This window comes from Streptomyces sp. NPDC028907, assembly GCF_055564995.1.
Window position 1 is genome coordinate 114897 of sequence record NZ_JBVHVE010000013.1, and the last position, 176562, is coordinate 291458.

Sequence of the window (176562 nt, forward strand, 5' to 3'; positions counted from 1 at the left end):
CGCTTCGGCGAGGGCCCCTGGCACCTCACACCGACCGGCACGACCGCCGCCCGCAGCCGGGACGTCACGGCGGACGTCGACGTCGAGCACTCCCCCGCCGGTTCCCGGATCACCGTCCGCGCCGACCTGGGCCTCTTCCGCTACACCCAGCGCCTGACGCTCTGGAAGGGCGTCGACCGCCTCGACCTCACGACGACCGTCGACGGCTACGACGGCGCCGACCGCCTCATCCGGGTCCGCTGGCCCTGCGACGTGCGCGGCGGGCTGCCGGTGCACGAGGTGGCCGACGCGGTGATCGGGCGCGGGTTCGGGTTCGTGGAGGTGGACAGCGAGGAGTTCCCGTGGACGCTCGACAACCCGGCCAACACCTGGTTCGGGCTCGGCTCCACCGCCCGGGTCGCGGTCGAGGACGGCTCCGGCCGACCGCTCGGCGAACGGTCCATCGGGGTCGCCGAGTTGGTGTACGCCTCCTGGGACGACGCCGGTGAGCTGGGCACGGCGCTCGCGGCCGCCCTCGTGCGCGTGGGCGTGACGGCGACCTCGACGATCGCCGGCGGCCCGCGCTACGGCGATCTGGAGGTCGACTCCAACCTGCCGGACATCCGGATCGCGATGGGCGCCCCCGAGCGCAACCAGCTGGTCGCGGAGGCCCTCGGCTGGGACCCCGCGGCCGGCCGGGAAGTGCGCCGCCAGCTCACCGAACGCGGAGTAGCCGCCGTATGGGTCGCTCCGCGCGCCTCGCTGCGGGAGGAGTGGGTGCCCGGCGCCGACCTGCGCGACCTGGAGCGGCTGCCGCTGCTCGTGGTGGCGGGCGCCCGGCCCGAGGACGACGCCAAGGCCGTGGACGCGCTGATCGCCGACCTGGACGACGCGGTCCTGAGCGCCACGGCGGCGGGCGGCGGGGAGGCGCTGCCACCGGGGGACGCCTGGGACGGCCGTAGCTTCGCGGTCCTGAACCGTGGCACGCCCGGCTGTGTGGTGACCTCCTCCGGCGACCTCTACATGTCCCTGATGCGTTCCTGCACGGGCTGGCCGTCCGGCATCTGGGTGGACCCGCCCCGCCGCACGGCGCCCGACGGCTCCGCCTTCCAACTCCAGCGCTGGTCCCACACCTTCGAGTACGCCGTGGTCGCGGGCGCGGGCGACTGGCGCGAGCTGCGGCTGCCGCAGGCGGGGCACGCCTTCAACCACCCCCTGACGGCGCGGCTGAGGCGGACGGCGGAGCCGTCGGGCGCCGTACTGCCGAGGAAGACCGCACTGCTGGGCCTGGAGCCGGCCGGGGAGGTGCTGCTCGACGCGCTCAAGCCGGCCGGGTCGCCGCTCGCCCGGGGAAGCGTGGCACCGGCGGACCCCGGACGCGGGGTCGTCATCCGGATGCACGAGGTGAACGGGCGGCCCGTGCGGGCGCGGGTACGCGGGCCGCTGGAGTGGGCGGACGGTGCGCGGGCGGACGTACTGGAGAAGCGTGGTGAGCCACTGACGCCCGGCGATCACGGGGTACTCGACGTCGACCTGACCGGCTTCGAAGTGGCGACCGTCCTCGCCACGACGGACGCGTCGACCACACCCGGCCAGGGCATCGCCGCACACGAGCCCGCCCAGCCCGTCCCGACCCGCTACTGGCTCCACAACTCCGGCCCGGCCCCGCGCGGCAACATGCCGGTCGCGGTGTACGTCTCCCCGACCACGCTCACCGTCGCTGACGGCCCGGTCACGGCGACGGTCCGGGTCTCCTCGGAGCTGACCGACGCACCGGTCTCGGGCACGGTGAGCCTGCATGTCCCACCCGGCTGGTCCGTCGAGCCGCCCGAGCTGCCGTACGCACTCGCCCCCGGCGGATTCACCCTCACCGAGGCCACGGTGACACCACCGCCCGACCCCGAGCCGGGCCGCCACTGGCTCGCCGCCCGGCTGACGTACGGCGGGCAGACGTACGAGGACACGGTGGCGCTGGACGTGCCGGACGGACACCGGGGTCCAACGCTCGTGACGAAGCTGGGAGTTGAGCGCGTCAGCGTACGCCGAGGCGAACGGGTCCGCGTCCCCGTGACCCTGCGCAACACCACCCGGGGCCCGATCAGCGGCACTTTGTGGGCGGTCTCCTCCTGGGGAACCTGGGCGGGCGTGACCCCTGGCTGCCAGGGCTTCACCGTGCCGGGCGGCGAGCGACTGGACCACGCCGTCGAGGTGGACGGCAGTGCGGTGCCGCCGGGTTCGTACTGGCTGATGGCGAAGGCCGGCTGGCACGGATGCGTCGCCTACACGGAGGCGGTCGTGCTGGAGGTGACGGAGTGACGGACCACGCCGCCCTCGTCCACGGCCGCCCAGTCCCCAGGTCCCGCGTGGACACCTTCCTCAAGTCCGTCCCACCCCGAGACCCCGAAACCCACCCCGACTCCCTCGCCCGAGCCGAACGCCAACGCCGCCGCTGGGCAACACAGGTGGTGGTGATCGACGAGCTGGCCCGACAGACATGCGCCGAGCAGGGGCTGGAGCCAAGACGTAGCGCCCCTCACAAATGCGCCGACGGCACTGCAACCCCCTCAAGGGGCGCGGGGCTGTATCGATATGCGGCTCCGCCGCGGGGCGCGACCAGCCCCAACGGCGCCGCACCCGAAAACGGACCCCCCTCCGCCCCACCCGCGGAGCGCACCGTGGCCGACCTCGGCAGCATCATCGCCGTCGCCCTGGCCCACTCCTCCGCCGCCCGCACCCTGCTCACCCACCTGGAATCCGAGCAGCACATCCCCGAAGCGGCAGTACGGGACTACTACGACCGCAACCGGGACCGCTTCCTGACCCCGAGCGCGCTCAGGCGCGGCGTCGACCCCTACGGCCCGGCGGCCGTACCGGCGGACTTCCTGCCATACGAACGCGCCCGCGAGGACATCGAGCGCGAGCTACGCCACGCGGCGGCCCGCTGGGCGTTCTTCGCCTGGCTGGACCACGCCCGCACCGGCGTGGAGTACGCCCCGGGCCACGAGCACCCCGGCGACCCGTCCCACCCGGACCACGAGCACCGGCACTGAACGGAACGTAAAAGCAACCCGGCAACCCATTGACCTCCGATGAATTCTGGTCCACCTTTTCATCAATCAGAGTCCAAGTTGGTGATTTGAACCAGCTAACACCAGCGAACCAGTCGGCTCGGCCGGCCGCAGGAGGGCACCCATGCGCGCAAGCAGACTTCCCGGATCCCTGGCATGTTTCCTCACCCTGGCCCTCACGGCCGCCGGCTGCGGCCTCTCCGGCGGCTCCGACGACGGCGAGGCCACGGCCGGCGGCTGCAAGGTCGACAAGGCGAACGTGGGGTCGGGTGCGCTCACGGGGGATGTGAAGGGCGACATCACCTTCCAGACGACCAACTTGAAGAAGGACTTCGGCGACTACTTCAACGGCGTCATCGCGGCCTTCGAGAAGGAGCACCCGGGCACGAAGGTCAAGTGGATCGACGACCCGGGCGACGCCACCTTCACCCAGCGCCTGGTCGCCGACGCGCAGGGCTGCACGCTGCCGGACGTGGTGAACATCAACGTCAACACGGCCATCGCGCTCACCAAGAACGGCTATCTGATCGACCTGGACAAGAAGGCGCCGGACGCGGGTGAGCCGTTCGTTCCCGCGCTGTGGAAGTCGAGCCTGTACGCGGACGCCTCGGGCACCAAGGTGCACAGCGTGCTGCCCTGGTACTCCGGCGGCATCGTGCAGACCTTCAACACCGAGCTGATGAAGAAGGCGGGGCTGGACCCGGCCAAACCTCCGACGACCGTCCTCGGACTGTTCGCCGACGCGGAGAAGGTGGCCAAGGCCTCGGGCGGCGAGTACCACGCCTTCCTCGCCAACCCGCAGCTGCGCATCCCGGCCGACTGGCAGCAGATGGGCATCAAGATCTTCTCCGCCGACGGCAAGTCGTTCACCTTCGCCGACGACCCGAGGACGGCCCAGTGGGTCGAGGCCATGACCAAGCTCTACAAGGCCGGCGGGATGCCCAGGGACTCCCTCTCCTCCACCCAGGACCCGGCCAACGTCTTCGGCCAGGGCAAGCTGGTCTACGGCCCCACCAACCCCAACTTCCTGCGGTTCATCCAGCAGAACAACCCGACCGTCTACAAGAAGACCGGCGTCGCCCGCTTCATGCTGGACGACCTCGGCCACACCGTCGGCGCACCGCAGTACATCGGCACCGCCTCCACCAGCAAGAACGCGGTGACCGCAGTCGCCTTCGCGCGGTTTTTGACCAACGCGAAGAACCAGCTGGAGTGGGCGAAGGACCCGAACGTGGTCATCTTCCCGTCGACCACGGCCTCCCTGGACGACCCGTTCTTCCAGTCGGTCAAGGGCAGCGACCCCTTCGCCGAGGCCCGGAAGATCGTCGCCAGTGACCGCAAGACCGCGACGGCCGACGAGATCGCCCTCACGCCCGGCGAGCTGAACGCCATCTCGGCCCAGATCCAACTGGCCATGCAGGGCAAGAAGAGCGCCGAGGACGCCCTCAAGGACGCCCAGTCCAAGGGCAACGAGCTGATCGAGCAGGGCAGCTGACGATGGCTCAGCACACTGTGGACCAGGCGCCCGTTCCCGCTCCCCTCGGGGCGGGCGCCCCCCGCCCCGGCTCCGTACCCGAACCGCCGGGGCGCCTGCGCCGCGTCCTCCGCTCCGTCACGCCCGGCCCGACGGCGGACGCGGGGGGCGCGGCGCTCTACCGCCGCTGGTGGCTGCCCTGGCTGTGGATGCTCCCGGCGATCGTCGGCACGACGGTCTTCGGGGTGTTCCCGTTCCTCAACACGATCCTGGTGTCCTTCACCGACGCCAAGCCGCTCGGCGGCGCGTACAACCTGGTGGGCCTGGACAACTACACGCGGATGCTGGGGGATTCGGACTTCTGGCTGGCGACCCGCAACAGCGTCCTGTACGCGCTGATCGTCGTCCCGCTGATGGTCCTGCTGCCGCTGCTGCTCGCGGTCCTGGTGGAGAAGAACCTCCCGGGCATCGGCTTCTTCCGCTCCGCCTTCTACACCCCGGTCCTCGCCTCGTCCGTGGTCGTCGGCCTGAGCTGGCAGTGGCTGCTGAGCGACCATGGCCTGGTGAACACCTGGCTGGAGAAGGCGCACCTGATCCGCGGCGCCATCCCCTTCCTGTCCGACTCGTGGCTGATCCTGCTCTCCGCGATGGGCCTGACCCTGTGGAAGGGCCTCGGCTGGTACATGATCTTCTACCTGGCCGCCCTCGGGAACGTGCCCCGCGAACTCCACGAGGCGGCCGCCGTGGACGGCGCCGGTGCGGTGCGCCGCTTCTGGCATGTCACCGTGCCCGGTGTCCGCACCTCGATGATGCTGGTCGGCACCCTCACCGGCATCGGCTCGCTGCGCGTGTTCACCGAGATCTACATGCTCGGCGGCGCCACCGGCGGCCCCGGTGGCGCCGACCGCACACTTCCCTTCTACATCCGGGACGTCGGCCTCGACCCGCTCACCGGCAACGCCGGCTACGGCGCGGCGGTCAGCGTCGCCCTGTTCGCGCTCACCCTGGGCCTCACGCTGCTCGCGCAGCGCCTGACGAAGGAGGACGAGGCATGACCACGGCTGTGGAGAAGCGCAGGCGCCTGATGCCGCGCTGGCGGGACTACGGCCGCCCTCGTGAACTCGTCGTCCGTTACCTGCTGTTGGTCTTCGTGCTGTTCATCACCGTCGGCCCGCTGCTGTGGCAGGTGCTGTCGTCCCTGAAGGGCGCCGGCGAGGACGTCTTCGGCGCGGGCGCCTCCCTCATCCCGCACCACCCGACGCTGCGGGCCTACGAGCAGGTCTTCGCCCAGGTGCCGGTGTGGACGTACATCAGGAACAGCCTGTTCGTGGCGGTCATCTCCATCACCAGCCAGCTGGTCTTCTCCACGATGGCCGGCTACATGCTCTCCAAGCCCGCCTGGAAGGGCCGGGGACTGGTGTGGGTGCTGCTGATGGCGTCCATGATGTTCCCCTTCGAGTCGATCATGGTGTCGCTGTTCCTGAGCGTCCGCGACATGGGCCTGGTCGACAATCTTGTCGGTGTCTGGCTGCCCGGCTTCGTCGCCGCGATCAACGTCCTCATCATGCGGGCCGCGTTCCTCGCCGTCCCGCGCGAGATCGAGGACGCGGCGATGCTGGACGGCGCGGGCGAGTGGAAGCGGTTCCGCCATCTGTACCTGCCGTCCGCGTACGGCGCGATCCTGGTCGTCACCATCAACACCTTCATCAGCGCCTGGGACGACTTCCTCTGGCCGCTGATCGTGCTGCGCTCCGAGGAGCACTTCACGCTGACGCTGGGCCTGGCCCGGCTCCAGACGTCGTCGTTCGGCTACGACCAGCGGCTGGTGATGGCGGGCTCGGTGATCTCGGTGGTCCCGGTGCTGGTGCTGTTCGTGATCACCCAGCGCTGGTTCTACAAGGGGGTCTCGTCGGGGGCCGTGAAGCTCTGAGACGGTACGGCGGTCAGGGCCGCCCGCGCCGACTCCGCGACGCGGAACTCGACCACCGTGCCCGTGCCGGGCAGCTCGGCGCCGAGCGGGAACGCCACCGTGCGGGTCTCGCCCGGCGCCAGATCGACGGCCCGGAAGCCGCACAGCTCCAGCGTGCGCGGCCACACCGGGGTCCGCAGCCGCCGCAGGTACAGCTGGGCGACGGAACGGCCGTGCCGCTCCCCGGTGTTGGTGATGTCGGCCTCGACGGTGTGCCCGGCCAGCCGTGGCGGGCCGTAGGCGAAGCTCGTGTACGAGAGCCCGTGCCCGAACGAGTAGAGCGGCTCGGCGTCCTCGTCCGCGTAGCCGCCGTACTCGGTGTCCTTGTGGTTGTAGTAGACGGGGAGCTGGGCGGCGGAGCGCGGCACCGACAGCGGCAGCCGGCCGACGGGTTCGGCGAGCCCGAGCAGCACCTCGGCGAGCGCGTCGCCGCCCCAGGGGCCCGGGTACCAGGCGGTGAGCAGGGCGGCGGCCCCGGTGGCGGGGACGACGTGCGGCCGGCCCTGGACCAGCACGACCGCGGTCGGCGTCCCGGTCGCGACGACGGCCTCCAGCAGCGCGTTCTGGGCCTTCCCGAGCCGCAGCCCGGCCAGGTCGACGCCCTCGCCGCAGGTCATCTCGGAGACGACGGTCCGCGCGGCCCCGTTGGCGTCGAACTCCGTTCCGGGTGTGCGTGCGCTGCTGCCGCCCAGTACCAGCACGGCCAGGTCGGAGGCGGCGGCCGCGGCGACCGCCTCGGGGACGCCGGAGAGGTCGCCGCCGGTGAGGGCGCAGCCGACGGCGTGGCGGATGTCGAGGCCGGGCGGGGCGAGACGCCGTAGCCCGTCGAGCAGGCTCACTCCGGTGCCGGGGCGTTGCGGCGCGGTGTAGTCGCCCGACTGGTGGGCGGCGGTGGCGGACTGGGGGCCGAGGACGGCGACCCGGGAGACGGACGCGGACAGGGGCAGGACCCCGCCGTCGTTACGGAGGAGGGTGACCGCGCCTCGGGCGACGGCGGTGCTGAGCTCTCGGCCCTGAGCGGGGAAGGGAACCGTGCGGTCCCGCTGGTCGAACAGCCCCAGCCGGAACTTGAGCCGCAGTACGCGGGCGACCGCGGTGTCGAGGGCCGCTTCGGTCACCAGACCCAGCTCGACCGCCTCCTCCAGATGTGTGAAGCCCTCGTCCCAAAGGCTCAGATCGACACCGGCGTCGAGCGCGAGGGCACCCGCGGACACCTTGTCGCCGGTGATCCGTGCCAGCCGGTCCACCGCGAGGCCGTCGGCCATGACCAGGCCCTCGAACCCCCAGCTTTCTCTGAGGAGTTCGGTGAGCAGCGCCCTGTTCCCGGAGCAGGGCATCCCGTCCACCTCGTTGTACGCGGCCATGACGGCGGCGGCCCCGGCACGGACGCCGGCGAGGGCGGCCGGGAGGTGGATCTCGTGCAGCTCGCGTGGGCCCAGCTCGGACTCGGCGGAGTTGCGGCCGCCGACGGTGGCGCCCTGGCCAGCGAAGTGCTTGAGGACGACGGGAGCCTTGTCGGGTGCGAAGTACTCGGCGGGCGCGCCCTGCATGCCGCGTACGACGGCCTCCGTGAACCGGGCGGCGAGGTACGGGTCCTCCCCGAAGCACTCCTCCGTGCGGCCCCAGCGGGGGTCACGGGCGATGTCGAGTGCCGAGACGAGGGCCACGTGGCCGCCGCGGGACCGCAGTTCGGCGGCGGCGTGGGCGGCGGCGCGCTCGTACAGCCCGGGGTCCCAGGTGGCGCCGACCGCCAGGTTGACCGGCAGGACCGTGCCGTCCAGCGCCATGTGCCCGTGCGGCACCTCCTCGACGAACAGCGCGGGAATCCCGAGCCGGCTGCGCTCGACGACATGCCGCTGCACCAGCGCGGCGAGTGCCGCACCGTCCTGCGCGGCGGGCCCGTTGTCGTGGTCCACGCCGGACCAGGCGTCGGCGCGCTGGAGGCCGTAGAGGGCGCCGAGCCCTTCGAAGCGGTCGGTCTCGGCGTACAGGGCGTCGGTGAGTTCGAAGCCGCCGTCGGGGGTGCGCCGGTAGGCGTCCCAGCCGTACATCCGCTGGTTGAGCTGGCCGACCTTCTCGCGCAGGGTCATACGGGAGAGGAGGTCGCGGACCCGGGTGTCGACGGGGGCGGTGGGGTCGCGGTACCGCTGCGCGTCGGCGTCGCTCATCCGTCGTACCCCAGGCGGGCGAGGGCTACGGCGCCCCGGGAGCCGTCGGGGACCCAGTCGAGGGTGAGGCCGAGAGATCGCAGCCGGGCCGAGAGCGGACCGGTCAACGGCCCGTCCGGACCGAGCAGACCGCCGGTCGCCACGATCCGCTCCCCGGGTCTGGGGTCGAGCGCGCCGACGAGGCCGGCCAGGTGGTCGGCCGCCGTTTCGAGGATTCCCTCGGCCACGGCGTCCTGGTGATCGGCGGCTTCCGCGACGAGCGGCGCCAGTTCGGCCAGTTGGACCGGCGGGCGGGCCATGACGGCGGGGAGCAGGTGCATGCGGTAGGCCTCGCGCCGGGCCCGGGTCCAGGAGCGTTCATCCGCGGGCAGGACATCCTCCGGCACCTCCAAGGCCCTTCCCACCGACGCCCCCAGCGCCGTGGTCCCGCCCCGCCCGTCGGCCATGCGCAGCGCCAGCCGTACCGCCTCGCGCCCGATCCAGAAGCCGCCGCCGTCGTCGCCGAGCAGCCAGCCGTCGCCGCCTGCGGTCGCGGTGCACGCGCGGGCGGTGATGCGCATCGCGACCGCGCCCGTGCCGGCCACCAGGGCGAGTCCGTCGGCGGGGTGGCCGGGCGCGGAGGCGAACGCCGCCTCGATGTCGCTGTGGATCTCGATCGAGTGGGCGTCGATACCCAGCCGGCTCAGGGCGACAGTGAGGGCGGCGTGCGCCTTGACCCGGCCAGGCTCGTCCGGGGCGGTCCGCGAGGCGCCCGCGAATCCGCCGGCCACCGCGACGACACGGCCGCGCAGCGCCTCCGGCACGGCCTGCGCGAGGGCCTCGGCGAGATGCTCGGTGAGCTGCGCGCCGGGCACGGTCAGGGCGTTGCCCGGCCCGGAGGCGCCCTCGCCCTCGGGTTCGCCGCCGTGCGCGGGCGCCAGGAGGGCACGCGTACGGGTGCCGCCGGCGTCGAGGCCGACGACGTACGCCGGTGCCCGTCCGGCCGAGGTTTGGTTCAAATCACTATTCATCGTCGCCCATGGTGGTTGATACATTCGCGCCAGACAAGAGACGGACAAGAGACAACGGACAAGAGACAGACGGCTGCCAAGCCCCCGTGCGGGCCCGGCCCGAGGAGGATCCCATCCACCCGCTCCGCTTCGGCGTCAACTACACGCCCCGCCACGGCTGGTTCCACTCCTGGCACGACTTCGACCCGCCGCGCGCGCGTGAGGACCTGGACCGGATCGCCGGTCTCGGCCTCGACCACGTCCGCGTCTTCCACCTGTGGCCGCTGCTCCAGCCCAACCGCACTCTCGTGCGCCCCGCGGCGGTCGACCAGCTGGCGCGCCTCGTCGACCTGGCCGGTGAGGCCGGTCTGGACGTGATGGTGGACGGCATCCAGGGCCACCTGTCGAGCTTCGACTTCTACCCGGAGTGGACCCGCAGCTGGCACCACCGCAACGTCTTCACGGACCCGGAGGCCGTCCAGGCCCAGGCCGACCTCCTGCGCACCCTGGGCCGCGCGCTCACCGGCCGGCCGAACCTCATCGGCCTCCAGCTCGGCAACGAGCTCAACAACCTGGTCGAGCACAACCCGGTGACGGCGGACGAGGTCGACCACTACCTCGACACCCTGCTGGCGGCCGCCCGCGACGGACTCGGCCCGGACGGGGGCCTGGTCACGCACTCCGCCTACGACGCCGCCTGGTACGGCGACGACCACCCCTTCACCCCGGAGGCCTCGGCCCGCAAGGGCGATCTGACCACCATCCACCCCTGGGTGTTCTCCGGCGACTGCGCCCGCCGCTACGGCCCCCGCTCCCCGCAGGTCCGGCACCTCGCCGAGTACGGCACCGAACTGGCCAAGGCGTACGCCACCGACCCCGCCCGCCCCGTCTGGGTCCAGGAGACCGGCGCCCCCGCACCGCACATCCCGGCCGCCGACGCCCCCGACTTCGCGCGGGACACCGTACGCAACGCCGCCGAGTGCGCGGGGCTGTGGGGAGTGACCTGGTGGTGCTCGCACGACGTGGACCGGTCGCTGGCCGACTTCCCGGAACTGGAGTACACGCTGGGCCTGTTCGACTCCACGGGCCGCGCGAAGCCGATCGCCGAGGCCCTCGCCGACACGATCGCCGACCTGCGCGAAGCCCCGGCCCCGGCTCGACCGCGCACCACCGCCCTGCTCCTGGACTGCACGCCGGGCACCCGGTCGGTGTCCGGGCCGGGCGGCGCGTACTTCGAGGCGTGGATGCGGATGCGGGCGGAGGGGCTGCGCCCGGCGGTGGTCCTGGCCGCGCGGGCAATGGACGCGGAGTACCTGGCGGCCAGGGGCATCGAGGAGGTCGTACGGCCGTCCTGAGCCGCCGCCCGAATCGACCGGCGGGCGTCAGCCGACGGCGACGCCCGCCAACGCCTCGGCGACCGCCCGCAGGTTGACCCGCGCCCGTCCGTACGAGCACAACGCGCCGCCCTCCGGCAGCCCGGTGTCCACCCGTACCGCGTCCGGCCGCCGCGCCAGCAGGGCGTCGCGCAACCGGGCCTGCCAGGGGTGCAGTCCGGCGTCGCAGGTGGCCACCACCAGCGCGGCGGATCCGCAGCAGCGCAGGATGCCGTCGACGAGTTCGGCGGGGTCGGCCGCGTCTCCGGTGACGGCCGTGCCGGTGGCCGTGGGGTCGACGGCGCGTATCTCGGTCAGCAGGTCCTCGCCACCCCAGTTGAGCGCGGGGTGCGGCGGCGGGAACAGGTCGACGACATGGGCGCCGCGCACGGCGGGCGGCACCCCCCGGCTCCGTACGGCCCGGCGCGCGGCCTCCAGTCCGGCGCCCTCGTCCCAGGCGGCGACGGCGGCCGCGGGGGTCGCGTACCGCTCGGCGAGCCGCCGTACCCGGCCCGCGGCCTCCTCGATCCGTTCCTCCGCCAGCAGGCCGGTGCGCAGCGCGTCTAGGACGGCGTCCCGGCAGTCCAGGGTGACGTTCAGGTCTCCCACGGCGACGATCACCTGGTCCGCGCCGGCGGCCAGGGCGATGCGCGCGCCGACCGCCTCGCCGTACTGGTCGGCGATCGCCTTCATCTCCAGGGCGTCACTGACGAGGACGCCGTCGAAGCCGAGGTCGTGGCGGAGCAGGTCGCCGAGGACGCGGCGGCTGAGCGTGGCGGGGCGGCCCGGGTCCAGGGCCGGGAAGACGACATGGGCGCTCATCAGCATCGGCACGCCCGCGTCGATGGCCGCGCGGAACGGTTCGAGGTCGGCGCGGAGTTCGTCGTACGGCCGCGGGTCGACGGCGATGCCGTGGTGGCTGTCGGTGACGGTGCCGCCGTGGCCGGGGAAGTGCTTGGCGCAGGAGGCGACGGAGCGGGCCTCGGTGGCGGTGATCCAGGCGCGCAGGTGGCGGGCGGCGAGTTCGGGGTCGGCGCCGAAGGAGCGGGTGCGCACGATCGGGTTGTCCGGCCGGTGCTGGAGGTCGGCCACGGGGGCGTAGGAGGCGGTGATGCCGAGGGTGGCGAGATGGCCGGCGAGGGCGTCGGCGCAGCGGGCGGTGAGGTTGGGGTCGTCGACGACGCCGAGGGCGTAGGAGCCGGGGACTTCGGGGGCGCCGGCGGTGACCAGGTGGCCGATGCCGCCGCCCTCGTTGTCGACGGCGACGACGATGTCCGGGCGTATCGCGCGCAGTTCGTCGGTGAGGAGGCGCACCTGCCGGGCGTCGCGGATGTTGCGGGTGAAGAGGATGACCCCGCCGAGGCCGCGGTCGATGAGTTCCTTGAGGGTGTCCGGCACGCTCGTGGCGCCGTCGAACCCGGCGACGAGACAGCGGTGGGCGGCTTCGTCCAGGTCGGCGGGGAGGGCGGTCGACCGGGAGGACCCGTGCACATGCTCGAAGTGGCTCACCCCGGCAATGCTCTGGCTCGATCAGCCGAAAGTCAACCTCTCGATGGATCACTGATTCAGCAACCCGCCTCGCACGGTCACCCGCCCGGCGGTGACCGTCGGAAACCCGTTTGTACGGTGATCGCACGGGCGTCTACCGTCGGACTTCGTCGACGTGTAGCTCAGCAGCAGAGCACCGGGCTGTACACCCGGAGGGCGCAGGGGCAGCACCTGCCACGTCGGCCTCGACGTGTAGCTCAGCAGCAGAGCACCGGGCTCGGGACCCGGAGGGCGCGGGGGCGGAACCCGCCACGTCGGCTTATGAACGACAACGCTGAGCAGCAGCCCCTCGTCGCGACCCCGTCCTACCCGGCGGCACAGCTGGCCAAGGCCTTCACGACCGCGCTGACCCACCACGACCCCGCCACCCGGCGCCGGGCCGAGGAGCGCGGGCAGCGCTGGCGTGCGGTGCTCGCGGGGATGGCCGCCGGCCGGCTGAGGGTCGGTTCGCGCACCCCGCTGGTCGGGCTGCCGGCCTGGGTGACGCCCGAGGTGATGCGGGGCGGCTTCGCGACCGGGACGCCCGGTGCGGGCGGCCCGCTCCAGCCGTACGAGACCGAGGCCGCGCGTGTTCTCGGGGTGCCCGCCGAGCGGCGCGCGCTCTTCGCCCACTGTCTGACCGAAGCGGGACTCGCCTGGCTGTGGGCGCGGTTGGACGACGGCCACTACGAGGTCGGCGTGCCCGAGGAGGCCGCGCTGCTCACCGTGGCCTGGCTGGTGCGGCACGGGGCGACGGACGCGGCGCTGGATCTCGCGGCCGAACTGGAGCCGTTCGCCGACCGGCTGCGCTTCCTGCCCCGCCCCGCGGACGGCCCCGCGCCGGACCCCGTCACCGCCGTGCACCGCAGCACCGTCTCCGACGCCGTAGACACCCTGGTACAGCGGCGCCCCAACGCGGCCGTCGAGGCCCAGCGCGAGGCGCTCGCCGTATGGCAGCCGTTCGGCGACGAACTGCTCGTCCACTGGCTGGAGACGGCAGGGGGCGGCCGGGTGCTCGAACTCGCCCCGGACGCCGACTGGTCGGCGCGCGGCGCCGACCTGCTGGCCCGCTACCGGCGACTGGCCGCGGAGCACACCCGCTGCACCAAGCACCGCAACCCCAAGCAGAACCTGGGCATTCTGCGCGGAGCGCTGGAGGAGACCGTCGCCGGACGGCCGCTGGACGCTCGCCGGCTGGGTCTGCTGCGGCACGCGGTGGAGTCCATGGTGCGCCGCCGTGGCGTGCCCGGCTCGGCACCGCACACGGCCCTGCGCCGGCGGCAGACGCACCAGGCGGCGCTCCCGTCCCATCACGCGCTGGCCCAGCTGATGCTGCGCCGGCTCGCCGAACTGCCCCAGGACACGGGCATCACCGACGTCCCGCCGCTGCTGACGCCCGTCACGGAGCGGGAGGAGCGGGAGACCGGCCTGCCCGTCGCGACGGATGTCCCGCCGGTGATCCGGCAGGTGGTCGAGGCCGCGCTGAGCGCACCGATCGACACGCTCGTCGAGCGGGGTGTCGTCCCGTCCGCCGAGGTCATGGCCGAACTGGTCCCGCAGCTGGTCGCCGCCACGACCGCGCAGGCGTACGGCGACGAGGCGCTGCGGGCCCTGATGGCCGCGAACCACCGGGCCTTCGCCAGCCGCCGCTCCCTGCTCCTGGTCAACCTGGAACGTCAGGTGCGCGTGGAGGAGCTGCCCTGGGTGCGGGCGGTGGCCGGGCAGCGGTCCGCCGTCATCGGCAAGTCGGACGAGGAGGGCGCGCTCACCGTGCTGCGGCAGCTGGGCGAGCTGGCCGTGCAGGCATTCCCGGGCACGATCCTGCCCAACCCGCTCGTCCGCGAGCTCGGCGTGCTCGCCCGCCAGTGCGACCTGGGCGCGCCGTTCGTGGAGGAGCTGGCCGCCGACATCTTCATGGGCACGTTCAGCCCGAAGTTCCTCACGGCGGCCCGGATCGCGGGCGAGTTGCTCCGCGGCACGCTGTACGAGCGCTACTACGGCATCGACTACGGGGCGATCCGCAATCTCGCGATCGCCGAGACGGGCGCCGCGCTGAGCCGTTCCTACGGTGCCCGGACGTCTCCCGGTTTCGCGCGGCTGTGCATGGAGCGGGCCGGGGCGGCCTCGTCCGGGTCCTGGTCCGTGGCGGCGAACGGCACGGTGATCGAGCAGGCGCAGATCCTCACCACCCACAACCTGGCCACACTGGTCCACCGGGTGGAGATCGCCCCACGGCCCGGCTTCGCCGACCTGGCGCACCGCTGCTTCGGCACCGTGTGCCGACTGACGGCCCGGGTGCAGAACAACCGGCGCCCGCTGCCCACCATCAAGGACGCGGCGTACGCGTGGCGCCAGATGCTGTTCCACCTGTCCCTGTGCCCACCCGCCGACCAGCGCCGCTTCCTCGCCGGACTCGCCGAGGAGACGGCCCGCCACCCCGCCCACGTGGCGGCCCGGCTGGCCCCGGCCCTGGCGGGCCTGGCCCGCACGGTCGAGGGCGGCGCCTTCGACAGCGACGGAACGGCGGACGGGGGCCGCGCACGCCGGTTCCTGGGGTGGAGTACTACGGGGCACTGGATGCGGTGAGGGGCGGGGACGCGAGGCGGGCGCGGCCGGGGACCCGTGGTTCGGGGCCGGGCGGATCGGGCATAGACCAATCCCCGGTCACGTCGCCCGCCCGCCGACGTCGCTTCGGATTCCGGACACCGCGACGTCACGGCGGGCGGGCACGTTTCCGTCGTCCCCTCCTGCCTCGCCCTCTAGCAGTCCGCCCCGCGTCCGCGCGGTCAGGACGCGGAAGGACGACCGCGCCGTGTCATCGCTCCCGCTCAGCGATCTCCCCGGATCGCTACCCGCCCGCCCCACTTCCGCTCCCGCTCCCGCTCCCGCGTGCTCCCGGCTCTCCCCCGCCCGCCTCGCCCGCCACGCCCTGACACTGCTCCCGCTCCTGCTGATCGGGGCGTGGGCGGTGGCCGACTGGCCCACCGTCCGCGACGGCGCCGTCCAGCTCGCCTCCGCCGACCCCGGCTGGCTGCTGGCCGGCCTCTTCTTCACCTGTATGGGCTGGGTGATCGCCGCGGTCGTCCGCCAGGGCGCCCTGCCGGAGCGGCTCCCGCCGGGCCTGCTGCTCGCGTCGCAGTTCGCGGCCGGCGCCGCCAACCAGGTGCTCCCGGCGGGCCTGGGCGCCCATGCCGTCACCCTGCGCTTCCTGCAGAACCGCGGCATCCCCCTGGCCCGGGCCACCGCGTCACTCGCCCTGTACTCGCTGGTCAAACCGATCGCGAAGACAGCGGTGCTCCTCGCCTTCCTCCTGGCCTACCCCGAACTGCTGCACCTCGGCGAACTCGTCCCGGACGAGCGGACACTGCTGATGGTCGCCGGAGGCGTCACGCTCGGCCTGGCCGCGGCAGGCGTACTCGTGACAGCCGTACGCCCGCTACGGCGCCCCCTGCTCCGCTTCCTGCGCACGGCCCTGACCGACGCGCGAATCCTGCACACCCGGCCCAGCCGCGTCCTCGCCCTGTGGGGTGGGGCCGCCGCCACCCCGCTGCTCCAGGCGAGCGTGATCGCCTCGGTCGGTTTCGCTCTCGGTCTGCCGCTGTCCTGGGCGCAGGTGGTCCTCGCCCTCCTCCTCGCCAGCACGGCGGCCGGCGCCGTGCCCGCGCCGGGCGGCATCGGCCCCGTGGACGCGGCCCTGGTGTTCACGATGGTCACCTTCGGCGCCCCGACGGGCCTGGCCGCGGCGACCGTCATCGGCTACCGCGTCCTGACGGTCTGGGTGCCACTGCTGCCGGGCGCGCTGGTGCTCTCGATCATGGTCCAGCGAAAGATCCTGTGACCGGCCTGACCCGCCTGACCCGCCTGACCCGCCTGACCCGCCTGACCGGCGAACCGACCGGCCCGCTCACTCCTGCCCGACCCGCACCACCGCCACCGTGATGTTGTCGGGCCCGCCCGCCTCGATGGCGGCCTTCCACAGCTCGAAGGCCGCCCGGCCGTCGTCGTGCTCCCGGAGCACCTCCTCCAACGCCTCCGTGGGCAGCGGATCCGTCAGCCCGTCCGAGCAGACGACATAGCGCTCCCCGGGCGTCAGGGGCTCGGCCGTGACATGGGGGTGGACGGCGCGGTAGGTGGGCGATCCGCCCAGGCACTGGGTGACGAGCGAGGTGGTGCGCCCGGCCGGGTGCGGCGGGCTGTCGTCGACGCTCAGCTGGCGCAACCCGTCGTCCGACGCGGCGAAGACCCGGCTGTCGCCCACGTTGAACGCCATGAGCGAGTCGGGCTGGACGACGACCCCGGCGATCGTCGTCCCCATCGCGGTGAGCTCGCCACCCCGGTCGCCCCCGGCCGCCTGGTACACGGCGCGGTTGCAGGCGTTCAGCGCGTCACGGACGGCGACCTCGCCGGTCAGCGCGGGACCGAGCGAGGCGATCCGGCGGACCACCAGGGCGCTGGCCAGGTCACCGCCGGGATGGCCGCCGAGCCCGTCGGCGACCGCCACGACGAGGGGCGTGCCCAGCGGGAAGACCAGCGTCTGCGGATTCTCGGTCACGGTGGCGCACAGCGTCCACGGTCCGACGACGAGGCTGTCCTCGTTCCGTTCGCGCAGCAGTCCGGGATGGCTGATCGCACTCACCGCGACGTACGGCATGCAGCGCCACCGCCTTCCCGCACCGGACGTCCCCTACGAGTCTAGGAACACCGGCATCGGGCGTGCCAACGCAGTGCGGCACACCCACGGCCGCCGCTGGGTCAGTCCTCGTCCGGCGTCAACCGCAGCGAGATCGAGTTGATGCAGTACCGCTGATCCGTCGGTGTCGGATACCCCTCGCCCTCGAAGACATGCCCGAGGTGCGACCCGCACCGCGCGCACCGCACCTCGGTGCGGACCATCCCGTGGGTGCGGTCCTCGACGAGTTCGACCGCGTCGGTGTCCTTGGGGTCGTAGAAGGACGGCCAGCCGCAGTGGGACTCGAACTTCGTGGTGGAGGTGAACAGTTCGGCGCCGCAGGCGCGGCAGGAGTAGACGCCCGTCGTCTTGGTGTTGGTGTACTCACCGGTGAAGGCGGGCTCGGTGGCGGCCTGGCGCAGCACGGCGTACTCCGCGGGGGTCAGCTCCGTGCGCCACTGCTCGTCCGGCTTTTCGACGTCGTACGACATGAGTGCTTGCCCCTCACTTCGACAGGCGGTCCAGGATGAGCGGGCCGAGGTCGGTGACGTCGCCCGCGCCCATGGTGAGAACGAGATCACCGGGCTTCGCCATTCCCGCGATCAGGGCGGGCACCTCGCTCTTGTCGTGCACCGGCGTGACCTCGGCGCCGGCCGCGCGGGCCGCGTCGAGGACCAGCTCGCTGGTGACCCCGGGGATCGGGTCCTCGCGGGCCGGGTAGATGTCCAGGACCAGCGAGGAGTCGGCGAGAGCGAGGGCGTCGCCCATCTCCTTGCCGAGCTCCTGGGTGCGGGAGAACAGGTGGGGCTGGTAGACGACCAGGATCCGGGCGTCCCCGGCGGCCGCGCGCATGGCCTCCAGGTCTGCCGTCATCTCGGTCGGGTGGTGGGCGTAGGAGTCGATGACCTGGACACCCGCGGCCTCGCCCTTCAGCTGAAGGCGCCGCTTGACGCCCGTGTAGGCCGCCAGCGCCGGGGCCAGCTCGCCGGCCGGGACGCCGAGGGCCACGCCCGCCGCGAGGGCGGCCACGGCGTTGAGCGCGTAGTGCCGGCCGGGGACGGAGACGGCGAAGGTGAGCTCCTGACCGTCGAGGAGGACGGTGACCTGGCTCTTCAGTCCCTGTGCCACGACGGACAGGACCCGTACGTCGGCGTCCTTCGCCTCGCCGTACGTCACCACCCGCACATCACCGGCCGCGACCCGGCGGGTCAGCTCCCGCGCGCCGTCCTGGTCGGCCGAGATCACGAGCGTGCCGCCCTCGACGATCCGGTCGGCGAAGGTCACGAAGGACTCGTAGATCTCGTCCATCGACGCGTAGTTCGCGTGGTGGTCGAGCTCCACGTTCAGCACGATCGCGACCTCGGGCGCGTACTTGTGGAAGCTGCGGTCCGATTCGTCCGCCTCGGCGACGAAGATGTCGCCCTCGCCGTGCAGGGCGTTCGAGCCGGGCGCGTCGAGGTCGCCGCCGATGGCGTACGAGGGCCGCAGGCCCAGCTCGCTCAGGGAGACGGCCAGCATCGACGTCGTCGTGGTCTTGCCGTGCGTACCGGCGACGGCGATCGGCCGCAGCCCCTCCATCAGCGAGGCGAGCGCGTCCGAGCGGTGCACGACCGGAATGCCCAGCTCGGCGGCGCGGGCCAGCTCGGGGTTGTCCTGCCGGATCGCCGACGACACGACGACACAGCTGGCGTCGTCCGCGAGGTGCTCCGCCGCGTGCCCGATGTGCACGGTCGCCCCCAGCGCCCGCAGCGCCTCGGCGGTCGCCGACTCCCTGGCGTCGCTGCCCGCCACCTTGGCCCCACGCTGCGCGAGAATCTTCGCGATCCCTGACATCCCGGCCCCGCCGATGCCGATGAAGTGCGGTCGGTCCATGGCGGTGGGGATGCCGGGTGCCATGCGTGTTCTCCCAGGATTGCGATACGACGGTGAGCCCTCAGCCTATTGGGTAGGAAGGCCGACCTCGCGCCCGGGACACGGGGGACCGCACCCACCCAGGGGCGCGGGGAACTGCGCGAGCAACCACGACGGACTCGCACCCGGCAGACCACAAATCCCCCACGGCGCTCCCCCGAAAAGCGCTACACCCTGCTGTGCGAGAACAGCTTCAACACCGGCACCCCCACCTTGTGCCGAGCCCGGGACGCCCAGTCCCGATGAAAGAACTCCTCCACGTAGTGGGGATCCGTCAGCACGATCACCTCGTCCGCCCCCACCTCGTCCACCACAGCCCGCAGCGCGTCCAGCGGATGATCCTCCAACAGCCGCCCCTCCGCCGCGGCCCCAGCCGAGCGCAGTGCCGTGAGCGACACCTCCAGCGCCCGCTCCCCCGTACTGAGCGCCTCCTCGCCCTCCGGAGTGCTCCCCTCCCGTACGGCCTCGTCAAGCTCCCCGAGCGCGATGTCGTCGATGGCGCGCAACAGCCTGTCGGCCTGCTCACCGCGCGGCTGGAGCAGCACATGGAACGAGACCTCCTCGTCCCCGTGCAAGGTGGTGACGAACTCCACGTCGGCGGACGTCAGGGCCTTCTCGATCATCAAAACGCTTGTGAACACCGGGCGCCCCTTCTGCGGAAACCATCCTGCCCCGTGCTCGCACGGGGACTGCGAGTTTTAGTGTGCCCGGCGGAAGCTAAACGGAACGGTGGATTCCGCCGTTTTGACCTCACGTCCGCCGGTACCGGCCGAACAGGAAGCCGCCCTCCTCCAGCAGGGAGACCAGTTCGAACCGTTTCGGAACGGCCACCGACGGCCCGCCGGCGATGCGCTGGGCGGCTCCGGCGGTGAGCATCGGGGAGATCGTCAGACAGAGCTCGTCGAGCACTCCGGCGGCCACGAGCTGGCCGAGCAACCGTGGCCCACCCTCGGTCAGCAGCCGGGTGTGACCCAGCTCAGCGAGGGCCTGGACGGCGCGTACGGGGTCCACGCCGACGCCGTCACCGGCGATCACGACCCGGGCGCCCGCCTTCTCGGCCGCGGCGATCCGCTCCGGTGCCGCGGCGGCGCCGGTGAGGATCAGGGTGGGCACCAGGGGTGAGGTGAACAGCGGCAGGCTGTAGTCGAGCTCCAGGCCGGCGCTGACCACCGCGATGGCCGGCGCGGGGCCCTGCCCGGCCGCCTCGCGCGCCTCGGCGAACTCCGCACGCGCGCGTGCCGGGCGGTACCCCTCCTGGCGTACCGTTTCGGCGCCGACGACCACGACGTCGGCCAGCGCCCGCAGCGTGCCGAAGATCCGCATGTCGGTCGCGGTGGAGATGGGCTGCGAACGTCCGTCGTGCTGGGCGGCCCCGTCCAGCGTGGACACCATGTTGGCCCGCAGCCAGGGCACCGGCCCCGCGGGCCCGGGCTCCGGATAGGCGTAGGCGGCGGCAAGCTCGGCAGGACTCCACTCCCGGTCGACCGCATCGCCCCCGGGGGCTGCGCCGGCGACCGCGGCAGCCTCGTCGGAATGCGCAGCCCCCGGCTCCCCTCCGGGAGCACCGGCCGCCGGGGCGCCGGGCGCGGCACCGGAGCCACCATCGGCCCCCGCGGCCCCATGCCCCCCTTCGGCAGCCCCCACCCCGTCATCCCCGGCCGAACCGCCGGAGGCCCTAGGTGCTGTTTCGTCGGTCACAGGGAACAGGCGTCGCATGTCATGGAGTGTGGCACGGCGCTTAGCATGGTGAACCGTGTCGTCCTCCTCCGCCGCGTCCAAGTCGAGCCCGATAGCCGAAGCGAGCCCGCTGTCCCTGTGCGCCCGCGAGCCGCACGTCCCGGCGGACCGGCTGGTCGCCGAGATGGTGCCGCCGCCGCGCTTCGACTCGGTCCGCTTCAGCACGTACATCCCGGACCCGAACCAGCCCAGCCAGATCGAGGCGGTCGGTGTCCTGGAGTCCTTCGCGGCCGGGCTCGGCGGGGCACACGCGAGCGGTGCCGGGAAGGCCAGGCGCGGGTTCCTCGGGTTCGGCAGGCCGAAGGCGCCCAAGGTGCCGGCGGGCCCCCGCGGCGTCTACCTCGACGGCGGCTACGGCGTCGGCAAGACCCATCTGCTCGCCTCCCTCTGGCACGCCACCCCGGCCGAGCCGTCCCTCAAGGCCTTCGGCACGTTCGTGGAGCTGACGAACCTGGTCGGCGCGCTCGGTTTCCAGCAGACGGTCCAGACCCTCTCCGGTCACCGCCTGCTGTGCATCGACGAGTTCGAGCTCGACGACCCCGGCGACACCGTCCTGGTCTCGACGCTGCTCGGCAGGCTCGTCGACGCGGGCGTCGCGCTCGCCGCCACCTCCAACACCCTGCCCGGCAAGCTCGGCGAGGGCCGCTTCGCGGCGGCCGACTTCCTGCGCGAGATCCAGGGCCTGTCGGCCCACTTCCGCCCCCTGCGCATCGACGGCGAGGACTACCGCCACCGCGGCCTGCCCGAGGCACCGGCGCCGTACTCCGACGAACAGGTGACCAAGGCGGCGTACGCCACCGAGGGCGCCTCGCTCGACGACTTCCCGCATCTGCTGGAGCACCTCGCCCGAGTCCACCCCAGCCGTTACGGCGCGTTGACCGATGGCCTGAAGGCCGTGTGTCTCACGGACGTCCAGCCGATTCCGGACCAGTCCACCGCGCTGCGGCTCGTCGTGCTCGCGGACCGGCTCTACGACCGTGAAGTCCCGCTCCTGGCCTCCGGACTGCCGTTCGACCAGCTGTTCAGCGAGGACATGCTCAAGGGCGGATACCGCAAGAAGTACTTCCGCGCCATCTCGCGACTCACCGCACTGGCCCGTGACGCCAAGGCCCTGGTAACCCACTGACTCCCCCTGGTCAAGGGGGAGTTCAAGCCAAGCCACCCTCGCATTTCAGGCTCTCTTCAGCTCGAAACGTTAAGTTAACCCTGCAAACAACTTTGCCGGGTTAACGTGTTTCTTGACCAACGGTTGACCAAGCGTTGGCGCGCGCCATAGGTGTGGACTGTCTGGAGGGGGGCGCATGTTCCGAGGTACGACGGCACGGACCGTGATTTCGCTCCTCGCCGCCGTCCTGCTCGCCCTCCAGTTCTTCGCACCCGGCGCTTCCTTCGCACATGCGCATACGGTCAGTCAGGCAGAGGCCAAGGCTCAGCCCGGAATCAAGCACTCCGGCAAGGCACTACGCGACGAGACCCTCACGTTCCGCCACTGCATGCCGTCGGGCCAAGGGGACCCGACCGGCCCACTGCGCGGCCGGGACCAACTGCGTTTCGCCGACACCGGACCCCAGGCACCCGACCGGCCGTTGCTCACCCGGGACCCCGCGTCCGCGCACCAGCCGGGCACACCCGGCGGCGCGCGTCAGCGCACGTCGAGATCCGCGACGTCCCACACTCCCGCGGGGCTCCAGGTCTTCCGCTGCTGAGAGCCAGCGGAATCCCCCCACCCCTGTCATGAAAAGCCACACCGACGCGCCGTCGCGGCGCGCCAGGAGGAGTCACCACACATGCAGCCCCTCATCGACAACGCCCGTACGTTCGGACAGCGCCCTGAGGAGTTCGCCAAACTGGCCGCAGGGCAGTCCCCGCAGGTCCTCTTCATCACCTGCTCCGACTCCCGGGTCGTACCGGCACTGATCACGGGCGCCCGCCCCGGCGAGCTCTTCGAGCTGCGCACCGCGGGCAACATCGTCCCGCCGTACGCCTCCGCGCACCCCACCAGCGAGGCGGCCACCATCGAGTACGCCGTGGAGGTCCTCGGCGTCAGCGACATCGTGGTCTGCGGCCACTCCCACTGCGGTGCCGTCGGCGCGCTGGTGCGCGGCGAGGACCTGAACGCCGTACCGGCGGTGCGCGACTGGCTCGCGCAGGCCGACCCGCGCCCGACGGGCACCGTCGAGGACCCCGAGGTCGCCGAGGGTGTCCAGGCCCACGTGCTGACGCAGCTGCTGCGGCTGCGCTCGTACCCTTTCATCGAGAAGAAGCTGAAGGAGCGTCAACTGAACCTGCACGCCTGGTATTACGAGGTGCACAAGGGCGCCGTGCGCGTCCACAGCGCCGAGACCGACGCGTTCGAGGCGCTGTGAACGCCATGATGACCAAGTTCCCTCACCTGCGGCAGGACTTCGCCGCCTCGTTGGTCGTCTTCCTGGTCGCGCTGCCGCTGTGCGTCGGTGTGGCCGTCGCCTCCGGCGTGCCGGCCGAGCTCGGTCTCGTCACCGGCATCGTCGGCGGCATCGTCACCGGGTTGATGCGCGGCAGCAGCCTTCAGGTCTCGGGCCCCGCCGCCGGTCTGACCGTGCTGGTCTTCGAGGCCGTCCAGGAGTTCGGGCTGCCGGTCCTCGGTGTGCTGGTGCTCGCCACCGGCCTGCTCCAGCTCCTCATGGGCGTCCTGAAGCTGGGGCGCTGGTTCCGGGCCATCTCGGTCTCCGTCGTCGAGGGCATGCTGGCCGGTATCGGCCTTGTGCTCATCGCCGGACAGCTCTACTCGGTCGCGGACGCCAAGGCGCCCGCCTCCGGCCTGGAGAAGATAGTCGGGCTGCCCGGCGCGCTCGTCGACGCCACCGGGAACACCGGGGCGCTGGCCTCGATCGGACTGGGCGCCGGCACCATCGCCGTACTGGTGCTGTGGAAGCGCATGCCGCGCCAGGTGCGTACGGTTCCGGGGCCGCTCGCCGCGGTGGGCCTGGCGACAGCCGTGGCCGCCGTGTTCTCCCTGCCGGTCGCCACGGTCGAGGTCAAGGGCCTGCTGGGCGCCATCCAGCCGCCCGGTGCGGACGCCTTCGGCGAGCTCGCAAGCGTCGGCGTGCTGGCCACGATCGTCGCCTTCACCCTCATCGCGTCGGCCGAGTCGCTGTTCAGCGCGGCGGCCGTGGACCGGCTGCACGACGGGCCGCGCACCGAGTACGACAAGGAACTGATGGCGCAGGGCGCGGGCAACGCGGTCTGCGGTGTGCTCGGCGCGCTGCCGATGACGGCGGTCATCGTGCGCAGCTCCGCCAACGTCCAGGCCGGCGCGAAGACCAAGGCGTCCCGGGTGATGCACGGCGTGTGGCTGCTGCTGTTCGCGGCGCTGCTGCCCGCCACGCTGGCACTGATCCCGATCCCCGCACTGGCCGGCATCCTGGTCCACGCGGGCTTCAAGCTCATCCCCTTCCGCGGGATCGTCTCCCTGTGGCGGGGCCACCGGGGCGAGGCGCTGATCCTCGTGGTCACCGCCGTCTCCATCGTCGCGGTGAACATGTTCGAGGGCGTGCTGATCGGTCTGGCCCTGTCGGTCGCCAAGACCGCCTGGCAGGCCTCGCACGTGAAGCTGGAGGTCGTCGACAAGGGCGCCGGACCGATCCAGGTGTGCCTGTCGGGCAACGCGACCTTCCTGCGGCTGCCGAAGATCCTCGACAGCCTGGAGTCACTGCCCCAGGACCGCCCGGTGGAGCTGAACCTCTCCGAGGTGCACCACTTGGACCACGCCTTCCGTACGGCCCTGGAGAACTGGGCCGAGCGGCACAGCGCGGTGGGCACGGAACCGGTGCGGGTCACCGCTCCCTGACCGCCGTATGACCTCTGGTCCGGGGCCGGGCATGGCCCCGGACCAGACGCCGGGCATATCGTTGCAGGAGCAGACCTCGGACAGCCGTCGGCGAAGGAGGTCGTCATGCTGGAGGAGCTGCTGGGCGCGGCCGCGGGAGTGGGTGCCGCGGGCCTGGTGTACGTGGCGGCTGCCGCACGGGTCGTCAAACAGTACGAGCGTGGGGTGGTCCTCCGGCTCGGACGGCTGGCGGGGGAGGTACGGCCCCCCGGATTCACCTTGATCGTTCCGATCGTGGACCGGCTGCACAAGGTCAACATGCAGATCGTCACGATGCCGGTGCCGGCCCAGGAGGGCATCACCCGCGACAACGTGACCGTGCGTGTGGACGCGGTCGTGTACTTCAAGGTGGTCGACCCGGCGAACGCGCTCATCAAGGTCGAGGACTACAAGTACGCGGTGTCGCAGATGGCGCAGACATCCTTGCGTTCCATCATCGGCAAGAGCGATCTGGACGATCTGCTCTCCAACCGCGAGAAGCTCAACCAGGGCCTTGAACTGATGATCGACAGCCCGGCCATCGGCTGGGGCGTGCAGGTGGACCGCGTCGAGATCAAGGACGTGTCCCTGCCGGACACGATGAAGCGCTCGATGGCCCGGCAGGCCGAGGCGGACCGCGAGCGGCGGGCCCGGATCATCAACGCGGACGCCGAGCTCCAGGCGTCCAAGAAGCTGGCCGAGGCCGCCCACCAGATGGCCGACGCGCCCTCCGCACTCCAGTTGCGGCTGCTCCAGACGGTGATGGCGGTGGCGGCGGAGAAGAACTCCACCCTGGTCCTGCCCATCCCGGTGGAACTGCTCCGCTTCCTGGAGCGGGGCGAGGACCACGAGCACCACGTCAAGCGCACCCCGGAGCCGAACGCGGGCAAGGCCCTGGAGGGTTCCGCCGACAAGGACGCCCACCCGGCCGTCGAACCCACGGCCGAGCGGGACGTCGAGCGGACGGTCGAGGACATCATCGAGGACGCCACGGGGAAGTGACACGAGCTACGCGCGTGGTTCACGCGACTCGCACCAGGTGATAGACACGGCGGGGTCACAGTTCCTGTCCGCCAGCAGGAAGGTTTCCCCATGTCCGAGAACACGACCACCGACGGTACGTCACGTCGTCAACTCCTGGCCCGCACCGGCGCGTTGGGCGTCTCGATCGCCTTCGCCGGCAATCTCACCGAACTCTTCGCGGGCACGGCCGCCGCACAGAACCTCGGCCACACCGCATACGGCCCGCTGGTCCCCGACCCGAAGGGCCTGCTCGATCTGCCGGAAGGTTTCCGCTACCGGGTCCTCTCCCGCGAGGGCGACCGGCTGCGCTCCGGTGAGGGCCTGGTCCCCTCCAACCACGACGGCATGACGGCCCTGCCCGGCAGGCACGGCCGCGTCCACCTGGTCCGCAACCACGAGAACCGCGCCGACGGCAGAGTTCCCGTCCCGACGGTCGAGGGCCTCACCTACGACCCGGCCGGCAAGGGCGGCTGTACGGCCCTGACACTCGACCGGCACGACAAGGTCCTCTCCGAGCGGGTCGCCATCGCCGGTACGGCCGTCAACTGCGCGGGCGGGCCCACGCCTTGGGGCACCTGGCTGACCTGCGAGGAGACCGAGGACCGGGCGGGCACCAACGGCTACACCAAGGACCACGGCTTCATCTTCGAGGTCGACCCGGCGAACCCGCACCGCTCGGGCGCGGTGCCGCTGACCGCGATGGGCCGCTTCCAGCACGAGGCCATCGCGGTGGACCCGCGGCGCGGCATCGTCTACGAGACCGAGGACGCCTTCGAGAAGCCCTTCGGCCTCTTCTACCGCTTCCTGCCGCACCAGCCGCACGGCGGCCTGGGCACCCTGCGCGCCGGCGGCCGCCTCCAGGCGATGCGGGTGCCGGGCGTCCCCGACCTCTCCTCGATCCAGGAGACGGGCGCGAGCTTCGGGAACATCGAGTGGGTCGACGTACCGGACCCCCTGGCCACCCGGACCCCCATCCGCCACCAGGACTTCGGCCCGAAGGGCATCACCCACGCGCAGAAGCTGGAGGGCTGCTACTGGGGCGGCCGCTGCGTCTACTTCGTCTCGTCCTTCGCCCGCAGGGCGGAGGGCTCGGCGGCGGACCACTACGGCCAGATCTGGCGCTACGACCCCGCCGGGCGCCGCCTCACCCTGGTGATCGTCTTCGGTCCCGACACGGACCTCCAGCTTCCCGGCGAGTCCCCGGACAACATCTGCCTCGCCCCCAGCGGCGGGCTCATGGTGTGCGAGGACGGCAACGGCGCCCAGCACGTCTTCGGCGTGACCCGACGCGGCGAGGTCTACGCGATGGCCCGCAACGCCCAGAACATCGGGACGCCCGAGGAACCGGAGTGGGGCGAGTTCGCCGGGGTCACCTTCTCCCCGGACGGCGGGACGATGTACGTGAACTGCTACACGCCGGGCACCACGTTCGCGGTGACAGGACCCTGGCGCAGGTAACCGTCCCGTCACACCTCCCCACGCGGAGGGCCGCTCTCCGACCGTCCTCTAACCTGAGCGGCATGAACGCTCCGGGGGATCTCGTCGACGGCCGGTTCGAGCTGGTGGAACGGCTCGGCAGTGGCGGAATGGGCACCGTGTGGCGGGCTCGCGACACGGTGCTGCACCGCGAGGTCGCGCTCAAGGCGGTGCGGTCCGACGCGGACACGGTCGGCGTGATGCGCGAGCGGGTGCTGCGGGAGGCGCGGGCACTGGCGCGGCTGAGCCATCCGCATGTGGTGACGGTTCACCAGATCGTCGCCGCCGAGCCGCATCCGTGGATCGTGATGGAGCTGGTGCCGGGCGTCTCGCTGCAACGGCGACTGGACGACGGCGCCTTGACGCCCGTGGCCGCGGCCCGGCTGGGCCGGCAGGTGCTCGCCGCGCTGCGGGCCGCGCACGCCGCGGGCATCCAGCACCGGGACGTCAAGCCCGCCAACATCCTCATGCGCCCCGACGGCGACGCCGTCCTCACCGACTTCGGCATCGCCGCGCTCCAGGGCACGACCGGCCTCACGGCGACGGGCGAGTTCGTCGGTTCGCCCGAGTACATGGCGCCGGAACGGATCCGGGGCCACGACGACGGCCCGGCGGCCGACCTGTGGTCCCTGGGTGTGGTCCTGTACGTGTGCGTAGAGGGCGTCAGCCCGCTGCGCCGCCCCACCACCCTCGCCACCCTGGCCGCCGTACTCGACGACCCGCTCCCGCCGCCGACCCGCTCGGGCCCGCTGGCGCCGGTGCTCGAAGCCCTGCTGGTCCGCGACCCGGCGGCGCGCCCGGACGCCGCCCGGCTGGACGAGATGCTCGCTCAGGTGGAGACGGGGACGACGCCGGTCTGGGCCGCCCCGCCCGGGGTGACGACCGTGGCACCGCAGCCGACACCCACACAGGTGGACACCCCGCGCCCCACGGTTCCCGCTGTTCCCACGGGAGGAGGCAGACCCCGTCGCCGCACTCCCCTCCTGGCCGCGGCCACGGCGTTGGCCGTCGCCGCGGCGGCGGCGCTCGTCCTCACCCTGGGCCTCGGCGACACGGGTGGCGACGACAAGGACCGCGCCACGACACCGGCGCCGACCGCCACCACCACCGGCTCCCCCGTCCCGGCAAAGCAGCGACCGACCCCGGCCACCCCCACCCCGACACCGGCCGGCGGCCGCTGGATCGCCCAGCTCCACTCCGAACCCGTCTCCGCCGGCGCCGCGAACCGGGACCGTCGGCTCGCCGTGCTCCGCCAGTCCGTACCGGAGACCGCCGTCCTCCGCAGCGACGACCACGCGTCCCTGCGCCCCGGCTACTGGGTGTTCTACGCCCCCGGCCCCTTCACCGACGGCCACGCCGCCCTGACCTTCTGCGCCGAGCGGGGCCGCACCTCGCCGAACACCTGCATCGGCCGCTATGTGAGCACGGACGCGACCGACTCCGCGCTCCAGTGCCGCCCTCCGGTCACCGCACCGACGGGCAGTTGCACACGCGACGACTGAGAGGCTCCCTGGGCAGTCCGCTCCCGCCGGGCGGGTGACACGGGCTCGGCACACCCATACCTGTACCGATATGACCATCTGATCCCCATATCTTCATGCGGTGATCACACTTGTACGACATATCGCCGCCGTCTGTGCCCTGAGCGCGGCCCTGAGCGGGCTCGCCGCCTGCGGGGCGCCGGAGACCACCCGCGCTCCCCACCCGGCGTCCAGCACCACCGTTACCAGCTCGCCCTCGGCCAGACCTCCCACCCTCGCCCCCGGCCCCGCCGGTCTGACCCCGGTCTTCGAGCACGGACCGCAGACCGGGGGCAAGACGGTCGCGCTCACCTTCGACGCCGACATGACCGCAGGTCAGGGGGCGCGGGCGGCGCGCGGGGAACGGTTCGACAATCCGGGGCTGGTCGCGGCGCTGCGGGAGCTGAAGGTGCCGGCCACGGTGTTCATGACGGGGCGGTGGGCCGAGGAGTATCCGCGGCAGGCCCGGTCCATCGGGCGGGACCCGCTCTTCGAGGTGGCCAACCACTCCTACAGCCACTACGCCTTCACCGAGGACTGCTACGGGCTGCCGACGGTCGGCGAGGAGCGGATGCGGGCGGACGTGGAGCGGGCGTACGCGGCGTTCCGGAAGGTGGGTGTCCGGGACGCGATGCCGTACTTCCGGTTTCCCGGGGGCTGCTACGACCGGCGCGCTCTGAAGGCGCTCGCCGCGGTCGGTGTCACCGCCGTGCAGTGGGACGTGGTGAGCGGGGACGCCTTCGCGACAGACGCCCGCGCCGTTGCCCAGGAGGTGCTGGACGGGGTGCGGCCGGGATCCGTGGTCGTCCTGCACTGCACGCTCAGCGCCGCCCCGACGACCGAGCGGGTGGTCCGGCGTGTCGTGCCCGAGCTGCGCGCGAGGGGGTTCCGGTTCGTGAAGGTGTCCGAGCTGATCGGGGCCGCCGGCGGGCGGGGCTGAGGCTCGTACGCTGGACGTATGAGCGAGGACCAGCCCACGAACGACTACTGCCTGATCGACGCGACCAGGCCGCCCAAGGCCGACGGGCCGCCGTACGCGGAGTGTGTGCTGTGCCGGGAGCCGACGGAGTACCCGGAGTCGTACAAGGGGATCACCATGTGCCCGGTGTGTGAGTGGCAGGAGGCCCAGCGGACCGCCTGTTCAGGGTGACGGTCCGTTCAGGGTGATCTTCGGGAGGTGAGCGCGCAGGCCACGGCGGTCGCCGCCGCCGTGAGCAGGGCCGCGGCCGCCAGCGGCAGCAGGGGCATGGGGACGGTGCCCGAGCGGGAGCCGGTGACCAGGCCGCTGACCGCCGCCTGGGCCGGGGAGCCGGTCACCACCACGGCCAGCAGGGCCGCGAGCAGCATCGCGGGGACCGCGCGGCCGGTCGAGCGCAGCAGCGGCCAGGTGGTGAGGGCGCCCACGGCCGTACCGAGCAGGGCACAGGCCAGCGTGGCGAGCAGCCCTGCCGCGCCCGCCGGCAGCCGGGATACGCGCGTCTGGTGGTCCGCGCTCACGGGGTCGCTGATGAGCGCGACGACGACGGTGGCGACCGCGCCGACGAGTGCCGCGGCGGTCAGCGCCACGAGCAGCGCGGCGAGGTGCGCCCGCCCGGGACCGGCCGCCGCGGAGACACAACCGCGGGCGGCGGGCGGCTCGTTGGTGACGCAGATCCGCACCAGCCAGGCGGCGACGGGCAGCAGGCCCGCGGCCGTGAAGCCCAGCGAGTCGAGGACGGGCTGGCCGCCCTGCACGCCGATACCGAGGAACGCGGCGTACAGGATGAACGGCGGCAGCCAGCGCTGCGAGCGGACCAGCAGGGCGGTCTGGTAACTGAGCAGGGCGGTCATCATCGGCTCTCGTCGTCGGGGGTCGGTCTCGGCTCCGTCGCGGGCGGGTCCTGGCGCACGCTCACCACGTGCCAGGGCGGGCGGGCCGTCAGCAGGGCGCGCAGGAGGACGTCGGAGTGGGAGGCCGGGAGGGTGAGGCGGTGGGTGCCGGGCTCGGGTTCCTCGGCCGATATGACCGTACGGGTCGCGTCGGCGGGGAGTTGGGCGCCGTGCGCGCCCTGGACGACGACGGTCATGTGCGGGCCGGCGGGTTCCGCGGCCGCCCGTTCCGTACGGAGGTCGAGGCCCGCGTCCCGCACGGTGTACGTCGCGTCCGGCGCCCCCGCCAGGCGGCTGGGGTCGTGGTCCACGAAGACCACGGCGGTGCCGTCCGCGGTGCGTTCGGCGACGGCCCGCTCCAACTCCTCGCGGGCGGCGGCGTCGAGGCCGGTCCACGCCTCGTCCAGGACGAGCAGCTGCGGTTCGGCAAGGAGTGCCTGCACGACGGCGACCTTCTGGCTGCTGCCCTTCGACAACTGGGTCATGGGCGTACGGGCGTAGGCGGCGGCGCCGAAGCGGTCGAGCCACTCCAGGGCGGCCCGGGCGGCCGCGGGGCGGGAGAGGCCGTGGACCTTGCCGAGGTGGGTGAGGTAGCCGAGGGCGGTGAAGGGGAGGGCCGTGGGGAACCGCTCGGGGACGTAGGCGGTGCGGGGGCGGCCGGTGATACGGCCCTCGGTCGGGGCGTCTATGCCGGCCAGGAGACGGAGCAGGGTGGACTTGCCGGTGCCGTTGGGGCCATCGACGCGGATGAGGTCGCCGGGGGTCACGGTGAGGTGGACGCCACGTAAGACCCAGGGGCCGCGCAGGCCGTAGCGGCGGCCCACGTTGTCCAGACGAAGATCGCGTTGCATGGGGATCATCATCTCTCGGGGTTGGCACACTTGAGGACGTGAACAGCGATCCGACGCCCACGACCGACAGCCCGTTCCGCTCCGAGCCGAGCGCCCGCGACCAGGCACGGCAGTTCGTGCTGCCCATGGTCGTCCGCATGGAGAAGAGCGCGCCCCCGGCCCGCACCGACGCGCTGGAAACCGCCGCCCGCGCCGTGCTGGTGATCCTCAGCGACGAGCGGTCGGCCGGCGAGGGCGAGTGGGCGCGGGCGATGCGGGACTGGCAGGACGCCCGGATCCGGAAGGTCGTGCGGCGGGCTCGTGGCGCCGAGTGGCGGCGCGCGGAAGGGCTGCCGGGCATCACCGTCACCGGCAAGTCGGCCGAGGTGCGGGTCTTCCCGCCCGTGCCGTTGGACGGCTGGCCCAAGGAACTGGCGAAGCTCCAGGTCTCCGGTACCGATCTCGACGATCCGGAGCCGCCCGTGGACGCCGATCCGGCGGGGCCCGTGCTGTGGCTGAACCCCGAGCTCGACATGTCGGCCGGCAAGGCGATGGCGCAGACCGGGCACGCGGCGCAGCTCGCCTGGTGGGAGCTGTCGGACGAGGAGCGGGCCGCCTGGCGCGACGCGGGGTTCCCGCTGGCGGTGCGCGGCGCCGAGCCGGGGCGCTGGCGTGAGCTGACGGGCGGAGGGCTGCCGGTGGTGCGGGACGCGGGGTTCACGGAGATCGCGCCCGGGTCGTGCACCGTCGTCGCCGATCATCCGGCGCTGCGGTAGGCCTCCCGGCCTTTGAACATCCCCGGCGCCCGGCGCGTACGACCTTGCGGGGCCGTCGACGGGGGCGCGGGCACCTGGGCGCGGGGCGTGGCTGGGCGTGGGCGCGAACCTCAAATGTTGCTCTGAAGGTGTCCCCCGAGCGATTCGGGCGGGGCGGGCGGGGCCATACCCCCGTCACGAACCGACACGTCCGAGGAGACGGGACAGCGGGCAGGGAAGAGGCCGAGGAGGGGCGATGGAGCGACTGGGTACGGGCATCGGATGGCGTCCGGAGATCGCGGAGGCGGTGGAGCGCATGCCGGGCATCGACTGGGTCGAGGCCGTCGCCGAGAACGTCTGCCCCGGACATCTCCCCGAGTCCCTGGTGCGGCTGCGGGAGCGCGGCGTGACGGTGGTCCCGCACGGCGTCTCGCTCGGCCTCGGCGGGGCGGAGCGGCCCGACGCCGGGCGGCTGGCCGCGCTCGCCGAGCGGGTCGAGGCACTGGGGTCGCCGCTGGTCACCGAGCACATCGCGTTCGTACGGGCGGGCGGGTCACTGACCGCGTCCCCGCGCCTGGAGGCGGGCCACCTGCTGCCGGTACCGCGCACCCGGGACGCCCTGGAGGTGCTGTGCGAGAACGTGCGGATCGCCCAGGACGCGCTGCCCGTGCCGCTCGCCGTGGAGAACATCGCCGCGCTGATCGCGTGGCCGGGCGAGGAGATGACCGAGGGCCAGTTCCTGTACGAGCTCGCCGACCGCACGGGCGTGCGGCTGCTGATCGACGTGGCCAATCTGCACACCAACCACGTCAACCGGGGCGAGGACCCGGCCAAGGCGCTCGCCGAACTGCCGCTGGAGGCCATCGCGTACGTCCATGTCGCGGGCGGCTTCGAACGCGACGGCGTCTGGCACGACAGCCACGCCCACCCCGTCCCGCAGCCGGTCCTGGACGTCCTGGCCGACCTCGCGTCCCGGGTGTCCCCGCCGGGGGTGCTGCTGGAGAGGGACGAGAACTTTCCGGAACCGGCGGAGCTGGAACGGGAGTTGGCGTCGATCCGGAGGGCTCTGGAGACGGGGGCGGCGGAGAGGGAGGCGAGCGCCGGGGGAGTCTCCCGGGAAACGGCACGCGTACCGGAGAACTCCGCGGCCTCCGACCACCTCGCGGAACTCGCCCCCGCCCGCCAGCGCCTCGCCCTCGCCCAGGCCGCCCTGCTGTCCGCGCTCGTTGCCGGTACGCCGGTGCCGGAGGGGTTCGACCGGGTGCGGCTCGGCGTGCAGGCACGGGCCCTCGCCGGGAAGCGGGCGGACGTCGTGGCGAAGGTGGCACCCGAACTGCCGGTGATCCTCGGGAACGGGTACCGACGGGCCTTCCTGGCGTACAGCCACGGGCACCCGATGACGGACGGCTATCGCCGTGACGCCCTGGACTTCGCCGGACACCTGCTGGCAGCGGGGCGGCTCGAAGACGCGCGGGTGCGCGCGGAGTTGCGGGAGTGGTGGCTGGAGCGGTCGGGACCGAAGCCGCACTCGCGGCGACCGGGGGTACGGCTGGCCCGGGCCACGCGGCGGGTGCTGCTGCGGCGGTGAGCCGCGTCGCCTACGCCAACCACCGTCCCCCCGCTGGACGCGGTCATCCCCGCTCAGTGTGCCGGGGTTGACACCCCGGCCCGCGACTCCGGCGACTCGCCCCTTTCCTCCCCCTCTGCCGCCGTACGCCACCCACCCTTACTCCCCCATTCGCCCGTATCCACCCCGGTTGCAACCATTCGCTCCTGTACGGCAGTTGGCGTAGACCCCGGGGTACCCCGAAGTAATATGCCAACCCCACCCCCGAAGCGCACTAACGTGCGGTGCCGCAACAGGAGGCACCATGCGACCGCGACCCCCGATCAACGGCCGAGGCATCTTCAGCGGCACCGGGCTCATCATCACCGGCCTGGCGGCGACGCTGTTGGCGATGATCTTCCCGATCTGGTCGTACGCCGACCGGTCCGGGACCGGTCTGGACACGCTCAACGCCGAGACCGTCTCGACCGGGTACGGGCCGCTGTCCGCGCTCGACCGGGACTTCGTCACGAAGGTCCGGCTGGCGGGGCTGTGGGAGCTGCCCGCCGGGGAGCAGGCGCGGCAGAAGGGGGCGACCCCCGCCGTACGGACCGCGGGGCAGCACCTCGTCGAGGGGCACGCGTTCCTCGACGAGCGGGTGCGCGACGTCGCAGGCAAGCTCAGCCTGGCCCTGCCCAACGAGCCCACCGGGCAGCAGCAGGAGTGGCTGGCGACCCTGAACTCCGCCGAAGGCGCTGAGTACGACCGGCAGTTCGCCAACATCCTGCGTCTGGCGCACGGGAAGGTGTTCTCCGTCGTCGCCCAGGTGCGCGCCAGTACGCGCAACACCCTCGTCCGCAAGCTCGCCGACGACGCCAACACCACGGTGCTGGACCACATCACGGTCCTGGAGGCCACCGGGTACGTCGACTTCGACGCCCTGGCCCGCGACATGGTCGCCGACAGCACTCCGCCGCTGACGCCGTCCCCCGCTCCGCCCGGTCCGACCGCAGACCCGGCGCCCGCCGTCCCGATGCCCCCGCCGCCCTCTCCGTCCCCGAGCTACACCCTTCCGCCGGCCGCCACCAGCCCACGCGCGGACGACTCCGAGGACTTCGACGAAGTCGACGACTACGTGGTGTCCTGACCGCCCGGACCCTCTATCCGGAACGTCACATCCCGGCAACTCTCCGTCCGGATGGTGAACAAGGCATGGCGCCCCAAGGGCCGTTGGCATAGAAACGCGGCATGTTCTGGGTCCTTCTCCTGCTGCTGGCCTGGGCCGTCGTCGGCACCGCGTGCACGCGGCTGTGCCTGGCCGCCGTGCACGCCGCCGCCATGGACACCAAAGAGACGACCGCGGGCCTGGGGCACGATCTGACGTTGTACGAGGCCGCGTTCCTGTCCGGCGGGCCGCGGCGGGTCGCCGATCTGACCCTCGTCTCCATGGCTCGGCAGCGCCGGCTGCTGCTCGCGCACACCGGCTGGGCGACGGTCGTCGATCCGCGCGGGCGGGACGAGATGGAGCGCTCGGTGATAGGGGCCATCGGGCCGGAAGGACAGTCCCGGATCGAGCCGGTGCGGGAAGCCGCGGCCGCCGCCGACGCGGTGGGCACCCTCGCCGACCGGCTGGTCAGCGCCGGTCTCGCGGTGCCCGACGGGGCGCGCACCGGGATCGCGGCGGCGATCCGGCAGGTGCGGCTCGCCGCGGCCGTCGTCCTCGCGCTGGGGGCCGTCGCCCTGCTGGCGCCGGCCCAGTCGGACCTGCCGGCCCACCTGGTCGCGCTCTGGTTCGCGCTGCCCTTCGTGCTCACCCTGAGCTGCCTCGCCATCGCCCGGATCGAGATCCACCCGTACGCGCGGTGGGCCTCCCCGGCCGGGCAGCGGCTGCTCAACGCCCTGGTCCGGCGCTCCCGGGGCGCGGACGACCGCACCTACCTCACCTCCGTCGCCGTACGGGGCGTGCGCGCGATCGGCGAGCCGGACCTGCGCGCGGCCTTCGCGCACCGCGACCCGCACGGTCCCGCACGACCGGCGGACCAGGCGCCCGGTGGCGCATAGGGGGCATTGAGGCGACACCGGCGAGGCGGTGCTTGCCTTCCTCAACAGACGAACGAAATATCCCTTTTGTTGCTGCCGTGCTGCGAAGGGATACGCGATGAGAGCTGCCGCCCTCTACTCGGCCGCGGGGGCTCTGCTCCTGACGACCCTCTCCGCCGCCCCGGCCGGCAGCACCGGGGCCGCCCCGGGCACGGCCGAGCAGCACGGCACGAGCGTGGCCGCCGCGCGCGCCAAGGCGGCCGGGATCGCCTTCGGCGACTGTGCCAAGGAGCAGGACCTGCCGGGCAAGATGGAATGCGGCACGGTGTCCGTGCCGCTCGACTACTCCCGCCCCCACGGCAAGCAGATCAAACTCGCCGTCAGCCGGGTGCGGGCCACGCACAAGGACCCGCACAACAGCAAGCGACGGGTGCCGGGGCAAGGCTCCCTCGTCTACAACCCGGGCGGCCCGGGCGCCTCCGGGCTGCACTTCCCGCTGATCGGCCTGCTGCCCGAGTGGAAGCGGCTGGCGGCCGCGTACGACCTCGTCGGCTACGCCCCGCGCGGAGTGGCCCCGTCCGCACCGCTGTCCTGCCAGGAACCCAAGAAGTTCGTCCAGGGCCCGGCGCTGGCGCCGACGCACCCCTCGGAGGCGTACAAGAAGGAGCGCATCGCCCGGGCGAAGGCCTACGCGCGCGGCTGCGCCGAACGCACCGGCGGTGCGCTGCAGCACTACAACTCCCTCAACAACGCCCGTGACCTGGACGTGCTGCGCGCCGCACTCGGCGAGTCGAAGCTGACGTTCATGGGCGCGTCGTACGGCACCTACTTCGGCGCGCTGTACGCGACCCTCTTCCCCTCGCACGTCCGGCGCATGGTGTTCGACTCCGCGGTGAACCCGGACCCCTCGCAGATCTGGTACCGCAACAACCTCGCCCAGTCGGCCGCGTTCGAGGGGCGGTGGGAGGACTTCCGGGAGTGGGTCGCCGAGCATGACGACGTGTACGGGCTCGGTGAGACCCCGGAGGAGGTCCTGCTCAGCTACGAGAAGGTGAAGGCGCGGCTGGCCGAGAAGCCGGCGGGCGGAAAGGTCGGGCCGGGGCAGTTGCAGGAGGCCTACCTCCAGGCCGGTTACTACGACGACTACTGGCCCTCACGCGCCAAGGCGCTGTCGGCGTATCTCAAGGGCGACCCGAAGGCGCTGGTCGAGTTGGCCGCGCCGGTGCGGGAGGCGGCGGCCGAGCAGGAGAACTCCAGCGCTGTCTACACGGCCGTGGAGTGCAACGACGCCCCCTGGCCGACGGACTGGGCGGTCTGGGACCGGGACAACACGCGGCTCGCGCGCGTGGCGCCGTTCGAGACGTGGGACAACGCCTGGATGAACCTGCCGTGCGCCTACTGGCAGGTCCCCCGGCAGAAGCCCCTCGACGTGCGCACCGGGCACGGCGAGCTGCCGCCGACGCTGATCCTGGCCGCCGAGCGCGACGCCGCCACGCCGTACGAGGGCGCGCTGGAGATGCACCGGCGGCTGGCCGGCTCGGTCCTGGTGACCGAGCGGGACGCCGGTACGCACGGCATCGCGTACGGCCCGAACGCCTGCGTCAACGGTTTCGTCGACGCCTACCTGCTGGAGGGCCGCCTCCCGGACCGGCGCGCGGCCTGTGAGGCACACCCGGAGCCCAAGCCGGAGCGCCCGGGCGCCGAGCAGGCGAAGAAGAAGCTGGGCGACCGGGCGGGCGCGACGAAGCCGGGCGGCCGGCCACAGGAGGCGGCCACCACCCGGCTCCCGCACTGATCAGGCAAGCCCGGCGACCAACTCGGCCACGGGCTTACGACGGCCCGTGCTGCACCTCCCGGGGGACAACCCCCGGACCCCCGGCCACCCACACACACCGCAACCGATCAGGCAAGCCCGGCGACCAACTCGGCCACGGACTTACGACGGCCCGTGAAGAACGGCACCTCTTCGCGGACGTGCATCCGGGCCTCGGACGCCCGCAGGTGGCGCATGAGGTCGACGATGCGGTAGAGCTCGTCGGCCTCGAAGGCCAGCAGCCACTCGTAGTCGCCCAGCGAGAACGAGGCGACCGTGTTGGCGCGGACGTCGGGGTAGCCGCGGGCCATCTTGCCGTGGTCGGCGAGCATGCGGCGGCGGTCCTCGTCGGGCAGCAGGTACCAGTCGTAGGAGCGCACGAACGGGTACACGCTGACGTAGTTCCGCGGCGTCTCGTCGGCGAGGAACGCCGGAATGTGCGAGCGGTTGAACTCGGCGGGCCGGTGCAGCGCCATGTTCGACCAGACGGGCTCCAGCGCGCGGCCCAGCTTGGTGCGACGGAAGAGGTTGTACGCCTCCTGGAGCTGGTCGGCGGTCTCGGCGTGCCACCAGATCATGAGATCGGCGTCGGCGCGCAGCCCGGACACGTCGTAGGTGCCGCGGATGGTCACGTCCTTGGCGGCGAGCTGGTCGAAGAGCTCCTGGACCTCGTCGGCGTAGCCCGCGCGGTCCTCGGGGAGCACGTCCTTCAGCTTGAAGACGGACCAGAGGGTGTAGCGGATGACCTCGTTGAGGTCCTTGGCCAGCTTGCCCTTGTTCGGGATCCTGCCGGACTCGGTGGTGGAGGCGTCGTCACTCATGTCACCTATTCTCCCGCTCCGCCGTGCAGACTCTGCACCGGGTTGGCGGTGAGCTCCTGCACACCCCGCAGGTCGCCTTCGAGCTGGTCGGCTGCCGCGTAGGCGCTCGCGATGCACGCCGGGATGCCCACGCCGTCGTACTGCGCGCCGCAGACGGCGAGGCCCGGCACCTTGGCGACGTGCTCGCGGACGCGGGCCACGCGCGCGTGATGGCCGACCGGGTACTGGGGCAGGCCGTCGGTCCAGCGGGTGACGCGGGTTTCCAGCGGGGTGGCGTCGAGGCCGGTCGCGGCCTTGAGGTCGCGGCGGGAGACGTCGACGAGGTGGGCGTCGTCCCGCTCCAGGATCTCCGTCTCGCCGTACCGCCCGACGGAGGTCCGCAGCACGATCACGTCCGGGTCCTCGTCGGCGATCCAGCCCCACTTCTGGGAGGCGAACGTCGACGCCTTGATGGTGCGCCCGTCGACCGGCGGCACGAGGAAGCCGCTGCCCGCCGGGAGGCCGGTCTCGGCGCGCCGGTAGGCGAGGGTGACCAGGGCCATCGACGCGTACTCGATGCCGTCCAGCTCCGTGGCGGCCTCGGGGGCCTCGGCGCGCAGGAGGGCGGCGGCGGCCGGGGCGGGGACGGCGACGACCACGGCGTCGGCCCGCAGCACGCGGTCCCCGGCGACGACGCGCCACCCCGTCGGCCCCTCGCGCCGCAACTCGCTCACCGGCGCCCCGGTGACGATCTCACCGCCCCGGGCGCGCACCGACTCGGCGACGGCGAGCGGGAGTTGGCCCACACCGCCCTCGATGCCCATGAACACCGGCCCGCTCTGCTGGTTGGCCGCGGCCCTGGCCTGGATCTCGCGGACCGCCTCGGTGAGGGAGTCGTGCGTCCGCGCGGCCTGGTAGAGCTGCGGGACGGCCGAGCGCATCGAGATGCGGTACGCGTCGCCCGCGTACACGCCGCCCAGCAGGGGCTCGACCAGCCGGTCGACGACCTCGCGGCCGAGGCGTTCCGCCACGTACTCACCGACCGCCACGTCGTCCCCGACCTCGGTGCGGGGCAGGTCGGCGTCGCGCTCGATGCGGGCCAGGCCCTCGTCGGACAGGACGCCGGAGAGGGCGGACGCGGTGCCGGGGACGCCCATGACATGCCCCTTGGGCATGGGGCGCAGGGCACCGCGGGTCCAGATCGAGGCGGTCGCGGTGGCGGGCGGCTGGAGGCGCCCGTCGAGGCCCACCTCTCGGGCCAGGGCGACGGCCTCGGGGCGGCGGGCCAGCATCGACTCGGCGCCGAAGTCCACGCGGACGCCCGCGATCCGCCCCGGCAGCAGCTTGCCGCCGACCCGGTCCGACGCCTCCAGGACGGTCACCTGCCGGCCGGCGTCCAGCAGCCGGTGGGCCGCGGCGAGTCCCGCGACGCCGCCACCGATGACGACGACCCGACCCGCACCACCCGTACGACTCTCCACTTCGCGCATGTCAACAGCCTCTCAGACCCCACTGACAATCTTTCCGCGCCCGGTGTCCGTCACGAGTCCTGACCGTGACCGCATCGGGACCGATCACCGCCAACGTTCGGCCGGCCCCCTGCGTCGAAGAAGCATCAGTCGCCACGACGACCCTCGGGGGTACGCCCACATGCGCACACGACGTTATGCACCATCGGCACGGTCCGTAGGCTCCGCACGATCCGTGCGGCCGGCCCAGGCACTGGCCGGAGTCCTTCTCGCCGCGGCTCTCGCGCTCACCGGTTGCAGCGCCTCGGACGACTCCGGGGCGGGCAGCAGCAAGGCCGCCGCAGGAGAGGCCGCGCAGGCCGACTCGCAGGCGGGGACGCAGGAGGGCGCACCGGGCAGCGGCTCCGGCGCCGGCAAGGCGACCGCGCCGGCCAAGGCCACCGCGAGCCACATCATCCGCACCGCCTCCCTGACCGTGCGGGTCAAGGACGTGCCGAAGGCCCTCGACGAGGCCCGCGGCACGGCCGAGAACGCGGGCGGCTACGTCGGCAACGAGACCACCACCCGCGACGAGGAGGGCCACGAGCAGACCCGTGTCGTCCTGCGTGTGCCCGTCGACCGGTACGCCGAGGTCCTCGCGGACCTGGAGGGCGCGGGCAAGCTGATCGAGCGCAGCGCCAAGGCGCAGGACGTCACCGACCAGGTCGTGGACGTGGAGAGCCGCATCAAGTCGCAGCGGGCCAGCGTCGCCCGGATCCGTGAGCTGATGGACCAGGCGACCAGGCTCAGCGACGTGGTGACGCTGGAGGGCGAGCTGAGCTCCCGCCAGGCCGACCTGGAGTCGCTGCTGGCCCAGCAGGCGTCCCTGAAGGACCGCGCCGGCCTGGCCACGATCACGCTCTCCCTGTCGGAGACGCCGGTGAAGAAGGCGGTGGCGAAGGACGACGACCCCGGTTTCCTGGACGCGCTCGCGGGCGGCTGGGACGCGTTCGTGACGATGCTGCGCTGGCTGGCGGTCGTGATCGGCGCCGTGCTGCCGTTCGCGGCGGTGGCGGCGCTGATCGTGCTGCTGTGGCTGAAGGTCCTGCGGCCCCGGCTGCCGCGCCGGCCGGAGCCCGCGCCCGTGACGACCGCCCTTGGTCCGCTGCCGGCGGCGCGTCCGGCACCGCGTCCCACGCGCGCGGGCGACGAACAGAGCGGTGAGCAGGACTGAAATGCGAGGCACTCGTAGCGTGTTCGCATGAACATGAGCGCTGCGAGGGGTGTGCCGGGTACACGGGAACGACTGGTCGTGATCGGAGGGGACGCCGCGGGGATGTCCGCGGCGTCGCAGGCGCGGCGCCTCAAAGACGCCGACGAGCTGGAGATCGTGGCGTTCGAACGCGGCCACTTCACCTCCTTCTCGGCCTGCGGCATCCCGTACTGGGTGGGCGGCGACGTCACCGACCGCGACCAGCTGATCGCCCGTACGGCCGAGGAGCACCGCGCGCGGGACATCGACCTGCGCATGCGGACGGAGGTCGTGGAGATCGACGTGGCCGGCGGCCGGGTACGCGCGCGTGACGTCGAGTCCGGCGACGAGTACTGGACGTCGTACGACAAACTCGTGATCGCGACCGGCGCCCGCCCGATCCGGCCCGACATGCCGGGCGCCGATGCCCTGGGCGTCCACGGCGTGCAGACCCTCGACGACGGCCAGGCCCTCATCGACACGCTGACAGGCACGCGTGGCCGCCGCGCGGTCGTGGTCGGCGCCGGCTACATCGGCGTCGAGATGGCCGAGGCGCTCATCAACCGCGGCTACGAGGTGACGGTCGTCAACCGCGGCAGCGAGCCCATGTCGACGCTCGACCCCGACATGGGCCGCCTGGTGCACGAGGCCATGGAGGGCCTGGGCATCACCATGGTGAACGACGCCGAGGTCACCAAGGTCCTCACCGGCGAGGACGGCCGGGTCAGGGCGGTGGCCACGGAGGACGCCGAGTACCCGGCGGACGTCGTCGTCCTGGGCATCGGCGTCCGCCCGGAGACGACCCTCGCGCGGGCGGCCGGCCTCCCCCTCGGCGACCACGGCGGCCTGCTGACCGACCTGGCCATGCGGGTACGCGGCCACGAGAACATCTGGGCGGGCGGCGACTGCGTGGAGGTCCTCGACCTGGTCTCCGGCCGGGAACGCCATATCGCCCTGGGCACCCACGCCAACAAACACGGCCAGGTCATCGGCACGAACGCCGCCGGCGGCTACGCCACGTTCCCCGGCGTCGTCGGCACCGCCGTCAGCAAGGTCTGCGACCTGGAGATCGCCCGCACGGGCCTCCGCGAGAAGGACGCCCGCCGGGCCGGCCTCCAGTACGTCACGGCCACCATCGAGTCCACGAGCCGCGCGGGCTACTACCCCAACGCCTCCACCATGACGGTCAAAATGCTCGCCGAACGCCGGACGGGCCGACTGCTGGGCGTACAGATCGTGGGCAGGGAGGGCGCGGGCAAGCGCGTCGACATCGCGGCGGTCGCCCTGACAGCCGGCATGACGGTGGAACAGATGACGTCCCTGGACCTGGGATACGCGCCCCCGTTCTCACCGGTATGGGACCCGGTCTTGGTGGCAGCGCGGAAGGCAGCGAAGGCCGTGAACGCCAGAACCTCATAAGGGGCAGCGCAGGCAACCCCCTGAGGGGCGCGGGGCTGTATCGATGTGCGGCTCCGCCGCGCGGGCGCGACAAGCCACGACGGCCCTGCACCCGCCGAACATCCCACACCCCTACGGCGACTAGGCGGATCCGTTGATCCTCTCGATGGCCTGCCGAGCCTGCTCAGCCGGTGGCCGCGACGGCAGCGACGACACCGACGCACTCACACTCGGCGGCATCGCGGCAGCGGGCTGCTCCCCCGCCGGCTTCGCATGCGCGGCCCCCCGCGCGGAGCGCAACCGGTGACTCACAGCCTCGTCGAGAGTCACGGGACGCTGCATCTGCGCCGCGAGACGTCCCGCCTCCTGGCCCAGCCGGGCCACGTCTTCCCAGGGCAGCCGTACCACCACGGAGATCTCGGCCTCCCCGTCGGGCAACGCGTGCATCGCAGGAGTAACTCGGTCGTTCATCGCCTGTTCCTCACGTAGACCCCGCGACCCGCCTTCCCCGTGCCGCGGGCGGTTGAGAGGAGATACGCACACCCGGACGGCGCCGTTCACCGATTCGCCGGACGTATCCAGGGCAGAAGACCCTCGTGGTCATCCCCGTCCATGACGTGAACCCGGTGCGCCGCACCCCTTGGGTGACATACGCGCTGATCGCCGCGAACGTCCTCGTCTTCCTGTCCACGCCCGGCATAGCCGGCTCCGTGGCCGGTGAGAGCAGCCTGGCCCAGACGTGCCATCTGCACGCGTTCCTGGACCATTACGCGGCGGTGCCGAGGGAGTTGATCCACGACCAGCTCCCGGGCGTGGTCCCCACCGGTGACGTCGCCGTCGGACCGAACGGCCCCGGCTGTGTGGTCGGCCCGCCGGACTACGACAAGTCCCCGGCGCTGTCGGTCTTCACCGCCCTGTTCCTGCACGGCGGTTGGCTGCATCTGCTGGGCAACATGCTGTTCCTGCTGATCTTCGGCAACAACATCGAGGACCGCATGGGCCATGTGCGGTACCTGCTCTTCTACGTCGTCTGCGGCTACGCGGCGTCGTACGGCTTCGCCTTCCTCAACGACGACTCGGCCGACCCGCTGATCGGCGCGTCGGGGGCCATCGCGGGCGTGCTGGGCGCCTATCTCGTGCTGTATCCGAAGGCCAGGGTGTGGGTGCTCGTCCCGTTCCTGATCTTCCTGCCGCTACGGCTGCCGGCCTGGCTGGTGCTGGGCTTCTGGTTCGTGCTGCAGGCGGTGTACTCGAACGGCGAGGGCGTCTCCGACGCGGGCACCGTGGCGTACGCGGCGCACATCGTGGGCTTCCTGGCGGGGATGGCTCTCGCCTGGCCGCTCAAGCCGGGGACGCCGCCGCCACCGGAGCCGCGCGGCCTGCTGTTCGGCAGGAGGGCGCGGCCCCACACGTGGTGAGCGTCGTCAGCGAGCCGTCCGGGTGTGGACGTACTCGACGAGCCGGGTCAGCGCGTCCGGGGCCGTGGACGGCATGACGCCGTGGCCGAGGTTGAAGACGTGGCCCTCCAGGCCGGACGCCGCGTCGAGGACCTCGCGGGTCTTGGCCTCGACCGCCTCGGGGGTGGCGAACAGGACGGTCGGGTCGAGGTTGCCCTGGAGCGCCTTGCCGGTGCCGACGCGGCGGGCGGCCTCGTCGAGCGGGACGCGCCAGTCGACGCCGACGACGTCCGCGCCGGCCTCGCCCATGAGGTTCAGGAGCTCGCCGGTGCCGACGCCGAAGTGGATGCGCGGGACGCCGTAGTCGGCGACGGCCTCGAAGACCTTCGCGGAGGCCGGCATCACCGAGCGCCGGTAGTCGGCGGGGGCGAGCGAGCCGACCCAGGAGTCGAAGAGCTGGACCGCGGAGGCGCCGGCCTCGATCTGCACCTTGAGGAAGGCGGCCGTGATGTCGGCGAGGCGGTCCAGCAGGTCGGCCCAGAGTTCCGGGTCGCCGTACATCATCGCCTTGGCGTTCTCGTACGTGCGGGACGGGCCGCCCTCGACCAGGTAGCTCGCGAGGGTGAAAGGCGCGCCGGCGAAACCGATGAGCGGGGTGGCGCCGAGCTCGCCGGTGAGCAGGCCGATGGCCTCGGTGACGTAGGAGACGTCCTCGGGGGTCAGGTCGCGCAGCTGGGCGAGGTCGGCCCGGGTGCGGATCGGGTTCTGAACGACCGGGCCGACGCCGGGCTTGATGTCGAGGTCGATGCCGATGGCCTTGAGGGGGACGACGATGTCGCTGAAGTAGATCGCCGCGTCCACGTCGTGCCTGCGCACGGGCTGGAGGGTGATCTCGGTGACCAGCTCGGGCCGCATGCAGGACTCCAGCATGGGAATGCCCTCGCGCACCTTGCGGTACTCCGGCAGGGAGCGCCCGGCCTGCCGCATGAACCACACCGGCGTGTGCGGCACGGGTTCGCGCCTGCACGCCTTGAGGAAAGCGGATTCGTACGTGGCTGACGGCGGCGTCTGGTTGGCACTCACGGGGGCAAGTCTCGCACGGCCGCTTCGGGCCCGGCGTCGGGGTTGCCGTGTTGTCCGGGTGTCCCTCCCTGCACGAAGCCCCCGTTCCCCTTAATCTTCCCGGCATGGCTGCGGCTCAGGAACGACTGTCGGACGGTACTGGCGGGATGGACGACGCGAAGGGCACCGGGGAGGCGGACCGGCATTCGAAGAACTCGGCTCCGCCGGCGTTCCGTGCGGCGGTCGACGCCCTGCGCGGCAGTCGGCTGCGGCCGCAGATCGAGGTCGAGCAGACCAAGGCTCCCCAGCGGCTGGCTCCGTACGCGTACGCGCTGGAGGCGGCCGTCGTCGATGGCGACCAGGACCTGGCCGACGGCCGGCTGGTGCTGCTGCACGATCCCGAGGGCCACGAGGCATGGCGGGGCTCGTTCCGGCTGGTGACCCTGGTGCGGGCGGAGCTGGAGCCGGAGATGGCCGCCGACCCGCTGCTGCCCGACGTGTGCTGGTCGTGGCTGACCGGTGCGCTCCAGGCGCGCGGACTGTCGTACGGGGAGCCGAGTGGCACCGTGACGCGGGCGAGCTCCCACTACTTCGGCGGGCTGTCGGAGCGTCCGGCGGCCTCGCAGATCGAGATCCGCGCCTCCTGGACTCCTCGGGAGGGCCTGGGCGGCGTGCCGGACACCGCGGCCCATCTGGCGTCCTGGTGCGATCTGCTCGCCCAGGTCGCGGGGCTGCCGCCGGCGGGTCCGGGGGATGCCTCGGTGGTGACGCTGCCGCAGCGCCGCGACCCGCAGTCCCGCTGACCACACCGGTGACGGGCGGCCACTCCGGCGACTTGACCGTCACTTTGTCGATACGGCCACTTTCGGTCAGGAATCAATCCATGATCGAACCGTTTCACTCGCCGAACGATCGACCACGCGTCCGAATTGCCCCGATTGTTACTCACTAAATCGTGATCTTTCCCTAAAGGGCCAGAGGTTTGGTGCCGAAGACGACTGTGACCTTGAAAGCCGTCCCCGCACCCAGGAGGCCTGGTGTCCGTTCTCCTCGAGCAGCCCGCAAGCCTGGTCGCCTACCGCCCGAACAAGCCGACCGCCATGGTGGTCGTGGCCGATCCCCGCGTCCGCTCCACCGTCACCCGGCATCTCTGGGCGCTCGGTGTGCGCGACGTCATCGAGGCCTCGTCCATCGCGGAGGCTCGTCCCCGCATCGGCAACCCCCGCGACATCTGTGTCGCCGACGTCCATCTGCCCGACGGCTCCGGCCTGACCCTCCTGTCCGAGACCCGCGCCGCGGGCTGGCCGAACGGCCTCGCCCTGTCCGCCGCCGACGACATCGGTGCCGTACGCAACGCTCTCGCCGGTGGCGTGAAGGGTTACGTCGTCACCGGCACCCGCACCAACGTCGGGCTCCCCACCCGGCCCGGTGCCGCTCCCATCGGCGCCGCCGCCGCCCGTATGCACCGTCGCCACCCGGGTGCCCCGAGCCACCCGGGCGGCTACCGCGAGCTGTCCGGTCGCGAGGTCGAGGTGCTGCGGCTGGTGGCGGAGGGCCAGTCGAACAAGGCGATCGGCGTCTCGATGGGCCTGTCCGCACTGACCGTCAAGAGCCACCTCGCCCGCATCGCCCGCAAGCTCGGCACCGGTGACCGCGCCGGCATGGTCGCCGTGGCCCTGCGGACCGGCATCATCCACTGACGCCGGTCATCCACCGGCCTCGACCACTTCCCTTACCTCGACCACTCACCGACGTGACCGGGATCGGCCGCTGATCCCGCCCGCGTCCCCCACCTGTCGTGGACCGGATCCTTCACTGGGCCGACTGGTTTACGACCTTCAGGCGCCCGCCGACGGAACGTTCCGTCGGCGGGCGCTGTCCATGCACGACCCCAGAACGGCCCGCCCGAGGCGGACGCAGGTGAAGATCGCTCGCGGGCCGGAGCGGGAGGATGTGAAGATCCGCCGGGCGGGCGGCCTGAGCTGATAGACAGTCGCACTGACGAGCGTCTTCTTCCGGCCGTCACCTTCCTCCCGCCTCGAACGGAGCCGTCATGCCCAAGTCCTACTCGTCCTTGGCCTCGTGGAGCCTCGCCGCAGCGGCCTGCGCCGCGCTGCTGGTGGGCTGCTCGTCGGAGGCCAAGCTGGCCAAGGACGAGGTGGCGAACTCGGTGGCGGAGAAGCTCGCCGCGCAGACGGGCCAGCCCAAGCCCGACGTCACCTGCCCCGAGGACCTCGCCGGCAAGGTCGGCACCTCGCTGCGCTGCAAGCTCACCGCGACCGACGGCACCAGCTTCGGCGTCACCGTCAAGGTCACCTCCGTCGAGGGCAGCACGATCCGCTACGACATCAAGGTCGACGAGACCGCCTCCTGAGCCGGAGCAGGCCGCGTCCGCCGGACCGCTCCGGCGGGCGCGGGGGAAATGTGTGACCGCGAGGTGCGGATTGTGATGGAGCGCCGGGGGGTCGGGCCCACACAGGGGCCACGGGGGATGCTGGCACCATGAGTGGAATCGAAGCAGTCCTGTTCCTGCTGGCGTGTGGTGGCGTCGTGGCTCTCGTCGTGTGGGACCGCCGGGGCAAGGCCCGCAAGAGGCGTCGGTCCGAGGAGGCATCAGCGCTGCTGCGGTCGTTCGCCGAGAGCCGCGGGTGGACCTACGAGGAGGGCGTGCCCAGCCTCGTCGACGCCTACCAGGGGGCCGAGCCGCTCCCGATCAAGGCCAGCGGCGTCATGGGCGACAACGTCGTCAGTGGCACTTACCGCGGATTCGGCTTCCGCGCCTTCGAGTACCGCTACTACAACAGCGACATCGACACCGAGTCGACGCAGGTCATCGTCCACTCCGTCTGGGCTCTGAACCTGGGCGTGGAGGTTCCGGACCTGCGCGTCTACCGCGACGGCTGGTTCGACACCCTCATGCGGGGACGAGCCATGGAGCTGGGAATCCCGCGGCTCGACGACGACTTCCACATCGTCTCCCGTGACGAGGAGCCTGCCCGGGCGGTATTGCTCGGCGGCCTGGCGGAGTTCCTCACGTCCGACCCTCGGGCCTTGGAGCTGCCGCTCCGGCTCCACGACGGTCAGCTGATCACTGCACGTTCGCGGACCGAGCTGAGCAGCGAGACGTTCGACGAGCCCCTTGAGTATCTCGTCGACGCCGCGGGCCACTTGGGGTCCCTGTCGCCCGTCCGGCCTCCGCAGACGCCGTAGGACAGCCGCCCCGAGGCGCACGATGCGGTCACGCTATGAAGCTTCCTGGTAGGAATCATGTGAGGTCCAGGGCCGGTGCCGCTGAGTCTTTGCCTTTGGGAGACCCTCTCTACGTTCTCAACAATCAGGGCGCGGAAGCGCGTTCGCGCCCGCATGGACGTAGAGGGGGGAGCGGATGGGCCAGTTCGATGTGGAGCCGTCCGAACTGCGGTCGGCTGCCAAGAAGATCAAGGACTCCGTGGGCAAGAGCGACAAGGTGAAGCTCGACGAACTGGGAAAGGCGAGCGGCGACTTCGGCCACGGTGACGCGGCCAAGGAGTTCGAGCAGCTGATGGCCACCTGGATGCAGGCCGTCAAGAGCCCGATGAAGGAGGACGGGGAGAACTCGTCGGCAAAGCTGGACGAGAACGCCGCGTCCTACGAGCGCTCCGAGCGGGAGTCCCAGAACCACTTCACCGGGCCCGCGGTCGCCGGCCCGAGCTACTGACGGGGAAGCAATGGCGGCACAACTCGGATCCACCCGGGACCCGCGCGAACTGATCCCGGGCAACCCGTCGAAGCTCACGGACGACGCGGACAAGCTCGACGGCCATGCGAAGACCCTCGACGGCATCGGGGACGAGCTCGGCTCCGTCCGTATTCCCAGCTGGCACGGCCAGGCCAGCGACGCCTTCTGGGAGGACTTCTCGGGCCAGAAGCAGAAGTGGTACCGCGGTTCGGACGCGCTCAGCGCGGCCGCAGGAGCACTGCGGGACTACGCCAGGGCCCTCACGTGGGCCCAGGAGCAGGCGGAGGAGGCCATCCGGCTGTACGACGGCGGCGACGAGAGCGGTGGCGAGCAACTGCTGGCCTCGGCGCGCGCCCATGTCGAGTCGGAGGGCGACGCGGCGGCCGAGAAGTTCAAGGCGCAGGGTGGCGAGGGCGACAACGCGCCCGACTGGCTCTTCTGGGCCTCCGAAGCAACACAGAACGACACCGGCGCGACGTCCAGGAAGATTCAGCGCGCCGAGCTGGAACGGGCACCCGAGACCAAGCCCGTCGGGGCGTGGGGCGACCACAAGAACATGACGCAGGCGGAGCGGGAGGCACTGCGCGAGGGCAAGGGGCCCGGCATCACCGTGGCCGGGCCGTCCGTCACCGCCGACGCCAAGGTGTGGGGCGCCGAGGCCAAGGGCCGCGGTGAGTTCGCGGGCGGCGAGGTCTCCGGCAAGGCCGGCGTCAACCTCCTCGGTGTCGACGCCTCCGCCGGGGTGGGCCTCGTGGACGGGAACGCCACCGCGCAGGCGTCCGGCAAGGCCTATCTCGCCCAGGCAACGGCCGAGGGCAAGTACGGGGTCGGCGTCTTCGAGGCGTCCGGCAAGGGCGAGGCGTACGTGGGCGCCGAGGCCGGCGTCAAGGGCTCCATCGGCACGGACGGCGTACACGTCGGCGGCGAGGCCTTCGCCGGTGCCAAGGCCACCGCCGAGGGGCACGCCTCCGTCGCCGGTGTCGGCGTCGGTGGAACGGCGGAGGCGTGGGCCGGCGCCGGTGCCGAGGCCCACTTCGACGCCGGGATGAAGGACGGCAAGTTCGTCATCGGCGGCGACCTGGGCGTCGGCCTCGGCGTGGGCGGCAAGCTCGGCGCCCAGATCGAGATCGACCCGGGCAAGGTCACCGACGCGGCCGGCGACGCGGTCGACGCGATCGGGGACTGGTTCGACTGACCACTGCGGGGAACCCCGCCGGGGCGCCCCGCTGTCCCCTCTCCCCCTCGTCCATCCCCCTCGCTTCCCGTACCGTCGGAACCCGTACCGCAAGGAGTTGATCCACCATGCCGGGCACACTTCCGGTGCCGCTCAGCATCGAGCTCCCCGAAGGCTGGCAGTCGGCGCCCCCGGAGGAGGTCGGCGCCCCGCACGCCGCCTTCGTCGCCCTGCACATGGCCTCCCGGGGCCAGGGCTTCATGCCGAACATCACCGTCACCGGCCACACCCTCGACGGCCCGTCGAGCCTGCACGGCCTCGCCGAGGAGTCCGTGCGGCGGCTGCGCGAGAACGTCGGTGCCGTCGAGGTCGTCAAGCGCACCGAGGTGGGCACCTCGCCCGCGCCGGGCCTCATCGACGCCCCGGGGATCGTGCAGAACCTGCGCATCCAGGCCATCGTCAACGGACAGCCGATGGAGCTCGCGCAGAGCCAGTTCATCCTGGTGCTGGAGAACGAGCGGCAGCGCGGCGAACGCGCCGAGATCGAGATCGCCCTGACCGCGAGGACGAGCCAGCTCCAGGACGTCCTGGAGGACTACCAGTCCTTCATCTCGACCCTCCGCCCGGCCTCTCCCACCCCGGAGAGCTAGGGCCTGTCGTGGCCGAGAAGCATCGGTGGGCGGTGAGACACGGCGGGAGGTGTTTGCGCAGGTCAGCGCCAACGTGTCCAGAAGGCGCAGGTCAGGCGCTCAGCCTTGCGGATACCCTTGACAGGTGACCGACGCCCAAGACACCGCAGCAGACAGTTCACTGCGAACCACCGGAGGCGCCCCTCCGGACGACGGCGGATCTTCTGTTACGGAGGCGCCGATCCCTTTGCTGGAGCCCCGCGAGGGCATTCCGCCCGTGATCGCCGACGAGACCGCGCTCGCCGAGGTGATCGCCGAGTTCAGCGCCGGCTCCGGCCCCGTCGCCGTGGACGCCGAACGCGCGTCCGGCTACCGATACGGCCAGCGCGCGTATCTGGTGCAGCTGCGGCGTGAGGGGGCGGGCTCGGCGCTGGTCGATCCCGTTGCCTGTCCCGATCTGTCGGGTCTCGGCGAGGCGCTCTCCGGCGTGGAGTGGGTGCTGCACGCGGCCACGCAGGATCTTCCGTGTCTGCGGGAGATAGGCATGCTGCCGAGCCGGCTGTTCGACACCGAGCTGGCCGGGCGGCTCGCCGGGTTCCCCAGGGTCGGCCTCGGCGCGATGGTGGAGAGCGTGCTCGGGTTCGTCCTGGAGAAGGGCCACTCGGCCGTCGACTGGTCGACCCGGCCGCTGCCCGAGCCCTGGCTGCGGTATGCGGCGCTGGACGTCGAGCTGCTCGTCGATCTGCGTGACGCGCTGGAGAAGGAGCTGGACCGGCAGGGGAAGCTGGAGTGGGCGCAGCAGGAGTTCGACGCGATCGCGGCCGCGCCGCCGGCTGAACCGCGTAAGGATCCCTGGCGGCGGACGTCGGGGATGCACAAGGTGCGGCGGCGCCGGCAGCTGGGCGTGGTGCGGGAGCTGTGGCAGACGCGGGACCGGATCGCGCAGAAGCGGGACGTGTCGCCGGGCAAGGTGCTGTCCGACGCGGCGATCGTGGAGGCCTCGCTCGCCATGCCGGCGAACGTGCACGCCTTGGCCGCGCTGAATGGGTTCGGGCATCGGATGGGTCGGCGGCAGCTGGAGCAGTGGCAGGCCGCCGTTGATCGTGCGAAGGCCTTGAGCGAGGCGCAGTTGCCGGCGCCGGGGCAGCCGGTGACGGGGCCTCCGCCGCCCCGTGCCTGGGCCGACAAGGACCCCGCGGCCGCAGCTCGGCTGTCTGCGGCTCGGGCCGCCGTGTCCGCGCTGGCGGAGCAGCTCAACATGCCTCAGGAGAACCTGATCACTCCGGACACGGTGCGGAGGGTTTGCTGGGAGCCGCCGAAGCTTGTCGATGCCGAGTCGGTTGCGGAGGCGCTGGCTGGTTACGGTGCTCGGGCCTGGCAGGTTGAGCAGGTCACGCCGGTTCTGGTGGCCGCTTTGTCTGCCTAGTCGCCGTAGGAGGTTCACCTCGTACGGCGACTGCGGGCCGTATGTGGTTGCTCGCGCTCACGCGGCGGAGCCGCATATCGATACAGCCCCGCGCCCCTGGAAGCACCTCACCTGGTCGCACCCCGCATGAAGCCATTGTAGATGAATCGTTGCAGCAGCAGGAAGACGATCAGCGTCGGCAGGATCACCAGCACCGCTCCTGCCGAGATCGTCTCCCAGTGGGCGCCGAACGGGCCCTTGAAGCGGAACAGGGACGTCGAGATCACGCCAAGATCTTCCGAGGGCATATAGAGGAACGGGATGTAGAAGTCGTTGTAGGTGGTGATGCCCTTGACGATCACCACTGTCGCGATGGCCGGTTTCAGGAGCGGGAAGATGATCTTGCGGTAGATCGTGAACGCGTTGGCGCCGTCCAGGCGGGCCGCCTCGTCCAGGGACGTCGGGATCGAGCGGACGAACTGCAGGAAGATGTAGATCGAGACGATGTCCGTGCCCATGTAGAGGACGATCGGCGCCCAGAGGCTGTCGAACATGCCGAAGCTGTTGACGATCTGGAAGGTCGCCACCTGGGTCGTGACGCCGGGGACCAGGGCGGCGACCAGGAACAGGGCCACGACCAGCTTCTTGAAGCGGAACGTGAAGCGGTCGATGGCGTACGCCGTCATCGAGCCGATGAGGACCGTGCCGCCGATGGCGAAGAGCAGGATGACGGCCGTGTTGGCGAAGGCCGAGAGCATCCGGCCGTCCTCGAACGCCGTCGCGTAGTTGTGGAAGTTCAGCAGGTCGTCCGGGAGGGCCAGGGCTCCGCTGTCGTCCGCCATCTCCCGCTCGGACTTGAACGATGTCAGGACCACGGCTGCCAGGGGCAGCAGGACCACCACCGTCGCGGCGATCAGGGACAGGTACACCAGCGTGCGGGCCACCGCGTGGCGGGTCATGCGAGGTCCACCTTGTCGTCGGGGACGAGGCGGCGCTGCACCCAGGTCACCGCCAGGACGATCAGCAGCAGGACGACCGCGGCCGCCGAGGCGAGCCCCGTCTTGTTGAACTGGAAGGCCAGCTTCACGGTCTGGATCACGAAGGTCTCGGTGCCGGTCGCCCCACCGGTCATGATGTACGGGATCTCGAAGACCGAGAGCGAGCCGGAGATCGACAGGATCACCGTCAGGCTCAGGACCGGCTTGATGCCCGGGGCGATGATGTAGCGGAACTGGTGCCAGCGGTTCGCGCCGTCCAGTTCGGCCGCCTCGTACAGCTCCCCGGGGATCGACTGGATCGCGCCGAGGAAGAGGACGAAGTTCAGGCCGAGGTAGCGCCAGACGGAGACGGCGGCGAGGGAGGTGTTCGCCGACTCCGGTGTGCCGAGCCAGGCGCGGTCCGTCTCCATGCCGAAGAGGCCGAGGACGGAGTCGAGGGTGCCGCCGTCCTGGAAGAAGTAGAGGAAGACGAAGCCGATCGCGACGCCGTTGATCAGATACGGGAAGAACAGCACGCCCTTGAAGAAGTTCCGGAAGCGTACGTTGAAGCTCAGGACCGTGGCGAAGTAGAGGGCGGCGACGATCTGGAGGACCGAGGCGGCCAGGTAGTAGCCGCTGACCCAGAAGACCTCGAACAGATCGGAGCGGGTGAGGAGTTCGGCGTAGTTCTCGGTGCCCGTGTAGTGCAGTTCGGGGCTGACGCCGTCCCAGTCGGTGAAGCTGTACGCGACCATGTTGGCGATCGGCGCGTAGGTGAAGACGATCAGCAGGGCGAGCGGCGCGAGCAGGAAGAGCCAGGGCGTGGCCCCGCGCCACAGACGTGCCGGGCGCGGGGCGGGCTCCGGTTCGGAGGCGGCGCCCGCCGCCCCCGTGGGGTCCTTCACGGCCCCCTTCTCGGTCGTCGTGTCCGTCATCAGGAGCCCAGGGACTGCTGGGTCTCGGTCCACTTCTCGCCGAGGTCGTCCAGGAAGTCGTCCAGGTCGCCCTTCGTCGCGCCGCGGGCGAGGTCGACGAGGTCCTGGCGGTAGTCGGGCTTGTAGATGCCGATCTCGGACTGGTTGTCGATGGACTTCACCACGGCGCCCTTGGTGTCGTCGAGGTCGAGGATCTTCACCCCCGCCTCCTCGTACGGCTTCATGATCGTGGGCAGGGGGGCGGACCTGAGCGGTGACAGGGCGAGGTTGTCGGCCGCGTAGCCGGACTTGTCGGTGAACCAGTCGAGCCAGGCGCGGGCCGCCTCCTTGTGCTCGGAGTGGATGTTGACGGCCTGGTTGTAGTCGGGCTGCGCCGTCGCGCAGAACGTGCCGTCCTGCTGGGTGGGGAAGGGCATGAGCCCGATGTCGTCCGGGTCGGCACCGGCCTGCTTCGCCGCGTCCTGCATCTGGATGACCGCCCAGGAGCCGAGCCACATCGTGGCGATCTCGCCCTTGGCCAGCTTGGGCTTGGACGCCTCCCAGTTGGTGGTCGTCGGGTCCTTCTCGACGAGCCCCTCGTGGACGATGTCGTACAGCAGCGTGTCGGCGGTGCGCACATCGGCGCCCTCGGCCCACGGGTCGCCCTCGGCGAGCTTCGTGGTGGCCTGCTCGTCGCAGCTGACCGAGCCGTTGACCTGCGTCCACTGGGTCAGCGGCCACATGTCCTTGAAGTTGGTGTAGTACGGGACCGCGTCGGTCTTCGACCTGATCGCCTTCAGGTCGTCGAGGAACTCGGCCGGTGTGGTCGGCCAGTCGGTGACTCCGGCCTCCTGCCAGACCCGCTTGTTGTAGATGAAGCCCGGGACGGCGCCGAGCGGGCTCTGGCCGTAGACCTTGCCGTCCACGGTCGTGTAGTCGGTGAAGCGGTACTCCTTGCTCCGCTCGGCCTGGGTGCCGAGCGCCGCGAAGAACTTGGGGTAGTCCTTCTTCTCGATCACCGCGGGGATCATGAGGACGTCGCCGTAGTTCTCCGTGTTCATACGGATCTTGACTTCGCCCTCGTAGTCGGTGATCGCGTCGAACTCGACCTTCACCTCGGGATACGTCTTGTTGAACTCGGCGGCGTACTTCTGCATCGTCCCGTCCTGCACGAGGTCGGTGCGATGGGTGAGGACGGTGATGGTGCCGCTCACCTTCGACGGGTCGTCGGCCGCCTTGGCTTCGGCGCCCTGCGAGCTTCCTCCGGTGCCGGTGCACGCCGAGAGCAGCAGGGCACCCGTGGCGACGGCGAGGACTGTACGGCGGTTCATGTGCGTCAGCTCCGTTCTGGGGACGGACGAGCACGAGCGGGTTGGCTGGTTCCGAACTCTGACAACGTTTTCTTAACCGGTAAAGTCCGTATCTCGCCAACGATGCCAAATTCCGTCTCAGCACTGAGATGGATCGGTTTAGGAGTGCGCATGCTTCAGGCCACACCGCTCACCGACGGATGGACCCTGCGGCACGAGGGAGCCGCGCTCCCGGCCGCCGTGCCGGGCTGTGTGCACACCGATCTGCTGGCGGCCGGGGTGATCCCGGATCCCTTTCTCGGGCGTGCGGAGACCGAGGTGGCGTGGGTGGGGCGGCGGGACTGGACCTATGAGACCGGCCTGGCGGCCCCTTCCCGTCATGAGCAGACCGACCTCGTCTTCGACGGGCTCGACACCGTCGCCGAGATCTCGCTCGACGGCCAACTCCTCGGCCGGGTACGGAACATGCACCGCTCGTACCGCTTCGACGTGACGGGGCTGAGCGGACGGCTCTCGGTGCGTTTCGCCTCCGCGTACGCCGAGGCGGAGGCGGTGCGCGGCAAGCTGGGCGAGCGGCCGGCCGCCTATGCCGAGCCCTACCAGTACCTCCGCAAGATGGCCTGCTCCTTCGGCTGGGACTGGGGGCCGACCCTGGTGACGGCCGGGATCTGGCGGCCGGTGCGGATCGAGCAGTGGTCAACGGCCCGGATCGCTCGCGTGCGGCCACTGGTGACCGTCGAAGAGGGCACGGGGCAGGTCGAGTTGGTGGTCGATGTCGAGCGGACCCGGGTCGAGGCGCCGCTCACCGTCGAGGCGACGGTCGGCGGGGTGCGGGCGGTGGCCGGGATCGAGGGGACGGGCGGGGTCGTACGGCTGTCCGTGCCGGACGTGGAGCTGTGGTGGCCGCGGGGCTACGGCGAACAGCCGCTGTACGACGTCGAGTTGACGCTGCTGCACGGCGAGGACGCGCTGGACGTGTGGCGGCGGCGGATCGGCTTCCGCACCGTCGAACTGGACCGTCGGCCCGACGCGCACGGCACCGGCTTCACCCTCGTCGTCAACGGCGAGCGGCTCTTCGCGCGGGGCGTCAACTGGATCCCGGACGACGTCTTCCCGTCCCGGGTGACGCGGGAGCGGTACCGCGGGCGGCTGGAGCAGGCGGCCGACGCGGGCGTGGACCTCGTACGGATCTGGGGTGGCGGGATCTACGAGAGCGAGGACTTCTACGACGCCTGTGACGAGCTGGGGCTGCTGGTCTGGCAGGACTTCCCGTTCGCCTGCGCGGCCTATCCGGAGGAGCAGCCGCTGCGCGGGGAGGTGGAGGCCGAGGCCCGGGAGAACGTCGTACGGCTGATGCCGCACCCCTCGCTGGTGCTGTGGAACGGCAACAACGAGAACCTGTGGGGGTTCCGGGACTGGGAGTGGGAGCCGCGGCTGGCCGGGGAGTCCTGGGGCGAGGGGTACTACCTGGGCGTGCTGCCGCGGGTGGTGGCCGAGCTGGATCCGACGCGGCCGTACACGGCGGGGAGTCCCTGGTCCGGCTCCTGGGACCACCACCCGAACGACCCGGCGCACGGCACGCATCACTCCTGGGAGGTGTGGAACCGGGAGGACTACGCCGACTACCGGCTGAGCGTGCCGCGCTTCGTGGCCGAGTTCGGCTGGCAGGCGCCGCCCGCGTACGCCACGCTGCGGCGCGCGCTGCCGGGCGAGGACCTCGCGCCGGACTCCCCCGGCATGCTGCACCACCAGAAGGCGGACGACGGGAACGGGAAGCTGAGGCGAGGCCTTGAGCGGCATTTCGGTTTTCCTGAAGGGGACTTCGACCGCTGGCACTACCTCACCCAGGTCAATCAGGCGCGGGCCGTCGCGGCCGGGATCGAACACTGGCGGTCGCACTGGCCGGTGTGCGCGGGCACCGTCGTATGGCAGCTGAACGACTGCTGGCCGGTGACGTCCTGGGCCGCGATCGACGGGGACGGGCGGGAGAAGCCGCTGTACCACGAGTTGCGGCGGCTGTACGCGGACCGGTTGCTGACGCTGCGAGTGCGCGAGGACGGGCTGGAGCTGGCCGTCGTCAACCAGACGGCGGCGGAGTGGGCTGGTGAGGTGCGGCTGCGGCGGATGTCGGTCGAGGGGGTGGCGGTCGGCGAGGCGAGCGTGGGGTTCGCCGCCGGGGCGCGGGCGGTGGCCCGGGTGAAGGTGCCGAGGGAGCTGGAGCCGGGCGGGCCGAAGGAGTTCCTGGTCGCGGACGTGGACGGGCTGCGGGCCGTGCACTTTCCCGCGCCGGACCGCGAAGTACCCTACCCCCGGCCGGAGTTCGACGTGGCGCTCGTGCCGGGCGGGGTCACGGTGACGGCCCGCACCCTCGTCCGCGATCTGCTCCTCCAGGCCGACCGGCTGGATCCGGACGCGGTGGCCGACCGGGGACTGGTCACGTTGCTGCCCGGGGAACGGGTGACCATCGGTGTGCGTCACTGGGAGACTCCTGACGCCGAGGCCGCACGATCGGCCCTGTACTGCATGGAGCCCAGCCGATGACGGCAACGCCGACCCCCCGCGTCACCATCAAGGACGTCGCCGCGCGCGCCGGTGTGTCCAAAGGAGCCGTGTCCCTCGCCTTCAACCACAAGCCGGGACTGTCGGAGGCGACCCGGGACCGCATCTTCCGGGCCGCGCGGGAACTGGGCTGGGCGCCCAACCTCACCGCGCGGACACTCGCCGGGTCGCGGGTCGACGTGGTGGGTCTCGCGATCTGCCGGCCGGCCCGGATGCTCGGTCTCGAACCGTTCTACATGGAGTTCATCTCGGGCGTGGAGAGCGTCCTGACCGAGCACTCCTGCTCGCTGCTGCTGCGGTTGGTGCGGACCGTGGAGGAGGAGAGCGGGCTCCAGGAGTCGTGGTGGCGGGGTCGGCAGATCGGCGGGTCGATCCTGGTCGACTTCCGCGCGGACGACCCGCGCGTGGCCATGGCGCGGCGGCTCGGGATGCCGGTCGTCGCGGTCGGGCACCCGTCGCTGACGGGCGGGCTGACCTCGGTGTGGACCGACGACGCCACCGCCGTGACGGAGGCGGTGCGGTATCTGGCCGCGCTGGGGCATCGACGGATCGCCCGGGTGGGCGGCGCGGCGGCCCTCGGTCACACATCCATCCGTACGGCTGCGTTCGACGAGGCGGCGCAGGCGCTGGCCCTGGCCGGGACGTGGCAGGTCGCGACCGACTTCTCCGGGGACGCGGGCGCACGGGCGACACGGTCCGTGCTCTCGGCTGCGCCTCCTGATCGGCCGACGGCGATCGTCTACGACAACGACATCATGGCCGTGGCGGGGTTGTCGGTGGCGGCGGAGATGGGGTTGCGGGTGCCGGAGGACGTGTCGTTGCTGGCGTGGGACGACTCGCAGTTGTGCCGGTTGACGCATCCGACGTTGTCGGCGATGAGTCATGACGTGCACGGGTTCGGGGCGGAGGTGGCTCGGACGTTGTTCGGGGAGATCATGGGGGGTGGGGCGGGGTCGCATCCGGTGCCTACTCCTGTGCTGACTCCTCGGGGGTCCACAGCGCCGCCGCGGTGAGGTCTCGTGTGGGTCCGCGGGTGCGTTGTGGCTGGTCGCGCAGTTCCCCGCGCCCCTGAAGGGGCGCTCCTCGCCACCGGGATCCATATGTGACCTTCGCCGCTCCCGCCACCGGGACTGGGCAGCTACGTTACTCATAAGTAGCATGGCCATGAGCAAGCGCTCAGCGTCCCGCACCTCTGGAGGAGAGCCATCGTGCCTCGTACCGTCAGGGACGTCGTCTTCGTCGACGGCGTCCGCACCCCGTTCGGCAAGGCGGGCCCGAAGGGCATCTACCACGAGACCCGGGCCGACGACCTCGTCGTGAAGGCGATCCGGGAGCTGCTGCGCCGCAACCCGGGTCTGGACCCGAAGCAGATCGACGAGGTCGCCATCGCCGCGACCACGCAGATCGGTGACCAGGGCCTCACCATCGGTCGCACGGCCGGCATCCTCGCCGGTCTCCCCCAGTCGGTGCCCGGCTACTCCATCGACCGTATGTGCGCCGGCGCCCTGACCGCCGTCACCACCGTCGCCGGCTCCATCGCCTTCGGTGCCTACGACGCCGTCATCGCCGGTGGTGTCGAGCACATGGGCCGCCACCCGATGGGCGAGGGCGTGGACCCGAACCCGCGGTTCGTCAGCGAGAAGCTGGTCGACGAGTCGGCGCTGTTCATGGGCATGACCGCCGAGAACCTGCACGACCGCTACCCGCACATCACCAAGCAGCGCGCCGACGAATACGCCGTGCGCTCGCAGGAGAAGGCCGCCAAGGCGTACGCCAACGGCAAGATCCAGGCCGACCTGGTGCCGGTCTCGGTGCGGCGGACCAACCCGGAGGCCGGTGAGACCGGCTGGGGCCTGGTCACCGCCGACGAGCCGATGCGCCCGGGTACGACGCTGGAGAACCTCCAGGGCCTGAAGACCCCCTTCCGCGTCCACGGCCGGGTCACCGCCGGTAACGCGGCCGGTCTGAACGACGGTGCCACCGCCTCGATCATCGCCTCCGAGGAGTTCGCCCGGGAGAACGACCTCCCGGTGAAGATGCGCCTGGTCTCCTACGCATTCGCGGGCGTCGAGCCCGAGGTCATGGGCTACGGCCCGATCCCGGCCACGGAGAAGGCCCTCGCCAAGGCGGGCCTGTCGATCGAGGACATCAACCTCTTCGAGATCAACGAGGCCTTCGCCGTCCAGGTCCTGGCCTTCCTGGACCACTACGGCATCGCGGACGACGACGAGCGCGTCAACCAGTACGGCGGCGCGATCGCCTTCGGCCACCCGCTCGCCTCCTCCGGCGTCCGTCTGATGACGCAACTGGCCCGCCAGTTCGAGGAGCAGCGACACGTCCGCTACGGCCTCACCACCATGTGCGTCGGCTTCGGCATGGGCGCGACGGTCATCTGGGAGAACCCGCACTTCGACGGAGGCAGCAAGTGAGCACCACCGCTGAGCTTTTGAAGGGTGCAGCCGAGCTGTTCCCCGACGAGGTCGTGACGTCCGCGCACGTACGTCATCTGGACCTGCCGTACGGCGCCGGGCGCTTCGCGCTCATCACCCTGGACAACGGCTTCGACCACACCAAGCCGACCACCTTCGGCCCGCAGTCGCTGGCGAACCTCGACAAGGCCATCGACCAGGTCGAGGCCGAGGCCACCGCCGGTGACATCGTCGGGGTCGGCATCACCGGCAAGCCGTTCATCTTCGCCGTCGGCGCCGACCTCAAGGGCGTCGAGCTGCTGAAGGAGCACAAGGACGCGCTGGCCATCGGCAAGGGCGGCCACGAGGTCTTCAAGCGCCTCGCGGGCCTGGCCGTGCCGACCTTCGCGTACTACAACGGTGCCGCGATGGGCGGTGGCGTCGAGGTCGGTCTGCACTGCAAGTACCGGACCGTCAGCAAGGCGCTGCCCGCCTTCTCGCTCCCCGAGGTCTTCCTCGGCCTGGTTCCCGGCTGGGGCGGCTGCACGATCCTGCCGAACCTGATCGGCGCCGACAAGGCCGTCTCGGTGATCATCGAGAACAGCCTCAACCAGAACAAGCAGCTCAAGGGCCAGCAGGTCTTCGACCTCGGCATCGCCGACGCCATCTTCGAGGGCGCGGACTTCCTGGAGCAGTCGCTGATCTGGACCGCCCAGGTGCTGAAGGGTGACGTCGAGGTCGACCGTCCGGTGATCGACCGCGGTGAGGGCTGGGACCAGGCCGTCGCCAAGGGCCGTTTCATCGCGGACTCGAAGGTGCACGGGGCCGCTCCGGCCGCCTACCGGGCCCTGGACATCATCGCGGCCGCCAAGAACGGCGACCTGCAGCAGGGCTACGACGCCGAGGACAAGGCGCTCGCCGACCTGATCATGGGTGGCGAACTGCGGTCCGGCATCTACGCGTTCAACCTGGTGCAGAAGCGCGGCAAGCGTCCGGCCGGCGCGCCGGACAAGAACCTGGCGCGCCCGGTCACCAAGGTCGGTGTCGTCGGCGCCGGTCTGATGGCCTCCCAGCTCGCGCTGCTCTTCCTGCGCCGCCTGGAGGTGCCGGTCGTCCTGACCGACATCGACCAGGAGCGCGTCGACAAGGGTGTGGGCTACGTCCACGCCGAGATCGACAAGCTGCTCGGCAAGGGCCGTATCAACCAGGACAAGGCCAACCGCCTCAAGGCCCTGGTCACCGGTGTGCTGGACAAGGCCGAGGGCTTCTCCGACGCCGACTTCGTCATCGAGGCCGTCTTCGAGGAGATCGGCGTCAAGCAGCAGGTGTTCGCGGAGGTCGAGGCGGTCGCCCCGGCGCACGCCATCTTCGCGACGAACACCTCCTCCCTCTCGGTCTCCGAGATGGCGTCGAAGCTGAAGAACCCCGAGCGGGTCGTCGGCTTCCACTTCTTCAACCCGGTGGCCGTCCTGCCGCTGCTGGAGATCGTCCGCGGCGAGAAGACGGACGACGCCTCGCTGGCCACGGCGTTCGCCGTCGCCAAGAAGCTGAAGAAGACCGCGGTGCTGACGAAGGACGCCCCGGCGTTCGTCGTGAACCGCATCCTCACCCGCTTCATGGGCGAGATCCAGAACGTCATCGACGAGGGCACGCCGGTCGAGGTGGCGGAGAAGGCGGTGGAGCCCCTGGGCCTGCCGATGTCTCCCCTCGTCCTCCTGGAGCTGGTCGGTCCCGCGATCGGTCTGCACGTCTCGGAGACCCTCAACCGGGCCTTCCCGGACCGCTTCAAGGTCTCCCCGAACCTCGCGGCCGTCGTCAAGGCGGGCAAGCGCGGCTTCTACGTCTACGACTCCGGGAAGCCGGAGCTGGACCCGGAGGTCGCCGCGCTGCTGAAGCAGGGCGATGTCGTCCTGACCGAGGAGCAGGTCCGCGACCGCGTCCTGGACGCGGTGGCCCAGGAGATCGGCCTGATGCTCGACGAGGGCGTCGTCGCCGAGGCCCAGGACATCGACCTCTGCCTGATCACGGGCGCCGGCTGGCCCTTCCACCTGGGCGGCATCACGCCGTACCTGGACCGCGAGGGTGTCTCCGAGCGCGTGAACGGCAAGAAGTTCCTGGCGCCGGGCGTGGCTTCGGTCCCGGCGTAAGCGCTCCGCTGTGAACGCCGGTGCCCCGCATACCTGGTCGGTGTGCGGGGCACCGGCGTTCCCCGAGGGGCGCGGGGCTGTGTCGATGTGCGGCTCCGCCGCGTGGGCGCGAGCAACCACGGACGAGCCGCGGCCGCCCTACAAGAACCAGCCCCACCCCCTCAGGCGTCTCAGACCCCCCGCCACGCCTCCAGCGCCAGCCCCGGTTCCTCCTTGCGCCCGGTGATCAGCAGTTGGCCCGTCGACGGTGACATCGTGGCCGCCACCACCCGCTCGTCCTCGTCCACCGCCAGCGCCACCACCGCGTCGGCGGGCAACTGCGGGCCGGACTCGGTCCACCACGCGCCCGCCGACTCCTGCTCCGTCGGATACGCGGCGAAGGCCACGCGGCCGCTCGCCGAGCGCTGGGCGAGCAACGTGCAGTCGTGGCCGTCGAGTTCGCAGCGGATCGCGGAGACCGGGCCGGGGCCCGCTGAGGCCAGCAGGGTGACCGGTTTGGTGCCGGGGCGCCAGGCGCGCAGGTCGCCGGAGTCGTCGGCGAAGAAGAGGGTGGTGTGCTCCGCGGAGGTGGCCAGGGCGTGCAGGGTGCCCGGACGGACCGGGGTCTCCATCGCCTCCTCCAGGACCGGGACGGCGCCCGGCTTCTCCTGCTGCCAGTGCAACAGGGCGCCGGGGACCGAGGCATACAGCTCCACGAGCCCGGACTCGCCGGTCACGGCGGCCAAGTCGTCCTGTACGTCACGGCCCTTGAGGTCACGCCAAGGGCCCCAGCCGCCGGTCTCCTTCTGGCCGCGCATGCTGACGCCGCCGCCCCTGTTCCGGACGAAGACATGGGCCCGCCCCTGCGCGTCGACCGTGACGGCGGGGGTGCCGGTGCGGTCGCCCGTCTGGTCCGGGTGGCCGATGGGGATCCAGTCCAGGGCGGCCAGGCGGGGACGGAAGTGCGTGGAGTGGACGAGGCCCGCCTCACCGGCCTTGGTGGGACGCCAGGCGGCCAGATGGGCGTAGGCGTCCGCGCCCTGACCGACCGCGGGGCCGGGGCGCAGCTTCTGGTCGCCGCCGACCTTGCGCGGGGGTTCCCAGGGGCCGCCGGGGCCGAGTTGCGCCCGGCACAAAACGGCCTCGTCGGTCGGCAGATAGACGCTGAGGCGGCCGTCGCGGCCGCGGATGAGCCAGTCGCCGTTCACCGGATCACCATATGCAAGGCGGTCGACGTGTCGCGTGCCGCCCCCTGCCCGAAGTCACTCACGACGTGCGTTCGTCGGCGGCTGACGCAGGGCATACGGAATCCGCCTCACACGTGTGACCATGATCTTGGTCACATGAGTGGTGGCAACGTCCGTACGAGAACAGGAAGTCGACGTCATGACCGACAAGCTCACCGTGAGCGTCCTGGGCACCGGCATCATGGGCGCCGCGATGGCCCGCAACCTCGCCAGGGCGGGGCACACCGTCCGCGTCTGGAACCGCACCCGGGCCAAGGCCGAGCCGCTGGCCGCCGACGGAGCCTTCGTCGCCGCCACGCCGGCCGAGGCGGTCCGGGGCGCCGACATCGTCCTGACCATGCTGCACGACGGTCCCGCGACCCTGGACGTCATGCGCGAGGCGGCGCCCGCCCTGCGCTCGGGTGCCGCGTGGGTGCAGTCGACGACCGCCGGTATCGAGGGCATCGCCGACCTGGCCGACTTCGCGCGCGAGCACGGCCTCGTCTTCTACGACGCCCCGATGCTCGGCACCCGCCAGCCCGCCGAGGCCGGGCAGCTGACCGTGCTGGCGGCGGGGCCCATCGAGGGCCGGCCGACGGTGACGCCGGTGTTCGACGCCGTGGGTGCCCGCACCGTGTGGACCGGGGAGGACGGCGGGGCGGGCACCGCGACCCGCCTGAAGCTGGTCGCCAACAGCTGGGTGCTGGCGGTGACGAACGCGGCCGGTGAGGTGCTGGCGCTGTCCAAGGCCCTGGACGTGGATCCCCAGCGGTTCTTCGAGGTGATCGACGGCGGCCCGCTGGACATGGGGTATCTGCGGGCCAAGACCGGGCTGGTGCTGAACGACGGGCTGTCCCCGGCCGCCTTCGCGGTGCGCACGGCGGCGAAGGACGCGCGGCTGATCGTGGAGGCGGGCGAGCGGTACGGAGCCCGCCTGGACGTGGCCGCGGCGAGCGCGGAGCGGTTCGAACGCGCGGATGCGCAGGGGCACGGGGACGAGGACATGGCCGCGGCGTACTTCGCGAGCTTCGAGGAGGGGAGGTAGGCCCCGGCCGCCGTGCGACCCTTGCCCCCATGGATGAGGACGCACCCCTGCTCGTGATCGTCGACGCCGCGAATGTCGTCGGGTCGGTGCCGGACGGCTGGTGGCGGGACCGACGGGGGGCCGCGGAGCGGCTGCGGGACCGGCTGGCCGCGGACGGGGTGCCGGGGCGTGCGGGGCCCGTGGAGATCCTGCTCGTGGTGGAGGGGGCGGCTCGGGGCGTGGAGTCCGTGCCGGGCGTGCGGGTCGAGTCCGCCGCCGGGAGCGGGGACGACCACATGGTCGAGCTGGTGGAGCGGGCGGCCGGGCGGGCCTGTCTGGTGGTGACCGCGGATCGGGAACTGCGGCGCAGGGTGACGGAGTTGGGGGCGGACGTGGCGGGGCCGCGTACGGTTCGGCCGTAGTCGGCTGCCGTACGCGGCCCCTGAGCGTCGGGGTCGGTTACGCGCTGCTCCCGGGCTCGCCCTTCTCCACCTCGGCCACCGTCGTCTCCTCGTGCCGTCCGAGACGGCTGTGGGAGCGGCCGTAGAGGAAGTACACGACGAAGCCGGCGGCCATCCAGATGCCGAAGCGGACCCATGTCTCGGCGGGCAGGTTGATCATCAGCCACAGCGAGGCGCACACCGACAGGATCGGGATGACCGGCACCCACGGGGTGCGGAAGGCCCGGTGCAGGTCGGGGCGGCTCCTGCGGAGGATGATCACGCCGATGGCGACGACCACGAAGGCGAACAGGGTGCCGATGTTCACCAGGGCGGCGAGTTCGTTCAGCGGGGTGAAGCCGGCGAGGATCGCGATGACCACGCCGAGCAGGATGGTCGGGCGGTGCGGGGTCTTGAACCGCGGGTGGACGTGGGAGAAGAACCGGGGCAGCAGTCCGTCCCGGCTCATCGCGAAGAAGACGCGGGTCTGGCCGAGGAGCAGGATCATGCAGACCGTCGTCAGGCCGACCGCCGCTCCGAAGCTGATGAAGCCCGCGAACCACGGATGCCCGGTGGCCTTGAAGGCGTCGGCGAGCGGGGCGTCCACGGACAACTGGCTGTAGTGCTGCATGCCGGTGACGACGATCGACACGGCGACGTAGAGCGTGGTGCAGATGATGAGGGAACCGATGATGCCGCGCGGCATGTCGCGTTGCGGGTTCTTGGTCTCCTCGGCGGCGGTCGCCACGACGTCGAAGCCGATGAAGGCGAAGAACACGACCGAGGCGGCGGTGAAGATGCCCATCACGCCGTAGTTGGAGGGCGCCCAGCCGAACATGAGCTGGATCAGCGGGGCGTCGAGACTGCTGCCGGCGTCCACCGTCTGGGTCTTCGGGATGAACGGGTCGTAGTTGTCACCGTCGATCAGGAACGCACCCGCGATGATCACGACGAGGACGACGGTCACCTTGATGGCGACGACCAGGGACGTGATCCGCGCGGACAGCTTCATGCCGACGACGAGGATGCAGGTGAGGATGAGGACGAGGACGGCGGCGAGGATGTCGAAGCCGAAGGTGTCGGCGCCCTCCCGGCTGCCCAGGGCCTCGGGCATCGCCCAGCCGGCGGTGTCCATCAGCGACTGGATGTAGCCGGACCAGCCGACGGCCACCACCGCCGTCCCGAGCGCGAACTCCAGGACCAGGTCCCAGCCGATGATCCAGGCGGGCAGTTCGCCCAGCGAGGCGTACGAGAAGGTGTACGCGGACCCGGCGACCGGGACCGTGGAGGCGAACTCCGCATAACAGAGGGCGGCCAGCGCGCAGGCGACACCGGCCGCGACGAACGCCAGGGCCACCGCGGGCCCGGCGTTGTTCTTCGCGACGGTGCCGGTGAGCACGAAGATGCCGGTGCCGATGATGACGCCGACGCCGAAGACGGTCAGATCCAGCGCGGACAAGGACTTCTTGAGCGCGTGCTCTGGCTCCTCGGTATCGAGGATGGACTGCTCGACTCTCTTCGTCCGGAAGAGTGTGCTGCTCACGGTCATACCTCCCACGCTTGTCGTCCTCGACATGATCGAGAGGGGGCGTCGTACGCATGCCCCGACGCGGGTGGATTCACACAGATGGGCCGGTTTCACCACCCTTCACGGTGGTGAAACCGGCCCCTGCGGCCCTGTGAGTGGACGTCAGTCGCGGGCGGGCTCCACCGAGTCGACCTCGGCCGCCGTACGGTCGAACCGGCCGTCCAGCTTGGACACCAGTCCGGTGACCTGGCGGGCGATGTCCGGGGCGGTGAGGCCGATCTCCGCCATGACCTCGGCGCGGGAGGCGTGGTCGAGGAAGCGCGGCGGGATGCCGAAGTCACGCAGCGGGAGGTCGACGCCCGCGTCGCGCAGGGCCTGGGCGACCGCCGAGCCGACGCCGCCGACCCGGGAGTTGTCCTCGACGGTGACGACCACGCGGTGCCGCTCGGCGAGCGGGGCCATGGCCTCGTCGACGGGCTTGACCCAGCGCGGGTCGACGACTGTCGTGGTGATGCCCTGCTTGTCGAGCAGGGCGGCGATCTCCAGGCACATGGGGGCGAGGGCGCCGACGGAGACGAGCAGCACGTCGGGCGTGTCGGTGCCCGGCTCGCGCAGGACGTCCATGCCGCCCACCCGGCCCACGGCGGGCACGGCGGGGCCGACGGCGCCCTTGGAGAAGCGGACGACGGTCGGGGCGTCCTTGACCTGGACGGCCTCGCGCAGCTGGGCGCGGACCTGGTCGGCGTCGCGCGGGGCGGCGAGCCTGAGGCCGGGGACGACCTGGAGGATCGACATGTCCCACATGCCGTTGTGGGAGGCGCCGTCGGTGCCGGTGACGCCGGCCCGGTCGAGGACGAAGGTGACGCCGCACTTGTGCAGCGCCACGTCCATGAGGACCTGGTCGAAGGCGCGGTTGAGGAAGGTGGCGTAGACGGCGAAGACGGGGTGCAGTCCGCCGGTGGCGAGGCCCGCCGCGGACACGGCGCCGTGCTGCTCGGCGATGCCGACGTCGTAGATCCGGTCCGGGAAGGTGTCCGCGAACTTCTTCAGGCCGACCGGCTGGAGCATCGCCGCGGTGATCGCCACGATGTCCTCGCGCTCCTTGCCGAGCTCGACCATCTCGTCGCCGAAGACGGAGGTCCAGTCGGCGCCGGAGGCCTTGATCGGCAGGCCGGTGTCGGGGTGGATGGGGCCGATGCCGTGGAAGCGGTCGGCCTCGTCCTGGAGGGCGGGCTGGTAGCCGCGGCCCTTCTCGGTGAGGCAGTGCACGATGACCGGGCCGCCGAACCGCTTGGCCCGCGCGAGGGCCGACTCCAGGGCCTCGATGTCGTGTCCGTCGATCGGGCCGACGTACTTCAGGCCGAGGTCCTCGAACATGCCCTGCGGCGCGATGAAGTCCTTCAGGCCCTTCTTGGCCCCGTGCAGGGTCTCGTAGAGGGGCCTGCCGACGACGGGCGTGCGGTCGAGGATCTCCTTCGTCCGGGTGAGGAAGCGCTCGTAGCCGTCCGTCGTCCGCAGCGTCGCGAGGTGGTTGGCGAGACCGCCGATGGTGGGCGCGTACGACCGCTCGTTGTCGTTGACGACGATGACGAGGGGGCGGTCCTTGGCCTCGGCGATGTTGTTCAGCGCCTCCCAGGCCATGCCGCCGGTCAGCGCGCCGTCACCGATGACGGCGACGACGTGGTCGTCGCGTTTGCGCAGCTGGTTGGCTTTCGCGAGGCCGTCGGCCCAGCCGAGGACGGTCGAGGCGTGGCTGTTCTCGATGACGTCGTGCTCGGACTCGGCCTGCGAGGGATAGCCGGACAGGCCGCCCTTCATCTTGAGCTTGCTGAAGTCCTGGCGGCCGGTGAGCAGCTTGTGCACGTAGGACTGGTGCCCTGTGTCCCACAGCACCTTGTCCCTGGGCGAGTCGAAGACCCGGTGCAGGGCGATGGTCAGCTCCACGACACCGAGGTTGGGGCCGAGGTGGCCGCCGGTCTTGGAAACCGCCTCGACGAGGAAGGTGCGGATCTCCTCTGCCAGCTGGTCCAGCTGCTCAGGGCTGAGCCGGTCCAGATCGCGCGGTCCCGTGATGCGGGTCAGCAGCGGCACCCGTGCCTCCTTGCAGTAGAGCTTTTCGAGCTGTTGCCGGGCTCGTCGAGTCTAATGTTCCGCCCAGCCGGAAGGTTCCCGGCCCACCTCTCCATGGTCACGCAAACGGCCCTACCCAATAACGCCCTGCGCCACCAACGCCGCAAAGGGGCGCGGGGAGCTGCGCGACCAGCCACAACGGACCGGCACCCGCAATCTCACCCACGCCCCTGCGGCGCCACGGCGTTCCGCGCTACGCGCGCCCGGCGGTCTTCTGCGTCTTACGGGTGATCGAGTCGATCACGACCGTGGTCAACAGCACACCCGCGGTGATCATGTACTTCACCGGCTCAGCGATCGACTCCAGCTGGAGCCCGTACTGGATCGACACGATCACCAGCACACCGAGCAGCGCGTTCCACGTCCGCCCACGCCCACCGAACAGCGACGTGCCACCGATGACCGCCGCGGCGATCGCGTTCATCAGCAGGTCACCGGTACCGGCACTCTGGTTGGCCGACGCGATCTTCGAGGCCAGGAACAGGCCACCGATCGCGGCGAAGCCACCCGAGATGGCGAACACGGAGATCCGGACCGCGGTGACGTTGATACCCGCCCGGCGCGAGGCCTCGACACTGCCGCCGAGCGCGAAGACCTTGCGGCCGTACGACGTCCTGCGCAGCAGGAAGTCCGTGCCGACCAGGAACACCAGGAAGATCACCGTGGCCAGCGGCAGGCCCTTGTACTGGTTGTACATGATCGCCGCGGCGAAGGAGACCACGCCCAGCAGGACCGTCCGCAGGATCGTGTCGGTCAGCGGCCGGAACGGGATCCCCGCTGCCTCGCGGCGGCGGTTGCCGAGGAACGACGTGACGAAGAACAGCGCGGTCACCACGGCCGCCAGGCCGTACGCGGCCGCCACGTCCGTGAAGAAGTACGTCGTCAGCTTGCCGATCAGCCCGTCGCTGTCGAGGTTGATCGTGCCGTTCTCACCCAGCGTCTGGAGCATGAAGCCGAGCCAGAACAGCAGACCGGCCAGCGTCACCGCGAAGGCGGGGGCGCCCAGCACCGCGAAGAAGAACCCGTGCGCGGCGCCGATGACGGCACCGGCCGCGATGGCGAAGAGCACGGCCGCCCACTCGGGCCAGCCCTGGTTGACCGCGAGGACGGCGGCGATGGCGCTGGACGCGCCGCTGACCGAGCCGACGGACAGGTCGATCTCGCCGAGCAGCAGGACGAAGACGATACCGACGGAGATCATGCCCGTGCCGACCATCGTGACGGTGATGTCATTGATGTTCTGCGCGGACAGGAACGCGGAGTTCAGGCTCTGGAAGATGACGCAGATGGCGACCAGGCCGAGGATGACCGGCAGGGAGCCGAGCTCACCGGCCTTGATCTTGCGCCGGAACTCGGTCACATAGCCGGCCAGGCCCTGCTCCTGCACCAGCAGGCGGGGGTCGACCGCGGTCACCGCGGCCGCGGCGGCCTCGGTGTTGAGGACCTCGTGCTCGTCCTGCGGCGTCGTGGAGGTCTTGTCGATGCTCACTTGGAAACCTCCCCGTTCGTGCGCGCCGCACGGCGGGTCACGGCGTTGTCGGTGGCGCCGGTGATGGCGGAGATGATCTCCTCCTGCGAGGTCGTCTTGACCTCGAAGACGCCGTTGTTGCGGCCGAGGCGCAGCACGGCGACCTTGTCCGCCACGGCCTTGACGTCGGCCATGTTGTGGCTGATGAGGATCACGGCGTGGCCGCGCTCGCGCAGCCGCTCGACCAGGTCGAGGACCTGGGCGGTCTGCTCGACGCCGAGGGCGGCGGTGGGCTCGTCGAGGATGACCAGCTTGGGCTCGCCGAGCATGGAACGGGCGATGGCCACGGTCTGGCGCTGACCGCCGGAGAGCGAGGCGATCGGGATGCGCACGCTGGGGATGCGGATCGACAGCGTCTGGAGCAGCTCGCGCGAGCGGCGCTCCATCTCGACCTCGTCGAGGACACCCCACTTGCGGACCTCACGGCCCAGGTACAGGTTGCCGACGACGTCGATGTTGTCGCACAGGGCGAGGTCCTGGTAGACCGTCGCGATGCCCAGGCTCTGGGCGTCGTGCGGCCGGTTGATCGAAACGGCCTTGCCCTCCCACTCGATGACGCCCTCATCGATGGGATGCACGCCGGCGATCGTCTTGACCAGCGTGGACTTTCCGGCGCCGTTGTCGCCCACCAGGGCGACCACTTCACCGGCGTGGACCTCAAGCTCGACGTCGGTGAGCGCCTGGACGGCACCGAATCGCTTGGAGACCCCGCGCAACGCCAGCACGGGCGTAGCGGACACGTGAACCATCTCCTTCGCCGCCTGACCCGGCGGAAGGTAGTGCAGAAGAGTTAGGGGGTCCGTCCGGCGCCCCGCGCCGAGCTTGCGGGGCTGACGTATGCGCGGGGCGCCGGAGGAGTCTTGTGCAGTCATGTCCCGTGCGGGAATCCAAGGACGAATTCCCGCACCTGGAAAGGGACCGGGACTGCTACTTGATGCCGAGCTTGTCGCAGGCGGCCTTGTACTTGCCGGTGCAGATCTCGGCGGCCGTGTAGACGCCGTCCTTGATGACGGTGTCGTTGATGTTGTCCTTGGTCAGCGAGGTGACCGGCACCAGCACGGAGGGGATGCCCTTCTCGCTGCCGCTGTCGACCTTGTCCTTGGCGACGGAGTCGAGCGACTTGCCCTGGGCGAGCGCGACGGCCATCTCGGCGGCGGCGGTGGCCTCGGGGGCGTACGGCTTGTAGACGCTCATGTACTGCTCACCGGCGACGATGCGCTGCACAGCGGCGAGTTCCGCGTCCTGACCGGTGACCGGGACGTTGATGCCGGCCGCCTTCAGGGCGGTGATGATGCCACCCGCCATGCCGTCGTTGGCGGAGTAGACGCCGACGATCTTGTCCTTGCCGAGCGCCGAGATCGCCGCCTCCATGTTGGCGTTGGCGTTCTCCGGCTTCCACTCCTTGGTGTCGTACTCCTTGCCGACCTTCACCTTGCCGTCGAGGGCGGCGTGCGCGCCCTCCTTGAACTGGGCGGCGTTCGGGTCGGTGACGGAGCCGTTCATCATGACGATCTGGCCGTCCTTGGCCTTGTCGCCCAGCGCCGTCAGCAGGGCCTCGCCCTGGGTCTTGCCGACCGAGACGTTGTCGAAGGACGTGTAGGCGCTGATCGGGCCCTCGGCCAGGCGGTCGTAGGCGACGACCTTGATGCCCTGGTCCACGGCCTTCTGGACGGAGTTCTTGATCGCCTTGGCGTCGACGGCGTCCAGGATGAGGACGTCCACCTTGTTGGTGATCATGGTGTCGACCTGCTGCGCCTGCAGGTTGGCGTCCTGCTTGGCGTTGTTGTAGTCGACCGTCGCCTTGCCGTTCGTCAGCTCCTTGATCTTCTCCTCGATCAACGGCCGGTCGAACTTCTCGTAGCGAGCGGTCTGGTTCTCCGGGAGCAGGAGACCGACCTTGATGTCGTCGCCCTTGGCGGCGGAAGCAGTGGAGTCGTTGCCGCCGCCCGCTTCCTCGGCGCTGCCACAGGCAGCCAGCGAGACGGCCATGGCACCAGCGGCAACGGCAACAGCGGCACGACGCATACGCGTGTTCACTTCAGAAACCTCCCTGACGAGGCCGCGTCGTTGCGGCCGAGGTGGCTGGAAGTCAACTCGGCCACACGTGCGACGTCAAGAAGTAAATCCTTAACGGGTTGGCAACGGTGCCATCCGTTCTCTAAGTGAAGGCAGGCGCGGCCGCATGCAGCGTGCTGTCCAAAAGGGTTGAATCACCCATCTCGCTGAGCGCGAGGGCGAGGGCTCCGAGCACCTCCGCACGACCGCCAAGTGCCCCGGGGAGAACGGACAGTTGGCGCGCCGCGCTGGGGATGGCGTAGCGGCCGACGGACTCCCGGATCGGCCCGAGGACCAGCTCACCGGCCTCGGCGAGATCACCGCCGAGGACCACGCGGCTCGGGTTCAGGAGATTGCAGAGGTTCGCGACTCCACTGCCGATGTGGCGGCCGACGTCGGCGATCACCCGACGACAGCCCGGGTCTCCGTCCCTGGCCAGCCGCACGACACCCTCCATGGTCAGATCCGTGCCGTGACTGGACTGGAGGAGCGGCAGCACATAGCGCGCGGCCGCGAAGGTCTCCAGGCAGCCCCGGTTTCCGCAGCGGCAGACCGGGCCGGATTCATCAAGGGTAATATGCCCGATTTCTCCCGCCGTGCCGCCGGGCCCCCGGTAGATCTTGCCGCTGATCACCAGACCGGCGCCGACACCGCTGGCGACCTTGATGTACGCCAGGTCCCGTACGCCCCGCCCGCTGCCCCAGACGAGCTCGCCCAGGGCGCCCAGGTTGGCGTCGTTGTCCACGTGCACGGGCACCCCGAGCCGGCCGCGCAGCTCCTCGGCGGGCTTGGTGCCGGTCCAGCCGGGCAGGATGGCGGTCGAGCCGAGGGTGCCGGACTCGACGTCGATCGGGCCGGGGACGCCGAGGCCGACCCCGGCGATCTTGGACCGGTCGACTCCGGTCGCCTCGATCAGCCGGTTGACCAGCTCCTCGGCCCGGTCGAAGCCCTGCGTGGAGGAGGCGTCCACGTCCAGCGGTTCGGACTCCTCGGCGAGCACCTGGTGGGCGAGGTTCCCGACCGCGACGCGCAAATGCGTATGGCCGAAGTCGACCCCTATGACAATGCCGGCGTCCCCGCTCAGCGAGACGCTGCGGGCCCGGCGGCCACCCGCCGATGTGGGCGTGACCTCGACCGTTCCGCCGTCCTTGAGTTCCCGGACGATGTTGGAGACCGTCGCCGCGGACAGTCCCGTGGTCCTGGCGATCTCCGCCTGGGTGAGCGATCCGGCCAGCCGGACGGCCCGCACCACCCGCTCCAGGTTGGCTCGGTGCAGCGACGACTGCGACCCCGGAGTCTCCACGACGACCTCCTGCGCGCGGGGCCGCTTCGGTGAGGCCCCGTTACGTGTCCAACTAGTGAACTCTAAGCTGAGCCGTTCGGGTTGCCTCCCGTCAAGAGGTTGAACCGGATCCGGGGATGTGTGCGCGCACACGTGAGCCACCCCGGTATGGGGCGGCTCAGGTGTGACGTGGGGTGATCCGGCGCTCACCGTGGAGCGAACAGAGAGCGTTTACTTAAGCGCACCGGCCGTCAGGCCCGCCTGCACCTGCCGTTGGAAGATGAAGTAGACGATCAGCACCGGCAGCATCGCGATCATCATGCCGGCCATCAGGGCGCCCCAGTCGTTCTCGTAGCCCTGCTGGAGGGCGATCATCGCCAGGCCCTGGGTGAGCACGTACTTGTCCTCGTTCTGGTTGAGGACCATCGGCAGCAGGTACTGGTTCCACTGCCCCAGGAAGTTGAAGATGCCGATGCTGATCAGGCCCGGCTTGGCCATCGGCAGCATTACCTGGAAGAACGTTCGCGTATGCGACGCCCCGTCGATCAGCGCGGCTTCCGCCACCGAGGTCGGCAGCGTGCGGAAGAAGGCGGTCATGAAGAAGACCGTGAACGGCAGCGAATAGGCGATGTAGACCAGGATCAGCCCCTGGTACGTCGCCAGCAGGGAACTGCCCGGGAAGTCCCGCAGCACGAAGAACAGCGGGATGACCAGCATGAAGACCGGGAAGGACATGCCGGCCACGAACATGAAGTAGATGAACCGGTTGCCCGGGAAGGTGAACCGGGCCAGCACATAGGCGGCCATCGAGCCCAGCACCATGGTGCCGATCACCGAACCGCCCACCACGATCGCGGTGTTGAGGAAGTACTGGCCCATGTTCGCCTTGTTCCAGGCGTTGGCCCAGTTCTCGAAGTGCAGCGAGGTCGGCAGCCCCCACGGGTCGGAGAGGATGCCGTTGCTCGTCTTGAAGGAGCTCCACAGCACCCACAGCAGCGGCACGCCCACCATCAGCGCCCACAGGACGAGCATGCCGTGCGAGAAGACGTGCAGGACGCCGCCCTCGGAGCTGCGGCCGTCCGTGGCGCCGAGCTTCTTGCTGAGGCTCGGACGGTCCGCCCCGTCCGTCTTGGTGACCGTGCCGGTGTTCGTCGTGTCCGTCGTCATGTCGCCCGTAACCCCTAGAACTCGATCCGCTCACGCCGCGCGAAGCGCAGGGTGAGCACTGCGAACGTCATGGTGACGATGAGCATCGCGACGCCCATCGCGGACGCGTAGCCGAACTGGCTGTCGCGGAACGCCGTCAGGTACAGGCGCAGCGGCATGACGTCCGTGGCACCGTTGGGGCCGCCCATGTTGACCGACATGATCTGCACCAGGGCGAAGCCGTCCAGGGCGATGATGCCCATGTACACCCAGCCGGTCTGCACGGTGTCCCACAGCAGCGGCAGGGTGATCCGGAAGAACGTGGGGAAGCGGCCCGCGCCGTCCAGCAGCGCCGCCTCGTAGATGTCCCGCGGGATGGAGGCCATCGCCGCCGAGAACAGCACGACGTAGAAGCCGACGTGGGACCAGATCATCACCGCCATGATGCACAGCAGGGCGAGGCTCTTCTCGCCCAGCCAGGCGTTCTGCCAGCCGTCCAGACCGATCGCGCCCAGCAGGGAGTTGAGCATGCCGTCCTGCGGGTCCGGATTGTAGATGTTGAACCAGATGACGGCGATGATGGTGATGGAGATGACCTGCGGGAAGAAGAAGACGAAGCGGTAGAACTTCGAACCCGCGACCCCGGTGATGACTTCGTTCTTACGTCGCTTTCCGCCGACATTGAGCATGAAGGCGAAGAACAGGCCGAGTCCCAGCGTCACGATCGGCACCGCGATCAGCATCCAGACGTTGTGCCGCAGCGCGTTCCAGAAGTCCTCGTTGTGCCAGAGCTTTTCGAAGTTCTCGAATCCGACGAACTTCGCCGTGCCGACAAGCCCCGACCAGTCGGTCATCGAGATCTGGAACGCCTGGACGAACGGCGAGATCACAAAGACCGCGTAGACGATGACGGGCAGGGCCAGGAAGCCCACGATGAATCGGTATTTGCCGTGTTGCATGGTGCTTCCCGGCCCTTCCCCTTGAGTGCCGTTGTGCCGGACCGGACGCCTACTTCTCGCGCTTGAACTTCTTCACGGAGTCGTCCTTCGCCACGGCGTCGGCGTACTGCTGCGTCTTCTTGATCCAGTCGGCCGCGCTCATCTCACCGGTGAGGAGCTGCCCGGTGAGACCGCCGATCTTCTCGTCGGTGAGCGAGGGGTACCACTCCTGGAGCTGGAGGCTGATGATGTTGTCTCCGGCGTCCTTGAACGCCTTGCTCGCCGACGCCAGACCCGGCGAGAGAGTCATGCCCTCGGTGGCGTCGACCACACAGGTGAGCGACTTGACCTTGGTGGCGAAGTTCTGCGCGTGCTTCTTGGAGAGCATGATCCGCAGCAGTTCCATGCCGCCGGCCGGGTTCTTGCCCTTGGCGGACACGATGTAGGGCTCGCTGGGCTCGGCGCGCAGCGTGCCGTGCGGCAGCTTGTCGCCGCTGGAGCCGTCGAAGAGGGCGCCGACGGACATCTGGAAGTCCTTGGGCGTGGTCGGGGCGGCCTCGTTCTCCACCCAGGAGCCGTTGGGGATGAAGACTGCCTTGCCCTTGTTCCAGGCGGTCTGCGACTGAATGTGCGTCAGGCCCTGGCTGCCTTCGAGGAAGTACTTCTTGGCGGCCAGCTCCTCGTAGTGCTCGACGACCTGCTTGACGGCGTCGTTGCCGGTCCAGGCGTTCGGCTCCAGGTTGTCGATGGCGATCCAGCCGTCCATGCCGCCGATCTTGGCGATCTGGGCGAACAGGTTGAAGTGGACGTAGTACGGATACTTTCCGGCGTACGTCCAGGGCGCGATGCCCTTCTTCTTGATCTCGCCGCAGAGCTTGACCATGTCGTCGAGGGTCTTGGGGTATTCCCAGCCGTTGTCGTCGAGGGCCTTCTGCGAGTACCAGGTGCCGTAGATGGTGAAGGCGTAGTAGAGCACGTCGAAGGTGTCGCCGTGCTTGCCCTTCTCGATGGTGCTCGGGTGGATGACGTCCGAGATCTTCTTGCCGGCGTCGTCCAGCGAGGGCGCGTCCAGCAGCGCCTTGAGGTCCTGGAGCTGCCCCTGCGTGGACAGCTTGTTCATGTCCAGGTGGTCGGCGCCGGAGTTGTCGATGACGTCCGGCGGGTTGCCGCCGGCGAAGCGCGGGGTGAGCTTCGGGCCGACCTGCTGGGTGCCGGTGTGCTTGACCTCGGCCTTGTACTTCGCCTTGTAGTCGGCCTCGGCGTCCTTGGCGTACTGGTCGCCCAGGCCGCCCTTGAAGATGAACGCCTCCAGCGCGGCGCCCTCCTTGACCCCGAGCGGGTTGGTGGCGGACTTCGCGCCACCGGGCGCCTTGCTCTCGTCGTCGCTGCCGCCGCCACCGCCGGTGGCACACGCGGACAGGAAGGCCATGGTCGGGACGGAGATCAGACCGAGCGCGGCGGACCGCCTGATCAGATCGCGGCGCCCCACACCTGCGGAGCCGTTGTTCTCAGGGTTCTCGGCGGAAGTGGATCCCATGCTCAAGTCCTCGCCTTCTCCAGGACTCAGGCGGTGAACCGGATCCTCCCGGCACCGCGGTCGGGTCGAGCTGGTCGTGCAGGCTGGGTCGTGCAGGAAGTGCGAATCGTGTGAATCGCCGACAGGTATAGTCCACTTCCCGCCAACGGAGCAAGATCGAATGCAAGGTTCCCCAGTGGTCTTTTCCGAGTTGAGACCTGCCGGAAATATGAGCGGCCTGTGTGTTCCTTGGCGCAAAAATCCCTGTCATTGCCCTCGAATGGCACATCCAACACCCTTGACACGACAGAGCACTTGAGCCACAACTGTTCCTTGCGCAGCGATGTTGACAACGTTGTCCCGTGCGCAGGGAGGGTACCCGCTTATGCAGCAGAGAGCTCGGCACAGATGGGGTGGACCGGCGGTCGTGTCGGCGGCCGCCTTCGCTTTGACCGTGGGCTCACAGGGCGCGGCGGTCGCCCTGCCCGCCGCCCCCGCGGCGGCCGACCGGAGTTTCACGTCCTCCTTCGAGGCGGACGATCCCGCACCCGACTGGCTCAACACCGTCGACACCGCGCCGGACGGCACCAAGCGCGCCTCGGGCGTCGACGGCGGCTACAGCAGTGGCATTCCGGGCAATGTGACCGACCATGTCACGGACGTACGGGCGAGCGGCGAGAACACCGGCGGCGGTGAGGTGAAGGAGAACCTCACCGACGGCGAGCCGAGCAGCAAATGGCTGGTCTTCGAGCCCACCGGATGGGTCGAGTTCGACCTGGACAAACCGGTGAGAATAGCGAAATACGCGCTCACCTCGGCCAACGACTACGCCGAACGTGACCCGCGCGACTGGACCCTGAAGGGCTCCACGGACGGCAAGGACTGGAAGACCCTGGACACCCGCTCGGGTGAGACGTTCGCCGAACGGTTCCAGACAAAGACGTACGACCTCGCCGAACCCGCCGAGTACCAGCACTTCCGGCTGGAGGTCAGCGGGAACAACGGCGCCGACGGCATCCTCCAGCTCGCCGACGTCCAGTTCTCCACGGGCGGCGGCGACGGCCCGGTCCCGCAGGACATGCTCTCCCTCGTCGACCGCGGGCCCAGCGGATCGCCGACCGCGAAGGCGGGCGCCGGCTTCACCGGCAAGCGGGCGCTGCGCTACGCCGGCCGGCACACGGCGGACGGGAGGGCGTACTCGTACAACAAGGTCTACGACGTGAACGTGGCCGTCGGCCGCGACACGCGCCTCTCCTACCGGATCTTCCCGTCGATGGCGGACGGCGACCGCGACTACGACGCCACGAACGTCTCCGTCGACCTCGCCTTCACCGACGGCACCCAGCTGAGCGACCTCGGCGCCACCGACCAGCACGGCTTCCCGCTGTCGCCGCGCGGGCAGGGCGAGGCGAAGGTGCTCTACGTCAACCAGTGGAACAACGTCGCCTCGCGGATCGGCTCGGTCGCGGCCGGCAAGACCGTCGACCGGATCCTCGTGGGGTACGACTCCCCCAAGGGCCCGGCGAAGTTCCGGGGCTGGCTGGACGACATCGCGCTGAAGTCCGTAGCGCCGGAGAAGCCGAAGGCGCACCCGTCCGACTACGCGCTCACCACCCGCGGCACCCTCTCCAGCGGCGGTTTCTCGCGCGGCAACAACTTCCCGGCGACCGCCGTGCCGCACGGCTTCAACTTCTGGACGCCGGTGACGAACGCGGGCTCGCTGAGCTGGCTGTACGACTACGCCCGCGCCAACAACGACGACAACCTGCCGACGGTCCAGGCGTTCAGCGCCAGCCACGAGCCCAGCCCCTGGATGGGTGACCGGCAGACCTTCCAGGTGATGCCGTCGGCCGCCGCCGGAACCCCGGACACCGGGCGTGAGGCGCGCGAGCTGGCCTTCCGGCACGAGAACGAGACCGCGCGGCCGTACTACTACGGGGTGCGGTTCGAGAACGGGCTGAAGGCGGAGATGGCGCCGACCGACCACGCGGCGGTGCTGCGCTTCACCTACCCGGGTGACGACGCGAGCGTGGTCTTCGACAACGTGACGGACCAGGCGGGGCTCACGCTCGACAAGGACAGCGGGACGTTCACCGGCTACTCGGACGTGAAGTCCGGACTGTCGACGGGGGCGACCCGCCTCTTCATCTACGGCGAGTTCGACAAGCCCGTCACCGACGGCTCCTCCAGCGGAGTCAAGGGCCACCTGCGCTTCGACGCCGGCGACGACCGGACCGTCACGCTCCGCCTCGCCACCTCCCTCATCGGCGTCGACCAGGCGAAGGACAACCTGCGCCAGGAGGTCGACGGCGCCTCCTTCGAGACGGTGAAGTCACGCGCCCAGCGCCAGTGGGACCGCATCCTCGGCAAGGTCGAGGTGGAGGGCGCGACGCCGGACCAGCTGACGACGCTGTACTCCAGCCTGTACCGGCTGTACCTGTACCCGAACTCGGGCTTCGAGAAGGTCGACGGGAAGTACCGGTACGCGTCCCCGTTCTCGCCGATGCCGGGTCCGGACACGCCGACGCACACGGGCGCGAAGATCGTGGACGGCAAGGTGTACGTCAACAACGGCTTCTGGGACACCTACCGGACCACCTGGCCGGCGTACTCGCTGCTCACGCCGAGCCAGGCGGGCGAGATGGTCGACGGCTTCGTGCAGCAGTACAAGGACGGCGGCTGGACCTCCCGCTGGTCCTCCCCCGGCTACGCCGATCTGATGACCGGCACGTCCTCGGACGTCGCCTTCGCCGACGCGTACGTCAAGGGCGTCGACTTCGACGCGAAGTCGGCGTACGACGCGGCCGTGAAGAACGCGACCGTGGTGCCCCCGTCGTCCGGAGTGGGCCGCAAGGGCATGGAGACCTCGCCCTTCCTCGGCTACACGAGCACCGAGACGCACGAGGGCCTGTCGTGGGCGCTGGAGGGCTATCTCAACGACTACGGCATCGCGAGGATGGGCCAGGCCCTGTACAAGAAGACCGGCGACAAGCGGTACAAGGAGGAGTCCGCGTACTTCCTCAACCGCGCCCAGGACTACGTCAACCTCTTCGACTCCGAGGCGGGCTTCTTCCAGGGCCGGGACGCGAAGGGTGACTGGCGCGTGGAGTCCTCGAAGTACGACCCGCGCGTGTGGGGCTACGACTACACGGAGACCAACGGCTGGGGCTACGCCTTCACCGCCCCGCAGGACAGCCGGGGTCTGGCCAACCTCTACGGCGGCCGCGGCGGACTCGCCGACAAGCTCGACGAGTACTTCGCCACCCCGGAGACGGCCTCGCCCGACTTCGTCGGCTCCTACGGCGGTGTGATCCACGAGATGACGGAGGCGCGGGACGTCCGGATGGGCATGTACGGCCACTCCAACCAGGTCGCCCACCACGCGAACTACATGTACAACGCCGCCGGGCAGCCCTGGAAGGCGCAGAAGAACGTCCGTGAGGTGCTGGCGCGGCTGTACGTCGGCAGCGAGATCGGGCAGGGCTACCACGGCGACGAGGACAACGGCGAGCAGTCGGCCTGGTACCTGTTCTCGGCGCTGGGCTTCTATCCGCTGGTGATGGGCAGTGGCGAGTACGCGATCGGCTCGCCCCTGTTCAAGAAGGCGACGGTCCAGCTGGAGAACGGCCGGAAGCTGGTCGTGAAGGCGCCGAGGAACAGTGCCCGCAACGTGTACGTCCAGGGCCTGAAGGTCAACGGCGTTCCGTGGAGGTCGACTTCGCTGCCCCACTCGCTGATCGCGAAGGGCGGGGTCCTGGAGTTCGACATGGGGTCGAAGCCCTCGTCCTGGGGCACCGGCAGGAACGCGGCGCCGGTCTCCATCACCCAGGACGACGAGGTGCCGACGCCGCGTGCGGATGTGCTGAAGGGTGACGGGTCGCTGTTCGACAACACCTCGGGGACGGAGGCGGGCGTCACCTCGGTGGAGCTGCCGGTGTCCGAGGGCGGTGCCAGGGCGGTGCAGTACACGCTGACGTCGCCGAAGGACCGGACGAAGGCGCCGACCGGCTGGACCCTCCAGGGGTCGAAGGACGACGGGACGACGTGGCGGACCCTCGACCAGCGCTCCGGGGAATCCTTCACCTGGGACCGGCAGACACGGGCGTTCTCCGTGGGGTCGCCGGGTACGTACGGGAAGTACCGCCTGGTGCTCGACGGCGAGGCGGTGCTGGCGGAAGTCGAACTGCTCGGCTGAGCAAGGGAGTTGGGGTCTCATGCGGGGTGTCGATCAGGGTGTCGATCCGGCCTGGCTGCCGGACCGGGCGTTCCGGCCGATCGGCACCCGGCGGACCTTGATCCGTGGCGCGGGTCCACTGGTGGACACCGTGCACCGGGAAGTGGCAGGGGCCTGTGAACAGTTCGGGGGCCGCGTCGAGCGCGACGCGGCCCCCGGGCCGTTCGACCTCGTCCTGGAGCTGACCGGCACCGGCGAGGACTTCGAGGACTTCTCGGAGGCTTTCACCTACGAGCGGGCGGGCGGCCGTACGACGGTCGCCGCGTCCGGCGGCACCGGCCTGCTCCACGGCCTCTTCCACGTCGTACGGCTCGGAGAGGCGGCGTTCCAGGGCTCGTCCGCCCGCTCGACCCACCGCCCCGGCCTGGCGCTGCGGATGCTCGACCACTGGGACAACGTCGCCGTGCATCCGGTGATGGGGCAGGTGGAGCGCGGATACGCCGGCGGGTCGCTGTTCTGGGAGGACGGCCGGGCGCGCGGCGAGCTGCTGGGGCGGGTGCGGGCGTACGCGCGGCTGCTGGCGGCGTGCGGGATCAACGCGATCACCGTGAACAACGTCAACGTGCACGAGACCGAGGCGCACCTGCTGACCGACCGGATCGGTGAAGTCGCCGCCATCGCGGGCGCTTTGCGGCCGTACGGCATCCGCACCCATCTGTCGGTCACGTTCGCCGCGCCGACGGTGCTGGGCGGGCTGCCGACGGCCGATCCGCTGGACGAGGGCGTGCGCGGCTGGTGGGCGGAGACGACCTCGCGCGTGTACGAGGCGATCCCCGACTTCGGCGGGTACGTCGTCAAGGCCGACTCCGAGGGGCAGCCGGGGCCGTTCGCCTACGGCCGCAGTCACGCGGACGGCGCGAACATGCTGGCCGCCGCCCTGGAGCCGTTCGGCGGCACGGTGCACTGGCGGGCCTTCGTCTACGACCACCGCCAGGACTGGCGGGACCGGACGACGGACCGGGCGCGTGCCGCCTACGACCATTTCGTGCCGCTGGACGGGCAGTTCGCCGGGAACGCCGTGCTCCAGGTGAAGCACGGGCCGATGGACTTCCAGGTGCGGGAGCCCGTCTCGCCGCTCATCGGTGCCATGCCGCACACCCGGCTCGCGGTGGAGGTGCAGGCCACGCAGGAGTACACCGGGCAGCAGCGGCATGTGTGCTGGCTGGGGCCGATGTGGAGCGAGGCGCTGCGGTTCCGGCCCGAAGAGGGCCGTTCCGTGGGTGAGTTGGCGAGTGGCGGACTCGTCGCCGTGTCGAACGTCGGCGACGACCCGTTCTGGACCGGGCATCCGCTGGCCCAGGCCAACCTGTACACCTTCGGGCGGCTCGCCTGGCAGCCGGACGCGGATGCGGGCCGCGTCCTCGACGAATGGATCGGCCTCACCTTCGAGCCCACCGCGGCGGCGGGAGTGCGTGCGGTGCTCGACGGTTCGTGGCGGACGTACGAGAAGTACACCGCGCCGCTCGGCGTGGGCTGGATGGTGCAGCCCGGCCACCACTACGGGCCGAGCGTGGACGGCTACGAGTACAGCCCCTGGGGCACCTACCACTTCGCCGACCGCGACGGCATCGGCGTCGACCGGAGCGTGGCGACCGGCACCGGGTACGCCGGTCAGTACGCCAAGCCGTGGGCCGAGGTGTACGAATCGCCCACCACCTGCCCCGACGAGCTGTTGCTGTTCTTCCACCACGTGTCGTACGACCACGTGCTCCACAGCGGGAAGACGGTGATCCAGCACATGTACGACACGCACTTCGAAGGCGTGGAGGAGGTGGAGGAGGCCCGCGCGGCGTGGGCCTCACTGGCCGGGCTCGTGGACCCGGCGCGCCACGCGCGGGTGACGGAGCGGTTCGAGGAGCAGCTCCGCAGTGCCCGCGAGTGGCGCGATCAGGTCAACAGCTACTTCTTCCGTAAGTCAGGTGTGGCCGACGCACATGGGCGCCGCATCTACTGACTGCGAAGGATCAGTGTGCCGAGCGGGTCGAGGGTCAGTGGCTCGCCCTCCTCGACCCGCTTGCCGGTCAGCAGGTCGGTCGCGGTGGTGTGGGCGGTGAGGTGGGCCGGCTCCGGGGCGTGGTTGAGCAGGAAGTGGAGGCGGGCGCCGTCCGGGGCGACCCGGGTCGCGGTCTCCAGGGCGGGGTGGTCGGCGTAGGGGCCGAGCAGGTCGTGGCGGGTCAGGACGCGACGGACGACCCGGTCGACGCCGGGCTGGTCCAGGGCCGTGGCGACGTACCAGCCCTCGCCTCCCGCGTCCCCGAACCGGTGGCGTGTCACGGCCGGGGTGCCGGCGTAGAAGTCGGCGCCGTACGTCCCGACCGGCTCGGCGCCGCGTGGCAGCACGATCTCGAAGACCAGGCGGGCCTCGCAGGTGAGCTCTCCCAGCTGGACGGGCTGTACGACCTCCGGTGGCCGCGCGTCCCATTCGTCGACGCGGACGCCCATGAGCGGGGCGAGCGGGCCGGGCACATCGGTGAGGAACGCGCGGTCGTGCTCGTCGACGCGGCCGGAGAGGAAGGTCGTCAGGACGGTTCCGCCGCGTGCGGCGACGGCTTCCAGGCGCCGTGCCAGGTCGCCCTTGACCATGTGCAGGACCGGCGCGAGGACCACGTCGTACGCCGTGAGGTCGGCCGTGACCGGGACGACGTCCACGTCGGCGCCGGCCTCGCGGGCGGCACGGTAGTAGGTGTGGACCACCTCCTGGTACCTGACCAGTCGGGACGGGCCGTCGGAGATCTCCAGGGCCCACCAGCTGTCCCAGTCGAAGAGCAGGGCGACGCGGGCCGGGGTGCGGGCGCCGAGAGTCGCGTCGCCCAAGTCCCCCAGCTCCCGCCCCAGTTCGGCCACTTCGCGGAAGACCCGGGTGTCCCCCCGGCCCGCGTGGCCGATCACCGCGCCGTGGTACTTCTCGCAGGCGCCGCGAGAGGCGCGCATCTGGAAGTAGAGGGCGGCGTCGGCACCATGGGCGACGGCCTGGAAGGTGGCCAGCCGCAACTCCCCCGGCCGACGCAGCGGGTTGACGTCACGGCAGGCCGTGGTGGACGGGGTCTGCTCCATCAGCCAGAAGGGGGCGCCGTCCTTCAGGCCACGCATCAGGTCGTGGGCGAGGGCGGACCAGGTCGGCGGGGCGTCGAGGGGCGGGTAGCTGTCCCAGGAGGCGAAGTCGAGGTGGGGTGCCCAGCGGTGGTAGTCGAGGGGGCGAAACATGCCCATGAAGTTGGTGGTGACGGGTGTGTCCTGGTCGTGGGCGCGGATCACCTCCTTCTCGGCGAGGAAGCAGCCGAGCAGGGCGTCGGTGGTGAAGCGGAAGTAGTCGAGGGTGATGCCCTGGAAGGCGGTGTGGTCGGAGCCGCGCCAGTGCTCGGTGAGGGCGCTCGGGGGCTCGATCTCGGCGAAGTCGGTGAAGCGGTGGGACCAGAAGGTCGCCCACCAGGCGTCGTTGAGGGCGTCGAGGGTGCCGTACCTGCGCCGCAGCCACTCCCGGAACGCCTCGGCGCACAGGTCGCAGTAGCAGGTGCCGCCGTACTCGTTGTTGATGTGCCAGGCCAGCAACGCCGGGTGGTCCGCGTAGCGTTCGGCGAGGCGGGCCGCCATGGCGGTGGCGTGGTCGCGGTAGGCCGGTGCGCTGGGGCAGAAGTTGTGGCGTTGGCCGTAGCGGTGGCGGCGGCCCTCGAAGTCGGTGCGGTTGACCTCGGGGTGCCGCCTGGCGAGCCAGGGCGGCAGGGCGGCGGTGCCGGTGGCCAGGCAGACCTGGCGGTGCTCGGCGGCGGCGCGGTCCAGGACGCGGTCGAGGACCGTGAAGTCGTAGGTGTCGGGGGCGGGTTGGGTGAGGGACCAGGAGAAGACGCCGACCGTCAGGGTGTCGATGCCGGCCTGCGTGAACAGGCGGTGGTCGTCGTCCCGGACCGGCTCGGGCCACTGCTCGGGGTTGTAGTCGCCGCCGTACGGGATCTTCGGGGTGCGCGGCGCTGTCATGCGGTGAAGTCCTCCTGGGTCTCGGCGATCACCGGGCGGCCGCTGTGCAGCAGGGAGAGCAGCAGCGGGGCGGCCAGCAGAGCGGGCAGGGCCTCGGTCAGCAGGGCGGTCGACGCGGCCACCAGGACGAGCAGGGAGGCGGCGGCGAGGGTGGTGCGGGCGTGCCGGACCAGGAAGTAGGCGGCGAGGCGGGCGGTGTCGCGGGCGCGGAAGGCGAACAGGGAGGTGAGGAGCAGCGCGTGCGCGCCCCACAGCAGGGAGCCGGCGCCGATCACGCCGAGCAGGACGGCCCACCAGCCGGGCAGGCCGGTGGCGGAGAAGTGGGTGAGGGTGAAGGCGATGACCGTCAGCCAGGTGAGAAGGGGCGTCCAGAGCTTGAGCGCGGGGAGGGCGTTGAGGCGCCAGCCGCGTGCGTAGGTCCGGGCCGGGTGCAGTTCGGTGAGGTCGCGGCTGCGGTGGTGCAGGGCGTACAGCGCGGCGGACAGGGCCGGGCCGAGCGGCAGCAGGCATACGGCGGCCAGGGGCAGGTTGGCCGGGTCGGGGCCGAGCAGGAGCAGGCCGGCGAGTCCGGGTGCGGCGGCGAGGAGCAGCAGGACCTCGACGGTGACCAGGGTGTGGATCAGGGCGGCGGCGCGGGAGAGGGCTCCGGTGCCGAAGTCGGCCGTGGGGGCGCCGCTGCTCACCCGTTGTCCTTCTTGAAGCGTTCGTACGCCGTGTTGTGCAGGTCGACGAACCTCTCCATGTTCTTCGCCTTCAGCTCGGCGACGTACGCGTCCCATTCGGACATCGGGCGTTTGCCGAGGACGAACTTGAGGGTGTTCTGGGTGACGTGGTCCCTGAGCGGGGTCTCCCACAGGGACGCCTGTTCCTGTTCGAAGGACTGGAGCGGGTGGGCCGGGGCGATCGGCGTCTGTTCGCGCTGGGACATGGCGTCCTGGAACTTCTTCTCGTCGGCGCTGAACATGGAGGAGACGAGTTCCCAGCTGCCGCCGTAGGCGAAGACGCCGTTGTAGAAGCCGTAGTCCTTCTGCATGTCCTTCGGGGCGTCCGGGTCGGAGCCCATGAGGCTGATGCCGGGCTTGGGCTGGTACTGGCCGCCGGAGCGGGTGTAGGTGACGCCCTCGATGCCCCAGCGCGCGAACCGCTGGCCCTCGTCGGAGTACCACAGCCAGTCCACGAACTGCATCATCGCGACGAAGCTGTCGCTCTTCAGCGCCTTGCTGGAGACCATGACGCCGTTCTCCAGCCGGACGCCGCCCAGGACCACGGGACCGGCGGGCCCGAGCGGCACCGGGATCATCTCGATCTTCGCGCCCTTGACCTGCTTCTCCAGGTTGAAGCGGTACTCCTGCACCAGTACCTGCGGGTTGGCGCTGATCGCGAAGGACTTCTCGCCCAGCAGTTTCTGCGCGGCCTCGTCGTCGGTCTGGGTGAAGCTCTCCGGGTCCACCAGCTTCTCGGCGACCAGCTTGCGCACGTACTCGATCAGCTGCCGGAAGGCGTCCGTCGCCCCGGTGAAGACGAACTTCCCCGCGCCCGCGTCCCAGTCGATGTTGTCGTACGTCCATCCGGCGCGGACGCCGTACGCCTGGCCCAGGTAGCTGAAGAGGGCGGCGGCCGGGTAGGGCGTGTTCTTGCTCCAGCGGTCGGAGAACGGGTAGCGGTCCGGGTACTCCTCCTTGATCGCCTTGAAGACCTCGTACACCTCGTCCCAGGTGGTGGGCAGGCTCAGTCCGAGGCGGTCGAGGACGTCGGTGCGCAGCGCCAGCGAGTAGCCGGATCTGGGCTTCTCGTGCATGCCGGGCAGCAGATAGAACTTGCCGTCGGACTGCCGGATCGAGTCGAGTTCCGGCTCCAGCTTCCAGCGCTTGACCTTGTCCTGGAAGTTGGGCATGAGGTGCACGTAGTCGCTGACCGGGAGGATCGCGCCCGACGACACGAACGCGACCTCGGAGGGGTGGTACGTCTTGGGGATCAGGAACGGCGCGTCGCCCGAGCCGATGAGGACACTGCGCTTCTTCTCGTAGTCGACCAGGGGGACGGCGACGGGCTCGAAGGTGACGCCGGTGCGCTTGGTGAGCTCCTTCCAGAACAGCCAGCCGTCCTTCATCGGGTAGACCGGGTTGTTGTTGTGCAGGACCGTGAAGGAGAGCGCTGCGGTCGCCTTGAACTGCTGACCGACGCGGTACTCCTTCATCGCCCCGTCTCTCTTCTTCGACAGGTCCTTGGAGTCGCCGCCGTCGTCGCCGCTGCCGCAGCCGGTGAGGGTGGCGAGGCCGATGAATCCGGCGGCGGCGAGGATCTGACGCCGTGACAGCTGGCTTGCGTTGTTCGCGGATGACACGGTTACTCCCTTGTTAGCCCTGGACCGTCAGCCCTTGACCGCGCCGAGCATCACGCCCGACACGAAGTAGCGCTGGACGAACGGATAGACACAGAGGATGGGCAGCGAGGTCAGCACGATCGTGACCGCCTGGATGTTGGCGCCGACCTGGCTGAGCTGGGCGTCGGCGGCGCCCGCGTTGCCGCCCGTGGTCGCGCCGGAGATGAGGTTGCGCAGATAGACGGTGACCGGCATCAACTCGGACTTGTCCATGTAGAGGAAGGCGCTGAACCAGGAGTTCCAGAAGGACACCGAGTAGAAGAGCACCATCGTCGCGACGACCGCTTTCGACAGCGGCAGCACGATCCGCAGCAGGATGCCGTAGGTGCTCAGGCCGTCGATCTGCGCGGCCTCCTCCAGTTCGGTCGGCAGGCTCTCGAAGAAGGCCTTCATCACCAGCAGGTTGAACACGCTGATGGCGTTGGGCAGCGCGATGGCCCAGACGCTGTTCTTCAGGCCGAGGCTGGTGACGAGGACGTAGTTGGGGATCAGGCCGCCGGTGAAGAACATGGTGAAGACGGCGACCCCGACCAGGACGCCGCGTCCCTTGAGGTGCTTCTTCGACAGTACGTAGGCGTAACAGGTGGTCAGGACCATGGCGACGGCGGTGGCGACCACCGTGTACAGCACGGTGTTGCCGTAGTTCCGCCAGAACATCGAGTCCTGGAACACGATCTTGTACGTGGTGAGGTTGAAGCCCTTGGGCCACAGCGTCACCTCACCGGCCCTGATCTGCCGCTCCGCACTGAACGAGCGGGCGACGATGTTGGCGAACGGGTACAGGGTGACGATCACGACCAGCGTGAGGACCACGCCGTTGACGCCCTGGAAGGCGCGGTAGGAGCGGCTCGGCTTCACCACAGGCTGGTCCCCACTGTGCGGCGCGAGAGCTGGTTGGCCGACGTGATCAGCACCAGGCCGATGATCGCCTCGAACAGGCCGATGGCGGCGGCGTAGCTGAAGCTGTTGGACTCCACGCCCGCGCGGTAGAGGTAGGTCGAGATCACGTCGGCCTTGGGATAGGTCAGCGGGTTGTACAGCAGCAGGACCTTCTCGAAGCCGACGGCCAGGAAGGTGCCGACGTTGAGGATCAGCAGCGTGATCATGGTGGGGCGGATACCGGGCAGCGTGACATGCCAGATCTGCTGCCAGCGGTTGGCGCCGTCGATGCGAGCGGCCTCGTAGAGGTCCTCGTCGATGGTGGTGAGCGCGGCGAGGTAGAGGATCGTGCCCCAGCCTGCGGTCTGCCAGATCTCGGAGCCGACGTAGATGGTGCGGAACCACTCGGGTTCCTGGATGAACCGGATCGGGTCGTGCCCGAACCAGCCCAGGACGTGGTTGATCGGGCCGTCCGTGGCGAGCATCTGGAGCGTGATGCCCGCGACGATGACGATCGACAGGAAGTGCGGCAGATACGACACCGACTGCACGAACCGTTTCAGCGAACGTCTGCGCACCTCGTTGAGCAGCAGGGCGAGCACGATCGGGATCGGGAAGCAGAAGACGAGCGTGAGTCCGCCGAGCCACAGGGTGTTGCGGAACACCTGCCAGAAGGTGGGGTCGCTCAGGAACATCTCGACATAGCGCAGGCCCACCCACTGCTCGCCGAAGATCGAGCCGCCCGGTTCGAAGCGCCGGAAGGCGATCACGTTGCCGAGCATCGGCAGATAGCGGAAGACCAGGAAGAACAGCAGCGGCAGCACGGCGAGCGAATACAACTGCCAGTCCCGGCGCAGCGCCCGGCGCCAGCCGACGCGCGTCGTCCGTCGCCCGCGGCGAGGTGGGGCCTTGGCCGGCGGTGGCTCCTTTGTGCCGGGCGGTGGAGCCGAGCTGGTGGAGGTGCTCATGCAGGTGGCCTCCCGGTGGCACCGAAAGTTTCGGAGTCGGACCGGCAACTTTGCGGCGAGGTTAGGGGCGGGTGTAATGGCTGTCAATGGGACTGACAGGGAAGGCCAGTTGAGGAGGGCAGGACCGGGACGAGCTGGAGGTTACGAAACATTCTGACGGCGAAACGCAACAATCGGAGGCCATGTTGCCCGCGTTCGACCTGCCGTTGACGGACCTGGAGCGCTACCGGCCGGACCTCCAGGAGCCCGCCGACTTCGACGAGTTCTGGCACGACACCCTCAAGAAGGCGGACCGGCACGAGGTGTTGGTGGCGTGCGAACCGGTGGAGACGGGTCTGCGGCTCACCGAGACCTGGGACGTGACCTTCCGGGGGTTCGCCGGCGACCCGGTGCGGGCCTGGTTCAGCAGACCGGCCGGGGTGCGCGAACCCCTGCCGGCCGTCGTCGAGTACGCCGGCTACGGCCGGGGCCGCGGCCTCCCGCACGAGCGGCTGACCTGGGTGAACGCCGGGTACGCGCATCTGCTGATGGACAACCGGGGCCAGGGCGACCAGTACGGCAACGGCGGCGCCACCCCCGACCCGCACGCCACGGCACCTGGCGGCCCCGGCCCGGCGGTGCGCGGCCTGCTCTCACCCCGGGACCACCACTACCGGCGTCTCATCACGGACGCGGTGCGCGCGGTCGACGCGCTACGCGCCCTTCCGGGCGTCGACGGCACCCGCGTCGCGGCCGTCGGCAACAGCCAGGGCGGCGGACTCGCGCTCGCCGTCGCCGGACTCGTGCCCGGCCTCGCCGCGCTCCTGGCCACCGCCCCGTTCCTGTGCGGCATCCGCCGTGCCCTCGACCTCACCGACGCCTCGCCGTACGGCGAGATCGCCGCGTACCTCTCGGTGCACCGGGACGCCGAGCGGGCCGCGTACACCACGCTCTCCTACCTGGAGGGGATCTCCTTCGCCCGCCGCGCCCACGCCCCGGCCCACTTCGGCGTCGGCCTGCGCGACACGGTGTGCCCGCCGAGCGGGGCCTACGGCGCTTTCAACCGCTACGCGGAACTGTCGGACGCCGAGCCGCGCAAGGAGATCCACCCCTATCGGTTCAACGGCCACGAGGGCGGCGACGCGGTGCACGTACGCCGCCAACTGGACTGGCTGGTAGGGCAACTGGCTTGACGTCGTTCTCCGTTGAGGCGATAGAGTCATGCACAGACCATTCGACAACGTTGTCGCACAGCTTGGTTCTCGCACCAGCCACGCACCATCCGGACGGTCCCACTTCCCCCCTCGGGCCCGTCCGGCTCGCGGACCCGGTGGACGGCGACTCATCGCCCACCGGGTCCGCCCCGAGCCGCGGTTCAGCCCACCCGGCAGGGCAGGCCGGTCGCACTGTCTCCGCCGGAGCCGGAGACGACGTAGCCGAAGGTGGTGCTCTCACCTGGATCGAGGGAGCCGTTCCAGTCGGCGTTGTGGACCATCACGTCCTGACCTGTGTAGGTCGCGTTGCCGCTCCACAGGCTCTCGACCTTCTGCCCGGCGGGAAGCGTCCAGTCGACCATCCAGCCGAGCATCGGGACGTCGCCGGAGTTGGTGACGGTCACCTCGGACTGGTAGCCGCCGGACCAGGTACCGGTCGTGCGGCGGGTGGCGGAGCACTCGCCGGGCACCGGGTCGGTCGGGTTGCCGGGCTCCTTGACGCCGGTGACCTCGCCGTTGCCGCCGTCGAAGACGATGTCGGAGCAGGAGTAGAAGGTCTCCGCGCTGTCCGAGCGCTGCCAGACCATGTAGACGATGTGGCGGCCCGACTTGTTCGCCGGGAGCTGCCCGGACCAGGAGTAGTTGGCCTCGACCGTGCCCGGGGAGCCGTTGAGCGGCGGGTGGTCGACCGAGAGGAAGGGCTGCTCCTCCATGTCGTCCCAGGTGAGGGTCTGCTTGGGGTCGAAGCCGTCCTTGGTGATGTAGACGTGGAACCAACCCGGGTGCGCGGCCCAGGCGTTGTAGGAGAAGTCGACGGTCGCACCCGAGGTGAGATGGGTGAGCGGCCAGTCGTCGCGCGGGGTGTTGAAGCCGGTGAAGTTGGTGTTGCCGCCGCTGCACAGCTCGCCGTCGGGCACGAAGCCGCGGGTGCGGCCGGCGCCGTCGGAGCGGAGCACCGAGAACCAGTTGTAGAACGGCGTGGTGCCGCTGACCTGTTGGGCGGCCCTGCAGGCCGGGTTGACGGGCTTGATCTCACCGGTGTCGGTGAGGCCGTCCTGCCAGCACAGGAAGGTGCGGCTGCCCGGCTTCATGGGGGTGCCGTGGGCCTCCGCCTCACCGCCGGTGCTCATGACGAGGGCCACGGCGGGGATGGTCGCGAGCAGGGAGACCAGGACGAGGAAGAGGGCTCTGGCGCGGGTGGGGAGGGTTAATCGGCGGGGCGGGGTGGTCCCGGTCGCCCCTTGTTTTGTCAGGATCATGACAGTCGAGTCCGTTCCGTCAGGCACGGGCCGTGCGGGTCCTTGTGTGGGTGTGCGTGCGGATGCGCGGGGCGGGAACGGTCCGGGGCGGCGGGTTCCGGTCCGCCACTATGGGAGCGCTCCCACCCCGTCTGTTGCGGAAGGTAGCGTCGAGGGGCGTGGTTGTAAACGCCTGACGCACAAAGGCGTCGCGGGAAGGGCGGGCCCGGTCGTCGCGGACGCGTACTACACACCGGTTGCCCCTGGCCTGGCGGTCGAGCGGGCTCAGAAGCCGATGTCACTGGTGATCACGGCCGGGCAGCGCGGTGACTCCCCACAGTTCCAGGTGGTTCTGGGGGCGTATCCGGGTGCCCCGGCTCGGGCCGGGCCGTCCGCGCACCCGGCCGGACAAGGTGCGTGCCGACAAGGCGTACGGCTCTCGCGCGAACCGCGCTTACCTGCGCAAGCGAGGTATCCGCTGCACGATCCCGGAGAAGCGCGATCAGATCGCCAACCGCAAGAAACGCGGCTCCCACGGTGGCCGGCCGCCGAAGTTCGACAAGGCCGACTACCAAGAGCGCCACGCGGTGGAGTGCGGAATCAGTCGCCTCAAGCGCCACCGCGAGGTCGCCACGAGATACGACAAGCTCGCCGTCCGCTACGAGGCGACCGTGCTGGTCGCAGCCATCAACGAGTGGCTGCGACCAGCACTTTCGAAACGCGCCCCAAGTTGCGCTGACCCAAACCGCATCGCCATTGCGGCCGGCCTCACCGCGCCGGAAACGGGTCCGTCGGCGAGCCCGGCCCTCCGTACCGGCCCTGGCTGAGAACGGTGTTTCGGACAGGGGCGAAAGGTCTTGTTGGTTGGTTGATCTCATTCCTACGTTGCCGGACATGAACAAGACAATGAAGCGTGCGGTGCTGGCCAGTACGGTGACCGCTCTCGCCTTCACCGCCACCACGGCCGCGGCCGCGGCTGACTCGCGCAGCGACCGCGACAGGTTCATTACGCAGTCCCAGGAGCAGGGCGGCCTGAGCGAGCGGGAGGCCGTAGCCCAACCAGGACCGCATCGAACGGCAGCTGGCGGGCTGGACGATCCCGGCAACGCAGACCAACTGGAAAACCGTGAAGGCCGATGACGGCTCGGGCACGCTCCACTACAGCTACCTCGGGCAGAAACAGCACGGAAGCCAAACGGGAGCTGCGACTACACGGACCCGTGTCCGTGGGCCGGGGACAACTAAGACCACGACTGGCTGGACCTCGGCAAGTGCAGCTTCCAGAAGCTCCGCTGGTTCAACTTCACCGACCGGCTGTCCTCGTACAGGAAATTCCAGACCGAGGGCACCGCCGCGCATTTCTACTACTGGGACGGCGAACGCCGGTCGTGGCCTTCCCCTCCACGGCACCAGCCAAGAACCCGGACCTTGAGGGCTCCGGATACGACAACCGCATCGACGCCATCCAAGTCTGCTGACCGCACCGAAGAGGGAGAGCACAGTGACACTGAAGACACGCACCAAGCACATCCTCGCGGCGCCCGCGGCTCTGGCGATCGCCGCCAGCGGCCTCGTCGTGGGCACCGCCACCCCGGCCGCCGCCGACACCTGCACGCCGGTCGTCGGCTGCGGCGAGCTCTACAACAACTCCAAGGAGACCATCTCGGCCGCCGGGGGCAGCAAGGACGACACGAGCGGCTGGTGCTGGAACGGTAACGCGCCCCGCTACTCCAGTCCCGGAACCAACCCGTTCAACTGCAAAGTGAACGTCGACAAGGTGAAGCCCGGCGAGGACACCTACAACGACCACTTCCTCGACGCCGACTCCTTCCGCGTCGACGCCGGATGCAAGGTCACCTTCACCCGCAGCCAGGGAAGCCCGCTCGGCTCCGATGCCTGGCCCGCCCCCGCGTCCCATGAGTATGTGGAGGACCGACGCGGCAAGGCCAATGACAAGTGGATCAAGATCCGCGACAACGACACGATCACCATCGAGTCCCAGACCTGTAAGGGAACTCCGGAAAAGTACTACGTCGACACCTGGCGCGAGGGCAACGGCTACCAGGACCCCTACTGCAAGGGGGACGGAGAGGACTGGCCCCGCTGCAAGAGCGACGGCGACCTGTATGTGGCCCGGAACTACTTCTTCTGCAAGCAGCTCGGCGAGAGCATCGGCACCACGTTCGAGTACAACCACTGGTGGCTCCTCACGGACCTCGACAAGGTCCACGACGGACGTGACGGCCGGGCCTGGGTCCCCGCCTACAACCTCACCGGCGACGGCAACGCCGACAACAACACCGCGAACTACTACGACAAGGACGCGGGGAAGTGGAAGGAGATCCCCGACTGCTGAGTCCGCCCCGCGACGAGAGAGGTGAGAAGCCCATGAAGCGGAACCAATGGCCGCTGCCGGCCATGCTGGTGGCCCTGATGGCGGTCCTGAGTCTGTCCGGCACCGCCACAGCATCCACACCCGGCACGAATTCGGGAACCGGGACGGAACGCAGCCCGGACCCCGACGACTCCGACTGCGACGTTTACCTTGGCGACATCAAGTCACCCGACAAGATCTTTCCGGGCGACGAGCGCTTCAACCCCGTTATGAACGGCGAACAGGCCCAGTTGTGGCAGTACCACACGACGAACGAGGACACCTTCGGCGTCATGTTCCTCTGGCCCTGGCAGGACACGCAGATCAGCGACATCTACATCCATGACAAGAACAGCGGCCAGTACTGCTGGAGCGAGCGCAGCACGGTCGGTGACAACGGACTGATCAAGCTGGAAACGGGCGTCCTGAACAACCTGAGCACGTCGATCGAGCTGTGCATCGTGCCCAGGGTAGGCCCGAACGTCAGGTGCAGCAGCGAGTGGTACCGCGAGGACGCCGGTGGACACCGCCAGGTCGGCCGCAACGGTCTGAGGGCCAACGGGATCCTCGACAAGGACCCGCAGGAGAACCTGGGCTCCATGCTGGCGCACGACTACAACGAGAACCGCAACGACCACTTCATCCGCCCGGGCAAGGGTGTGTATGTCCATCACAGCCCGGCCATCTCCACCAGCGTGGAGATGAACTACGACGCGTTCAACTGGTTCTGGGCCCAGGAAACCTACGCGGTCATGGAGTCGGACTCGTCCGAGCAGATGGTGTCGGTGCAGAGCGACAAGTACGGACAGGGCAAGTGGTACAAGGGCAAATGGAAGGACGGCAAATACCGGGCGGAGACGGGGATCTACTACAACGAGGAAGACCGCCTGAGGGTGTGTACGAAGAACGAGGATGAACTCAACAGCCAGGCCAAGTGCGGCGACTGGAACATGGGCCACTCCTGAACCTCCCGGCCCTCGATGGGAGACGACCCCGCACCCCCTGTCGGGGTGCGGGGCCAGGACGCGGCGGACTCCCACAGTCACGGGGAGGAACTTGGGATGCGGCGCGTCACGATGCCTGACCCCCGACGGGGGATGCCCCGAGAAGAAGATCGTCGATGACGAGGACGAGCTGCTGGCGTTCTACGACTTCCCCGCCGAACACTGGATCCACCTGCGGACCACGAACCCGATCGAGTCGACGTTCGCGACCGTGCGCCTGCGCACGAAGGTCACCAAGGGCGCCGGAAGCAGGGCGGCCGCGCACGAAGGTCACCAAGGGCGCCGGAAGCAGGGCGGCCGCCCTCGCGATGGTGTTCAAACTCGTCGAGTCAGCCCAGCAACGACGGCTGGCCGTGAACGCACCCCATCTCGTCGCCCTCGTCCGCGCAGGAGCCCGCTTCGAACGCGGCCACCTCGTCGAACGCTCCGAGACTCACGCAGCTTGACGCGCATCAAGTGATCCACAGGCCTTGACTATTACTCCCCCCCGGGGGCTCCGCGTGCTGTTGATAGCGCTGCCTGGTGGGTGATCTGCCCGATCGATCCCGCCCGTTGCCGCCTGCACCGCAGCGGGAACTGCACGGCCTTGGTCTAAAGGCCCTGATCGGCGGGGACGGCCGCGTCCAGTGGCACGGCGGAGAGGGTGAAGGGGAGCACCTCGGGCGGGAGTCCGTTGATCCAGCGGCTGTACTGGCTGTTGACGACCAACGCCCGGTCGCGGGCGAGGGAGATGGAGCTGGGGTGGTGGAAGCCGCCAGGTGCGAGAAGCCGGCTCGTGTAGCGACCTTGGGACAGATCGGGGGACATGGCGATGACGGTCACCTGGGGGGTGAGGCCCGGGACATCGTTGATATTGCCCTGGACCACGTACAGCAGCCCGTCGCGAAAGGCCAGCCCGTCGCCGTTGGGCAACTGGTGGCCGCCGAGGTCGACCCGGAGCACCTGCCGCGTGTACCGATCGATGCGCCACAGCTGCCCGGTGGAGCTGTTGACGGTCAGCAGATGGCCTCCGACGCAGGTGATGCCGTTGAGATTGTGACGACCGTCGATCCACTCGATGGGTGTGGCGGTGACGTCGAGCCAGCGTTCGAGGCGCCAACCGCTGCCGGAATCGGCAAGTCGATAGACGACGGGCCGGAAGGAGTCGGTGGCGTACGTGCTGCCGTCCGGCGCGACGGCGATCTCGTTGACGAAACCGCCGTCCACGCCGCGCAGCAGGGCCAGCAGTGCGCCGCGTTCGGTGTCGTACACCCGCAAGGTGCCGGTATCCGCGCCCCCGACCATGAGCCGTCCGGCGGAGTCGATCGCCATCCCGGACGTGGTGCTGCGGCCATCGGCGCCGTCGGCCGACCACGAGCGCACCGCGGACTTGGTCAGATGGCCACGGTAGAGGGTGCCGTCCGCGGCGCTGCCGACATAGATATGGCCGGTGCGCGGGTCATACGCGTGCCCGCTGGGGAAGGCCCGGTCTCCGGGGACGATGTACTCCGCCGGCAGCCGGCCGGCACCGGGCAGCACGCTGCCGCCGGCCTGCGCGGTGGCCAACGTCGGCCGGGTCCAGGCCGCCGTGGCCACCACGGCGGCAGTGCCGGCGGCGGCGGTCAGCATCCTCCGCCGCGACACGGGCTGTTGTCCCATCACATGCTCCATCTCGTCGGGGCCGGGCACGGTCGGGGCCGGCCGGTGCGGGCCGGGGCCATGATGGCCCGGCATGTGGCAGGCTCCCGTCGCTTTGCCGTTTCAGGGGACTGCCAGGACCACCCACACGGCAGCCGCATCGACGATGATGTGGCCATGCCTCGGCGGGCAGATCTCGGAGAGTTCATCCTGCGTCTGGAGCCTTGGCCGGGCCGGTACCTGCGCCCGTGGCGGTGATTGCGGCGCCGACCTCGTCCAGGTCGGCGGCGGTCAGCTCCAGATCTCCTGCACCGATCCAGCCGTCGATCTGGGAGGCCCTGCGGGCGCCCACGATGGCGCCGCTCATGCCCGGCCAGGCCAGCACCCAGGCGATGGCCACCTCGGCCACGCTCGCCCCGTGTCGCGCGGCGATCGGCTTCAGCGCGTCGGCGAGCTGGAGGTTGGCGGCCAGCCCGGTGGTGAAGTCGGCATGCGCGGACCGCCAGTCGTCGGCGCCCAGCGACGCCGCCCGCTCGGCGGTGAACGCGCCGGTCAGCAGTCCGGACTGCATCGGCGAGTAGGCGATCACGCCGGTGCCGTTGGCGGCCGCCCACGCGACCTCGGCCGCGGCAGACCGGTTGATCGCCGAGAACGGCGGCTGGATCGCGTCCACGTGCGCAATCTTCTCGGCCGCCTCCAACTGCGTCAGGTCATGGTTGGACAGCCCGATCGCACCGACCTTGCCCTCGGCCTTCAGATCGGCCATGACCTGCCAATACTCCTCCAGCGGCGTGGCGTTGGGCGATACCGTGCCGAAGCCGCCACCGGCGTACTCCAGAGACTCGCCGGTGTCGGGCCAGTGCACCTGATAAAGGTCGATCCGCTCCACGCCCAGCCGCCGCAGCGAGTCCTCGACCTCGCGGCGCACGCCGGCGGGCTTCATGATCCGCCGAGGCGCGGCCGATGGGTTGTCCCGGTCCCACACCAGGCCGGCCTTGGTGAAGACGTACGGCTTCTCGGAAAGATTCGCGATCGCCTTCCCGACCAGTTCCTCCGAGTGGCCAAGGCCGTACACAGCTGCGGTGTCGATCCAGTTCACGCCCGACGCGATCGCGTGCCGGACAGCGGAGATCGACTCGGCGTCGTCGGTGTTGCCCCAGCTGAACATCCAACCGGACCCGGCCACTACCCAGGATCCGAACCCCACCCGGGTGATCTCCATCCCGGTACGGCCCAGCGGTTGCTTAGCAAGCATGGCTCTCTCTTTCCATGGCAATGGATGGCGGTGTGAGGTTCCCCGGCACACCGGACGGCTTCCAGTCGGATCCGCCGCGGGGCCCAGCGCGCGTCCTCGCGCTGCCTGCCGGATGACACGTGGTTCCACCCCGGTCACGGCAAGGACTCCACCCTCGGCGCCGAGCGCCCGCACCTGGCCGAGTGGAAGGCGCCGCTGTCGGCGCTCAGGTCGAAGCTCATCTCGCCGACCACATAGCTGCCCTTGAAGGCCGCCCGGGTGCCGTTGAGGTCCTCCTCGAAGGTGCCGTCGCGGTTGAGCCGCAAGACGAGGTCGCCGTCCTTGCTGGCCCAGGTGCCGACGAGCATGGCGGGAGAGGCCTCGGTCCCCGGCGTGCCCGAGGTGCTCTGCGTGGGCGTGCCCGCTCGCGCCGGGGTCGTGTGGCCGCGCCCATCGGGGTCCCGGCCTCGGCGGTACAGGCCGTGAGGGTGATGAAGGCGACGATCACGAGGGCTGTGTGCTTCATGCCGACCACTGTCGGCCGGGCCGCGCGAGCCTTACCAGGGCAGGTCCATCCTGGGGAAAAGCTCCCCACCCTGACGGGGTGGTGTCCTGCCCATAATGGGTGGTGTGGATCGACGGACAGAGTTGAGCATGTTCCTGCGTTCGCGGCGGGACCGGGTGACACCGCAGGAGGTCGGGCTGGCCACGCACGGCCGGCGCCGGGTGCCGGGGTTGCGCAGGGAGGAGCTCGCCCAGCTCGCAGGGGTGAGCATCGATCACTATGTACGGCTGGAGCAGGGACGTAATCCTCACGTGTCCGAGCAGGTGCTCGACGCGATCGCCCGGGCCCTGCGGCTCAGTGCCGACGAGGCCCGCCACTTGCGCAACCTGGCCCGTCCTGAGTCCAGCCGCTTCCAGCAGGAGCCGGTGGCCAACGTGCGTGCCTCGCTGCGGATGCTGCTGGACACCCTCGCGGGACCGGCCTACATAGTGGGACCGTGCGCGGAGTTCCTCGCCTGGAACGACCTGGCCAGGGGCGTGTTCGCCGACTTCCCCACGCTGTCGGTGGCCGAACGCAACGCCGCCCGGCTGGTCTTCTTCGACCAGACCTTTCGCGAGCTGTTCGGGCAGAGCCTGCCGGGCAAGTGTGCCGACACCGTCGCCTACCTGCGCCTGAACGCCGGTCGGCACGCCGACGACCCGCGACTCATCGAGCTCATCGGCACGTTGTCCATGCGCAGCCAGGAGTTCCGCCGGTTATGGGCGCAGCAGGACGTCAACGACAAGTCGCACGGCCGCTACCGGCTCAACCACCCGCTGGTAGGACCGCTCGACCTGCACTACGAGGCCGTGGATGTGGCCGGGGCGGGCAACTGGAAGCTGATCGCCTACTCGGCCCAGCCCGGCACCCCGTCGGCCGACGCGCTGCGGCTGATCGGCAGCTGGATCTCCAGCTGATCCGGCTCGCTCACCCGAGCCAGGCGAGATCCTGACCGCACACTGGTGAAATTGCAGCTCTGAGGTCCCCCTCCTCTTGGAACCCCGGGCTCGGGTCGGGGATCCGAGTCAGCCGTTCCGGGCGTACGCGACGAAGGCAGCCCAGCAACGATGGCGGGCCGTGAACGCACCCCACCTCGTCGCGGTCGGCAGGATCGTGCTTGGTGACCTGGTAGACGTATGGCGGCACGTCACTGCCCGCCGGAGGTCGAAGGCGCTGCTGCTGGGGGCCTAGTGGCGTTCAAGGACGCGGTACACCGTGGCAACGAGATGAAACTCCATCCTCGTGGTTCTGTGACCTGCCAGGCTTCGAACGATGCGTCGGCCGAACACGTCAGATGCGTGCCACTGTCGAACACCATCCGCAGGACGCCGGACTTGCACCCCACAGAAGAACCCCGCACCTGGTACCAGGTGCGGGGTTCTTCGTCGTCGTAGGATGCGCAGCTCCGCTCCGGGAACGGATCGCCTGCGATCATGGTCACAGGCGGCGTCTTCCGCACCTTCGAGCGCGAGTGCCCCGCCCCTCCGCGCGAGATGCAGGGGCAGGGCGCTCGTTCACATCAGGTCAAGAACCGGCAAGTTGGCGCAGCACGTAGTGCATGATGCCGCCGTTGCGGTAGTAGTCGGCCTCACCGGGGGTGTCGATGCGGACGACCGCGTCGAACTCGACGCCCGTGTCGGTGGTGACCTTGACCGTGCTCGGGGTGGTGCCGTTGTTCAGCTCGGTCACGCCGGTGATGGAGAAGGTCTCCTCGCCGGTCAGGCCGAGCGAGTCGGCCGACTGGCCCGCCGGGAACTGCAGCGGCAGGACGCCCATGCCGATGAGGTTCGAGCGGTGGATGCGCTCGTACGACTCGGTGATGACGGCCTTGACGCCGAGGAGGGCCGTGCCCTTGGCCGCCCAGTCGCGGGACGAGCCGGAGCCGTACTCCTTGCCGCCCAGGATGACCAGCGGGGTGCCGGCGGCCTGGTAGTTCTGCGACGCGTCGTAGATGAAGGAGACCGGGCCGCCCTCCTGCGTGAAGTCGCGGGTGTAGCCGCCCTCGGTGCCCGGCGCGATCTGGTTGCGCAGGCGGATGTTGGCGAACGTACCGCGGATCATGACCTCGTGGTTGCCTCGGCGGGAGCCGTAGGAGTTGAAGTCACGACGCTCCACACCGTGCTCGGTGAGGTACTTGCCGGCCGGGGTGTCGGCCTTGATGGCGCCGGCGGGCGAGATGTGGTCGGTGGTGACCGAGTCGCCGAGCTTGGCGAGGACGCGGGCGCCGGAGATGTCGGAGACCGGGGTGGTCTCCATCGTCATGCCCTCGAAGTACGGGGGCTTGCGGACGTAGGTCGACTCGGCGTCCCACTCGAAGGTGTCGCCGGTCGGGATCGACAGCGCCTGCCACTGGGCGTCACCGGCGAACACGTCCTCGTACGACTTGGAGAACATGTCCTCGCCGATGGCGTTGGCGACGACGTCGTTGACCTCGGCCTCGGAGGGCCAGATGTCCTTCAGGTAGACCGGGTTGCCGTCCTGGTCGGCGCCCAGGGCGTCACGCGTGATGTCCACCTTCATGGAGCCCGCGATGGCGTACGCGACGACCAGCGGCGGGGAGGCCAGGTAGTTCATCTTGACGTCGGGGTTGATCCGGCCCTCGAAGTTCCGGTTGCCGGAGAGGACCGAGGTGACCGCGAGGTCGTGGTCGTTGACGGCCTTGGAGACCTCCTCCGGCAGCGGGCCGGAGTTGCCGATGCAGGTGGTGCAGCCGTAGCCGACGAGGTTGAAGCCGACCTTGTCCAGGTACGGGGTGAGCCCGGCCTTGTCGAAGTAGTCGGTGACGACCTTCGAACCCGGGGCGAGAGTGGTCTTGACCCACGGCTTGCGGGTCAGGCCCTTCTCCACGGCCTTCTTCGCGACGAGCGCGGCGGCGACCATGACGTACGGGTTGGAGGTGTTGGTGCAGGAAGTGATGGCCGCGACGGTCACGGCGCCGTGGTCGATCGTGTACGTCGAGCCGTCGGGGGCGGTCACGGTGACCGGGTTGGACGGGGCGCCGTTCGGGGCGACGGCCGGGGCGTCGGAGGCCGGGAAGGACTCCTGGCCCGCCTCGTCCACGGAGTCCACGTAGTTGCGTACGTCCAGCTTGAACTGCTCGGCGGCGTTCGCGAGGACGATGCGGTCCTGCGGACGCTTCGGGCCGGCGATGGAGGGCACGACCGTGGAGAGGTCGAGCTCCAGCTTCTCGGAGAAGTCCGGCTCGGCCTTCGGGTCCAGCCAGAGGCCCTGCTCCTTGGCGTACGCCTCGACGAGCGCGAGCTGCTGCTCGGAGCGGCCGGTGAGCTTCAGGTACTTGATGGTCTCGTCGTCGATCGGGAAGATCGCGGCGGTCGAGCCGAACTCCGGCGACATGTTGCCGATGGTGGCGCGGTTCGCGAGGGAGGTGGCGGCGACGCCCTCGCCGTAGAACTCGACGAACTTGCCGACGACACCGTGCTTGCGGAGCATCTCGGTGATGGTCAGCACGAGGTCGGTGGCGGTGGTGCCGGGGGTGAGCTCGCCGGTCAGCTTGAAGCCGACGACGCGCGGGATGAGCATCGAGACCGGCTGGCCGAGCATCGCGGCCTCGGCCTCGATGCCGCCGACGCCCCAGCCGAGGACGCCGAGGCCGTTGACCATGGTGGTGTGCGAGTCGGTGCCGACGAGGGTGTCGGGGTAGGCCTGGCCGTTACGCACCATGACCGTGCGCGCCAGGTGCTCGATGTTCACCTGGTGGACGATGCCGGTGCCCGGCGGGACGACCTTGAAGTCGTCGAAGGCGGTCTGGCCCCAGCGCAGGAACTGGTAGCGCTCCTTGTTGCGGCCGTACTCCAGGTCGACGTTCTGCTTGAAGGCGTCCGACGTGCCGAACTTGTCGGCGATGACGGAGTGGTCGATGACCATCTCGGCCGGCGAGAGCGGGTTGACCTTGGCGGGGTCGCCGCCGAGGGCCTTGACGGCCTCACGCATGGTGGCGAGGTCGACGACACAGGGCACGCCCGTGAAGTCCTGCATGATCACGCGGGCCGGCGTGAACTGGATCTCCTGCGACGGCTGGGCCTGGGAGTCCCAGCCGCCGAGGGCGCGGATATGGTCGGCGGTGATGTTCGCGCCGTCCTCGGTGCGGAGGAGGTTCTCCAGCAGCACCTTCAGGCTGTAGGGGAGGCGCGCGGCGCCCTCGACCTTGTCCAGCCGGAAGATCTCGTACGACTCGTCACCCACGCTCAGCGTGCTGCGGGCGTCGAAGCTGTTCGCCGACACGACAGTCTCCTTCATTTCTGTGCGCTTACCACCGCATCCTGCCGCCACACCGTCTTGGCCGATCCGCTAAGGTAAGGCTAAGTTAGGTATGCCTTACCGAGGTGGGCGACTGCGGTACGCCTCGGCAGATATCTCGATGTCGAGATAACTCTAGTACATGGGGCCGGGATGGTCATGTCCCGGGGCTTCGACATGCGCCCTTTGCATGACCATGCGCCTTCATGCATACTCTTCCTATGTCCAAGGTCCTCACCTCCCTGCCCACCGGCGAGCGCGTCGGCATCGCCTTCTCGGGCGGTCTCGACACCTCGGTCGCGGTCGCCTGGATGCGCGACAAGGGCGCCGTCCCGTGCACCTACACCGCTGACATCGGCCAGTACGACGAGCCCGACATCGCCTCGGTGCCCGGCCGCGCCAAGACCTACGGCGCCGAGGTCGCGCGCCTGGTCGACTGCCGCGCGGCGCTGGTCGAGGAGGGCCTGGCCGCGCTGACGTGCGGCGCGTTCCACATCCGTTCCGGCGGGCGCGCCTACTTCAACACCACGCCGCTGGGCCGTGCCGTCACCGGCACGCTGCTGGTGCGGGCGATGCTGGAGGACAACGTCCAGATCTGGGGCGACGGCTCGACCTACAAGGGCAACGACATCGAGCGGTTCTACCGCTACGGCCTGCTCGCCAATCCCCACCTGCGGATCTACAAGCCGTGGCTGGACGCCAACTTCGTGACGGAGCTCGGCGGCCGCAAGGAGATGTCGGAGTGGCTGGTCGCCCATGGCCTGCCCTACCGGGACGCCACGGAGAAGGCGTACTCCACCGACGCCAACATCTGGGGCGCCACCCACGAGGCCAAGACCCTGGAGCACCTGGACACCGGCATCGAGACCGTCGAGCCGATCATGGGCGTCCGGTTCTGGGACCCGTTGGTCGAGATCGCCGCCGAGGACGTGACGATCGGCTTCGAGCAGGGCCGCCCGGTCACCATCAACGGCAAGGAGTTCGCCTCCCCCGTCGACCTGGTGATGGAGGCCAACGCCATCGGCGGCCGGCACGGCCTCGGCATGTCGGACCAGATCGAGAACCGGATCATCGAGGCCAAGAGCCGCGGCATCTACGAGGCGCCCGGCATGGCCCTGCTGCACGCGGCGTACGAGCGCCTGGTGAACGCGATCCACAACGAGGACACCCTCGCCCAGTACCACAACGAGGGCCGGCGCCTCGGCCGTCTGATGTACGAGGGCCGCTGGCTGGACCCGCAGGCGCTGATGATCCGCGAGTCGCTCCAGCGCTGGGTCGGCGCCGCGATCACCGGCGAGGTCACCCTGCGGCTGCGGCGCGGCGAGGACTACTCGATCCTCGACACCACGGGCCCGGCGTTCAGCTACCACCCGGACAAGCTCTCCATGGAGCGCACCGAGGACTCGGCCTTCGGCCCGGTCGACCGGATCGGCCAGCTCACCATGCGCAACCTCGACATCGCCGACTCGCGTGCCAAGCTGGAGCAGTACGCGGGCCTCGGCCTGATCGGCACCGGCAGCCCCACCATCGGCGCCTCCCAGGCCGCCGCCACCGGCCTGATCGGCACCATGCCGGAACTCCCCGAGGGCGGCGCCGAGGCCATCGCCTCCCGCGGCGAGGTCTCCGAGGAGGACGCGCTGCTGGACCGCGCGGCGATGGAGTCCGGCACGGACTGACCCGCCGGGACGGAGCACTGGACAGGCCGGTTCGACGTTATGGACGTCGGACCGGCCTTTTCAGGCCAGCTCCCACCCGCGTCCGGTCCGCACCACTAGTCTCACCGGATGATCATCTGGCTGAACGGAACCTTCGGCGCGGGCAAGACCACCACCGCCGGTGAGTTGGTCGACCTCGTGCCGGACGCGACGATCTTCGACGCCGAGTACGTCGGCTACATGCTGCAACACGTCGAGAAGCTCCCCCAGCTGGGTGACTTCCAGCACTGGCCGCCGTGGCGCCACCTGGTGGTGGAGACGGCCACCCAGCTGCTCGGCTACCTGGGCGGGGCGCTCGTCGTGCCGCAGACGGTTCTCGTCGAGCGGTACTGGACCGAGATCCGCACCGGCCTGGAGAAGGAGGGCGTCGCGGTCCATCACTTCGTGCTCCACTCCGACCCGGACACGCTCACCCGCCGGATCGAGACGGACGACGCGACCAACGCCCAGTTCCCGAAGGCCCGCCAGTGGCGCCTCGACCATCGCACCGCCTACCGCGACGCCCTGCCCTGGCTCAGTCGAGAGGCAGAGGTCATCGACACCGCCCCGCTCTCCCCCCAGCAGGTCGCCCGGCTGGTCGCCGAAGCCGTTTCCGCGGACACTCCGTGACGAGCTGCCATCAGTTCGGCAAGTCGGGGTAACCGAGAGGTACGTACCCGACCTCGGAGGGAGGCATCCGTGCCCCTCACATTCCGCAAGAGCTTTCGGATCCTGCCCGGAGTGCGGCTGAACATCAACCGGCACTCCTGGTCCATCACCACTGGTGGCAGGCACGGACCACGGCGCACGCACAGCAGCACCGGACGTCGTACGACATCGATGGATTTGCCCGGACCTTTCGGGTGGCGTCGTACCCGTGCCGCCAGGCGGCGTTGACGACCCGTCACCCGAATGGCCCCCTCGGGAATGTGCCATCTCATATCTGAGATAACCTCAATCCCATGGCAGACGATTACCTCGTACGCATCGGCAAGCTCATCCGTGACGCCCGGCAACACCGTGGCTGGACACAGACGCAGCTGGCCGAGGCGCTCGGCACCTCCCAGAGCGCCGTCAACCGCATCGAGCGCGGCAACCAGAACATCAGCCTTGAGATGATCGCCCGTATCGGCGAAGCCCTGGACAGCGAGATCGTGTCCCTCGGCTACGCCGGTCCGATGCATCTGCGTGTTGTCGGCGGACGTCGGCTGTCCGGTTCCATCGATGTCAAGACCAGCAAGAACGCCTGTGTGGCCCTGCTGTGCGCCTCGCTGCTCAACAAGGGGCGCACGGTGCTGCGCCGGGTCGCCCGCATCGAGGAGGTCTACCGCCTCCTGGAGGTGCTCAACTCCATCGGCGTGCGCACCCGTTGGATCAACGACGGCGTCGACCTGGAGATCGTGCCGCCGGCCGAGCTGAACATGGCGGCGATCGACGCGGAGGCCGCCGTCCGCACCCGCTCGATCATCATGTTCCTCGGGCCGCTGCTGCACCGTATGGACCACTTCAAGCTGCCCTACGCCGGCGGCTGCGACCTCGGCACCCGGACCATCGAGCCGCACATGATCGCCCTGCGCCGCTTCGGCCTGGACGTCGCGGCGACGGAGGGCCAGTACCACGCGGTGGTCGACCGCGCCATCTGCCCCGACCGCCCGATCGTGCTGACCGAGCGCGGCGACACGGTCACCGAGAACGCGCTGCTGGCCGCCGCGCGGCACGACGGCGTCACCGTCATCCGCAACGCCTCCTCCAACTACATGGTCCAGGACCTCTGCTTCTTCCTGGAGACGCTCGGCGTCCGCGTCGAGGGCATCGGCACGACGACGCTCACCGTCCACGGCGTACCGGACATCGACGTGGACGTCGACTACTCCCCCTCCGAGGACCCGGTCGAGGCGATGAGCCTGCTGGCCGCCGCGGTGGTGACGGAGTCGGAACTGACGGTGCGTCGCGTCCCCATCGAGTTCCTGGAGATCGAGCTGGCGGTCCTGGAGGAGATGGGCCTCGACCACGACCGTACGCCCGAGTACTTCGCGGACAACGGCCGTACGCGCCTGGTCGACCTGACGGTCCGCCCCTCCAAGCTGGAGGCGCCGATCGACAAGATCCATCCCATGCCCTTCCCGGGCCTGAACATCGACAACGTCCCGTTCTTCGCCGCCATCGCGGCCGTCGCCTCCGGCAAGACCCTCATCCACGACTGGGTCTACGACAACCGGGCCATCTACCTCACCGACCTCAACCGCCTCGGCGGCCGCCTCCAGTTGCTGGACCCGCACCGCGTCCTGGTCGAGGGCCCCACCCGCTGGCGCGCCGCCGAGATGATGTGCCCACCGGCACTGCGGCCCGCCGTGGTCGTCCTGCTGGCGATGATGGCGGCGGAGGGGACGTCCGTGCTCCGCAACGTGTATGTCATCAACCGGGGTTACGAGGACCTGGCCGAGCGGCTGAACTCTATCGGGGCGCAGATCGAGATCTTCCGGGACATCTGAATGACGGATGCCGCCACACCCTGCCTGACCTGCACTGATGCTGGTCTGGAGGGGGTGCGGCGGCACCTCTGGGACTTCCCTGGGACTTTGGACCAGGACCGGGTTTCTGCCGGTCGTCCGGGCTACCCGAAGACCGCGTCGATGGCGGCACTGCCGCGTGCACCCGCGCGGGGCAGGAAGTGCGCGTATTTCCGGAGCGTGAACCCGGGGTCCGAGTGGCCGAGCCACCGGGCCAGGGAGACCACCGACTCGCCGGCCTCCTACAGGCCGGGTCGGGGTGTGACGATCTCGGTTTCCGGTCAGGTGCAGGACCTGCCACTTCGTCGTGGAAGGAGTCCTGTGATGGCCAGGCCGGTACGGGCCCGTCGGCTGACGGACGAGGAGGGCCGCACCCGGATTCACAGGTGACCGGGATCGCGTCGCAGCCATGGGGGCCAGCGGTGCCAGTGCTATCGAAGTGTCCTCGGACGACAGTCCCGGCCGGTGGTCATGCCGATTTCGGACATCAACGACATGGCCGAGCTCTGCGGCGACCGGGTCCGGCTCGTTGCGGTTCCTGTTCGCTGATCGGTGTCGGGGGTGCAGCCAGATAACTGACTACCCATTAGTATCTGACGGGCCATCAGCTCCAAAACGCGTGGCGTGCGCCGAATCTGCTCGTCCCGATCGCACACCCCCCCGATCGCACAGAGGAGCCTCCCCCCATGACGCACACCGTTATCGGCGTCAGCCCGTTGGGTGCACCGGACCCCCGCCTCGTCGCCGCCGTCTGCCGGGCCGGTGGGTCCGGTGTCCTCGACCTCGGCCCGGGCGCCCGCGCCGCCCGCGAGGCCCTGACCCTCTTGCGGCAGTGGGCCCCCGGCCGCCACGGCGTGCGGGTCCCCGCCGACTGTGCGCTGCGCCCCGGAGAGCTGTGGGCCCCGGCGCCTGCCGGAACGCGTCGCACCGCGGACCCGGCCGCAGCCGGACCGTGCACCGTGCTCCTCGCCCCCGACGCGCCCTGGACCGTCGCCGGGGTCCGGGCCGCCGCCCGCGCCGCCGCCGCGGACCCCGCCGTGCTCGCCGAGGTCCGCGGCACCGACGAGGCCGTCCGGGCCGTGGCCGACGGTGTCACCGGGCTCGTCGTGCGCGGCGAGGAGTCCGGCGGCCCCTGCGGCGAACACTCCACCTTCGTGCTGCTCCAGCGCGTACTCGGCGCTGTACCGGCCGACCTGCCCGTGTGGGCCTGCGGGGGCATCGGGCCGCACACCGCGGCCGCCGCCGTACTCGCGGGCGCCCGCGGAGTCGTACTGGACATCCAGCTCGCACTGCTCGACGAGGCCGGTACGGCCCCCGCGGCCGCCGGTCTGCTGCGCGCCGCCGACGGCACCGAGACCGTCGTCGTCGACGGCTGCCGGGTGCTCGACCGGAGCCGCCCCGGCCTCCCGGCCGTCCTGCGCGACCGGCCCCTGCCGCTGGGCCAGGATGCCTTTCTCGCCGCCCGGTTCGCCGAGCGGTACGGCACCGTGGACCGCGCCCTCGCCGCCGTCACGGAGGGCATCGACGCCGCCGTGGCGGACGACGGCGCCGTGCTGCGCGGCGGCTCGCCGATGTGCCGGGCGCTCGGCACCGCGCTGCCGGTCGTCCAGGGCCCGATGACCCGGGTCAGCGACCAGGCGCGGTTCGCGGCGGCCGTCGCGGACGGCGGCGGACTGCCGTTCGTCGCGCTCGCCCTGGCCGGGCCCGAGCAGACCCGCACCCTGCTCGAGCAGACCAAGTCCGCGCTCGGCGACCGCTCCTGGGGCGTCGGCATCCTCGGCTTCGTTCCGGAAGAGATACGCACCGCCCAACTGGAGGCCGTCCGTGAGCTGCGCCCCAGCCACGCCGTCATCGCGGGCGGCCGTCCCTCCCAGGCGGCCGCTCTGGAGGCCGAGAGCATCCGTACCTTTCTGCACGTGCCGTCGCCCGGGCTGCTCGGCCAGTTCCTGGCGGCCGGCGTCCGGCGCTTCGTCTTCGAGGGCGCCGAGTGCGGGGGGCACATCGGGCCGCGCAACAGCTTCCCGCTCTGGGAGGCGCAACTGGCCGTCCTGGAGGACTTCCTCGACGCGGCGGCCGACGACGGTCACACCGATGGCGGTGACGCCGCCGACCCACAGGACGTACAGGTGCTGTTCGCGGGCGGCATCCACGACGAGCGCTCCGCCGCCATGGTCGCCGCGCTCGCCGCTCCGCTCACCACCCGCGGTGCCGTCGTCGGCGTTCTGATGGGCACCGGCTACCTCTTCACCGAGGAGGCCGTCGAGTGCGGCGCCATCCGGCCGCTGTTCCAGCGCGCGGCCTTGGACGCCAGGTCGACCACGCTCCTGCACACCGCGCCCGGCCACACCATCCGCTGCCTGCCCAGCGCGTTCAGCCACACGTACCAGGGGGTCAAGGACGAGCTGCGGACTCAGGGGATACCCGAGCGGCAGGTCTGGCAGGAGCTGGAGCGGCTCAACGTCGGCCGCCTGCGCATCGCCAGCAAGGGCGTCGAGCGGGTCAGCGACGAGCTACTCGACGTCGACGAGGAGCGCCAGCGCGAAGCGGGCATGTTCATGGCCGGCGAGGTCGCCGTGCTCCGCTCCGCCGTCACCACCGTCGCCGCCCTGCACCACGCGGTCACCGACGGGGCCGCCGACTTCTACGGGCGCCGCACCGCCGAACTCGCCGCTGACGTCCGCGACGCGGACGGTACGGTACCCGCGCGGAACCCAGCCCCCGCTCCCGAACCGCTCGACATCGCCGTCGTCGGCATGGCCGGCATGTTCCCCGGCGCCGCCGACCTGCCCGCCTACTGGGCCCAGGTGCTCGCCGGGGCCGACGCGATCACCGAGGTCCCGGACACCCGCTGGGATCCCGCGCTGCACTTCGGCGCGGACGCCGAGGCGGACGACGTGTCCGCGTCCAAGTGGGGCGGTTTCCTGCCTCCGATCCCCTTCGACCCGCTGGCCTACGGAATCCCGCCCGCCTCCCTGGCCGCCATCGAACCCGTCCAGCTCCTCGCCCTGGAGGCGGCCAGGCGGGCGCTCGCCGACGCCGGGCTCGACCGCCGGGCCTTCCCGCGCGAGCGCACCTGCGTCGTCTTCGGTGCCGAGGCGGGCAGCGACATCTCCGGCGCCGCGACGCTGCGCAGCGTCCTGCCCTCGTACGTCGGCCGCCTTCCCGAGGACCTGGAGGAGCAGCTCCCGAAACTCACCGAGGACTCCTTCCCCGGCATGCTCGCCAACGTCATCGCCGGCCGGATCGCCAACCGGCTCGACCTCGGCGGCGCCAACTACACCGTCGACGCCGCCTGCGCCTCCTCCCTGGCCGCCGTCGACGCAGCCTGCAAGGAACTGGCCTGCGGTGCCGCCGACGTGGCCCTGTGCGGCGGCGCCGACCTGCACAACGGCATCAACGACTACCTGCTCTTCTCCTCCGCGCACGCGCTGTCGCCCACCGGCCGCTGCCGCACGTTCGACGCGGCCGCCGACGGCATCGCACTCGGCGAGGGCGTCGCCTGTCTCGTACTCAAGCGCCGCGCCGACGCCGAGCGGGACGGCGACCGGATCTACGCCGTCATCGAGGGCGTCGGCAGCGCCAGCGACGGCCGCTCCCTCGGCCTGACCGCGCCCCGCCCCGAGGGCCAGCGCGCCGCCCTGGAACGCGCCTACGCGCAGGCCCGCGTCTCGCCCGCCGAGGTCGGCCTGATCGAGGCCCACGGCACCGGCACCGTCGTCGGCGACCGCACCGAACTCAGCACGCTCACCCGGCTGTTCGAGGAGGCCGGGGCCGCGCCCGGCGGCTGCGTCGTGGGCTCCGTCAAGTCCCAGATCGGGCACACCAAGTGCGCCGCCGGTCTCGCCGGACTGATCAAGACCGCGCTCGCCCTGCATACCGGGGTGCGCCCGCCCACCCTGCACATCGACGTGCCCAACCCCGTCTGGACCGGCCCGGACAGCCCATTCGTCTTCCACAGCGAGGCCCGGCCCTGGGCCGAGCCCGCCGCCCGCCGCGTCGCCGGGGTGAGCGCCTTCGGATTCGGCGGCACCAACTTCCACGTGGTGCTGCGGGCCCACGCCGACGCCGGAGCGCCGCCGCGCCAGAGCCACGACGTCTGGCCCGCCGAGTTGTTCGTCTTCCGCACCCGCGCAGCGGCCGAGGAACTCGCCGGCCTCGCGGCGAGCGGCCACTGGCGGCTGCGGGACCTGGCGCGTACCGCCGCACAGCGCGCGGAGACCGGACCGGGCCCGCTCCTCGGTGCCGTGGTCGCCGAGTCCGTCACCGAACTCCCGCACCTGATACGGGACCTACTCGACGGCACGCCCGGGAGAAGCGGAGTGTTCCCGGCCAAAGGCGCCCCCGCCGGGGCGGCCGACGGCGACGGCGAAAGCAACGACGGTGGCAAGGTGGCGTTCCTCTTCCCCGGCCAGGGCAGCCAGCGCCCCGGCATGTTCGCCGAGCTGTTCACCGCCTTCCCCGAACTCGGCCGCCACCTGTACCACGCCCCGGCCGCCGCCCTCTTCCCGCCCGCCGCCTTCGACGCCGCCGAACGCGCCGCACAGGTCGCCCGGCTCACCGACACCCGCCACGCCCAGCCCGCGCTCGGGGCGGTCGGCCTCGCCGCGTACGACACCCTCATCGCGGTCGGTGTCCGCCCCGACATGGCCGCAGGGCACTCCTACGGCGAACTCGTCGCGCTCTGCGCCGCGGGCGCCCTCGACCCCGACACGCTCGGTGGCCTCAGCCGGGAGCGGGCCGAGGCGATCCTCGCCGCGACCCGCGCACAGGGGCCCGATCCGGGCACCATGGCCGCCGCCGTGGCCTCCGCCGAGCAGGTGACCCGGGTGCTCGCCGGGGCAGGCCTGGCCGAGCGGGTCGTCGTCGCCAACCACAACGCGCCCGCGCAGAGCGTGCTCTCGGGCCCGAGGGACGCCGTCGCCGAAGCCGTCGACGCGCTCACCGGCGCCGGGTTCGCCGTCCGCCCGCTGCCCGTCGCCTGCGCCTTCCACAGCCCGCTGGTCGCCGGGGCCGTGTCCCGCTTCGCCGAGATCCTGACGGCGTACGCCGTGCGCGGCCCCGAGTTCCCGGTCTGGGCCAATCTCACCGGCACCCGCTATGCCGGGGACCCCGCCCAGGTACGGGCCGGCCTCGCCGAGCAGATCGCCGCCCCCGTCCGTTTCGCCGACCAGATCGAGGCGATGTACGACGCCGGGGCGCGGATCTTCGTCGAGTGCGGGCCCGGCACCGTGCTCACCGGTCTGGTCGGCCAGATCCTCGGCGACCGGCCGCACGTCGCCGTCCCGTTCGAACCCCGCCCCGACGCGGGCCTGCGCGGCCACCTCGAGGCCCTGGCCCGGCTCGCCGCGGCCGGTGTCCCGGTGGCGCCCGCACGGCTCTTCAGCGGACGCGACACGGCACTCGCCGACCCGGCCGCCGTGCCGGAGCGGCCCGGCTGGACGGTCGACGGCCACCTCGTACGCACGGCGGACGGCCGGCCGGTGCCGGGAGCGCTGCGCCCGGCCCGGCGCATCTCGGGCATCCCGCGGACCAGAGAGCGGACCAGTGAGGCGACGACGATGGGCGAACGGGAAGAACTGCTCCGGGAGTTCCTGCGCAACAGCCGGGAGATGCTGGCCGCACAACGGGACGTGCTCCTCGGCTACTTCGGGGCTCCGTCCGCGCCGCAGGCGGCTCCGCCGACCCTCGAACCCCTTCCGGCCCCGGCTCCGGCCGCTCTCGCTGCGGCTCCGGCCCCCGCTCCCGCTCCGGTGGGGGTGGATGTGCTGGCCGAGGTGCTGGCGGTGATCGCTGAACGTACGGGATATCCGGTGGAGATGGTGGGGGCGGAGTCGGATCTGGAGGCGGATCTGAGTGTGGATTCGATCAAGCGGACGGAGATCGCCGGGGAGCTGGGACGGCGGCTGCTGGGCTCGGGTGCGGATCTGCGGTCGTTGCCGGACGAGGACCTGGAGGAGCTGACCCGGGAGCGCACCGCCGCCGGGATCGCCGACTGGCTGCGGGCCCGCGCGAAGGCGCTCGCCGACCCGGACCCGGCACCCGCCCTCGCCACCTCGGCCCCCGTGGCCGAGGAGTCCCCCGCCCCGCTCACCGGCCAGGTTCCCCGCCGCTATCTGCTGCGGCCCGCCCCGCTCGACCCGGCGCCCGTGCCCGGCGCCGAAGGCGCGGTACAGCTGCGCGGGAAGCGGTTCCTGATCGTCGCGGACGACACGCCACTCGCACGGGCACTCGTCACCCGGCTCACCGCACTCGGCGCGCTCGCCGCCCGTGGCGGCCCGGACACCGCACAGCTCGCCGGGCACACCGGCCCGGTCGACGGAGTGCTGCACCTGGGCGCTCTCGCGGGTGCGGAACAGCAACTGCTGCCCGCCAAGCTCACCGTGCTCCAGGAACTGCTGCTGCGCGGCCCGCGCCGGCTGCTCTGCCCGCGCCTCCCCGACGACACCAGCGGCATCGACGGCTTCGTGCGCACCGCGGCCCGCGAATACCCCGACACCGTGGTCCGCACCGTGGAGCTCGACCCCGACGAGCCCGCCACCGAGCAGGCCGAGGCGCTCGTCGGGGAACTGCTGGCGCCCGACCGGGAGCCCGTCGTGCTGCGCACCTGCGGCGTCCGCCGCGCCCCAGTACCGTACGAGAGCCCTCTGGGCCCGCCCGTCTCCTCCGGCGCCGGGCCCGCCTCCTCCGGCGCCGCCGCAGCCGCGGCACTCGGGCTCGGCCCGGAGTCGGTCGTCGTCCTCGCGGGCGGCGCACGCGGCATCACAGCCCGGTTCACCCTCGCCCTTGCCGCCGCCGCACGCTGCCGGGTCGAACTGCTCGGGCGTACGCCGCTCGACGACGGCACGGGCGGGCACCACGAGCTGGCCCACGCCACCGACCTGCCCGCGCTGCGTGCGGCGCTCGCCGCCCGGGGCGGTCTGAGCACCGCCGAGATCGACCGCGAAGCGGGCCGCGTCCTGGCCCGCCGCGAGATCGCCGCGACCCTGGCCGAGGTACACGACGCGGGCGGCCGGGCCAGGTACCGGGCACTCGACCTGCGGGACGCGGAGGCCGTGCAGCAGGCGGTCAAGGAGACGTACGCGACGTACGGCCGGATCGACGGGGTCGTACACGCCGCCGGAGTGATCGAGGACCGGCTGCTCGCCGAGAAGGACCCCGTCTCCTTCGAACGGGTCTACGGCACCAAGGTGGACGGCGCCCGCGCACTGCTCTCGGCTCTCCGGCGACTTCCCCAACTGCCCGCCTTCACCGTCATGTTCGGCTCCGTCGCGGCGGTGTACGGCAACCGCGGCCAGGCCGACTACGCCGCCGCCAACGACGCACTCGCCCGCCTCGGCCGCCTCTGGCGCGCCGGCACCGGCAGCCGTACCGTCACCGTGCACTGGGGCCCGTGGGCGCCGGCCGGGGCGCACGGCGGCATGGTCGGCCCTGAGCTGGGCCGGGAGTACGCGCGCCGGGGCATCGAGCTGATCGACCCGGAGGAGGGCGTGCTCGCGCTGCTGCGGGAGCTGGCCTGGGGCGAGCCGGAGACCGACGAGGTCGTCCTGACGGCGTCGGGCCGGTGAGCCCCACGATGCGACCGACCGCCCCGCAGCACCGGCAGCCCGTCGCCATCGTCGGCATGGCGGTGACCCTGCCCGGCGCCTGTGACCTGGCCGCGTTCTGGCACAACCTCGTCACCGGCGCTGACGCCATCTCCGAGGTGCCCAAGGCCCGCTGGGACGCGGACACCTACTACGACCCGGACGGACGGCGCGGCCTCGATGGCGTCTACTGCCGCCGCGGCGGCTTCGTCGACGGGCTCGACGCGCTCGCCGCCTTCGACCCGACCGTCTTCGGACTCATGCCGGACTCCGTGCCCGGCACCGAACCCGACCAGCTGATCGCACTGCGCACCGCCGCGGCCGCGCTCGCCGACGCGGGGGAGGCCGCACTGCCCGAAGACCGCTCCCGGGTCGGTGTCGTGCTCGGTCGCGGCGGTTATCTGAGCGACGGGCTCGCCCGACTCGACCAGCGGATGCGTACGTCCGCCCAACTGGTGCGCACCCTGCACGAGTTACTGCCCGAGCTGGACGGCGAGCGGCTCGAAGCGGTACGGATGGCGTTCACGGCCGCGCTCGGCGGGGAGCAGAGCCCCGAGTCGGTGATCGGCCTCGTGCCCAACTTCGCGGCGTCCCGGGTCGCCAACCGGCTCGATCTGCGTGGCCCCGCCTACACCGTGGACGCGGCCTGCGCCTCCTCGCTCGTCGCACTCGACCAGGCCGTCGGCGCGCTCGCCGCGGGCAGCTGCGACGTGATGCTCGCGGGCGGCGTACACCACTGCCACGACATCACGCTCTGGTCCGTCTTCAGCCGGCTGCGGGCGCTGTCGCCGTCCCAGCGGATCCGCCCGTTCCACCGGGACGCGGACGGCGTGCTGATGGGCGAGGGCACCGGCGTGGTCGTACTCAAACGGCTCGCGGACGCGCGGCGCGACGGCGACCGGATCTACGCCGTCGTCCGCGGCGTCGGCGTGGCCGGCGACGGCCGGGCCGGCTCCCTGGTCAACCCGGACCCCGGCGGCCAGGCCCGCGCCGTCCGGCTCGCCTGGGCGGCGGCGGGGCTCGACCCGGCGGCACCGGGGTCGCTCGGCCTCCTGGAGGCGCACGGCACCGGAACCCCCGGCGGCGACCGGGCCGAACTGGCCGCGCTGGCCGAGGTGTTCGGGCCGCCGGACCCGGTCGCCGGGCCCGACGCCGTGATCGGCTCCGTGAAGTCGATGATCGGCCACACGATGCCGGCGGCGGGTGTGGCGGGCCTCGTCAAGGCGGCCCTGGCGGTGCACCACGGCACGCTCCTGCCGACCCTGCACTGCGACGACCCGCACCCGGCGCTCCGCGTCACCCGCTTCGCTCCGGCCCAGCAGGCCCGGCCCTGGGACGGGGACGTCCGACGTGCCGCGGTCAGCGCCTTCGGCTTCGGCGGGATCAACGCCCACGTCGTCCTGGAGTCGGTACCGGAGCCCGTACCTGCACCCGCATGGGCGCCTGCCCCGGCGTCGGCTCCCGCACCGGCATCGGCCCTGGCCATCGCGGCTGCGGCCCCGGCACCCGGCGGCCCGGGCGCTGGGCCTGCTGCCTGCGCGGACCGTGCCGAAGTGGCCGAGCCGCCCCGGCTGTTGCGGCTCGCCGCCGCGACCCCGCAGGACCTCGCCGAACTGCTCGACGCCGACGACACCGAGCTGCGCGCGGCCGCCGCCGAGGGCGGAGCGAGGGGAGCCGGGGGCGCCCGCGTCGCCGTCCTGGACCCCACCGACCGCCGCCTCGCCCTGGCCCGCAAGGCAGTCGCCCGCGCCCGGACATGGGGCGGCCGGAGCGACGTCTGGTGCGCGCCGCGGCCGGTGCTCGGCACGGGCGGCGGGAAGATCGCCTTCCTCTGCCCAGGGCTGGAGGCCGAGTTCGAGCCGCGGGCAAAGGACGTCGCCCGCCACTTCGGCCTGCCGGCGCCGCACTGGCCGGACGCCCGCGTGGGCGACGTCGCCCGGCACGGCGCGGCCGTCGTCGGCCTCGGCCGGCTGCTCGCCGGAGCGCTCGCCCGGATCGGCGTCCGGCCGGACGCGCTGGCCGGGCACAGTGTGGGGGAGTGGACGGCGATGGCGGTCGGCGGGATGTACGCGGACGCCGAGGTCGACGCCTTCCTGCGGGACTTCGACCCGGCCACGCTGCGCGTCCCAGGGCTCGCCTTCGCCGCGTTCGGCACCGGTGCGGACCAGGTGGATGCCGAGCTCGCGGCGTACCCGGACGTCGTCGTCTCGCACGACAACGCGCCCCACCAGACCGTCGTCTGCGGGCCTCACGACCAGGTCGAGGCGCTCACCGGGCGGCTGCGCGGCGCGGGAGTGCTCGGTCGGCTGCTGCCCTTCGAGTCCGGCTTCCACACGCCGATGCTCGCCCCGTACCTCACCTCCATCGAGAAGGCCGCGCGCGGCTTCACGCTGCACCCGCCCCGGGTGCCCGTCTGGTCCGCCACGACCGCCGCGCCCTTCCCGGCCGACGAGGCCGCGGCGCGCGCGCTCTTCCTGCGCCACCTGCTCGAACCGGTCCGCTTCCGGCAGCTCACCACGGCCCTGTACGACGCCGGGTTCCGGGCCTTCGTACAGCTGGGCCAGGGCCAGCTGCCGGCTCTCGTGGACGACACCCTCACCAGCCGCGCGTGCCTGACGCTCAGCGCCAACAGGCCCCGGCACAGCGGGCTTTCGCAGCTGTACCGGGTGGCGGCCGGACTCTGGTCGCACGGTGCCGAGCCGGACTTCGCGGCGCTGCGGGCGGGGGCCGCGCCTCGGTCGACGGCGGCACCTGCCCGTACGGCGGAGACCGACCCTACGGCGGAAACCGTCCGTACGGCCACGGAGAGCCCGCGAGCCGTCCCCGCCCCCGTCACCGTCCCCCTCACCCTCGGCTCAGGGCTCGTCTCGCTCGACGCCGCCACCCGGGACCGGCTCCGCCGCACCCTGCGCGAGGCACCCGCACCCGGGACGGACCGGCTCGCGGCCGTGGCCGCGCGGAGCCCCGTGGCGGCCGAACTGCGCTCGCTGCTCGGCGAGACGGCGGACACGGCAGCGGAACTGGCGGAACTGTTCGCCGCGGCAGCGGCCCCGCGCCGCACCGCGCCCGCGGCGCCGCCCCCCGCGCCCTCGGCGACCGGGGTGCGGCCGCCTGCCGCCACCCCCCGCGCCACCACCCTGCGCATCGCACTCGACACCATGCCGTACCTCGCCGACCACTGTTTCTTCCGGCAGCCCGCGCACTGGCCCGAGATCGCCGACCGCTGGCCCGTGGTGCCCGCCACCACCCTGGTGCAGCACATGATCGACGCCGTGCCCGGCCCAGGGAGGGCCGTGGCCGTGCACGACGCCCGGTTTCTGCAGTGGACCGTCGCCGCCCCGCCCACCGAGGCCACGGTCACGGCCCGGCCCGAGGGACAGGGGCGGTACGCCGTGGAGTTCGGGCGCCACGCCCGCGCCACGGTCGAGACCGCCCACGGGCACGACACCGCGCCCCGCCCACGGCCGTGGCGGGCGGACGCCCCGGAGAGCCGTCCGGCTGTGTCCGCGCGGCAGATGTACGACGACCACTGGATGTTCCACGGGCCGCGGTTCCGCGGCGTCACCGAGATCTGCGCGCTCGGCGAGCGGCACGTCCGCGGTGTCCTGACCACCCCGTCCGCGCCCGGCGCGCTTCTCGACAACGTCGGTCAGCTGCTCGGCTACTGGCTGATGGCCACGCACCCCGACCGCACCATCGTCTTCCCGACGGGCGTCGAGGAGATCCGTTTCCACGGCCCGCCCTCGCAACAGGGCACCGCACTCGACTGCCACATCAAGGTCACCAACCTGACGGACACCGCCCTGGTGGCTGACGCGCAGCTCGCCCGCGACGGCGAGGTCTGGGCCGAGATCCGCGGCTGGCGGGACCGGCGCTTCGACTCGCCGCCCGAGGTCGATCCGGTCAAACGATGGCCCGAGCACAACACTCTGTCGGTCACCCAGGAGGGCGGCTGGCAGTTGGTCTTCGAACGCTGGCCCGACCGCGCATCCCGCGAGATATACATGCGCAGCCAGCTCGCGGGCCCTGAGCGCGAGCAGTACGCCGAGCACCCCCCGCGCGGCCGGCGCCAGTGGCTGCTCGGCCGGATCGCCGCCAAGGACGCCGTACGCCGCCACCTGTGGGCGCACGGCGCGGGCCCCGTCTTCCCCGCCGAGATACGGGTCGCCAACGACCCTGGCGGCAGACCGCGCCCCGAGAGCGTACACGGCAGAGAACTCCCGCCTCTGGAACTGTCGCTGGCGCACTGCCGGGAGGCCGCCGTCGCACTCGTCCGCCCCGCCGCCGACAGCCCAGGCACCGGCACCGGCATCGACATCGAGGAGATCGTCGAGCGCCCCGAAACGACCTACGACGCCATCCTCGCCCCGGACGAGCGGGCGCTCTTCACCGGGCTCGGCGGCGGCCCCGGCCGGCTGACCCGGTTCTGGGCCGCCAAGGAAGCCGCGGCCAAGGCCGAGGGCACCGGACTGGGCGGCCGACCGCGGGACTTCACGGCGGTCGAGGTCGAAGACGGCGCCCGTGCCCTCACGGTCCGGGCACCCTCCGGCCGGCTGCGGCGCATCCGGCTCGCCGATGTGACCAACCCGCCGGGGCTGCCCACCCGTACCTACGCCGTCGCTTGGACCGAGGAGAGCCCATCATGACCAGCCCCGCCACCACCGACCCCGCGTACGCCGCCGTCCTCACCGAGGTCACCGACGCTCTGCACACGGTCCTCGACGACCTCGAACTGGACGACACCGCGATCACCCCCGGCACCCGCTTCGTGGAGGACCTCGACCTGGAGTCCATCGACCTGGTCACGCTCACCGCCGAGCTGGGCGGGCGCTACGGCGACCGGGTCGACTTCCCCACCTGGTTCGCCTCGCTCGAACTCTCCGACATCATCGGACTGACCGTCGGACAACTCGTCCAGTACATCGCGGGGTGCCTGCGGTGACCACGATCGAGGCGGGCGGGATCCGGCTGAACGTGGAGCGGCTGAGCGGCGCACCCACCCCGGCACCGGGCCCGCCCCAGACGGTCGTCCTCGTGCACGGCATCGCCACCGACAACCTGACCAGCTACTACTTCACCATCGCGCCCGCGCTCGCCGCAGCCGGACACGACGTCGTGATGTACGACCAGCGCGGCCACGGCCGCAGCTCCCGCCCGCCGCGCGGCTACGGTGTCGAGGACTTCAGCGGCGACCTGGACGCGCTACTCGACGCCCTCGCCCTGAAAGGACCCGTCCATCTGATCGGCAACTCCTTCGGCGGCACCGTCGCCCTCGCCTACGCACTGCGCCGCCCCGAGCGGGTCGCCGGCATCCTGATGCTCGAGTCCGAGCCGCCGACCGCCGCCTGGGCCAAGAAGATGAGCGGCATCCTGGCCGGCTCCGCCCACCAGCTCCACGACGAGCGCACCCTGCCGTGGATCGAGGAGACCTACGGCCGCCACGAGGCCCGCCTGGTGCGCTGGGCCACCCGGCTGCTGCACGGCACCTCCATCGCCGAGGACATCGCATCCTGCCCCGTCCCCGCCGAGGAGTCCTGGCAGAGCCTGCACGTGCCGGTCTGCGCGGTGTACGGCGCCACCTCCGACCTGGCCGACACGGCGCCCTGGCTGGAATCGCTGCTGCCCCGCTGCCGCACCGTGACGGTGCCCGGGCACGGGCACTCCGTGCTCGTCGGCACCCCCGAGACGGTCGTCCCGCTGCTGCTCGACTGGCTACGGGACGGCCACCGGGAGCTGGTCGCGCCGTGAGCCGCTTTCTGTTCGTCGTGCCGCCCCTGGTCGGGCACGTCAACCCGGCGGTCAGCGTGGCGGCCGAGCTGACCAGATGCGGGCACCGGGCCGCCTGGGCCGGACTGCCCGGGTTCGTCGGGGAACTGGCCGGGCCCGACGCCGAGGTGTACCCGTGCGACGTGCCCACGCTCCCGGAACGTCCGGCTGCCCTGCGCGGTGCCGCGGCCTTGCGCTTCCTGTGGGAGGAGTTCCTCGTGCCGCTCGCCGGGGCGATGGCGCCCGGTGTGCGCCGCGCGGTCGAGGGGTTCCGGCCCGATGTCGTCGTCGCCGACCAGCAGACCCTCGCCGGTGCCCTCGTCGCCGAGCGCCTCGGGGTGCCGTACGCCACCGCGTCGACCACCCCGGCGGAGTTCAGCGACGCCCTGGACGGCATGCCGAAGGTGGCTCAGTGGACCGCTGGGCTCGTCGCGGAGCTGCGCGCCCGCCTCGGCGACCCGGGGTGCACCCACGATCCGCGCTTCTCCCCCGACCTGGTGCTCTCCTTCACCACCCCCGAACTCGCGGGCCCGGGCCCTCGGCTGCCGCAGCTGCGGTACGTCGGTCCGGCGTTCACCCGGCGCCCGGCGGCCGACTTCCCCTGGGAGTGGCTCGACGAGCACCGGGCCACGGTCCTGGTCTCACTCGGCACTGCCAACACCGGCCTGGGGGCGCGTTTCCTCGCCGAGTGCGCGGCCGCCGCGCGGGAGCGCGGGCGGCGGCTGCAGGCGGTAGTCGCCGACCCCGGAGGGGTACTCGACCAAGGGTCCGACGCCGACCTCCTGGTGCTGCCCCGGATCCCCCAACTGCCGCTCCTGCGCCGGGCGTCCGCGATGGTCAGCCACGCCGGGCAGAACACCGTCGCCGAGTGCCTGTGGCACGGCGTACCGCTGGTGGTCGCGCCCATCCGGGACGACCAGCCACTGATCGCCGGCCAGGTCACCGGCGCCGGCGCCGGAGTGCGGGTGCGCTTCGGGCGCGCCGACCGCCGACGGATCGGTGCCGCCCTCGACGCCGTACTCGACGGGCCCGCCTACCGCGCGGCGGCCCGGCGCGTCGGGGACTCCTTCCGTGCGGCGGGCGGGGCGGCTGCCGCGGCGGCGTACCTGGAGAAGTTCGCGGCACAGAAGCCACGGGAGCCGCAGGAGTCACGCGGTGAGCGACCGACCGGCAGGGCGACCGCCGTGCCGAAGAGTGGAACGAGAGGAGACCACGGACATGGCCACCACGAACCAGCCCCCTGACACCCCCGACACACCCGCCCCACCGCCCCCTGCTTCCGACGCCGAACGCGTCGCCCGCCTGCGCCCCGCGTACCAGGCAGAGCTGGCCGACGGCATCGCCCGGTTCTTCGAGCCGCGCCGCACCGACTGCCCCTGGTGCGGCGCGCGGCAGCTGCGTCGCCGCCTGCGCACCAAGGACCACCTGCAGCGAAAGCCCGGCACCTTCACCCTGGACCAGTGCTGCGACTGCGGACACACCTTCCAGAACCCGCAGCTCAGCGCGGCCGGACTGGACTTCTACTACCGGGACTTCTACGACGGCCTGTACGCCGAGAAGATCGGCGGCGCCCTGGACAGCGACGCCGCGAGGAAACGCAACCGCGACCGGGCCGCGGCCATGCGGCGGCACGCCCGGCCGAAACGCTGGCTGGACGTCGGCACGGCGGGCGGTGACTTCTGCCTGGCGGCAAAGGAAGCACTGCCCGGCACCGCCTTCGACGGGCTCGACATCGGCGCCCATGTGCTCGGGGCGCAGCAGTCGGGGCGCATCGAGCGGGCCTACCAGGGCTTTCTGCCCGACCTCGCGGACGAACTCGCCGGCCAGTACGACGCGGTGAGCATGTTCCACTGCCTGGAGCACACCACGGACCCGCAGGCCCAACTGGCCGCGGTTCACACCGTGCTCCGCCCCGGCGGCCACCTGATCATCGAGGTACCCAACCCGGAGTCGCCCTTCGGCCGCCTCTTCGGCCGGTACTGGCTGCCGTGGTTCCAGCCTCAGCACCAGCACTTCGTGACCATGAGGAACCTGCGCCGGGCCCTCACCGAGCTGGGCTTCACGGTGGTGGCGACGGACCGCGAGGAGTCCCATATCCCCGTGGACTTCACCGCGCTCGTAGGGCTGTACGTGCTGCGGCTGCTGCCGTTCCGCGACGAGCCCTGGCTGCCCCGGCCCCCGGGCCGTCTCGGCACCGCGGTCACCAAGACGGTCTTCTGGGCGGGCATACCGCTCTGCTTCCCGATGTACGCCCTGGACCGGCTCCTCGCCCCGCTGATCCGCCGCAGCCGCTTCTCCAACGCCTTCCGGGTGATCGCCCGCCGCGAGGAGTGACCAGCCCAGCACGAGCTGGGACTGGAGAAGATGAAAGACGCCATGTGGAAGGTGGACCCTTCCTACGGCGTCCGCCACCGCGACCCCAGGGACACCCGACAGCAGATGCTGAATCTCGTATTCGAACCTGATACGGGTCCGCTGCTACGCATCCTGCGCGACTTCATCTGCGAAGCTCCCGACGGGCGAACCATCCCAGAACTCAAGCGATACGCCCTCTTGGAAACCGTCTACCAGCCCGGCAAGGTGATCGATGCCGTCCGACAGCTACGCAACGCGGGTGCCGTAACGACGGAACCTCGTGCCATCAGCACCAAGACGCGCGTGCACCTGGCCGCGACACCTCCGACGCCCAGCCCGTCAGCCGAGCAGGGCGCCCTCTGGTGAGCGGGCCCCAAGGGCACATCCAGGGCATGCGAGCCAGGAAACGGCGGTGGAATTCTTCTGGGACTTTTCTGGGACTTCCGGCTGCATCAACAGGCATGAGCGTGAAACAGCCGAAAGAACCTCAAGGCAGGTCAGCAGCTCGGAGCCACCCATCGCGGCAGGTCACGAAGTTCACTGGTCTCTTCCGGGACATCTGAGTCGCGGATGCCGCCGCCCCCTTGCCGACCTGCACGAATGCAAGGTTGGGGGGCGGCGGCATCTCCTCGGCTCAGACCCGGGTCGCGTTCCGGTCGAGGATGGCCCGCAACCGGTCGGCATCCGCCGGGGTGGCGGTGCCGCGCTTGGGGAGGACGACGATGCCGACGCTGTGCCTGTCGGGTGTCATCAGCACGAAGAGGGCGTCTGTCTCCGCGTAACGGGTGATCATCGGCCACCGGTGCGTCGTATCGCTGTCCCGCGAGGTCAGCCGCACCCCGGTGTCGTCCACAACAGCCCGGAACTCCCCCTGCAGGGCGACCATCCGGTGCACCTGCCGCCCCTGCAGGGCGGGGACCAGTACGTACACACCCACGCACAGGGCCAGCGCGGCGAGGCAGAGAACCGTCGACCTGAGGCTCGGCCCCCTCGGTCCGGTGAAGTTCATGACGAGAGCACCCGACACGACGACAGCGCTTGCGAGGATGACCCCGCCCTGCAGCCGCCCCGCCGGTGTGGCCCGCATCCGCTCGCGCAGTGCTCCCGTCGCGTCCGCCGTCGTCGGCAGGTAGACCAGTTCCACCGTGCTCGTTTCCTGCACGATCCCTCCCCAGAAGGTCGCGTTGATCAATTTCAGGGCAAGAATTCCCAGAACGGGCCGTCAGGCGCACGGTCGCGAGCACACAACGTCACGTCCCTCCCTTTGAGATAAGCCAGCAACCAATCGCTGAACGTCATCTCGTAAAGAGTCCAGGACGGGCTGTCGAACTCCTGGACCACGACGCGCCAGGGCGACGAGGAGGCGTCGGGAACACACAGGAAAACCGCCTCGCCCGTCGTAGCCGTCGCCACCGGCACCAGTTCGCCCGGGTTCGCCCCTACCGGACTCGGCAGAAATTCCACCATGTCCTCGTCACGCCAGAGGTCGAGATCCCCATTGATCATCGTCCCCAGGTCGTGAAGAAGATGGCCGGCGGGATGCTTCAGGTACAACTGCCCGTTGATCTCGATCGAACCGTACGCGTCCACGATCTCGCGGAAGTCCGCAGGGAATTCGATACCGAGTTCCTGCTCCAGTTCGACCCATGGCACCGGATCAGACCAGTTGAACCGGGGTTCACCCAGTAGGGCTTGGATCTCTTGAAGCGTTGCCACCGCTCTACCCCCCTTCCAGCCCGGCGAACGGCTGCCGGTCCTGGACACCGCTCACCGGGTTGCCGCCGGTGAGCGTAGCGGTCAGCACATCGTGTTGAAGCAGTGGGGGACGAGGTGATCTACGTCACCAAGATCTCGAACCGAGTGATGTTTCTCAGCCATGGCCCGCTGGGTGGAGCGGGCTACCTGTGTGTCGGGGGTGCCTCAGGTGACTTCTTCGTGGCCCTGCGCCTTCAGCGGCTCTGGGCCCTCTACTGGGGTGGGTTCGTCGTGAGTCGTCGTACGTCGCATGCGTACAGACCGTTGAGCTTGAAGCGCCGGGCGTGGCTGACGCTCGGTGCGGTGGTCCTGGGGGGCGCGGGAGTGGTGACCTACGCGGTCGCCAGCCCGTCCGGCGATCCGGGCGCGGAGGGCCGGGCGAAGCGGCCGGTGCGGGTCTACGACCTCGCCCTGAAGGGGGCTACGGGCGGCAAGCGGGAGCTGCCGCGCACGGACACCGAGCAGTTCTCCATGGTCGGCGTGTCCTGGGCGGGAGCCGTCAAGCGGCTCGACGGCACGGCGCAGGTGCGCACCCGTGACCTGGAGAGCGGCGCGTGGAGCGGCTGGCGGGACCTCGAGGTGAACATCGACCCGCCGGAGGACCCCGAGGCCGGGATGCGCGGCGCGTCCGAGCCGCTGTGGGTCGGCCCCTCCGACGGCGTCCAGGTCCAGGTCGTCCACGAGGACGGCACCACGGGCGCGCTGCCCAAGGGGCTTCAGGTCAACCTGGTCGATCCGGGAGTGGTGACCGACGCCGAGGCCGAGGCCACCGAGCCGGCGGCGTTCGTCGCCGCGGAGAGCGACCCGGCGGCAACGCCCACCGACTCCACGACGCCGACGGACGGTGCGACGCCGACGCAGACGCCGACGGACAGCCAGACCACCACGCCCCCGGCGCCCACCGACAGCACGGCCACGCCCACGTCGACGCCCACCGGCTCGGCGTCCGCGTCCGCCTCGACTTCGCCGACGCCGTCGGCCACCACGCCGTCCGCGCCGCCGTCCACCGTGCCCGAGCCGCCGGTGACCTCGCGGGCCGACTGGGGCGCCGACGAGTCGCTCAGCCCGGACCCGTCCGAGTACAACGCCGACGTCAAGGCCGTCTTCGTGCACCACACCGACGGTGCCAACGACTACTCCTGCGCCGATTCCGCCTCGATCGTGCGCGGCATCTACGCCTACCACACGCAGGTCAACGGCTGGAACGACATCGGCTACAACTTCCTCGTCGACAAGTGCGGCACCGTCTTCGAGGGCCGCAAGGGCGGCGTCGACCTGCCGGTGCTCGGCGCCCACACCTACGGCTGGAACCGGGAGTCCGCCGGCATCGCGGTGCTCGGCGAGTACACCTCCACCAGCGCCTCCAACGCCGCACTGACCTCCGTCGCCCGCGTGGCCGCCTGGAAGCTCGGCCAGTACCGCGCCGACCCGGCCGGAACCGTGCAGCTCACCGCGGGCGCGAGCCAGAAGAACTACTTCGGCACCGGCTTCACCGCCGGCGGCAAGTACACGTTCAACCGGATCTCCGCCCACCGCGACGGCTACAACACCCAGTGCCCCGGCAACTCCCTCTACGCACAGCTGCCGACCATCCGCACCCTGGCGGCCGGCCCGGTGCAGGGCCTGAAGGTCACCTCGCTCTCCGGCGCGGGCCTGTCCGGCTCGACGTACTACACCAAGGGCGCCGTCAGCGTGAAGTGGACGGCCACCACACCGTCCTCGCTCATCAAGAGCTTCCAGGTGCTGGTCGACGGCAAGACGGTCGCCACCACGTCCGGTACGGCCACCTCCGCGAGCACCACCCTGGCCCTGGGCAGCCACACCGTCGCGGTGCGTGCGGTGCACCAGTCCGGCAGGACCGTGACCACGGCCGCGCTGAACGTCGTCGCGGAGACGACCGCACCGACCTTCACCACCACACCGAAGCTCTCCCTGCGCACCGGCACCGTCAACACCGCCGCCGTTCCGGTCACCCTCGGCTGGAAGGCGACCGACAACGCCGCGCTGAGCTCCGTGAAGCTACTGGCCCCGACCACGGCCACGTACGGCCCGACCACCACCAGCTCGGCCAGGACCGCCAAGTCCGGTACGGCCACCACCTGGTCGATGCGTGCCTACGACTACGCCGGCAACTACCGCACCTCCTCCCCCGCCTACACCCCGGTGATCCTTCAGGAGACCTCGGCGGTGAAGTCCGGCAGCTGGACGACCCGCTCCTCCACCAGCTACCTGGGCGGCAAGTCGTACTCCAGCGGCTCCAAGGGCGCGAGCCTCACCTGGACCTTCACCGGCCGCTCCGCGTCCTGGGTGGTCTCGCGGGCCGCGAGCTCGGGTCAGGTCTACGTCTACGTCGACGGCGTCAAGGTCAGCACGGTCGACCTGAAGTCCTCCACCACCCTCTACCGGCAGGCGATCTGGACGAAGACCTGGTCCAGCAGCGCCAAGCACACCGTCAAGATCGTCGTGGTCGGCACCAGCGGCCGCCCCACCATCACCACCGACGGTCTCGTCTACATCAAGTAGCCCAACTCCTCGTCGGATGACGGGAGACACAGTGCGAATCCGGGCCACCGGGGCACGGCCGGGCGGGGCGTCACTCCGCCTCCGCCCCGGTGAACGCGGCGGAGGCGACGTACACCGCGAGGGTGGCCGTCAGTCCGCCGTACACGGTCCGCAGCGGGCCGGTGCGGTCGTACCGGCTCCAGAAGGGGGAGGGTCGGGCGGGGCCGGGAGGTCAGTCGTCGGGGATGCCGGCTCCGCTGAGGGCCGGGACCGTCTTCTCCGGGCGGACCAGGGAGCGGGCGCCGAGACGGAACTGGTCGAGCTTGTCGACGATTCGCTGCCCGACCGGGGTGTGGCCCCAGACGCTGATGCCCTGGTGGGTGCTGGGTTCCCAGGTGGTCTCGTCGATGACGACGGGGTTCCAGCCGACCTCCCACTCGAAGCCCGAGGGGGTGCGGGCGTAGTAGGAGAGTTCCTTGTCGTTGGTGTGCCGGCCGACGGACAGGGCCATGTCGAAGCCGAGTTCGTGCACCCGGTCGTAGCTGCGGGCGAGGTCGTCCAGGGTGGCGACCTGGATGTTGAGGTGCTGGACGCGGGTGCGGACCGGGTCGACGGGCAGGCCCCGGACGGCGGCTATCGCGATGGAGTGGTGGCGTTCGTTGACGCGCAGGAAGCGGATCTTCAGCTTGACGCCGCTGATCGTCTCGTCGATGTAGTCGGTGAGGCGGGCGTCGAAGACGGTGTTGAAGTAGCCGCGCATCAGGGTCGGTCTGGCCGAGGTGATCGCGACGTGGCCCATGCCGGAGTCGCCCGTGACCCAGCCGGAGGCGAGCATCCGCAGGGGCTGCGGAGAGAGGACCGGGGTGGTGTAGATCTCCTGGGTGATGCCCTTGGGGCCGGGGAAGCGCAGCAGGCGTTCGACGCCGCGCATCCTCGCCTCCTCGGCGGTGCCCTCGGCGACGGGGACGCCGTGGGCGCGGACGCGGGCCTCGATCTGCTCGAAGGTGGTGTGGTCGTCGAGGTGCCAGCCGATGGCGACGACGTCCTCGGCGGGTCCGCGCCGCAGCAGGAACCGGCACTCGTGGTCGTCGAGCCGGAAGCGCATCAGTCCGGTGTCGAGGTCGTCGTGGTGCATGCCGATGGCCTCGGTGCCGAAGCGGCGCCAGTCGGCGAAGCGGTTGGTCTCGACGACGATGTAGCCGAGGTGGACCGCGCCGAAGACGGACGGGGCGTCGTAGCCCTGGTAGCCGTGGTGTGTGGTCATCGGCGGCCGGCCAGGAAGTCGGCGCAGAGCCGGTTGAAGAGTTCGGCGCGTTCGAACTGCACCCAGTGCCCGGTGTTGGCGACCATGTAGAGGTCGCCGTTGGGGAGCCGGTCGGCGAGCATCCTGCCGCCGCTGGGCCGGTTGACCTTGTCGGCGGAGCCCCACAGCACCAGGGTCGGCACGGGCAGCCGGGCGAGGCGCCTGTCGCGGGTGAAGTCCATCTTCCACAGGGCGCCCAGCGACTTGGGACGCCGCAGCGGTGGGTCCGCCACGACCTCCGGGTCGAGGCTGTCCCGGTAGCGGGCGTCGATGACGCTGTCCGGTACGTCGGCGGCGTTGAAGACCAGGTGGTGGCGGATGAACTTCTCCAGTTTCGCCCGGGTGGGTCCCTCGCCGTTGTAGTAGTCCAGCAGGCAGTTCAGACCCGGGGTGGGCAGGGCGCGGGTGGTGCCGATGCCGCCGGGGCCCATGAGGACCATGCGTTCGACCCGGTCGGGGGTGTCCAGGGCCAGGCGCAGGGCGCAGGCACCGCCGTAGGAGTTGCCGACGAAGTGGGCCTTCTCCAGGCCGAGTCGGTCGAGCAGGCCACGGATGCCGACGGCCAGGGAGCCGAAGGGGTCGCTGAGGTCGAGGCCCTTGCTGCTGCGGCCGTATCCGGGCAGGTCGGGGACGATGACCCGGTACTCCTTGGCCAGTTCGGCGACGTTCCGGGTGTAGTTGGCGACACCGGAGGCACCGGGGCCGCCGCCGTGCAGCAGCAGGACGGGCGGGCCCTGGCCGGTCTCGGCGACGAAGACATGCCTGCCGCCGACGTCGATCGTGTACTCCTGCATCGCGGGCAGGTCGGTCTGCGTGATCATGGTGCGGTCCTCACGGGGCGGTGGTCGTGGTGGGGTGCGGTGCCGGGGTGAATCCGGCCGGGGGCGGCGGGAGTTGGCCGCCGGAGGGGGCGGCGGCGTAGACGTAGGCATCCGGGCGCAGGGCGACGGTGGTGGCGCGGTGCTCGGTCAGCCAGGGCAGCAGCACCCCGTCGTCGTCGACGACCGCGCCGGGCGCCGGACGTGCGCCGGCCGGCAGGACGGTCAGGGAGGGGACGCCGGAGCGGTCCCAGGCGGGCCGCGGGGTGTCCCGCGCGCCGTGCAGGAGCAGCCAGCGGCCGCCGAGTACGTCGTCCAGGCGGGCCCGGGTGCCGTCGGGGCCGGTCACCCAGGGCTGGGGGAGCTGGTGTCCGCTGGCCTTGGTGCGCGGACGGGCCTGGAAGCCCTCGGCGTAGTGGGCGGCGGGGATCCAGTGGGAGTCCTGCAGCCGGCGGGCGACGCCCGGTATGCGGGTCACGGCCGGGAGTACGGCGTCCCGGACCCGGGTGACGGCAAGCCGCCGGTCGGTGATGATCCGGCCGACGAACACGGCCCGCCTGGTGATCTCCTTGACGTGCGGTTTGCGCTCCGTCTCGTAGCTGTCGAGTACCGACTCGGGCAGTTCGCCGCGTACGACGGCGTCGAGCTTCCAGCACAGGTTGGCCACGTCGCGCACCCCGGCGGCCATGCCCTGGCCGATCCACGGGGGCATCGCGTGGGCGGCGTCGCCGGCGAGGAAGACGCGGCCGACGCGGAAGCGGGCGGCGAAGCGGACGTGGTGGCTGTAGACGGTGGCCCGCAGGATCTTGATCTGGTCCTGGCCGATGCCGTACCGGGACACCATCGCGTGGATCGCGTCGTCGGTGGTCAGGCGCTCCTCGTCGTCGCCCGGCAGGATCGGGAACTCCCACCGGTGGTGTCCCAGCGGGGTCGGGCAGTCCACCGCCGGGCGGGCCGGGTCGCAGCGGAAGCGCAGCCGGTCGTGGTCGGGCCACGGTTCGATCATCTTGGTGTCGATGACGACCCAGCGGTCCTCGTACGTCCGTCCCTCATAGCCGACGTTGAGCTGTGCGCGGGTGAGGCTGGAGCCGCCGTCGGCCGCGACGACGTACTTCGCGCGCAGCCGGCGTACGGAGTCGTCGCCGGTGCCCACCACGGTGAGCTCCGCCCCGTCGGCGTCCTGGCGCAGGCGCAGGCACTCGTGCCGCAGCAGCACCTCGACGTTCGGGTAGCGGTCGACGCCTTCGCGCAGGACCTGTTCCAGCGCGGGCTGGTAGATGAACATCTGCGGCGGATGGCCGTGGCCGCGCGGGGTGGGGTGCGCGCTGAGGATGGCGCGGCCGCGGGCGTCGACGAAGTCGAGGGGCCGGTCGGCCAGCATGTCCAACTTGAGCCGTTCGGCCAGGCCGACGCGCTGCCAGATCCGCAGGACCTCCTCGTCGGTGGAGATCGCCCGGGCCCGGGAGAAGACCTCGGCGTCGCGCTCCACGACGACGACTCTCAGGCCCGCCGCGCCCAGCAGGTTCGCGGCGGTCACCCCCGTGGGCCCGTAGCCGATCACCGCCACGTCGTACGCGCTGTCGTCGGCGCTGTCCTCGGCCCTGCCGCCGGCGCTGATCCCACTCACCAGGCCACCTCGCTGTCGTCCATGTCGCGGCACGGTCGTCCCGGTCGCGGCTCATTGCTGTAGCGTTCACTCCAATTGGAATGTCCGCTACGGTAAGCTCGACGTCAGGGACGGTCAAGTGCCGGTCGACGCCGCGGTCATCGAGCGCAGCTTCTCGGCGTACGGCTCCCCCCTGGGGCCGGGCCAACCGGTACTGCCCGGCGCCATGACCACCGCCCCTTTCGTCACCTCCGCCAAAGACCGAGACCTGCGTCTGCGACCTCGGCCCGGTGCCGGTGCCGGTGTCGGTGTCGGTGTCGGTGTCGGTGACGGGCGTATCCGATCTCCCCGACACGAGTGAGCCGAGAGGCCGCGAGGAAGCCGAGAGGCCGCACCATGAACAAGCCGTCCCGTCGGATCGACGTCCACCAGCACCTCGTTCCGCCCTTCTACCGCGATGGCCTGACCAAGGCCGGCATCGCGGAGGCGGGTGGCCGGGCGCTGCCCGAGTGGAGTGCCGGTGCGGCGCTGGAGGTGATGGACCTGCTGGGTACGGAGACGGCGATCCTCTCCGTGTCCACGCCGGGGACGGGCTTCCTGTCCGACCCGGACGAGGCCGTCGGCCTGGCCCGGCGGCTCAACGACCACTCCGCCGGCCTCACCGCCGAACACCCCGCCCGCTTCGGCTGGTTCGCCACGCTGCCCATGCCCGATGTCGTCGCGTCGGCCGCGGAGGCCGAGCGGGCGCTGGCCGAGCTGGGCGCCGACGGGGTCACGCTGCTCGCCAACAACCAGGGGCCCTACCTCGGCGCCGACGGCCAGGATCCCCTGTGGCGGGTCCTCGACGAGCACGGCGCCGTCGTGTTCGTCCACCCGGCCGACCTCCCGGCCGCCGCCGTCGACGGCATCCCGCCGTTCGCCGCCGACTTCCTTCTCGACACCGCGCGCGCCGCCTACCTCCTGGTACGCAACGGCGTCCCGCGCCGCTACCCGAACATCCGGTTCGTCCTCAGCCACGCGGGCGGCTTCCTGCCGTACGCCTCCCATCGCATGGCCGTCGCCCTCGCCGACGACACCGGGCGCAGTCCGCTCGACGTCCTGGACGACTTCCGCGGCTTCTACTTCGACACGGCGCTCTCCTCCAGCCCCGCCGCGCTGCCCACCCTGCTGGCCTTCGCCCGCCCCGGACACGTCCTGTTCGGCAGCGACTGGCCCTTCGCGCCCGCGGCCGCGGGCCAGTACTTCGCGAACGGCCTCGACAACGGCGTCGCCCCCGGCACCCTCGCGGCCGTCAACCGCGCCAACGCCGAAGCCCTCTTCCCCCGCCTGGCCGACGGCGCCCCCGCACCGGCCCCGTCCCGGCCGCTCCCGGTCCGGCTCCGGCAGTCGGCGCGGCGAGCCGGCGCGCGTCTCGTCTTCAAGCTCCTCCAGCCCTAGCCCGAAGCCCTGATCGCCCTGTGCCTCGTCGTCCTCGCCGTGGCGATCGGCTGCCTCTTCCGGGCCCCGAAGGCGCCGCCGACGTCGGACTGACGCGGGTCACACCTCGCCCGTCCACGGCGCCACTCGGCGACGCCGAAGCTCACCCCGGCTACTCGAAGACCGGCACCGGGAACCCCGCGGACTCGTTCAGTTCGGCCCAGACCGTCTTTCCGCGCCGGGCGTGGCGGGTTCCCCACCGGGTGGCGAGCTGGGCCACGAGGAGGAGGCCGCGGCCGCCCTCGTCGAAGACACGGGCCCGGCGCAGGTGCGGGGTGGTGCTGCCGGCGTCGGAGACCTCGCACAGGAGGGTGCGGTCATGGATGAGGCGCAGGCTGATGGGAGGCCGGCCGTAACGGATGGCGTTGGTGAGCAGTTCGCTGACGACCAGTTCCGCGGTGAAGCCGAGTTCCGCCAGGCCCCGGTCGGCCAGTTCCCGGGAGACGTCCGAGCGGGCCCGGGCCACGACCGCGGGGTCGGCGTCCAGGTGCCAGGTGGCGACCCGGTCGGCGCCGAGCACCCGGGTGCGGGCGAGGAGCAGGGCGATGTCGTCGCCCGGTCGCAGGCCTCCGGACGGCAGCAGGGCCTCCAGCACGTTGTCGCAGGCCGCGTCCAGCGAGGGCGCCGGCCGGGCCAGGGCCTGCCGCAGTGTCGCGAGGCCGGCGTCGACGTCATGGGAACGGGCCTCGATCAGGCCGTCCGTGTACAGGGCGATCAGACTGCCCTCGGGCAGTTCGACCTCCACCGTCTCGAAGGGCAGGCCGCCCAGGCCGAGCGGCGGGCCGGGCGGCAGCTCCAGGAGGTCCGCCGTGCCGTCCCGGATCACCACGGCGGGCGGCACATGGCCCGCGCGGGCCAGGGTGCAGCGGCGGGAGACGGGGTCGTAGACGGCGTACAGGCAGGTGGCGCCGATGTCTCCGCCGGTCTCGGCGTCGCAGTGAGGGTCCGGGGCGGGTCGGGCGTCGCCTTCGCCATCGGGATCGGCGGCGTCGGCGTCGGCGTCGGCGTCCGCGTCGGCGTCCGTGGACGCTTCGGCCGACAGGCGCAGGACGACATCGTCCAGGTGGGTGAGGAGTTCGTCGGGCGGCAGGTCGATGTCGGCCAGGGTCCGCACGGCGGTCCGCAGGCGGCCCATGGTCGCGGCGGCACGGATGCCGTGGCCGACCACGTCACCCACCACGAGGGCCACCCGTGCGCCGGACAGCGGGATGACGTCGTACCAGTCGCCGCCCACCCCGGCCTCGGATCCGGCCGGCAGATAGCGGTAGGCGACGTCCACGGCCGACTGCCGGGGCGCGTGCCGCGGGAGCAGGCTGCGCTGGAGGGTGAGGGCGGTGGCGCGGGCCTGCGTGTAGCGGCACGCGTTGTCGACGGCGACCGCCGCTCTCGCGGCGATCTCCTGCGCGAGGAGCAGATCCTCGTCGTCGTAGCGGGCGGAACGGCCGTACCGGTGGAACACGGCCACCCCCAACGTCGTCCCCCGCGCCCGCAACGGCACCACCAGCGTCGACTTGCTCCGCCCCGCATCCGAGGCCGCTCTGCCGTACTGGTGCCGGGAGGGCTGCCCGGTGGTCAGGGCGTACGCCGAGGGCGATCCGCGGGGGCAGGCGTGGAGCTCCTGCAGCGCGATGGCCGTGTCGGGCCAGGCCCCGGTCATCGTCTCCGGCCCCCCGGCGGCCCGGGGCGCCGGGCGGGGCCCGGCCGAGGCTTCCGATACGCCCCCGGCCTCCGGTGCCGAGCCGCCCTCGACCCCCGGTACCGAGCCGACCTCGGACGCCGCCTCCGCCCTGCCCTGCGGCACCGCCCCGCCCTCACTCCCCACCCCCCACGCCATCCGGCGCAGCACATGCGGCCCCTCCCCCGCGCCGTCCTCCCCCCGGAGCACGGAGTCGAGCAGATCGACGGTGACCAGGTCGGCGAAGTGTTCGGTGGCGAGCTCCGCCAGTTCCTGGGCGGTGCGGGCGATGTCCAGGGTGGTGCCGATGCGCATGCCCGCCTCGTTCACCATCGCCGAGCGCCGGCGCAGCCGCCGGTCCCGTTCCTCCTGGAAGGCGACGACGCCCTGCTCCGACACCCGGTCCACGTAGGTGGTCGACACGGCGATGAGCTCGCGTGCCGCCGCGCAGACCTGTTCGGGATCGTCGCTGAGCCGGGGCAGCTCCACGATCAGCCGGTCGATGACGAGCCCCTGGGCCAGCCGGAAGGCACGCAGCATGGTGCTCAGGGGGGTGCCGTGCCGGGCCAGTGTCCGGGCACGTTCCACGTCGGCGGGCGGGGGCTCGATCAGCTCCGGGTCGATGGCGTGTTCGATGCCGAACAGTGCGGCGCCGAGGTGCTCGGCGACGTTGTCCGAGGCCGTCCGGGCCACCTCCGGGTCCTCCCACAGCGCGGGGAGCTCACGCCGCAGGCACTGTTCCAGCTCGGCTCTGAGTTCGTCCGCTCGCGAGCCGAGCTCGTGCGCCGCACGCGACAGAAGACCGCGGGCCGTGGGCTCCACACTGACGACGTTACGCCGCCCGCGCCGGCGTCACCCGGCCCCGCGCAGGACCCGGGACAGCCCCAGTGCCGCCGTCCGTACGGCGGGTGCCAGCTGGGCGGGGCTGAAACGGGAGCGGGGCACCGCCACGGAGAGGGCGGCGACCGTGCTGCCGCCGGCGAAGACGGGGGCCGCGATACAGGCCACGCCGAGGGCTGCCTCCTGTTCCTCGTAGGCGAGGCCGGAGACCCGGATCTTCTCCAGGGCCATGCGCAGCCGGTTCGGGTCGGTGATCGAATGGGGCGTGAGGCTCGGCAGCGGCCGGGACAGCACCTCCTCGGTCAGCTCGGCGCCCGAGAACGCCAGCAGGGCCTTGCCTACGCCGGTGCAGGTCAGCGGCAGGCTGCCGCCGATACGGGAGGGCAGCTGGAGGGCCTCGTGACCGTGGATGCGTTCGAGGTAGACCACCTCCATGCCCTCCCGCACCCCGAGGTGGACGGTCTCCCGGGTGGCCTCGAACAGGTCCTGGAGGAACGGCAGGGCCGCCTCGCGCAGATCGAGCCGGTGCGGCACCAGCGAGCCGAGCTCGAACAGCTTCGCCCCGAGCCGGTACCGGTTGTCCGAGCGCTCCAGCCATCCCAGCCGGACGAGGTCCGCCGCCAGCCGGTGCACCGTGGGCTTCGGCAGACCGGTGTGCTCCGAAAGTTCCGACAGACGGTACGGACCACCGCTCGGACTGAAGCACTCCAGAATGCTCGCGGCCTTTTCCAGCATGTTGCCGCCTGCGCCGTTCCGTGTCACGGAACAAAGTTTGTCGCTTGGCGAAGGTCCTGTCTATATCGATGTACCGATCGATGTCAGCCCCGCCGCTTCGCCTTCCTCGGAGGTATCCCGTGTCGACCGCACTCGACGGCGTCCACCCCGACGCCGCCCCACCGGCCGTGGTCAAGGCCGCCGACCTGCTGGCGGACGCCGCCCGCACCGGGACCGCCTGCCCTCCCGTGCGTGACCTGTTCGACGACGGCGGGGACCTGGAGACCGCGTACGCCGTACAGCAGCTGGGCGTCCGGCGCGCTCTGGCCGCCGGCCGCCGTGCCGTCGGCCACAAGATCGGCCTGACCTCCGTGGCCGTACAGCGCCAACTCGGCGTGGACCGGCCCGACTTCGGCGCGCTGTTCGCCGACATGGCCGTGCCGGACGGCGGCGAGGTGGCGGCCGGCCGGCTGCTCCAGCCGAAGGTGGAGGCCGAAGTCGCGCTCGTGCTCGGGCGGGACCTGCCGGAGCGGGAGTGCACGGTCGTCGACGTCCTGCGCGCGGTCGACTTCGCGCTGCCGGCGCTGGAGATCGTGGACAGCCGTATCGCGGGCTGGGACATCTCCCTGGTCGACACCGTCGCCGACAACGCCTCCTGCGGTCTGTACGTCCTGGGCGCGACCCCCGTACCGCTCACCGCCGTCGACCTGCGGACGGTGACGATGGCCATGAAGCGGGGCGGCGAGACCGTCTCCGAGGGCTCCGGCGCCGCCTGTCTCGGCAGCCCTCTGAACGCGGCCGTGTGGCTGGCCTCCGCGCTCGCCGAGCGGGGCGATCCGCTGCGCGCGGGCGACCTGGTGCTGACCGGCGCGCTGGGCCCCATGGTGTCCGCCGCGCCGGGGGATGTGTTCGAGGCACACATCTCCGCGCTGGGGTCCGTACGGGTCGGATTCGCGCAGGAAGCGAGCCGGCTGACGGAAGGGGACGTGCTGTGAGCACGAAGGTCGCCATCATCGGCTCCGGCAACATCGGAACCGACCTCATGATCAAGGTCCTGCGGCTGTCGGAGTCGCTGGAGATCGCCGCGCTGGCCGGAATCGACCCCGCCTCCGACGGTCTGGCGCGGGCCCGCCGGCTGAAGGTCGCCACGACCCACGAGGGCGTCGAAGGGCTCGTCGCGCTGGACGAGTTCGCCGATGTGGAGATCGTCTTCGACGCCACCTCGGCCGGCGCCCACCGCCACCACGACGAGGTGCTGCGCCCGCTCGGCCGCACCCTGGTCGACCTCACCCCGGCCGCCCTCGGCCCGTACGTCGTGCCGCCGGTCAACGGCGACGCCCATCTCGACGCCCCGAACGTCAACATGGTCACCTGCGGCGGTCAGGCCACCATCCCGATCGTCGCCGCCGTGGGCGCCGTCACGCCCGTCCACTACGGCGAGATCGTCGCGTCCATCGCCTCCCGCTCGGCCGGCCCCGGCACCCGCGCCAACATCGACGAGTTCACCGAGACCACCTCCTCCGCCATCGAGCGCGTCGGCGGCGCCGCGCGCGGCAAGGCGATCATCGTCCTCAACCCGGCCGAGCCCCCGCTGATCATGCGGGACACCGTGCACTGCCTGGTCTCCGACTGCGCGACCGAGGCGGTCGCCGCGTCGGTGGAGGAGATGGTCGGGCGGGTGCAGGCGTACGTCCCCGGCTACCGGCTCAAGCAGAAGGTGCAGTTCGAGAAGGTGGCGTCCGACGACCCGCTGCGCGCCCTCGCCCCGGGCACGGGCGAGGCCCTGAAGGTGTCCGTCTTCCTGGAGGTCGAGGGTGCCGCGCACTACCTCCCGGCGTACGCCGGGAACCTCGACATCATGACCTCGGCCGCGCTGCGCACCGCGGAGCGCATGGCCGCCCGCCACCGCGCCACGGAGGTGGCCTCCCGATGACCCGTCTGTACGTCCAGGACGTGACCCTGCGAGACGGCATGCACGCCGTCCGGCACCGCTACACCGTGGACCAGGCCCGCGCCATCGCCGCCGCGCTGGACGCCGCGGGCGTGGCCGCCATCGAGATCGCCCACGGCGACGGCCTGGCGGGCTCCAGCATCAACTACGGCATCGGCGCCCACACCGACTGGGAGTGGATCGAGGCCGTGGTGGACGCCGCGCAGCACGCGGTGCCCACCACCCTGCTCCTCCCCGGCATCGGCACCCTGCACGACCTCAGGCAGGCGCACGCCCTGGGTGTCCGCTCGGTACGCGTCGCCACCCACTGCACCGAGGCCGACATAGCCGCCCAGCACATATCCGCGGCCCGCGACCTGGGTATGGACGTCGCCGGGTTCCTGATGATGTCCCACATGGCCGAGCCTGCCGAACTGGCCCGCCAGGCCAAGCTGATGGAGTCCTACGGCGCCCACTGCGTCTACGTCACCGACTCCGGCGGCCGCCTCACCATGGACGGCGTCCGCGACCGCTTCCGCGCCTACCGCGACGTCCTCGACCCGGAGACCGAACTCGGCATCCACGCCCACCACAACCTCGCCCTGGGCGTCGCCAACACCGTGGTCGCCGTGGAGTGCGGCGCGGTACGGGTGGACGCCTCCCTCGCCGGACAGGGCGCCGGGGCCGGCAACTGTCCCCTGGAGGCGTTCGTGGCGGTCGCCGACCTCATGGGCTGGGACCACATGTGTGACCTGTTCCCCCTGATGGACGCGGCCGACGACCTCGTGCGTCCGCTCCAGGACCGCGAGGTCCGGGTGGACCGCGAGACCCTCAGCCTCGGCTACGCGGGCGTGTACTCCAGCTTCCTGCGGCACGCGGAGACGGCGGCGGCCCGCTACGGCCTGGACACCCGCAGCATCCTCGTCGAGGTGGGCCGCCGGGGCATGGTGGGCGGCCAGGAGGACATGATCACCGACATCGCGCTGGACCTGCTCGGCCACGCGGAGGCCGTGCCGTCCTGACCGCGCGGTACGGCGTCGCGCCCCTCCGGTCGGGGAGGGGCGCGATGTACCGCGTGGTGCGGGGCGGGATGCGAGGGAGGCGCGGCGCGTGCCGTGAGATGCCCGGCCGTCGGGTCGCCGTCACGCCTTCGTCAGGGTGATCTCCTTCTTCGACGTCGCGTGGAAGTGGGGCAGGGGCAGGCCGCCCAGGTCGTCCGAGGGGCGGAGCTCCACGACGGTGGCCTCGACGTCCGCCTTGCCGTGCTTGAGGGTGGCCGAGGAGGTCCCGCTCTTGTTCTCCCAGCGGTGCTTCTTGCCGTCGCACACGGCGAGGGTGCCGCCGATGGCGTACCGGGTGGTGGAGGACTTCTGGCCGACGGAGGCGCTCACGAAGACGGGGCCCTTGCTGTCGGCGCAGCGGTAGGTGCCGGTGACCGTGACGGTGCCGTCCGTGGCCATCCGGACCGTCTTGTCGACCGTCACGGTCTCCTTGGGATCGGCGGTCACGTCGGAGTCGGCGAGGGCCGAGGGCGCGGCGGCCAGCAGGAGCAGAGCGGCGCCGGTGGCGGTGGCGAGAGCGGGGCGCAGGGGCATGGGATGACCTCCCGGTGGGTGGAGTGGGGGCCTCCACTGGTACCCGGCCGGTGTGCTTATGGGCGTGATCGTCACCCCTTCGGTGGCGAGTCCGCCCCGACCTTCGTGGATCGGTCAGAGAGTTGTCCGCGTGTTGTCACGGTTCACGGCGGGCCGTTCCGATGAGTTCGAGAGGGGAGGATGGTCTACCCATATGGACGGCCCACATGGATCGTCCGCCCGATGTGGAGGTGTGCCATGTGTTCCCACCAGCCTTCGTGTCCTTCCTCCGACCGCCACGGCGCCCATGTGGTGGCCGCCCACCCCGAGCAGGGCTGGAGCCTGCTGTGCGACGGGGCGATCGTCTTCGACGACAGCGGTGAGCTGCTGCCCGACGGCCGCGTCGTCGCCCCGCACCGGGTGCCGGCCGAGCGGCTCGCCATGGCCGCGTGAGCACGATCTACGGCAGTACCGCGAAGCCGTCGAGCTCCACCATCGCCCGTTCGTCCCAGAGCCGTACGACCTCGACGACCGCCATCGCCGGATAGTCGCGGCCCGCCAACTGACGCCAGACGCGGCCGAGTTCCGCGACCTGGGCGCGGTACGCCGCGACGTCCGTGGCGTAGACCGTGACCCGCGCGAGATCGGCCGGTGTGCCGCCGGCCGCCGCCAGCGCGGCCAACAGGTTCGCGAGCGCCTGCTCGAACTGCTCCGGCAGCGTCTCCCCGACCACCTTGCCGTCGGCGTCGAGCGCGGTCTGCCCGGCCAGGAAGACGACCCGTGAGCCGGTGGCGACGACCGCGTGGGAGAAGCCGGTGGGCGGGGACAGATCGGGCGGGTTGACGCGCTCGGTACTCACTGGCCGGCCTCCATGCTCGCGTACAACTCCTTTGCGATGATGCCGCGTTGCACCTCGCTGGCGCCCTCGTAGACGCGCGGGGCGCGCACCTCGCGGTAGAGGTGTTCGAGCAGATGGCCGCGGCGCAGGGCGCGGGCGCCGTGCAGCTGGACGGCCCTGTCGACGACGTACTGCGCGGTCTCCGTCGCGAGCAGCTTCGCCATCGCGGCCCGCCGGGGCACGTCCGGTGCCTCCTCGTCGTACGCCGTCGCCGCCGCGTACACCATGAGACGGGCCGCCTCCGTGCGCAGGGCCATCTCGGCGACCTGGTGGGCGACCGTCTGCAGGTCCTTCAACTTGCCGCCGAACGCGTCCCGTCGGGCGGTGTGCGCGACGGTGGCGTCCAGGGCGGCCTGGGCCATGCCGACGGCGAAGGCGCCGACGCTGGGCCGGAAGAGGTTGAGGGTGCCCATCGCGACCCGGAAACCGCGGTCGGGCTCGCCCAGCACGTCGTCGGCGGTGACCGGGACGGCATCGAAGGTGAGGCTGCCGATGGGGTGCGGGGACAGCATGTCGAGGCCCGCGCCGGTGAGGCCGGGACGGTCCGCGGGGACCAGGAAGGCGGTGACACCGCGGGCGCCGGCGCCGGGGGTGGTGCGGGCGAACACGGTGTAGAAGTCGGCCTCGGGGGCGTTGGAGATCCAGCACTTCTCGCCGGTGAGCCGCCAGCGGGCGGGGCCGTCGGGCTCGGCGGCGAGTTCCAGGGCCGCCGCGTCCGACCCGGCCCCGGGCTCGCTCAGCGCGAAGGCCGCCACCGCCTCGCCCTCCACCACGCCGGGCAGCCGGCGCTCCCGCTGGGCGGGCGTGCCGTACGCGTGCACGGGATACGCGCCCAGGCCCTGGAGGGCCAGCGCGGTCTCGGCCTCCGTGCAGGCGTACGCGAGGGACTCCCGCATCAGGCACAGGTCGACCGCGCCCGAGGTGAACAGCCGCTTCAGCAGGCCCAGTTGGCCGAGCTCGGCGACGAGGGGGCGGTTGACGTGTCCGGGCTCGCCCTTCTGCGCGAGCGGGCGCAGCCGTTCGGCGGCCAGGGCGCGCAGTTCGGCACACCATGCGGTTTGCGATGGATCGAGTGAGAATGCGGGCATTGCCGACCTCCCTGCGGGGCCGTCCGCGACGGGCCCTCTCGACGGACCTCCTCGACGATATCGCGCACCATTGACTGTCGTCACCAACACGATACGCTCCCTGTGCGAGCCCACCAGAACGCCAAGAAGCACCAAGCCCACACGGCAGCCCACACGGCAAGGGGGCGAACCGCCATGGCAGGTCTGCACCGCTCCGCCCACGTCGACACCTTCGCCCGCGAGCATCTGCCACCTCCCGACCAGTGGCCCGAGCTCCACTTCGACCTGCCGGGGCTGCGCTACCCCGATCGGCTCAACTCCGCCGCCGAATTGCTCGACGGCCCGCCCGACGAGCGCCCCGCGTTCCACACACCGTCCGGCGACACATGGACGTACGGCACACTGCGCACCCGCGTCGACCGGCTCGCACATGTGCTCACCACCCACCTCGGCGTCGTCCCGGGCAACCGGGTGCTGCTGCGCGGCCCGACCACGCCCTGGCTGGCCGCCTGCTGGCTGGCGGTGCTGAAGGCGGGCGCGGTCGCCGTCACCGTGCTGGCCCAGCAGCGGCCGCACGAGCTGCGGACCATCTGCGAGATCGCCCAGGTGCGGCACGCGGTGTGCGACATCCGGGCCGTCGACGACCTGGCCAAGGCCGAGATACCCGGCCTGCGCCTCGCCACGTACGGCGGCGACGCGCCCGACGACCTCCTGCGCCGCCCCGCGCCCGACGGCCCGCACCCCGCCGCCGACACGGCGGCCGACGACGTCGCCCTCATCGCCTTCACCTCGGGGACCACGGGACGACCCAAGGGCTGTATGCACTTTCACCGGGATGTGCTCGCGATAGCCGACACCTTCTCGGAACATGTGCTCCAACCACATGTGGGCGATGTCTTCACCGGCAGTCCCCCGCTCGGCTTCACCTTCGGCCTCGGCGGCCTCGTCATCTTCCCGATGCGGGCCGGCGCCAGCGCCCTGCTCCTCGAACAGGCCGGCCCCAAGCAGCTGTTGCCCGCGATCGGCGAGCACCGGGTGTCCGTGCTGTTCACCGCTCCGACGGCGTACCGCGCGATGCTCGACGAGCTCGACTCGCACGACATCTCCTCGCTGCGCCGCTGTGTCTCGGCGGGCGAGAACCTGCCCGCCGCCACCTGGCGGGCCTGGCACGAGCGGACCGGGCTGCGCATCATCAACGGCATCGGCGCCACCGAGCTGCTGCACATCTTCATCTCGGCGGCGGACGAACACATCCGGCCGGGGACGACAGGGCGGCCGGTACCGGGCTGGCACGCGCGCGTGGTGGACCACGAGGGCCGGGAGGTACCCGACGGCGAGCCCGGGCTGCTCGCCGTGCGCGGGCCGGTCGGCTGCCGCTATCTCGCCGACCCCCGGCAGCGCGAGTACGTCCGCGACGGCTGGAACATCACCGGTGACACCTACGTCCGGGAGAGTGACGGCTACTTCCGCTATGTCGCCCGCGCGGACGACATGATCATCTCGGCCGGCTACAACATCGCGGGCCCCGAGGTCGAGGAGGCCCTGCTGCGCCACCCCGATGTGCTGGAGACGGCGGTGGTGGGACGGCCCGACGAGGCTCGTGGGCAGGTCGTGGTGGCATACACGGTGCTCAGGGAGGGTGCGCGACGGGACGTGGAGGCGCTGCGGGCGTTCGTCAAGGCCGAGCTGGCGCCGTACAAGTGCCCGCGGGAGATCGTCTTCCTGGAGGCGCTGCCGCGCACCGCGACCGGCAAACTCCAGCGCTTCCGGCTGCGCGACGCCGGCCACCAGCGGGGCGACCAGCAGTGATCCGCACGAACTAAGATGATCAACGTGTCCGACCAGCATGCACCACGGTCTCTCATCGTCACGCTCTACGGCGCCTACGGCCGCCACATGCCCGGCCCGGTGCCGGTCGCCGAGCTGATCAGACTGCTCGCCGCGGTCGGTGTGGACGCTCCGTCCGTACGGTCGTCGGTGTCGCGCCTGAAGCGACGCGGACTGCTGCTGCCGGCCCGTACGGCGCAGGGCGCGGCGGGGTACGACCTGTCGCCGGACGCCCGGCAGTTGCTCGACGACGGCGACCGGCGCATCTACGCCACCGCGCCACCCGAGGACGAGGGCTGGGTGCTCGCGGTGTTCTCGGTGCCGGAGTCGGAGCGGCAGAAGCGGCACGTGCTGCGCTCCCGGCTGGCCGGCCTGGGCTTCGGGACGGCCGCCCCGGGGGTGTGGATCGCGCCGGCGCGGCTCTACGAGGAGGCCCGGCACACGCTCCAGCGGCTGCGCCTCGAGGAGTACGTCGACTTCTTTCGCGGCGAGCATCTCGGCTTCGCGCCGACCGCGCAGGCCGTCGCCCGCTGGTGGGACCTGGCCGCGATCGCCAAGGAGCACGACGCGTTCCTCGACCGCCACGCGCGTGTGCTGCGCGACTGGGAGCAGCGGGCGGACACCCCCGAGGAGGACGCCTACCGCGACTACCTGCTGGCCCTCGATTCCTGGCGCCACCTGCCGTACGCCGACCCCGGGCTGCCGGCGCGTCTGCTGCCCGGGGACTGGCCCGGCGCCCGCTCGGCGGCCGTGTTCCGGGCGCTGCAGCTGCGGCTGCGCGACGCGGGAGCCCGCTTCGCGGGCGTGCCCGAACCCAGCTCCCCCGAGTGATGTGAGTCACATTTCTGCCAGACAGGCAACCTCTACCTTTCTCCCATCCTCTTCTCAGAGTTGCCCCCTAGAGTGCTGCCGCATGACTCTCATGCGGAACTTGAACCGGGCGCTCACCTCCACCACCGGCCTTCAGGTACGGAGGGCCACCAAGCCCGCAGGGCCGAGACCCGCGGTGGCGACCGCCGAGCCGAAGCCGGCGACGTACCGGTGTCCGTCGGCCGGGGACCTGCCGACGGACCGACTGCTGCGGCAGCCGGTCTTCATCATCTCCTCGGTCCGCTCCGGCTCCACCCTGTTGCGGATGATGCTGGGCGCCCACTCACGGCTGCATGCCCTGCACGAGCTGCACCTCGGCAAGATCGGGGTGGACTGCGGGCCGTGGGTCTCCGAGCGGGCCATGAGCGCCCTCGGGCTGCACCGCGGCGACCTGGAGCACCTGCTGTGGGACCGGGTCATGCACCGGGAGCTGGTGAAGTCCGGCAAGGACTTCATCGTGGAGAAGACTCCCGGCAACGCCTTCATGTTCCGGCGGGTTCGGGACTGCTGGCCCGACGCCCGGTTCGTCTTCCTGCTGCGCCATCCCGAGTCGATAGCGCGGTCCTGGCACGAGAGCGACCCCGTCAAGCGGCCGTACGACAAGGCCGTGGCCGATGTGCTGACGTATGTGAAGGCGGTCGAGGAAGCTCGCGACGGCGACGCCCGGGGCCACACCGTGCGGTACGAGGACATCACCGACGACCCCGAGCGGGAGATGCGGCGGCTGTGCGCGTTCCTGGGGCTGGAGTACGAGCCGGCCATGCTCGACTACGGCAGGAAGAAGAGCGGCGAGCTGATCAGAGGGCTCGGCGACTGGCGCGAGAACATCCGCACCGGCACCGTACAGCCGGGGCGCGAGCTGCCGAAGGACGACGAGGTCGCTGAAGCACTCCGCCCGGTGTGCAGGGTCTGGGGCTACTCGTCCTGAGCGCCTCGGGGCAGCCTCCCCCCTCCTCACCGCCCCAGCGTGAGCCGGGGCCGGGCCGCATCCGTGCGCCCCGTCTGCGGGCGGCGGCTGCCCGCCCGGTACGGGGCCGGCCACACCACGCCCGGACCGTCGTAGCCCTGCTCGGCCGCGGCGTGCAGCGTCCAGTGCGGGTCGTAGAGGTGCGGGCGGGCGAGGGCGCACAAGTCCGTACGGCCCGCCAGGATCAGGGAGTTGACGTCGTCCCAGGAGGAGATGGCGCCGACGGCGATCACCGGGAGGCCGGTGGCGTGCCGGATCCGGTCGGCGTACGGCGTCTGGTACGACCGCCCGTACTCCGGCCGCTCGTCGGCCACGACCTGCCCGGTCGACACGTCGACGGCGTCGGCGCCGTGCGCGGCGAAGGCACGGGCGATCTCGACGGCGTCCTCGGCGGTCGTACCGCCCTCGGCCCAGTCGGTGGCGGAGATCCGGACGGTCATGGGCCGTTCCTCCGGCCACACGGCCCGTACGGCGTCGAAGACCTCGAGCGGGAAGCGGAGTCGTTTCTCCAGCGAGCCTCCGTAGGCGTCGGTGCGGCGGTTGGTCAGCGGGGAGAGGAAGCCGGAGAGCAGATAGCCGTGCGCGCAGTGGAGTTCGAGGAGGTCGAACCCGGCGCGGGCGGCGCGCCAGGCAGCGGCCGTGAACTGCTCACGGATGTCGGTGAGTTGGGAGCGGGTCAGCTCGCGCGGGGTCTGGCTGTACGGCTTGTAGGAGATCGGGGACGCGGCGACGAGCGGCCAGTTGCCGTCCTCCAACGGCTCGTCGATGCCCTCCCACATCAGCTTGGTCGAGCCCTTGCGGCCGCTGTGGCCGAGCTGCACGCCGATCGCGGTGCCGGGTGCCTGGGCGTGCACGAACTGGACGATCCGCCGCCAGGACTCGCCCTGCTTGCCGGTGTAGAGACCGGCGCAGCCGGGGGTGATCCGTCCTTCCGGGCTGACGCACACCATCTCGGTCATCACCAGTCCGGCGCCGCCGAGGGCGCGGGCGCCGAGGTGGACGAGGTGGAAGTCGCCGGGGACGCCGTCCGTCGCCGAGTACATGTCCATCGGGGACACGACGACCCGGTTGCGCAGTGTCAGGCCGCGCAGCCGGAACGGAGTGAACATCGGGGGCGTTCCTGGCGGGCAGCCGAAGTCCCGCTCCACGGCCTCGGTGAAGTGGGCGTCACGCAGGCGCAGGTTGTCATGGGTGACGCGGCGGCTGCGGGTGAGGAGGTTGAAGGCGAACTGGCGGGACGGCTGGTCGAGGTAGAGGCCGAGGTTCTCGAACCACTCCAGGCTGGCGCGGGCGGCACGCTGCGTGGAGGCGACAACCGGCTTGCGCTCCGCCTCGTACGCGCTCAGGGCGCCGGCGACGTCGGGCTGCTCCTCCAGGCAGGCCGCGAGCGCGAGGGCGTCCTCGACGGCCAGTTTGGTGCCGGAGCCGATGGAGAAGTGGGCGGTGTGTGCGGCGTCGCCGAGCAGGACGACGTTGCCGTGCGACCAGCGCTCGTTGACGATCGTGCGGAACGTCGTCCACGCCGACTTGTTGGACTTGAGCGGCCGTCCGCCGAGCGCTTCCGCGAAGATCTTGGCGCAGCGCTCGACGGACTCCTGTTCGTCGAGCTCCGCGAACCCGGCGGCCTGCCAGACCTCTTCGCGCATCTCGACGATCACGGTGGAGGCGTCGGCCGCGTACGGGTAGCCGTGCAGCTGCATCACGCCGTGTTCGGTCGCGGCGATCTCGAAGCGGAAGGCGTCGAAGGCGAAGTCCGCGGCCAGCCAGATGTAGCGGCAGTGGTGGGTGGCCACATGTGGGCGGAACACATGGGCGTAGGCCTCGCGGGTGGTGCTGTGCACACCGTCAGCGGCGATGACCAGGTCGTATGCCTCTGCCAGGCGGTCCGGGGGTGGTGCTTCGGTGCGGAAGCGGAGGTCTACGCCGAGTTCGTGGCAGCGGGTGTGGAGGATTTCCAGGAGGCGTTTTCTGCCGAGGGCGGCGAAGCCGTGTCCTCCGGAGGTCTGGCGGGTGTTGCGGTGGACGATGTCGATGTCGTCCCAGCGGGTGAAGTGTTGCTGCAGGGCCGCGTAGACGACGGGGTCGGCGTGTTCGATGCCGCCCAGGGTTTCGTCGGAGAGGACTACTCCGAAGCCGAAGGTGTCGTCGGGGGCGTTGCGTTCCCAGACGGTGATCTCGCGGTCGTGGGCGAGGCGTTTGAGCAGGGCTGCGGCATAGAGGCCGCCGGGGCCGCCGCCGATGATCGCTACTCGTAGGGGGTGGCCGGTATCCGTTGGCGGCTGCGGGGTTGTGGGGGCCGGTCGCGCCCGCGCGGCGGTAGCCGCAGATTCAGCACCGCTCCGCGCCCCTTGCGGCGTCCCGGTCCCCTCGGGTGAGAGCATGCCCTACCTCCCCTGCCACTTCGGCGGGCGCTTCTCCCTGAAGGCCGCGTGGAACTCCGCGTAGTCCTCGCCGTTCATCAGGAGGGCCTGCGTCGAGGCGTCCATCTCCACCGCCGCCGCGAGCGGCATGTCCAGCTCGGCCGTCAGCAACGCCTTGGTCTGGGCGTACGCCAGGGCCGGGCCCTCGGCCAGGCGGCGGGCGAGGGCCTGCGCGGCCTCGTCGACCTTCCCCTCGTCCGTCATCTCGCTGATCAGGCCGATCCGCTCCGCCTCGGGGGCGCGTACCGGTTCGCCCAGCATGAGCAGGCGGGTGGCGTGGCCGAGGCCCACGACCCTCGGCAGCAGATACGCCGCGCCCATGTCGCCGCCCGACAGGCCGACCCGGGTGAAGAGGAAGGCGAAGCGGGCGGTGGGGTCGGCGACCCGGAAGTCGGCGGCGAGTGCCAGTACGGCACCCGCGCCCGCCGCCACCCCGTGCACCGCCGCGATCACCGGGAACGGGCACTCCCGTACCGCCCGGACGACCTGCCCGGTCATCCGGTTGAAGTCGAGGAGCTGGGCGGTGTCCATGGACAGGGTCGCGCCGATGATCTCGTCGACGTCGCCGCCGGAGCAGAAGCCGCGGCCCTCGCCGGTCAGCACCAGGGCCCGCACCGCCCGCTCCCGGGACAGCTCGGCGAGCAGATCGCGCAGGTCGGCGTAGGCGCCGAAGGTGAGCGCGTTGAGTTTCTCGGGTCGGGCGAGGGTGACGGTGGCGACCCCGTCGGCGTGCTCGACCCGCAGATGCTTCCAGTCGGAGGTGCGGGCGGCGGAGCCGGTGAAGGGACTCATGACGTGCGGCCTCCTCGGGCGGACGGCGGGCACTGCATCACTGAGCTCTACCCCTCGAAGCTATCACCCAACTTTGACTGTCGTCACGACTGCGCGATAACCCATTCGGGTGTGACCTGGCCCCGTCACATCCGTCACGGCTCGTCGACACCCGCGTAACGGTGGGATCAGCCGCGCGAGGCCGGCCGTTCACCCGGGTAAGCCGCCCTTCAGTCGGGGCCGAAGGTCCCGAACGGTGCCCTTCGGAAGCCTCTGCGGGGTGGCGCCGTACCATTCATAAGGTTGAAAGCAGGACAGCCTGCTCATGAACGGACCCGCCTTGCAAGATCGCCCCTCAGCCTCCGCCTCCTGGCGTATCGCGCTTCCGCACACGGCCGCCGCCGTGCCCGTGGCGCGCGCTCTGGTCCGTACGGCGCTGGCCGAGCTGGAGCACACCGCCGACAGCGACACCGCGGAGCTGCTCACGGCGGAACTGGTCGCGAACGCCGTGGAGCACACCGCGGGCGCCGGCCCGATAGAACTCGTGCTGGAGCTGCTGCCCTCCGGCTGCCAGGTCGAGGTCCACGACCCGGACCCGTCCCCGCCGGGCCATCTGACCAAGCCGAGCGGCAAGGATCCCGACCCCTGGCAGGAGCACGGCCGCGGTCTCCTCCTGATCCGCGCCCTGAGCTCGTCCTGCGGCCACCGACCGACGGACTCGGGCAAGGCGGTCTGGTTCCGCTTGCCGACCGTACCGGTTCAACGCCGGCCGCTGTAACGCCCCAGGGGCGCGGGGCCGTAGTGCATTTGCGGCTACCGCCGCGCGGGCGCGACCAGCCACATCGGACCGGCAGTCGGCAGGCAGCCGTCACGCCTACGGCGCAGCCCTAGCCCAGCGTCGCCACCAACACGGCCTTGATCGTGTGCATCCGGTTCTCCGCCTCATCGAAGACCACCGAGTGCTCCGACTCGAAAACCTCGTCCGTCACCTCGAGCGACTCCAGCCCATGACTCTCGAAGATCTCGCGCCCGACCTTCGTCCCGAGGTCATGGAAGGCGGGCAGACAGTGCAGGAACTTGACGTCCGGGTTGCCGGTGGCGCGCAGGACGTCCATGGTCACCGCGTAGGAGCCGAGCGCCGCGATCCGCTCGTCCCAGACCTCCTTGGGCTCCCCCATGGACACCCAGACGTCGGTGGCGACGAAGTCGGCGCCCCGGACGCCCTCGGCCACGTCCTCGGTGAGCGTGATGACGGCGCCGCTGACCTCCGCGAGCTTGCGGGCCCGGGCCACGACCTCGTCACCGGGCCAGTACTCCTCCGGCGCGACGATACGCACGTCCATGCCGAGCAGCGCACCGGTGACGAGGTAGGAGTTGCCCATGTTGAAACGGGCGTCGCCCAGGTAGGCGAAGACGATCTCCTTGAGCGGCCTCTCGCTGTGCTCCGTCATCGTCAGCACGTCGGCCAGCATCTGGGTGGGGTGCCAGTCGTCGGTCAGGCCGTTGTAGACGGGCACGCCGGCGTACGCGGCCAGCTCCTCCACCTTCGCCTGGCTGTCCCCGCGGTACTCGATCCCGTCATACATCCGCCCCAGCACGCGCGCGGTGTCCTTCACGGACTCCTTGTGGCCGATCTGCGAGCCGGAGGGGTCGAGGTACGTCGTGGAGGCGCCCTGGTCGGCGGCCGCGACCTCGAACGCGCAGCGCGTGCGCGTCGAGGTCTTCTCGAAGATCAGCGCGATGTTCCTGCCCCGCAGGTACTGCGTCTCGGCCCCGGCCTTCTTGGCGGCCTTCAGCTCGGCGGCCAGTTCGACCAGCCCGAGGAACTCCTGCTCGGTGAAGTCGATCTCCTTGAGGAAGTGGCGGCCGGCGAGGGCGCTCGGGACAGTCGCCATGGGGGCGCTCCAGGGTGGGACGAGAACAGGGACACTGGAAGTCTATACGACCATTAGAATTTCTATACGGCCTCCCGCTCGACCGGGCAGCTCATACAGCGCGGCCCCCCTCTTCCCCGCCCCAGCTCGCTCCCCGGGATCTCGATGACCTCGACGCCCTGCTTGCGCAGATGGGTGTTGGTGGTGGAGTTGCGCTCATAGGCGACGACGACACCCGGCTCGACGGCCAGCACGTTGCAGCCGTCGTCCCACTGCTCGCGCTCGGCGGCGTGGACGTCCTGGGTCGCGGTCAGGACGCGGATCTCGCTGAGCCCCAGGGCGGCGGCGATGGCGCGGTGCATGTGCTCGGGCGGATGGTCGGTGACCTTCAGCTCCTTGTCGCCGGCGCCGGGTTCGATGGTGTAGGAGCGGAGCATGCCGAGCCCGGCGTACTGGGTGAAGACGTCGCCGTCGACCATCGTCATCACGGTGTCGAGGTGCATCAGGGCGCGCCGCTTGGGCATGTCGAGGGCCACGATCGTCTGCGCGGACCCGGCGGCGAACAGCTTGTGGGCGAGCATCTCGACGGCCTGCGGCGTGGTCCGTTCGCTCATCCCGATGAGGACGGCGCCGTTGCCGATCACCAGGACGTCCCCGCCTTCGATGGTGGAGGGGTAGTCGGCCTGTCCCTCGGACCAGACGTGGAACGTTTCGTCACGGAAGAGCGGGTGGTGTCGGTAGATCGCCTCGAAGTGGACCGTCTCGCGCTGTCGCGCCGGCCAGCGCATGGCGTTGACGGAGACACCGTCGTAGATCCAGGCGGAGGTGTCACGGGTGAAGAGGTGGTTGGGCAGGGGGGCGAGGAGGAAGTCGTCGAGCTCCATGACATGGAAGCGCACGGAGGTCGGCTCGGGGTGCGCCTCCAGGAACTCCCGTTTGGTCATGCCGCCGACGAGGGCCTCGGCCAGCTCGGCGGAGGGCAGGCTCTCGAAGGCGGCACGGAGGTGGTCCGTGGCGAGCACCCCGTACTCCTTCTCGTCGAAGACCCGGTCCAGGACGAGCTTCCGGGCCACCGGGATCTCCAGTGCCTCGGTGAGCAGGTCGCCGAAGAGGTGGACGGTGACCCCGCGGTCACGCAGGACGTCGGCGAACCCGTCGTGCTCGGCGCGGGCCCGGCGCACCCACAGCACGTCGTCGAAGAGCAGGGCGTCCTTGTTGCTGGGGGTGAGCCTTTTGAGCTCGAGGTCGGGCCGGTGAAGGATGACGCGGCGCAGCCGCCCGGCCTCGGAGTCGACATGGAATCCCATGACTCCATCCTGACCATCGGGGGCCGTCTTCACCCCCTGCTTGCCCGCCTTGACCTCCTCTCGTTCTCGTCCTCTTGACGACAACCCGGGCTCGCGATTATCGTCCACATGACGAGAAATCGTGGAGGGGATCCCATGGCCGACATCACCCGGCGCCTCGGCTGGCGCCATCTGCGCGGCGCGCCCACGGCGCACATCCGCCACCACCGCGGCGGAAAGCTGCTGCACGACGGCCCGGGACTCAGCTTCTGGTACCGGGCACTGACCGCCGCGCTCTCCGAAGTGCCGGTCGACGACCGCGAGTTGGCGATGACCTTCCATGCCCGTACGTCCGACTTCCAGGACGTGGCCGTCCAGGCGACGGTCACCTACCGCGTCAGCGACCCGGCACTGGCCTCGACCCGCCTGGACTTCTCCGTCGACCCGGACACGGGCGCGTGGCGGGGCACCCCGCTGGAGCAGCTGGGGACGCTGCTGACGGAGACGGCCCAGCAGCACGCGCTGGACGTCCTGTCCCGTACGCCGCTGTCGGCGGCCCTCGTCGACGGCGTCACGGCGGTACGGGAGCGGATCGCGGCTGGCCTGGCCGGCGAGCCCCGGCTCCCGGCGACCGGCATCGAGGTGGTCGCCGTACGCGTCGTGGCGCTGCGTCCGGAACCGGAGGTGGAGCGGGCGCTGCGCACTCCGGCCCGCGAGCAGATCCAGCAGGAGGCGGACCGGGCGACGTACGAGCGGCGTGCGGTCGCCGTCGAGCGGGAGCGTGCCATCGCCGAGAACGAACTCGCCAGCCAGATCGAACTCGCCCGCCGCGAGGAGCAGTTGGTCGACCAGCGGGGCACGAACGCGCGCCGGGAGGCCGAGGAGCACGCGGCCGCCGACGCCGTACGGGCCGAGGCGGAGGCGGCACGGACGGTGCGGCTCGCGGAAGCGGAGGCCAAGCGGTCCGTACGGCTGGCCGGAGCGGAAGCCGAGGGCGCGCGCGAGGTCGGTGAAGCCCGGGCACAGGCCCAGGCGGCATGGCTGCGGGTGCACGCCGAGGTGGACGTGGCGACGCTGCACGCCCTGACCGGGACACGGCTGGCTGAGAACCTGCCGCGGATCGACAGCGTGACGCTGTCGCCGGACGTGCTGACCGGACTGCTCGCCAGGCTCGGTGCGCGGGAGCAGGCGTGAGCCTCGCCCCGCGGGTCGTCCTCGTCCATCGCACCACGGAGTACGAGGAGTTGGTGGCCCGGCACGGCACCCACGGCCAGGCCGCCTTCTTCCTCTCCTCCCGGGGGCGCGACATCACGGAGGTCGCCGAACGCCACCGCCGCACGCGCGAGGCGCTGACGCGGGTTGCCTCGGCGATCCCGCTGACCTGGCGTCAGACCCGGGTGGAGCGGGCCGACCTGGACCGTTTCCTGTTCGCGCCGGAGGACGTGGTCGTCGTGGTCGGCCAGGACGGGCTGGTCGCGAACGTGGCCAAGTACCTGGCCGGCCAGCCGGTGCTCGGCATCGACACCGACCCCGGCCGCAACCCGGGCGTCCTGGTCCGCCATCGCCCCGAGGACACCGGCCGGCTGCTCGCGGCCACACAGTCGGGAGGGGTCCGCTGCGACGAGCTCATCATGGTGGAGGCCGTCGCCGACGACACCCAGCGGCTGGTGGCCCTGAACGAGATCTACCTGGGCGCCGTCGGCCACCAGACGGCCCGATACCGCCTGGGCCTGGAGGACGACGGGGGTGTCGTCGAGGCCCAGGCCTCGTCCGGGGTGCTGATCGGCACCGGGACGGGGGCGACCGGATGGATCCGGTCGGTGTGGCAGGAGCGGGGCGGGCGGCAGCGGCTGCCCGCCCCGACCGAGGAACGCCTGCTGTGGTTCGTACGGGAGGCCTGGCCCTCCCCGGCCACCGGTACGTCACTGGTGGCCGGGGAACTCTCCGCCGCGCACCGCCTCCACCTCACCGTCGAGTCCGAACGGCTGGTCGCGTTCGGGGACGGGATGGACACGGACGCGGTGGAGCTGACCTGGGGTCAGACCCTGCGGGTGGGCGTGTGCCGGGAGCGGCTGCGGCTCGTCGGCTGACCGTACGGTGAACGGCCGCCGACCGTCACAGCCGGGGGTCGACCGGCTCCGACTCCAGCGCCAGCACCCCGAACACCGCCTCGTGCACCCGCCACAGCGGCTCCCCCTCGGCCAGCCGGTCGAGGGCCTCCAGGCCGAGGGCGTACTCGCGGATGGCGAGGGACCGCTTGTGGTTGAGGAACCGCTGCCGCAGCCGGGCCAGGTTGTCCGGCCGCGTGTACTCCGGACCGTAGATGATCCGCAGGTACTCGCGTCCCCGGCACTTGATCCCGGGCTGGACCAACCGCCCCTCACCGCTCCGCACCACCGCGCCCAGCGGCTTGACGACCATGCCCTCGCCGCCCCGGCCGGTCATCTCCAGCCACCAGTCGACACCGGCCCGCACCGACTCCGGGTCACCGGTGTCGACGTACAGCCGCCGGGTGGTCTGCAGGAGACCCGTGCCGTCGTGCTCCACCAGCCGGTCCAGCAGCGCGAGCTGCTCGTCATGCGGAAGGGCGGCGAGGCTGCGGCCCTGGACAGCGAGGACCTGGAACGGTGCCAGGCGTACGCCGTCCAGGCCGTCCGTGGTCCAGCAGTACCGGCGGTACGCCTCGGTGAACGAGGCGGCGTCGGCGGCCCGTTCACGCTGCCGGGCCAGCAGGTCCGACACGTCGACGCCGCGCGCCGCGGCGCCCTCCAGCGCGGCCAGCGCACCCGGGAACACCGCCCCGGAGGCGGCGCCGACCGCCGCGTACTGCGAACGCAGCAGGCCCTGCGCCTTCAGCGACCATGGCATCAGCTCGGCGTCGAGCAGCAGCCAGTCCGTCTCCAGGTCAGCCCACAGGCCGGCCTCGGTGACCGCGGCCCGGACCCGGTCCAGGATCGTCTCCGTCACCGACTCGTCGTCGAAGAAGGGGCGCCCGGTGCGGGTGTACAGCGAGCCGGTGGGCCCGTCGACCCCGAACCGCGTGCGTGCGACCTCCGCGTCCCGGCACACCAGCGCCACGGCCCGCGAGCCCATGTGCTTCTCCTCGCACACGACCCGCTCGACACCGTCCGCCGCGTACTGCGCGAAGGCCTCCGCCGGGTGCTCCAGGTAGCCCTCGATGTGGCTCGTCGCCGTGGGCGCCATGGTCGGCGGGAGGTACGGCAGCAGGCGCGGGTCGACGGCGAAGCGGCTCATGACCTCCAGGGCGGCGGCCGCGTTCTCCTCACGGACCGACACCCGGCCGGAGTGCCGGGTCTCCACGACCCTGCGGCCGTGCACGTCGTCGAGGTCGAGCGGCCGTCCGTCGTGCCCGCCCGGTGCCTCCGTCCGCAGCGGCCTGGCCGGCTCGTACCAGACCCGCTCGGCCGGTACGTCGACCAGTTCCCGCTCCGGCCAGCGCAGCGCGGTCAGCTTGCCGCCGAAGACGGCACCGGTGTCCAGGCAGATGGTGTTGTTCAGCCAGGTGGCCTCCGGGACGGGGGTGTGGCCGTACACCACCGCCGCACGCCCCCGGTAGTCCTCGGCCCACGGGTAGCGCACCGGCAGCCCGAACTCGTCGGTCTCCCCGGTGGTGTCGCCGTACAGCGCGTGCGAGCGCACCCGCCCCGACGTACGGCCGTGGTACTTCTCCGGCAGACCGGCGTGGCAGACCACCAGCCGGCCGCCGTCGAGGACGTAGTGGCTGACGAGCCCGTCGATGAACTGCCGTACCTCCGCCACGAACTCCTCGCTCTCGCCCTCCATCTGCTCGATGGTCTCGGCGAGTCCGTGGGTGTGCTGGACGCCTCGTCCCTTGAGGTAGCGGCCGTACTTGTTCTCGTGGTTGCCCGGCACGCACAGCGCGTTGCCGGACTTGACCATCGCCATGACGCGCCGCAGGACGCCCGGGCTGTCCGGACCGCGGTCGACGAGGTCGCCGACGAAGACGGCGGTCCGGCCGTCGGGGTGCACACCGTCGACGTAGCCCAGCTTGCCGAGCAGCGACTCCAGTTCAAAGGCACAGCCGTGGATGTCGCCGACGATGTCGAAGGGGCCGGTGAGGTGGGTCAGGTCGTTGAAGCGCTTCTCGGTGACGACGGTGGCGTTCTCGACGTCCTCCACACCGCGCAGGACGTGCACCTTGCGGAAGCCCTCGCGCTCCAGGTGCCTGAGCGAGCGGCGCAGCTCGCGGGTGTGCCGCTGGATGACGCGGCGCGGCATGTCGGCCCGGTCGCTACGGGCCGCGTTGCGCTCGGCGCACACCGGCTCCGGAACGTCGAGCACGATGGCGATGGGCAGCACGTCGTACTGCTTCGCCAGCTGGATCAGCTGCTTGCGGGCGTCCTGCTGCACGTTGGTGGCGTCGACGACGGTACGACGGCCGGCGGCCAGGCGCTTGCCCGCGATGTAGTGCAGGACGTCGAAGGCGTCCCGGGTCGCGCTCTGGTCGTTCTCGTCGTCGGAGACCAGGCCGCGGCAGAAGTCGGAGGAGATGACCTCGGTGGGCTTGAAGTGCCGGCGGGCGAAGGTGGACTTGCCGGAGCCGGAGGCGCCGACGAGCACGACGAGTGAGAGGTCGGTGACGGGCAGGAGACGTCCCTCGGTTGCCCGGGTGGTGTTCTCGCTCATGCGGCCTTCGCCTCCTTCTCGTTCACGTCGTTCTTCTCCGTGGCTGCGCCCGTCTCGGCCTTGCCCATCTCGAAGACGGCCATCTGGGTGGGTGGCCCCACCTCCGGGTCGTCGAGGCCGACGGGCACGAACTCCACGCCGTACCCGTGCCGTTCGGCCACCGCCCGCGCCCACGCCCGGAACTCCTCGCGGGTCCACTCGAAGCGGTGGTCGCCGTGCCGGACGTGCCCGGCCGGGAGGGACTCCCAGCGGACGTTGTACTCGACGTTCGGGGTGGTCACCAGGACCGTCCGGGGTCGGGCGGAGCCGAACACCGCGTACTCCAGGGCGGGCAGCCGCGGCAGGTCGAGGTGCTCGATGACCTCGCTGAGCACGGCGGCGTCGTAGCCCGCCAGTCGCTTGTCGGTGTAGGCGAGGGAGCTCTGGAAGAGCTTCACGCGTGAGGCCTGCCGCTCCCCCATCCGGTCCAGCTTCAGCCGCCGCCCGGCGATGGTCAGCGCCCGCATCGACACGTCCACACCGACGATCTCGGTGAACGCCGGGTCCTTGAGGAGCGCCTGCACCAACTGCCCCTGCCCGCACCCGAGGTCGAGCACGCGCGCGGCACCGGACGCCTTCAGCGCGGTGATGATCGCGTCCCGCCGCTGCACGGCGAGCGGGGTCGGCTTCTCCTCCGTCTCCCCCTCCGCCTCGACGGCGTTGTCGATGTCCTCGACCTCGCTGTCGTCGGCCTCCGCCAGGCGCACCAGCTCCAGCCGCTCCATCGCCTGCCGGGTCAGCGACCAGCGGCGCGACAGATACCGGCTGGTGATCACCTTCTGCTCCGGGTGGTCCGGCAGCCAGCCCTCACCGGCCCGCAGCAGCTTGTCGACCTCGTCGGAGGCGACCCAGTAGTGCTTGGCGTCGTCGAGGACCGGCAGCAGGACGTACAGATGCCGCAGGGCCTCGGCGAGGGTCAGCGTCTCCGACTCCAGGACGAGCCGCACGTACCGCGAGTCACCCCACTCGGGGAACCGCACGTCCAGCGGCACCGGCTCGGCGGTCACCGCCCAGCCGAGCGGTTCGAAGAGCCGTCGTACGAGTTCGGGTCCGCCGCGGGCCGGAAGCGCGGGCACCTCGATCCGCAGGGGCAGCGGCTGCGCCACAAGCCCCGGCCGTGCGTTGCACACACCCCGCATGGCACTCGAGAACACGCTGCTGAGCGCGACCGCGAGCAGCGAGGAGGCGGCGTACGGCCGGTCGTTGACGTACTGCGCGAGCGCCGCGTCGGGCGCGCCGCCCCGCCCCTTGCCCTTGCCCCGCCTGACCAGCGCCACGGCGTCCACCTCCAGCAGCAGCGCCGCCGTGCAGCGCTCGGCGTCCGCCTCCGGGTAGAGGACGTGCGCCTTGCCGTAGGAGGTGGAGAAGGCCTGCGATTTCTCGGGATGCTTGTGCAGCAGGAAGCCGAGATCGGTGGCCGGACGCTCCGGAGTGCCGGTGGTGGTGATGGTCAGGAACACAGTGGGTGGCCTTAGTAGTGGTCTGAACTGCGGATACGCCCACCGTACAGAGCGGGCGAGCACACCACTGGGGAATTTTCGCTAGCCTCCCGAACGTCCGGGCGTTCGAACGGCGTACGCCTGAGCGCCCACGTATGAAGCGGAGGCCCCCATGACAGACACCGGGTTACGGCTGGACACCAGCAAGCCCCACTCTGCCCGCATGTACGACTACTTCCTCGGCGGGAAGGACAACTACCCGGTCGACGTGGAGGCGGCCGAGCAGGTGGTCTCCCTCTTCCCTGACGTACGGGACATGGCGCGGACCAACCGCCGGTTCATGCACCGCGCCTCCCGACTGCTGGCCGAGCGAGGCGTACGCCAGTTCCTCGACATAGGAACCGGCATCCCGACCGAGCCGAACCTCCACCAGATCGTGCAGGGGATCACCCCGGACGCCCGCGTGGTGTACGCCGACAACGACCCGATCGTCCTGCGGCACGCCGAGGCCCTGCTGCACAGCACACCCGAGGGAAGGACGGCTTACGTCCACGGCGACGTACGGGAGCCGGGAAAGATCCTCGAGCAGGCACGCCGAACCCTCGACTTCACCCAGCCGATCGCGCTGTCCCTGGTGGCGCTCCTGCACCTGGTACCGGACGAGGACGAACCGGCGCGGATCGTCGGCGAGTTGATCGAGCCGCTCGCACCCGGGAGCCATGTGACGCTGTCGCACGCGACCGGGGACTTCGACCCGGAGACCTGGGAGCGCGTCGTCGAGGTCTACCGCAGAGGCGGCACCCCGGCCCAGGTGCGCTCGCACGAAGCCTTCGCCGCCTTCTTCGCGGGGCTCGACCTGCTGGCCCCCGGCGTGGTGCTCGCCGCGAACTGGCACCCGGAGCTGGGCGAGCAGCCCGGGAGCGACGACATACCGCTCTACGTGGGCGTCGCCCGTAAACCATGACAGGCCCGCGTCCGGCGGATCGCACCGGGAACGGCCCGATCCGCCGGACGGCACCACGAACTCCGCCGAGTCAGCCCTACGACAGCTGCGACTGCACCTGCGAGGAGATCAGCTCCAGGTGGTCCAGGTCATCCAGGTCGAGGACCTGGAGGTAGATCCGCTGCGACCCGATCTCCTGGTACCGGCCGATCTTCTCGACGACCTCGTCCGGGGAGCCGGCCAGCCCGTTGCGCCTCAGCTCGTCGACCTCACGCCCGATGGCGGCGGCACGACGGGCGACCGCCTGCTCGTCCTTGCCCACGCACACCACGAGGGCGTTGGAGTAGACGAGGTCGTCGCCCTTGCGCCCCGCCGCCTCCGCCGCGGCACGCACCCGACCGAACTGCCGCTCGCTGTCCTCGACCGAGGCGAACGGCATGTTGAACTCGTCGGCGTAGCGGCCGGCCAGGCGCGGGGTGCGGGTGGCGCCGTGGCCGCCGATGAGCACGGGGATCTTGTCCTGCGCGGGCTTGGGCAGGGCGGGCGAGTCGCTGAGCGTGTAATGCTCGCCCTTGAAGTCGAAGGTCTCCCCGACCCGCGTCTCCCAGAGCCCCGTGACGATGGCGAGCTGTTCCTCCAGCCGCCCGAACTTCTCCTTCGGGAACGGGATGCCGTACGCCTTGTGCTCCTCCTCGAACCATCCGGCGCCCAGGCCGAGTTCGACACGGCCGCCGGACATCTGGTCGATCTGGGCGACCTGGATGGCGAGCACTCCGGGCAGCCGGAACGTGCCGGCGGTCATCAGGGTGCCGAGCCGAATCCGATTGGTCTCCCGTGCGAGGCCGGCAAGCGTGATCCAGGCGTCGGTGGGTCCGGGAAGCCCGTCGCCGGAGCCCATCTTCAAATAGTGGTCGGACCGGAAGAAGGCATCGAACCCAAGATCCTCCGAGGCCTTCGCCACGGTGAGAAGGGTGTCGTAGGTGGCCCCCTGCTGGGGCTCGGTGAAGATGCGAAGATCCATGCCTCCATCCTGCACGCCTCGACAGCCGTCAACCGCACGGGGCTCCCTGCCCCTCGCGTCCACGGTCGGGTGAATTCCGTCAACGCCCGTGCCGGCCGCTGCCAGGGCCAGTGACCGGCCCCGAGGGTGATCGTTGGCTCGAACGGAGCCGGACCGCCCGGCGCCCGCCCCCGTCCTTCCGACCGCCGGGGCGTCACCGTGTCGGCCCGCTGTCATTGGGGGGGCCGGAGGCCGAGGAGGCCGTCATGTCCGAGGAACTCGCACCACAGCACACCACCGGTGCCGGTCAGCCCAAGGGACTGCTGCAGCAGATGGAGGAGCTGATGGCTGCCCTGAACGCGGACCTGTCGGCCCTGGACGCGGACCTTCAGTCGACGGGGGCCTCACGGCAGGACGGCGACGCGGGCTGACACGCGGGACGTCCCTCGCCCCCGCCGCCCCTACCCGTCCCATCCCCAGGGGCTCCGCCCCTTCGACCCCACCAGGGGCTCCGCCCCCTGGACCCCCATCGGCCTGAACGGCCTCGTCCTCGAACGCCGGACGGGCTGGAAGTGCCTGGGGCGGCGTAGCGCCCTGCGGGTGGGTGGGGGCTCGGGACGGCCTCGTCCCCAGACGCCGGACGGACTGGAAGTGGGCCGGCGCCGTGGCCCCATGTGGAATGGTCGCGTCGTCGGAGTCGCTGATGGAGGGTTGAACCACGCCATGACCACCCCGCACGCCTTTCCCCTGGAGCCCACCCCGATCCATGTGTCCGACCAGGTCCTCGACGACCTGCGCACCCGTCTCGCGCTGACCCGCCCACCGCTGGACGAGGGGAACGGGGACTGGTCCTACGGCGTCCCGGCCGGCTATCTGCGTGAGCTGGTCGCCCACTGGCGGGACGGCTACGACTGGCGCAAGGCCGAGGCCGACATCAATGCCTACGCGCACTACCAGGTGAGCGTCGCCGGGGTCCCGGTGCACTTCATGCGCAAGCCGGGACGCGGCCCCCGCCCGATCCCGTTGATCCTCACCCACGGCTGGCCATGGACGTTCTGGCACTGGTCGAAGGTGATCGATCCGCTCGCCGACCCGGCCGCGTTCGGCGGTGACCCGACCGACGCCTTCGACGTCATCGTGCCGTCCCTGCCGGGCTTCGGCTTCCCCGGCCCGCTCACCGGCTTTCCGGACGTCAACTTCTGGAAGGTCTCCGACCTCTGGCACACCTTGATGACCGAGACCCTGGGGTACGAGAAGTACGCCGCCGCAGGCTGCGACATCGGCGGGATCGTCTCCAGCCAGCTCGGCCACAAGTACGCCGACGAGCTCTACGGCATCCACATCGGCTCGGGGCTGCCGCTCGACTTCTTCTCCGGCCCCCGTGCCTGGGACTTCGCCCGGAACCGCCCCCTCACCGACGACCTCCCCGCCGACGTCCGCGCCCGCATCGTCGACCAGGACCACCGCTGGGCGTCCCACCTCGCCGTGCACATGCTCGACGGCGCCACGCTGGCCCACGGGCTGAGCGACTCCCCCGCCGGCTTGCTCGCCTGGCTGCTGGAGCGCTGGAACGCCTGGAGCGACAACGGCGGCGACATCGAGTCCGTCTTCACCAAGGACGACCTGCTCACCCACGCCACGATCTACTGGGCGAACAACTCCATCGCCACGTCGATGCGTTACTACGCCAACGCCAACCGCTACCCCTGGGCCCCCGCCCACGACCGCACCCCGGTCGTCCAGGCCCCGGTCGGCCTCACCTTCGTCACGTACGAGAACCCGCCCGGCGTCCACACCGCCGACGAGCGCGTCCAGGTCTTCAAGACCGGCCCCCAGGCCGCCTGGTTCAACCACGTCAACGTCAACGCCCACGACCACGGCGGCCACTTCATCCCCTGGGAGAACCCCGACGCCTGGGTGAGCGACCTGCGCCGCACCTTCCACGACCGCAGGCCCTGAGAACACCCTCCCCACACGGCGCCGCGGTCGCCCACGGCGGCAAGGGGACGTGTCGGGGGGTGTCCGCCCGCAGAGTCCGGTGTCAACACGCGGCACCTCCTGGCCTACGCCCGCCCGCCGGACCGAGGACGGACACCCCCCGGCGCGACCCCGACCCACCACCCACCGAACCGCGCCACGCGACCCCCCACCCAGCCGCAACGGGCCGCCGCCGGCACCCCACCTCAACCGCCGAAGGTCACCCCGCCTCCGGCACCACCTCATCCCGATCCGCAAGTCTCCGCAGCATCTCCAGCACCCGATCCCGGGACTCGTCCGCCGCGTCGATCGCTTCCACGCACTGCCAGTACGTCGTCTCGTCATCCGCCCCACTGGCCATCCCGACCAGTGCGATCCCCACCTCACCCAACAGACTCCCCAGATGCATCAGCGCCTGCCGCGCGTCCCCCAACTCCGTGAGCTGGGCGGCCCGTAAGTCACCCTCCGTCAGATCGGGCGTCTCCAGGACCCCGCACCCCCGCCCCGCCAGCTCCGTCAACCCCAGCGCCTCGCCCCGCAGTTCAGGTGGGCCGAAGACCGCGAGCCGGCTGCCGATCGCCTGAGCCAGGGCCTGCGCCTGCCACACCTCGGTCATCATCTCCGGAACGCCCTTGCTCCCCGCCAGCGCCCGCCTGCTCGTCACGATCAGCCGCACCGCGTCCATCCGCAGTCCCCGTCTGTCCCGACGCGCTGCCCACGCGTCCACCCGAACTCCCTTGTCCACTACCCAGAGTGAAGGCCCTTGAGACGAAAAGCCAGAGGAAGACGGAAATCTGCGGACAACTTTTCAGCTACAGCCCCTCAAACAACCACAGAGAGTGAAAGTGGAGCGCACTCCTCCCCACTCTCGCCAGACGCCCTACGGCGCCGGAAACCTCCGCTCGTTGCGGTCGATCTTCGCGTCCAGCGCCGCCAGCGGATCGACCCCGAGCACCTCGCACAGCTGCAGCAGATACGCCAGCACGTCCGCGACCTCGTCGGTCACCCGCCCCGCCCTCTCCGCGTCGTCCATGACCCGCGAGGACTCCTCCGGCGTCATCCACTGGAAGATCTCCACCAGCTCGGACGCCTCCACGCTGAGCGCCGCGACGAGGTTCTTCGGCGTGTGATACGGCTGCCAGCCCCGCACGGCAGCGAACTCGGCCAGCCTGCGCTGAAGCCCGGCCACATCAAGAGGTTCGGTCACGCTCCAGGTGTACCACCGTCACGGAATCCCCCTCCGCCACCCCGGCCACGTCACTCACGGCCCCCACCACCCGGATGTGCCCCCGCTCGCACATCCGCGCCGCGAGCCCCGCCAACTCCCCCCGCTGCCCCGGATCCAGCCCTCGATCGAATCCGTCCACCAGCACACTCAACGTCTGCATGGCCGCGGGCACCTCGCCCACCGGATCGACCTCCAGCACCCCGGGCCCCGTCAGCAGCACCAACGCCAGCGCGAGATACCGCAGCTCCCCGTCCCCCAGCCGGCCGAGCTCGGTCCGCACCCCGTCGCCCCGGTCCAGCGTCCCCCGCACCGTCCCGTCCCCCAGCACCTCACCGATCACGTCGGCCACCACCCCCGCGCATCCCGCCCGTACCGCCGCCACGAACTGCGCATGCCGCCGCCCGCACTCGGCGCGGGTCCGCCACAGCACCTCGGCGAGGTTGTCGCAGCCCCCGAGCAGCCGCCCGGACCCGATCGGCACCGGCGCCCGCATCCGGTCCGGTCGAGGATCACACGCGTAGACCGACCGCAACGCCACGACCATCTGCTCGGCCGCCGCGAGCACCCGCCGCTGCCCGTCCGTCTTTCCGGCCACCCGCAGCGGCAGCAGGGCGGTGGCCAGCCGGTCGTCCGGCAGGGGCGCCCGCGTGACCGGGGACTGACCGGCCGTATGCCAGGCGGCCTGCACAAAGGGCCGGCTCGGATCGCGCAGGGCAGTCTCCAGCAGCACCACGCCGTCCGCGCTCAGCCGCTCCCCCACGATCCGCAGTTCGGGCTCGGCCTGCACGGCGACATCGAGCCGCACCGGCCCCTCGGGCCCGTCCACCGTGCAGCCGATACGGAAGCCACGCCGCCGCTGAGCGTCGGGCCGGGCCCGTTCCGGGACGCACGCGACGGGATCGGGGAACACCTCTGCCACCCCGGCACCGCCACCCAGCCGGGCCAGTGCCTCGTACGCCCGTAACGCGGTCGTCTTGCCGGACCCGCTCGGCCCGGCGAGGAACGTCAGCGCCCCGAGCGGCAGAGCGACCCGCCGGAGGCCGGCGAAGGCCGACAGCCGCAGCTCGGTGACACGAGGCCGGTCGGGACACGTCTCGGCGCCCACGGAGTCGCCCGCGGAGTGACCCACGGATTCGCCTGCGGATTCGCCCACGGAGTTGTCCGCACAGGCGTCCGCGGAGCGCGCCCGAAGCCCGGGCGTCGCACCCCCACGGCGCCCCTGAGGCGGCACGGACACGGCACGGGAGACAGACGACGGCACGGCCATGTCCGGACCGTAGGCCCCCGCCGCCCAGGCGAACCGTTCCCCCGCCGCGCCCTTCCTACGATCGAGGGACCGCCGGGCACCGCCCGGTCATGCCCCCGCCCGGCACCGTCAGGCGCCCGGCACCCCCGCGCCCTCCATCAACCCGCTCACCTCGGTCCCGGGCGGCGTCAGCAGGAACACGTTCCGGTCCACCCGGTGCATCCCGCTCGCCAGCCCGAAGACCACCCCCGTGCTGAAGTCGAGCACCCGCTTGGCGACCTCGGTCTCCGCCCCCGTCAGATCCAGCAGCACCGGGATCCCCGCCATCAGCGTCTCAGCGACGTCGCGGGCGTCCGCGAACACGTTGACCCGCAGGACGACGAACCGGCGGCGCGGCTCCGTCGCCGCCTCGGGGGGCACTCGGTGGTCCACCGCGGACGGCCAGGCGTCACGTCCACGCAACGGCACGACCTGGGCGAGCCCCTCCCACTGTTCATCGGTGACGTCGTGGCTGTTCACCGGCTCCCCCCGTGTTGATTTGCCTTCCATGCCTGCACCAGCCAATTCTTACGCCAAGTCACCCGTTCGGCCCAACAGCGACACGGTCCGCGACCGCACCGAACCGTCCCGTACGGCTCCAGCCCACCCCTCACATCGCCCCATCGGCGACTGTGTGGCCGACGTAACTCCTCATGATCAAGGGATGTGACATCGACGTAACGGGCAATTCGTACGCTTCACGCACCACCCCGACCGCCGGAGAAGGGCAGCGCGTGATCTCGACCACCTCCACGACTCCCCTCTCCACGACTCAGGTCCGGACGGTCTGCACGTACTGCGGGGTCGGCTGTGGAGTACTGCTGGACGTCGGGGCGGGGCCCGACGGGCGGCGTACGGTGCTGAAGGCATCCGGGGACAAGGCGCACCCGGCGAACGCTGGCCGGCTGTGCACGAAGGGCGCGACCACGGCCGAGATGCTCGCGGCGCCCGGGCGGCTGACCACCGCGCTGGTCAGGGACGACCGGGGCGAGGAGCCGGTGCCCTCCCCGGCCGCCGACGCCATCGCCGAGACGGCCCGCCGGCTCCGCGCGGTCATCGACGAGCACGGGCCGGACGCGGTCGCCCTCTATGTGTCCGGGCAGATGAGCCTGGAGGCGCAGTACCTGGCGAACAAGCTGGCCAAGGGGTTCATCCGCACCAACCAGATCGAGTCGAACTCGCGGCTGTGCATGGCCAGCGCCGGGGCGGGATACAAGCTGTCGCTGGGGGCCGACGGGCCGCCGGGGTCGTACGAGGACTTCGACAAGGCCGACGTCTTCCTCGTCACCGGTTCGAACATGGCCGACTGCCACCCCATCCTCTTCCTGCGGATGATGGAACGGGTCAAAGCGGGTGCCAAGCTCATCGTGGTCGATCCGCGACGCACCGCCACCGCCGCCAAGGCCGATCTCTTCCTCCAGATCAAGCCGGGCACCGACCTCGCGCTCCTCAACGGCCTCCTGCACCTGCTCGTCGAGAACGGCCACACGGATCCCGACTTCATCGCCGCCCACACCGAGGGCTGGGAGGCGATGCCCGCCTTCCTCGCCGACTACGCGCCGGCCGCCGTCGCGGAGCTCACCGGACTCGCCGAGGACGACCTCCGTACGGCCGCCCGGCTGATCGGCGAGGCGGGCGAGTGGATGAGCTGCTGGACGATGGGGCTCAACCAGTCCACGCACGGCACCTGGAACACCAACGCCCTGGTCAACCTGCATCTGGCGACGGGCGCCATCTGCCGGCCGGGCTCCGGTCCCTTCTCGCTCACCGGGCAGCCGAACGCCATGGGCGGCCGTGAGATGGGGTACATGGGGCCGGGGCTGCCGGGGCAGCGGTCCGTGCTCGTCGAGGCCGAGCGGGACTTCGTCGAGGAGCTGTGGGAGCTGCCGCCGGGCACGCTGCGCGCGGACGGTGTCGGCAAGGGCACCGTCGACATGTTCCAGAAGATGGCCGATCGCGAGATCAAGGCCTGCTGGATCATCTGCACCAACCCCGTCGCCTCGGTCGCCAACCGCCGTACCGTCATCGAGGGCCTGGAGGCCGCGGAGTTCGTCGTCACGCAGGACGTGTTCGGGGAGACCGAGACCAACGCGTACGCCGACGTCGTGCTGCCGGGCGCGATGTGGACGGAGGGCGAGGGCGTCTTCGTCAACAGTGAGCGCAATCTGACGCTGACCCGGGCCGTGACCGACCCGCCCGGGGAGGCGATGGCGGACTGGCGGATCATCGCGGCCGTGGCGTGCGCGATGGGGTACGAGAAGGGGTTCTCGTACGAGAGCGCCGAGGACGTCTTCGAGGAGATACGGCGGGCCTGGAACCCGGTGACCGGCTGGGATCTGCGCGGGGTGACGTACGAGCGGCTGCGGGACACGCCGGTGCAGTGGCCGGCCGCCGAGGTGGACGGGCCGCAGCGCAATCCGATCCGGTACGTCGACGCGGACGGCGGGCTGCGCTTCCCGACCGCGAGCGGACGCGCCGCCTTCCATGCCCGGCCGCACATGCCGGCCGCCGAGATGCCCGACGACGACTACCCCTTCGTACTGAACACCGGGCGGGTGCAGCACCAGTGGCACACGCTGACCAAGACCGGGAAGGTCGCCAAGCTCAACAAGCTGAACCCGGGGCCGTTCGTGGAGGTGCATCCGCGGGACGCGCGGGAGCTGGGGATCGCCGACGGGGACCGGGTGGAGGTGGCCTCGCGGCGGGGGCGGGCGGTGTTGCCGGCCGTGGTGACCGAGCGGGTGCGGCCCGGGGACGCGTTCGCGCCGTTCCACTGGAACGACCTGTTCGGGGAGTATCTGAGCGTCAACGCGGTGACGAGCGACGCGGTGGACCCGATCTCCTTCCAGCCGGAGTTCAAGGTGTGCGCCGTGTCGCTGGCGAAGGTCAACGAGCCGGCGCCGGTCGCCGCGCGGCCGGCCGAGGTGGTCGTGCCGACGTCCGTCACCCCGGGCGCGGACCCGTTCGGGCTGGACCCCGCCCCGCCGCCCGTCCTGACCGCACAGGAACGCCTCTATCTGACCGGCTTCCTCGCCGGTATCGAGACCGGCGCGCCCGGCATCCCCGTCCTGCCGCCGGACGCGCCTTTCAGCCCCGAGCACGCGCTGTGGGTCAACGGCGTGCTCGCCGGGATGTACTCACGGTCGGCGACCGAGCCCGCCGCCGCCGTGCCGGGGTCCGGTCGTGAGGTCGTCGTGCTGTGGGCGTCCCAGACGGGCCACGCCGAGGAGTTCGCCGGGGCCGTCGCCGAGCGGCTCACGGCCGGCGGGCACCGGGCGACCCTGGTCGGCATGGACGACACGGACCCGGGGACGCTGCCCTCCGGTGCCGATCTGCTGCTGATCACCAGCACCTTCGGCGACGGCGACGCGCCCGACAACGGGTCCGGCTTCTGGGACACTCTGTCCGACGCGGGCGCCCCGCGCCTGGACGGGGTCCGGTACGCCGTGCTCGCGTTCGGTGACTCGTCGTACGACGACTTCTGCGGACACGGGCGGCGGCTCGACGCACGGCTGGACGAACTGGGCGGGGTGCGCCTGGCCCCCCGTACGGACTGCGAACCGGACTACGAACCGTCCGCCGGCGCGTGGCTCGACCAGGTCGTCACGGCACTGGACGGCGGCCCGCAGGCACCCGCCGCCGCACCCGCTGCTGTCACCGTCTCCGCTGCCGCGCCGGTCGCCGTGAAGCCCAAGTCCGGCCGCAAGCCCGCCGCCACCACCGCCCGTCTGGTCGGCAACCGGCTGCTGAGCCGGGCCGGCGCGGGCAAGGAGGTGCGGCGCTTCACCTTCGACACGAGCGGGACGTCGCTGACGTACGAGGCGGGCGACGCGCTCGGCGTGCGGCCGGTCAACTCGCCCTCGCTGGTGGCGGAATGGCTGGCGGTGACCGGCGTCGACGGGGCGACGGCCCTGGAGCTGGACGGCGTGGGCGGGACCTCGTTCGCGGAGGCGCTGCACCGGCACCTCGACATCACGCGGATCACCCCCGATCTGCTGCGCTTCGTCGCCGAACGCGTCCGCGACGACCGGGAGCTGCGCAGGCTGCTGCGGCCGGACAACAAGGACGGTCTGGCGCAGTGGAGTTGGGGCCGGCAGGCCGTGGACGTCATCGCCGAGCACTCCGTGCGGGCGGGCGCCGAGGAGTGGGCCGGGGTGCTCAGGAAGCTCCAGCCGCGGCTGTACTCCATCTCGTCGAGCCCGCTCGTCGACCCGCACAGCGTCTCGCTGACGGTCTCCGTCGTGCGGTACGAGAACCTCCACGGCCGGCCGCGCGGCGGGGTCTGCTCGCCCTTCCTCGCCGACTCCGAACCGGACACCGAGGTGCCGGTCTTCGTACAGCGCGCCCCGCACTTCCGCCCGCCCGCGGACGCCTCGACGCCGATGGTCATGGTCGGGCCGGGTACGGGGGTCGCGCCCTTCGTCGGCTTCCTCCAGGAGCGGCGGGTGCTCGGGCACCGGGCGCCCAACTGGCTGTTCTTCGGCGAGCAGCACCGGGCCAGCGACTTCTACTACGAGGACGAGCTGACCGCGCTGATCGACGAGGGCGCCCTGGCCCGCCTCGACACCGCGTTCTCCCGGGACCAGCGCAACAAGGTGTACGTCCAGGACCGGATGCGCGAGCACGGCCCCGAGCTGTGGCGCTGGCTTCAGGACGGCGCCCACTTCTACGTCTGCGGCGACGCCTCGCGCATGGCCAAGGACGTGGACCGGGCGCTGCGCGACATCGCGGTCACGCACGGCGGGCTGGACGAGGCCGAGGCTGCGGCGTACGTGAAGCAGTTGGCGGCGTCGAAGCGGTACGTCCGGGACGTGTACTGACCCGCGGGAGGCCGACGAGCGCCGATGTCAGGCTGCGGCCCCCCGGGTGAAGCGGAGCGTGCCGGCGACCGTGGTCAGGCCGCGGATCATGCCGAGCTGGTTCCAGCCCATGCCGAACTGCTCGCGGTCCACGGTGAACTCGGCGTCCAGGGTCAGGGACTCGGCGTCGGCCCCTACGAGGCGGGCGGTGAAGGTCTTGGGGCGGCTTGTGCCACGGACGGTGAGCTGACCGACGACGTGCACGGTGTCGCCGTCGCGCAGCTCGGCGCCGTGGGCCGAGAAGGTGATCTCGGGGTGGTTGGCGGCGTCGAAGAAGTCGGCGCCGCGCAGGTGCTCGTCGCGCTTGGCGTTGCCGGTGTCCAGGGAGGCGACCTCCAGGGTGATGGTGCCCACGGCGGTGCCGTCGGGCCGGACCTCGCCGTCGCCGGTGACGGCGGCGAAGGTGCCCTTGACGGTCATCAGGCCCCAGAACGTCTTGTGCCGGACGGCGACGGTGGAGGTGGCGGGGTCGAGCTGCCAGGTTCCGGTTTCGACGGCGACGGTCATGGTCTTTCACTCCTGAGCAAGGGGACGGGAGGACGATGGCGGACGACACTTGGTAGTCCAAATTTGGATGACCCCACGCTAGCCGATACTCCAAATTTGAACAACAGCTACACTCGAATTCATGGCCGACAACTCCGCATGCCCCTCCGCCTCCGGCGACGGACTCCTGCCCGCAGAGCTGCACGCCTGGATGCTGATGCTGGCCGCGACGGGGGCCGTGGAGCAGGAGCTGCGCACCGTCGTCAAGGAACGGCTGGACGTCTCGCACGACGAGTTCCTGGTGCTGTGCCTGCTCGCCGCGGACCCCGGGGAGGCGCTGCGCATGACCCGGATCGCGGAGCTCCTCGGACGCCCCAAGACCCGGCTCACCTACCAGATCGCCTGCCTCCAGCACGCCGGACTGGTCACCCGGACGTCGGTCTGCGGCGACAAGCGGGGCGTCGAGGTCGCCCTCACGGAGAAGGCGCGGGGGCTGCTCAAGGAGGCGTCCGGGGTCCTCGCCGAGACGGTCAAGGCGGCGCTGGCCCGGTTCATGGGCCCGACCCAGCGCGAGGCGATGTGCGCGCTGATGCCGGACTTCGCCGCGGAGGCGACGCCGGAGTAGTCGCCGGTGCGGTCGCGGGTACCCGGGCGGGGCCCGCACCTACACCGAGGAGGGCTCCATGGGCATCTCGGACCTGCCCGCTCCCGTCGTACGGCGCGAAACGGCGCCCCAGCCCGACCCGGACGCCCTGGAGAGCGCGCTGCGGGAGCGCGTCGACGGGGAGGTCCGTTTCGACGCCGGGAGCCGGGCCGCGTACTCCACCGATGCCTCGAACTACCGCCAGACACCGATCGGCGTGGTCGTGCCGCACACCCCCGAGGCGGCCGCGGAGGCGGTGGCCGTCGCCCGGGAGCACGACGCGCCCGTGCTGTCGCGGGGCGGCGGGACGAGCCTGGCCGGACAGTGCACCAACACGGCCGTCGTCATCGACTGGTCGAAGTACTGCACGGAACTGGAGTCGGTCGACGTCGAGGCCCGTACATGTGTCGTCCAGCCGGGGATCGTCCTCGACGAGCTCAACCGCCGGCTCGCCCCGACCGGGCTGCGCTTCGGCCCCGAACCGGCCACCCACGCCAACTGCACCATCGGCGGCATGATCGGCAACAACTCCTGCGGCGCCACCGCGCAGGCGAACGGCAAGGTCGTCGACAACATCTCCCGCCTGGAGGTGCTGCTCTACGACGGCACCCGCTTCTGGTGCGGGCCGACCAGCGACGCGGAGTACGCCGAGATCGAGCGGCACGGCGATCTGCGGGCGTCCGTCCACCGGCGGCTGCGCGCCCTGCGCGACACCCACGCCGACGAGATCCGCCGCCGCTTCCCGCGGATCCCCCGCCGGGTCTCCGGCTACAACCTCGACTCGCTCCTGCCCGAGCACGGCTTCGACATCGCCGGGCTGCTCGTCGGCAGCGAGTCGACACTGGTGACCGTCCTGCGGGCGGAGCTGAAGCTGGTGCCGGTGGTCAAGGAACGCACGCTGGTGGTGCTGGGGTTCGGGGACATCGCGCTCGCCGGGGACGCCGTACCGGAGATCCTGCCGTACGAGCCGATCGCGCTGGAGGGCGTGGACCGTCACCTCGTCTACGACGAGCGCCTCAAGCACCTCAACGAGCAGGCCATCGACCAGATGCCCGAGGGGAACGCCTTCCTGATGGTGCAGTTCGGCGGCGACACCGTGGAGGAGGCCGACGAGCACGCGCACCGGATGCTGGACGCGCTGCACGACTCCGAGCACGACGCGGAGGTCGCCTTCCTGGACGACCCCGGCCACGAGGAGCAGCTCTGGCAGGTCCGCGAGGCCGGTCTGGGCGCCACCGCGCACATCCCCGGCCGGCCGGACACCTGGGAGGGCTGGGAGGACTCGGCGGTGCCGCCAGAGCGGCTCGGCGAGTATCTGCGGCGGCTGCGCACCCTGTTCGAGGAGTTCGGGTACCAGAGCGACACCGGCCCCAGCCTGTACGGCCACTTCGGGCAGGGGTGTGTGCACACGCGGATCCCCTTCGACCTGTACAGCGCGGACGGGGTGGCGCTCTACCGGCGCTTCATGGAGCGCGCGGCCGATCTGGTGGTCGAGTTCGGCGGGTCCTTCTCCGGGGAGCACGGAGACGGGCAGAGCCGGGGCGAGCTGCTGCCGCGGATGTTCGGGCGGACGCTCGTGGAAGCGTTCGGGCGGCTCAAGGGCATCTTCGACCCGGCCGACCGGATGAACCCCGGGAAGGTCGTGGCGCCGTACCGGCTCGACGAGAACCTGCGCCTGGGCGGTGACTGGGCCCCGTACGATCCCCGCGACCTGCACTTCCGTTTCCCGCACGACGGCGGATCCTTCGCGGAGGCCGCCAACCGGTGTGTGGGCGTGGGCAAGTGCCGCCGTCTCGAGACCGAGGGCGGCACGGTGATGTGCCCGTCGTACCAGGTCACGCTGGAGGAGGAGCACTCCACGCGGGGCCGGGCACGGTTGCTGTTCGAGATGCTCGACGGGCACGGTGACAGCGCGATCCGCGACGGCTGGCGTTCGCGGGCGGTCAAGGACGCGCTCGATCTGTGCCTGGCCTGCAAGGGGTGCAAGAGCGACTGTCCGGCCGATGTCGACATGGCGACGTACAAGGCGGAGTTCCTGTCCCACCACTACGCCGGGCGGCCGTGGGCGCGGCCCCGCTCCGATCTGTCGATGGGCTGGCTGCCGGTCGTCGCCCAGGCCGTGGGGCGGGGCGGGCTCGGCCCGGTGGTCAACGCCCTCACCCACACCCCGCCGCTGTCCCGGGCGGCGGTCGCGGTGGCCGGGGTGGCGGACCGGGAAGTGCCGCTGTTCGCGCGGGAGTCGTTGCAGAAGTGGTTCGCCCGCCGTGGGTCGCGCGCTCCCTCCGGTTCCGGCGAGCGCGGCACGGTGCTGCTCTGGCCGGACACGTTCACCAACTTCTTCCATCCGCACGTCGGACAGGCGGCCGTGGAGCTGATGGAGCACGCGGGCTGGCGGGTGACGATGCCGACGGAGCCCCTGTGCTGCGGGCTGACGTGGATCTCCACCGGCCAACTGGGCGTCGCCGAACGCGTCCTGTCCCGTACGGTCCGCCACCTGGCCGGTCATCTGCGCGACGGCGGCCTGGTGGTCGGCCTGGAGCCGAGCTGTACGGCCGTGTTCCGCTCGGACGCGGGTGAGCTGTTCCCCGGCGACCGGGACGTACGGCGGCTGGCGGACCGGACGGTCACGCTCTCGGAGTTGCTCACCGAGCACAGCCCGGGATACGAGCCGCCGCGGGTACCCGACCGCACGGCCCGCGCGCTGGCCCAGGTCCACTGCCACCAGCACGCCGTACTGGGCTGGGAGGCCGACGAGCAGTTGCTGCGCCGGGCCGGGGTCGACGCCGAGCGCCTGGACTCCGGCTGCTGCGGCCTGGCCGGCAACTTCGGCTTCGAACAGGGCCACCTGGATGTCAGCCGCGCCTGCGCGGAACGCGTCCTGCTGCCACGGCTGCGGGCGGAGGCCGCCGACACGGTCGTCCTCGCCGACGGCTTCAGCTGCCGCACCCAGATCCACGAACTCGACAGCGGCGGCCACGAGGCCGTCCACCTGGCCGAACTGCTGGCGTCGGCGCTGCCCACGTCCGATGTGGCGGGCAGTGCGTACGGTGTCGCTCCGGGCGCCCGGCCGACACCTCCGGGGCACCGGGCGCGGGCTCTGGCGGCCGCTGGGGCGGGGGTGTTGGCGGGCGGGGCAGCCGCGGCGGCGGTCCGGACGTTTCGGGGGCAGCGCGGCTGATCGGGGCGGACTGCGGACGGGAGCCCGGGGCGGGCGGCCAGGACCTGTGGCGAAGGTGGCCTCGCCCTGGTGCTCCCGCTGCCGCCCTCCGCCTCGGTGAGGTTCCGCTGGTCAGGCGGCGGGCGCCCCGTCGATGACCTCCACGCGGCCGGTGTCCAGGGAGTAGTAGGCGCTGACCACGGCCAAGGCGCCCTTCTTCACCAGCGGGGCGAGGGACGGGTTGGCGCGCAGGCCCGCAGCCGTCTGCTGGGCGTGGACCCGGATCATGGCGTCGACCGGGTCGGCGTGCTTCGCCTTGGCGATGGCGTCGTACGCCGGGCGGACGGCCTCGACGATCGACTGGAGGTTGCCCGGCAGCGGCTTGCGCTCCTTCAGCGCCTTGTACGACGCCTTGACCGCACCGCAGCTCTGGTGCCCGAGCACGACGATCAGCGGGGTCCCCGAGGTCAGCGGGCCGTACTCGACGGAGCCGGTGACCACCGGGGCGACCACCTGACCGCCGGTGCGTATCACGAACAGGTCGCCTATCCCGGTGTCGAAGGACAGCTCCGGGTCCACCCGGGAGTCGATGCAGGAGACGACGACGCCGTACGGGTCCTGCTCCGCGGCGACGGCCTTGCGCCGGTCGAGACTCTGGTTGGGGCGCTGGAGCGTCCCGTTCACCCAGCGCTTGTTGCCGTCCAGCAGCCGCGCGAGGGCCGCGGAGGGCGTCTCGGGCACCGCGCCGGCGGACGGCGAGGAAGACGCCGCCGCGACGGTCGACGCCTTCGGTGCCGAGCCGTTGTCCGTCTTCGCCGAACAGCCCGTGATCACGGCCGCGGTAGCCACCAGCCCTCCGGTGAGGACGGCTCGGCGCTGCGGTTGCGAGACACTGCCCATGGCACGCTTCCCTTCTGATGTTTCCCCTGGTGGGGTGGGTGGTGCCACTGTTTCGAAACGGCGGTTAGCGTCCGTACAGCGCTGATCCAGGACACGAGAAGCGCGCGTCCAAAACACACAGAGTCGCTGGGAGTTGACATCTCCGTAGTCAGGCAGGGGCCCGAACAAGGGCCCGGCGGGCGCCTGTCAGGAGCCCGCCGGGTGGTCCGCTGGGGCCGTCACACCAGTTCGGGCTGCGGCTCCGGTCGTGGTGCGAGGGCCGTCTTCGGCTGCCAGACCTTGACGGTCCGGATGAAACCGAGGATCACCGAGACCATCGCCAGGATGAGAAGCGGCCCGAACAGCCAGGGCCGTTGGGCCATCTCCAGGGGCAGGTAGCGGTACGAGGCGAGGAGCGCCGCGAAGACCGCGGTCCCGTAGGCGACCAGCTGGATTCCCGATCGGTCCCAGCCACGTGCCTGGGCACGCAGAGCCGCCTCGATCGTGAGCGCGAACACCACGCCGGCCACGAGGTCGACGCCGTAGTGGTAGCCGAATCCCAGCGTCGCGCCGAGCGTGGCGACCAGCCAGAACGTGCCGGCGTAGCGCAGGATCCGCGGCCCCGTGCGGGAGTGGACGAAGAGCGTGACAGCCCACGCCGTGTGCAGGCTGGGCATGCAGTTGCGTGGGGTGATCTCGTCGTACGGCATCGACCGCGGGGCGCTGAGCGGCGGCACCGTCTCCGGCCACAGGTTGGCCACCGCCCAGTGCTCACCGCCGGTTCCGAACGCGCCGGTGCCGTAGGCGAAGACCGGTCCGACCACCGGGAAGATCATGTAGATGCTCGGCCCGAGGAGGCCGATCACCAGAAAGGTGCGCACCAGATGGTGGGCGGGGAAGCGGCGCTCGGCCGCCACGTGCCGCAGCTGGTACAGCGCGATGACGACCGCGGCCACCGCGAGCTGAACGTAGACGAAGTCGAGGACGTGGGGGCCGATCGGTCCGGTGGCCCTGACGATCCGGCCCACCAGCCACGACGGGTCGCCCAGGGCGTGATCGGCGGTCACCAGGTACTGGTCGAGCACCGTCGGCCGGGTCTTCGAGGTGATCAGCAGCCAGGCGTCGCCCGTCTTGCGGCCGGCCACCAGCAGCAGGCCGAGGCCGACGCCCTTCAGCAGCAGGATCCGTTCAGGGCCCGTGCGGCGTGTGACGGCGATCACCGCACACCCCAGCATCACCAACAGCGCGCCGTTGCCGAAGGGGTGTCCGTCGGTGACCTTGATGTCGAGAACCCACCGCGCCAGCAGGATGACGAGGTCGATTCCGATCGCGGTGCCCAGCGCGACCATCCGCTGCCGCCAGGTGAGCACCACCATCGTCAGAGCCATGCTGGCGTAGAGCAGGAATCCTGATTTCGGCGGGAATATCACCTCTCGCGCCTGAGTGGTGATCGGCCCCGGCAGGCCATAGTGACGTGCCGCGATCTCCAGTGCGATGAGGAACCCGAGGGCCACGACAGCGGCCGCGGTCCAGAGGACGACCTTTGTTCGCGAAAATACCCGCGTTTTTATGGATATCAATTATTTAGTCAATTTGCTAAGTATGGGCCGAATATGGACTTTTCCAGGCGATCATTAGTTCGATCATGTTATCGGAGTAGTCAAGACGGCCTTCGCCGGCCCGGGGCCGGTGCCGCCTCAGTCCAGCTTGTCGATGCGCTCGCCGCGCAACAGCACCTGGCCGCCGTCGGGCCGGATGATCCCGGCGAGGGTGTGCAGCAAGGTGGACTTGCCGGATCCGGACGGGCCCGTGATCGCCAGCGAGTCGCGCTCGCCGACCTCCACGCCATGGTGCTCATGACGTGTCGTGACCCTTCTCAGCGCTCGAACTTCCAGGTGACGCTCTTGGTGTCGGCCTTGGTCACGCGGACGGGGATGCGGACGGTCCCGCCGTCGCCCTTCTTGCCGGTGCAGGTGATGCTCGCGCCGGTCACGGCCTTCAGGCCGGTCGGGCAGCTGACGCCGGAGACCTTGTCGCCGACCCAGGGCAGCGGGTGGTACCTGCTCTCGGTACGGCCCGCGACGACGTTCGCCGCGAGCGCCTTGTGTCCGCCCACCGACGTGGTGCTGTACTCGTCCAGACGGCTGGTCGACTCGGTGCCGGCGAGGAGATAGGTGCCGAGCCCGCCCAGCGCGACCACGGCGGTCGCACCGCCGACGACGCCGACGAGGAACTTGCTGCGCTGCATCGCGTACTCCTGATGTCCTGGTGTCCGTGGTGAGGGTGCGGCTCCACCCTCGCCCGGGCGCCCGGGCGTGCGCCTCGGCCATAAGGTCGGCGTCGGCCGACGTCAGCGACCGGCCCCTCGGCCGTTCGGCCGATTCCGCTGCCGGGTGCGTGACCTACCGTCGTCGGCATGAGGTCTGTTTCCGGCCGGGGCTGTGCCCGTGGCTTCGCCGTCGGTCTGCTGCTCGCCGCGGGCGTCGTCGACGTCGTTCTCTACGCGGGCAACGACGGCGCGAGCGTCCTGCCGACGGCGAGCCCCGTCTGGCAGACCCTGGCTCTGGTGCTCGTCGGGCTGGCCGCCGTGCTGTGGCCGGCCGGACGGCGGCCCGAGTGGCTGACGCCGCAGGTGCGCACATCCGTGCCCGCTCTCCTCTCGTTCCTGGTCACCGCCGCCTCGCTGCTGGTCTACCCGGAGGTCGTGTTCGGCCCGGGCGAGGTCCTGATCCTGCTGTGCCTGCTGTTCGTCGCGGTACGGCACTGCCCGCCGCGTGCGGCCGTGGTCTGCGGGATCCTCGACGCGGGCGCGCTGCTCGCCCTCCCGGTGCGCGGCGACGTGACGCTGAGCAGTGACGTGCTGGGCCTGGAGACGGTCGGTCTGCTGCTGGTCGGCGCCTTCGCCGGGCTCGCGGGCTATCTGCGCTCGCTGGACTACCGGCGTACGGTCGCCGTCAGCGAGACCCGGCGCGCGGAGCGCCTGGCCATCGCCGCCGACCTGCACGACT

The 176562-nt window shown here is 71.2% G+C and carries 137 protein-coding genes, 2 tRNA genes and 6 pseudogenes (1 of these 145 cut by a window edge); 80 read left to right on the plus strand and 65 right to left on the minus strand.

The window, feature by feature from the left end; all coding sequences use genetic code 11:
- The 5 genes from ACZ4UU_RS33765 to ACZ4UU_RS33785 all read left to right on the plus strand — a co-directional run.
- Positions 1–2295, plus strand: partial view of a glycoside hydrolase family 38 N-terminal domain-containing protein gene (locus tag ACZ4UU_RS33765; RefSeq protein ID WP_471907188.1) — the 3' portion only. The gene continues 1950 nt to the left of window position 1, outside the view; 2295 of the gene's 4245 nt are visible here — the last part of the coding sequence; its start codon lies off the left edge, out of view; the stop codon is at positions 2293–2295.
- The gene (locus ACZ4UU_RS33770; protein ID WP_471907189.1) at positions 2292–3029 is read left to right on the plus strand and encodes a peptidyl-prolyl cis-trans isomerase; all 738 of its coding nucleotides are present in this window, start codon (positions 2292–2294) and stop codon (positions 3027–3029) included. Before ACZ4UU_RS33765 ends, ACZ4UU_RS33770 begins: the two co-directional genes overlap by 4 nt.
- A 142-nt stretch (positions 3030–3171) precedes the next feature.
- Entirely contained in the window at positions 3172–4542 is a 1371-nt protein-coding gene (locus ACZ4UU_RS33775) for an extracellular solute-binding protein (RefSeq protein WP_471907190.1), read from the plus strand.
- A gap of 2 nt (positions 4543–4544) precedes the next feature.
- Positions 4545–5576, plus strand: coding sequence for a carbohydrate ABC transporter permease (locus ACZ4UU_RS33780; protein ID WP_471907191.1), 1032 nt, complete (start codon positions 4545–4547; stop codon positions 5574–5576).
- Positions 5573–6451, plus strand: a complete 879-nt coding sequence (locus ACZ4UU_RS33785; protein WP_471907192.1) for a carbohydrate ABC transporter permease — start codon at positions 5573–5575, stop codon at positions 6449–6451. The genes ACZ4UU_RS33780 and ACZ4UU_RS33785 overlap by 4 nt, the downstream gene beginning before the upstream one ends.
- Here ACZ4UU_RS33785 and ACZ4UU_RS33790 read toward each other — a convergent pair.
- Positions 6415–8658 carry a glycoside hydrolase family 3 N-terminal domain-containing protein gene (locus tag ACZ4UU_RS33790; RefSeq protein WP_471907193.1) on the minus strand — a complete coding sequence of 748 codons (2244 nt, stop codon included), beginning with the start codon at positions 8656–8658 and terminating at the stop codon, positions 6415–6417. The two genes, ACZ4UU_RS33785 and ACZ4UU_RS33790, sit on opposite strands and share 37 nt — an antisense overlap.
- Complete coding sequence (locus tag ACZ4UU_RS33795) at positions 8655–9668, minus strand: N-acetylglucosamine kinase (RefSeq protein ID WP_471907194.1); 1014 nt, start codon at positions 9666–9668, stop codon at positions 8655–8657. Before ACZ4UU_RS33795 ends, ACZ4UU_RS33790 begins: the two co-directional genes overlap by 4 nt.
- Before the next feature lie 86 nt (positions 9669–9754).
- On the opposite strand from ACZ4UU_RS33795, the gene ACZ4UU_RS33800 reads away from it, so the two are divergent.
- Complete coding sequence (locus ACZ4UU_RS33800) at positions 9755–11002, plus strand: glycoside hydrolase 5 family protein (protein WP_471907195.1); 1248 nt, start codon at positions 9755–9757, stop codon at positions 11000–11002.
- Between the two features lie 27 nt (positions 11003–11029).
- Here the strand turns inward: ACZ4UU_RS33800 and ACZ4UU_RS33805 are convergent, their stop codons facing one another.
- Positions 11030–12529: a glycoside hydrolase family 3 N-terminal domain-containing protein gene (locus tag ACZ4UU_RS33805; protein ID WP_471907196.1), complete on the minus strand. Its 1500-nt coding sequence runs from the start codon at positions 12527–12529 to the stop codon at positions 11030–11032.
- Positions 12530–12679: 150 nt separating this feature from the next.
- On the opposite strand from ACZ4UU_RS33805, the gene ACZ4UU_RS33810 reads away from it, so the two are divergent.
- The 4 genes from ACZ4UU_RS33810 (at position 12680) to ACZ4UU_RS33825 (ending at position 16385) form a co-directional block, all read left to right on the plus strand.
- A tRNA-Tyr gene (locus ACZ4UU_RS33810) sits at positions 12680–12751 on the plus strand.
- 3 nt (positions 12752–12754) lie between these two features.
- Positions 12755–12826: transfer RNA gene (locus tag ACZ4UU_RS33815), tRNA-Pro, on the plus strand.
- 3 nt (positions 12827–12829) lie between these two features.
- Positions 12830–15133, plus strand: a complete 2304-nt coding sequence (locus tag ACZ4UU_RS33820) for a hypothetical protein (RefSeq protein WP_471907197.1) — start codon at positions 12830–12832, stop codon at positions 15131–15133.
- 226 nt (positions 15134–15359) lie between these two features.
- Complete coding sequence (locus ACZ4UU_RS33825; RefSeq protein ID WP_471907198.1) at positions 15360–16385, plus strand: lysylphosphatidylglycerol synthase transmembrane domain-containing protein; 1026 nt, start codon at positions 15360–15362, stop codon at positions 16383–16385.
- A 66-nt stretch (positions 16386–16451) separates the two neighbouring features.
- Here ACZ4UU_RS33825 and ACZ4UU_RS33830 read toward each other — a convergent pair whose 3' ends face one another.
- From ACZ4UU_RS33830 to ACZ4UU_RS33850, 5 genes are all read right to left on the minus strand, one after another.
- Positions 16452–17198 carry a PP2C family protein-serine/threonine phosphatase gene (locus ACZ4UU_RS33830; protein WP_471907199.1) on the minus strand — a complete coding sequence of 249 codons (747 nt, stop codon included), beginning with the start codon at positions 17196–17198 and terminating at the stop codon, positions 16452–16454.
- Positions 17199–17299: 101 nt separating this feature from the next.
- On the minus strand, positions 17300–17707 hold the full coding sequence (msrB, locus tag ACZ4UU_RS33835) for a peptide-methionine (R)-S-oxide reductase MsrB (RefSeq protein WP_471907200.1): 408 nt from the start codon (positions 17705–17707) through the stop codon (positions 17300–17302).
- A gap of 13 nt (positions 17708–17720) precedes the next feature.
- A complete protein-coding gene (gene murC / locus ACZ4UU_RS33840) occupies positions 17721–19112 on the minus strand; it encodes a UDP-N-acetylmuramate--L-alanine ligase (protein ID WP_471907201.1) in 1392 nt (463 codons plus the stop codon).
- A 182-nt stretch (positions 19113–19294) separates the two neighbouring features.
- The gene (locus ACZ4UU_RS33845) at positions 19295–19768 is read right to left on the minus strand and encodes an indole-3-glycerol phosphate synthase (RefSeq protein WP_471907202.1); all 474 of its coding nucleotides are present in this window, start codon (positions 19766–19768) and stop codon (positions 19295–19297) included.
- 109 nt (positions 19769–19877) lie between these two features.
- Positions 19878–20843, minus strand: a complete 966-nt coding sequence (locus ACZ4UU_RS33850; protein ID WP_471907203.1) for a pyrimidine reductase family protein — start codon at positions 20841–20843, stop codon at positions 19878–19880.
- A 37-nt stretch (positions 20844–20880) separates the two neighbouring features.
- Here ACZ4UU_RS33850 and zapE point away from each other — a divergent pair, with 37 nt between their 5' ends.
- The 9 genes from zapE (at position 20881) to ACZ4UU_RS33895 (ending at position 29880) form a co-directional block, all read left to right on the plus strand.
- Positions 20881–21990 carry a cell division protein ZapE gene (gene zapE / locus ACZ4UU_RS33855; protein WP_471907204.1) on the plus strand — a complete coding sequence of 370 codons (1110 nt, stop codon included), beginning with the start codon at positions 20881–20883 and terminating at the stop codon, positions 21988–21990.
- A gap of 175 nt (positions 21991–22165) precedes the next feature.
- Complete coding sequence (locus ACZ4UU_RS33860) at positions 22166–22570, plus strand: hypothetical protein (RefSeq protein ID WP_471907205.1); 405 nt, start codon at positions 22166–22168, stop codon at positions 22568–22570.
- A gap of 81 nt (positions 22571–22651) precedes the next feature.
- Complete coding sequence (locus tag ACZ4UU_RS33865; RefSeq protein ID WP_471907206.1) at positions 22652–23230, plus strand: carbonic anhydrase; 579 nt, start codon at positions 22652–22654, stop codon at positions 23228–23230.
- 5 nt (positions 23231–23235) lie between these two features.
- Entirely contained in the window at positions 23236–24693 is a 1458-nt protein-coding gene (locus tag ACZ4UU_RS33870) for a SulP family inorganic anion transporter (protein WP_471907207.1), read from the plus strand.
- A 105-nt stretch (positions 24694–24798) separates the two neighbouring features.
- Entirely contained in the window at positions 24799–25713 is a 915-nt protein-coding gene (locus ACZ4UU_RS33875; protein ID WP_471907208.1) for a slipin family protein, read from the plus strand.
- 90 nt (positions 25714–25803) lie between these two features.
- A complete protein-coding gene (locus tag ACZ4UU_RS33880; protein ID WP_471907209.1) occupies positions 25804–27192 on the plus strand; it encodes a PhoX family protein in 1389 nt (462 codons plus the stop codon).
- Positions 27193–27254: 62 nt separating this feature from the next.
- Positions 27255–28712 (plus strand): serine/threonine-protein kinase, encoded by a 1458-nt coding sequence (locus tag ACZ4UU_RS33885; RefSeq protein ID WP_471907210.1) that lies wholly within the window; start codon positions 27255–27257, stop codon positions 28710–28712.
- 100 nt (positions 28713–28812) lie between these two features.
- Entirely contained in the window at positions 28813–29670 is an 858-nt protein-coding gene (locus tag ACZ4UU_RS33890) for a polysaccharide deacetylase family protein (RefSeq protein WP_471907211.1), read from the plus strand.
- 18 nt (positions 29671–29688) lie between these two features.
- Positions 29689–29880, plus strand: a complete 192-nt coding sequence (locus ACZ4UU_RS33895) for a hypothetical protein (RefSeq protein WP_062719626.1) — start codon at positions 29689–29691, stop codon at positions 29878–29880.
- A gap of 8 nt (positions 29881–29888) precedes the next feature.
- On the opposite strand, the gene ACZ4UU_RS33900 is transcribed toward ACZ4UU_RS33895, so the two are convergent.
- Together ACZ4UU_RS33900 and ACZ4UU_RS33905 are read right to left on the minus strand one after the other, a co-directional pair.
- Positions 29889–30560 carry an ABC transporter gene (locus ACZ4UU_RS33900; RefSeq protein ID WP_471907313.1) on the minus strand — a complete coding sequence of 224 codons (672 nt, stop codon included), beginning with the start codon at positions 30558–30560 and terminating at the stop codon, positions 29889–29891.
- Positions 30560–31450, minus strand: coding sequence for an ABC transporter ATP-binding protein (locus tag ACZ4UU_RS33905; protein WP_471907212.1), 891 nt, complete (start codon positions 31448–31450; stop codon positions 30560–30562). The genes ACZ4UU_RS33900 and ACZ4UU_RS33905 overlap by 1 nt, the downstream gene beginning before the upstream one ends.
- A gap of 38 nt (positions 31451–31488) precedes the next feature.
- On the opposite strand from ACZ4UU_RS33905, the gene ACZ4UU_RS33910 reads away from it, so the two are divergent.
- From ACZ4UU_RS33910 to ACZ4UU_RS33930, 5 genes are all read left to right on the plus strand, one after another.
- Positions 31489–32205: an aminoacyl-tRNA hydrolase gene (locus tag ACZ4UU_RS33910; RefSeq protein ID WP_471907213.1), complete on the plus strand. Its 717-nt coding sequence runs from the start codon at positions 31489–31491 to the stop codon at positions 32203–32205.
- A gap of 235 nt (positions 32206–32440) precedes the next feature.
- Complete coding sequence (locus ACZ4UU_RS33915) at positions 32441–33772, plus strand: MbnB/TglH/ChrH family RiPP precursor modification enzyme (RefSeq protein WP_471907214.1); 1332 nt, start codon at positions 32441–32443, stop codon at positions 33770–33772.
- 283 nt (positions 33773–34055) lie between these two features.
- On the plus strand, positions 34056–34877 hold the full coding sequence (locus tag ACZ4UU_RS33920; protein ID WP_471907215.1) for a DUF4142 domain-containing protein: 822 nt from the start codon (positions 34056–34058) through the stop codon (positions 34875–34877).
- 101 nt (positions 34878–34978) lie between these two features.
- Entirely contained in the window at positions 34979–35791 is an 813-nt protein-coding gene (locus ACZ4UU_RS33925) for a TIGR04222 domain-containing membrane protein (protein ID WP_471907216.1), read from the plus strand.
- A gap of 97 nt (positions 35792–35888) precedes the next feature.
- On the plus strand, positions 35889–37565 hold the full coding sequence (locus ACZ4UU_RS33930; protein ID WP_471907217.1) for an alpha/beta hydrolase: 1677 nt from the start codon (positions 35889–35891) through the stop codon (positions 37563–37565).
- A gap of 107 nt (positions 37566–37672) precedes the next feature.
- Here ACZ4UU_RS33930 and hemQ read toward each other — a convergent pair whose 3' ends face one another.
- Both hemQ and hemG read right to left on the minus strand, forming a co-directional pair.
- A complete protein-coding gene (gene hemQ / locus ACZ4UU_RS33935) occupies positions 37673–38404 on the minus strand; it encodes a hydrogen peroxide-dependent heme synthase (protein WP_471907218.1) in 732 nt (243 codons plus the stop codon).
- A gap of 5 nt (positions 38405–38409) precedes the next feature.
- The gene (gene hemG, locus ACZ4UU_RS33940; RefSeq protein ID WP_471907219.1) at positions 38410–39873 is read right to left on the minus strand and encodes a protoporphyrinogen oxidase; all 1464 of its coding nucleotides are present in this window, start codon (positions 39871–39873) and stop codon (positions 38410–38412) included.
- 160 nt (positions 39874–40033) lie between these two features.
- Between hemG and ACZ4UU_RS33945 the strand changes: the two genes are divergently transcribed.
- Together ACZ4UU_RS33945 and ACZ4UU_RS33950 are read left to right on the plus strand one after the other, a co-directional pair.
- On the plus strand, positions 40034–41065 hold the full coding sequence (locus ACZ4UU_RS33945; RefSeq protein ID WP_471907220.1) for a DUF4349 domain-containing protein: 1032 nt from the start codon (positions 40034–40036) through the stop codon (positions 41063–41065).
- Positions 41066–41092: 27 nt separating this feature from the next.
- Complete coding sequence (locus ACZ4UU_RS33950; protein WP_471907221.1) at positions 41093–42502, plus strand: FAD-dependent oxidoreductase; 1410 nt, start codon at positions 41093–41095, stop codon at positions 42500–42502.
- Between the two features lie 120 nt (positions 42503–42622).
- Here the strand turns inward: ACZ4UU_RS33950 and ACZ4UU_RS33955 are convergent, their stop codons facing one another.
- Positions 42623–42952: a hypothetical protein gene (locus ACZ4UU_RS33955; protein ID WP_471907222.1), complete on the minus strand. Its 330-nt coding sequence runs from the start codon at positions 42950–42952 to the stop codon at positions 42623–42625.
- A 125-nt stretch (positions 42953–43077) separates the two neighbouring features.
- Between ACZ4UU_RS33955 and ACZ4UU_RS33960 the strand changes: the two genes are divergently transcribed.
- The gene (locus ACZ4UU_RS33960) at positions 43078–43899 is read left to right on the plus strand and encodes a rhomboid family intramembrane serine protease (protein ID WP_471907223.1); all 822 of its coding nucleotides are present in this window, start codon (positions 43078–43080) and stop codon (positions 43897–43899) included.
- 6 nt (positions 43900–43905) lie between these two features.
- On the opposite strand, the gene hemE is transcribed toward ACZ4UU_RS33960, so the two are convergent.
- The gene (gene hemE / locus ACZ4UU_RS33965) at positions 43906–44961 is read right to left on the minus strand and encodes a uroporphyrinogen decarboxylase (protein WP_471907224.1); all 1056 of its coding nucleotides are present in this window, start codon (positions 44959–44961) and stop codon (positions 43906–43908) included.
- A 146-nt stretch (positions 44962–45107) separates the two neighbouring features.
- Between hemE and ACZ4UU_RS33970 the strand changes: the two genes are divergently transcribed.
- The 8 genes from ACZ4UU_RS33970 to ACZ4UU_RS34005 all read left to right on the plus strand — a co-directional run bounded on the left by ACZ4UU_RS33970 (position 45108) and on the right by ACZ4UU_RS34005 (position 51887).
- Positions 45108–45743: a DUF3000 domain-containing protein gene (locus ACZ4UU_RS33970; RefSeq protein WP_471907314.1), complete on the plus strand. Its 636-nt coding sequence runs from the start codon at positions 45108–45110 to the stop codon at positions 45741–45743.
- Positions 45744–45977: 234 nt separating this feature from the next.
- On the plus strand, positions 45978–46640 hold the full coding sequence (locus tag ACZ4UU_RS33975) for a response regulator transcription factor (RefSeq protein ID WP_003997051.1): 663 nt from the start codon (positions 45978–45980) through the stop codon (positions 46638–46640).
- A 353-nt stretch (positions 46641–46993) separates the two neighbouring features.
- A complete protein-coding gene (locus ACZ4UU_RS33980) occupies positions 46994–47314 on the plus strand; it encodes a DUF4333 domain-containing protein (protein ID WP_383445874.1) in 321 nt (106 codons plus the stop codon).
- Positions 47315–47442: 128 nt separating this feature from the next.
- Positions 47443–48150, plus strand: coding sequence for a hypothetical protein (locus ACZ4UU_RS33985; RefSeq protein WP_471907225.1), 708 nt, complete (start codon positions 47443–47445; stop codon positions 48148–48150).
- A gap of 175 nt (positions 48151–48325) precedes the next feature.
- Positions 48326–48637: a WXG100 family type VII secretion target gene (locus ACZ4UU_RS33990; protein WP_471907226.1), complete on the plus strand. Its 312-nt coding sequence runs from the start codon at positions 48326–48328 to the stop codon at positions 48635–48637.
- 10 nt (positions 48638–48647) lie between these two features.
- Positions 48648–49853 carry a putative T7SS-secreted protein gene (locus tag ACZ4UU_RS33995; protein ID WP_471907227.1) on the plus strand — a complete coding sequence of 402 codons (1206 nt, stop codon included), beginning with the start codon at positions 48648–48650 and terminating at the stop codon, positions 49851–49853.
- A gap of 107 nt (positions 49854–49960) precedes the next feature.
- On the plus strand, positions 49961–50482 hold the full coding sequence (locus ACZ4UU_RS34000; RefSeq protein WP_471907228.1) for a hypothetical protein: 522 nt from the start codon (positions 49961–49963) through the stop codon (positions 50480–50482).
- Positions 50483–50606: 124 nt separating this feature from the next.
- Positions 50607–51887 (plus strand): HRDC domain-containing protein, encoded by a 1281-nt coding sequence (locus tag ACZ4UU_RS34005; protein ID WP_471907229.1) that lies wholly within the window; start codon positions 50607–50609, stop codon positions 51885–51887.
- A gap of 107 nt (positions 51888–51994) precedes the next feature.
- Here the strand turns inward: ACZ4UU_RS34005 and ACZ4UU_RS34010 are convergent, their stop codons facing one another.
- From ACZ4UU_RS34010 to ACZ4UU_RS34020, 3 genes are read right to left on the minus strand one after another with little or no spacing between them, the layout of a single operon-like run.
- The gene (locus ACZ4UU_RS34010) at positions 51995–52825 is read right to left on the minus strand and encodes a carbohydrate ABC transporter permease (RefSeq protein WP_471907230.1); all 831 of its coding nucleotides are present in this window, start codon (positions 52823–52825) and stop codon (positions 51995–51997) included.
- The gene (locus tag ACZ4UU_RS34015; RefSeq protein ID WP_471907231.1) at positions 52822–53778 is read right to left on the minus strand and encodes a carbohydrate ABC transporter permease; all 957 of its coding nucleotides are present in this window, start codon (positions 53776–53778) and stop codon (positions 52822–52824) included. The genes ACZ4UU_RS34010 and ACZ4UU_RS34015 overlap by 4 nt, the downstream gene beginning before the upstream one ends.
- Positions 53778–55088 (minus strand): ABC transporter substrate-binding protein, encoded by a 1311-nt coding sequence (locus ACZ4UU_RS34020; RefSeq protein ID WP_471907232.1) that lies wholly within the window; start codon positions 55086–55088, stop codon positions 53778–53780. Before ACZ4UU_RS34020 ends, ACZ4UU_RS34015 begins: the two co-directional genes overlap by 1 nt.
- A 150-nt stretch (positions 55089–55238) precedes the next feature.
- Here ACZ4UU_RS34020 and ACZ4UU_RS34025 point away from each other — a divergent pair, with 150 nt between their 5' ends.
- The 4 genes from ACZ4UU_RS34025 to ACZ4UU_RS34040 all read left to right on the plus strand — a co-directional run bounded on the left by ACZ4UU_RS34025 (position 55239) and on the right by ACZ4UU_RS34040 (position 62181).
- Positions 55239–57608, plus strand: a complete 2370-nt coding sequence (locus ACZ4UU_RS34025) for a glycoside hydrolase family 2 protein (protein WP_471907233.1) — start codon at positions 55239–55241, stop codon at positions 57606–57608.
- Positions 57605–58639 carry a LacI family DNA-binding transcriptional regulator gene (locus ACZ4UU_RS34030; protein WP_471907234.1) on the plus strand — a complete coding sequence of 345 codons (1035 nt, stop codon included), beginning with the start codon at positions 57605–57607 and terminating at the stop codon, positions 58637–58639. The genes ACZ4UU_RS34025 and ACZ4UU_RS34030 overlap by 4 nt, the downstream gene beginning before the upstream one ends.
- A 195-nt stretch (positions 58640–58834) precedes the next feature.
- Positions 58835–60055 carry a thiolase family protein gene (locus tag ACZ4UU_RS34035; RefSeq protein ID WP_471907235.1) on the plus strand — a complete coding sequence of 407 codons (1221 nt, stop codon included), beginning with the start codon at positions 58835–58837 and terminating at the stop codon, positions 60053–60055.
- Positions 60052–62181, plus strand: a complete 2130-nt coding sequence (locus ACZ4UU_RS34040) for a 3-hydroxyacyl-CoA dehydrogenase NAD-binding domain-containing protein (RefSeq protein WP_471907236.1) — start codon at positions 60052–60054, stop codon at positions 62179–62181. Before ACZ4UU_RS34035 ends, ACZ4UU_RS34040 begins: the two co-directional genes overlap by 4 nt.
- A gap of 170 nt (positions 62182–62351) precedes the next feature.
- Here the strand turns inward: ACZ4UU_RS34040 and ACZ4UU_RS34045 are convergent, their stop codons facing one another.
- Positions 62352–63368, minus strand: coding sequence for a hypothetical protein (locus tag ACZ4UU_RS34045; protein WP_471907237.1), 1017 nt, complete (start codon positions 63366–63368; stop codon positions 62352–62354).
- Positions 63369–63546: 178 nt separating this feature from the next.
- Between ACZ4UU_RS34045 and ACZ4UU_RS34050 the strand changes: the two genes are divergently transcribed.
- Positions 63547–64431 carry an NAD(P)-dependent oxidoreductase gene (locus ACZ4UU_RS34050; RefSeq protein ID WP_471907238.1) on the plus strand — a complete coding sequence of 295 codons (885 nt, stop codon included), beginning with the start codon at positions 63547–63549 and terminating at the stop codon, positions 64429–64431.
- 29 nt (positions 64432–64460) lie between these two features.
- Positions 64461–64832: an NTP pyrophosphohydrolase gene (locus ACZ4UU_RS34055; protein WP_471907239.1), complete on the plus strand. Its 372-nt coding sequence runs from the start codon at positions 64461–64463 to the stop codon at positions 64830–64832.
- Positions 64833–64869: 37 nt separating this feature from the next.
- Here ACZ4UU_RS34055 and ACZ4UU_RS34060 read toward each other — a convergent pair whose 3' ends face one another.
- The 9 genes from ACZ4UU_RS34060 to ngcE all read right to left on the minus strand — a co-directional run bounded on the left by ACZ4UU_RS34060 (position 64870) and on the right by ngcE (position 76994).
- Positions 64870–66393 (minus strand): amino acid permease, encoded by a 1524-nt coding sequence (locus ACZ4UU_RS34060; protein WP_471907240.1) that lies wholly within the window; start codon positions 66391–66393, stop codon positions 64870–64872.
- 147 nt (positions 66394–66540) lie between these two features.
- Positions 66541–68469, minus strand: coding sequence for a 1-deoxy-D-xylulose-5-phosphate synthase (gene dxs / locus ACZ4UU_RS34065; protein WP_471907241.1), 1929 nt, complete (start codon positions 68467–68469; stop codon positions 66541–66543).
- A gap of 232 nt (positions 68470–68701) precedes the next feature.
- Complete coding sequence (locus ACZ4UU_RS34070; RefSeq protein WP_471907242.1) at positions 68702–69997, minus strand: sugar ABC transporter permease; 1296 nt, start codon at positions 69995–69997, stop codon at positions 68702–68704.
- Positions 69994–70785 carry an ATP-binding cassette domain-containing protein gene (locus ACZ4UU_RS34075; protein ID WP_471907243.1) on the minus strand — a complete coding sequence of 264 codons (792 nt, stop codon included), beginning with the start codon at positions 70783–70785 and terminating at the stop codon, positions 69994–69996. The genes ACZ4UU_RS34070 and ACZ4UU_RS34075 overlap by 4 nt, the downstream gene beginning before the upstream one ends.
- Positions 70786–70963: 178 nt before the next feature.
- Complete coding sequence (locus ACZ4UU_RS34080; RefSeq protein WP_471907315.1) at positions 70964–72061, minus strand: sugar ABC transporter substrate-binding protein; 1098 nt, start codon at positions 72059–72061, stop codon at positions 70964–70966.
- 133 nt (positions 72062–72194) lie between these two features.
- Positions 72195–73394: an ROK family transcriptional regulator gene (locus ACZ4UU_RS34085; protein ID WP_048583725.1), complete on the minus strand. Its 1200-nt coding sequence runs from the start codon at positions 73392–73394 to the stop codon at positions 72195–72197.
- Between the two features lie 210 nt (positions 73395–73604).
- On the minus strand, positions 73605–74540 hold the full coding sequence (locus ACZ4UU_RS34090) for a carbohydrate ABC transporter permease (RefSeq protein ID WP_471907244.1): 936 nt from the start codon (positions 74538–74540) through the stop codon (positions 73605–73607).
- Between the two features lie 14 nt (positions 74541–74554).
- The gene (locus tag ACZ4UU_RS34095; protein WP_471907245.1) at positions 74555–75478 is read right to left on the minus strand and encodes a carbohydrate ABC transporter permease; all 924 of its coding nucleotides are present in this window, start codon (positions 75476–75478) and stop codon (positions 74555–74557) included.
- 49 nt (positions 75479–75527) lie between these two features.
- Complete coding sequence (ngcE, locus tag ACZ4UU_RS34100) at positions 75528–76994, minus strand: N-acetylglucosamine/diacetylchitobiose ABC transporter substrate-binding protein (RefSeq protein ID WP_471907246.1); 1467 nt, start codon at positions 76992–76994, stop codon at positions 75528–75530.
- 364 nt (positions 76995–77358) lie between these two features.
- Here ngcE and ACZ4UU_RS34105 point away from each other — a divergent pair, with 364 nt between their 5' ends.
- A complete protein-coding gene (locus ACZ4UU_RS34105; protein ID WP_471907247.1) occupies positions 77359–81168 on the plus strand; it encodes a GH92 family glycosyl hydrolase in 3810 nt (1269 codons plus the stop codon).
- A 19-nt stretch (positions 81169–81187) separates the two neighbouring features.
- A complete protein-coding gene (locus ACZ4UU_RS34110; protein ID WP_471907248.1) occupies positions 81188–83161 on the plus strand; it encodes an alpha-glucuronidase in 1974 nt (657 codons plus the stop codon).
- Here the strand turns inward: ACZ4UU_RS34110 and ACZ4UU_RS34115 are convergent.
- The 5 genes from ACZ4UU_RS34115 to ACZ4UU_RS34135 are packed head-to-tail and all read right to left on the minus strand — an operon-like array spanning position 83155 to position 89409.
- On the minus strand, positions 83155–85179 hold the full coding sequence (locus tag ACZ4UU_RS34115) for a beta-galactosidase (RefSeq protein WP_471907249.1): 2025 nt from the start codon (positions 85177–85179) through the stop codon (positions 83155–83157). The genes ACZ4UU_RS34110 and ACZ4UU_RS34115 overlap by 7 nt on opposite strands.
- Entirely contained in the window at positions 85176–85862 is a 687-nt protein-coding gene (locus ACZ4UU_RS34120; RefSeq protein ID WP_471907250.1) for a YesL family protein, read from the minus strand. Before ACZ4UU_RS34120 ends, ACZ4UU_RS34115 begins: the two co-directional genes overlap by 4 nt.
- Complete coding sequence (locus ACZ4UU_RS34125) at positions 85859–87523, minus strand: ABC transporter substrate-binding protein (protein ID WP_471907251.1); 1665 nt, start codon at positions 87521–87523, stop codon at positions 85859–85861. Before ACZ4UU_RS34125 ends, ACZ4UU_RS34120 begins: the two co-directional genes overlap by 4 nt.
- 27 nt (positions 87524–87550) lie before the next feature.
- Positions 87551–88423: a carbohydrate ABC transporter permease gene (locus tag ACZ4UU_RS34130; RefSeq protein ID WP_471907252.1), complete on the minus strand. Its 873-nt coding sequence runs from the start codon at positions 88421–88423 to the stop codon at positions 87551–87553.
- The gene (locus tag ACZ4UU_RS34135) at positions 88417–89409 is read right to left on the minus strand and encodes an ABC transporter permease (RefSeq protein ID WP_471907253.1); all 993 of its coding nucleotides are present in this window, start codon (positions 89407–89409) and stop codon (positions 88417–88419) included. The genes ACZ4UU_RS34130 and ACZ4UU_RS34135 overlap by 7 nt, the downstream gene beginning before the upstream one ends.
- Positions 89410–89594: 185 nt before the next feature.
- On the opposite strand from ACZ4UU_RS34135, the gene ACZ4UU_RS34140 reads away from it, so the two are divergent.
- A complete protein-coding gene (locus tag ACZ4UU_RS34140; protein WP_471907316.1) occupies positions 89595–90581 on the plus strand; it encodes an acetylxylan esterase in 987 nt (328 codons plus the stop codon).
- A gap of 182 nt (positions 90582–90763) precedes the next feature.
- On the opposite strand, the gene ACZ4UU_RS34145 is transcribed toward ACZ4UU_RS34140, so the two are convergent.
- Positions 90764–91861: a lytic polysaccharide monooxygenase auxiliary activity family 9 protein gene (locus tag ACZ4UU_RS34145; protein ID WP_471907254.1), complete on the minus strand. Its 1098-nt coding sequence runs from the start codon at positions 91859–91861 to the stop codon at positions 90764–90766.
- Between the two features lie 247 nt (positions 91862–92108).
- Between ACZ4UU_RS34145 and ACZ4UU_RS34150 the strand changes: the two are divergent.
- The 5 genes and pseudogenes from ACZ4UU_RS34150 to ACZ4UU_RS34170 form a co-directional block, all read left to right on the plus strand.
- Positions 92109–92541 (plus strand): annotated as a pseudogene (locus ACZ4UU_RS34150) (transposase); the annotation flags it as partial.
- Between the two features lie 193 nt (positions 92542–92734).
- Complete coding sequence (locus ACZ4UU_RS34155; protein WP_471907255.1) at positions 92735–92980, plus strand: hypothetical protein; 246 nt, start codon at positions 92735–92737, stop codon at positions 92978–92980.
- A 361-nt stretch (positions 92981–93341) separates the two neighbouring features.
- Positions 93342–94196, plus strand: a complete 855-nt coding sequence (locus tag ACZ4UU_RS34160) for a hypothetical protein (protein ID WP_471907256.1) — start codon at positions 93342–93344, stop codon at positions 94194–94196.
- Between the two features lie 32 nt (positions 94197–94228).
- Positions 94229–95179 (plus strand): hypothetical protein, encoded by a 951-nt coding sequence (locus ACZ4UU_RS34165; protein WP_471907257.1) that lies wholly within the window; start codon positions 94229–94231, stop codon positions 95177–95179.
- 145 nt (positions 95180–95324) lie between these two features.
- A pseudogene (locus ACZ4UU_RS34170) lies at positions 95325–95664 on the plus strand (transposase); the annotation flags it as partial.
- 145 nt (positions 95665–95809) lie between these two features.
- On the opposite strand, the gene ACZ4UU_RS34175 reads toward ACZ4UU_RS34170, so the two are convergent.
- The 3 genes and pseudogenes from ACZ4UU_RS34175 to ACZ4UU_RS34185 form a co-directional block, all read right to left on the minus strand.
- Positions 95810–96856 carry an SMP-30/gluconolactonase/LRE family protein gene (locus ACZ4UU_RS34175; protein WP_471907258.1) on the minus strand — a complete coding sequence of 349 codons (1047 nt, stop codon included), beginning with the start codon at positions 96854–96856 and terminating at the stop codon, positions 95810–95812.
- Positions 96857–97040: 184 nt separating this feature from the next.
- Positions 97041–98090 carry an aldo/keto reductase gene (locus tag ACZ4UU_RS34180; RefSeq protein WP_471907259.1) on the minus strand — a complete coding sequence of 350 codons (1050 nt, stop codon included), beginning with the start codon at positions 98088–98090 and terminating at the stop codon, positions 97041–97043.
- Positions 98091–98341: 251 nt separating this feature from the next.
- Positions 98342–98437 (minus strand): annotated as a pseudogene (locus ACZ4UU_RS34185) (hypothetical protein); the annotation flags it as partial.
- Positions 98438–98690: 253 nt separating this feature from the next.
- On the opposite strand from ACZ4UU_RS34185, the gene ACZ4UU_RS34190 reads away from it, so the two are divergent.
- A complete protein-coding gene (locus tag ACZ4UU_RS34190; RefSeq protein WP_471907260.1) occupies positions 98691–99530 on the plus strand; it encodes a helix-turn-helix transcriptional regulator in 840 nt (279 codons plus the stop codon).
- Between the two features lie 230 nt (positions 99531–99760).
- Here ACZ4UU_RS34190 and ACZ4UU_RS34195 read toward each other — a convergent pair whose 3' ends face one another.
- Together ACZ4UU_RS34195 and acnA are read right to left on the minus strand one after the other, a co-directional pair.
- Complete coding sequence (locus tag ACZ4UU_RS34195; RefSeq protein ID WP_471907317.1) at positions 99761–100048, minus strand: DUF6188 family protein; 288 nt, start codon at positions 100046–100048, stop codon at positions 99761–99763.
- Between the two features lie 89 nt (positions 100049–100137).
- On the minus strand, positions 100138–102855 hold the full coding sequence (gene acnA, locus ACZ4UU_RS34200) for an aconitate hydratase AcnA (RefSeq protein WP_471907261.1): 2718 nt from the start codon (positions 102853–102855) through the stop codon (positions 100138–100140).
- Positions 102856–103091: 236 nt separating this feature from the next.
- On the opposite strand from acnA, the gene argG reads away from it, so the two are divergent.
- The 4 genes from argG to ACZ4UU_RS34220 all read left to right on the plus strand — a co-directional run bounded on the left by argG (position 103092) and on the right by ACZ4UU_RS34220 (position 107056).
- Positions 103092–104546 (plus strand): argininosuccinate synthase, encoded by a 1455-nt coding sequence (gene argG, locus ACZ4UU_RS34205; RefSeq protein WP_471907318.1) that lies wholly within the window; start codon positions 103092–103094, stop codon positions 104544–104546.
- A gap of 108 nt (positions 104547–104654) precedes the next feature.
- A complete protein-coding gene (locus ACZ4UU_RS34210; protein WP_471907262.1) occupies positions 104655–105194 on the plus strand; it encodes a P-loop nucleotide/nucleoside kinase family protein in 540 nt (179 codons plus the stop codon).
- 69 nt (positions 105195–105263) lie between these two features.
- Positions 105264–105461 (plus strand): DUF4236 domain-containing protein, encoded by a 198-nt coding sequence (locus ACZ4UU_RS34215; protein ID WP_369173088.1) that lies wholly within the window; start codon positions 105264–105266, stop codon positions 105459–105461.
- 65 nt (positions 105462–105526) lie between these two features.
- On the plus strand, positions 105527–107056 hold the full coding sequence (locus ACZ4UU_RS34220) for a helix-turn-helix domain-containing protein (RefSeq protein ID WP_471907263.1): 1530 nt from the start codon (positions 105527–105529) through the stop codon (positions 107054–107056).
- 122 nt (positions 107057–107178) lie between these two features.
- Here the strand turns inward: ACZ4UU_RS34220 and ACZ4UU_RS34225 are convergent.
- Positions 107179–107316, minus strand: a pseudogene (locus ACZ4UU_RS34225) (integrase); the annotation flags it as partial.
- 444 nt (positions 107317–107760) lie between these two features.
- On the opposite strand from ACZ4UU_RS34225, the gene ACZ4UU_RS34230 reads away from it, so the two are divergent.
- From ACZ4UU_RS34230 to ACZ4UU_RS34260, 7 genes are read left to right on the plus strand one after another with little or no spacing between them, the layout of a single operon-like run.
- Entirely contained in the window at positions 107761–114639 is a 6879-nt protein-coding gene (locus ACZ4UU_RS34230) for an SDR family NAD(P)-dependent oxidoreductase (RefSeq protein ID WP_471907264.1), read from the plus strand.
- Positions 114640–114647: 8 nt separating this feature from the next.
- On the plus strand, positions 114648–119303 hold the full coding sequence (locus tag ACZ4UU_RS34235; RefSeq protein ID WP_471907265.1) for a beta-ketoacyl synthase N-terminal-like domain-containing protein: 4656 nt from the start codon (positions 114648–114650) through the stop codon (positions 119301–119303).
- Complete coding sequence (locus tag ACZ4UU_RS34240) at positions 119300–119599, plus strand: acyl carrier protein (protein WP_471907266.1); 300 nt, start codon at positions 119300–119302, stop codon at positions 119597–119599. Before ACZ4UU_RS34235 ends, ACZ4UU_RS34240 begins: the two co-directional genes overlap by 4 nt.
- Positions 119596–120405 carry an alpha/beta fold hydrolase gene (locus ACZ4UU_RS34245; protein ID WP_471907267.1) on the plus strand — a complete coding sequence of 270 codons (810 nt, stop codon included), beginning with the start codon at positions 119596–119598 and terminating at the stop codon, positions 120403–120405. Before ACZ4UU_RS34240 ends, ACZ4UU_RS34245 begins: the two co-directional genes overlap by 4 nt.
- On the plus strand, positions 120402–121667 hold the full coding sequence (locus ACZ4UU_RS34250) for a glycosyltransferase (protein WP_471907268.1): 1266 nt from the start codon (positions 120402–120404) through the stop codon (positions 121665–121667). The genes ACZ4UU_RS34245 and ACZ4UU_RS34250 overlap by 4 nt, the downstream gene beginning before the upstream one ends.
- Positions 121642–122757, plus strand: coding sequence for a class I SAM-dependent methyltransferase (locus ACZ4UU_RS34255; RefSeq protein ID WP_471907269.1), 1116 nt, complete (start codon positions 121642–121644; stop codon positions 122755–122757). Before ACZ4UU_RS34250 ends, ACZ4UU_RS34255 begins: the two co-directional genes overlap by 26 nt.
- Before the next feature lie 30 nt (positions 122758–122787).
- Positions 122788–123144: a hypothetical protein gene (locus ACZ4UU_RS34260; protein ID WP_471907270.1), complete on the plus strand. Its 357-nt coding sequence runs from the start codon at positions 122788–122790 to the stop codon at positions 123142–123144.
- 268 nt (positions 123145–123412) lie between these two features.
- Here the strand turns inward: ACZ4UU_RS34260 and ACZ4UU_RS34265 are convergent, their stop codons facing one another.
- Together ACZ4UU_RS34265 and ACZ4UU_RS34270 are read right to left on the minus strand one after the other, a co-directional pair.
- A complete protein-coding gene (locus ACZ4UU_RS34265) occupies positions 123413–123940 on the minus strand; it encodes a YcxB family protein (RefSeq protein WP_471907271.1) in 528 nt (175 codons plus the stop codon).
- A gap of 32 nt (positions 123941–123972) precedes the next feature.
- Entirely contained in the window at positions 123973–124494 is a 522-nt protein-coding gene (locus ACZ4UU_RS34270) for an SMI1/KNR4 family protein (RefSeq protein ID WP_471907272.1), read from the minus strand.
- A gap of 309 nt (positions 124495–124803) precedes the next feature.
- Between ACZ4UU_RS34270 and ACZ4UU_RS34275 the strand changes: the two genes are divergently transcribed.
- Positions 124804–127056: a peptidoglycan recognition protein family protein gene (locus ACZ4UU_RS34275; RefSeq protein WP_471907319.1), complete on the plus strand. Its 2253-nt coding sequence runs from the start codon at positions 124804–124806 to the stop codon at positions 127054–127056.
- Positions 127057–127267: 211 nt separating this feature from the next.
- Here ACZ4UU_RS34275 and ACZ4UU_RS34280 read toward each other — a convergent pair whose 3' ends face one another.
- Genes ACZ4UU_RS34280 through ACZ4UU_RS34290 form a run of 3 tightly spaced genes read right to left on the minus strand, consistent with a single transcriptional unit; the run spans position 127268 to position 130783 of the window.
- A complete protein-coding gene (locus tag ACZ4UU_RS34280) occupies positions 127268–128299 on the minus strand; it encodes a VOC family protein (RefSeq protein ID WP_471907273.1) in 1032 nt (343 codons plus the stop codon).
- On the minus strand, positions 128296–129159 hold the full coding sequence (locus ACZ4UU_RS34285) for an alpha/beta fold hydrolase (RefSeq protein WP_471907274.1): 864 nt from the start codon (positions 129157–129159) through the stop codon (positions 128296–128298). Before ACZ4UU_RS34285 ends, ACZ4UU_RS34280 begins: the two co-directional genes overlap by 4 nt.
- Positions 129160–129169: 10 nt before the next feature.
- Positions 129170–130783, minus strand: coding sequence for a bifunctional 3-(3-hydroxy-phenyl)propionate/3-hydroxycinnamic acid hydroxylase (locus tag ACZ4UU_RS34290; protein WP_471907275.1), 1614 nt, complete (start codon positions 130781–130783; stop codon positions 129170–129172).
- Between the two features lie 375 nt (positions 130784–131158).
- On the opposite strand from ACZ4UU_RS34290, the gene ACZ4UU_RS34295 reads away from it, so the two are divergent.
- A complete protein-coding gene (locus tag ACZ4UU_RS34295; protein ID WP_471907276.1) occupies positions 131159–132199 on the plus strand; it encodes an amidohydrolase family protein in 1041 nt (346 codons plus the stop codon).
- Positions 132200–132350: 151 nt separating this feature from the next.
- On the opposite strand, the gene ACZ4UU_RS34300 is transcribed toward ACZ4UU_RS34295, so the two are convergent.
- On the minus strand, positions 132351–134735 hold the full coding sequence (locus ACZ4UU_RS34300; protein WP_471907277.1) for an ATP-binding SpoIIE family protein phosphatase: 2385 nt from the start codon (positions 134733–134735) through the stop codon (positions 132351–132353).
- Positions 134736–134765: 30 nt separating this feature from the next.
- The gene (locus ACZ4UU_RS34305) at positions 134766–135488 is read right to left on the minus strand and encodes an IclR family transcriptional regulator (protein WP_471907320.1); all 723 of its coding nucleotides are present in this window, start codon (positions 135486–135488) and stop codon (positions 134766–134768) included.
- Between the two features lie 80 nt (positions 135489–135568).
- Here ACZ4UU_RS34305 and ACZ4UU_RS34310 point away from each other — a divergent pair, with 80 nt between their 5' ends.
- The 3 genes from ACZ4UU_RS34310 to dmpG are packed head-to-tail and all read left to right on the plus strand — an operon-like array spanning position 135569 to position 138419.
- Positions 135569–136462 (plus strand): 2-keto-4-pentenoate hydratase, encoded by an 894-nt coding sequence (locus ACZ4UU_RS34310; protein WP_471907278.1) that lies wholly within the window; start codon positions 135569–135571, stop codon positions 136460–136462.
- Entirely contained in the window at positions 136459–137400 is a 942-nt protein-coding gene (locus tag ACZ4UU_RS34315) for an acetaldehyde dehydrogenase (acetylating) (RefSeq protein WP_471907279.1), read from the plus strand. The genes ACZ4UU_RS34310 and ACZ4UU_RS34315 overlap by 4 nt, the downstream gene beginning before the upstream one ends.
- The gene (gene dmpG / locus ACZ4UU_RS34320; RefSeq protein ID WP_471907280.1) at positions 137397–138419 is read left to right on the plus strand and encodes a 4-hydroxy-2-oxovalerate aldolase; all 1023 of its coding nucleotides are present in this window, start codon (positions 137397–137399) and stop codon (positions 138417–138419) included. The genes ACZ4UU_RS34315 and dmpG overlap by 4 nt, the downstream gene beginning before the upstream one ends.
- Before the next feature lie 120 nt (positions 138420–138539).
- On the opposite strand, the gene ACZ4UU_RS34325 is transcribed toward dmpG, so the two are convergent.
- Complete coding sequence (locus tag ACZ4UU_RS34325) at positions 138540–138992, minus strand: DUF6299 family protein (RefSeq protein ID WP_471907281.1); 453 nt, start codon at positions 138990–138992, stop codon at positions 138540–138542.
- A 237-nt stretch (positions 138993–139229) separates the two neighbouring features.
- On the opposite strand from ACZ4UU_RS34325, the gene ACZ4UU_RS34330 reads away from it, so the two are divergent.
- Entirely contained in the window at positions 139230–139424 is a 195-nt protein-coding gene (locus tag ACZ4UU_RS34330; protein ID WP_471907282.1) for a DUF5999 family protein, read from the plus strand.
- Between the two features lie 7 nt (positions 139425–139431).
- Here the strand turns inward: ACZ4UU_RS34330 and ACZ4UU_RS34335 are convergent, their stop codons facing one another.
- Together ACZ4UU_RS34335 and ACZ4UU_RS34340 are read right to left on the minus strand one after the other, a co-directional pair.
- Positions 139432–139830 carry a RidA family protein gene (locus tag ACZ4UU_RS34335; protein ID WP_471907283.1) on the minus strand — a complete coding sequence of 133 codons (399 nt, stop codon included), beginning with the start codon at positions 139828–139830 and terminating at the stop codon, positions 139432–139434.
- Positions 139827–140957, minus strand: coding sequence for an acyl-CoA dehydrogenase family protein (locus ACZ4UU_RS34340; protein ID WP_471907284.1), 1131 nt, complete (start codon positions 140955–140957; stop codon positions 139827–139829). Before ACZ4UU_RS34340 ends, ACZ4UU_RS34335 begins: the two co-directional genes overlap by 4 nt.
- Before the next feature lie 174 nt (positions 140958–141131).
- On the opposite strand from ACZ4UU_RS34340, the gene ACZ4UU_RS34345 reads away from it, so the two are divergent.
- From ACZ4UU_RS34345 to ACZ4UU_RS34355, 3 genes are all read left to right on the plus strand, one after another.
- A complete protein-coding gene (locus ACZ4UU_RS34345) occupies positions 141132–142745 on the plus strand; it encodes an AMP-binding protein (RefSeq protein ID WP_471907285.1) in 1614 nt (537 codons plus the stop codon).
- A gap of 15 nt (positions 142746–142760) precedes the next feature.
- Complete coding sequence (locus tag ACZ4UU_RS34350) at positions 142761–143594, plus strand: PaaX family transcriptional regulator (protein ID WP_471907286.1); 834 nt, start codon at positions 142761–142763, stop codon at positions 143592–143594.
- 82 nt (positions 143595–143676) lie between these two features.
- Positions 143677–144561, plus strand: coding sequence for a sulfotransferase family protein (locus ACZ4UU_RS34355; protein WP_471907287.1), 885 nt, complete (start codon positions 143677–143679; stop codon positions 144559–144561).
- 26 nt (positions 144562–144587) lie between these two features.
- On the opposite strand, the gene ACZ4UU_RS34360 is transcribed toward ACZ4UU_RS34355, so the two are convergent.
- Together ACZ4UU_RS34360 and ACZ4UU_RS34365 are read right to left on the minus strand one after the other, a co-directional pair.
- Positions 144588–146981 carry a bifunctional salicylyl-CoA 5-hydroxylase/oxidoreductase gene (locus tag ACZ4UU_RS34360; protein WP_471907288.1) on the minus strand — a complete coding sequence of 798 codons (2394 nt, stop codon included), beginning with the start codon at positions 146979–146981 and terminating at the stop codon, positions 144588–144590.
- A gap of 3 nt (positions 146982–146984) precedes the next feature.
- A complete protein-coding gene (locus ACZ4UU_RS34365; protein ID WP_471907289.1) occupies positions 146985–147812 on the minus strand; it encodes an enoyl-CoA hydratase family protein in 828 nt (275 codons plus the stop codon).
- A gap of 304 nt (positions 147813–148116) precedes the next feature.
- On the opposite strand from ACZ4UU_RS34365, the gene ACZ4UU_RS34370 reads away from it, so the two are divergent.
- Complete coding sequence (locus tag ACZ4UU_RS34370; RefSeq protein WP_471907290.1) at positions 148117–148569, plus strand: ATP-binding protein; 453 nt, start codon at positions 148117–148119, stop codon at positions 148567–148569.
- Positions 148570–148678: 109 nt separating this feature from the next.
- Here the strand turns inward: ACZ4UU_RS34370 and argF are convergent, their stop codons facing one another.
- Positions 148679–149686: an ornithine carbamoyltransferase gene (gene argF, locus ACZ4UU_RS34375; protein ID WP_471907291.1), complete on the minus strand. Its 1008-nt coding sequence runs from the start codon at positions 149684–149686 to the stop codon at positions 148679–148681.
- A gap of 62 nt (positions 149687–149748) precedes the next feature.
- Positions 149749–150972 carry an arginine deiminase gene (locus ACZ4UU_RS34380; RefSeq protein WP_471907292.1) on the minus strand — a complete coding sequence of 408 codons (1224 nt, stop codon included), beginning with the start codon at positions 150970–150972 and terminating at the stop codon, positions 149749–149751.
- Positions 150973–151107: 135 nt separating this feature from the next.
- Here ACZ4UU_RS34380 and ACZ4UU_RS34385 point away from each other — a divergent pair, with 135 nt between their 5' ends.
- A complete protein-coding gene (locus ACZ4UU_RS34385; RefSeq protein WP_471907293.1) occupies positions 151108–152145 on the plus strand; it encodes an SPFH domain-containing protein in 1038 nt (345 codons plus the stop codon).
- The gene (locus ACZ4UU_RS34390; RefSeq protein ID WP_471907294.1) at positions 152142–153041 is read left to right on the plus strand and encodes a diacylglycerol kinase catalytic domain-containing protein; all 900 of its coding nucleotides are present in this window, start codon (positions 152142–152144) and stop codon (positions 153039–153041) included. The genes ACZ4UU_RS34385 and ACZ4UU_RS34390 overlap by 4 nt, the downstream gene beginning before the upstream one ends.
- Positions 153042–153066: 25 nt before the next feature.
- Here ACZ4UU_RS34390 and ACZ4UU_RS34395 read toward each other — a convergent pair whose 3' ends face one another.
- Complete coding sequence (locus tag ACZ4UU_RS34395; RefSeq protein ID WP_471907295.1) at positions 153067–155619, minus strand: polynucleotide kinase-phosphatase; 2553 nt, start codon at positions 155617–155619, stop codon at positions 153067–153069.
- On the minus strand, positions 155616–157118 hold the full coding sequence (locus ACZ4UU_RS34400) for a 3' terminal RNA ribose 2'-O-methyltransferase Hen1 (RefSeq protein ID WP_471907296.1): 1503 nt from the start codon (positions 157116–157118) through the stop codon (positions 155616–155618). Before ACZ4UU_RS34400 ends, ACZ4UU_RS34395 begins: the two co-directional genes overlap by 4 nt.
- Before the next feature lie 151 nt (positions 157119–157269).
- Here ACZ4UU_RS34400 and ACZ4UU_RS34405 point away from each other — a divergent pair, with 151 nt between their 5' ends.
- Positions 157270–158061 (plus strand): SAM-dependent methyltransferase, encoded by a 792-nt coding sequence (locus tag ACZ4UU_RS34405; RefSeq protein ID WP_471907297.1) that lies wholly within the window; start codon positions 157270–157272, stop codon positions 158059–158061.
- A gap of 76 nt (positions 158062–158137) precedes the next feature.
- On the opposite strand, the gene ACZ4UU_RS34410 is transcribed toward ACZ4UU_RS34405, so the two are convergent.
- Positions 158138–159061: an LLM class F420-dependent oxidoreductase gene (locus tag ACZ4UU_RS34410; protein WP_471907298.1), complete on the minus strand. Its 924-nt coding sequence runs from the start codon at positions 159059–159061 to the stop codon at positions 158138–158140.
- Between the two features lie 245 nt (positions 159062–159306).
- Here ACZ4UU_RS34410 and ACZ4UU_RS34415 point away from each other — a divergent pair, with 245 nt between their 5' ends.
- The gene (locus tag ACZ4UU_RS34415) at positions 159307–159471 is read left to right on the plus strand and encodes a hypothetical protein (protein WP_471907299.1); all 165 of its coding nucleotides are present in this window, start codon (positions 159307–159309) and stop codon (positions 159469–159471) included.
- A gap of 292 nt (positions 159472–159763) precedes the next feature.
- Positions 159764–160999, plus strand: a complete 1236-nt coding sequence (locus tag ACZ4UU_RS34420) for an epoxide hydrolase family protein (RefSeq protein ID WP_471907300.1) — start codon at positions 159764–159766, stop codon at positions 160997–160999.
- Positions 161000–161237: 238 nt separating this feature from the next.
- Here the strand turns inward: ACZ4UU_RS34420 and ACZ4UU_RS34425 are convergent, their stop codons facing one another.
- From ACZ4UU_RS34425 to ACZ4UU_RS34440, 4 genes are all read right to left on the minus strand, one after another.
- Positions 161238–161702: a DUF6099 family protein gene (locus ACZ4UU_RS34425; RefSeq protein ID WP_471907321.1), complete on the minus strand. Its 465-nt coding sequence runs from the start codon at positions 161700–161702 to the stop codon at positions 161238–161240.
- 195 nt (positions 161703–161897) lie between these two features.
- Positions 161898–162224 carry a nucleotide pyrophosphohydrolase gene (locus tag ACZ4UU_RS34430; RefSeq protein ID WP_471907301.1) on the minus strand — a complete coding sequence of 109 codons (327 nt, stop codon included), beginning with the start codon at positions 162222–162224 and terminating at the stop codon, positions 161898–161900.
- Positions 162208–163482 (minus strand): AAA family ATPase, encoded by a 1275-nt coding sequence (locus ACZ4UU_RS34435; protein WP_471907322.1) that lies wholly within the window; start codon positions 163480–163482, stop codon positions 162208–162210. The genes ACZ4UU_RS34430 and ACZ4UU_RS34435 overlap by 17 nt, the downstream gene beginning before the upstream one ends.
- 138 nt (positions 163483–163620) lie before the next feature.
- Positions 163621–164040 carry a cell division protein SepF gene (locus ACZ4UU_RS34440; protein WP_471907302.1) on the minus strand — a complete coding sequence of 140 codons (420 nt, stop codon included), beginning with the start codon at positions 164038–164040 and terminating at the stop codon, positions 163621–163623.
- Between the two features lie 224 nt (positions 164041–164264).
- Here ACZ4UU_RS34440 and ACZ4UU_RS34445 point away from each other — a divergent pair, with 224 nt between their 5' ends.
- Entirely contained in the window at positions 164265–168350 is a 4086-nt protein-coding gene (locus ACZ4UU_RS34445; protein WP_471907303.1) for a molybdopterin-dependent oxidoreductase, read from the plus strand.
- A gap of 27 nt (positions 168351–168377) precedes the next feature.
- Here the strand turns inward: ACZ4UU_RS34445 and ACZ4UU_RS34450 are convergent, their stop codons facing one another.
- Entirely contained in the window at positions 168378–168896 is a 519-nt protein-coding gene (locus ACZ4UU_RS34450; RefSeq protein WP_471907304.1) for a YceI family protein, read from the minus strand.
- A gap of 121 nt (positions 168897–169017) precedes the next feature.
- On the opposite strand from ACZ4UU_RS34450, the gene ACZ4UU_RS34455 reads away from it, so the two are divergent.
- Together ACZ4UU_RS34455 and ACZ4UU_RS34460 are read left to right on the plus strand one after the other, a co-directional pair.
- Entirely contained in the window at positions 169018–169500 is a 483-nt protein-coding gene (locus ACZ4UU_RS34455; RefSeq protein ID WP_471907305.1) for a MarR family winged helix-turn-helix transcriptional regulator, read from the plus strand.
- Positions 169501–169558: 58 nt separating this feature from the next.
- A complete protein-coding gene (locus tag ACZ4UU_RS34460; RefSeq protein ID WP_471907306.1) occupies positions 169559–172696 on the plus strand; it encodes an FAD-binding and (Fe-S)-binding domain-containing protein in 3138 nt (1045 codons plus the stop codon).
- Between the two features lie 111 nt (positions 172697–172807).
- On the opposite strand, the gene ACZ4UU_RS34465 is transcribed toward ACZ4UU_RS34460, so the two are convergent.
- From ACZ4UU_RS34465 to ACZ4UU_RS34480, 4 genes and pseudogenes are all read right to left on the minus strand, one after another.
- Positions 172808–173575 (minus strand): carbonic anhydrase, encoded by a 768-nt coding sequence (locus ACZ4UU_RS34465; protein ID WP_471907307.1) that lies wholly within the window; start codon positions 173573–173575, stop codon positions 172808–172810.
- Positions 173576–173793: 218 nt separating this feature from the next.
- Positions 173794–175125 carry a phosphatase PAP2 family protein gene (locus ACZ4UU_RS34470; protein WP_471907323.1) on the minus strand — a complete coding sequence of 444 codons (1332 nt, stop codon included), beginning with the start codon at positions 175123–175125 and terminating at the stop codon, positions 173794–173796.
- Positions 175126–175257: 132 nt separating this feature from the next.
- Positions 175258–175434: pseudogene (locus ACZ4UU_RS34475) on the minus strand (ATP-binding cassette domain-containing protein); the annotation flags it as partial.
- A complete protein-coding gene (locus tag ACZ4UU_RS34480; protein WP_471907308.1) occupies positions 175431–175802 on the minus strand; it encodes a DUF4333 domain-containing protein in 372 nt (123 codons plus the stop codon). The pseudogene ACZ4UU_RS34475 and the gene ACZ4UU_RS34480, both read right to left, overlap by 4 nt.
- A 168-nt stretch (positions 175803–175970) precedes the next feature.
- On the opposite strand from ACZ4UU_RS34480, the pseudogene ACZ4UU_RS34485 reads away from it, so the two are divergent.
- Positions 175971–176562 (plus strand): annotated as a pseudogene (locus tag ACZ4UU_RS34485) (sensor histidine kinase); the annotation flags it as partial.

What these genes read in the sequence shown, in the direction of transcription:
- ACZ4UU_RS34050 (WP_471907238.1), top strand. Translation starts at nt 63,547, where the DNA reads ATGACCGACAAGCTCACCGTGAGCGTCCTGGGCACCGGCATCATGGGC.
- ACZ4UU_RS34370 (WP_471907290.1), top strand. Translation starts at nt 148,117, where the DNA reads ATGAACGGACCCGCCTTGCAAGATCGCCCCTCAGCCTCCGCCTCCTGG.
- ACZ4UU_RS34210 (WP_471907262.1), top strand. Translation starts at nt 104,655, where the DNA reads ATGATCATCTGGCTGAACGGAACCTTCGGCGCGGGCAAGACCACCACC.
- ACZ4UU_RS34355 (WP_471907287.1), top strand. Translation starts at nt 143,677, where the DNA reads ATGACTCTCATGCGGAACTTGAACCGGGCGCTCACCTCCACCACCGGC.
- ACZ4UU_RS34395 (WP_471907295.1), bottom strand. Translation starts at nt 155,619, where the DNA reads ATGAGCGAGAACACCACCCGGGCAACCGAGGGACGTCTCCTGCCCGTC.
- ACZ4UU_RS33850 (WP_471907203.1), bottom strand. Translation starts at nt 20,843, where the DNA reads ATGCGACGCCTGTTCCCTGTGACCGACGAAACAGCACCTAGGGCCTCC.
- ACZ4UU_RS34235 (WP_471907265.1), top strand. Translation starts at nt 114,648, where the DNA reads ATGCGACCGACCGCCCCGCAGCACCGGCAGCCCGTCGCCATCGTCGGC.
- ACZ4UU_RS34195 (WP_471907317.1), bottom strand. Translation starts at nt 100,048, where the DNA reads ATGATCGCAGGCGATCCGTTCCCGGAGCGGAGCTGCGCATCCTACGAC.
- ACZ4UU_RS33920 (WP_471907215.1), top strand. Translation starts at nt 34,056, where the DNA reads ATGCGACCGCGACCCCCGATCAACGGCCGAGGCATCTTCAGCGGCACC.
- ACZ4UU_RS34145 (WP_471907254.1), bottom strand. Translation starts at nt 91,861, where the DNA reads ATGATCCTGACAAAACAAGGGGCGACCGGGACCACCCCGCCCCGCCGA.
- ACZ4UU_RS33795 (WP_471907194.1), bottom strand. Translation starts at nt 9,668, where the DNA reads ATGAATAGTGATTTGAACCAAACCTCGGCCGGACGGGCACCGGCGTAC.
- ACZ4UU_RS33830 (WP_471907199.1), bottom strand. Translation starts at nt 17,198, where the DNA reads ATGCCGTACGTCGCGGTGAGTGCGATCAGCCATCCCGGACTGCTGCGC.
- argG (WP_471907318.1), top strand. Translation starts at nt 103,092, where the DNA reads ATGTCCAAGGTCCTCACCTCCCTGCCCACCGGCGAGCGCGTCGGCATC.
- hemG (WP_471907219.1), bottom strand. Translation starts at nt 39,873, where the DNA reads ATGCGCGAAGTGGAGAGTCGTACGGGTGGTGCGGGTCGGGTCGTCGTC.
- ACZ4UU_RS34220 (WP_471907263.1), top strand. Translation starts at nt 105,527, where the DNA reads ATGGCAGACGATTACCTCGTACGCATCGGCAAGCTCATCCGTGACGCC.
- ACZ4UU_RS33995 (WP_471907227.1), top strand. Translation starts at nt 48,648, where the DNA reads ATGGCGGCACAACTCGGATCCACCCGGGACCCGCGCGAACTGATCCCG.
- ACZ4UU_RS33875 (WP_471907208.1), top strand. Translation starts at nt 24,799, where the DNA reads ATGCTGGAGGAGCTGCTGGGCGCGGCCGCGGGAGTGGGTGCCGCGGGC.
- ACZ4UU_RS33880 (WP_471907209.1), top strand. Translation starts at nt 25,804, where the DNA reads ATGTCCGAGAACACGACCACCGACGGTACGTCACGTCGTCAACTCCTG.
- ACZ4UU_RS34175 (WP_471907258.1), bottom strand. Translation starts at nt 96,856, where the DNA reads ATGGGACAACAGCCCGTGTCGCGGCGGAGGATGCTGACCGCCGCCGCC.
- ACZ4UU_RS33775 (WP_471907190.1), top strand. Translation starts at nt 3,172, where the DNA reads ATGCGCGCAAGCAGACTTCCCGGATCCCTGGCATGTTTCCTCACCCTG.
- ACZ4UU_RS33925 (WP_471907216.1), top strand. Translation starts at nt 34,979, where the DNA reads ATGTTCTGGGTCCTTCTCCTGCTGCTGGCCTGGGCCGTCGTCGGCACC.
- ngcE (WP_471907246.1), bottom strand. Translation starts at nt 76,994, where the DNA reads ATGGGATCCACTTCCGCCGAGAACCCTGAGAACAACGGCTCCGCAGGT.
- ACZ4UU_RS34410 (WP_471907298.1), bottom strand. Translation starts at nt 159,061, where the DNA reads ATGGATCTTCGCATCTTCACCGAGCCCCAGCAGGGGGCCACCTACGAC.
- ACZ4UU_RS34105 (WP_471907247.1), top strand. Translation starts at nt 77,359, where the DNA reads ATGCAGCAGAGAGCTCGGCACAGATGGGGTGGACCGGCGGTCGTGTCG.
- ACZ4UU_RS34405 (WP_471907297.1), top strand. Translation starts at nt 157,270, where the DNA reads ATGACAGACACCGGGTTACGGCTGGACACCAGCAAGCCCCACTCTGCC.
- ACZ4UU_RS34080 (WP_471907315.1), bottom strand. Translation starts at nt 72,061, where the DNA reads ATGCGTCGTGCCGCTGTTGCCGTTGCCGCTGGTGCCATGGCCGTCTCG.
- ACZ4UU_RS34455 (WP_471907305.1), top strand. Translation starts at nt 169,018, where the DNA reads ATGGCCGACAACTCCGCATGCCCCTCCGCCTCCGGCGACGGACTCCTG.
- ACZ4UU_RS33980 (WP_383445874.1), top strand. Translation starts at nt 46,994, where the DNA reads ATGCCCAAGTCCTACTCGTCCTTGGCCTCGTGGAGCCTCGCCGCAGCG.
- dmpG (WP_471907280.1), top strand. Translation starts at nt 137,397, where the DNA reads ATGACCCGTCTGTACGTCCAGGACGTGACCCTGCGAGACGGCATGCAC.
- ACZ4UU_RS34230 (WP_471907264.1), top strand. Translation starts at nt 107,761, where the DNA reads ATGACGCACACCGTTATCGGCGTCAGCCCGTTGGGTGCACCGGACCCC.
- ACZ4UU_RS33900 (WP_471907313.1), bottom strand. Translation starts at nt 30,560, where the DNA reads ATGACCGCCCTGCTCAGTTACCAGACCGCCCTGCTGGTCCGCTCGCAG.
- ACZ4UU_RS34020 (WP_471907232.1), bottom strand. Translation starts at nt 55,088, where the DNA reads ATGAACCGCCGTACAGTCCTCGCCGTCGCCACGGGTGCCCTGCTGCTC.
- ACZ4UU_RS33955 (WP_471907222.1), bottom strand. Translation starts at nt 42,952, where the DNA reads ATGAACGACCGAGTTACTCCTGCGATGCACGCGTTGCCCGACGGGGAG.
- ACZ4UU_RS33970 (WP_471907314.1), top strand. Translation starts at nt 45,108, where the DNA reads ATGGACGACGCGAAGGGCACCGGGGAGGCGGACCGGCATTCGAAGAAC.
- ACZ4UU_RS34180 (WP_471907259.1), bottom strand. Translation starts at nt 98,090, where the DNA reads ATGCTTGCTAAGCAACCGCTGGGCCGTACCGGGATGGAGATCACCCGG.
- ACZ4UU_RS33780 (WP_471907191.1), top strand. Translation starts at nt 4,545, where the DNA reads ATGGCTCAGCACACTGTGGACCAGGCGCCCGTTCCCGCTCCCCTCGGG.
- ACZ4UU_RS34415 (WP_471907299.1), top strand. Translation starts at nt 159,307, where the DNA reads ATGTCCGAGGAACTCGCACCACAGCACACCACCGGTGCCGGTCAGCCC.
- ACZ4UU_RS34280 (WP_471907273.1), bottom strand. Translation starts at nt 128,299, where the DNA reads ATGACCACACACCACGGCTACCAGGGCTACGACGCCCCGTCCGTCTTC.
- ACZ4UU_RS34450 (WP_471907304.1), bottom strand. Translation starts at nt 168,896, where the DNA reads ATGACCGTCGCCGTCGAAACCGGAACCTGGCAGCTCGACCCCGCCACC.
- ACZ4UU_RS33820 (WP_471907197.1), top strand. Translation starts at nt 12,830, where the DNA reads ATGAACGACAACGCTGAGCAGCAGCCCCTCGTCGCGACCCCGTCCTAC.
- ACZ4UU_RS33990 (WP_471907226.1), top strand. Translation starts at nt 48,326, where the DNA reads ATGGGCCAGTTCGATGTGGAGCCGTCCGAACTGCGGTCGGCTGCCAAG.
- ACZ4UU_RS33945 (WP_471907220.1), top strand. Translation starts at nt 40,034, where the DNA reads ATGCGCACACGACGTTATGCACCATCGGCACGGTCCGTAGGCTCCGCA.
- ACZ4UU_RS34350 (WP_471907286.1), top strand. Translation starts at nt 142,761, where the DNA reads ATGATCAACGTGTCCGACCAGCATGCACCACGGTCTCTCATCGTCACG.
- ACZ4UU_RS33895 (WP_062719626.1), top strand. Translation starts at nt 29,689, where the DNA reads ATGAGCGAGGACCAGCCCACGAACGACTACTGCCTGATCGACGCGACC.
- ACZ4UU_RS33930 (WP_471907217.1), top strand. Translation starts at nt 35,889, where the DNA reads ATGAGAGCTGCCGCCCTCTACTCGGCCGCGGGGGCTCTGCTCCTGACG.
- ACZ4UU_RS34480 (WP_471907308.1), bottom strand. Translation starts at nt 175,802, where the DNA reads ATGCAGCGCAGCAAGTTCCTCGTCGGCGTCGTCGGCGGTGCGACCGCC.
- ACZ4UU_RS34295 (WP_471907276.1), top strand. Translation starts at nt 131,159, where the DNA reads ATGAACAAGCCGTCCCGTCGGATCGACGTCCACCAGCACCTCGTTCCG.
- murC (WP_471907201.1), bottom strand. Translation starts at nt 19,112, where the DNA reads ATGGCACCCGGCATCCCCACCGCCATGGACCGACCGCACTTCATCGGC.
- ACZ4UU_RS34345 (WP_471907285.1), top strand. Translation starts at nt 141,132, where the DNA reads ATGGCAGGTCTGCACCGCTCCGCCCACGTCGACACCTTCGCCCGCGAG.
- ACZ4UU_RS34240 (WP_471907266.1), top strand. Translation starts at nt 119,300, where the DNA reads ATGACCAGCCCCGCCACCACCGACCCCGCGTACGCCGCCGTCCTCACC.
- ACZ4UU_RS34330 (WP_471907282.1), top strand. Translation starts at nt 139,230, where the DNA reads ATGTGTTCCCACCAGCCTTCGTGTCCTTCCTCCGACCGCCACGGCGCC.
- ACZ4UU_RS34365 (WP_471907289.1), bottom strand. Translation starts at nt 147,812, where the DNA reads ATGAGTCCCTTCACCGGCTCCGCCGCCCGCACCTCCGACTGGAAGCAT.
- argF (WP_471907291.1), bottom strand. Translation starts at nt 149,686, where the DNA reads ATGGCGACTGTCCCGAGCGCCCTCGCCGGCCGCCACTTCCTCAAGGAG.
- ACZ4UU_RS33870 (WP_471907207.1), top strand. Translation starts at nt 23,236, where the DNA reads ATGATGACCAAGTTCCCTCACCTGCGGCAGGACTTCGCCGCCTCGTTG.
- ACZ4UU_RS34015 (WP_471907231.1), bottom strand. Translation starts at nt 53,778, where the DNA reads ATGACGGACACGACGACCGAGAAGGGGGCCGTGAAGGACCCCACGGGG.
- ACZ4UU_RS34360 (WP_471907288.1), bottom strand. Translation starts at nt 146,981, where the DNA reads ATGCTCTCACCCGAGGGGACCGGGACGCCGCAAGGGGCGCGGAGCGGT.
- ACZ4UU_RS34385 (WP_471907293.1), top strand. Translation starts at nt 151,108, where the DNA reads ATGGCCGACATCACCCGGCGCCTCGGCTGGCGCCATCTGCGCGGCGCG.
- hemQ (WP_471907218.1), bottom strand. Translation starts at nt 38,404, where the DNA reads ATGAGTGACGACGCCTCCACCACCGAGTCCGGCAGGATCCCGAACAAG.
- ACZ4UU_RS34340 (WP_471907284.1), bottom strand. Translation starts at nt 140,957, where the DNA reads ATGCCCGCATTCTCACTCGATCCATCGCAAACCGCATGGTGTGCCGAA.
- ACZ4UU_RS34255 (WP_471907269.1), top strand. Translation starts at nt 121,642, where the DNA reads ATGGCCACCACGAACCAGCCCCCTGACACCCCCGACACACCCGCCCCA.
- ACZ4UU_RS34000 (WP_471907228.1), top strand. Translation starts at nt 49,961, where the DNA reads ATGCCGGGCACACTTCCGGTGCCGCTCAGCATCGAGCTCCCCGAAGGC.
- ACZ4UU_RS34110 (WP_471907248.1), top strand. Translation starts at nt 81,188, where the DNA reads ATGCGGGGTGTCGATCAGGGTGTCGATCCGGCCTGGCTGCCGGACCGG.
- ACZ4UU_RS34190 (WP_471907260.1), top strand. Translation starts at nt 98,691, where the DNA reads ATGGGTGGTGTGGATCGACGGACAGAGTTGAGCATGTTCCTGCGTTCG.
- ACZ4UU_RS34135 (WP_471907253.1), bottom strand. Translation starts at nt 89,409, where the DNA reads ATGAGCACCTCCACCAGCTCGGCTCCACCGCCCGGCACAAAGGAGCCA.
- ACZ4UU_RS34305 (WP_471907320.1), bottom strand. Translation starts at nt 135,488, where the DNA reads ATGCTGGAAAAGGCCGCGAGCATTCTGGAGTGCTTCAGTCCGAGCGGT.
- ACZ4UU_RS33950 (WP_471907221.1), top strand. Translation starts at nt 41,093, where the DNA reads ATGAACATGAGCGCTGCGAGGGGTGTGCCGGGTACACGGGAACGACTG.
- ACZ4UU_RS34310 (WP_471907278.1), top strand. Translation starts at nt 135,569, where the DNA reads ATGTCAGCCCCGCCGCTTCGCCTTCCTCGGAGGTATCCCGTGTCGACC.
- ACZ4UU_RS34325 (WP_471907281.1), bottom strand. Translation starts at nt 138,992, where the DNA reads ATGCCCCTGCGCCCCGCTCTCGCCACCGCCACCGGCGCCGCTCTGCTC.
- ACZ4UU_RS34165 (WP_471907257.1), top strand. Translation starts at nt 94,229, where the DNA reads ATGAAGCGGAACCAATGGCCGCTGCCGGCCATGCTGGTGGCCCTGATG.
- ACZ4UU_RS34095 (WP_471907245.1), bottom strand. Translation starts at nt 75,478, where the DNA reads ATGCAACACGGCAAATACCGATTCATCGTGGGCTTCCTGGCCCTGCCC.
- msrB (WP_471907200.1), bottom strand. Translation starts at nt 17,707, where the DNA reads ATGTCGTACGACGTCGAAAAGCCGGACGAGCAGTGGCGCACGGAGCTG.
- ACZ4UU_RS33885 (WP_471907210.1), top strand. Translation starts at nt 27,255, where the DNA reads ATGAACGCTCCGGGGGATCTCGTCGACGGCCGGTTCGAGCTGGTGGAA.
- ACZ4UU_RS34010 (WP_471907230.1), bottom strand. Translation starts at nt 52,825, where the DNA reads ATGACCCGCCACGCGGTGGCCCGCACGCTGGTGTACCTGTCCCTGATC.
- ACZ4UU_RS34090 (WP_471907244.1), bottom strand. Translation starts at nt 74,540, where the DNA reads ATGACGACGGACACGACGAACACCGGCACGGTCACCAAGACGGACGGG.
- ACZ4UU_RS33985 (WP_471907225.1), top strand. Translation starts at nt 47,443, where the DNA reads ATGAGTGGAATCGAAGCAGTCCTGTTCCTGCTGGCGTGTGGTGGCGTC.
- ACZ4UU_RS34025 (WP_471907233.1), top strand. Translation starts at nt 55,239, where the DNA reads ATGCTTCAGGCCACACCGCTCACCGACGGATGGACCCTGCGGCACGAG.
- ACZ4UU_RS34260 (WP_471907270.1), top strand. Translation starts at nt 122,788, where the DNA reads ATGAAAGACGCCATGTGGAAGGTGGACCCTTCCTACGGCGTCCGCCAC.
- ACZ4UU_RS33905 (WP_471907212.1), bottom strand. Translation starts at nt 31,450, where the DNA reads ATGCAACGCGATCTTCGTCTGGACAACGTGGGCCGCCGCTACGGCCTG.
- ACZ4UU_RS34440 (WP_471907302.1), bottom strand. Translation starts at nt 164,040, where the DNA reads ATGGAAGGCAAATCAACACGGGGGGAGCCGGTGAACAGCCACGACGTC.
- ACZ4UU_RS34420 (WP_471907300.1), top strand. Translation starts at nt 159,764, where the DNA reads ATGACCACCCCGCACGCCTTTCCCCTGGAGCCCACCCCGATCCATGTG.
- ACZ4UU_RS33785 (WP_471907192.1), top strand. Translation starts at nt 5,573, where the DNA reads ATGACCACGGCTGTGGAGAAGCGCAGGCGCCTGATGCCGCGCTGGCGG.
- ACZ4UU_RS34075 (WP_471907243.1), bottom strand. Translation starts at nt 70,785, where the DNA reads ATGGTTCACGTGTCCGCTACGCCCGTGCTGGCGTTGCGCGGGGTCTCC.
- ACZ4UU_RS34030 (WP_471907234.1), top strand. Translation starts at nt 57,605, where the DNA reads ATGACGGCAACGCCGACCCCCCGCGTCACCATCAAGGACGTCGCCGCG.
- ACZ4UU_RS34055 (WP_471907239.1), top strand. Translation starts at nt 64,461, where the DNA reads ATGGATGAGGACGCACCCCTGCTCGTGATCGTCGACGCCGCGAATGTC.
- ACZ4UU_RS34425 (WP_471907321.1), bottom strand. Translation starts at nt 161,702, where the DNA reads ATGGACGCGGTGCGGCTGATCGTGACGAGCAGGCGGGCGCTGGCGGGG.
- ACZ4UU_RS34465 (WP_471907307.1), bottom strand. Translation starts at nt 173,575, where the DNA reads ATGGGCAGTGTCTCGCAACCGCAGCGCCGAGCCGTCCTCACCGGAGGG.
- ACZ4UU_RS33790 (WP_471907193.1), bottom strand. Translation starts at nt 8,658, where the DNA reads ATGAGCGACGCCGACGCGCAGCGGTACCGCGACCCCACCGCCCCCGTC.
- ACZ4UU_RS34460 (WP_471907306.1), top strand. Translation starts at nt 169,559, where the DNA reads ATGGGCATCTCGGACCTGCCCGCTCCCGTCGTACGGCGCGAAACGGCG.
- ACZ4UU_RS34115 (WP_471907249.1), bottom strand. Translation starts at nt 85,179, where the DNA reads ATGACAGCGCCGCGCACCCCGAAGATCCCGTACGGCGGCGACTACAAC.
- ACZ4UU_RS33860 (WP_471907205.1), top strand. Translation starts at nt 22,166, where the DNA reads ATGTTCCGAGGTACGACGGCACGGACCGTGATTTCGCTCCTCGCCGCC.
- ACZ4UU_RS34380 (WP_471907292.1), bottom strand. Translation starts at nt 150,972, where the DNA reads ATGGGATTCCATGTCGACTCCGAGGCCGGGCGGCTGCGCCGCGTCATC.
- ACZ4UU_RS33915 (WP_471907214.1), top strand. Translation starts at nt 32,441, where the DNA reads ATGGAGCGACTGGGTACGGGCATCGGATGGCGTCCGGAGATCGCGGAG.
- ACZ4UU_RS34285 (WP_471907274.1), bottom strand. Translation starts at nt 129,159, where the DNA reads ATGATCACGCAGACCGACCTGCCCGCGATGCAGGAGTACACGATCGAC.
- ACZ4UU_RS34155 (WP_471907255.1), top strand. Translation starts at nt 92,735, where the DNA reads ATGAACAAGACAATGAAGCGTGCGGTGCTGGCCAGTACGGTGACCGCT.
- ACZ4UU_RS33865 (WP_471907206.1), top strand. Translation starts at nt 22,652, where the DNA reads ATGCAGCCCCTCATCGACAACGCCCGTACGTTCGGACAGCGCCCTGAG.